A 230,686-nucleotide genomic window follows, 5' to 3' on the forward strand; every position below is an offset into this window, starting at 1 on the left:
CCCATTTACCATTCTCATCAGCTGCAGCAGAATACGCAGAAGCCTTAACGTCAACTATTTTGCTATAGTTAAATGTTTTGCCCCACGCTTCAATCGTTGGCCCCTCATTCACTGGTGCTTTCTCCGTAAGAAGCTGCGGCTTTGAATCCGAAGCTGCCTTCACACTTTTTTCACCAGGTACCTTTATTTGCAGACCTGCATATATATTGTTGGAGGCAATGTTTGGGTTCGCCTTCGTCAGCTCGTCCACTGATACTCCATAACGTTGAGCAAGCAAAAAGAAGGTATCGCCATCTTTGGCAGTATGAAGCGAAGCAGCATCCGCTACTCCAGCTGTCTGTGCCAGCCCTGCAATGGCTGCGGCAAGCACCGCAAATTTCATGGTTTTTCCAATATGTTTTAGATGTTTCAAAGATATGTACCTCCTCTGTTATGCCTGCGAAGTTAGCTGTCGGATTCGGACTCAGGAGAAGCCCTATGCTTGTGCAATTCACCCCTAGGCATATTCCATATCGTCTTATGACGTATCGGAAAGACTGCCGTTGTTACGTCCCCCGCACTTCCCATAGTTTGGGCCCAGCATTCAGCGTTTGTCATAACCGCATGCTGTCCCGGTAAGTTTTGGCTTACTGCATAATATCACAATTTTGTAACCTTATCCGCATGAAAATGTTGGGAACCTTGAACATCATACTATACTCGTTACAATTTTGTCACCAAGAAATCGATATTTGTTACGAAAATATGGGGAAATGGTGACAAAAAAAGAAAAAGTCCTCCGTCAAACGGAGGGCTTTTTTATAGCTCGTATCAGCACTTTCTTACAATACTTTGGCAAGAAAATCACGGGTGCGATCATGGCTTGGAGTGCCAAATACCTGCTCTGGTGTACCTTGTTCCACAATTTGACCGTTATCCATAAAGATGATTCGATCGCCTACCTCGCGGGCAAAGCCCATTTCATGCGTCACGATTACCATGGTCATGCCGCCTTCGGCGAGCTTCTTCATTACATCCAGAACCTCTCCAACCATTTCAGGGTCCAATGCAGAAGTCGGCTCATCGAACAGCATTACGTGCGGCTGCATGGCCAAAGCACGCGCAATCGCAATACGTTGCTTCTGACCACCGGATAGCTGGTTCGGATAGGTATTCTTCTTATCCTCAAGCCCTACGGTACGCAGGAGTTCAAGCGCAATTTTTTCCGCTTCCTTCCCTGACTGTCTTCTAACTTGCGTTGGTGCAAGCGTCAGGTTCTGCAACACTGTTTTATGCGGGAACAGATTAAAATGCTGGAACACCATCCCCATCTTCTCCCGGGTTACATTAATATTATGACCACGAGCTGTAATCGGCTCGCCCTCAAACAAAATCTCCCCGTCCGTAGGCTGTTCTAGCAGATTCATACAACGCAAAAACGTACTCTTCCCCGAACCGCTGGGACCGATGATGACGACGACCTCACCTTTGGCGATATCTATATCAATGCCTTTTAAAATCTCATTCTTGCCGAACGATTTACGCAGTTGTTTAACGGTGATCACTGGCTCTCAACTTCCTTTCCCATAAACCCAGCAGCTTAGACAAGCTGAATGTCATTACAAAATAAATAGCGGCTGCGATTACGAACGGACTTAATCCTTCGTAGGTAATGTTCTTAATGACCTGGGCCTGATACATAATATCCACCATCCCAATGGTCGAAATAATGGATGATTCTTTAATGATCGTAATAAACTCATTACCGATAGCAGGCAAAATAGATTTAAACGCTTGCGGCAAAATGACATGACGCATAGCTTTGCCCCGTCCCATACCCAACGAACGGGCAGCCTCCATCTGTCCACGGTCTACTGCCTGGATACCTGCACGAAAAATTTCAGCCAGATATGCCGAGCTATTCAGAGACAATGTGATTATACCAGACTGGAGTGGAGTAAAATTGACACCCAGCGTCAAAGCAACTCCGTAGTGAATAATCATGAGTTGCACCAGCATAGGTGTGCCACGCAGTATCTCTACATAAGTGGTACCTAACCACTCAATGATCCTTACTCCACTCATACGTAGCAAGGATATGATCAGACCAATGATGAATCCGAACAGTACTCCGAGCGCAGACAGCAACAAGGTGTAGCCGATACCCGTAGCGTATAAACTACGGTATTTCCAAAAAATATCTACAATGTTATTAGAAGAAACCTGACGATCCGCAGAAAGTGCACTCGCTTCCGTGGAAAACTTCTCAATCGACCCGTCTGCTTTCAGGCGAGCCAACGTTTTATTTACAGAAGCAAGCAATTCTGCATTCCCTTTACGGATACCTACAGCTGTTTCTGCTCCCGCATCCTCAGGCACAGCCTTGGCAAGGGTTACGGTACCGTCTAACGTGTATCCTTTAGCAACCGTATCTTCGATCACGACAGCGTTCACACGCTGGGTCCGCAGCTGGAGTACCAGGTCAGATATTTTGTCCAGTGAAGTTACAGAGGCATTGGGCACTTTTTGAGCAATCTCTTCCTGAATACTTCCCTTTTGTGCGCCGATCTTCTCGCCTTTCAAAGCATCCATCGTCGGATATTTGTCTTTATCCTCTGGGCGTACCATGATGACTTGCTTGGAGCGATAGTATACATCCGAGAAATCAATACTCTTTCTGCGTTCATCCGTTGGTGTCATACCGGACAGTACCAAGTCTACACGACCACTTTGCAGAGCAGGCAGCAAAGAGTCAAAACTCATGTCCTCAGGGACCATCTCCGCATCCAAATCTTTGGCGATTTCCTTGGCGATATCCACATCGAACCCAACAATGGTATCCTTACCGTTAATGACTTTATGAAACTCATACGGCGGAAAGTCGGCACTCATGCCCACTACAAGTTTTTTCTGTGGCTTTGCTTCCGTTCCGTATGCATTGAGCATGGGAAGACCAGTCAACAGCAAGATAACCGCCGTCAAAACCAGGGCGGTAAAACGATATGCCTTTTTCAATCTTTTTTTCTCTCCTTAAATTCTTTATAATAAATAAGATTGTGTCATTATAAATGAATATGCATGATTATGCAATGAATGTTATAGTACATTTTCAGCATACCTAACGCAGTACCTACATTACAGCTTATATAAAGGAGTTTTCAGCATGGATTTTAAACAGACCATTCAAAAGATAATTGAGCAGCATGCCCCACGGTTTAAAGACATTTCGTTATATATTGGTTCAAATCCTGAACTTGGAAACGAGGAATTTCTGGCTGCTGCCCGTTTAAAAGAAGAACTAGTTTTTCACGGTTTTGAGGTCCAGACACCCGTATTAGGCATAGAAACAGCCTTTATTGCAACTTACAAAGCTGCAAAACCCGGGCCAGTTGTCGCTTTTCTGGCAGAATATGACGCTCTGAAAGGCCTAGGACACGCCTGTGGGCACCATCTGATATGTATGATGAGTACTGGTGCTGCCGTCGGCCTCAAGTCGATCATCGACGAAACTGGCGGAGAAGTACGGGTATATGGCACACCTGCCGAAGAAACACGCGGTGCAAAGGTCCCGATGGCCGCTGCCGGGTTGTTTGATGATTGCGACATTGCACTTATGACGCATCCTTATGACCGTTACGAAAAATCAGGCAAATCGCTGGCGATTGATGCTGTACAATTCGAATTTTTTGGTCAATCTGCTCACGCGGCTGCCAGCCCGCACGAAGGCATTAACGCGCTGGACGCTGTGATTCAAACGTTCAATGGCATCAATGCGTTCCGTCAACAAGTAAAAAGTACAGTGCGTATCCATGGGATCATTAACCAGGGTGGGCAAGCAGCCAATATTATTCCTGATTACGCCTCAGCCCAATTTTATGTGAGAGCCGCTACACGTCAAGAACTGAACCCGCTGACTCGCCGTGTTATTCAAATTGCTGAAGGAGCTGCTTTACAGGCCGGGTGTCGGTTGGAGACCTCCAATTATGAGACTTCTTATGATGAAATGGTCACGAATCGTGTACTTTCCGATGCGTTTACCGCAAATTTGGTGCAGGCTGGCATTTCACAAGAAGATATAACGGAAGGCGAAGATCACGGCTCCATGGACATCGGAAATGTATCGCTTCATTGCCCTGCTATCCATCCTTATATTCAAGTTATTGACGAGAAGCATGCCTTGCATACACCAGAATTCCGTGATTTGGCGATGCAGGACCGGGCCATGGAAGGAATGCTGCTGGCTGCGAAAACTTTAGCATGGACTGCTTGCGATGTAATCAAGAATCCTGAACTGCTAGCCGAGATAAAAAAAGAATTCGCTCTGTTGAATAACGAAAGTTAAATCTAAATTCCGTGTTCTTTCAGAAAGGAGCAGCCAGCCATCATGGATAGTATGAGCAGCTTTTGGACGTTGTTTATTGTGGGGGTCCTCATCATTTTTTGGTTTATATTCCGTGCAATACGCAGGAACCGGGGAAACAGAAAGACACGGCGCCGGAATGCTTTTTTCCTCAGCTCCCCATCCCCTTCGTCCCTTGCGCAGGAACGTCATCCAGAGATTACGGAGCTGATGCAACTACTAGAGCAATCCATTCCCGCCTCCTATGCTCATAGCGTAAGGAGGCGTGTAATGGAAGCCCACCCTGAGCTGACGGAGCAAGAATATGATTGGCGCTGGCATGAGCTAAAACGATATTTTATGCTATGCGCGATTATGAATCGAGTGCCTATGTTCAGTAGTGATGTGGATGAATTATGGCACGAAATGTTGATGTTTACCCGCGAATATCAGCAATTCTCGGAAGCTTTTTTTGGTCGTATGCTTCACCATGCGCCCCATTCCGGCGGCTCTCAGCCGATGCCTGAGGAACGGGCGTGGTTTGACTGGTTGTATGTGGAATGCTTTGGCTGGAACCGCTATAGCGCCAGTTTGTGGGGAACCTTTTTTAATCATCCATTACCGAACGACGAGCTTTCGCGCTATTACAAACTCACAACTTCCGCGCAGCCAGCAGGTGACCGCTGGAATACGCAGGAGAATATAGCTATTTCACAGCAGGCCCAACAAGCGGTTCATAAGATTGTACAACATCTGCGCGAGCGGGTGAATAAAGCGGTGGATGATCCTGAGGGTAAGCAATTGCCTAAGGTCAACTATTTACAGGTCGACTATTTGTTATTAGCTGTTGTGTGGTATTCATGGTATCAACCTGAGCAATTTGCCATACACATGCACCCGGATGCTACAGGTAATGCCGTATTAGCTAGCTCATCCGGCTGTAGCTCGGCAAGCGGCTGTTCAAACTGGGACACACATCACTCGCACCATCATTCCTCCCATGACAGTTCTCATCATGGAGGCTCTTCTCATCATGATTCAGGCGATTCTGGTAGCCATTCTTCGTGTAGCAGTGGCTCTTCATGTGGAAGCAGCTGTGGTGGTGGGGGCGACTGATCATAGCAAAAAAGGGAATTCCTCAGCCAGAAAACTTGGCTAAAGGGATTCCCTTTTTCATTAACATGACTGTGGTGTTCCTACTCTGTTCAGTCCGTTTTTGTTAGCAAATGGTAAATATCCATATACGCTTCGGCTGAAACATCCCAACTATATTCTCCTGCAAAAGCCGTCTGTGTAAGCTTCGACCAATGCTCAGATTGGCGATAAAAATGAACAGCACGACGAATGGTGTTCAACATATCATGTGCATTGTAGTTTTTGAAACTAAATCCGTTTCCTTCACCTGTGGATTCATTGAAAGCCTGCACAGTATCATTAAGGCCCCCTGTTTCTCGTACAATAGGGATACTTCCATAACGAAGCGCCAGCAGCTGGCTGATCCCGCAAGGTTCGAACCTTGATGGCATAAGATACATATCGCTTGCCGCATATATTTTTCGTGACAGAGGTTCGCTAAAAGCGAGCTGCGCCGACATTTTCAGTGGATAGCGTCCCGCTGCCTCACGGAACCAATGCTCAAAAGCCGGATCCCCTGTTCCCAGCACGACAAACTGGATATCATCATAATACAAGATTTCGTCAAGCACTCTCGTTACCAGATCTAGCCCCTTCATATCTACAAGCCGGGTTACCATGGCAATCATAGGTACGTCTGGCCGCACCGGCAGACCCAGTTCCTTCTGCAGGCCAATTTTGTTTTCCTTTTTCTTTGTCAGACTCGTGCGGTACTTCGTATAAATACGATTGTCCGTGGCAGGATTGTAGCTTTTGGTGTCAATTCCGTTCACAATCCCCGTTAAGCGACCCTGATTTCCCAATTTACGAAGCAGACCCTCCAGCCCATATCCGTAAAATTCCGTTTGAATCTCCTCTGCATAGGTTGGACTCACGGTCGTGACATGATCCGAGTACGTAAGCCCACCTTTCATAAAATTCAGTCTGCCATGATACTCCACACCCTCGGGGGTGAAATAGCTCCCATCCAGGTTGAGCAGCTCAGTTAAGACCTCATACGGAAAATCCCCCTGATACAGCAGATTATGTATCGTAAACACCGTGCGAATATCACTGTAGAAGGGCAAATGTCGATAATCGGCATTCAGAAGCAGCGGAACCATCGCCGTATGCCAATCATGACAATGCAAAATATCCGGCCGAAAGTTCAGTTCAGGCAGCACTTCTAAAATCGCCCGGTTAAAAAAGGAAAAACGTTCGCCATCATCCATATAACCGTAAATACCGTCACGACCGAAGTAATACTCATTGTCTATAAAATAAACCTTGATTCCGTCTAATGTCAGTTCCTCTATTCCACAATATTGATTACGCCAGCCTACGGCTACTTGCTTCACCGCTACCGGCCGCAGAGAATTTTTATAAGTATCGGGAATCCCCGCATATTTAGGTAAAATGATTCGGACGTCGCACCCCGCCTGACGAAGTGCCTTCGGCAGTGCGCCAATGACATCAGCCAACCCGCCTGTTTTAATAAATGGATGTGCTTCTGCTGCCGCAAACAAAATATTCATATGTGCTTCCTCCCTATGTGCTTAATCTGCTTTTTTAGGCCTCCGAGGCGCTTTCTTGAGTATAACGATGCTCAGGGGTGGTATGGTCACCTCTAAGCTGTGAAGCTGTCCGTGGCAAGGGATGGGGGCGGTCCGTATTATTCCCGTATTCAGCTGGTCCCTTCCCCCAAAGTCCTTATGATCACTGTTCAGCAGTTCGATATAACTCCCGGCCTTTTCCAGCCCAATTCGGTAGTTCTCTCTGGGCACAGGCTGAAAGTTAATAAGCACAACTAGTGTATCTCCTGACTTTTTACTTTTACGCAAATACGTAATTACGCTCTGCCCACGGTCCTCCGCCTCAATCCACTGATATCCATCCCACGAATGATCCAGTTCCCATAACGCCTTTTCTTGAATATACAAATGATTCAGCGCTTTCGTAAAAGCGTGCAGCGAACGGTGACTGTCATAATCCAGCAGAAACCAGTCAAGCTGCTCCTCATCCTTCCATTCGATGAATTGGCCGAATTCCCCTCCCATAAATAAGAGCTTTTTGCCCGGTGAGGTGATTTGGTAACCGAGAAGCGCTCGAAGCCCGGCAAATTTTTGCTCATAGCTACCTGGCATTTTATCAAGCAGCGACTTCTTACCATGAACAACCTCATCGTGCGACAACGGCAGTGTAAAATTCTCGCTGTACGCATAAGCTATGGGGAATGTCAGCAAATTATGGCGCTCCGGCCTCTGATCGAAATCCGTTTCGATATAATCAAGCGTATCGTTCATCCAGCCCATATTCCATTTGTAATTAAAACCGAGTCCTCCATCGCTTACCGGAGAAGTCACCATCGGCCAGGCACTGGACTCCTCTGCCATCATCAGAGCATACGGATAATAGCGGAATACTGTTTCATTCAGTTGTTGAAGGAAGGCAATAGCCTCCTCATTTTCAATGCCTCCTTTAGAGTTAAAACGATATTGACCGTCCTGCTTTTCAAAATCCAGCCGTAGCATACTCGTCACAGCATCTACGCGCAGGCCGTCAATATGGTATACATCCATCCAGAATAGCGCATTAGATATCAGGAAAGAACGCACCTCGGGCTTGCTGTAATCAAACGTCAGTGTTCCCCAGCCGGGCTTTTCGGCAATCAGCGGATCCGCGTATTCGAACAAGGGCGATCCGTCAAACAGCCTTAATCCATGAGCATCTTTTGCAAAATGGGCTGGGACCCAATCCATCAGCACTCCAATTCCCGCCTGATGGCAACGATCCACCAAATACATAAAATCATGCGGTTCTCCATACCGGCTTGTGAGTGCAAAATATCCGGTGAGCTGGTAGCCCCAGGAAAGATCATACGGATGTTCACTCAGCGGCATCAGCTCAATATGTGTATACCCCATATCGGTCACATAAGGCACAAGAAGCTCAGCTATTTCCCTGTATGTATAAAACGTACCATCTTCTTTTTGCTTCCAAGTGCCCAGATGAAGCTCGTATATGTGCAGAGGCTTTCCATAAGGTGCTCTACGTTTTCGGCGCCAAATCGCATCGTTCCAAGCATAACCATCTATAGAAGCTACCACAGAAGCCGTTGCCGGTCTCACTTCAGCACGTACCGCGTAAGGGTCTGCTTTCAGAAATCGTTCACCATTTGCACCCGTAATGTCGTATTTGTAAAAAGTTCCTTGGGATATCCCCGGAAAAAAACGACTCCAAAAACCGGATTTGGGAACCCTATATAAGGAATCCTGTTCCCCATTCCAGTTGTTGCGATCTGTAGCAAGCCCGACATGGAGAGCATGAGGAGCCCAGACCGTAAAGCGGACGCCCTGTTCTCCGTTCTCCACAGTAAGGTGGGAACCCAAAGATCGGTAGCTGTGATAAAGCGTTCCTTCATGAAACAAATAAATATCTTCCGATGAAATAGCCTGTTGCGGAAGAGTTTGGTCTGTCATCACGTCACCACCCTTATATGTTTTGTAAGTAAAAATGTATGAATCGGTAATGCATTCGCTTTTGGGTCAAAGCTGACCTGAGTTATTACCCCATTCTAGCCACAATGAACAGAAAAATGACTAGGAAAAAAATAAACCTTAGTTTTGGGGGAATCTTATATACCTTATGGTTTCAAGAGTACCCCATACCGTTTATGTATGTACTACACTGACAACTAAACCGGGAGGGAAACGAAATGTTTAATAAAGAATGCATTGCCATGCTGCTGGCAGGCGGAGAGGGACGCCGTCTTGCTCCCCTTACTTCAACGATTGCAAAACCCGCCGTACCTTTTGGCGGTCATTACCGGATCATCGATTTTCCTCTCAGTAACTGCGTAAATTCAGACATTGATACTGTAGGTGTACTGACGCAATATGAGGCAGAATCCTTGCACGAACATATCGGGGATGGAACACCATGGGGTCTTACAAAAACAGATGACAAAGGAATTACCCTGCTTCCATCTTATAACACAGGTAACGCTGAATACTTAGGAACGGCAGATGCTATTCATAAGAATATCGAATATATTGACAGCCAAAATCCGGAGCATGTGCTTATTTTATCCGGTGATCATATTTACTATATGAATTATCGTGAAATGCTAAACCACCATAAGGAAAAAGGAGCTGCGGCTACCATTTCTGTCATGGAGGTACCTTGGGATGAAGCACACCGTTTTGGTGTTATGAGTGCCGATGAAGATCTGCGTGTCACAGAATTTGCAGAGAAACCGGAGAAACCGGAAAGTAATTTGGCCTCTATGGGGATTTACCTTTTCAAATGGGATTACTTGAGAAATTACCTGTTAGAAGACGCACAGGATGCTCAATCCAGTCATGATTTTGGTAAAGATATCATACCTAAAATGTTAGCGGACCAAGAATCCTTGTACGTTTATGAATTCCAGGGCTATTGGAAGGACGTAGGTACCGTTAAAAGCCTATGGGATTCACACATGGATTTGTTACAGGATGATTGTGCTATCGACCTTCAACGCAAGGACTGGCCGATGTATACACGTGAACGCCGCACAAGGTTGAGCGCACAAAAGGTGCCTAACCGTCAAACGCAGCCATTGGGCAGCTTGTTGCATGATTCCTGCCAAGTAGAGGGCCGAATAGAACGCTCCGTTGTATTTAGTGGTGTCGAGGTAGGTAAAGGATCAGCCATCAAAGAAAGTATCGTTATGCCTGACACCCGTATTGGACGTAACGTCCATATTGAACATGCGATTATCGGTGAAGGTGCTGTGATTCGCGATGGTGCTGTCATTAAAGGTAATCCGGGCGAAATTATGGTTATCGGACCCAATGAAGTGGTATTTGGTAAAATGGCGGTACGACCGCAAACTACGCGTATGCTGAAAGAAGCTTACGAGCGCAATACACGCTTGCGTGCCGAAGGTTTTACTTCATAACGTTACCCCCAAATTAAAAACAGCCAGCCCTCCCGATTTGAGAGGACTGGCTGTTTTTCTAGTTTAATCTATACAATGGGCCTTTTAAATCAACCCTTCAGTAAGTTGTGATGGTTCCACGGATTGCTCTGCTTGCAGAGCAGGTAATGAAACCGTAATGGTAGTTCCAGCCCCCAGTTCACTTCTGATGAGCATCTGACCATGATGGCGCTCGATAAACTGTTGCGAGATTGCCAATCCCAGTCCAGTACCACCGTTTTGGTGGTCTACCTGGAAAAAGCGGTCTCTGACTCTGGCAAGATTTTCAGCACTAATTCCAATCCCTGTATCTTGTACGGATATCTCGATATTGCCATCGATCCGTTGTAGAGACAGGAAAATAATTGAGCTTTCATGCGAGAACTTGATAGCATTGTCCACAATGTTCAAAAACACCTGTTTTAGACGGTTACCGTCTCCATGGACGAGATATGCCGTTTCCTCCGAATCCAGCTGAAGTTTTATCTGCTTCATTTCTGCTTTGGCCCATACGTTCAGCATAATTTCCTGCAAAAGCTCCCGTAGATCCACCGTTCCCATCACAAGCTTCATGGCATTTTGCTCCAGCTTGGAAAAATCAAGGATTTCCTCCACTAAGCCAATCAGTCGATCCGTCTCTTTAGAAATAATCTTCATCCCTATTTTCGTCTCTTCCGGGTCATAACCGCCAGAATTTAACGTTTCACTCCAACCCTTAATAGATGTAAGCGGAGTACGCAATTCATGAGATATGGATGAAATAAAATCATCCTTGATTTGATTTGTTCTGACAATTTCCTGTGCCATATAGTTCAGAGTCGAAGCCAGTTCACCCAACTCATAGCGATAATCGCCTTCAATGCGTGCATCAAACCTCCCCTGAGCCATCTGAGCAGATACATCGCGGATATTATTAATTGGTCTAACAATGGAATTCGCGAGCCCTGTACTGACCACAAATACAATAACCAGTACAGCTGCCATGATGCCAAGAGAAAACAGCGTAATCGTAAACAGCTTATCATTTACCAATTCCAGCGAAGTCGTATACCGAATAACATACACCTGGTCTCCGACGATATTGTCCAGTTTTTGAGATACCGCCATCACTTGCTGCCCCGTACTCGGTTGCTTTCCGATCCATTTGCCCGTATCTCCAGCTAATGCTTGTGTCACATCACTTGTTTGCACACTTAGATCTGCTGCAAAATTCGTCGAGTTATCAATTACATTTCCCTGTTCATCAAGCAACTGCAGTTCAGTGAAGGGCAGAGAAAATGTATTTAACAAATACGATTGCAAAGACTGTTCCGGCTCTTTGAATTTGGGTGCAAATTCACTTACCGATTCGATACGGCTTTCGATATGTTTGTAAATGGAGTCGTAATAGTACGACCGGAGTGCAAACATAAAAATGACTTCTACTAACAGAAGCGCCAAGAACACTACGAAAAAATAGTGAAGCACAATCTGTCGGCGAATCCCCTTTTTGATCATTGAGACTGACCTTTCCATTTATATCCATGTCCCCACACTGTTTGTAAAAAAGCAGGCTCGGAAGGATTGTTTTCAATTTTCTGCCGCAGACGTCGGATATTCACATCTACAATTTTCGGATCGCCCATATACTCCTTGCCCCATACGTGATCAAGTAGAACATCTCGGCTGAGCGGCGTGTTTTCTTTTTCCAAAAAAAATTGAATCAGAGAAAACTCAGTCGGTGTCAGCTCGATCAGCTGCCCGTTCTTCTTAAATTGCTTAGCAATCAAATCTAGCGTGAACGGTCCAGACTGGAAGGACACTTTGGCTGCTGTTTCACGATGTACATTCACCCGACGCAATAACGATTGAATACGTGCAATTAGCTCCGTCGGGCTAAAAGGCTTGCTCACATGATCATCGGCCCCTACAGACAAGGCATACACCTTATCCTGCTCCTGTACCTTCGCTGTGAGAAAAATAATGCCGATGCGCTCATTCGTTTCCCGGATTCTCCGGCAGACTTCAAAACCATCCATACCGGGTACCATTACGTCAAGCAGTGCAATATCAATATCCCGCACCGTGTTCAAAATATTCAGAGCCTCATGCCCTTCCGACGCCTCCAGCACCTCAAAACCGTTACGTTTCAAGTTAATGACGATAAAACTGCGAATGGATTCCTCGTCTTCCATGATTAAAACTTTACTCACTCTACTCTACCTGCCTTTCCCCCATCTTGTTTTTAATGGTTTTACGCGGTTCCAGCTCACTGGATCGCTTAATGCCAATGACCTGCGCATTCGTTCGCCACAGTTGGCTATACCCTTCGTTGTTTCGCTCCCATTGTGACAACGAGAAAAATTTAATTTCCGCTATCGTTTTGTCTGTATCATCCAAAATGAAGCGCAAATAGCTGTCCTTCCTCGAAACTTTCGGATCAATCGTCACCTTGCCATGCAGCTCTTTCGGTAATCTGAAGTAGACCTGTTCATTAGAATCACGATACTGCTGCTGCTTAAAAATCGTCCCTTTCGCCCCGTCCCACTGATAGAACGACACAAAATATGGAACCTCATCCAGCGGCTTGTTACTCCAACCTTTTGGCTTCTCCAAATTACCAAATTCCAGAATACCGTCACCATCCACATCACCACTGGCGATGGTCGCATCCTTGAAGGTGACATCCATAAGATTAAGCTTCCTGAGCTTGCCGTGATCCATCACAATGACATTGGAAACGGTAGTGGTCTGGGCAATTTTGGTGTCTATAACAATCCCCTGCCTACCCTCGGCTACCTTGCCAGCAACGACATTATAGACACCTAAGACCTGACTGTCCAAATCCAACGATCCGATTTCCTTAAAGGTTCCCCCACTGAATTGAAACGTTTTAACTGTAAAGAATTCATTACGTCGCAGCGTGATAATCGTCAGATCATTCAAATTATCCCCGTTCAAGTCCATCTTGTTATGGTTAAAATCATCTACAACGAAATCCGTATAGCCTGTAGCATATATTTTCTCCAGAGTTCCTCCGGTATAGGAATACACGATGAGTCCCTTCTGATCCCCGCCATCGCCACTATCTCCACTGGAAAAACCCGCTACAATATCGAGTGTTCCATCATTCGTTAAATCCACGAGCTTAAATGACTCCAGCACAGTGCCTTCCCCATCAAACGTTAGCTTCTTTACCCACGTTCCGCCCTGATCTTCAAACAAGGCACCATGTATTTTTACGCTCTCATCTGGCGTTTCATAAAAGAGCACTGCTTCGTCTGTGCCATCATTATTCAGATCACCCGTCCGAATTGGCGTCGGGTCATCTGGGTCATTCGGCCTTAAAGGCTGTACCGCCCCTAGTTGCGTATTCACTGCACCATTCAACTGCTGTTTCTCGTCAGACATCGTCGGTGTCTCCATCAGCGAAATGGGATCGCTAATAACATTACAGCCGCTTAAAAATCCAGCAAGGAGCAGCAAGGAACAGCAGCCAGCCACCATTCTCAACAGGATTATTTTCACTTCTCTTGCCGTCCCCTTCACAATTTGTTCTTTTCTGCTTGTGTCAATCGTCTTCCCTGAATATCAAACACCAATTCACCATCATTCAACCCCCATATACGGGAAGCAAAGCGTTCAGCCATTTCCAGCGGCAATACAGTAATGATCGTCACCCGCTCGTCAGAACACAGCTTGCGAAAGGTCTCCAATACATGCGCTGCCGAAGCTGGATCAAGTCCATTTACAGGCTCATCAGCTAAAATAACTTTAGCTCCGTGCACGAGAGCACGCGCAGTCGCTACCCGCTGCCGCTCGCCACCGCTGAGCCTGTCGCATTTATCATGCGCCTTATCCAGCAAACCCAGATCCTCCAGTACGTCCATCGCTCCCATGTAATCGTCGGAACGCACCATACCGGTCACCATTCTCCACATTGGAGTTTGACCGGATCTGCCAATGAGCACATTTTTAAGAGCGGTTCGATTCATATTTAGATGCGGGTTTTGCTCCAGGTATGCCCATTCCCGCTTTATTTTCATCTTGCCCGTCCACCCGGATTTCAGCACATCATTGCCACCTACAATTAAATTGCCTTCATCCCATGGCTCTAGTAAAGCAAGACAGCGAAGCAGCGTCGTTTTGCCGCTTCCACTTGGCCCTACTATGGCAATGAATTCGCCCTGATGAATTTCAGCATCAATTCCTCGAAGTAGCTGGGTCCGTTCAGGCCCCACTTGCTTGGTCAGCTTCCGAATTTTAATCATCTAAGTGATTCCCCTTTGCGCGCCATCAATACTGTTTATATTTTATAGTAAATGTGAAACAAATACCATGCAAACCGCAGTTTTAAACCGCCGGTACTCTTTTTCTGGAAAACAGACCTAACAATCCGAAAACAACGTAACTACCTCCAAGGACAAGAAACATGCTGCCTTGAGTTCCAAAGTCCAGCAACCCTCCGCTAATATTAGGTCCGATCACACTTCCCAGATTAAAATGAAAGGATGCCAGTACATTCGCGGCTGCTAAAAATGATTTGGGCAGCAGATCAGCGGCATAGGCCAAACCGAGGGAGAAAAAGGAGCCTACCAAACCACCTGCTAGAGTCAGCAATATCAAAGTGAACATAAAATGATTGCCGCTCCATGGTAGCAGCATAAAGGTCAGTCCCCCTGCTATACCTACGCTCATTAGCACCTTTTTACGTCCCCAACGGTCACTCAATATACCTAGCGGCAGCTGCAGCACTAACCCTCCCAAACTGACGAACGGCAGCAAGGCGGCGATTTCATCGGTATGAAAGCCAATACGTAGGCCATAGACTGGAAAGTTACTGTTCAGGCTCGCTTCCATATAGCCGTATAAAAATGCAGGCAAAAGAGCGTACCATGCCCAGCTGTAACTGCGACGAAATCTTTGAGTGGGACGTGCCTCGGACTCCAGCTTCTCCGGTCTGGAGTCCGGCAGCTTATTTAACACCAACAGCAAGACAAGCAAGCACAATAAGGCCAATGCAGCGAATGGAACCAGCATTCCATAATCGAGTAGCCATAATCCCAATGGTCCTAATGCAAAACCCAGACCGTATGACATACCATAAAAGGAAATGTTGCGGCCTCGCTTCTCTGCTGGAGTCACCAGCAATATCCATAGCTGCGCAGAGTAGTGCAGTGCACTGTCACCAATACCTACTAGCAGACGCAGTACGAACCATACCCGAATATCAGGGATTAGCGGAAACAGCAGCAGCGTAATGAGCACTAGCACAAGCCCTCCGGCCATCAGCTTTTTGAACCCCAACAAGCCCAATGTCCGTTCTGCCACCAACGTCATTGCGAATGAACCAATATACAGGGCAGCCGCATTCATTCCGTTTAGTGAAGATGAAACTCCCATTTGTTCCAACGAGATAGACAGAATAGGTAATAATAAACCTTGGCATAATCCGGCAACAATAATAACAGCAATTAAAATAAAATAATGAACCCGTAACGACGACGACATCCTAGCTCCTCCTGATCGAACAAATAAAATAATTAAAATCAATGTTACGAAATGATTTGCATTTGATTCCATAATCAATAATAATTCTTATCACTATGTATTCCATGCCGTCCTGCAAAACCGGCAAATCACATACAAATTCAGGTGTAATTAGTGTATTAAAGAATAGAAGAAAAAAATCGCCATCTGAGATGACGATTTTACGGAAAGAGCTTGTCTGGTATGTATCCGACTCCTTCGGTTAAGGAGCCTCGTATGTTCAATCCGAACCCATTCACGTCACAACGCACTATTTCATATTATAGTGGACAATCCCTGGCAGAACAAGCCATAATAAATAAGTGAGCAATTATTAAAATGCTCATGTTTTGCTTATGGACGGGCTTAATTACGTTCACCGCTCTGGGCTAGAAGACAGAATAGGAGGTATTGGGTTCCATGAGTTATCAAATTAAAATAGACACTTCTCCAATTTATGAATTGCTCGGCAGCTTCATGGCCTATGTGACTAAAAAGTGGGTCCAAGATATGGACTTGGGCCATGAATGGATCGACAAGGTGGATGCACGACTACAACATGAAGTTCGTACTGAGCTTGCTACAGCTCAGGATTGCCCTTTTAGCGATTATGACGCACTCTATGCCTGGGCGTTACTTCGACCGGAATCGGATGAAATATCTGATTATATCTCTTATTTGGACCACGGTCCGGATAAAGATATGTTTGAGCTGCTCGTTCCGCATATCCCTTTTCTAACCTTTGAAGAATCTTTACGCATTCGTAAGGTATACGCACCACTCCTCAAATTGTGGGATCGTGATTATTTTCGGGCCTTGGAAGGCGAACTACGTGTGTTGGCAGAAGAAGACGCTGCGGAAAAGCGCATGCTACTGAGTAAAATGGAACCGGAAGCACTGGTTGAGTATGCGACAGCTGGACTAGTCGTGCCACACATGGAAGACCTGGATACAGTAGTCCTATTTCCGGTTGTCCATAATCGCCCGATTAATTCATACTGTTTTTATACCCGCACATTGCTGATCCAGTATCCGGTTGATATCCCCGAGGAGAGCGAGGAAGAACCGCCTACGCTTCTGCTACGGCTCACTCGTGCGGTCAATGATCCGCAGCGGCTGCGAATTCTACGTTATGTAGCTCAAGGTCCTAAGTCTCTCGAAGATATGCGCCATGATTTGAGCCGTTTGGAAGATACACTCATGTCTGATATGATGATTTTACGAGTGGCTGGTCTGCTCCGTATTCACATCGGACGTTATCATAAGGAAAAATTCAGCATTCGTCCAGATGGCGCGGCTGATTTACAGGTATTTTTGGAATCCTATATTGGATTGTAATTTGAATTGTACTTTTAGTTATAACCAAAGCAGCGTTAAAGCTTTGGCTTGGAAGGAGTATGCATCATGTCGTATCCGAAGCAGCACATTTTATTTGATCTTGATGACACCTTAGTCCACTGCAACAAGTATTTTGACCTTATCCTCAACCACTTTTTCGATTTGCTTCAGGAATGGTTTGCAACTCATAATCTAACGAAAAATACGATTCGTGAAAAACAAATCGAAATTGATGTGGCTGGAGTTCATCAAGTGGGCTTTGCCAGCGAGCATTTTCCACAATCTCTGATAGATACGTACCAGTTTTTCTCGGAACAATTCGGACGCCGTCTCGATTTTCGGGAAGAGCAGGAGCTTCGCTCTCTTGGCCGAAGTGTGTACGAACAGGAAATCGAACCGTATCCAGGCATGGTCGAAACGTTGAACTCCCTCCAAAAAGCAGGGCATTCCCTTCATCTTTATACTGGCGGTGAGCAGATCATTCAAGAAAGAAAGATTGAACAAATGAAACTGGCTACCTACTTTGATGACCGCATCTACATTCGCCAGCATAAAAATGTCGAAGCACTAGAAGAAATTATCCAGATGAATCGCTTGGACCGAAGCATCACCTGGATGATCGGGAATTCTCTGCGCACTGATGTATCTCCAGCCCTTGCCGCAGGAATTCATGCTGTATATCTCAAGCAGCCTAAGGAGTGGATTTACAATATGGTTGAATTGCAAAAAAACGTGAACTCCGTGATGTATACGATACAGAAGCTAACGGAAGTACCACGGGTTATCCACGAAAGCATACAATTGCATCAACAAAAAAGGACCCTCGGATAGGGTCCCTTTTTTGTTTTTAAAATGTTATTCAACCTTTGATTCAGCTAAAATGGCGGTCTAAACCCTGTCTCAGGATTCCTCTCGAACGCTAAGTTGTCCTGTACCTGGTTCATTCAGAACAATTCGCGCTTTGACGGTCGATCCATCTTTACGTTTAAAAGACAACAATTGCGTCTGTCCCTTCGTCAACAGAGATTTGAGCATCGTTTCGGTAATCTGCTTTCCAGCGTATTCCTTCCAGACGACAAATCCACAACCCTGCTTGTAGTGGCTGCACCCATACCCTTTGCGGCCTTCTATAATGCTTCCGCTGCAATTAGAACGTGGGCAGCTACCCAAAGCTTGCCTTTGGCTCACTGAAATACCTGAGGCTCCATCGGAAGAGCTGCGTGCAGCGGAACCCGCTGTTCCCGCAGCACGACTTGCTGGTGCTGCTGCCTGCTCCAGCGTTGCGCTTCCACCGCGTCCTGATGTAGCACGCCCCACCCCTTTGGCGGCGGTGCCTCCACTCGCGCGTACATTACGTGCGCCTTCTTTTCCAGCTGCACGCTTCCCCCTTGCTTCCTCGCCAAAGGCATTTGCCGGAGCCGGTGGCTGCTGCCTCACCTTGTCAATGATGGACAACGTAAATCTTTTAACGTTATCCATAAACTTCTCTTGAGCCGCCTCTCCCTTGGAAATTTGGTGTAGACGACGTTCCCATTGACCAGTCATCTCCGGCGAGGCTAATAGATCAACCCCAGCATGACGGATCAGGTCAATAGCCATCTTTCCCTTTTCCGTAATAAGAATCTTTTTGCCCTTCATTTCAATATAGCCAACCTTTTTCAATCGTTCAATTGTGGCGGCCCGCGTCGCAGGTGTGCCTAATCCGGCATCCTTCATAACCTCACGTAATTCCTCATTCTCCATCTGTTTACCCGCGCTTTCCATCGCCTTAAGCAATGTACCCTCCGTGTAGCTTTTAGGGGGCTGAGTCGCCTTTTCTTTCATCTCAGCGCGAACACAATCCACGGGACGCCCCGCATCAATCTCAAACTTCTTATCCGTCCACTCGTCCGTTTCCTCTTCATCCTCTTTTTTCGATGTTTTGCTCTTTTTACCTTTATCCTGATCAGCCTTACTCAAAACCACTTTCCATCCCAAGGAAAGAAGCTCTTTGATATTTGTTTTAAACAGATGCTTGTCCACCTGCGTCATTACGGTATGCATTTTATATTCAGCAGGCGGGAAAAAATGTGATAAAAACCTGCGAATAACCAGGTCATATACATTTTGCTCCTCCTTGCTTAGCGTTCCTGGCCTTTTTAACGTCGGCAAAATAGCATGGTGATCCTCAACACGAGATGGATTGCAGACGGATTTATTCTGTTTATGGACCAAATTGGGGTTGGCTTGTTGGACCAGATCAGCATAAAGACCTGTCCCCAGCATCCGTAGTGCCTTGTGCATGCCGTCTATATTTTGCTCTGTCACATAGTTAGAATTGGTACGCGGATAGGAAATGACCTTGTGTCGCTCATAAAGCGCTTGTGCCACATCCAGTGTTTTTTTGGCCGAATAACCATACTTGGCATTCGCCTCGCGTTGAAGCAGCGTTAAATCGTACAATTTAAAAGGATACTCTTTTGTCTGCTTGGTATCATATTTGGTGATTTTACCTGTTTTTCCACGAACGGCCACAGCGATCGCTTCAGCTTCCTCTGACTTCGTCAGCCGATCCCCCTGCCACGCACCTTTGTACTTGATCTGATCTTGCTTAAATTCAGCCCACACATCATAGAAGGTTTGAGACTGAAATGCCTCAATTTCCTTTTCCCGGTCATGAATCAGTGCCAGCACGGGAGTCTGCACCCGTCCTACCGACAGCAGTGTGTTATGTCGTGTTGTGAACGCTCTGGAAGCATTCATTCCGATCAGCCAGTCCGCTTCACTTCGTGCCCTCGCCGCTTGAGTCAGAAATTCAAACTCCGAAGCATCTCGTAATCGTTCAAAGCCTGTCGCAATACTTTCCGCTGTCAAATCTGAAATCCACAGTCGTTTAACTGGCTGATGCAACTTCAATTGCTGTTGAATCAACGCAAAAATATATTGCCCTTCCCGTCCAGCATCACAAGCATTTACGATGGCATTGCAGCGTTTAGCCAGTTCACCAATCATTTTCAGCTGATCTTTTGTTTTCGGATTCGGTACAATTTTGAACTGCTCAGGGATAATAGGAAGATCCTTAATATTCCATCGTTTGTACTTATCATCGTATGCATCCGGCTCAGCCAAACCCAACAAATGTCCGATCGCCCAGGTTACAATGTATTTCTCACCTTCCAAATAGGTACGGTTATTTTTAGCCCGCGGCTCCATAACAGCGGCAATCGTCCGTCCCATATCTGGTTTCTCAGCAATAATCAACGTCTTCATTCATACTCCATTCCTTCCTGACGGCCTTCTGTTTCTCCTCCATGAATCATACATATACATGGAATGTTAATGAAAACACAGGTATCCCGGCCTCATGCAAAAGGAGCCTTCTCCCGATGAAAGCTCCTTTGTAAATTCATTTAGTCAAACGCTTCAACAATATACGTGTATTATACCATAGATGCCATGCTTCTCTCAGGTCATGATTTTAAACAGTCAATGAAAGTTATGTATATGTTAAATTATATTACATAAATATCGGATTTTATCTAATTTTCTTGTGAATTAATTCTTTTTTCTATAAAAAAGCTACACTAAACACTCTTTTTTATGTTATGATCAATATAGATAAGAAATATATGGTGAGATAATTAAATTGGAGTTACATTAATTAACATCAATTTCACAATGTTTCACAGCTTAATAATCATTTATTCATTTATCGCTTCTGACAGACTCAGCTTGAAATACAATAAAGCCCCATCCGAAGATGGAGCTTTGACTGATCCGTTACATAAAATTTTTAATTACACCAAAACGGTAGCGCCCATGAGGTATTTATCAACCTCTCGTGCAGCTTCGCGACCTTCATTAATAGCCCACACGACAAGACTTTGTCCGCGACGCATATCACCTGCAGCAAAAACCCTATCTACATTGGTGACATATTTTCCATAACGTGCTTTAACGTTGGAGCGACGATCCGTCTCCAAACCAATTTGCTCTACAATCGTTTGCTCAGGACCATCAAATCCAATGGCAATAAGAGCAATTTGTGCTGGGAATACGCGCTCCGTACCTGGAATCGGTTGATAGATTTTGCGGCCCGTTTCATCAACAATCCGTTGAATTTGAATGGTGTGCAGCTCTTTCAAATTACCGTTCTCATCACCTACAAATTTGGTCGTCATGATGGAGAACTCACGTGGATCTTCTCCGAACAGCGCCTTCGCTTCTTCCTGTGCATAATCGAGAGAATACACGTTTGGAAATTGTGGCCAAGGATTGGCAATCGGGTCACGCTCCATAGGCGCTTTGGTATGAGTGCCAAATTGAGTGACACTCCGACAACCATGACGTAAAGAAGTAGCTACACAGTCTGAACCCGTATCACCACCACCGATTACAATAACGTCCTTACCTTGGGAGGACAAATAGTTACCATCTTCCAGGTTGGAATCCAAGTAACTTTTGATGGTACCATTCAGATAGTCCATCGCATAATGAACACCCTTCAAATCGCTACCTTCAATGTTGAATTCTCTTGGCTTCGTAGAACCACCACATAGGACAACCGCATCATATTCAGCAATCAACTGATCGGTAGGGATATCTTTGCCGATCTCCGTATTTGTGATGAATTGAATACCTTCAGCCTCCAGCAAATCCACACGCCGCTGAACAACCTTCTTATCTAATTTCATAGACGGTATTCCATACATCAATAATCCACCCACACGATCAGCACGCTCATACACAGTCACGCTGTGCCCTGCTTTGTTAAGCTGAGCAGCTGCAGCCAAACCTGCCGGACCCGAACCAACAACAGCCACACGTTTGCCTGTACGCTTTTCTGGCGGATTAGGAACGACCCAACCTTCCTCAAAGCCTTTTTCGATAATAGCTTCCTCAATGGTTTTAATTGTAACCGACTGTCCGATCAGGCCGACTGTACACGAACCTTCACATGGCGCAGGACAGACACGACCTGTGAATTCCGGGAAGTTATTCGTTTTGTGCAGCCGCTCTAGCGCTTCCTTCCACAAACCACGATATACGAGATTGTTCCATTCCGGAATGAGATTATGAACCGGGCAGCCTAAAGTTGCTCCCATGATATCCATTCCCGTATGACAATAAGGAGTTCCGCAGTCCATACAACGCGCCCCTTGGGTACGCAGCTCTTCTTCAGACATATGCTTATGGAATTCTTCCCAATCCTTTATACGCTCTGCCGGGTCCCGGTCTGTAGGAAGCTGTCGTGTGTATTCCATAAATCCAGTTGGTGTAGACATGTTACGTTCCCCCATCTCTTCGCTTATGAACCCCGATCATCCATTCAGAAATTAAGTCAAATTCGAATTTGTCTGTTTGTATTATGAAAGGGTCTGTTCTCGTTGAATTTGATTTATTGTATCACAATACAGCGTAAAAGTGATGAAAACTTATGCAACTTTCTGCATCAACAGCCAAAAGGATTTTTTATATGGTTTATTAATTTTTCAAATGAGTGGGGTCGGATACAGTCTATTCTTATTCCGTTCTCTCGTAAATAACAAAACGATACTCATAGGGATTTTTGTCATCCTTGATACCCGGGGTCTCACTGACTATATTCCAGCCGTTCCAACCCAGCTCAGGGAAGGTTGTATCGCCTTCAAAAGTCTCCTCAATCCGAGTCACAATCAGCCGATCAGCATGTGGCCAAAACAGTGAATAAATCTCCGCTCCTCCAATGACCATTAACTCCTCCTGCTTTGCTAATTGGAGCCCTTCTTCCAGTGAATGAATTACTTCCGCACCTTCTGCCTGATAGCGCTGATCTCGAGTCAAGACGACGTTACGTCGGTTTGGCAGGCTTTTTCCTCCAAAGGATTCCCACGTCTTGCGTCCCATGAGTACCGTTTTATTAATCGTCTGCTCTTTGAAAAAGGCCATGTCTCTAGGGAGGCGCCAGGGAAGTTTGTTATCCCGGCCAATCACACCATTTTGTGCCATAGCCCATATCATCGAAATGCCCATTTTTCCACCTCCTCTAATCAGATGGCGACAGGCGCCTTAATCCCTGGATGATACTCGTAATTTTCAAAAGCAAAATCGTCGTAGGTATAATCAAAAATCGAATCCGGCTTGCGCAGAATTTTCAACTGAGGCAACGGATAAGGATCACGTTCCAACTGCGTATGCACTTGTTGCATATGATTTGAATAAATATGCACATCGCCGCCTGACCAAATAAATTCGCCGGGCTCCAAACCGCACTGCTGTGCAACCATATGCGTTAGCAATGCATAACTTGCGATATTGAACGGCAACCCTAAAAAGGTATCCACAGAACGCATCGTTAGCATACAGGAAAGCTTTCCTCCAGCTACATAGAACTGAAATACAAAATGACATGGCGGCAACTTCATCGATTCGATTTCAGCCACATTCCAAGCACTGACGATGTGTCGACGTGAATCCGGATTATTTTTAATAGCCTCAATAACATTCGCAATTTGGTCAATATGTTGTCCATCTGTTGTTTCCCACGAGCGCCATTGTGATCCATACACAGGCCCCAGATTGCCCTGCTCATCCGCCCATTCATCCCAAATGGTAACTCCGTTCTCCTTGAGATAAGAAATGTTGGTATCTCCCCGCAAAAACCATAACAGCTCATGAATAACGGATTTCAAATGTACTCTTTTGGTGGTCACCAAGGGGAAGCCCTTGGCCAGATCAAAACGGAGTTGTCTTCCGAAAACAGATAGTGTACCCGTTCCTGTACGATCCTCTTTTTTTACTCCATTCTCTAAAATATCCTCCAGCAGTTCCAAATAGTTACGCACGTTATTCCTCTCCTTTGAGCATGAATAAAAACCTGGCATCGCCAGATTCTAATCTTTAAAATTCTCTTTCTGCACCAATATCTATATTTAGTTTATCATGTACGGTGCTTCGTTGACCATGTACTGTGTGAATTTTCATGGTAGTCCTGAAAATCCTAAAGTTTGAAAAAAAAGAGACAAAGAGCGCAGAAATAGCGCTCCTTGCCTCTCTTTGTCATGTATGAAAACCAAAAACGAGATAATGAAAAATGGTATTAGCGACGTGGTGCCAATGCGTGGATCGGATGACCCAGCACGACTTCCGCTGCTTCCATAACGATTTCGCCCAATGTAGGGTGAGCATGAATAGTCAAGGAGATATCTTCGAGTGTAGCACCCATTTCAATCGCCAGACCCAGCTCAGCAATAAGGTTGGAAGCTTCCAGACCTACGATTTGCGTACCCAGTACCAGACCTGTGTCAGCGTCAGCTACGATTTTCACAAAACCTTCAGCAGCGTTCAGGGAAACCGCACGACCGTTTGCTCCATAAGAGAACTTGCCAACTTTGACATTGTAGCCTTTTTCTTTGGCTTGTGTCTCTGTGTAGCCTACACTGGAGCATTCTGGATCTGTGAAAACGACAGCCGGCATACACTTGTAATCTACTACAGACGGCTCGCCTGCGATTGCTTCAGCAGCTACTTTACCTTCGTAAGAAGCTTTGTGCGCCAGAGCAAGACCAGCTACGATATCGCCGATTGCAAAGATGTGAGGAATGCTAGTACGTCCTTGGTGGTCAACTTTCACCATTCCGCGCTCATCCAGTTCTAGGCCGATCAGATCCAGACCCAGTTCACCGTCAGTGTTTGGACGACGTCCAACAGTTACAAGCAGATAATCAGCAGTTACTTCTTTGCTTTCGCCGTTAACGGAGAATTTCACTGTTACGTCTTTATCTGTTTGCTCTGCACTTTCCGCTTTAGCGCCAGTGAAGATTTCGATGCCAGTTTTCTTCATGCTTTTCGCAACGATTGAAGTCATATCTTTGTCGAAACCAGGAAGCACTGTATCCATACCTTCAATAATCGTTACTTTGGAACCGAATTTGGAGTACATTTGTCCAAGCTCTGCACCAATGTATCCACCACCGATTACGATCAGGCTTTTCGGAATTTCAGGCAGGTTCAATGCTTCTGTAGAAGACAGAATGCGTCCGCCAAATGGGAATGGTTTCAGTTCGATTGGACGGGAACCTGTTGCGATAATTGCATTTTTAAAACGGTAACGTGGTGATTCATGTTCGTTGAATACACGCGCTTCGTTTTCGTTGATGAACATGCACTCACCATTGAAAACTTCAACTTTGTTGCCTTTGAGCAGGCCACTTACGCCGCCTGTCATTTTCTTAACAACACCGTTTTTGAATTCTTGTGTTTTAGCAAAGTCTACTTTTACGTTCTCAGCCGTAATACCGAAAGACTCGCCATGTTTAGCTGCTTCGTATTGATGAGCTGCAGAGATCAAAGCTTTGGATGGAATACATCCACGGTTCAGACAGACACCGCCCAGCTCAGATTTGTCAACGATCAATACGCTTTGTCCCAATTGTGCGGCACGGATGGCAGCTACATAGCCGCCAGGACCCGCACCGATAACCAATGTGTCAATATCCAGAGAAGCGTCTCCTACTACCATTGATTACACCTCCATAACAAGCAACTCAGGGTTAGCGAGCAGCTGTTTGATATAGTTCATGAAGTTTTGAGCAGTTGCACCGTCAATAATACGATGGTCAAAGCTCAAGGAAAGAGCCATTACTGGAGCAGCTACAATTTCACCGTTTTTCACGACTGCTTTTTCACTGATGCGGCCAGTACCCAAAATCGCAACTTCAGGGAAGTTAATGATTGGAGTAAAGAACATGCCGCCTGCGGAACCGATGTTAGTGATGGAGATTGTGCTCCCTCTCATCTCATTCGCAGCCAATTTTCCATCACGACCGCGCACAGCCAGATCACGAATGGAATCAGCAATCATCCAGATACTCTTACGATCAGCATCTTTGATAACAGGAACGATCAAGCCGTTGTCTGTATCTGTAGCGATACCGATGTTGTAGTATTTTTTGTAGACAATTTCGTTTGCTTCTTCGTCGATTGTGGCATTCAGAGCCGGGAATTGACGGGAAGCAGCAACCAAAGCTTTTACGATGAATGGCAGGTATGTTACTTTTGTGCCTTTCTTCTCAGCAATTGGTTTGATACGAGTACGGAAAGCAACCAATTCAGTTACATCTACTTCATCCATAATCGTAACGTGCGGAGCCGTATAAGCCGATTTAACCATAGCATTGGAAATAGCTTTGCGGATACCTTTAAATGGTACGCGCTCTTCCTCAGCACGTGGATCTGCTGCTGGTGCAGATGGTGCTGCAGCTTTCGCTTCTTTCTTAGCAGGCTCTTGTGCTTTTGCAGCTTCTTTCGCTACTGGTGCAGCCGCTTGACCTCCACCATTTTTGAAAGCTTCTACATCTTCTTTGGTGATTTTACCATTTTTGCCAGAGCCACTCACTTGAGCGATGTTTACACCTTGCTCACGAGCAAATTTGCGGACGCTAGGTGTAGCCAGTACGTCTTTGTTAGAAGCAGCAGGTGTTGCAGCTGGTTTTGTGTTAGCTCCGCCTTTTGCAGCATCCTCTTCTTGTTTCACAGCAGCTGGTGCATCTTCTTGTTCAGGAAGTTCACCCTCTGCAGCGATTACAGCCACAACTTGACCTACATTAAAGATGTCGCCGTCTTTGGCAAATACTTCTTGAACCGTACCATTGACTGGACACGGAACTTCAACTACTGCCTTATCGTTCTGTACTTCCATGATGATATCTTCATCTGTTACTTTGTCGCCGGGCTTGATGTGAATCTTGATGATTTCGCCTTCGTGAAGACCTTCACCCAGCTCTGGGAATTTATATTCAAATCTAGCTGTACCTGCAGCTCCGCCTTGTGCAGCAGCACTTGGTTCAGGGCTAGCAGCTGGTGCTTCTGGTGCATCTTCTTGTTCAGGAAGTTCACCTTCTGCATCAATTACAGCTACGACTTGACCTACGTTAAAGATGTCGCCGTCTTTGGCAAATACTTCTTGTACTGTACCATTAACCGGACAAGGAACTTCAACTACAGCCTTATCGTTTTGTACTTCCATGATGATATCTTCATCTGTTACTTTGTCGCCGGGCTTGATGTGAATCTTGATGATTTCGCCTTCGTGAAGACCTTCACCTAGCTCCGGGAATTTATATTCAAATTTAGCCACGTTTAAAACCTCCCAAATTTACGGTGTGCTTTAATTAAAATTCCAATACTTTATTAACCGCATCAATGATACGTGTTGGCGTTGGCAACCAAGTATCTTCAATTTGAGCAAAAGGATAAACGGTATCCGGACCTGCTACACGCAGAACGGGTGCTTCCAGATGCAGGATTGCTTTTTCGTTAATTTGTGCAATAACTTCAGCAGCTACACCGGAGCTCTTTTGCGCTTCTTGAACAACGATGGCACGATTGGTTTTTTGAATAGAAGCAACAACGGTATCAATGTCAATCGGGCTAATGGTACGCAAATCAATGATTTCTACTTTGATACCTTTTGTTTTTTCCAGCTCATCAGCAGCTTTAATCGAAGTGTGTACCATCATACCGTAAGTAATGATCGTCACATCGGAACCTTCACGAACTACATTAGCTTTGCCCAGTTCAACTGTGTAATCATTCTCAGGAACTTCAGCGCGGAATGCATGATACAGGTTCAAATGCTCCATGAAAAATACTGGATCATTGTCGCGAATAGACGCGATCATAAGACCTTTTGCATCGTAAGGGTTGGAAGGAACAACAACCTTGATCCCAGGTGTTTGAGCCAGAAGACCTTCCAAGGAATCTGTATGCAGCTCGGCTGCCTTAACACCGCCACCAAAAGGTGTACGGAATACGATTGGAGAATTGTAACGTCCACCGGAACGGTAACGCATACGGGATGCTTGAATTGCCATTTGATCGAGTGCTTCAAAGATAAAGCCTACGAACTGGATTTCAGCTACAGGGCGGAAGCCTTGAATACCCAGACCCACAGCAAGACCCCCGATTGCGGATTCCGCCAGCGGAGTATCGAATACACGTTCTTCGCCAAATTCTTTTTGCAGACCTTCTGTAGCGCGGAATACGCCACCTACATGACCTACGTCTTCACCGAAAAGCAGGACGTTAGGGTCGCGTTTCAACTCTACGCGCAGTGCGTCACGAATCGCTTCTTTCATGTTCATTTGTGCCATTTGCTTCATTTCCTCCTTAAACATTGACAGATCAATTTCAGTTCAGGTCAATCGAAAAGCAGACCGGATCGGGTTACCGCCCGGTCTCTTTTAAGTTCAATTATTTAAAATCAGCTTTTTGTTCTTCCAAGTGCTTAGGCGTTGTTTCGAACATGCTATCAATCAGGCCAGGAATTGTCATTTTCTCTGTTTTCTCGGCTTTTTTGATCTCTTCGTTCACTTTTGCCTTAGCTTCTTCTTTTACGCGAGCTGTATCTTCTTCAGTCCAAAGACCTTTTTTCTCAAGGTATTTCGCAAAGCGGGCAATTGGATCTTTCGCATTCCATTCGCCTTCTTCTTCTTTAGAACGATATTTTGTTGCATCATCAGAAAGGGAATGCGGACGGAAACGGTACGTTACGGCTTCAATCAATGTAGCACCTTCGCCATTACGTCCACGTTCTGCAGCTTCTTGAACGGCTTTAATAACTGCAAGCACATCCATGCCGTCAATTTTCACGCCTTTAATACCAGCAGCTACTGCTTTATGAGCGATCGAAAGAGCAGCCGTTTGTTTTGAGAATGGAGTCGTGATCGCGTAACCATTGTTTTGCACAAAGAAAATAACTGGCAACTTGTATACACCAGCATAGTTTAGGCCTTCGTAGAAATCACCTTCGGAAGAACCGCCGTCACCTGTATATGTAATGGCGACTTGTTTTTGCTTTTTCAGTTTGTAACCCATAGCAATACCCATAGCATGCAAAATTTGCGCGCCAATGATGATTTGCGGCATCAGTACATTAACACCGTCCGGCACTTGGCCGCCGTGTTGATGACCACGGGAATACAAGAAAGCTTGGTATAATGGCAGGCCATGCCAAACGATTTGCGGAATATCGCGGTAGCCTGGAGCAATAAAGTCTTCTTTTTGGAGCGCATATTCGCTACCAATCATGGTTGCTTCTTGTCCGGATACCGGAGCGTAGAAACCGAGACGTCCTTGACGGCCTAAGTTAACGGCACGGTCATCCCAAGTACGTGTAAATACCATTCGATACATAATTTCTTTCAATTGATCATCTGTAAGTTTAGGCAACATATCTTTATTGATAATTTCACCATCCGGAGAAAGTACGGACAGCGCCTCAACTTCCTCTGTGTAAACTTCATAAGGAACCTTGCTCATTTTCTTCACCTCAACAAAAAAATTTGAATATCAAGTTCCGCTGTTATAGGATTATTATACACCTGTTATATCGCTCGCGTCAAAGATTTAGTTATTTTTTTTGAGTTTGCCACATTTTTGTGTGTGTAACAGGGTATGTTTTTTAATATAACAGCTTAGTACATGATTGAAATTTTAAACATCTATTGCAATCAGGGTAATCTTAACTTATTGTGATCCCGAATGCAAAATAATACCCAAGAAAGGTGACGAAAAATGACGGATTCTCGGTATTTAAAACGAACCATCCTTAAAGACGAAGTAGACAGCCGCTTTCTTGGCGAGACCAGAACTCTCCGGATTTATTTGCCGCCAGGCTATAATGAAATTTTGAGCTACCCGGTCGTATACTGTCAGGACGGAGAAGAATTTTTCAATTTTGGCCGCATTGCAACTCACGCCAACCGCCTCATTTTAGATGAGGGCGTCGAACCCTTCATTATTGTAGGAGTGGAAGTGAATACCAAAATCAGAACTCAGGAGTATGCTCCCTTTGGCAATCGTTTTGAGGCGTATACCGCCTGCTTTGCAGAAGAAATTATTCCCTATGTAGAGCAAAAGTATCCTATAAGAAAAGATGCAGCGTCCCGCATTTTGGCGGGGGATTCACTGGGAGGCAGTGTGTCTCTGCATTTGGCTTTGATGTATCCTCAGCTGTTCAACCGCATTATCAGCCTCTCAGGTGCTTACTATGAAGCTTCGCAGGAAATCATCGCCCGTGAGAAAGATCTGTCTCATCTGCGGGTGTGGATGACGGTTGGCCTTCAGGAAGATGCATTTGAGAGTGATACTGGCATTTACAACTTTGTAGAGCTTAACCGTCAATGCGCAGATTTGCTGCGCGAACGGAACGCTGAAGTTTCTTACCGTGAAAAGGATGGCAAACATTTGTGGGGCTTTTGGCAAAACGAGTTGCCTGACGCGCTAATGTATTTTTTGGATCGCGCTTGAGTAAATATTCTTCCTGGTAACTAAGGGGAATGAGAGCATTGACCTAATAGGTCATAAAGCTCCTTCCTCTTTTTCATAATTTGGTTACGCTTTCAAAAGTGTATAACGAAAAACGGCAATTATTGCCGTCATCTTTCGTTCACATTATAGCTTTTCTTCTATGATCTTGTCCAGCAAGGCATCGCACCCTGCGTCCATTAATCGATAGGTCTCTTCAAAATTCCCTGTAAAATACGGGTCGGGTACTTCTCTCAATTTTTCTTGAGGGAGCAAATCCATGAATTTTAGAATATCAGCCTCCGCTCCACCTGCAATCTTACGCATGTTTTGTTCATTGGAGTCATCCATACACACAATATAATCAAACGCGTCAAAATCGCGGCCCGTTATTTGCCTCGCCTGTATGCCTTGTTCGCTGATTCCATGCAGTTTAAGTTGCTTTAGTGTTCCCTCATGCGGGGGATTTCCGATGTGCCAGTCGCCTGTCCCGGCCGAGTCCACCCCGATTTCTGCACCCAATCCCCGTTCCTGCGCTTTATGTCTCAGTATCGCCTCCCCCATCGGAGAGCGGCAAATATTGCCCAAACACACAAACAAAACGTTAATCATTTCGTTCTCCTTCCTATTACACGTTACACTTCCTTTTTTCTGTTTCATTGTAGCCGTGTCCTCCAAAATTGTGCAAGCCATATTTAACGCGGTATACTTAAAAACGATGGTATATATAGGATCGTATCAGAAAGAAAGGATGTTGATTATGACAAAAAAACGAGCGATTGTATTTTCAGGCGGTCGTCTTAATGAAGAAGATTTACATCAAATACAAGCCGATGATTTTATTATAGGTGCAGATAAAGGTGCTCTTTTCCTGATCGAGCACGGTATTACACCACATATCTCTGTAGGAGATTTTGATTCGATCACACCAGAGGAAAAACAAAAGGTAGAATCAGCAAGCCAACGTATGATTGCGTGCGATCCAGTGCTTAAAGACTTAACAGATACTGAGCTTGCTTTGGAAATCGCTATGGACGAGCACGTAGATCATGTACTGTTGCTTGGTGTGACTGGCACCCGGATGGATCACACATTAGCTAATGTTCAAATATTGGTACGCGCAATGCAGCATCATATTAGCTGCGCTATTATGGACGCACATAATTATATTGAGCTCACCGGATCAACGCTTGAGATCCAGCCTATGGGCTATACATATACATCGCTGCTTCCTATGACTGCCGAAGTAACAGGCATACAACTGGAAGGATTTATGTATCCGCTACATAATGCCACCCTCAAAATGGGACAATCGCGTGCTGTCAGTAATAAGCTAACGGCTTCAAAAGGTACGATTTCCATCAAAAGCGGTCTACTACTCGTTATTCAAAGCAAGGATTAATTATGACATTGTTGTAACCATTGTTTAGATTGTTTTTTTACTCAAAACCCTTGATTAACAAGAGTTTTTCCGTTTATAGAGATCTATGAATCGATATATTTTTTACAAATTGTAATTTTTAATCGTTTTTTAATAATCGCTGTGTAAGTCTTGTCCCTCAAGCATTTGAGAGTTATTTTCCAACTATTAGGCGGCTTCAAAACTGTTATACTCAACGCTGTCAGTTAGTTAGCAACTCAGCAAAATATTGCACAAATCAATTTCTGGAGGTACTTACAACATGAATATGCAGAAAATCATAAAAAAGGTAATTATAGCAGGGGTCGCAGCCACTATCGGCTTTGGTACTTTTGCAATTGAGGGAACAAATACGGCACAAGCTGCCACTACTACTTCAGTAGGCCAAAAAGTAATTAACTACGGTGAAAAATATATGGGAACTCCTTATAAGTTTGGAGCTTCCACGAGCACTACACGTAATTTTGACTGTTCTTCTTTCATGAAGCACATATTCAAGAAATACGGAGTGAATTTGCCGCGTACTTCTGTTCAACAGTCCAAAGTCGGACATGCCGTATCCAAGTCCAATTTGAAAAAAGGTGACTTAGTGTTCTTTTCAAGCGGTAGTCGTGCTACAGGACGCAACATTACCCACGTAGCAGTCTATATGGGCGGGGGTAAAATTTTACACACTTACGGTGGACCTGGCGTGACCATCTCCGATTTGAACTCCAGCAACTGGAAAAGAACATACATTAAAGCACGCCGCGTGCTATAGTATGAAACTCATTTTGAAATATGCGAGCCGGGACGAAAAGTTCCGGCTTTTTTTATATGCCTTATGCTATTCTGATACGGTTGGTGTTCTGAGTGAATAACCAATACCTCGTTCCGTACGGATCATTTTAAACTTATACCCTTTATCTACTTTAACCCTCAAATGTCTGATATAGACATCTACTACGTTCGTATCAACGATATAATCATGTTTCCAAACATCCTTCAGAATTTGCTGTCTGCTACAAACTTGGTTAAGATGTATCGCCAGATGAAGCAAAAGATCAAATTCTTTCGGAGTTAATTCCAGCTTTTGTCCCCCTCTGCTCACCATTCTGCTTGCATTGTCTATATATAAATCACCCGCTTCGATCGCCCTTTTCACATCACGTTCAATACCAAAAATCCGCAATAAATTAGCCACTCTAGCCTGAAAAACTCTAGGATAAAAGGGCAGAACGATCACATCATGTGCCCCTTGTTCAAAGCAGGAAACAATATGGTCCTCCTCATCTGATGAAGTCATTGCAAATAACGGGACATGAGGATGGTTTTGCTGCAAAATGCGAATCAAGCCTTGTGTATCCGCCTGTTCATCTTCTATGTTCAGGAGTAACAAATTCACCGGATTATGGGCTACATAAGAGCTTGCATCCGTCGTATTGCTAACATGTACCACCTGATAACCTGCCTGCTCCAATGGACGAACAATTATGGGAGACGCTTCATTTATATCCACAAGTAAAATTAACGGGCTCATCTTTTCACCCACCTGGTTTGGACATAGCATTACATATTGGATACGAACAAGTTTGTTATAAGCCATTAAAGCATATTAATATTATTGTAACAAAAAAGCAGAAAATCATTCTCCAAAGAATGGCTTTCTGCTTTTATGATTTAACCCAAATAGCGATGATACAGATTTCTTGCTTTTGCCATGTCCTTTGTCCCATGGATCAACGCTCTGCCATCTTCAAAAACAACCAAGCGATGCTCGCTTGTACTAAAGGAAACCAAAAACGGATTCTGCTCTACTTTTCCTTCTCCCAAAGAAGCAAATCTATCTGCTGTTTCTGCAAGATTCAGATGTGTCGGGTTTGCTGGTCTAATTTGGACGGTATCCCTGCCGCACAAAACATCTGTTTTTTGCCGATGAGAGGCCGACAAGTAGGGATACGTCGGTTGCTTGCCGCAAGAAGGACAATTCTCCTTTTTAACACTATCTACTGCTATCGCTACATACTCATTTTTCCACAAATCAAACGAAAGCAGCTTTCCTCTCAAATCTTCCGGATATCCGCCAAGAAGTTTGAAAGCTTCCGTAGTTTGGTTAGCCGTGACCATCTGTACAGCCTGCGGAATAATCCCGGCTGTATCACAGGTTTCACCACCTAACGGCACAGTTCCCAGCAGACAGTGAAGACAAGGCGTTTGACCCGGTAAAATGGTGTAGGTTACACCATAGCTGCCCACACATCCCCCATAAACCCAAGGAATCCGATGCTTTAGTGCCATGTCGTTCATAAGAAGTCGGGTATCGAAATTATCGGTTGCATCCATCATGAGATCTACCCCCTGGATCAACTCTTCCAGCTCTTCCACCCTAACATCCAGTACATGTGCATGTATAACCGTTTCCGAATTAATATCCTTTAATCTTCGCTGAGCAGCTACTGCTTTGGGACATCTTTGCACAGCATCACTTTCCTGAAAAAGCTGCTGGCGCTGCAAATTGCTCCATTCCACATAATCCCGGTCTACGAGACTCACTGTACCTACGCCCCCGCGAACAAGCGTTTCCGCAATACCTGTACCTAGCGCTCCGACACCTATAATTAGTACGTGGGAGGAAGCAAGCCGGCGTTGTCCTGTCGGTCCAAAGGGCGCGAATCTTTCCTGTCTGGAATAACGGTCACTTGGATGTGTTCCTCCTGCACCGGATTTGTCAGTTACCTTCATGTCTGAATCATGCCTTCTGTCGGACTGCTTGCTGAAGCGTAACGTTTTACAGGAATCATCCCCGCCTCAAAACCATACCTTCCAGCACGAACAGCCAGTTTCATGGCCTCAGCCATTTTTACTGGGTCCTTCGCTCCTGATACGGCTGTGTTCAACAAAACAGCATCTGCCCCCAACTGCATCGCCATTGCCGCGTCACCGGGTGAGCGAATACCCGCATCGACAATAACTGGAACCTCCGCCTGTTCAATAATTAGCTCTAATGAAAACGGATTGAGCAAACCATGTCCTGTACCAATCGGTGAAGCTCCAGGCATAACGGCGTGTACTCCAAGCTCTTGTAGCCTCTTTGCTAGAATCACATCGTCCGATATGTAGGGCAGCACGATAAAGCCTTCTTCTAACAGCTTTTCACTAGCCTTCAACGTTTCGAAAGGGTCAGGCAGCAGTGTCTTGCTATCCCCAATGACTTCCACCTTAATCATATCGCACAAGCCGGAGGCTTTTGCCAATTGGGCAATACGAATCGCCTCCTCTGCTGTTGTAGCCCCTGCTGTGTTGGGAAGAAGTGTATACCGGCTCAAATCCAGCATATCGAGAAAATGCTGCTTATCTCGTTCCTCCAAGTTCAATCTCCGTACAGCAAACGTCAATATTTCCGTCTCAGCAGCCTCTACGGCTTGGGATTGGATATCCAGATCAGAGAATTTTCCTGTTCCCAACAACAACCTTGAGGTAAAAGATGCTTTTCCAATGGTTAACATGATCAACCGCCTCCCACAAAATGTACAATCTCTAGGCAATCTCCATCCTTCAGTACCGCTTCATCATGATCTTCACGGGTCAATATACGCCGATTCAGCTCTACCACTACGGTTTTCACCTTTACATCAAGCTCATGTAGCAATTGATCCACATGAGTGATTCGATTAGAAAAGGTCAGGCTCTGGCCGTTAATCGTCAGCTTCATAAGCTTTCCTCCTTGAGAAGCTCAGAAGAAAATCTACTTATCCCAAGTTCAGCTGCACCAGCCCCATTAAGCATAGCTGCCATCGCACGCCCGGTAGCATCACTCAGCAGGACACCGTTGCGATAATGCCCGACGGCAGCATATACACCCTCGACTCCAGGAACAGTGCCTATAAAAGGATGACCTGATGCGGCCTGCGGACGTAAGCCCGCCCAAGTGCGTATAAAAGAAGCTTCACGGACGCGCGGCAGCCAAGCAGAGGCACGTGTCAGCAACCCCTCCAAGCCTCCTACGGTCACCTCTTCGTCATATTGATGCGGAAGGCTCGTTGCCCCAATCCAAAGCTCGTTATTTTGTTTAGGCACGAGGTAAATATCATCAGCATAAATGGTGTATTCTAACGGGTGATCCTTCAAGGAGACCGCTACCGCTTCGCCCTTGACCGGATAAAGTGGATATTCAAACCCAACTTGCGCTAGCAATTTCATGCTATCCAAGCCTCCAGCAATAATGACCTGATCGCAGGAAAAAAAGCCACTATCTGTTCGGACACCGTAAACTCGACCATCCTGTATGACCAGTTGCTCTGCCTGTGTACCAGACCATACCGTTGCCCCCAGCACCGCAGCAGCACCTGCATAAGCACGGCAAAGCTGGACAGGAGCCACTTGTGTCTCCTTTGAACGATATATTGCCCCAATCGCTTGTTCATCCAAACCTGGAATTCGTCGGGCCAATTCCCTCGCATCCCACCAGATAGGACAATCATCCTCTCGCGTTTTAGCAGCTTTCCAGCGTTTTTGGCCTTCAGTTTCCGTACGGAAAGGGGTCACAAATCCTTCTGTACGGAATTCCACCGAAATACCCGACAAACGCTCCAGATCACAGACAAGCTCAGGGAATGCGTCTCGACTTATGCGAGCAAATCGTGCCAGCTCAGAGTCGGTGAACTCTTCACTTTCCGCTGCCAGCATGCCAACTGCTGCTCCTGAGGCTCCCTCACCCGGGATCAATCGTTCCAGCATGATCGTACTTCTTCCCTCCTTGGCCACATGATAAGCAATGGCACTGCCGATGACACCTCCACCTATAACCAAGCATTCAGCGTGTCCTATCGCTCTTGCCTCTGTGTGTATCTTTGGCATTTGTCCCGTGTCTCCTCTCCATAAACCATTCTGCTTTCAGCTTGCCTCTACTCTCGTTTTCTCGCTACAGGCTGTGAACTACAAGATCTGCCATTCGCCTATATTCCATCGCAGCTGCAACAGGCGACTCAGCCTCCCATATACCAGACATCACCGCAATACCGCTTGCTCCGGCCATATAAAGCTCCGGGATATGGTGCGGTTGTATGCCGCCCAGCGCGATCACCGGAATGTTCGACAGCCTGCAAATATGTTCAAGCTGAGCTAAACCCCGCGGTACAATACCGGGCTTACAATGGGTCTCATATACGTGACCATAAAGTATATAGTCCGCTCCTGCCCGCTCGGCAGTCTGCGCCTCCTCCAAGGAATGCACAGATACTCCACAGCGTGTACCCTTTGGAAGTAGGCTTTTCACATCCGCTACAGGTAATCCATTAGCTGGTAGCTGGACGGCTCCAACCAAAGTAAGTAAAGCTACATCCACACGATCATTTACTACAATTTGTTGCAAAGGAACTCCCTGCTCCACCATGCTGCGAGTCAAAGAAAGCAATGCAGAGGCACCATTCTGTTTTAAACGTGCGTGTACATAATGAACATACGGACAAATCACAGCAGCCACTTGGGCGGCTTGTGCAAAAGTGCCCTTTTCCATCGAAATTGCGTGTAATTCGATTTTGTCTTCACCTCACATTGGACTAAAGAATCTAAGCTTAGCCAGCCACGTCTACCAGCAGTAATGAAAGGGGATTGTATGTGAATCGTCTACGGAAGCTCGAACAACTTAAAATGAACGAAACGCAAAAAAACCACTTCCCCAAGGAAGTGGTTTAACGAACGTCCAATAATCGAACGGACAATGATATCCGTATACGTGTATCGTCCCACGCACAAACAAAAATAAGATGGTGTTGCCTTGTTTGTACGGCGCTCACTTCCCTACGCTGGCATAACCCAGATCAGGTGCAAAGGGTCCGAAATCCATTTATTCCGTCTCAGCCGCATGGGCGGCTCCCCTAGTGTGACTATTTTATTGTATAAGCTAAAAATAGCTTAGCATATTTTCCTAATTCTGCAAACCCCACTTCGTGTGAAATATGCAGAACTGGATTTAACTGATTTTAGTTAACTTTACTTGACCATTCTTCCACATTCCACGTTTTGGTTACCCAATCCTCGTAAAAGTCCGGTTCGTGAGATACAAGCAATACGGTCCCTTTGTATTCCTTCAAGGCACGTTTCAGCTCATCCTTTGCTTTAACATCCAAGTGGTTGGTAGGCTCATCGAACAATACCCAGTTGCTTTCACGCATTAACAGTTTGCAAAGACGGACTTTAGCCTGTTCTCCACCACTAAGCGCTGATAGTGGACGCGTGATATGCTCATTTTTCAAACCGCAACGCGCCAAATGCGCTCGTACTTCATGCTGATTCAAATGCGGAAATTCATTCCACACATCGTCAATCGGTGTAATTTTCTCCGCCTTTACTTCCTGCTCAAAATAAGCGGGCTGCAAAAAATCACCTTGATAGGTTTTTCCACTGATTGGCGGAATTTTTCCCAATATGGTTTTGAGCAATGTCGATTTACCGACACCATTGTAGCCGACAATTGCAATCTTTTCGCCACGTTCAATCGTCATGGACATTTTAGGCAAAAGGGCATGTGTATAACCAATCTCAAAATCAATACCCTCAAATACCGTCTTTCCGCTTGCACGTGCCTCTTTGAATTGAAAGGTTGGTTTTGCGGCTTCTTCAGGCTTATCAATACGTTCGATCCGATCAAGCTGCTTTTCACGGCTCTTTGCTCGGCCTGAGGTAGAAGCACGCGCTTTATTACGCTGAATAAAATCTTCCTGTTTCTTAATAAAGTCCTGTTGCTTCTCATAAGCATCAATATGCTGAGCTTTGTTCAGATCCGCCATTTCAAGAAACTTTTCATAGTTAGCTGAATAACGGGTCATCTTGGCAAATTCAAGATGGTAAATAACATTAACGACCTGATTCATAAATTCAGTATCATGTGAAATAAGAATAAAAGCATAGGGATAATCCTTCAAATAGCGCGTAAGCCATTCGATATGCTCTACATCCAAATAGTTGGTAGGCTCATCCAGCAGCAGGACATTCGGCTTTTCCAACAGCAACTTAGCAAGAAGCACCTTTGTCCGTTGCCCGCCGCTAAGTGCAGATACATCCCGATCCAGTCCTATGGCCGAGAGTCCCAGTCCATTCGCCATTTCTTCAACCTTCACATCAATGAGGTAAAAATCCCCCATATCCAATTGCTCCTGAATTTCACCCATCTGTTCCAGCAGCACTTCCAACTCTTCAGGAGAAGCATCCCCCATTTTGTCAGTAATCTGCATCATTTCCTTTTCCAATTCCAACAAAGGAAGAAAAGCGTCTTTCAATACATCACGTACCGTTTTGCCTGGTGTCAGCTTAGTGTGCTGATCCAGATAGCCGTAACGTACACGTGGAGTCCATTCCACTTTGCCCTCATCCTTAAGCAATTTTCCAGTGAGAATGTTCATCAGTGTCGATTTACCAACACCGTTAGCTCCTACCAAACCTACACGTTCCCCCGCAAGCAATCGAAAGGAAACATTTTTAAATAATGCGCGGTCCCCAAAGTTGTGGGATACATTTTCTACAGTCAATAAACTCATAAGCTGTTTTTGGCTCCTTATTGTCATCGGCGCTGCCGACTGTTCTTATTTCATATGCATTTCGTTTCTTTCAAAGCTATATTGTAGCACATTCTGCAACCATATCGGAATATTGAAAACAGCGAATTTTAAGGTTTTTGGTATGGATCTGCCTAAAAAAAGAAAAACCACCCATGAGGGTGATTATTTTAAGCCATTATAGCATTTGTACTCAAAGTAACCCGCAGCTGCTGCAGATTTTTCATCCGTAAAACGTTCACTCGCTTTAAAGGTAGCTGGACATGAATCTCTATAAAAATATTTCATCCCAGTATCTGGTTCTATGCCACCGATAATGTCTTGCTTTCTGACGACTCTCCCACCACCAAATCCATAGTTATTGTAATACCTGTCTCCGACCGGAATGCCTTGGATAAACGCGATCAGACCCACATCATCTACCGTGTTGTACCACTCCTCTTGCGGAATGATCGGTAGCGTGAACGAATAAGTTATGCCGTTACGTGCTGCTTTTTCGTTATGGACATTAATAATTCGCGCCAGCTCCTCTTGAACGTTGCGAACAATGGTGGAACGACGTATTTGCTCAAAAGTTTCTGAATTATTCAGTAAAGCTATAGGGGTCTGATCCTGAAGTTCCTTTTGAAAGCCCTCCACCCACCTGTGATTCCGCGCATCGTATGCGTGCACATAATTATCCAAGGTGAACCCCACACTGTTGCCTACTGAATCAACATAGGCATATGGCTTTTTTTCGCTCCATTTGTGGCCAATAGCAGCTTGTCCATGCTCGTCTGTATAGGCTTCTGAAGTGAACGCATAATAACCGTCATAATCCAGAATTACAATGACTGGTATGTAATCCAATAATGCACGTTGTGCTGCTATATCCTCATCAATGCCTATATTAAGAAAAAGGGTGTGCAGGAACGTGTTCAGCGCTGCTTCTTTATCTACACGAAAAAACTTATCCGATCCGTAACCGGCCTCGCGTTCCTGACGTTCATTCTGTGAGAGCACAACCCCTGCATCCTGAACTGCGGTACGGAGAGCCGACGTATATTTCATTTCTAGCTGCTGCACTTCACGCTGATTCTGCACCCGTAAGTCACTAACTACACCAAAGGGCAAAAACAAAAGTATAAATATGACTGCAAAATCAGTAATCTTCATTCAGAACCATGCCCCCGTAAGAAGCTGTAACTGCCGGCTTGCCGCTATTTGCCCCACCGATAAGCCATGATTTGTACAAGTCCGCAGGAGTCCGATTCGTATTATGTAACCGGACCGTAAAATAATCCCCGGCCATCAAGGTATACCGACGTGTCTGATCTGATTTTGGCTGCTGATTGTCAGGAAACAGTACAGGTAAGATTTGCGGATTATAGTACCCATCATATACAGTTTCATAATTGCCCAGAAAACTGTCTGGCTTCGCGGCATCTGCATAGTCCGGTACATACTTTTTGTGCATATGCTCCAAGTCAACTTCGTACGTATTGCCTGTCAATTCCAGATCACGCATAAAATCGTTATACATCGTCGGTGTAATGTAACCTTTGGTTCTTACCATATCAACAAAACGTACAGTTGAATGATATGTATTTAACCCGGATATATCATCCTGCCGTTCAGCAGCTTGAGCTGCGGGTACGATGTACAAAAGCAATACAGCGATCAGCACCCCCAACAACTTGGATATTGTTTGAACCACTTCATTCCTCCCCCAATTTCTCAAAACGTACAGATGTTATGTCCCCATTCCCATTACGCTGTGGGTATATGGAATATAAAAAAGAAGCATCCAAGGTCGATACATCAGGCTCAAACGGTTCAGAATACGCATCGTACTCTGAACCGTCGACATGAATCGAAATCCCCTCCTGTAAGTTCATGCGAATTGCCTGCATTACCTGAGTTCCTTTTATCCGTTCCGGCAACCCCACCCCAGCAGTACGGGCTATTCGCCCTTCAGAATGCTCCTCCTGCTGTGATCTTAATTCCAGTGCACCATCCAGCTGGCTGGACAAGTCTGCTACCGTTACACATGCGGTTATGAACAGAATAACTGACACACCAAGCCGCAGCATGCTTGAAGCGTGATCAGACATACTCTCACCCCCCTTATGATTATTATCTTTACTGTAGTGCTTAGGACTGGGTAAACAACAACCCACGGACAACGTTCGATTTGTCCTTGACGATTTCAGCCTTGAATTTTCCACTTGGATTTACGTATTCATTCTCTTTCTCATTAAGCGTATTCGTGATTTTCCCAGTCTTATCACTGCCGCCATTCACGGCGCCATACTGTTCACTGTCTGGGCTAATGTTCAGAGCATTACCATACCACTGACCTGCCATATTTTTACCGGTTTTAATCTGAATGCCGAATTGGTCCTTCCCCTGAAACTTCCGCAGCGCATTGGTCACCTGGGAACCGCTAATCGTTGTGCCGTCATATACCGTAAAAGAGGCTTGAGACAATTCGGTCTGGATATCAGCAAAATTGTTTTGTGCCGTTTTAGTCGCCTCCTGGGCTGAAATAAACAGTATAACTACAATTGTAATTAGAGCGATGGTCAAAAATATCCCAGCAGCTACCTTTAAAGCTGTTGATGCGTTATTCATTATTTTTCTCTCCTCAGCTTGTTATTTTGTATTAGTCATAATAGAACTTTCTTACTGAATTTTTTGTATTTGCTCATAATAGTTATCCATTTGAACAAAGCTCATGCCGATCAACGGAATCACCAAATATAAAAAGATAAGACCATACATCGGGGCAAAACCAATCATCCTTCCCCAGATAGCCTTGCTGTCTATTATTTTTTCATACTCCTGTTTTCTTTGTTCGAAATAGTAGGACATATGGGATTCCAGATCATCGAAGGCCTCTCGAATCGTAATTTTACCCAAAGCCAAATGGAGCTTGTCCACTAGACGTTGAAATTCCGGCAAAGGTGCCTCTTCTTTTAGCAAGTCGAGAGCTGCCTCTGGCCCGTGTTCATAATGAAGCAAACATTTTTGCAGAGGTCTTTTGAATATAACTGAAAATCTGTTCAGCCACTCCAATATTTCCTCGACAGACATTCGTTCCATAACCCGTAAAATGGAAATAACTGTTTTAAATTGATACACCTCATGCCTCATATCCAACCGACGCATTTTTCGTTGCAAATATAATAAAAGCATAGGCATTTGATAGGCTACATACCCAACAATCAAACTAATCAGTACTTCCCACCACTTGATGTATTCATCATTCCAATCTTTCAGCTTTTGGAGGATACGCCGAGTATTTGTGGATAGCTGTTCAGGAGTAGCAGTTCCATTAGCATTACGCTCTAAAACAACGTACGTTTGTTCGTATGTGCTGTTCGCCCTCATGTTCAGCGAATGCATGATTTTGCGATCAATCTCACTCTGCTTCAAAGCTTCTTTTTGCTCCACCGGACTTAAACGTCCAAACATTTGACCTGATTGTACTGGGGCGTGAAGGATATGCGTTTTCTCAGCTTCATGTAAAAAAAATATCGTACTGATACTGAGCACCACTCCCACGATAAAAAGAGCCATTCTGCGTATGTAGAGCCACTCCAGCTTAACCTCCGCACCACTTTCCTTTAATAGACGGGTTATTTGGAAATAAGAAGACATATGCTGACGCGGAATTAAAGAATCCACCACATTACGAATGACGGGAAAACGGTATAGCTTCTGCTCCCAAACCCTCCGGCCTCTACCCGCACGATATCCTGTCTCATCGGTCTGTTGCAGTTTTTGTAACAGGAAATAAGATACGATTATCACAATATAAACGGACAATTTCGTGATATAACCCAATTTTCCCTGATAAAACTCATCCATGGATGGAAAGCTGGATCTCGCCCATGTCTCGATTGGGGTCGTAAAGAAAACAGGTGCCAGTGCGATCACGTTTAGACTTTTTAACAGATAGTCCAGTTTATTTCTTCGCAGCAACTCCAGCTGGATTTCGCGTGCGAGACTGCCGAGCCCCTTCAAATAAATGGAGCCACCCTCCTCAACCCGGTCACCAAACTCCATTACCATATATGAGATACCGGCAAAAGCTTTTAAAAATCGATTAGGAGCCGACTCATAGTATCTTTCCAATGCTTCGTGCGGATCAACATCTGTTAGCGCCTCATGGATGAGTCGTGCGTGTCTCCCAGCCTCTGCCTCCGCTAAATCGGCCGCTTCGGATATGGCTTCCTCCACCATACCGTGCTGATGGTAATAATGACGTACATTGGCGAATAATTCGATCATCTGTGCAAGTAGCCTTTTTTCCATCCGGCTAATGGCCATATCCAAAATAAGACTGTTTATTACCACTCCGCATAAAACGGCCAATATAGCAAACTCTATTCCTGGCTTCATCATGACCAGCACAACGCCACTGCAAGCAAAAGCCCCCCAGATGAACAGTGTCATCTTCATGGTCTGTAGGCGAAGCTTGTACTCATCGTAGGCATGCTGACCAGCTAGTCGCTTACGTACACTTGTGATGTATCCAGATAAGAAAGGGACCTTCATACACAGCGTGTACAACTTATGCAGTAAAGCTTGCAGCTCACGTTGAAGTACCGCTTTTCCTTTGCGCCCTTCCTGAACAGAATGAATTCGTCCTCTGCGAACTGCATGACTACTGCGCTTACGCAACCCCCACAAAACTATATATAGAAGCGCAAAGCCCCCACCTGATATTAGTAAAATCCATAATAAAATTTCTTTAAGACTCATAGTCTTCCTCCCAATAGCGGGTCAAAAAACTGCGGAAATCTCTGGCATCCTTTACATTCATCTGCTCACACATTTCTTTTGCACTTTTGGCAGTTAGGGGCTCCATCGGTATATAGCTTCCGTTCCGATATTCCATAATGTGGCGATAACTATAGCTCGATGAAGCATTGGAACCTGCATCCGTATGATCCGGGTCACGCGGCACGCATTCTGTGATCCGTTCGATGTAGCGTCGCCCTTCCGCATCACGTTTGAGATGCACATCAAAGTTAATGACATGAACTACCTGTTCCTCAGCGATGCCTTCATGCTGAAATACTCCTGTTTTGAGCAATGAATTACGAAGTGAAAACACGAGATCACGAAATGTTTTGGCATGATGAGTAAAAATGGTGAACAGACTGGCAACCTGCGACATTTGAATCATCCAAGCAGCTACTTCATCACTTGCTACTTCGCCTAGGATATTGACGGTTCCATCTGTTTTTTTCTGCAAGTCAAGCCCTTGTTGTCCTGAAATATGGTCCGTTTCTCGAAAGGTAAGAATGTTACGGCGACTGTAGATGCTGCGTAGATGCAGTTCAAAGGCCATTTCTTGAACACGAAGCGTATACGAAGCATAAATATGCTTGACCATCGCCATTAACAACGTCGTCTTACCTGAACCCTGCGCGCCTGTAATAGCAGTAATCCGGCTGCCTTTCATTAAATAAGAAAGTAGCTGGATTGGAAAATCAGCATTCTGTCCCTTAATTAACTGTTCCAGCGATGCGCTTTGAATATCGAATTTACGGACAAAGAAAGCCCACGATTCTGAGAAAGGAGGGCGCACCACCACTACCCGTGACCCATCCTTCATTTCGTTGACCTTATAACCATTCGCTTCGGAAAGCTGTCCCGGGTAATTGTATTTATAAATATTTTGGCACACCCTTTTAAGTTCACGCTCAGATCCGAAGGAAAGGAACGAAAGATGGATCGTTTTACCTTTATAAAAGATCCATACGCTCTCATAACCATTGGCAATAGGCGCAGATGTTTGTTCAAATACATACCCATCCGAAGGCCAGTCTGATGATGCAGGAATCCCACCTTCCGGCATACCACTGACGCCCCCACTTACACCGTCGATCCGCTGGTCACGAATATCATCAATGACGGAAAAGCCTTTGTAATGCTGATAAATCCGCTGGACAATAATATCCACTTTCTCCAAAAAGGAAAGAGGGCGGTACTCACAGTCATAGATATAACTAATATCCTCTGCGGTAACGAGATAACTTCCATCTTCTTCACCTTGCTGTGAATACCTCATTTCGGCCAAGTCATAAGTATCCAGTAAACGTGATAGTGCATCAGCGCCAAACTTCTGCTGGTATTGGTAAAATATAATTTCGAATTGATCCTGTATGCTAAACAACTCAGGTCTGGAGAATGGCATAACAGTATCGACGATTTTCTCGTTTAAGCCGTAACCGTTAATCAGAAGCTCAGTCATCAGATTTTTAACAAAACGTTTATCACCAATGCTGCCATTGGCACAGTCCTTTAACGCCCTGCGTAGTTCCGCCCTTTGATGGATACGCCGTCTATATTCCTCTTCATGCAATCCGGCATCCGCCATCTGGCTATGACTTAGTTCATGAAGTGCATTTTTGATATACTCTATTAATGTTTCGAATGTAGCATCTTCGTTCTTTTTTTCTACCCGAAGGGTTGAATGTCGCGAGTGAAGATTCCCTCGGTATTTAACAATAATCAGTACGATGCACATCAGTACTATACAGGTAAGAATCAATCCGTTGATCATTTGAGCGGACAGCATTTAAGCGCCCCTCTCCAAAGCCTTGAGCCGAAGATCGGACTCTGCCGCCTCCAGAATAGCTTTGCTGATATGCCGTATACTCTGTGCCCATCCCACGGGCATAAAAAGCTTGCGGTGCTGCTCTTTTCCACTTCGCACCTCACGCTGCACATGGCCGATCACATCCCTGCGGTTCCATGCGTCCATAAATCCGGTGCTATAAGGGACTGTATACAAAGCACCTTTGTAGCCATATCTCCTGCGAATATTCGTTTCATTCACTTGAGAATGCACATCATATTTCCCAAGTACTATCAATAAGGGTAACGATGAATAGGTAGATAACGGAGACACAGATTCAAAATAAGCGTCTAACTCTCGCATATTCTGAGTGAGTGAAAGAACGGCCAGTTTGGCTCGTGCACATGCTTCATGCTGTACAGCCCCCCACCCTGCTCCACTTCCTGCATCAATCAGCGTTAAATCATAATATTGATTCGCTGTATCCATTACTGCCCGTACAAGCCCTGGAGATAGTAACGGCGGTGCAGCTCCAAAGCTGGATGTTCCCTCAAGTACATCCAAAGTATGTTCGAGTACAGGCGTCGTATAATTACGAATATTTTCTTTAGACAGTGTCCCTCGCAGAACTAAACGTGCGGCAGCATCCCAGCCCCCTTCCTGAAGCTGTAGGGTTGGATCGTCCATACCATACTCTTGTATAGGTAATCCTGATTCAATACCGGTATATTTACGACCCAAATGAGTCAATAATAGTCTCCCTCTGTATAGATTGCCTATGGTAACTGCTATTGCTGCCGCCAAAGAGCTACTTCCACTAGCCCCCTTAATGGGGCTCCAAAACAAAATGGTACTCATGCTCTACTCCTTTCCGCACGCTTTAACGCACGACGACTCACTTTTAATTCCCAACTCATCCATTCCCCAATACAACGGCATAATTGTTTCTTATACATTCTGGATAGCGGTTTTAGTAGTAGCTGTTTTTTATGCTCATTTTCCAGTTTCAGAGCAAGCAGCCCCTCATCCCATGGCAGTACATATGGCTCTTGCTGCCAAGAAGCTGGGAAATGGTTCATGTATTCCCACAGGTACGGCTCCTCCACACCACAATCCACAGCCTGTAAAAAAAGCTTGTGAAATACAAGATCTTTAGGAAATTCAGGTTGACTGAATAAATGCTCAAGCCAATTCTGTCCGTTATGCATTAGCATGCGGCTATAATCACTGACCCAAACTCGCAGTTCTGCCCTTTTCCAAACAGAAATTGGGCAAAAATCAAGTAACTCTACATCCAAAATAACAATGTCATAAGCTTGATCAGCCGTCATACCTATATGCAGGTCTTCCCATGCTGTAAATCCAATTGCTACATCAAAACCACTAAACTGCGTAATGGGAAGTGGCTTGTCAAGCATCCCTATGCTATACCGATACCGTCCCCGCAGCGTAGCATCCACAAGCAGTACCTGTTGGCCGGAAGCTGCTAATATGCTGCTGATGTATAACAAGGTATCGCTTTTGTCACAAAGCCCGGCAAATATCCATGTTTTCATACTTCCGTTCCTTTTCTCTCATTTATTTGGCATACGGATCAGAGCTTCCGCCCTGCGTCAGAATCTTTGTTTGTTCTTGATGATCCTGCTCGTTCTCATTTTCATTTCTTGTATCATCAATTCCGCTTGCTGGGTTTTCTATAGTAGCACCCGCATGCTGAGCTGCAATTTCCTCACTCAGACTCCTTTCCACGGGTGTTGAAATCACACTGTTTGATGAATTAATTGCATTTTCAAGGGAATCCCGCAGCTGCTTGGACAGCTTTTGTTCAGCAATGTGTATCAAATTCGGGTCACTATTCATTAACGCTAATACCTGCGCATTAGGCGGATAGGTCGGGATTGCCTTGGGCTGAAATTGGGGATCGACATATGTCAGAGCATAAATGGATGCTTTATGCAGATAGGCATCAACAATCGCGCTCGAAAGCGATAATATTTCCTGCTCATTCAAAGTGACCCAGACAATCGGACCTTCCAGTCGGGAAATCTTCTTTTTGGATAATAGAATGTAATCCTGACCTGTTGGAAATTGAATGCGGATATCCACTTCGTCCCCCGACTTGAGGCTGTTGGGTAGTACCACCACCTTTAGCTCACGGTTGCGTAAATCTTTAGGTGTGGGTTCATCAGCAGTAATCATAGCCGATGTAAGCACAGATCCTTTTTTAAGCTCAATCTTGGCTGTGGTTCCGGAAACTTCACTTTTATCTGCCAGCAAATTTGATGGAGCCTGAGAACCGGGAACTTTAATTCCCTTCAAATCATGAGATGCAATCTGTTCACCTGGAGAAATGTCACGGACAACCACCCAGCCTTTTTTCGCGGTTCGTTGCTCCTGTTCATACACTTTCCATTTCAGTTCTGCCTCTACCTCAGCCTGTTTCCTGACCTCATTCATTTGATGGATATTAACCATAAGGTAGCCGACAAAGATAATGCCAACAATCCCAGCGCCAATGCATCCGGCGTATAGTTTTTGTTTACTGCTTTTTCTTAGCTTGGACACACAACTTCTCCCCTGCCTCTTTTTGATATATACCTTCTATTTAGCGCCGTCGCTTAAGGAATGCAAAGCGTCTTCTCCGGGTATCTGGAATGACTCCGCGAAACAGCTCGTCCAGTATCTGATCCATCTCATCATCCCGTTCGAAGGGATCTGAGTGAAACGGTAGAGCAAATACTTTATCGTGATCCAGCTCCTTACGAAGCCTGCGGACCGCCTCCGAGGTTGCCAATGGCAAGCAGTAATTCCATTTGTGCTGTGGGTGGCGCTGAAGAGATCGGGCTAGCCCTGCTATATCCTGAACTCTCCATTCGGCCCCTGAACCAACGACAAGCGGATAATCAGCTCTCAAGAATTCTTCCAGTCGTTCATTGTCCTGCCCACTCCCCAGATCCAGTACGATAAATCTATAGGAACCACCCAACAAAGAAATGACATCCGCACGGGATGTTTGTCGCCAGTAATGTACTCCATCAACTTCAAAACGCCGACTTGAACTCGATTGTCCAACGGATGTGCCTTCTACGACTTCTTGAAGTCGGGCAAATGCTTTGGCTGAGCTGTGCAGCTCAACCAAAGCTACGGAGCGGGACCTTCGAGCCAGATAGTGGCTCACCGCAATTGCTGTATGCGTAGCACCGGAGCCGGCAGATACACCCAGTACAGCCACTACCCTTGTACCTGCATAATCCATAGAGGCATCGTTAACGGATATTCCTTGTTGAGCAGGCTGAAAATCAGCACTGTGCCGCAGTTCTCCAATGACCTCCCCGGCAGATTGAAATCGTTCCTCAGGATGCTGACGCAACAGTTTTCGAATCACTGGGATCAAATGGCGGGGCAATTCTCCGCGTATATACCCTTCTACTCCCGCAGTCCACTCGCTATATTTGCCTCCTGTACAGAGATACAATAGCAGCGCTCCCAAACTGTATAAGTCTGAACGAGCATCCGTCTGACCAGCTCCATATTGCTCCGGAGCAGCGAAGCCCACTGTGCCCAGCTTTACCGTATCTTGATCCAGTTCAGCCTTATAGCTCCTCGCTATTCCAAAATCAATCAGTATAAATTCCATTTCCGGTGTCAGCATAATATTCGTTGGTTTCAGATCCCGGTAAATGACTGGCGGTTGACGGGTATGCAAATAATCCAACACATCCAGTACCTGCAAAACAAATGGGACGATTTGCTCCTGTGGAATATAGCCTTGGTAGCCCTTCATGTATGCTTCCAGCGTAATTCCTTCGATGTAATCCATGACCAGGTATACCGCACCAGATGGGGGATGCTCAAAAAAATCAACAATTCTCGGTAAACGTGGATGACTTAGCGAAATCAGCATCTCTGCCTCCGTGCGTACAAGCTTCATCACTTGTGGCCCGGCAACCGATTCCTTCACCGCCCATTGCTTGCCTGGCAGTTTTAAATCCTCTGCCATGAACACGCGGCTCATTCCTCCCGAACCCAATGTGCGAACAATGCGGTAACGCTCACCGACAATTGATCCGAATTCCAACTGTGTTGGTTGCTTCATTTTCTCCTACCTCCTTTCTTAAGCAGACAACGCAAAAAGGGAAAGCTACCGCAAAATCAAATTTCCATGTCGCCATGAAAATCGTTTTCGCGGGATGCTTTCCCTTGATTTAAACGTGATTATTATTTTTTAAGGAACAATTTGGATTTATTATATAGCACACCTGTATCCATTGTAAAGTATTATTTTCCATACTTGATCATGTACAGGGTGATCTCATCTCGGTTATGGAATAGCTGCTTAGCTCGCTGAATCTGCATGCCGGACTCTTCAAATGAAGCAATTACATCATGAATGAGCGCCAAGGGCTTTTTATGCATTAGCTTGACCGTGACGATAGCAGTACCACCACTTCGCAAACTATATAGTAAATCAGTAACGAGCCTTGCCATTTGCTTAGGACTCCAGCTCATATCACAAACCAGCAGATCGAACGAATTCTCTTTAAATTTGACTTCACTTGCATTTTTACGCAAAAAAGTCAGATTGGCGTACTTCATCAGTGATGGCTCCATCTTTGCCGGATCAACCGCTGTAACTTTCAGTCCCCGCTCCAGTAAGAAGGAAGTCCATCCACCCGGTGCTGCCCCAATATCCAGTCCCTGATGGAAAGCGCTAAAATCTATGCCGAACGTCGCTTCTGCTTCCAATAGCTTGAATTTGGCGCGAGAAATTTGTCCATCTTCTTTTTGAAAACGAACCGCTCCTCCGCTCCAATCCGATAGATTGTCCTCAGAACGCGATACACCTGCATACCACGTATCTGTATCTGCAAAAACGGACACAATAACATCGGCGCCTTGTACTGTCTGCTCCATAGGTAGATCACTTAATTGTTCACTCAAAGCCTGCTTGAGCGCACCTGCGCTTTCAGTCCAACTGCTATTAGATCCTTTGCGCACTTGTAAAGAAACACGTTGATCAATCAGTTCCTTACGGTTACGGATGAATGCAACCAGACGCTCCTGTACCTGAACCAGGTCCGTTCCTTCTTCCTGAAAATGAACAGGAAATAAGTGACGTAAAAACATCGGAGGCTGACCTGTAATTGTCCTCACTGCCTCAATTTCTTCCGCAGGTAATGTAGCCAGAAAAATTTCACCAGGTAAAAGCATCGTGCTTTTAACAGAGCCAAATATTCTTCTAAGCTCCTCTTGAGCATAGGGTGCAAAACCGTGATTGGCCGTACAAACAAATCTTGATGATGACAAAGTAGATTCACTTTGTTCATCTGTACTCATATATAGTTCCTCCAAAATAAAATTACCCTCCAGTGCACACCCGAATCCAGGGGCGTTCTCCATCCCAATCCAGCTCAACCGGAACTTCATATGTGTGCATAATCAATTCTTTCGTTAAAACTTCTTTTTTCGGTCCAGCTGCTGCGACCTTACCATCACGAATCAATGCAACATGCGTAAAGAGGGGGACAATCTCCTCAATGTGATGAGTCACATAGACCACTGATAAGTCCCGCTTGCGGAGCCGATCAATCTCGACCAGCATTTTTTCCCGCTCAAATAGATCCAACCCAGCACAAGGCTCGTCCATAATTAGCAGACGAGGTTCTGCCATCAGTGAGCGGGCCAGCATCACCTTTTTACGTTCTCCTTGAGATAACGTCCCCAGCGGGTGATGAATCAAGTCGCCTAAATTCATCCCCTCCAGCAAAGATATGGCCTTTTCTTTTGCCTCAGTCGGAATTTCCTGATAAAAGCGCAAAAAAGCATACGCACCTGTAGCGACCACTTCCCAAACGGGATCTTTTAGCGCCAGCTTTTCCAACAAAGTCTGGCTGATATATCCGATTTGTTTGCGAACTTCCCGCACATCACATTGACCATACATTTGCCCAAGCACTTCAACCGTACCACGACTTGGAAACATATACCCTGTCATCATTTCCAGCAATGTTGTTTTACCGGAACCATTGCGACCCAGAATAGCCCAATGTTCACCTTCTCGTATGTCCAGGCTTACATCGTCCAAAATCCGTCTTTCTTCCCGCTGCAACGTAATGCTCTTCATGGATATCATTCCATCACGCTCCTTATTTTGCTCAGCAAGTGTCCTACAGATTCCATTTTGTAGATGATTTCAGGATTTTTGTTTTCACCATTATATATAAGAAGCGCGGGAACACTGGATATCCGGTACTCCTGTACCAGTTCAGGAATATAGTTAATGTTGCTCTGCACCACTGCTTCTTCAGGGAGCAAATACTCTGCTACCTCCAGCATTTTACGGGCAGCCGCGCATGTTCCGCACATGGGAGTGTACACAAACAAAGCCAGCTTGCATCCCTCCCATATGGCACGGCGCGCCTCTTTTTGTCCGATCTCTTTCATCGTTCAGACCCTTTTCTGATCTCTCGCATACGCTCCTCGGGTATGGGCCCATTATGCACAGTGACTCCCTCTGGCTTATTCGCATAGAGTAGCTCGTACATGGCTCGCCGCCCCTCTGGACTGGAGGAATGCAAGTAAATTTCACGTGGATATAACCGTTTCCCTGCGATAGCAGCAGCCACATCCTTTCCCGTAGGCTGACCTGGACCCAAATCATAATCTAGCGATAGTATTGAAATAGGGTATTCATGAAGTAGCAGCAGACACTCATCCGCATCTCTTGCCAGCTTAAAGCCCGGAGGACAAGGCCGATAATCGTCCATAAACAAATACATCAACTTCTCCTCCTTTTTCCCATAAATGCAAGCTCACAAGCCTCAAAGATAGTTATTATCAAACAGACCGATTTACTCCCAGCTTAGAATCATTTGAATATCCTCCTGATGTGTCCCATCAGGTCCCGTCTCACTCTCCAAAACGATAGGAATACCTCTTACAGCCTTCTGATCTGTCATCCAACGCATGCCCTCAGTACCAATGTAGCCTTGCCCCACACGGGCGTGTCTGTCTTTTTTAGAGCCAAACGGGTATTTGGAATCGTTCAAATGAACTCCGCACAGAGCTGACCAATAGCCGAGACGATCCCCTTTTTCGATCAAAGCCTCGTCCATTCCACCGTTCCATAATCCCGCTGCATACGCATGACAAGTGTCCAAGCAAAAGCCGATACTGTCAGGATTACGGCACAACTGACGGATTTGCACCATTTCCTCAAGCGTGGTTCCCATGGGCCCGTGATCCCCCGCCTGATTTTCAATCAATATTTTAGCTTTTCCTTGCCAGCCTTCCAGTACATCATTAAAACAGTTAATAATGTTACGATAGCCCTCTAGCGGGTCTGACGAATGCATATGCCCAAAATGAACGACGATCCCTTTTGACCCACAGGCTTCAGCAATATCCAGATCATTGCGTAATGAAGCAATCGTCAGCTCATAAAGTTCCTGACCACGCCCGGACCCATGAGCCGGATTAACAGGATATGGTGAATGAGCAATGGATTGAAGCTGGTGCTCTAAACAGTAAGCGTTACAAGCAGCAGCAGCAGTAGCACTCCATTCCTTCAGCCTAAGACTACGAGGATTTTTCGGGAAATATTGAAATGAACGTCCCCCCTGCTCTCGCGCACGCATAGCGGCTTTGGAAAAGCCACCACGCGTACTCACATGGGAGCCGATGAGCAATTTAGGCATCATGCTGCTGTACCGGGCAATAAAATGCTTTTTTCCCCGCCAGTTCAACCCTTACAATTTTTCCGCCACTTGGAGATTCTTCTCCTTCGCGGTCATATACTCGACACTGATGATCAAATCCACCTGTTAGCGTGTCCCCTTCCATTAGAGGCATTTCCATGTACCCGCCTTCCGCAGTAGCTTCACGTAGTACGGATTGAGTGGCATGATATAGCTTTTCCACTTTTTCTGGCGACTGCACAATGTTTTGTACTTTGGAACCCGGTGTAAATCCGGCGATATAAGCAATTTCGTCCGAATAACAATTGCCAATACCCGAAAAAATCTGCTGATTCACCAGCGTTGTTTTCAAAATCCCCCGGCGTCCCTTCAGCCGTGCTGTAAACTTTTCCAACGTCATGCGGCGGTCTAACGGATCAGGTCCCAGGTCTGACAAAGCTTCTTCTGTTTCTTTAGCCGTTAGCAAGTGTAGATAACCTAAGCGCAGTCCGATAAAATAAAGCTTTACTCCACTAAAATCTAATTCGATCTGAACTGTACGATCTGGACGCTGCTCCTCCGTTCCCAGAAATAACAGCCCTCCCAACATCAGATGAAGTACAAGCCGCCCGCCCGTGTTTAAATGAAAAATCAAATGCTTGCCTCGACGCTCTAAATACACAACGGTCGTTCCCAGCAATTGCTTCTCAAACGTTTCCACTTCAGTATTAATGGACTTTTCACGGCTAACCTTCACTCCAGTAATCGGAATGTCCAAAATTTGTTTTGATAATAAGATTCTGTAGTTTTCCATTTCAGGAAGTTCCGGCATATCAACATCTTTCCTTTCGTAGCTACATAGCTTTTAATTCTCGCAAGTTTTGTAAGACATATACTTTCTATTATTTCAGCTCTTCTTTCATCCAGTCCTGCAGTTCAGCGAGATTTTCAAACATCAGGTCAGGCTTCACTCCAACGGTACGCACATGTTCATCCATATTAGCGCGGGTCGTCACGCCCGACAGGATCAGAGCTGTTTTACAACCTGCTGCTGCACCTGCCGCAATATCTGTAAGCATATTATCGCCCACAACCAGAGCTTCATCCGCCTTAATGTTTAAGCGGTTCAGCGCATAGTTCATCAATACGCTTGAAGGCTTGCCGATGACAATAGGCTTTACCTGTGAAGCCGCTTCAATTGCAGCTCCAATCGTACCTGCACCTGGCGTTAGCCCATCATGTGAAGGCAATTGGAGATCCGGGTTTGTCAAAACAAAAGTTGCTCCTTCCCGAATCCAACGCATGGCAGCGGCCAGCGCATCATATGTAAATTGACGATCTATCCCCTGCACCACATAATCAGGATGGTTCTCAACAAGCTGCAAACCGGCTCCTGTGAGTGCATCGCGTAATCCTGTTTCACCAATACAATAGACACGAGCTCCAGGACTTTGCTGTGCAACATATTGTGCAGCTGCTAACGCCGAAGTATATACTTCATGGCTGGCCGCTTCAATTCCCATACCAACCAAATGCTCAGCCACCGATTCGGGTGTACGTGAAGCATTGTTTGTAACATAAGCATAAGGTATCTGGTCTGTACGCAATCGGGATATGAACAGATCCGCACCCTTGATCATCCGATTTCCATGATAAAGTGTTCCATCCAGATCAATTAGTAACGATTTTATCGCAATCCCCTCCCCCACTTCAAATCCATTCACATCATAGCATTGAAAATTATAATTCATCTCATGAACGATGTTCTCCTTCTTATTTAACCACCTTAATTATTCAGGTCATAAAATAATCGGCCGTCTCCATTCATCTCATCTATCTTAAGTCAAAAATGCTTATCAAGTCCATGAATTGCTGGTAAACCGTCCAAAATGGCGCCATTCCTCGCTAAAAGCCGTCGCTTTCACATGACATAAGTTCACTTCTTCGTCGAAATCCATCGAAGGAGCTATTTCCTCAAAGGAAATCTACTGTATTTCCTGGACATGCTCAAGAAATAAAATCCTTTAAATTCGATATATAGAAACTCGAATATGACACGCCTCTATATGTGGTAGAACAAATTCATCCCCCACCACCGTGTACGGGTTCTCATCTCTTGTCGCATCCTGCGCTTTCCCGGAAAATAATTTGGGTGAAAAACAAAGGCACCGGGGCAAGCCCCGGCACCCATGAACATATCTTCTCCAATCGTTTATTAACCGATATCGGGTACCGGTAACAACACATGCTGCTCCGCAAGCAATGAATTGGGAAATATGCTTCGCGCTTCCTCCAGCAATGGCTGAAGCTGCTCCTGATCTTTATACCTAGAACTAAAATGCGTCATGATTAGCTGACCCGCACCTGCGGCTTTTGCAGCTTCCGCTGCTTGAAGCGCCGTACTATGATGATACTCGTATGCTGTATCTGCCAGTTCATGCAGAAAAGTGGCTTCATGAACGACGACAGTTGCATCTTGAGCCAGCACTACCGTATTCGGACAAGGTCTCGTATCCCCTAAAATCGTGATGATACGCCCTTTTTTCGGCGAACCCAGTACATCCTGAGGATGCAAAATAACTCCACCTTCTACCTCCACGCTTTCCCCACGCTTTAACTTACCGTACACCGGGCCGGGCTTAATACCATATCGCTCCAACAGCTCTTGGTTAAGCTTACCGGGCTTATCCATCTCTACAATTCGGTAGCCATAGCTGTCGATCCGATGATCCAGCAAAGCTGACTCCACCCGGAATTGACCGTCATCAAACAGAACCCCGCCCGTATGCTCCACAATATGTAGTTGGTAATTAATACGCGATTGGCTGATCCCTAAAGATAGCTCGATATATTGCTGGATTCCAGGCGGCCCATATACCGTCAGTGGTGTCGTTCCCCCCTGATACGCCCTGCTCGACAGCAGTCCCGGCAGACCAAAAAGATGATCCCCATGCAAATGGGTGATAAATATTTTTTCAAGTCTGCTTAGTTTGAGCGGCGAACGCAATACCTCTTGTTGAGTGCCTTCGCCGCAGTCGAACAGCCACATGCTTCTTCGTTCTTCCAGCAAACGAAGAGCGATGGACGTTACATTTCGTTGAATCGTAGGCACCCCTGCATTTGTACCGAGAAAATAAAATTCCATAACATTAACCTTCTTCCTGCTGACCAGCAAAAAACCTCCGAAGCTCGGAGGGTATTTGCTATCCCATCTGATAAAGGTGTTAAACCTTTTCGACGTTAAAATACTGCGCCTGAGGGTGGCTGAACACCATGGCTGATACAGAAGCCTCCGGTTCCATCATAAACCCTTCCGTCAGCTCAACGCCAATATCCTCAGGTTTTAACAACTGGAACAACGGCCCCTGATCCTCCAGATCTGGACATGCCGGATAACCAAAGGATACCCGTATGCCTTGATATCTGGCACCGTGTCGCTGTTTCATTGTCATATCGGCAGGGTCTGGGAACCCCCAGCTATCCCTGATAATATGGTGAAGCCGTTCCGCTAACCCTTCTGCTACTTCGAGTGCTACCGCTTGAAGTGCATGCGAGCGCAGATAATCCCCTTTATCTTTCCACTGGGTAGATATCTGCTGAATCCCATGACCAGCTGTAACGACCATGAAACCTACATAGTCCATAACCCCGGATTCCACTGATTTCAAGAAATCAGCCAGACATAGATAAGGCTCTACCTGCTGGCGCGGGAATGTAAATGTGTGCAGTACCTTGCTCACATCCGACGGATCATAGATCAGAATTTGATTTCCTTGGGACTGCGCTGGAAAGAAACGATACATAGCATGTGCCTGGATGATTCCGTCCGTCACAGCTTCAAACATAATGCTGTCCACGGTTTCCTTCAACTGAATCGCTTTCGGATCTTCCGAAGCCAGTAGCTGCTCAACATTTCCTTTTAAACCAAGATGATGCCCCATTAGCATCTGCATATTCACGTAAGGCAAAATATAATTCAGTGGATAATTACGCAGTACATGACGATCCGTATCTGGTGGAATATAGACGGGCAGATCCTGAGCAATGTTAGAGCGCACAGCTCGAGTGAGCTTAGGGAGCGGCTTGGCTTCCACGACTATTGCCGCTTCAGCCTCCCGCTCAGCCTCCATGTCCTCAGCCATTTTTTTGCGGGACTCAGGATTCATAAGCTTGTTGGCAATATCCAGCCCATCCATAGCATCCTTTGCATAGGCAACCAGACCATCATACTCAGGACGGATACGATTTTTAGTGAACTTACGTGTTAAAGCAGCACCACCAACCATTATTGGAATATCAATATTCGCATTTTTCAAATCCTGTGCGGTCAGCACCATTTGTTGTGCCGATTTAACAAGCAGTCCGGATAAGCCAATCATATCGGCCTTTTCTTCACGGTAAGCCTCAATAATGCGTTCTGGTGGTACTTTTATACCCAGATTCACGATATGGTAACCATTGTTGGATAGAATAATCTCCACCAGATTCTTACCAATGTCATGCACATCACCTTTGACTGTAGCCAACAAAATCTTACCTTTTACTGAGGATTCATTCTTCTCCATGAACGGCTCTAAATAGGCTACGGACGCCTTCATTACTTCAGCGCTTTGCAGCACCTCCGCAACAATCAGTTCGTTATTGTTAAACAGTCGTCCTACTTCCTCCATCCCCTTCATCAGCGGGCCGTTAATAATCTCCAGCGAAGAATATTTCACGAGCGCTTGCTCCAGATCTGGAATGAGTCCCTCCTTACTTCCCTCGACTACATAGGAAGCCAGTCGTTCTTCGAGCGAAAGGTTTGATATCTTTTCTTTTTTCTCCACTTTCTTATTACGGAATGCTGCTACAAAAGCGGATAAAGTATCGTCATTTGTTTTATAGATCAAGTCTTCCGCAAGTTTCCGCTCATGCTCTGGAATGGATGCATAACGTTCAAGCTTCTCAGTGTTTACAATCGCATAGTCCAGACCAGCTTTAGTGCATTCATATAAATAGACGGAATTGAGCACTTCACGACCCGCTTCCGGCAAACCAAAAGATACGTTACTGATGCCCAGGATGGTATGCACCCCGGGAAGCGCTTCTTTAATAATGCGAATGCCCTCAATGGTTTCCTTAGCTGAACCGATATATTGCTCATCACCTGTTCCTACTGGAAATACGAGCGTATCAAAAATTAAATCCTCCGCTGCCAAACCGTAACGGTTCACCAACAGATCATAAGAACGTTTAGCTACCTCAAGCTTATCCTCACGTGAAATAGCCTGTCCGCGTTCATCAATTGTTCCAACAACAACAGCGGCGCCGTACTTATGAATAAGAGGAGCCATTTTCTCGAATTTCTCTTCACCATCCTCCAAATTAATGGAGTTAATAATTGCCTTGCCTTGCGAATATTGAAGTGCTTTATCAATGACTTTAATATCCGTGGTATCAATCACCAAAGGTACCTTTACCTTGTTTACAACCAGTTTCAAAAATGCTTCCATATCCGTCATTTCATCGCGATCCGGGTCCTGCACACAAATATCAATGACATGCGCTCCGCTTTTTACCTGAGCACGGGCAATTTCAGATGCCTCTTCATACTTGCCTTCCACGATCAAACGCTTGAATTTGCGGGAGCCCAGGACATTCGTTCGCTCACCAACCATATACGGACGATTGTCCTGTTCAATATATACAGGCTCAATACCCGATACGGCAGGAGGATGATGACCTACCAGCGGACGCGGCTCAAACTGCGCCATACTTTCACTCATAACTCGAATATGCTCAGGCGTTGTACCACAACATCCCCCAGCAATATTCAACCAGCCTTTTTCGGCGAAAGCAGCCATTTTACGTGCTAATGAATCAGGCGATTCATGGTATTGGCCATTTTCATCGGGCAATCCCGCATTTGGATAACAGCTAATAGCTGCAGAGGACATTTCAGACAGAGAGCGAATATGATCACGCATAAACTCTGGACCTGTAGCACAATTCAATCCAATCGAAATTGGATGTAAGTGTTCAAGTGAGATGCAAAAGGATTCGATATTTTGTCCAGCCAACGTCGTTCCCATAGGCTCAATCGTGCCTGAAATCATTAGCGGAAGCTCGATACCTGTCTGCTCAAAAGCCTGCCGAATTCCGATGCTTCCAGCTTTGACGTTAAGTGTATCCTGTGAGGTCTCCAATAGCAGTACATCGACGCCGCCTTCAATAAGCGCCAAGGCCTGCTCTTGATAGCTGTCAATCAGCTCAGCAAATGTAACCCCACCTGTGACAGACAAGGTTTTCGTGGTTGGGCCCATAGCTCCTACTACAAAACGAGGCTTGTCCGCAGTGCTGTATTTATCCACCGCGTTACGCGCCAGTTTGGCCGCCACTAGATTAATTTCACGGGCACGTTCTGGTATATCGTAATCCGCCAAAACGACGGATGTTGCTCCAAATGTATTCGTTTCAATTAGGTCTGCTCCGGCCTTCAAGTATGCTTCATGAATCCCTTGAATGACATCCGGTCTCGTTAAGACCAGCATTTCATTACAGCCCTCCAGCTCTTCCCCACCAAAATCACCGGGGGAAAGGTCTTCCTGTTGAATCATGGTGCCCATGGCCCCATCAAGAAGGAGTATTCTTCGTTGTAATGCATCCTGCAAGCTAACTTTATCCAAATTTCTTCACCCCCGCAAAACGTTAAATCCTAGTTTAGCAGAAACCGTATCATTTAGATAGATTGAAGTAAAAACATACGTTTTATACAGGTTGTTCTTTGTAAAAACGACTTCTCTAATTCATTTTTATAGTTTGTAGCATTAAAGAACGTACTTAACCCTGCATCCTTTAGCTATAGTCATTTGCATTATAAAATGTTGAAATCCTGTATTGTACAACGTTTCAAGACATGGTATTCTTTATACAACATTAATCCAAGTGGAAAAGAGGGAATATATATATGGCCGAAATCTTAATACGTAATACGAATGAAAGAATTAGCGGTGAAGAACAAGTACGTGAATTTCTGGAGAGTCACGAGATATTGTATGAACATTGGGATGCTTCCAAATTGTCTGGGGAGCTGCAAGAGAACTTTACCTTAACAGATGATCAAAAGGCCGCTGTTCTCAAAACATTTGAACCCGAAATCAAGGATTTAGCCGCACGTCGCGGATATAAAATATGGGACGTTATCACTTTATCTGAAGCAACGCCGAATTTGGGCGAGCTACTGGCCAAGTTTGAGCAAATTCACACCCATACCGAGGATGAAATCCGTGCCATTGTCGCTGGTAAAGGCATCTTCATCATTAAAGGCCCTGAAGAGATCGGCTATTTTAACGTAGAGCTTTCACCGGGGGACGTTATCTCCGTACCTGAAAATATACCTCACTTCTTCACTTTAATGGAGAATCAAAAGATCGTCGCAATCCGCTTGTTCATCGAAGAAAATGGCTGGATTGCCGAACCGTATGAAGATCCAACCTTCATTAAAGCATGATTACGAATTTATCCTTGTGTGAATAAAAAAACTCCCTCTGCTCTGTAACAATCGAGCGAAGGGAGTTTTCTTAATACTTGATTCTGAAGACTATGGATTTCTTACTTTAACGATTGAATAATTCCGTCCAATTCAGACAGATGCTTGATCTGGAACTTCGGCTTGATCTCTGTGGTATTGGTTTTAGCGTTTCGGTTCACCCAGACCGAGTGTACACCTGCTGCCAACGCTCCTTGAATATCAGTCGTCAGCTTATCTCCTACCATTAAAGCATGTTCAGGCTCAATACCAAGAAGCCCCAAAGCATGCTGGAATATAGACGGATCAGGCTTGCCTCGACCAAATGAACCTGAAATAACTACATGATCAAAGAAAGGAGCTAATTGAGGAACTCCATCCAGTTTCTCCTGTTGTAGATCAGGGGAGCCATTTGTCAGCAATAACAGCTTGTAATGTCCCTTCAATTGTTCTAGAATTTCAAACGTTTCTTCATATACATGTGGACGCGCACGTCTTTCCGAAGCAAATTGGGTAGCCAGCTTTTCCGCCAACTTCTCATTATCTATCCCTAGTTGCTGTAGTCCTCTGCGCCATGATTCCTTTCGATAAACAGGGGCCAACTGTTCCAATTGGCGGAATTCAGGTTGCTCACCTGCTGTAAAATTCGCCCACAATCCTTCAAACGGATTAATGCCGATCATTTGAGTAAAACTAAAGGTTTCATAGGATTCATACAAAGCGCGTGCTTCCTTACGTACGGCTTCCTCAAGAGTTTTTGGATCAACACCTGCTTCACGGGAGCCTGTTTGACACGCTGCATCAAATGCCTCTTCTACACTACGTTCATCCCACAAAAGGGTATCATCAAGATCAAACATTACCGCCTGAATCGTCATCTGAATTATCCACTCTCTTTCCACAGTATATGTACGCCTATTTGCTTGATTAAGCATTTGAATCGTTATGTGTGCCCATATTAAGCAAGCGGCCGCAGCATGTTATATGAAATAACATCATACGGCCTTTGTTACAGAGCTACAGGCTAAATCAGTTATTTCTTGTCTACCTGTATCTGATTGGATAGCGCAAACTTCTCAAGTCGCTCTGCAATGGCATCCGTGTCATAGCGACCTAATGATTTTGTGAAAATAAAATTACCGCCCTTACCTTTTCTTTCAACAGTTACGTAACCCTTTTCAATCTTGATGGCTTTCATGTCCCCTGCCGTCATTGGACGTTCTCTACCACCTTTCAGCATATAGAGAGTATCCTTTCCCACTTTCAGATAAGGACGACGGATAAAAAAGATAACAGCCAGCATCAAGTACAGGCCGAATACAAGCCAATCCATCCCTCGCATACCGGTCTTAGTCAAAAAGTAACTCATAAGCATGTACAATACAGAAAGACCAGCCAGCATAATTGGCACAGTAATGTTACGGCCACGGAAAATATCCATTGCAGAACCTGCGCCGCTAATGGTTTGAATGCCTTGCTTTTTGCGCGATTTATTTAAATGCGCTGTGTTTTTGCGTACTTTTCTTTCAAATGATCGGGCCATCTCTCAATTCCTTCCCAGATATATTACATTAAAACAATTGCCTCAAAGCTGATCTATATAGATACCATGAAAGGTACCTAAAACAAAAGGCAAATTGCAGGCTTGGGCGCTTTAACAACATTAATGCTTCAGCCCGTCATTTCCTTTCGATGTATCATCGTCCACAAATTCAATCGTCTCAAGCTGCTGCCGAAAATTACGGCGAATGTTACCTAAATAAATTTCCCGAAGATTGGCGCGCTCTGTGGCTTCCTCTTCCGTCAAACCCTCGGATTTTGCTTTGCGCGCTAATTCATTAATGCGCTGTACCAAGCTGTCTATATCCAAATTGTGTCCCCTCCATAAAAGCAAAGATATAATACACTTTGACATGTAGAAAAGAGCTTGTCAAGGCTCCCGTATTGCGCTCCCTGACAAGCTCTAATAATCTATAGATCAGAAGTTAGGAAGCTTGAGTACCTGACCTGCCTGCACTCCCCGATCCTCCAAACCGTTAATCCGCACAATTCCTTCTATATATACCCGTGTATCCATTCGTTCCGGTTTATGATTTGCGGCAATCTCCCACAACGTATCCCCAGGTTGTACGGTCAGTTTAGTCACTTCTTCTTTGGAAGCTGAAGGTGCTGCGAAAACCGTAATTACACCTGCCCCTGCAATCCAAGCAACAATCACTATAATAAGAAGCTTAAGTAAAAGAGTATTGGTAATAATCTGCATAAAACGCGCCCTACCCTCTTTTCGGGTCTCCTGTAAATTTTCTAAATTCATCGGAAAAATACTTTGATAAGTGCTATATTTCATCATTGGCTGTGTCCTCCAAACGTTTGTTCTTATGTTTTCACAATATAACACGAACGTTTGTTTTGTTCAATAGAAAAGAGAACAAAAGTTCGCAATTATTTTCAGGGATTATTTAGAACTTATGTTTGTACGAACGGAGGTTCTATGCTATAATTTTCCCAAACGTTACTAAATGGGGTTGATACGGTATGTCTAAGATTTCGAGCCGCCAGCAGGCCATTCTTGAATTTATCCGCAATGAAGTGCGTCTAAAGGGATACCCCCCTTCTGTACGCGAAATAGGCGAGGCTGTCGGATTAGCCTCCAGTTCTACGGTTCATGGTCATTTGGATCGTTTAGAGAAAAAAGGACTCATTCGCCGCGATCCTACAAAACCACGGGCTATTGAGTTACTCGGTCAAGACGAATCGGATAACAGCAACTTGATTAATTACTCCATTAGTCGTGTCCCCGTCGTCGGCAAAGTAACCGCTGGTCTTCCTATTACGGCGACAGAAAATATTGAAGATTACTTTCCTCTTCCCCAACACTTTGTTGGTGAGGATAAAATATTCATGTTATCTGTTGTAGGCGAAAGCATGATTGAGGCTGGGATTGCTAACGGAGACTATGTAATCGTACGTCAGCAGCAGACCGCTGATAATGGTGATATTGTTGTAGCTATGACAGATGAAGACGAAGCTACAGTTAAAACCTTCTACAAAGAAAAAGATCATATCCGGCTTCAACCTGAAAATCCAGCCTTTGAACCGCTTCGCCTGACACACGTCAGCATTTTGGGCAAGGTTGTAGGACTCTTCCGGGACTTCCACTGATTTCTCGTTCTTTCTTCCCCGTTAATCTATCCACTAATACAAAACCGGCTGCCTAGGGCAAGCCGGTTTTGTATTGCTATTATGTATCTCACAACTATTTTTTCATTTCAGCAACCTATTCCTATTTTTTCTACTATAAATTCAGCCTCCTCATCTCAAATAATCCCCCACTGATCTTGAGCAGCTATACTGTCATGGGCAAAACTAATAGATCTTTTTTTGTTTTAGATAAATATGGTATATTAACTACTCATAGCTCTGTAGGAGGAATTAAATGAAAAAACTTGTAATTTCAGCGTTTGTTGTGATATTTATCGCCATAAGCTGTGTAGTTCCAACAATGGATCATTTGTATGCAAAAGAGAACTCACACATAACAACCTACGACCGTATTCAGTACATACAAATACTTATCCATTTCAGGTATTTAGAAAAGCAACTCGAAGCTGTAATTTTCGAAAGAAATAATTATCCAGAAGACAGCCAAGAATATAAACAGCTCTCTGAACAACTGAATCATATTCTTGCTCAAGAGGCGTACTACGAGAAAAAACTTAACACTCTTAATAGTAAATAATTTTCATACTAACTGCCTATTATCTTTATCTATACTATTAGACTCATGCCGACCTGCCTGTAACATTCTCCTGCAACGTAAAGTTGAAAAGGCGAAGACAGGTTCGCATGAGTTTTTTTATTAACCATTAGGAATATAGGTACTAGCTTCTTTTTGCTTTTAATAGATTTATGCTGATACATTACTATCACAATTGACATATGTATATAGCAGAACTAAGCAAAGGAGATATGCAGATGATCAGAAATAGAGTTAAAACGTATAAGCATCGCATCGGGAAAAACAGATATCTGGTCGTTAAAGTCTTTCAAGCCGCAGCTGCTAAAACAGGAAGCGGAAATGCACTAGCAACCAATGCCTTGAATATCAAAATTTCCAAGCGTAAGCATAAACGCCACTAAGATTTAACCGCACCTTCATTTCTTTGAAGGGAGGTGATAATATGAGCAGAAGACATTGCAAACGTGATTTGAGAAGAAGAAGATTAAACATCCGTTCCACTCAAAGAGCCACTGCGCGTGCAAGAGGTAACGCACTGGCTGTTAATCTGTTTAGCGTAAATGATAGACAACGCAGACGTTAATAATCGTTTTCAAGCAAAAGCGGGAAGGATTCTTCCTGCTTTTTTTGTGTTAAACGATACACCCAACTCCTAAATCCCATAGAACTGCTAAATTCAGTTGCCTTCCTTTTAAATACCATCGACATATTCAACTATGCTTCCACTGGCTAAAACAGAAGCGAAATAGTACCCAGTCAAAAGCAGCAGCATTCTTGACTCAAATACTTTGTGTACAACTGATCACACCTACAGCCCTAAACTTGCTTCAGCTTTTTTAACTTAAGTATTCCGGCTGTAAATCCATCTATGGTTTGTACGTTGCTGCATTGTTTGCTCAATTTTTTAATTTAAAACTTTATAAGGCCCCACTTGCCCACCACCGTATTCCACAACCTCCATCATATCCTACTCAGCGGCTGGACTACAGATGCTCTTATCTGACTTAATGCAGCTGAAAACAATTCGATATTGGATCAACACTTCATATGTATGATTCATGTTGGTCACCTCGACAATTCATTCTGGATAAGCGCAAAAAATCCTTCTCTAAATAATCATACCCTTACATGATTATTAGAAAGCTAATATCCGACACATAAAGATAAAATACAACAAACAAAGACAAGAAAAAATTTCTCTTCACAACCAATGAACTATGTACAAATACATTACACATGTATAACATTAAATACAAATACTAGAAAGGTGGTAACAATTTAATGAAAAAAGTATCTTTACTAGCATCAGTAGCAATGCTTATCTCATCTGTAGCTTTTGCTGCACCTTCTTTTGCAGATCAGGTCACAAGTGACACTTATAGTTCATTACAAGACTCAAATAGAAGTATAGAGTCTGTTACGCCTTTTGCTAATGTTGAATATGTCGTTACTGTAAATACGGCCAATCTCAAAGATGCCGGAACAGACTCGAACATCTCTATAACTCTGTATGGTTCTAATGGAGATTATGCTACCGCTACACTCAATGGTAGCTTTGAACAAGGAGATTCCGATACAACAAGAATCAGCACTAGTAACCTAGGTGACATCAGAAAAATTACTATTAGAACTGATGGATCTGGCTATAAACCAGGTTGGAAAATCGCTAATGTCAAAATATCTGGAAACGGAAAAACTTTCTCATTTGCAGGTCCTAACCGTTGGCTTGGTGACGGCGGTTCGGCAGATTCCGAAACACTTTTTCCATCCTAAAAACAAATATTCATACAAAAGACTCTGTCGATATTTGGATAGAGTCTTTTTGTTTTGGATGAATAATCCTACTAAAATTGTATCGCCGTAATTATAACCCCATCTCAAGAATCAATTTTAATAATAAACTCACTAATGGGAAAAATGTTATGTAAATTTGCCATATAAACAAAAGCTAAGAAATAACCGCTGGAAAAGTATATTGAATCTACTAAGAAAATCATAGCTTTAAAAAGAATTCAAGCATCAAATCACAACACCTAATTTTTTCGATTTAGCATGTCTCTTCTAGCCCCAATACTTTTAAGTAGATCATGTACATTTTCGAATATTGGATTATCATTTCCATCTACCTGACTTAACGCAGCTGCGAACAGTTCGGTATCCTACTTTACCACTTTGTACTTATGATCAAAAGTTACATTACTCTCTTGTATTTTCACAATAATCTCATCCTCAATAGCTGCCAGTAAAAACAATTAACCCTCAAGCCAATCCTCTATCATAGGACACCTCCAAAGTATATTAAATCTTCTTAATACTATACTGAAAGATGTGCAAAGTATCGTGCGTATTATCGCAAATAAAAGACTCATACCAGTTATTGTTGCAAACTAATAAGGCCCTATCTGAGATTAAATTTAGGTATTAGGAAGGATTGTACCCATTCTATGAAACATTCCCCTTCTTACAAAATACAATAAGCGCAAATCTATTATGGCAGGAAATCCACCAAGTATTCGCCAAAAGAGAAGCGAATACTGTGGCTATTGCCAAATAGCTTATGCGCTCATTGAGTTCAACTATTTGCCATCCATGAGTGAAGTGGTATTACCCAACAGTTCTTTTCACAAATTAAACCCAAAGTGATTTAGTGATGATAACTAAGAGAATAAAGAGCACTAAAATTGCCGCTGTAGAAGTCCATACACCGCCGCCACCTGTACCTTCATATGCACCCATGTCTTAAACCTCCTTTATTTGTCGTTCACCTTAATATATGTATAAATACGTTCATTGATAGGGCATGCAGGTAAACAAAACAAAGGCTCACACCCAGATAAACCGGTAGAGCCTAATAATCTTTATAAAAGAATTAATTTCAAGATGATTACCAACAAAATGAAGAGTGCCAAGACAGCAGCTATCGATGTCCAAATCTTCCCGGCCGTTTCTTCGTAGCCTCTTTCTATTCCTCTCACACGTAACGCCTCCTTTGTTTACTCCACAGGCTATGCGAGGTCTTGTTTATGGGATGGACTTCTAGGTAAATAAAAAAACACCTTACCAGCGTATCCAGCAAGGTGCCACTGATAAGAACTTTTACTATTGCCACAACTAAAGAACAACAAGAAGGACTCCTACAGCATTTAGCTGATAGAGTCCTTCTTTATATCTGCCTTAATTCAATTTAATTGCATTGAGTTATGGCTTCGAGTATATATTTTTCACTCCTCAAGATTCAATTAATGAATTCTACTATATTCCAAAACAATAAACACCCCGTCAGCGCATGCCAGTAGGGTATCACCCATTCTTTCGGATTATGCAACGATTTGGTGATATTTCAAAAGAATTTATGTAAGGTCAGGCTGCTCGCCTTACGATATTAAACGTTCTGTCCAGTTCCAAGTACCTTGGCTTGTTACTTTGATCTTATCCCCAACGACAAAAAGGCCGTATTTTGACGGTCTTTCATGAGCTTTAAATACGCTTCCTTATATTCCGGTATGACGATGCGGCTGCTTACCCATAATCCATTACCTTCGAGTCTTTTTGACATGTATGTAGTCTCCTGATGTGTTATGCACAAATTATATTCTGAGTACAAAAAATAAACTCCAGATCATTGGAGGTTTAATACCGTATAATGCCTATTTCTAGACGAGGAAAATGTAATGATCTTTTGGTCACCATCCCAGCCCTCTATGATTACAATATAGAGCGCATATCGCTCTTGTTGTCCCCTTCTTCCCAAAGCCAGCCATCAAACGCGTACCTTTATGTCCACTACACTGCTACCTGTCTTTATCTCCAGTTCCTTCATGTTGGGCACCCGTCTTCGCTCAGCAGAATTATTGTAGAGTATTGGAGTAGCGTTCGATATCTGGTAACAAAGCGTTCAACTTCTTTGTTACCCGGCGTTTCCGTATACTTTACAGATCAGAACAATGAACGACGAAAGCGGACACAACTATTATGCAACAATAGCGGAATAGACGGTTGCCAAAGTTACACTAAACTTTTGCAGAAGTTTACGATGGCGCACGTAAAGCCATGGAAAGAATATGGGGGCGATATTCCTGAGCCAATAGGATAAGACAAGAACAGCAGTAAATTTAATGTGTGTATTCCTAAAAGCCTACGTCGTCCATTGTCAAAAGGAGCTGCTGCCGAAAATTCTCCCTTGAACCAGCATTGCCTTTACAAATTGAGCAAATGAGGGATTTACAATAAAGTTCGGACCTCCCCCCATTAACCCAGCCTAAACAGACGCATCGCAGTTCGTGCCAACCTCAAACGGCAGGTCATTCACCGCATTGGTGCCAGGATACCAAAGGCTGAGGATAGCTGCGAGTTCCCAAAAAACAGTTTTCATAAAGCGTACAATCGCAGCACGTTAGATACATTTAACTAATCAGGAAATTATCCAAGTAGGAGGAAATAACCATGGCATTTGAAGGTTATAGAGAAGACAAGCGAGAACATTGGTTTGACTGGCCATTTCCCTTGTCGGTATCAATACTGTATGTGGATGCGGATGTAGATGTAGATGAAACAGAAACGAAATGGTACCTCATTGACGAACAAGAAAAACACTTGATCCGAATTAGGGATGAAAAGCAAATTGAACTGCTTCATCACTGCATGTATGGAGTCTTGTTAAATGACGAGAAGATCAACTGGATTATTGATAAAAATGGCGGTAGATTTACCTATCATGATGGTGTTGAAGATTTTATCAAATCCCAGAAAGAATACCTTGATACATTATAAGAGACGTGAACAGTTAAAAGCTCTACCGACCAATTAAGGTTAGCAGAGCTTTTAAACTTATTTAGAATATTCACTTACTTCAAATGTTAGGATACGATCATATAGCATGTAATCCTTTCGGCTGCTGAATGGACCTTTATTATTATCGTGTTTATTAATGGCGTATGAAGCCGATCCAGAACCAGCCTGCTTGCCCTCATACCATGAGATAAAGTCATTGACCTCTTTCATGCTTAGGTCAAACTCCTTTTCCAAACCAGTTGTCATAGTAACCACCAGAATTGCACGGTCCCCAGTTGGTAGAGATGGATCAGTTGGTTCGGGAGTTGGTGTCGGCTCAGGTGTGGAACTGTCAATCTTCCCGAATATCTCTATAGTATTAACCGGAGAATTAGCCAATGTACTCTGACTTCCTCCAATAACGTAAATTTGTCCACCTAATGTTATAGCCCCAGCCCCACTTCTAGCTTGCTTTAAGCTAGCCTCAGGAGACCATTTATTCTGATCAAAATCAAAGGATTCTACTGTATTAAGTTCATAACTACGTCCACCTGCTTCAGTTTTTCCAGCAATAGCAAATACTTTATTGGAATAAATGACAGCCCGGATCATATACTTGGACAGTAGCAACTGAACGCGTATTTGTTGTCATCCCACCAAACACATAAATCTTTCCCTTATGCAAAACACTTGTCAACGAACCTAAAGCCTGCGGCATAGCTTTCCTAACACTCCATGTATCTGTCTGGGTATTGTAAACTTCAACATTATTTACTGAGGAGCCTCCTGTCCAGCTAAAGGCATTACCTGTATAGCCACCAATAACATAAATATCATTTCCATAAACAACGGAAGTTGCTGTAGAACGAGCCGTAGGCATGCTACTTCCTGAGGCCCATATATTATTTTTCGGATCATAAATTTGAACATCCTTATATGGGTTTGATCCTGAAGAACCACCGAAAATATATATCTTGCCATTCAATTCAGAAACAGCACTTACCGCCTTAGGATTTTCTATAGTCGTTTTAATCGACCATTCATCGCTTACAGCTTCTGCTTTTACCTCTATAGCTGACATATTCAAGAACACTATCGCTACAATTAAAATACTCCATAATGCTTTAATTTTACTTATCACTCGATCTCCTCCTAGCAATATATTAAACTATTACCAAGATAAATCATTCTTAAAAACCTATCTAAACATAAACTTGCTGACCTATAAATATAATCTAAATATTTGCATATTTATTTTTTAATGGGTATAAAAAAGACTCATACCATTTAGCTGGTTGAGCCTTTCACATCTACTCTAAATTCAAACTGATCAACGAAAAATCTCTGGCGACCAATTAAGGTTAGCAGAGATTTTTGTTTTATTTTGAGTATTCACTTACTTCATACGTTAAGGATTTTTTAATATTTAATTATAGCTGATCCTGCTTTAGCCCACTCTTTTGATTCTAATTGAATCCATCCATATACTTTGGAATCAGAGTTGATTTTTTGTTTTATCAGAGAAAGGTTCTCATAGCTACTGGAACCGTAAAGACTCCCTGTTTTTGGGGCAATTTTTACTGATAACGTATTTTCTATACTCGGTGTCTTTTCATCGCTTGTCCAGGCCAATCGATTATAATAATTAGCATTAAAAGGATTTTCCAAACCATTAATTGAAAATTTCACTCTTTTCACTGTAACAGATACATCTGTATATGCCGTGTCATCTTTAAATATTACTGATTGTGATAAAACTATTTCTTGATTTGAAAAATTTTTGTAAGTGTCAAGAGTTACAGTTGCTGCATCTGCAGAAGCTGACAACGGAGCAATAACTGAAAACAAGAGAGCGATTGTGGAAAACATAAAGTAGCTTTCCTTCCTAATTTCATTCTCATTTTTTTGTCCTCTCCTTCTTTTAATACTCATTAATAAACATACAGCTTAATGACTGTCAAAGTAAGGGGAGCTTTGTCTGACATGAAAAATACACATTTGATTAAGTGTCCTTTTTCACGTCTACTCTAAATCTAAACTGCTCACGAAAGAAATAAAATCCGTTAATCTTAATTAACTCCGGTGTAATCTTCTCCAACTGCGCCGTAGTCCACAATATCTATCAAATCCTCGCCCAACGGCTGTACTACACCAAAGCCACTAAACTTGGTGATATATACAAACAAATTCAATTTGCAGCAGTTTCAAAAATTTAAGATTATGTGGTCCATTACAGATAAAGTGATTATTTCTGAAAGTACTTTGCTCCATTACTCGCAATGACGTCTTTGTACCAATGAAAACTTTTCTTTCTAATTCTTCTAAGCGTGCCAGAACCGTCATTGTTTTTGTCCACATAGATGTAACCATATCGCTTTTTCATTTCGCCGGTACCGTTACTCACAAGATCAATCGGCCCCCAACTTGTGTACCCTATAATATCCACCCCATCTTTTATTGCTTCAGCAATCTCTGCAAAGTGAAGATCCAAATACGAGATGCGGTAATCGTCTTCAATGGTATCGTTGTCCATAAGAGTATCTTGCGCACCAAGTCCGTTCTCAACGATAAACAATGGTTTGTTGTACCTTTCATGCAACTGGTTGCAGGTAATACGCATGCCTTTTGGATCAATCGTCCATCCCCACTCGGAGGTTGCCAAGTAAGGATTGATTACGGAACCAAACACATTCCCATCCGTAAAATTTTTCAGAATTTCAGGATCAGCATTGGTACAACGGCTCGAATAATAGCTGAAACCGATGTAATCCACAGTATATGTCTTCAAAATCTCCAAATCTTCAGGCTCAAGCTGTAGCTGAATTCCATTCTCGATGAAAAAGCGTTTGGCATAACCGGGATACTCCCCTTTGGACTGCACATCAATCAAGAAGTATGAATCACGCTCCATTTTCATTACTTCCCAGTAATCTTCCGGATTGCTACTGTATGGATACACATTTCCAGCCGCCAACATACATCCCATCATGGCGTTAAGAATGATTTCATGACAAGCCTTGACTGCCAGTGCACTTGCAACCAGTTCATGATGCACTGCTTGATACAGAACTTGTTGTTTGTCCTCGCCTTCTTCAAAAATAATGCCCGCTCCTGTATAAGGAAGATGCAATAACATATTAATTTCATTGAATGTCATCCAGTATTTCACTTTATTTTTATAGCGTTCAAACAGTGTTTTAGAGTATTTTTCAAATAGTTCAATCATGATTCGGTTTTTCCAGCCGCCATACGTTTTCGCCAAGTTCACGGGTAAATCAAAGTGACAAATCGTAACGACAGGCTCAATATTGTACTTCAGAAGTTCATCAAACACGTCATCGTAAAATTGCAATCCTGCTTCATTTGGAGTTATATCGTCACCATTGGGAAAGATACGGGCCCAGGAGATCGACATTCGAAATGATTTGAAACCCATTTCAGCAAAAAGCGCGATATCCTCTTTATAACGATGATAAAAATCGATAGCTTCATGTGAAGGATAAAACTCGCCTTCCTCGGGTACAAATGAATTTAAGTTGCCAGTCGAAACCTGTTTACGTTTGGGCCCCGTCGGCATCAAATCAATGGTCGTCAGTCCCTTACCATCAACCAGGTAAGCTCCCTCAATTTGATTCGCCGCTGTAGCACCACCCCACAGAAAATTATCCGGGAATTTAGTGATTTCATTAAACATTTCCACGTACCTCCCTATTTTTCTATACATATACTTTGATTAAATGTTCTTTTTCATTAACCATGTCATTTTTGGTCCCTACAATGTCGTGATACGTAGACGTATTCGTGACTACAATGGGAGTTACCGTTTCATACCCGGCATCCAGGATCGCCTGCAAGTCGAACTCTACAATGACATCACCGACCTGAACACGTATCTTGTCCGATATGAATGAGTATTTCTACCCCGTCATCACTAATGAGACCAATGGCATGTTTAGTACGGTAAATCGTTTGTACAATGCCGTTCACTGGGGATACGACACGTCCATTCGTGGGGCGGATGGCTATCCCTTTACCCATATGCTCTCCTGCAAAAGTCTCGCCTTTAATATCTTGGAGTCTAACAACAGTACCGGTCATCGGACTAACAATTTCAAATGGTTGGTCATTCAATTTACTTATGTTGGGAATGGGTTCTTGTTTGTCGCCCATATTTGTTGACATTGTTTCTGTTGGATCTTTAAACCAATGAAGTAGGTCAAGACAATTGATACGTCCCAGATGTTTCAGTAATCCAACCGAAAGACAAAAACAGTTCATTGAATCCTTTAATCATTCCTGTCGCAGCCAACAGACCAAGCAATGGCTGAAAAACACCTGATATCATATCAATAAAACGATTGAAGATTTTTCCTTTGGATGTTTTTTCGTCATTGGAATTTAATGTCTCTTCATCATCCGAAGACCATTTTCCGATTTTTGTTATGGCTTTATGCACATCCGGAACTTCGTTCCCAATCACAACTTGGTATTGCCCCCCACTTTGCATAACCGTAATGACCCCAGACAAATTTTTTAATTCTTCCGTTTTAGCCAATTCTTCGTCCTTCAATTGAAAGCGCTATCGTGTTACACAATGAACAACGCTGGTAACGTTTTCAACACCGCCAACTCGAGACAAAATCTCCTTGGCCAACTGGTCATAGTTCATGAATGCTCTTCCTCTCTGGCTGTGACTTTGCATCAAAAAAACTGAATAGCTACCCCCGTGCATAGATCTTAGGCAACATCACCATGCTGGAAGTTTAGCGATCCAGGTTTTGCCCTGCGACGGTTACAATCCTGTAAGGCTGTGTTAGCGATTTCCGATTTGTCACAGGCCTCAAATTTTGTGAAAGTTAGCTGAAGGTACGTCTTTTCTGGCCAGAAATGGTATTGCCTGATTGAACAGTCACAATCCAGTTGATGTACAAGCTCCCTTTGCGGACAATAATAAAACACTCTTTTTTGAAAATGCAAGGTTTTTTTCTCTGGAATTTAACTTGTAGAGAGGAATTCACATGAACATTCTTACATTTCATATATGAAGTAATTTTGGCCCAAATAATTAAAAAATAATTTGGGCTTGATTGCTATTTAATCACATTACTTTGTATTTAACTGTTACTGTCGCTTTGACCTAATTTAGATTTCATCCTGATTCTCTCCGAATCAGATTATTGACAAGAACAAACCTTTGCTTTTATACTGATACCGAAATGAACGAAATACTAAAACCCGATGGATGTGGATTTTTCTAGAGAGTCATCTCTATTTTCGCCACACGAGTGCCTTTACGCATTTGTGTGGCTTTTTTGTATTCAAAAAAGGAGGATTGTTCATGAAGTTGTGGCATTATGCAGTTATTGTTTTCTTGGGAGGTTGTTGTTACGGGATACTTTCCACATTTGTTAAACTGGCATATAACGCTGGTTTTTCAACACCAGAGGTAACTGGTGCGCAGTATTTCTTTGGTGCAGTTTTGAGCTGGATGTTTGTAATTTTTGTAAAAAAGAAAAACCTTACGTACAAGCAGGTTACAAAACTCCTTCTATCCGGAATTCCATTTGGACTGACAGGTATGTTTTATTATCAATCGCTACAGACCATAAATGCTTCCCTGGCTATCGTCCTTTTATTTCAGTTTGTTTGGATTGGGACACTATACGAATGGGTTCTCCAGAAGAAAAAACCAACCCGGGGTAAACTTATCTCGATTGGAATACTGCTCATCGGCTCGGTTTTGGCGGCAAACATTTTTTCTCAAGGTGATCTCTCGCTCTCGTGGCAAGGAACGATTTGGGGGCTATTGGCTGCTTCAACATTCGCTTTATTTGTTTTCCTCAGTGGTACTGTTGCGAAAGAAACTTCGCCCATACTGAAAAGCGCCCTTCTTTCAACCGGAGCTGTTATTACTGTTTTTGTGGTATTTCCGCCAACCTTCTTATTTAACCTCGATGTGCTGGCAGGATTGAGTCCTTTTGGATTAGTCCTCGGGGGATTCGGAGTAGTGCTGCCTCCGCTTTTGTACTCCATAGGTATGCCACATATTGGTTCAGGAATGGGTACAATTATGACTGCATCTGAATTACCCATGGCCGTTATTATGTCTTCTCTTGTATTAGGAGAATTTGTAGGCTGGTCTCAATGGATCGGTGTTATCATCATTTTATGTGGCATCGCATTTAGCAACATAAGACACAGAGGATCAAGACCACAGACTTTAGTGAAGAAGAACACAGCATAACAAGATATCTATAATTTTAATAGGTTAGATGGACAATGATTTCAGAATAAGATTTGAAGCATTTACAACGATGTGTAAAATGCGGGGGCTTATAACGCTCATCCCAGATTTCAAAATCATAGTCTTAGAAGATTCACCCGCTCTGTTCAAACAAAAAAGGACCTATCGGTCCTTTTTGAATATATGGCTAAACCTGTTTTTCATGTTTGAAAGGTTAAATTTTTTTTCGCAGGATTAGATTCCTCAGTTTCAAATATAGCTCCCCAAATTTTCCAAACTCGTATGTTTTCTGTTTTTATTATCAAGCATAATCAAATTATCTTTAGGCTGGTTAAGCTCCTCTTTTAGACTCTTAGCCTCATTATAATGCTAAATGAAAGTTGCTTCGATGAAGTGAAGCTCGTTAAATATTTTGTTCTTGTCATTTTTGTAAACTTCAAATATTTGTTCAATATTTGGAAAGTATTCATCATCATTTTCTGTTAATCCGATAGTCCTTGGGATTCGCTTGTTTAAATCATGGATTGCTTCAGGTATACGCCAGATCCATGTATTCTTGCCGATCCCGGTTTCCTTTTCTAAGAGAAGATAAGTAAGTTAATGGTCTAGAGGAAAAACAAGGCAAAGCAAAAGGGCCAGGCATCGGCAGACCTCGAACACGACCCGAATATCCGGAGGTCAAGCTGAAACGCCTCGAAGCGGAAAATGAAATGCTAAAAAGGCTCTTGCAGATGTGAAAGGAGGAATGGATGCTGTACCCAAGAGTAAAAAGTTTGCGGTGATCCAAGAATTGCTTAGTAAGGGACATAGCATCGTACTACTATGGCAAGAAAGTAGCCTACGTCGTTTCTGGCAATCATCTGAACCGGGAGTTTAAGGCTGGCCAGCCGAATCAAAAGTGGGTAACGGACATCACTTAGCTCATGTTCAATGGACAGAGACTCTACCTTTCCGCGATTCAGGATCTTCTTAACAACGTAATTGTTGCCTACCAGATCAGCCGCAGAAAGATTTGAGCCTGGTGTTAGATACGGTGAAAAAGGCAAAGAAGCGACAGGACGCGCGAGGTGTTACTGCATAGCGATCAAGGATTTCAATATACCTCTCGCCAATATACCGGCCTGTTCAAGCGATACGGAATACAGGGCATGTCCCGAAAAAGGAACTGCTGGGACAAGACATGTATAGAGAACTTCTTCAGTCATTTTAAAAGCGAGTGTTTCTATCTCCACTCCTTCCATTCAGCTCAACAGGTGGAGCATGCCATCCAGAAGTATATCCATTTCTACAACCATGAACGCTTTCAAGAGAAACTAAACAACCTGACTCCTTATGAATACAGGACTCAGGCTGCTTAATTATTGCTTTTTGATAGCTGTCTGCTTGACAGGGGTCACTTCATGATTGCGGATGCTTCTTAATTTACTTTGCGAAGAAACCAAGATCAGATAGCGACTTGACCTTCTTCGGCTTTTTATTTTCTACCTTACCACCGTGGAGAATGATTTCGAATTTCAGGTTTCTGTTCTTGGCCTTCTTCGTCGTCAGGCTCATAATCTTCATCAGGTGGAAACGACTCCTTATAGAAATCGTTCTAAGAGGGCGTCCAACTCCTTAATGCCCTCTTCATCTACATTTTCGTATTCATCCTCCGTCAGTCCTTCTACCAACACAAGATTAAAGGCTTCCTTATGCAATGCCTAAACTTTAGGCCAATCGACCTCGGCCCGTTCTTCTGTAGCTTCCCATTTTTCGCAACCAATCGAAAAAGAAAATTTATATTGATTGCCGCTCATGAGTTGTCGTACCTGACGGATCAAAGCAATAGTTCCTATTTTGTCACAACAAAAAAGAAGGTAGGAAAAGTTTCCTGACCTTCTTAGCATTCATATTTCTATGTCTGAATAATATCATTGCTTTTTACCATGCTACACAATCCCCCCCATAAATACGTCTGCTTACTATGAGTGTAATTAGACAAACTGACGATATGAAATCGTACAGTCTTTTCTAAAGCGGCTACATATAATGTTCTATATATCATTAAGAATGGCTTAAATAGTCAACTTTAATATAGTAAGAGTAGTATTGGTAAAGTTATGAAGTTGGGCTGGGGTTGCATTTGCATTTACTAATTGAATAGTTGTAGGAACGACCCCTACAGTAATAATGACTTCTGCCGAAGTTGGTCCGCCACCGTTACCCGTGAAAGGAACAGGGGTAACAGGGAATCCATTTACGGTAAGGTTAAAGTCAGCATTCCCTTGGTTATGAATTGTAAAATCTATTAGATAGCTCCCCGTTTCGTTGATTGTTATCGTTGGAGATGGAGGAGTGAAAGTAAATGCACCACCAACATTAGCCAAAACTCCAGTAAAGGTAATTGGTGAGTTACCCGGAACTGTATCAGTTCCCGTACCAGGATCTGCTCGGAAAACACTTAAGAAGTCTGATATCCCGGCGCCTGCAGGCCCTGCTGCCCCCGTTGCTCCTGCTGGTCCTACCGCCCCTACCGTTCCCGCTGGTCCTGCTGGACCTATCGCTCCTGCCGGTCCCACTGGTCCTGCTGGTCCTACTGCTCCTGCTGGTCCTGTTGGTCCAGGAATTCCTTGAAAACCTTGTAGCCCTTGCTGGCCTTGAGCGCCTGGAACTCCCTGTGGTCCCGGCAGTCCCTGTGGTCCCTGTGGTCCTTGAGGTCCTTGAGGTCCTCGGATCCCTTTAACAATAACTTTCGGTAAAACTTTGACTTTTTTAACTACACATCTTCTAAATTTTCTCCGATGCATTTTCTTTTGCCAATAATAATGTCGAAACATAGTTAACGATCACCTCCAAAGTCTAGTCAAAGTAGCTTATTGTGCAATTAACCAAAAAGATTGGGCTGTTGACTTCATCTTGGGAAAATAGGCATAGGTCTGACTCTATCGTGTTAGCATTATTACAGCTCATCCTTCTGAAGCTTAATATCCAGTTCAATCAACCGATCCAGATTCTGCACTATCTGCATTTTTATATTTCTAGCCTGTAGGTCTTTGACCCACTGAGCTATGCCAGCCTTAACAATCTTTTGGTACTACGCCATTGATCAAGGATACCCTCGACGATCTCTATTTCGCGCTGTAGTAGTGTCTCTTGCTATTCGTTGTCTGTTTCCATTGTCATTGGGGAGACGTTCACGCGTCTCCCTTTTTATTTATACTAGGCAGAATATACACCAAACTTGTGAACCATCTGCGGTTACATTAATATAGTGAATGCTACGTTAAACAACGGTTTTATATATGGGGGAGAATAAATAACAATGGTTAACAAAGAAATATCTTCTGGTGACCAAAATTCTTGGACAGCATCTGATAAGATTCATACCGACCTGCTTGCCGCTAAAGTTTCAGTTTATAATCCATGCAATTTTAAATGTACTGGACCAATTCCAGAAAAACAAAACGCTGACTATGGGGCCTACTTCTTTAATTTAAATGCCCACTCTATACGATTCCGTATTGCAAAGACAACTCCAAAAAAGATCGGGCAATTTGTGACTATATATAAGAGAATTGGGGATGGACCAATACAACCCTATGACGTATCAGATCCAATCGACTTTTTGGTTATTAGTGCACGTAAAGACAGTAGCTTGGGGCAATTTGTATTCCCAAAATCCATTCTGATTAAACATAAAATATTATCTAACAAAGGTGAAGGTGGTAAAAGAGCAATACGTATTTATCCACCATGGGACACGCCTACAAGCCTTCAGGCTCAAAAAACTCAGACATGGCAGTTAAAGTATTTTCTTAACATACCTGTAAACAAACCAATAGACATTTCTCGTGCAAACGTACTTTACGAGTTAGAATAATGTGTTGCAGCATTAGAAAGACGTACCGACTCCATGCCGGCCGCCTGCTGATATCGCATTTTAATCACATCACATACTGGGTCCAGTTCCATGGTCCTGCAACAGCGGTCAAACTGATCATAGGTCATAAGGGTAGAGCCGCTGCCGCCAAAGAAATTGACAACTACGCCACTATGCTGGCTACTATTCATAATTGGAATAGCTAGTAGATCAAGGGGCTTCTGAGTGGGGTGAACATACTTATTTACATTGCCTCGTGAAACTTCCCATACTGTCCCAGGCAGCGGTTCCTCAACAGGAAGACCAGCCTCCCATACCGTAGTCTGTGTTCCGATCACCGTATCGGGCTGGAGCCTTGCTATTCAGATGAGCGTAAAAGATCGGTTCATGTTTAAAACGATACTGTGCCCAACCAAAGAAAGCAGCATTCATAGCATCCTCAAATTTTCTTTCTACAATAACAAAAGTATGTTTCTTAGTAGAAACAAAAGCCTGATGAACAAGTGTCATCAGGCTTGCTAAAATCAGGACGGCTGCTTTGGTTTAAATAGAGAGCGGTATTTTGGTAAAGAAATATTTGAAAAGTTAAAGACAGGAGAACATATTTATAAGGGTTTAACGTACATATTTTTAGAATATTAAAAAAATATAAATCGCAAATATTGGATTTTGGTACACAACTTTATTGTATATCGCACAGGGGAAAATAATTGCAGTTGACTCGCTAGTACACAACTTTATTGTTCGAAGAAAACTCCATAAAATAAGTTTTAGACTGACCTTAGAAATTAGAACAGCGACAACCAAGGATGAGAAAATAAAGGTCCTAGACTGTCGCTGTTCCATTAAACTAACGTTTCCCGTTAGTTTAATACCAATCCCATTCCGAGTAATGGTGATTATTAGGCCCTGTTAGAGCCTCGCGAACGTGATGTAATCGACTTGGGCAGGCTCTGCCGATTCGATCCGAAGTGCCCGGTTGATCTGCCCCCGGTGATATTGCCCATGTAAGAGGACCTGCGACAGGATGTCCCGGACGGACGTTCGGAAAGGAACCCCGCTCTGGTTCGCATAGTCGATCATCTCGTCCAACTCGGATTCCTCGAGCCCTTCGATATAGACGCGATATTGCTCGGCGTTTTCTTCGAAAATCGTCCGGATCGCTGTCAGGTTTTCCACTTCCTCCCACAACGAATATTGCACGCTGCCCTTACCCTCCAATCGGGACAGCCAGATTCGTTCCGCGACCGCGACGTGCCGAACCAGCTTCAGAAGGTCCTTGTTCTTCGTCTCACTCTCCTCAAGCACATCCAAGATGCGTCCGTCCGCCCAGTACAGGTGGTCCATCATGCACTTAATCGTCTTCATTTCGGCCCCCCCCCTCTTCGTCTCATCGATTACTTGAACCTACTGTTATCCGTTAGTTTAATCATTTGAATGAACTAAAACAACCTTTTTTGGGTGAATTCCTTGTTGCTGTAACACTTCCAAGGAGAAACGTGCATTTTCAAAGGTATTAGTTGCTTTATCTTCTTTAAGTAATGATTCTGAAGGTGCTCCTAACGCTACCCCGACATTTTTTAGAAACTCCCATTCGGTTGTTTCTACATGAGGGATCGTACCACCAGAAGGTAGAATAAATTGAGCGATACCGCTTTGGTACAATGTTGCGACTCTTTCCATTAATTGAGGATGACTTGCTCCTGGAATTAATATAATGTCTGACTGTTCCAACTCCGTTTTGAAAAACATAAAATCACTAATACAATCAAAGGGGAATGACATATGAAGAAATCCTCAGTATTAACGCCCCTGGAATCCAGTATTTTCGAAGTATTCAAAGACTATCTATTCGTTATTTGGTTAAATTATCCTGCCCATTAGCTTAATGAAGCATCGTCAGACTATTACTTTATTTTTCTGTCTAGAACTTTATTTTCTTCTGACACCTACAATAAAGACCGCAAAGGCTTAAGCCCTTACGGTCTAATTTACTTCTGGCATCCTAAGTCCGATTTCGCCTTCCTTGTCACGGCCCCGACCATAGTCAATAACCAAAAAATCCAAAGTCCGATTAATTTTAAGACTGTTTGCTATATTTACAATCGCTCGTCGTCGTTTATCTGCAAATGTCGTAGCTAGATACCAGGCACATCTTTTCTGTATCCCTTCTCCATATACTGCTGGGCCTTGAGATATTTTTTACCGTCTATGAACAGCAGCTTAGCAGCAAGTCCTCGTGTGGATCCCTCATGTTGTTTACGGCGAAGCGGACATTGTTTGTGATGAACTGATAGAATTTTCAATTCATATGCCGTTTGTCCTTTAGGATTACAGCGTTTGCTGTTACATCTGCCGTTAACTCCTGACCTGACTCTCGTTTTGCAATTGCCCCCTCGGCGGAAAGTAACTCATACGCAGACATTCCGTTTTCAATCTGCTGGAGAGCAAACTCATAGTTTTTGATCACGTCGATCATATCAACATACTTACTAAGAAGCCACTTTGTTTTTCGAATATCTTCCTGCTCAATGTCCGAAAAAAAAGTTTACCTGGATTATCTTTTGCGTATCAGAAGACTCATCTTCAAGACTATTAACTATACACATTTGATCGTCATTCATCGTTTATCATTCCTTTATAGAATGTGATAATTTGGTGAAATCGTTATTTTTGGTAGATAAATGTAAATCGAAACACTATAATAACCTTACACCATAGTTTGCATACGAAGATAAACAAACTAAGGAGGCTTTACTTTTGAAAAAATCTATTATTGCTTTGGCTGCTGGCACAGTTCTTCTTGGGGCATTGTCTGTACCGTCTTTAGGTTTTGCAGAACAACCCCAAACTTCAGCAAATATTTCTTCTGAGACATCATATACTCCGTCTCAAAAGAACAGCAAATGGGTCACTGGTATCAGAGGTGCAACGGTTAATGAGGATAAGAAATCGACAGTTCCAACTTCAAAATTTTACATAGAAGGAGGCTTTGCAGGAGATCTTTATTTGTATAAATGGCAACAAAAAGGCAACCATAGAGTATGCCCATTATATCAAGGCTTCGTTTACAAAATACTCCCTTAATAATAAAAACAACTCTAAAGTAAGCACTTTTTTCATAAGTGCTTACTTTTTTCATCGTTATTATCTGCCATATTTTATACTCACCTCGCTTGGCGGCACCGTCTCTATTAGGATATACCTATCTATACTTACTACACCTATAAATAACAGTAATGCTGCTAATATAGAGGTATAAGCGTAGATCATGGAGTGTAAGGATTTAGGGAACACATGTAATGCATGATTGATAATTCTTTTTAAAGCAATCTCATTGTCCAATTGTTCGACTGTCAGTGACATGTATACCTCTCCTTTGGTATAGGGGATGCATTGTGTCTCTCCCCCTTATGGAAAGTTGCCCTCCTTCTTGTCCCCTATGGGTTTAAAACTTTTTAATGCAATGCTCCAAAATACTTTCATGGCATTGGCTTTGTATAAACGGTCTTCGCATCTTCATATGTCAGCCGGAAATATGCACTTTTCTCATCCCATCCGCCTCGTTTTGTAGCTAACCCTTTAGCAACAAGATCATTCCAAACCTATCGACCGCGTCACAGTAAAAATTGTTTTTTGTCGGCTTCTTGTTGTAAGTTAAGCCCAAAGCGTGCTCACATTCTCCAACTGTTTCTCGCTAAGTTCCATCTTGTATCCTTCCTTCCTATCTACCCTTCGGGTCCATTAATGACGCAATACACCGTATTAGCTTAGAGGCATATCCATCAAGCCCTCAACACTGAATATCTTCTGCATAAGACTACTCCACCATTTAACTCCGTTATTGCTATTTCTATTGTTAGAGGCACTCTCGACTCTCCTCTTGCTTACGCTCTTTACTCTGTTAGTGTCTCCGAAGCAAATCCCAACGCTGTACAGGTCGTCACCATCAATGCTTCCGATTACAATGTCCCTCTACCACCATCAAATGAATTGGTGTATACCTTATATCTATTTTGCACAGCGGATGCCACCCGAATAGGAATAGAAAGTTTTAATGCGGTTGCCTATTCAGATTAAAATTACACCATCACATGGAGGGCAAAGCCTTCTTATTTGTCTTCCATCTGTCCTTGAGGGACGATACTTTCCATCTGTCGTTCTTTTTTGGTATAGTTTACTTAAAGGGGCTGATCCAATGGGATTCATGCTTATTCTTATTGCGATTATTTTTTTCTCGCTTGGTATTTTAAGTAAACGAAATCCCACCTGGGGATGGCGTGCAAACGAAGCCTGGAAGATCAAAGGTGACTCAGAACCAAGTGATGCTTACATTGATGACATGAAATTTAGAGGCTCTGTATCGATTCTCTTTGGGTTCTTCTTTTTAACATGTGGACTTTTGGTTATATTCCTGTAAGTTCAACTATCTGTTTTCAATCCTCAAATTACCCACATCCATAAGGCACTTGCTGTTCGGCGGCGACTCCCAAAATGTCACTGCTCACGTTTTCAAAAACAGAAATCTGTCTCTCATCCATAGCTTCCAGCAATCGAACTCCCTTAATCTTCAAAGACCGGCCTGCCGCTGTAGTAAGTAGTAAAAATCATTTTTCTCGCATAGTATTTACTCATCTAACCAGCCACCTTTAAGGAAGAACAATGTAGAAACTCGACTCATCACTTTGGAGTGTGAGTAGCTTAGAAGAGCCAGTATACCCGAGTGTAATGACTTCGTTTTCTAAGACTTTCAAGGCATCCAACACATATTTTGCATTCAACTTAAGTTTAATTTTTTTTCACAGCCCACGTTTATGCACACATCTCCAAAAAAATAGAGATGAATAGCATGGAAAAAATATGAGTCTTTTACCGAGCGTCCACTTCAATAATATTTTTTTGTGGGGAGATTATGGGGGAGAACTAATTAGTCTCAAATGACGGAGGGATTACCCACACACAAAAAAATCCCTCAACGCTTAGAGCGCCAAGGGATTTCACATTTTAGTAAAGCGTTAGATATTGATCACGTTCCCATTGATGCACTTGGGTGCGATACATATCCCATTCAATTTCCTTAAGCTCATAGAAGTAGGCCAGAGCATGGTCGCCCAGTGCGTCAGAGATAACTTCGCTCCGAATAAGCTCAGACAAAGCTTCTTTCAAGTCTGCAGGCAGACTTGGAATGCCTTCTTCAATCCGCTCTTCCTCAGACATCACGTAAATGTTACGATCAATCGGAGCTGGCAGAGCCAACTGACGTTTGATACCATCCAAACCTGCTCTCAGCATCACTGCCAAGGCCAAATAAGGATTCGCCGCCGGGTCAGGGTTACGAACTTCGACACGAGTGCTCAGACCACGAGACGCGGGAATTCGAATCATTGGACTGCGATTGCTTGCAGACCAAGCCACATAACAAGGCGCTTCATAACCTGGTACGAGGCGCTTGTAAGAATTTACCGTTGGATTCGTGATCGCTGCCATTGCACGTGCATGTTTAAGAATACCAGCCATATAGTGGCGGGCCGTCTGGCTTAATCCGAGTTCGTCCGTTTCATCATAAAATACGTTTTCATTGTCCTTAAACAACGATTGATTGCAGTGCATGCCGGAGCCATTTACACCAAACAAAGGTTTTGGCATAAAGGTAGCGTGCAAACCATGCTGACGAGCAATCGTCTTAACAACGAGCTTGAACGTTTGAATCTGGTCGGCAGCTTTAATTGCATCTGCATATTTAAAGTCAATTTCATGCTGACCAGGTGCAACTTCATGATGAGATGCTTCAATTTCGAAGCCCATCTCTTCAAGCTTAAGTACAATTTCACGACGGCAGTTTTCACCCAGATCCATCGGAGCCAGGTCAAAATACCCGCCTTGGTCATTCAGTTCTGTAGTCGGCTCGCCTTTTTCATCCGTTTTGAATAAGAAGAATTCAGGCTCTGGTCCGACATTCATCGAAGTGTATCCCAACTCTTCTGCTTCCTTAAGTACACGTTTCAAGATGCCCCGCGGGTCACCTGCAAACGGAACTCCATCAGGCTTGTAAATATCGCAGATCAAACGAGCTACACGATCCGAGGTTACCCAAGGGAATACAACCCAAGTGTCCAAATCCGGATATAAATACATATCAGATTCTTCAATACGCACATAACCTTCTATGGAAGATCCGTCAAACATCATTTTATTATCCAATGCTTTTTCCAGTTGACTAACCGGAATTTCAACGTTCTTAATAGTGCCCAGCAAATCTGTAAATTGCAAACGAATAAAACGAACATTTTCTTCTTTCGCAATCCGAAGGATATCTTCTCTGCTATAACTCACTCTAACCTCTCCCTTTCTGTAACGACTATATACGAATCGGTTGTTCTATAAATTACTTAAATGATGAGACCGGATTTTAAAGTAAAGCGACCTTATACCAAGAGGTAAGTCAAAGCATTATCTCTTATTGAAGAACCGTGATAATTCGCCTTGGATCAGGGAAACCTGTCCTGGTCTTTTGCCTGCAACAAGTTGTTGTTTCAGCAAGCGGTGAAGCTGAGTATCGGACATTTCACGGCGTTTGACTTCCGTATCTGCAGTAATAACCGTAGCTTCCTCCGATTCCTTGGTAACCGGATTCATGACTTGTTTAATTCCCGCAATGTTAACACCCTTCTCGATCAACGCCTTAATTTCAAGCAGACGCTCTACGTCATTAAAAGAAAAAAGACGTTGGTTTCCCGATGTACGGGCAGGAACTATCAAGTTATGCTGTTCATAATAACGAATCTGACGTGCTGACAAGTCCGTTAGCTTCATGACAATACCTATTGGAAATAAGGCCATATTTCTGCGAATTTCGTCGCCCATTTGTCATCAACCTTCCAGTGATCTATTATTCACCTTATTGTACATTTAGCTGATGCAAAGTGTCAATGACATGTTAGAAAAACTCACAATAATTTGCGTTCTTTCATCGTTTGCAGAGCCATAAGCACTCCAAATTTAACATGAGAGTAGGTTAAGCCCCCTTGCATGTAACCAATATAAGGCTCACGAATCGGAGCATCTGCGGATAGTTCCAAACTTCCCCCTTGTATGAACGTACCTGCAGCCATGATAACTGGATGCTCATAACCCGGCATATCCCACGGCTCCGGCACCACATGGCTATCCACGGCAGCTGCACGCTGGATGCCCTGTACAAAAGCTATTAGATGCTCTGGTCCACTAAAAGAAATAGCCTGAATCAAATCCGTACGCTCTTCATGCCAGGCAGGTTTGGTCTCAAATCCCATCTCCTCAAAGACCGCAGCTGCGAATACGCTCCCTTTAACCGCTTGCCCAACCAGTGTTGGAGCAAGGAATAGTCCCTGAAATATGCCTCGTGTAGTACCTAGCATGGCACCTACTTCTCCACCGATTCCAGGTGCAGTTAATCGGTAGGATGCTAGCTCTACATACTTTTGTTTGCCGCAGATATATCCACCCGTTTCTGCAATGCCACCACCGGGATTTTTAATCAACGAACCTGCCATCAAATCGACACCGACCTGAGTAGGTTCCAGCTTCTCGGTAAATTCACCGTAGCAATTGTCAACAAAGACAATGACGTCAGGTTTTATTTCCTTCACACGTGCTGTCATTTCTTCAATATCTGCTACACTAAACGAAGCTCTCCAATCATAACCGCGTGAACGCTGAATACCGATCACTTTGGTATTGGCATGGATCGCAGCCTCCACCGCTTCCCAGTCCACTTTACCTTCCGCTGTCAGTGCGGTTTCTCCATAAGTAACACCAAAATCCTGCAATGATCCTGTTCCGTCGCCTGGCTTACCAATCACTTTGTGGAGGGTATCATAAGGTCTTCCAGTAATGTACAACAGTTCATCCCCTGGACGCAGCACACCAAATAAAGCAGTGGCAATTGTATGAGTGCCCGAGGCAAAATGCGGACGCACCAACGCTGCCTCCGCACCGAACACATCCGCATAGACTTCTTCCAGCACCTCACGGCCCCGATCATTGTAAGCATATCCCGTAGAACCCGCAAAGTGAAAATCGCTCACTTGCTTCCGCTGGAATGCCTGAATTACCTTCCACTGATTTGAATCTACAATATGATCTATGTGCTGTATACGTTCTTGTATTTTATGTTCTGCCGTTTCCTGAATTTGCTGAATTTCTGGACTAAAAACTACCATTTACCTTCTTGACCCTCTCTCTTACGCAGCCTTAGGCTATTCATGTTATATTATTGTTCACTTTGAACGATGAGCATTATCATTTTATTGACCCAAAAACATCATTAGATGTTAACCTTCTGTGAACTCGCTGAGTGCATGACCGTACTTTTCGTACTCGCCTCTTTGAATCTCAACCTCATAAATGACATCATTGCCATCATACTCTGTCAGCAGTACATCTCCGATTCGATAAAGCACCGAGGTTAAATCTCCACGTTCCGCGGGAATGCGAAATCTCAGCGTATCCCCACTCAGATGCTCTTGAATCAGTTCACGAATGCGCAGCAAATCCCCTTCATCAAAAGCACTAATTTTCAAATAGCCCTCCCCAGAAGGAAGCATTTCCAGTTGCTCAGGGGTACAGGCATCTTTTTTGTTAAATAATGCGATCTGAGGCTTGTCCGCAGCCCCTAGCTGCTGCAAGATCGTCTCTACAACTTTCATCTGTTCGTCTCGCATATCCGAGGAAGCGTCCACGACATGCAAAATGAGATGAGCCTCATTCGCCTCCTCCAAAGTAGCCCGGAAGGAAGCAACCAAATCATGAGGAAGATTTTGGATAAAACCGACCGTATCCGTAAGAATAATTTCTTTTCCACTCGGTAGCTCCATTGTTCTGGAGGTAGGATCCAGCGTCGCAAACAGTTGGTTCTCTATATATACATCGGCTGCTGTCAGTTGCTTCAACAGCGTCGATTTGCCCGCATTGGTATAGCCAACAAGTGCGACCTGAACAATACCACTCTTTTGTCTGCGCTCCCTGTGCAAATACCGGTGACGGGTCACTTCCTCCAGTTGGCGTTTCAGATCACTGATTCGGTCACGAATATGACGACGGTCTGTCTCCAACTTGCTTTCACCAGGACCACGTGTTCCGATTCCGCCACCGAGACGCGAGAGATTTTTGCCATGTCCAGACAAACGGGGGAGTAAATATGACAACTGCGCCAGTTCAACCTGAATAATACCTTCCCGTGTTTTTGCACGTTGAGCAAAAATGTCCAGAATCAACTGTGTCCGGTCAATAATTTTGAGATCCAGACTTTCTTCCAGATTCCGTACTTGGGCCCCCGAGAGCTCCTGATCAAAAATAGCTGTATTCGCTCCCAATTCTTCAGCAACTGCACGCAATTCCTCTACTTTTCCTTTGCCAATAAACCATTTTGAATCCTTGGCTTCCTTATTCTGTGTCAGGACGCTCAGTACTTCAACTCCCGCTGTCTCAGCCAATTTCACCAGTTCATCCAACGAGTATTCCGTATTGATGCCAGATCGTTTGACTTCATCCGTAATCAGACTGACCAGTACCGCCTTGTCCTGCATTTCAGTTTGTGTATCATGAGTGGAGTTCGCCATATTGTTTGCTCCTTTATTTTCATGTCAACTCTCGAACAGAGACCGACCTGATGTTCAGGCCGGCCCCCGTTCGATGTCATACCATTCGATGTGATTCAGATTCCTATTATCGCCTATCTTTTGTCCATTTTCAAATCCTCTGGACGCAGCGTCATCAATTCCTGCTTGCCGGGTTGCCCGCTCCTGTACTGATTGAGCAACCTGACAGCTTGGTGCCGAATCGCTTTTTCAATCACGTTACGAACATAGCGTGCATTACTAAATGCATGAAGACTGTCATTACGCTCGTTTAGCAAATGCTCCTTCATTTTAATTATGGACTGAGGCATGAGAATATAGTCCCGCTCCTTGGCCATCATCTCGGAAATTTGGATAAGCTGATCCACAGTATAATCAGGAAAATCCAACTGGATTGGAAAGCGAGAAGGAAGACCAGGATTCGTTCGTAAAAAAAAGTCCATTTCCCCCGAGTATCCAGCGAGAATCAAAATAAATTGATTTTTTTGATCTTCCATGGACTTTACCAAGGTATCAATCGCTTCTTTTCCAAAATCCTTTTCCCCTCCGCGTGCCAAACTGTAAGCCTCATCAATGAACAACACGCCGCCAAGAGATTTCTTTACCAGATCTCGCGTTTTTTGTGCCGTGTGGCCAATATACTCACCGACCAGATCAGCCCTCTCCACCTCAATCAGATGACCTTTGCTCAGCACCCCCATTTTTTGCAGCATTTTAGCGATAATGCGGGCTACTGTCGTTTTCCCCGTACCTGGATTTCCTTTGAAAATCATGTGATATACGTGTGCATTGCTCAACAATCCCGCATCCGTGCGCATATGGGCGATTTGCAAAAAGGCATATACCTCAAATACCAGGTCTTTGATGTTATCCAAGCCGACGAGATGATCGAGTTCTTTCTGAATTTCCTGATAAAGACTGAGATACTGCGGTAGCGCCTGTGACTTGGTTGAAGCCACTGCTTCCGTCTCGTCCACAGTCACCGAAGCTATCGGCTCCGGGCTACGCAGCACGACATTAATTTGTCTGGAAGGTCTCTCCTCCGACCGCTTGCCCGCGGCGATTCCCCGTCCGTTCATGCATCCATCACCTCAACATTTCTTCAGGCACAGCTTACCCTATTAATGTATTCGGTCTGGCATGTCCTTATTAGCATAAAAGCAACGGGAACGTGCACAAAGCCTTTTCTTTAATTCAGGCAACCCAAGTTTGAGCGCTGATCCACCACCGCTGCAGCGTCCATTTAGCGTATGCCAATACTTCTCTTGATTGATGAATTGGCATATTCAGCACTTTGGATTCCGTCAGAGCCATCTGGGGATGATCAAAATTCAAGAATTGAGCAATCTCCATCGCCCGAGGTCCATGATAGCTATGTGTGATGATCACGGTGGAGGTCCAGCCATATTCTTTCATGATACGCTGGCTATAGAGCAGATTTTCGTAAGTACTGGTCGCATGGTTTTCCAACACAATATGCTGTACAGGGACCCCTCTATCTACCAAATAGCGTTGCATGCCCTCAGCCTCCGTATACGGAAAATCTGGTTTATCTAGTCCCCCACTTACAATTAGACGCTGTACCGTCCCGTTGCGGTATAAGCGCAAGGCTTCTTCCAGCCTCTCCTTCAATCCAGGACTAGGCTCAGCTCCCCACATAGAAGCACCTAGTACGATACCAATTTGCACTTGCTGGAGCGGAGTGGTAGAGGCGGCCGTATTCATGTTCCACACTCGGATACCTGCCCATACCAATCCGACCAAAATGAAAATCATCAAACAAAGTACAAGACGCTTGGATACCATAGATATTTTCTTAAGGCGACTCTGCCTGCTTTTCAACTCAGGACGTTTGGGCCCAGTGTCTTTAATCCACTGCAAAACTTTCACCGTTCTCTCTTGAAATCACCGTTGTGAAACCATTCTGCCCGGTGTTTCAGCGACATTTTAAAATAGGGGAACACGTGAGCATCTATCTGATGTAACACATCAGCCGCCGTACGGTTAGCTAATTCTGCCTCTTGCGTTGAGATATGCCCCCGTTGTAACGCCTCCTCCAATTCATCCTCATCCACTAGGAAGATTTCACCGTTTTTAAGCACCACAACATCCAAATACAAATCGTCAAACCATGGGACTCCTTGATCGGTCACACCCTGATTTCGGCAGGTATCAATATACCATTCAACGATTTGCTCCCGATTGTCAAACATAGCAGTCACCACATAGTGCTCACCTTTTGGATAATATTGCAGCCAGGAATATCCTTTATCGGCTATGCAAAACGTATGACCACCGTAACTTTTCCATAACGGCTCCTTGAGACTCAAAATTGTATACAGGGTCACATATCCTGTAAACGCGTCACTTTCTACATACCGGCAAGCAAACTTGCGATTGGTGATTCTGCGCCAGTTGGCCCGGTCTCCGAATTTGCGCTTCATAAATGATGTTCCTCTCCAACATTGGTAAAACCAGCTTACCATATTTAAACTGTACACTCAAAAAGAACCCCTTTAAAACAGCAAAAAAGGTATTCTCGGACCGTGAACTGATCCGAGAATACCTTTGATTTGAAGCAAATTCAACTTGCATAAAGCAATACTTGCTAATTCCGATTGTGACGTCCACGATTGGAGTTCGAATGACCGTTGGAATTGCCTTCTTGAGTTCCATCGGTTGTGACTTCAGTCGTAGATGCATCCGTATTTTCTGGATTTACCATAGTATCTTCATCAGAAATCCCTGCATCCGGCGTAGTAGTCTGACCATTTCCCTGATTAGTATCGTTTCCATTGCCGGAATTGCCACTATTGCTACCTGTGCCTCCAGCACCATTCCCATTAGTATCTCCAGGAGATACCGGAACCTGACCTGAGCCATTATTGTTATTGGTACCGCCAGGAGTTGTATTTCCCTGATCTGTATCGTTTTGTCCGTCTGTAGCCCCGCCATTATCCGGTAAGGTTCCATTCTCGTTTGGATCAGTCCCTGGCTGTGGATCAACCGGAGTTGTCTCTCCCGCAATTTCCACACGGATCGTATTAGAAGCTTCGGATTCTTTACCATCCGCCCCATAAGCTACTACATAATATTCATACGTGTTTCCAGCTATAGGAGACGTGTCTTCACCACTCGTGCCCTTCATGGCCTCCATGATTGCCGCAAAGCCTGTATCGGAAGTCCCTTTGCGATACACGCGGTATTGTACATTATCACCCGTCGCCGCAGTCCAGGACAACGATACAATTTGGGTGTCCTGACTATAAGACCCGCTCAGTCCGCTCGGAGCGGTAGCCTGAACCGGCTCTTCTGGCTTCTGCTCAACTGGTGGTTCATATCCCTTCGGCTCGCTGAATTGCGTAACCGGGTGTCCCTTGAGAGCATCACCCATGACCCTTCCGAAAAAGGCTGCCGACTGCCCACTGTAGTTTCTAAGCATATGTTTGCTGTCCGGCTTATCATAACCCATCCATACCGCTCCGGTATATTCCGGTGTATAACCGACAAACCAGATGTCCCGGTTACCACTGTTACCGCTAATTCCACTTTGGGTCGTACCCGTTTTACCAGCTACAGGCCAGTCAATACGTGCTTTGCGACCTGTACCGCTATTGACTACATTTTGCATCATTTGTGTCATTTCATAAGCCGTTTTTTCACTCATTACAGATTTAGTTTCCTCTTCATGAGTATAAACAACTTGATCATCACTATTATTAATTTGCTTAATAGAATAAGCTTTTTGGAATTGTCCTTTATTGGCAAAAGCGCTGTACGCCTGCGCCATTTCAAGGGTATTCGTTCCTTTGCTTAATCCACCCAATGCGATAGCAAGTGAGTGATCATTTTTGTCCATCGGAATGCCTACGCTCTCGGCAAATTGAACCCCTTTTTCCACACCGATTTGGTTCAGCAACCATACAGGCGGAATATTTTCAGACTTCGTAATGGCGTCGAGCATGCTGATGGTCGACGAGTAACCATGCAAGTTTTTCGGACTGTATCCGTTAAAACTCTGGCGTTCGTTACTCAAAGGGGTATCCATCGTAAACTTACCGGATTCAAGAGCTGGCGCATAGGCTACAATCGGCTTAAAGGCCGATCCTGGCTGTCTGCGGCTCTGTGTCGCACGATTGAAGGTTCCCTTTTTGTAATCCCGTCCGGGTGCCATCGCGGCAATTCCACCTGTCTGGTTGTTAATAATGACCATCGAGGCTTGAACAGGCTGATCGTCAGGACTTTTTTCGAACATGTCATCATCTGCCATCGCCTGATCCAGCGCATTTTGAGCCTGGGCATCCATTGTGGTATGAATTTTGTAACCGCCAATAATCAGATCATTGCCGCTAACTCCTGGCAATGCATCCTCTGCCTCATCCATGACATATTCCATAAAATTTTGATACTTTTGAACTTTTTCCGGCTGTTTGTAATCGTAATTTACAGCCTTGGCTTCTTCCATCTCCTGCTTCCCAATCATTCCCTGCTCAAACATCAGCTGGAGAACCACAGCACGCCGGGCCTTTGAATTTTCCGGGTTACTAATCGGATTATACTTGGATGGCCCTTTTGGAATAGCTGCCAGTGTAGCGACCTGCCACAATTTTAATTTATTCAAATCCGTTTGCCCAAAATAGCCTTCCGACGCTGCCTTAATTCCAGAATACGAGCGTCCAAACCAAATCCGGTTCAGGTAGAGTGTAATAATTTCATCTTTAGTCAAATTCCGCTCCAGCGCCATTGCGATGGATACCTCTGTCGCTTTACGGAAAAAGGTTTTGTCACGTGTCAAAAACAAGTTTTTGGCCAGCTGCTGAGTCAGCGTACTGCCGCCCTCCACTGCCGAACGGGCCACGATATCCTTAACGGCTGCCCGGCCGATAGACCAAATATCAACCCCTTGATGCTCCATAAAACGCTTATCCTCGGTTGCGATAAATGCTTTTTTGAGCAGCGGTGGAATTTCTCCACTTTTGACAGGATCGCTTTTTTGCACAGACAACTCACCCATGAGCACACCATTGCGGTCATAAACCTTCGATGTCTCGTTAACTGTAATTTTGTCCTTGTTGGCTTTGTAAATTTTTTCGCCATTAACCATGACAAATAAATATCCACCAAGTGCGCAAAATATGGCTAACGCCGCTGTAATAAATAGCGTCCACCCCACTCGCTTACCTGTTATTTTCTTTTTCTTGCCCTTCGGCTTCTCTTTAGATGTGTTTCTATTGCGATTGCCGGATCTGGACAATGAATCGTTTGGCATTCCCCTGACTCCCTTTCGCGAATAATCATATGGTACCTAACATAAGCTTAAAGCTTGCTGTCGGCAGCATGAAAGTAAACGGAATGAAAAGAACAACCCTGATCAGGTTGCTCCCGGTCACATTCCTATACAGTTAGACGAGACGGACGCCTGAAAAGTTTCATGAACCCGGGCGACCGTCAAGCCGTAATCAGTTATCGCTAGCGTTATCCTGTTGCTGTACAAGCGATACATTGCGTTGCGGTGTAAAGGTGGAGATGGCATGCTTGTAAATCAGCTGTTGCTTTCCATCCGAGTCGATAACAATCGTAAAATTGTCAAATGCTTTAATCGTCCCTCGCACCTGAAATCCATTGATGAGGTATACCGTTACAGGTATAGAATCCTTGCGCAATTGATTCAGAAACGTATCTTGGATATTAATGGACTTGTTCATTTTAGCCGTACCCCCAATAATCATTTGGATTGTTTTGAAGTATATTCAAGGTCTGTCCGGAACTTTCCTGCTATAATTTCGTGTATTCGGGCTGCATGAGCAGAAAAATTTCCGAAATCAGTGACATCTACCCACTGGATATCCTTCATATGGCGAAACCACGAGAGCTGTCGCTTCGCAAAATGACGCGTATCCCGTTTTAGCCAAGTCACCGCCTCTTCCAAAGACACTTCTCCCCGCAGGTAGGAGGATATCTCTTTATAGCCTAGACCTTGCATGGAGATGGCATCGCTTCGCACTCCCCGTTCCATTAAGGAGGTTACCTCAGCAACAAGCCCTTGATCGAGCATCCCGTCAATTCGGTCTTCAATACGTTTATATAGCATTTGCCTATCCATTGTCAAACCTACAATGCAGAGTTGGTAGGGAGATTCCTTTTTTTGACTGGCAAGTTGAGAGCTAAGTGTCGTTCCGCTAACATGGTAAATTTCCAGTGCCCGAACGACACGACGACGATCATTAGGATGCAGACGAAGTGCACTTTCGGGATCAACCGCCTGTAGTCGCGCATGAAGCGCCTCAGCTCCAAACTGTTCGGCATAGTCAAGCTGTTCCTGACGAAAAGCTTCGTCAGCCCCTACCTCGGAAAACTGGTATTCATAGCAGACTGATTCTACATATAAACCTGTTCCGCCTACGATAAACGGTAGCTTTCCTCTAGATTGTATATCAGGTATGAGACGACGACAGTCTTCCTGAAATTGGGCTACTGAATATGGGTATTCAGGCTCATGAATATCAATTAAATGGTGCTTGATTCCTTCCATTTCCTGTTCGGAAATTTTGGCGGTTCCAACGTCCATATGACGGTATACCTGCATGGAATCCCCGGAAATAATTTCTGCGTCAAATTGTCGAGCCATCTCGATGCTTAGTTTCGTCTTGCCAACCGCAGTCGGGCCAACAAGAACAAGTAGTTTAGGCTTAGGTGCCACTGTCAATATCAATCACTCCGTACACTGTTTTCGTTGTGCCCCGCTGCTCCACACGGAAGCCGAGGCGGGCAAATTCCCCGCTACCCCGTTTTTCTTTTAATACAATTGTTTTTCGTGCAATCCGTTTCGCATGAATAATACTTTCCTCACTCAACGCGTCTGGGTTAGCCAACCCTCTCAATGGACCGATTGCGCTGGAATCGAGTAATGGATCACGGAACATAGGGTCAAAGTAAATAATATCTATACTGCGATCCGGCAAACTACGCAAATAGTCCAAATGATGACCAAAACGAACATCAATGTTGGAAAAGACCTGATCTACTTCAGCGTTGCCGGAACGGTAATGCCTCATTCCATCCTTGATTAAAGCATAGACGGGGAAAGAACTCTCCACAGCCGTGACTTGTCCAGAGCTTCCCGTTCCAATTGAAAATAGAAGAGAATCCGTACCCAGTCCTGCGGTGCAATCCAGCACAGTATCACCCGGGACGATCCGGGCAGCCGTCAACATCGGGTCAGGTTCACCCTTTAATACTCGTTTGGCGCGAATGAAGCCCATGCTCGGGTGAAAAACCATCGGTGATTGTTCTGGGCTAATCAGTCTCACTCCGCCCTGCACCAGTACCAATGCCTGGCGGACTTTGTGAGCCGCGATTAGCTTAGCTACCGATATGCCACGACGAGGGGCATACAGCACCCCTAACTCGGCTGCAAGCAGCTTCGCTCGCTCCATAACCTCAGCCGAGGGGGAATCCCCTGTCGTGACCAGTAATTCGACTTGCTTCTCCCGTAGGCTCGACTGCTCTTCTTCACGGTTTTCCCGATCCTGCAACATATATATACTCCCTTACATTACTCTTTTAAACAGCTTCTCTAAATCATATGTGGAAAAGGAAACCACAATAGGTCGCCCATGAGGGCAAGTATATGGTTGTTTGCACACTGCCAAACGCTCTAGCAGCACGATAGCCTGTCGGTCAGTCAGCTTCTGGTTTGCTTTAATCGAAGCCCGACAGGAGCACATGATCGAGGCTGCTTCCCGCAGCTTAGCAAGATCAATGGCTCTTTCCTCCAGCACCCATCCGGCCATTTCCTCAATAACATCCGCTTCTTCCCCTTGGGGAAGCCAGTACGGGTAAGAGCTGACACGGAAGGTTTGACCGCCAAAATGCTCCAAATACACCCCCGCCTGTTCAAACCAGTGCAGCCTTGTTTTCAACTTTTCCGTTTCGGAAGGCGTAAAATCCAGTGTAATTGGCAGTAGCAGTTCCTGCGATACTGACGCAGGATTGCCGAATTTTTCATAATAAAATTCATAATTCACCCGTTCATGCGCGGCATGTTGATCAATTAAATACAAACCCTGGTCGTTCTGCGCAATCAGATATGTCCCATGGTGCTGACCGATTAAATTCAGTTCAGGAAAAGTGGGCAACTCTGGAACTTCTCCCGACACCGCTGCCAATTGCTCGGCATCTAGACGTTGCTGGCGCGGCTTCTGATCTGCAAAATGACGGGAATCCGTAGCGTGTCCCACAATCGGCGGCATAGAAGATGGGTAAGCAGCAGAAGCAGCCGTTTCCTGTATCCCTCCACTGTATAAGGAAGATGTGCCTATTGCGGCATTATCTCCTTCGGACGACTGTACAGTCGCTCCATCAGGGAGCGGCACGTCCCCTCTAACTTCACTCCCGCTGTTTTCTTCTACAAAATCTGCATCCAGTTCATCATCACTAATACTTTTACCTGAAAGGTTGTTTGCCCGTCCAATGGCTGAGAGGCTATCCCTGCTCGGACGTTGCTCACGCTCCTGGCTACCTCTGTTATTCTCTTCGTTTCTGTTCAAGTAATTGGATTGGCGCGGTAACTGGCTCTCCGGCGAAGTCACGGAAAGTGGCAGTGCTCCTCCCCGGTCTTTGCCGGAAGGAGCATCCCCTTCCGCACCAGTTCCCTTCGAGAAGTGAAACTGCTCCTGCACAAACGAGCCACTGTCCTTGCCACCGATCTCGCGCTTGACTGCCTTCGGAATCAGCACTTGCTGCCCTAAAACAGCTTTTACCGAATCTTCAACCAGCTCAAACAGTTCAGCTTCTTTGCTGAACCTTACCTCCAGCTTGGCAGGATGAACGTTAACATCCACCAAAGAAGGATGCATTTCCAGTTGGATTACAGCCAGCGGAAAACGATTGATCGGCAACAAGGTATGATACGCCTTGAGCAACGCCTGATTAAGCCCGTAGCTTCGCACAAAACGTCCATTCACTACCGTCGAGATCGCATTTCGATTTGATCTCGTCCACTCTGGACGGCTGACATAGCCGCTAATTCGGTAATCGAGGCTCTCTCCTTCCAGCAGCAGCATGGATTTCGCCGCAGAAGTTCCGTAAATAGCGGCAATCACCTGCAGCAAATCACCATTACCCAGCGTTTGCAGCAATGTATTGCCATTATGCCGCAATGTGAAGGCTACTTCTGGATGCGAAAGCGCCATTCGATACAATACATCCGAAATGTGTCCCAGCTCGGTCTGGATTGTTTTCATATATTTCAGCCGTGCAGGTGTATTATAAAACAACTCCCGTACGGTAAAATCCGTCCCTTGTCTACTAGCAGCATCCTCGTGAAGCAACAACTTACCGCCTTCAATCACCAATCTACGGGCACGTCCATCATCTCCGGCTGCTGTAAGCAACTCTACTTTCGATACAGCCGCAATACTTGGCAACGCCTCTCCTCGGAAGCCGAGACTTGTGATCTGAAACAGGTCGCGACCATGTCCAATTTTGCTTGTCGCGTGCCGATAGAATGCCGTTTCCACATCTTCGGGCTCAATGCCACTTCCATTATCCGTCACCCGGATACTTTGCAGGCCGCCCTCTTCTACCCATACGTCCACCCGCGTACCGCCTGCATCAATCGCATTTTCCACCAGCTCCTTCACGACGGAGGCTGGACGTTCCACGACCTCACCGGCAGCAATCTGGTTCGCAATATGTTCATCCAGTACCCGAATTTTAGACATCCTTTTAACCTCCTCCTGACTTCAAAGTGTGATGAAAAATAAGAATAATGTCACTTATTTTAACTACAGGCCATTGGCCTTGTTTTTAAGATCATTTAATAGCTGCATTGCCTGTAAAGGAGTCATATTCATGACATCAGCATTTTTCACCTTGCGCAAAATTTGGCGCACAATCGGATTAGCCTCTACTGTCTCTGCGTGTGGCTTGGAGGCGGCAAGCTCCTGCTCTCCGAAAATGGACAGCTGTACCACTTCGGTTGCTCCTTGCTCCAACGTGCTGGAAGTTTCCACCGTCTGCAGAGTATCTTCTTTTACCAGGGTGGCCTGCTGTGATAAAGACTGAGCTGATGATGCAGTTTCTCCGCTTTCTCGCAATGTCTGGCCTGAATTATATTCGGTCAAAGAAGAAATATCTTCTGTCCCTGAAACTGTACGAAGATCAGTCCCTTCCTTCCCTCCTACTACTGTCTCGGTACCTGCCGTTACTTGAGCCGCTGCCTGTTCAAAACCATTCAGCAGTCCATTCGCTCGCTCAATAATGTTATTGGGCAAGCCTGCAAGCCGAGCACAATAAATACCATAGCTACTGCTAGCTGCTCCCGGTATGAGCTTGCGCAAGAAATTCACCTTGTCGCCGCTTTCCTGCACGGCCATAGAGTAATTTCGCAGCGAAGACAGGCCTTGCTCCAAATGCGCCAGCTCATGGAAATGCGTGGATACCAGCGCCTTACAGCCGATCGTGTCATGGACAAATTCGATGACTGCCTGTGCAATTGCCATTCCTTCACTGGTGGACGTACCTCGTCCCAGTTCATCAATAATGATCAAGCTTCGCGGAGTTGCCTTGTCCGTCATTACTTGGATATCTGCCATTTCGACCATAAACGTACTCTGCCCGCCGATGAGATCATCCGCCGCACCGATCCGTGTGAAAATGCGATCCAGCATTGGCACCTTGGCACGTGCAGCAGGGACAAAGCAGCCAATTTGAGCCATAATCGCAATAAGTGCAACCTGACGCATATACGTACTTTTCCCAGCCATGTTCGGCCCGGTGATAAGTAGAATATGTGCATCGGCTTCCTCCAACACCGTGCTGTTTGCGATAAAACCGCCATCTTTCATTACGGCTTCCACCACGGGATGGCGACCCTGCTCCACTACGAAATCATATCCTGTAGTCAGCTCAGGCTTCACGAATCCCCGTTCCGAGCTAACCGAAGCCAGCGACTGATACACGTCAATTTCAGCCACTTGCTCTGCCAGCTTTTGCAAACGTGGAATTTCAGCGTTCAGTTTACTGCGAAGCTCGGAGAAAAGCGTGTACTCCAGATCAACCATTTTATCCTCGGCTTCCAGAATTAGAGATTCCTTTTCCTTCAACTCTGGTGTAATATACCGTTCCGCATTCGCCAACGTCTGTTTGCGTTCATATCGACCTTCTGGTAATGAAGCCAAATTGGATTTGGTCACTTCGATATAATAACCAAATACTTTGTTGTATCCAATCTTAAGTGACCGAATGCCGGTTGCTGCACGTTCCTTGGCCTCTAGCTCAGCGATCCAACGCTTACCGTTCACACTCGCCTCGCGCAGTTCGTCCAGACGCTGATGGTAGCCTTCCTTAATAAGACCTCCATCCCTTACGGAAATCGGCGGTTCATCCGCCACCGCTTCCTCAATCAACGCACACAGGTCTGTACAGCTATCCAGCGTTTGTGCAATTCGTCTCAGCGTCTTCGATGGAGATTCAGCGCACAGCTCGCGTAAAGACGGAATTCGGGCCAGCGACAGCTTGAGGGCGATCAGATCACGTGCATTAGCACTACCAAAGGCGATCCGTCCAACCAGACGCTCCAGATCATAAATTTCTTTAAGCTGAGCACGTACATCCTCTCGGAAAATAAACTGGTGGTATAGCTTGTCCACCGCCTCCAAGCGCTCCTCAATAAGACTGCTGCTCAACAGCGGCTTGTCAATCCAACGACGCAACAGACGCGCTCCCATGGAAGTCTCTGTGCGATCCAACAGCCACAGCAGCGAGCCTTTCTTGGAGCGTTCACGTACCGTCTCCACCAGTTCCAGATTCCGGCGGGTAAATGGATCCAGAATCATAAAATGGTTTGGCTCATATACCGAGATTTGGGTCAATTGGCCTAACGATCTTTTTTGCGTTTCATTCAAATAGGAAATCAGGCGCGATACGCACCGTCTACGTTCCTCCGTAAGCCTTGCCCATGTGGCTTCGCCAAATTGATCCCGAACCAGATCATCCTTGGATTTGTCCCAAGCCGTATACACAACACGCCGTCCAACGGGGGACATACGGGATGTCACGAAATCGAGCAAATGACCATCCCCCAACATTTCGGACGGCTCATAAATGTTAATTTCATCTAGTAGCCATTCTTTCGAATCAGGCACAGAGGTCACATACAATTCACCTGTTGACAAGTCGCACGCCGCCAGCGCCAGCATCCCGTCCGTCTCTGTGACACATACCATGTAGTTGTTGGATTTGTCACCCAGCACCTTGCCTTCCATTACCGTACCCGGGGTCACAACGCGGACAATATCCCGCCGCACCATCCCCTTCGTAGCTGAGGCTTCCTCCATTTGCTCACAGATGGCCACTTTATAACCCTTCTCAATGAGGCGCTGTATGTAATTTTCTGCTGAATGATAAGGCACGCCGCACATTGGAATTTTTTCCGTGGCGCCACCCTCACGACCCGTAAGTGTAATTTCCAGTTCCTTGGATGCAAGAATTGCATCATCGAAAAACATCTCGTAAAAATCTCCCAGACGGAAAAACAAAAATGCATCTTTAGCCTGCTCTTTTATGGATAAATACTGTTCAATCATCGGTGTATATTTGGACATACCGTTTACTAACCCCCACACTTTGTTCCGTTTAAACTTATAATTATCTCTCATTATATCAAAAATGACAGTCGATAACATGAAACCATTCCTGGTGTCGACACTTGATTTTACGTAAGCTTCCAATACGGGCGCAAATCCCGTGATTCATCCCACTGTTTCCCCTTGCGGAGGCTGTCCAGCAATGGCGCTACATAAGCTTCATATTGCGAGTATATTTCCAGTGAAACCATGTCCAAAATAAGAGGTTCCATATACTCCTTAAGGACAAGTTGATTTCCTTCATAAAAGGCTCTGTGAGCCTCCTCCTCACCCAGCGGCCTACGTTGCAAACGCGGATATTGAGAGGCAATGAGAAACGCCATTCCAATCACACCTTTCGCCAGCTGTGGCGAGATAAGAAAACTGGGCAGGGTACGATATTCAAAGCCTCCATACGACTGACGGCGAAAATCACCTAAATTGCCATAATGCGGTCTGCGCCGAGCCGCACGCTTGTCTTCCAGTAGCGCCAAAGGCAGTGCCAAATAGTTATCCAGTGCCCGGAGCAAGGCACCATTTAGCGAAACCCCGCTGAAATGCAGATGTCCGCCCAGCGGAAAACCCGGTTGCGGCATCCCCCCTGCCTGCCAGATGAGTGTGCGGTCGGTAATGCGCCGGGCTGCTGTTACAAAAGCTTGACGCAGGTGCTTCAGCAGACGGGTCGGATCTCCACTCGGCGCAGGACGAAGCTCAGCGACTGGATACAGTGTTCGTCCTCGACGAGTAACAGCATCGCAGCCGGCTATGCCGAGACGACCCAAATATCTTGAGGCCGGAACGACCCGTCCCTCGGGCATACGAACCAGCACAAATTCAGGGTCCATTCCAATGAGCAGTCGATCTCTTCCTCGTTGCGCTGAAAGATTCTCACTCTCAACATCCCCTTCGCGCGCAGCAATTTCATATAACGTGGCCAAACGTCTATCGTTCAGCCATGGTTGTACCGAGATTTCGCGCACCTGACAGCTGCGCTCCCCCAGCGGCGTCAGTACCACCTCACCACTGTCCAAACCCAGTGTGTACAACGCTCGTACAGCCAGCCGCTCCATCCGGACATAGAGCGGTGAATGTTGATCCAGTTCAGACAGATCGTATGCGCGGACTTTGGAAGGGCCTTCGATGGCACGTCTACGAATTTCCAACACTCGCAGTTGATGGATTTGCACCGCGTAGCCTATCGCAAAATCTGCTATACTGCTATCCATCCACTGCACCGCTATGCCTGAACGCTCCAGTCTACGCTTTTTTTCATCATTTGGCATCTGTCTGAAGCGTATGAGCGCCTGTCCCGGCTGCTGCATCATATTCCCCCCTACGGACTACGTACGGATTTCAACCCAATTTCAACCCACAACAAAAAAAGGAGGGCCTTTGCCCCTGCGCAGAATCAGCCGGCGCAAAGAGTAAAGCGGCCCTCTTTTTGGTTACTTCTGTCAGAGCTCGTCGTCAATGAGGTCGGGGTCGAGCTCCTCATAGTCCCCCTCTTCCGCTCCAAAATCAAAGTCTTTGTCAAAATCATCGCTGCTACCATTCGGGAATACTTCTACAACAATCTTCGTTTCCGCCACCAGCTCCACCGCAAATTCCCGCTCGACCCGGATCATTACGCTGCCACCTCCAGAAGACACACTGGCCTCGACGCAACTCGGCTCCTGTGTAGCTTCGGCGGATACTTCCACTGTAGACGCCCGGTGCTTCGGATCAAGATACGAGAGCGGCACATTTTCCACGTACGACACCGTTTCCTTAGCCACATCGGTCTGCGAGTTTTTATCGTATGAGTACCAAATATTGATATCATACGTCCCGACGACCTCAATGCCGTCCCCCGCCGCCACAGCTTCATACTGGTGGTTAATAATCCATGCCCCTAAAATGCTCGTCGGATTATTCGGCGGAGTTACGGTATGGGTTACGGTAGAGAATCTGCGACCTTTACCACAGATCGCTTTGGTAATAATCTCTCTACGATTTTTATGACTTAATGCCATTCTTGAACCTCCTCCATACAATCAATCATTCCATACATATGTATGCAGGTTGTGGGCGAATGTTGAGTGAATAGGCGAAAAGGAAAAAATATTATTTGTATAAGCATATGCCGCGATGGCTTGAACTCATGCACGCCAATGTGTTACATGCTGATCAACGATCTGTAAAAATTCACTAAGAGCCGGGGATTTCCACTTTTTCGTGTGATAGGCGACCTGAGTAGCCACCTGCTGTTCACTGTCATCCCAGGCTAAACGCGCCATTTTACCTTCTCGCAGCTCATTTTGTACCGTAACCAGCGGAAGCAGCGCAATACCCAATCCAGCCATGACACACTGCTTGATGGCTTCAATACTCCAAAATTCCAGGCTAGGGTCTGAAAAAATACCGTGTTTATTCAAATACTGCTCAAAAAGAATACGGTACGTACATCCTGCCTCCGTATGCAAAATGGTTTCGTCCTTCAAGTCAGCAGGCTCTACCTGGGTATAGGTAACCAGCGAATGCTTAAGTGGAGCAACCAAGGCCATCGGCTCATGAATAAGCGTGGTGACATTCAGTTCTCTATCCTCCGTCTCAGGCTGAAGCAAAAAAGCCAAATCCAGCTCACCGGAACGGATCAAATCGCGTAATTCCCAGCATTCGCCGGGTTTAAGGACAATTTTAACCTTCGGATACCGTTCTCTGTACTCACGGATCAGACTTGGTAGACGAAAAGCGGCCAGAGACTCTGGCGCTCCTATTTTCAGCGTACCTGCCAATTCCGTTTCTGAACGAAGCGCATCCTTAGCCATAGCATGCATCTTGGAAATTTCCTGCGCATAGGGCAGCAGACGTCGTCCGGCATCCGTCAGCATGATTTTTTTGCCAATGCGATCAAAAAGCGGCGTACCCAACTCTGCCTCCAGCGTTTGAATTTGAGCAGTGATACTCGACTGTGCATAATCCAGTATACGCGCTGCTCGCGTAAAACTGCCTGCCTCAACTACATTTAAAAAGGTAAACAAATGCCGCGATTCCATAATCCGCTCCTTCAATCGGTTTTTCCGATGCAAGCAATCGTTATATTCCGTTTTTCCGATAGATTGATTATCTGATAAGCTGGAGAAAATAACAAGAGAAAGAAGGCTTTTCTGCATGACAAATGAAAGTAAACTTCAATCCACTATTGGTCTTCCACAGGCCATTGCTCTCTATATCGGAGCTGTACTGGGTTCGGGGATATTGATTGTGCCTGGTCTTGCCGCCCAAATGGCGGGGCCGGCATCGCTGCTGGCATGGGGCTTTATGACCCTGCTCATCCTGCCAATGGCACTTTCCATGGGTCTTCTATCCGCCAAATTTCCGAATGCGGGAGGGGTATCGCATTTTGTCACGTTGGCCTTTTCACCACGTGCTGGTGCTTATATCGGGTGGTTTTTTCTCATGTCGGTTCCGATTGGGGCACCTGTTGCCGCACTCACCGGAGCCGGCTATATGACCGCAGCCATGGGCTGGGGAGAGGAAAGCCGCATGATGTTAGCCGCTGCTATGCTGGCGGTGGGCCTGATCATCAACTGGATCGGCATGAGGGTCGCGGGACGTATTCAGATCGCTGTCGTCATAGCTATCGTTGCCGTCCTTATATTCGCCATTGCCGCAGCACTTCCACAGATGAAAACAGTCCACTTCACCCCGTTTGTTCCACATGGCTGGTTCCCTGTCGGTCAAGCGGCCGCGATTCTGTTCTGGTGCTTCATCGGTTGGGAGGCTGTGTCCCATATGTCAGAGGAATTCACCAATCCCCAGAGAGCAGCCGTTAAAGGCGTGACCATTGCAGCCGTCATTGTTGGTTTGCTTTATTTCTTAACTGCGCTGGCTACTGTGGGCACACAAAGTTACCTTGCAGGGGATTCGGATGCTTCGCTCGTATGGGTGATTAGTCGGGCTATCGGGCCATGGGGCGCGATAATTGCAGGCTTGACGGGTATCTTTATTTGTACCGCCACTATTATTGCTTATGTTGGTGCCGCTTCACGTGTCGCTTATGCTTTATCCCGGCAAGGACAGGCCTTTCGCTGGATGGGCATGTTATCCCAACGATTCCATACCCCTATCGGTGGCATTGCTTTTCTTAGCGTCTGCTTCGTGATCATTATGGTGTTGTACGGTAGTGGTACTGTTTCACTCACTAACCTGATCCAGTTCCCGAACGCCACCTTTATTCTGACCTATCTAGGAGGTTGTGCAGCAGGAATTAAGCTTCTGCGTGGTAGTCGCTGGGGCGTTGCCATTAGTTGGATATCGTTCATCTCTACGGCGATCGTTTTCCCCTTTGTCGGATGGGCTATGCTGTACCCTTGCCTGATCACCGCTGTCTTATGGATCACAGACCGAATTCGGCACAAACGGACTTTGAGTCATCCGGCTTCTACCATCACTGAACAAGAAAAGGCTACTATCCGTCATGGATAGTAGCCGCTCAAGGCCTTTACTCTAATTTTTCACTGGAGTAGGGGCCTTGTCCTTTTTCGCAATTTTCAAATACTGATGAAGCTCATGTGTAAGCTGCAATAATGCCGAACGAATCTCAAATTCCTCCCGGGTTGCGGGAAGCTCCATTGCTTTAAATTCTTCACGAACCTGCTCCAGCAGCCTCTCAGTCTGTCCCGTATAATGTCCAGCCAAAACGTCATTGCTAAGCTGGTCGAACAGCTCGGCCAGAAGCTTGGCCTGCGGCATATGCTGATACATTTGTGCGATCAACTGCATCATGTTTTGGATCGAATCCAGCTGTTCTTTTCGCATATAAAAATACACATTCCAGCCCTCTTGGGGACGAAGCATCTGATTTTCCAAGGAACGCCCCGCCTCAGTTACCCCTTTGGCTATCACGCTGTTCGCTTCAATAACTTCCTTGCCATCCCATATGTATGCTGGACTACGCAGCGTATTCGCCATATTTCTGAATATAACAGAAAATGTCCGATCCACTTCCTGCCGAATTTGTTGCATTGTATTATCAGAACCCGGCATATAGGCTAAATTGACAATCATCGCGGAACCCAGTCCAATCACTAGCAGAGCTAGCTGGGTCAGCAGTACCTCCATATCAATCACGCCGCCGCTGAATACGCGAAAAACCACGACCGAACCGGTGACGATCCCTTCTTTAAAGCCCACCCGTACAATGACTGGAAACGCCGTTAAAATATATATAGCTAGTACCCAATCATGAAATCCGAATACCACAAACAAAACACAAGCAAAAAGAAGCCCCACGACGGATGCAAAAAATCTCGCCGAAATGGTACGGAGACTTCTCTTGCGTGTGACATCCACCCCTAAAATCGCTAAAAGCCCTGCTGAGGTGGCTCCATGAATGCCAAAACCCTCCGCAATAAGTACGGCCATTAATGCGGCAATAGCCGTTTTAATCGTACGAAAGCCCATGAAAAAATTCTGTCCTCTCTAGATGAAATCTGTTTCCACATTTTCATAAATATTAAGTATTTCATTTTCATGGTACTTTATTTTCACGTTTTACACAAATGTTCAGAAATTTTATTATTACCGATGAGGACGACCGGAAAGCAGACGATGCTCCACATACACGACCGCCTGATACATCAGTGTAGCTACGACAGCAATGATCAACAAACTGGACATAACCAGCGTGAAATTGAACACCTGAAAACCATAGATAATCAAATAGCCTAAGCCGTTTTTGGCCACCAGAAATTCACCAACTATCACGCCAACCCATGCCATACCGACATTCACTTTCAGCGTAGAGACGATTGCAGGAAAGGATGCAGGTAAAATCACCTTTTGAAACGTATCCCGGCGTGATCCGCCAAACGTACGAACCACTTTGATCAGATTCGAATCAACTTCCTGAAAGCTGTTGTATACGACTAGTGTCGTAATAATGACCGTAATGGAGAGGGTTGTCATTAGGATAGCCGTAAATCCCGCCCCAAACATGACGATAAAAATTGGACCTAGCGCCACCTTAGGCATACTGTTGAACACGACCATATAGGGATCAAGCACCCTCGACAAAAACGGTGACCACCAAATAAGTACAGCCAGCAACGTACCTAACAGTGTACCGAGTAAAAACCCCGCCATCGTCTCTCCCACGGTGACACCTACATGTCCCCATAATTCACCACTGACCGCATCCTTACCGATCTGGGTGAAAATTTTGCTCGGATAGCTGAACAACAGTACATCAATCCACTTCAAACGGCCTGCAATTTCCCATAGGACAAACAAAAGCAGTAAAATAGCTGTCTGTACACCTGTCACTAACCATCGTTGCGAACGCCTGCTGCGTAAATACGCCTGATGTAGTCCTTGAATCCAACGTTGCTCAAGCTGTTCCGCTTCGTCCTTCATACGTTAACTCACTCCTTTGCTCCCGAAGCCTCCAGTTCACCCCATATTTCATGAAAAAGCTCATTAAAACCCGGCTGCTCGCGTGCATAAAAAGGCTGAGCTTTTCGGATGCAATCCGGAATCTCGAAGGTACGTCGGACATGACCAGGATTTCGACCCATCACTATAATCCGGTCACTGACCGCAATGGCCTCGGCCAAATCATGTGTGACTAAAATAGCCGTCTTTCTCCGCTCGCGCAAGGTTTTCGCAATCAGATCTTCCAACTGTAGCTTGGTTTGATAATCCAGCGCGGAGAACGGCTCATCCAGCAGCAGCAGTCCCGGATTGGTCGCCAGCGTCCGTACCAGCGCCACGCGCTGGCGCATTCCCCCAGACAGCTGGGACGGATGCAGATGCTCCTTCCCTCCCAGACCCATGCCTTCCAGCAACAGCCGTGTCCGCTCACGCGCAGCTTCATCCACTCTGTTGCCTAGTTCCAGACCCAACAATGCGTTATCCATTATCGTCCGCCACGGGAACAGATAATCCTGCTGCAGCATGTAACCGACCTCTGGACTCGGACCACTTACCGGCTGACCTTGCAACATGACTTGGCCTGCCGCTGGACGCAGCAGTCCCGCGATCATGGACAGGATCGTCGTTTTGCCGCAGCCGCTTGGACCAACCAAACTGACAAACTCCCCTGTCTCTACGGAAAAATCAATATTCTCAACCGCCAGCGAAGCTTCACGATCCGTTACATAGACATGCGTCACTTGCTCCAGTCTCACCATCGGGATGGTCGCGTCTGAAGTTAGGCCACTCCGTTCCTCCATCATGATGAACCTCCAGCACCGACACCTGCATCCGTAGATTCAGTTGTGTTCTTTTTCACAGGCGGTTCAGTATTCCTGGTAGAGTTTGACGAAATCGCTTGTTGTGCAAAGCTTGGGTTCACTAGCTTATCTAGTACAACCGGACTTTTAAGCTCCCCTGCCGAGGTCATGACATCCTGTAAGTTCTTCCATTCCTTTTCCTCAATCATCGGGTTCAAAGCATAGGTACTCTGTTCCTTATATCGTTTGATACTACTCGTCAAAACAGCTAAATCTGTATCTTTAAAATAGGGCGTGATTGCTTCGGCAATCTGTTCAGGTGAATGCGTAGCAATCCACTGTTGCGCCCGATATACAGCATTTGTAAATTTCTGTGCAGCCTCGCTATTTGTGTTCAGGTAGCTTTGCTTAGCCATATATACCGTATACGGCAACTCGCCGCTCTCCACACCGATAGAGGCTACTACCCGTCCACGACCTTCCTTTTCAAAAATAGATGCCTGTGGCTCAAACAGCTGCACATATTCCCCTGTACCAGAGCCGAAAGCAGAGGCAACATTAGCAAAATCAATATTTTGAATCAGCTTCAGATCCTTATGAGGATCAATGCCGTGTTTGCGAAGCGTAAATTCAAGTGACATTTGTGGCATTCCGCCCTTGCGTTGCCCCAAAAAGTTTTGTCCTTTCAGCTTTTCCCATTCAAAGCTATCCTGCGTTTGACGGGCAAACAAAAAGGTACCATCCTTCTGTGTCAGTTGGGCAAAATTAATGATAGGGTCCTCTGCTCCTTGCTGATACACATAAATAGATGTTTCCGCGCCGATCAGCGCGATATCTGCCTGATTGGACAATAACGCCGTCATCGCCTTGTCACCCCCGGGAATCGTTGCGAGTTGGACATCCAGTCCCTCCTGAGCAAACATCCCCTGGCTCAAGGCTACATACTGCGGCGCATAAAAGACCGTACGGGCTACCTCGCCCAGTCTGATCTCAATCGTCTGCTCCCCTCCTTTAGGGGCGCACCCACTGAGCAACAGTAATCCGAGTAGTGCCGCAGCCACCACAGCTTTGAAACGAGCGCCGTTTTTCATCCTTGTTCCCTCCCCACCTTTTTACATCGGTTGACTTCATATATTGTTATGCGACTGTCGTTATAATGGTTAATCGCACAAAAAGAACCCGCGTTCGCCTAGGAACGCGGGGTAGATGCATATATAATTTACAGCTTGTATATGGAGGTATATTTCTCTTCCAGATAGTCGGCGAGATAATCCGGGTTCAGCTCCTCACCTGTAATGGCTACAATCAACTCGGATGGCGTCCGACTCTTGCCGTAACGGTAAATACGTTCGGTCAGCCATTGCTTGATCGGCTCAAGTTCCCCAGCAGCAATTAATTCATCCAGATTGGGCAACTCTTTGCGTAATGTCGCCAAAATTTGCGCTGCATACATATTGCCAAGCGAGTAGGAAGCAAAATAACCAAAATCACCACCGGACCAGTGAACGTCTTGAAGTACGCCCAGTCCGTCATTCGGTGGTAGAAGCCCCAGATAGTCCTTATATTTCGCATTCCACACCTCGGGGAGACGCTTCACATCCAGCTTTTCATTAAACAGCATTTTTTCAATTTCATAACGGATAATGATATGTAAATTATATGTTAGCTCATCCGCTTCAATACGAATCAGTGAATTTTCCACACGGTTGACTGCCCGGTAGAATTGCTCTGCCGTAACCTTCGCCAAACGATCAGGAAAATGCTTTTGCAAATCATCGTAATACCGATCCCAAAAAGCACGACTGCGTCCGATTTTATTTTCCCACAAGCGCGACTGGGATTCATGAATCCCCATAGAGGTTCCTCCAGACAGTAGTGATCCTGCCAGCTCTGGAGCAATATTTTGTTCGTACAGTGCATGGCCTCCTTCATGCAACGAACTGAAAATAGCACTGGTTACATCATCTTGCAGATAATGAGTTGTTATACGCACATCACCTGGATTTAATCCTGTTGCGAAAGGATGTACACTCTCATCCAAACGACCTGCGTCAAAGTCATACCCCATCTGTCCTAAAATGAACAGGCTGAACTTCTCCTGCTGCTTCACATCAAACACACCATCTAAAAAGCTCTTATCCGGCTGGTTCGATGAAGCCTGAATTTTAGACAATAGGGGCACAAGGCGCTTTTTGAGACGATCAAACACAGCATCCAGCTTTTCAACCGTTATCCCCGGCTCATATTGATCCAAAAGCGTGTCATACTCTGTATCCTTAACACCCCAGTAGCCGATAAACTCACGCTTCATGTCTACGATTTTAGACAAGTACGGTTCAAATCCGGCAAAATCGCTATGTTCCTTTGCGTCCTCCCACTTGCTCTCTGCCTGTGCTGCAAGAATGCTATACTCCCGATATCGGTCTGCCGGAACCGAACGATTCAGTTCATAATTTTTACGGCATTCCTCCACCAATCTGCGATCATTGTCCCCCAGTTGCTTCAGCTTGTCTTCTGCGGCAAAAAATTGCAGCAATTGTCCCATTTCATCTGAGATCATCAGCTTGAACATTTCAGTGGACAGCATACCTAACGTTTCCGACCGAATGTCAACGCCCTTTCGCGGAGCACCAGTCCGTAAATCCCAGTGCAGCAGACCTACTGCTTCGCCATAACTACTAATTTTGTGTGCAAGCTCCTTTAAAGCCGTCAATTGATCCAACGTCTGTTGCGCCATATTTGAGGTCACCTCTTTAACTTAAAATGGTTAAAACTTTACAATACCTATACTTGATGATACTTATATTAAAAAGTATAATCAACACACAACATGTACGACCAGCTCCTAAGACCTGAAAACAACGTTGGGCTGTACATATCAAACTTTATAAGAACCTGGAGGGAACAATCGTGGATCACATCAAAGACATTTTAGAGTACAATCGTGTTTTCGTAGAAAACAAAGAATACGAGGCCTATAGAACGGGCAAGTTCCCCAATAAAAAAATGGTCATTATCACCTGTATGGATACACGGCTAACGGAGTTACTCCCTAAAGCCATGAACCTGCGTAACGGTGATGTGAAAATCATCAAAAATGCGGGTGCGATTATTTCACAGCCCTTTGGAAGCGTAATGCGCAGTGTGCTAGTCGCCCTGTATGAGCTGGGAGCAGACGAAGTAGTCGTCGTGGGCCATTATGAATGCGGCATGGCTGCATTAAATGCAGACCACATGGTCAATGAAATGCTCGATCGCGGAATTTCTCAGGAAGTGCTGAATACATTAGAAAATTCAGGAATTAAGCTAAATAAATGGTTGAAAGGTTTTGACAACATTGAAGAAGGGGTAAGAACTACCGTGAAGCTTATTAAAAATCACCCGCTTCTCCCCCCTAATGCTCCCGTTCACGGCATGGTTATTCATCCAGATACAGGAGCGTTAACACTTGTCGTTGACGGGAATGAACAGTAAATAGGATACGCTTCGGCAGAAAGTTACCAGGTAGTTTAAGCTCGTACATACGAGCTTAAACTACCCTTTTTTATGAAAAAAAGCGCATATACGTGGAGAATGACAGGAGCCAATTTTGGCTAACCTGTGAACGACCTGTCTGAAAGTTGTCAAACCATACAGTTTCAGTGTACACTTTTCATGAAGCTGCAGAATACCTGCCGCAGTGCTGTTACAACCGTTACTATGATGGATGAAGGAGATAAGATCTATGAATTTACTATCGTATGGTCTGTTGGGACTTCTCGCAAGAGAGGAATCCTCCGGCTATGATCTGATGTTGCGTATCCAGCCTTTTTGGCAGGCCAAGCACAGTCAGATCTATCCGCTACTGGCCCGTATGGAGGGTAAGGAACTGCTAGCCTCCCGCTGGATTCAGCAGTCCGACAAGCCTGATAAGAAAATGTATACCATTACCGACAAGGGAATCCATATGCTTCAGCAATGGTCCCAGGAAGCGTTAGCTGCTCCGGTTACACGGGATGAATTAAGTCTTCGACTGTTCTGTCTTTGGTTGACAGACAAAAGTAGTGCCAATCGTATGCTGGAGGAACGCAAACGTCATTTTATTCAGAAAATCCAGCATCTAGAGGATATTCTGAACAACATTCCCGCAGAGAATTTACATTTTGGCAGTAAAAACTTTGGTGACTATATTTTAGTACAAAAAGGACTTTTGAATGCTAAAGCAGGTCTGGAATGGTGCCAAATGGTTCTGCGCATGCTGCTTGCTGGTGATGTCAATGCGGATACTAATCCGTTTTCACTTAAGCCGCAAAGCTGAATGCTTTTGCTAATCCATGCATAGGTTTTAGGGGACGTTATTATTTAATTTTTAAAAATTAAAATTCTTTGAAACCCTTTTCCATGCCATTCGTATTACTGGTAAGCGGTTGTTTGACCTATAAAAAAATTTACTAAGGGGGATATATTTACATGAAAAAAACATTCACTTTGAAAAATATGATGATGCTGATGATGGCTTTTACCCTACTCATTGCTATGATCGCACCATCTACAGCTGATGCAAGGCGAGGCGGCGGGTTTAAATCCGGGCCTAAATCATACCAATCTACACCAAGCAAGGCGAATGACAGCAATGGCATTAATAAGTCAGATAGCGGAACCAAGTCAGGGGCAACTGCCGGTAATACAAGCAGAACTGGTGGATTCCTTGGCGGTGGCGGCGGATTCCTGAAAGGTATGATGCTGGGCGGTTTGGCAGGTATGCTCTTCGGTGGATTGTTCGGCAACATGGGCGCATTGGGCAGCTTGCTTGGCCTTGCCGTTAACGTTCTCGCCATTTACGTCCTGATCATGGCCGGAGTAGGTATCTACCGTGCTATTAAAAATCGTCGCAGACCAGATGATTCCCGCGGAGGACGTTACTAAGCTATGATTTTGAGTATGGATGAGATTGTCAACGCTATTTGCTTGCATATGGCTGAACGCAAAGGTGTCCAGCCCACTGATGTGACAGTAGAATTAAGTTGGGAAGAGGATACAGGTTATTCAGCAGAAGTCCATGTACAGGGCCGCAGTCAATATCTGGTGGAAGCCAATATGATTGAAGCAATTCTGAGATACCTATATTCCGAATACAATATTCGTGCCTATCGCGAACAAATCAGATTGGATCTGGATGAAGAAATTACTGCTATTGTTCAAACTTGATTATTTCACATAAGATCGTGGCACAAACTTATTATAAAACAGAAGAACCGACCTTTGCTTGAGGGCAAGGGTCGGTTCTTTTTTGTTGCTCGTTTCTCTAATAGATCAAGGTGCTATAGTATTACATTTAGACGTGGACGTCCCTTGCTATATGGATTCATTTGCTCTATGAATAGCCTGTCTGCTAAATGATGGAACCGGAGCTACCTGTACCCGCGGCACCCTTTCGAGTAAGCCACTACCGTACATTTCCCGAAACGGCTGCTCTTCCATATGAATATAGCCGATATAGCAGCCGCATTCTTTCATCCGGCACGGACGTTTGCCACTCAGACCCTCAAGACCATCCCTGTATAAGTGTCCTAGCACCCGTCGATCCTGATAGCAGTGTTTTACTCTTCCGTCACCCTGGACATAAAATACATCTTCACCGGCGCGACATGCCCGCCCCTGACTGCTATAATCCTTTAAATTCCATTGAAAATAGGGGTCTATCGCAGTTAATTCAGTAACCTCAGCATCTGTATAATAATTTGGACGATCCTTGTAGGCGTTGATCCACAAATAAACATCCCTTGGAAGTTGCGATCGCAAGGAACGAATAGCCGGAAATGCCTGTCTTAACCCGACGGTACCGACACTATAGGAAATACCAAGTTCATATAGCTTTATAGCCTGCGATATAAAAACTTGCTCTTTCGTCTCTCCAGGGTGATATGTAGCCCACAGCGCAGCAGTCTCCGGGCTCAGTTCTTGCGTCCAATCCAGCTTAGTCGATAGATTCGTCTGTACCGCCACTTTTTCCACATGCGCCATGTGGGAAAACTCAATCATGGTCTTGCGATACCAGGAATGAATCAAGGCTTCTCCATACGGATTAAAAAAAATAGAGAGACAATGCCCCAAAGCGCCCTGTTCCCGTACCCAATCAGCAAAACGTTCCAACTGGGCCCGATCCTTGTTCAACGTTTCCCGACTATCAACGTTTTTACTGAACGGGCAGTAAGGACAAACATAGTTGCAAGAGGTCAACGAACCACGATAGTATAAGGTCGCTCTCATGCGCCTACATATCCTTCCATGCGCTCACGTACTGACGTGGAGATCATCCAGTCCCCAATCGCATCGGAATAGGCCATTCCTTCCTCTGTAAGTCGCAGCGTCTCCTCCTCGACGACAGCCATACCGGATTCCAGCAGCAACGACATTCCTGTAAAATCGTCCGACAGGGATACACCGAAGCGCTCTGCATAGGCCGATAGCTCCAAACCTTCGCGATGAAGAAGCGCCTTTAAGATAAAGCGTCGCTTACTCTCATCCACATTTAAAATAAAGCCGTAGTCAGCCAGATCATGACGTTCCGCAGTAACATAATCTGCGATAACACTACGCGTAGCTGCTGCACTAACACCATAACGGCTAGCATAGTGGACATTGCGTGTATAGGAGCGTGCACCACACCCCAGACCGGCCATTCCTTCCTCCTGACAACTGTAGGGCAAAAGCTCTTTGCTGGATATACCATCATTTTTAGCAAAACGGCGCATGGAATATTGTACATATCCTGCCTGTTTGAGCCGTTCACGCGCCACCTCATACAAAGTAAGGCGAATATCATGATCCAGCCCGGTATAGCCTGGCTTTAAAAGCGTATTTTCTCGAATATATAACGGGTAAAGAAAAATCTCTTCTGGCGAGTAAGACAGTGCTTCCTCTAAAGAATACAGCCAGGTTTCCACCGTTTGACCAGGCAGGCCATAGATCAGATCCACGTTCAGCAAAGGAAAGTTGTATTCCACCAGCCGCTCAAGTGCTTCTCTAACAAGTTTTGGCTTCTGAGGTCGGTATATGGCGGCACTTTCTGATTCCACAAAGCTCTGAATTCCCATGCTGACACGATCTGTCCCGCGGCGCTTGAGCACCTCCAACCTATCCTCAGTCACAGTATCGGGAGAGGTTTCCACCGAAATAGAAGCTCGTTTAGGGTCCAGTCCCATCATATTTTCCGCAATGTCAAACAAACGCTCCACCAAAGGAGCCTCCAGTAAGGTCGGTGTACCGCCGCCGATCGCAAAACGCGAAAAAGGCCGACGGCCCATAATTGGTGCCCATTGCTCGGCTTGTCTTTCTAGCGCATCCACATACTCCTTATGTACATCCAGACGCTTGTCCGGCAAAGTGAAGAGGTTACAAAATCCACAGCGAGCCGCGCAAAATGGAATATGCATATACAAAAAATAGCTTTCTAACTCCTCCTTCTCCCACAACTCCTGCAACGAGAGCGGTGTATCAAACGGACGATAGGCCGTTTTATGTGGGTAAGAGTACAGATAGGAACGATAGGGAGCTTCACGGATCGTGCGTGCCCATTCAACAGGAGTTTCAGGCCACTGAAACCTAGACGGTGTTAAGTTTGTATCTATCTCCGGGGCTGCCGCACCCGTTGGATGCGAGTGATTCAGATTCATGGCTTTCATTTCTGCTCCTTCCTCGCGCTGGATTGATTTCTTGATATTTTACCAGTGCAATCTATATTTCTATTTACTCTATAATATAAATTCGCGGTAAGGTACATTCCAGACTACCTCATGCGCCAGACGATGTCCTTCATAGCCGTCTTCCCCATAAGCTGTACCATGATCGGAAAAAACCATACAAAACGTTTTGCCCCGATTTCGTAAGGCATCAAACAAACGTCCAAGCTCACCATCCACATACCGCAAGGCTGCCCGTTGAGACTCCACTGAATCTTTAGCAGAACCCTTCACAAAATAATGATTAGGCCCATGAATCGCTGATACATTCAGAAACAAAAACAAGCGCTGCGACGGGTCTGTATTCCCCAACAGTTTCAGAGCATGATTCACCTGATTCTCCGTCGAACGGGGGTTGGTAACGCCAAAGTTCATACGCCAGTAGCTTTCTTGAAAATATCCAGGCAGCACCTTGGCAAGCTTATTTTTCTTCGTGAAAAAAATAACGCCGCCGATACAGATGGTCCGATAACCTTCACCCTCTAGCCCGGACACGATATCCGGGGCATCGAACAGCCAGGTATGTGGATGCGTACGCAGTCCCGTATCCTTTGTGTGAAACAGACGGATATGTGAAGTCTTATCCGTATTCGCTGGAGTCGGCAAAAATCCGCCAAAAAAAGCATGATGTGCAGCATAGGTAAAGCTACCCGGTGTATGGCGCTTTTCCCACGACCCGGAGCCACACAAATTCGGACAGTTCTCTTCCTCCAGCTTTGCTACATCATAACGCAGGGTATCCAGCGTAATCATGACAATATCATGAGAGCCGACAATTTGGTTCATATCAGTCATATCTGTCTTTCCTTTCCCTAACCACGCTCCTATTAGCGAGGTGCTGCATTTCCCATTCATACGGATTCAAACCCTGATGTTCAACCCGGTACAGCAAATCACCGAACGGATTAACATCCAACACATAGGGACGACCCCCATGAGCCGGAACCAGCACATCCAGCCCAGCGACCATGGACGCCGGAAAAACACTCATAGCAGCTTTCGCAGTAAGCTGGACCGATTCCACCGTACTCTGTGGTAATCCGCCTTCCTTCAGCGAGAGCCGCTCATTACGCAAATGCAAATTGGTAATGGGGCTGTGGCTCAAACGTAAAACCGCATGGCAAGCTTCTGATCCGCACACGAGTTGGCGCACATCATAAACACGCCCGTTCAGGGTCGCTTTGGGAATCCAGCGCTCCACATGTACCCCTTCCAGGCATAGCCAGTTAAGGATAGCATGAATGTCCTGCTTATTCGTATAACGACGCAATCGTCCGGCATTATAATACACGCGCTGTCCGCGTATGATTTCCGTTCCAATCGTGGTCACCGCCAGTTCCGCGTGTGTGTGGGGATGTACCTGATAGGCCATGACACCAGAAGCACCGGACCCACAAAATATTTTCACAAATACGCGGTGAAACCCAGTCTCCTTCATTGCCGTGTGCAGATCGACAACATCACGAAATGCACCGCCTGAAGATGTAAGCACTGGCGGAACCCTTATGTCCGCCTTGCCTAAAACGACGCTACAACGCCGTTTGTCGAACATCACGGCCACCTCCGCCGGATCATTCATCCAGTATGACGAGGGCCAGAGCAGAGCCACTTCATCCCGCAGCCAGGCCAGCAGACGGCAATAGCCCCGGAACCATTGTGCCGGGTGCCAAATACGACCGTGCTGCTCCTGCAGACGTCGCGCTTCTGCCGCCGATATACCTGTGCCTTGTGTCCATTCGGGCCATGGCAACAGAGAATCGTCTCCCTCACCATCCGAGGCACCTAGTGCAATCAACTCACGCTCTACCTCAAAGCTTTCGCCCGGTGCATCCAGACGAAGCAGCGGACCACTGTCCATCTGCCCCGCCAGTAACTGATCAATGCTCTCTTGCACAAAGGCACTGCCATTCACGCTATCTTGCGTAGCTTGTGCGGCTATTCGCATCATCAGCTCGCTCAGACCTTGTTTCTGCCGAATAGCTTCCAGCACATTTTCATAGGAAACCTCCAGAGCGGGCGGAAGCATTAATCTGCTTCGCGCCTCCTGCAGCCCCGTAGTTCGACGATTCCCCGGATTACCGAACAAGATAAACGGCTCGCTGACATTACAGTCTGACATCCTAACCATAGAGCCGCCTCACTTTAGATCATTTTAATTTTGAAAACAGTCCGTATTAGAAATCCATTTGAACAAATTACTCAGTCAGTGATGGATAGCGCCAATCATCTTCCTCATCCGCTTCTTGTTGATCTTCCACGCTCACAGATAGACCCGAGCTTTTCCAACGTTGCATCATTTCAGTAGACATATAATGATAGCTCAAATCCAGATGCTTCAGCCCTTTTATACTTTCACTAGCCAGCAACGCTTCTGCACCTTTATCAGACAACGTACCTTGTGAGAGATCCAGCACTTCCAGCTGTCCAATCACAGGAGCATTAGCTGCTGCAATTGCAATTTCATCCTGTATTTCACTATCTTTGAGTCCCAAGTATGTAAGTTTGGGAAAAGGATTGCTGTCTAAAAACGGCAAAACATCTTTCAGGTTACCGTCAAAACCATAGTCCTCGACACCCAAATACAGTTCCAGCTTGCGTAGTTCAGGCAGTTCGGCATTACGTATTTGCTCTAGAACGCTCACAGGCAGGCCACCACAGATAATAACCAATTCCTGAAGACGGTTATGACGAAGCGGCTCCAAGCTCAGGTCCTGGCTTCCTTTGATATGAAAGGACTCCAATGCTGGAAACGCTTCTAACAACGGGGACAGATTCGTCTGGTTAATCCATGAAACCTCACACTCATCATATTCCATATCACCAATAAACAGTTTGCGTATCTTAGGGAATTGATCTTTGAGCTTCACTAACACTGGGATAAAATCCTCTGGTGAACTTTCATAGGCGCCGCCCCAATCTCCAATGATGAGATCTGTAACTTGCGCGCTCTCGGGCTTAGCTGCCAGTTCCTCAATAGATTTAGACATCGTTTGGCCATTCTCATAAGCTTCATAATCCACTACCAATTTCACTTCCATCTTACAATTCCTCCGATCGCTTGTCTGAGATCTCGTAAACTATCTATTTCCAATTTAGTCTATCCTATTCTACCAATGTTCGTCAAAAATAGTCCCGCATCGACATCAATCCTATGTAAAATGTGCTCAATGAAATAAAAACAAGACAGCCCGCTAAGCAGGCTGTCTTGCATATTCATAATAAACTTCTACTATTATATAGTACGTAAGTTTAGAGCCAAATTATTGGCTAATTGTAATCGGTGAGTTATCGGACAGCAATGCCAGATTATTCACGATCACATTCTCCTCATTGCTCAAGCCACTGGTAACGAGTGTTTGTGAACCTGCTGTCTGAACAGTCTTCACTTCCTTACGTTTCGCATGGTCTCCGTTTACAACATATACATATTCTTTACCTTGATCCTTTTGAACTGCCGCAGTAGGAACCACAATGCCTTCTTGCGCATTGGCAGCGACAAAGCTGATATCAGCCAACATGCCGGATTTCAGTTTCGTGTCTGGATTCGCTACTGAGATTTTTACAGGATAGCCTTTTCCACTTGCATCCAACGGGCTTACATTTTTAACTGTACCAGTTGTTACAATGTTGGAAGCTGCAACACGAACCTGTACCTTGTCACCTGCTTTTACATTGTTGATCTGTTCCGCTGGAACATAGATCAAAGTATTGACTGTACTCAGATTAGCGATGACCAGTGCAGGAGACTGAGCGGATACCATTTCTCCCACTTCTGCATTTTTCGTACCCACAATACCATTGATCGGTGATGTAACAACGGTGTCATCCAATGCATCCTGAGCAATGTTCACATTCAGCTGAGCCTGCTTAAAAGATTGTTGGCTGGACTCGATAACCGCAGTATTTTGAGATACTTTGAGCTGATTTTGCGCATTACTGTAACCGCTATTGGCATTACTATAGCTATTTTTTGCTGAATCATAGCTATTGCGAGCTGTAGTTAGGGCCTTCTGCGCAGCTACCAACTGATCTTGCGCATTAGCCTGAGCATTTTGTGCATTGTTGTAAGCCGCTTCCGCATTCACAACTGCAGTTTTGGCTTGTTCTAATTGTGCTTGGGTGCTCGCACCTGCATCAAATAGACTTTGCGTACGTGTTACATTTTTCTGTGCATCTGCCAAAGCTTGCTGCGTTTGTTTCACCGTATTGGCTGCTGAGGAGACACCATGTGTTGCTTGTTCTACGGCTGTAGTGGCTTGATTAATAGCCCCCTGTGCCTGATTGATTGCGCTTTGGGATTGAATCACGCCGCTCTTGGACTGCACTAAGCCCGAATTTGCTTGAACCATCGTAGATTCGTGGGATGCTTGAGCGGTGCTTACTCCGGCTGCTGCCGCAGCTGCTGCGGCGCGGGCTTTCGCAACATTATTCCGCATGTCCTTATCATCAAGCTTGAACAGTACTTGACCCTTTTTAACCTCGGAGCCAATATCCACAGGCAGTTCAACCACTTTGCCGCCCACTTTAGGCACGATGTTCACCGTCTCCGATGGTGTTACGGTTCCTGTATAAATATTTCCCTGTCCGATAATTCCCTGTTGTGCTTGGCTGATTTTAACCGGAACGACCATATCCTGAGCCGCCCCGCTATTACTGGAGCAGCCTGCCAGCACTGCGCCGCCGAGCACTAAAGCCGCTAATGTACTTTCTACTCTCAATATTTTCATGATAATTCCCTTTCTTTCTGTCCGTGGAAATAATGTAAGCCATCCAGTCGTATTTTATAGTTCTTTGGTTATGCTTCCGGCTGTGTCTTTGCTTTCTTCCTCTGAATAAACAAAAAGATTAGTGGAATCGTGCAAAACAGCGGTATGGATGAAATGAGGAACGTATCCCCAATCCCTCTTGATGTGGCATCTAGTGTGATTAAACTACTTACGGATGACACCCATGAGCTGCCGAGCGTCGCTTGAAGCGCATGAGCCGAGTCTGGTGTAATGGACTCCGAAATTTGCTGGGCATGAGCAGCCGAACGGCTTTGCATAATGGCGGTTAACACCGCAATCGCCATAGATGCAGCCACAGTACGTACCAGATTGGACGCTGTAGACGCATTGGCTACCTTGCTCGGATGAACGGCATTCATTCCGACCGTGGACAATGGCATCATACAAATACCAATTCCCAGACCCCGTAATGCCATTACGGTTTCCAACCAGGCATGCGAAGTATCTGGCGTAAGCTGGTGAAGATGATAGGTCATAAAGCTGGTTAGCGTCAGGCCCACAAGTCCCAAAGGCACAATGCCGAACTTATCGAATAGCTTCCCGGCAATAGGCATCATAGCCGCCATGGCAATGGCCTGTGGAATGAGGATAATACCGGTATCAATCGGTGACACACGCTGGATATTTTGCAAAAACAACGGTGTTAAGAACGTTCCTCCGTACATCCCCATCATGACCAGACTGGAAGCAATAACACTAATCGTATATTTTGAATTCTTGAATAATGAGATTTCAATTACCGCATTATCCTTGCCGCTTTCTACATAGATCAGAAAAACAAGTGCCCAGAAAGCAACAAACAGCAAGGATACAATTCCAAAAGAAGTCCAGCCATCACGCTGTCCGTTTGTCAGTGCGTACAAAAGTGTTCCGGCACAAGTTGCGGCCAGCAAAAAGCCCGGTAGATCAAACGGCTTCGGCTCTACTTTAGGCGGTTCTTTGATTAGAAGAATAACCATTAAAATTGCAAATAAAGCAACCGGTACACTGACAATAAACAAGAACCGCCAGTTAAACCACTCAATCAAATATCCGCTGAGCGTAGGCCCAACAGCCGGCGCTGCCATTGCGGCGATCCCCCATATACCAAGGGACATACCGATTTGTTCACGCGGCATAATTTTGTAAATAATCGTCATACTCAGCGGCATAATAACACCACCGCCCAGACCAGCCAGCACCCGTGCTGCGATCAGGGAAGAATCACTCCATGCAAAAATACATATTCCCGTTCCCAGCGAAAATACGCTGAGCGCAAGAATCAAAAACTTTTTGTATCCGAGGCGCTGCTCCATATATCCGGTAATCGGTACGATTACACCAGATGCAAGCGTGTAACCTGTAATAACCCACTGAATACGTGTCGTCGTAGATCCTAAATCCGTCGTCAATCTAGGAATGGCGACATTGATCAGACTGTTGTTCAGAATGGCGACAAAGGCGCCTAAAACGATAGCGAAAAAGGCAAGCCAGCGTTCTTTGGAAGAATCTGTCGAAGGAGCAGCAGCAATATCATTGGCAGCCACATGGACCCCTCCTTTTTAAGGTGTATGAATTTTTACTTCCACGTTCGTTCCAGGAATAAGCTTCAGATCCTTTGGCTTGTTCACGGCAATCTCTACAGGCACACGCTGAGTCACCTTGTTAAAGTTACCACTTGTGTTCACTGCAGGAACGAGTGAGAACACGGCGTTGGAGGCTTCGCCCACTTTACGAACTTTACCCTGAATTATCTGGTCACCTGCTGCATCAAGCGTAATATCAACAAGCTGTCCTGGTTTAATACGGTTAATATCGGTTTCTTCAATATTCGTGGATACGTACAAGCTGTTCATATCCACCATAGTTGCAACAGCACTACCCGGCGATCCGATTTCATGCTCTTTCGAATAAATCTTAATGACGGTTCCGTTGATCGGCGCGCGCAGTACGGACTTGCTGATCATACTCGCATCCAGCCCCGATACATCCTGCTCGGCAATCGGTTCATTACGCTGAACAACATCTCCTTCTTCCACATCAATGTGGCTAATTTCTCCGGAGATTTGCGGCATTACCTTATATTGATCGGCTTGAATGCGCGCATCGTCACTTTTAACAAAGTGTGTTGCTTGATACCAATAATAGTAGCCAATAGCTCCACCGCTCAGAATGAGCAGTACAATGAGGATTGGCAATACAGTTTTCTTACTCACTTCTTCCACCCCTGTTGTCCAAAAAATTTTATTATTCAACGCTAATATTTTAAAATTGAAATATTAGGCCATTAAACCAAATAGAGAACGTAAATAAACACATGGCAACATTCCATGCAAAAGACAGGACTAACTTTATGTACATAGGACAATCTGATCCATGGTCCACAAACCATCTTTTATATTTAAATATTTTCATATAACTATTGTACATTGAAATATTATAGATATATTTATCTATTCAGGCAACATAAATTTTCAGTTTTTTCATAATTTTTTTTCATAAAAAAGAACCTTGTTTCCAAGGCTCTTTCACGAAAAGGGATAGTTTACAATTAAAGGGTTACACAGTATCGTTAAGAGAAAGGCGTAGGTACAGCTGACCGTTGTTTGCAGTTTTTCGCCTCCTGCCCTTCCTTCGTGTTCTTATTCATTCCATTCCCTTGAGAAGCTTGCTTTTCCATGCAACCCCCGCAACGGCAGCGTTCTGTCGTCCCATGTACATCCTCTTTGGAATCCCGTAATAGCCGCACGTAATCCAGAGATTGCTGTAAAGAAGCAGGCCCTGGAATGAAACGGACCTTCTTGCCTTCCAGCAGACAGTATACCTCAATAAGCTGAGGAAGTGCTCCAAATGCATAATAACAAAAAACATTTGTCATATGTTGGAATGTACTAATAACGTTAGGGTTATAGTCAACGATGTACTTTTGAATGAGCAGGGAATCTGCTTCTGCTGATAGTTGCCAAGCAGCCTGAACAATAAGCGAAATATTGACCTCTAACTCAGGCACAGACGTACAAAATTGTTCATACAGCATTACAGGTACCAGCAAGTCATTATTTAAGCCACAAATTTTTGACAACTCACCTGACACTTTATTTTTGACATCCCAATAATGGAACAAAGATTCAAAGCTGTCTGACTGCTTGGGCCACCATTTCTCCAGCACATACTGGACAGGGACTTCCCGCCGCACCTCTACTTCCATTCCAAAGTATTCGTTCAGCGCATGCCCTATTGCATATTGAACCCGTTGCCGCCAATTCCAACCCTCACGCCCTCTTTTCCTCTGTGATTGACGAATTGGCTGTGGAGTTCTCCACATCTCCTCAAGCTGATAGTCGTGCAGAAGAGGAAAGGCGCTTAAGCCATCGCTATTGCGCATACCTATCCCTCACTTTCTTCTCAGGACACCCCAATACCAGCCTGTGCAAATTGTCTTCCGTAAGCTCGGCAATTCTCCTTATCATCATCCAATGGATTAAATTCAATCTTCAGACTCTCCTGAATGACCGATGCGCCGCGTTCTTTGACTTTTTCCTCTACCAAGTCCACTGCGCCACAGAATTGCGTATAAGATGTATCTCCACTGCCAAATACTGCGGTCTTTTTACCAGACAAATCAAGCTCGTCTAGTTCCTCGTAAAAATCCAAAAATTCATCAGGAAGCTCACCATCTCCCCATGTATATACACCCAGTAGGAACCCGTCATATGCGAGCAGTTCTTGCGCGCTGCAATCATACGAAGCCTTCAACTCCGCCTCATGCCCTGCCTGACGGACGCCCTCGGCGATCAATTCCGCGATTTCCTCTGTATTACCGGTCAAACTGGCATAAGCAATCATGATTTTACCCAAGTTCATCCCTCACCTTTATTTGAAATATGGGATGCTTTCACTCCCTGTTACTCAAATAATATTTGATAATGATTCTCATTGTCAAATGTTAATTTCAAAAACTAGGTTTAATCTTGGGGAAATATACGCAAAACAGCCGCATTACATGCGGCTGTTGGCAGATAAACTCTATGGATAAACAAATTATTAATTACAACATAGGTCATTACCATATAATGCGCCCCGCCAACATGAATCCACGCTTCGGCAGAAGCTTCGAACGAAGGCTCCGTCTACCACAAAACGCTGGCTACAGGCAGTTTAGGAAGTTTGTGTTTAATTAAGTAGAATTTCAGCTGTGTTGATAAAAAAATATTATGTACGTATAATTCAATCCGTTTTTCATTATTATGATAAAAAACGGATGGTTGTACGTACAAGTGGGATTGATTTCATTTTAAGATGGAAGCGCTATAATTACAAGTACATCCTAGAAAAAATATTTTGGGCCATTTGGCTACTTACTTATTTATGTAATCATTCGATTGTTGCTGAGGTTTGTTGTACAATAGACTCCATATGGGGATTTCTGTGCAGCTTGCTGCCTGAATCCTGAATTGACTGCTGAAGGATGGATTGTACATGTATGTAGCACAAGAATGGAAAGACTATGAAGTAATGGATACAGGCGGTGGTGAAAAACTGGAACGTTGGGGTGATATTGTCCTGCGTCGTCCCGATCCGCAAATCATATGGCCTTTGGCCCAGGAAACAGCCGAATGGCGTAATGTTCATGGACATTACCACCGTAGTTCCTCCGGTGGTGGCAACTGGGATATGAAAAAACCTATCCCCGAGCGCTGGACAATTAGCTATGGACCGCTTAAATTCCACATTAAACCGACCAGCTTCAAGCATACCGGTCTTTTTCCAGAGCAAGCAGCGAACTGGAGCTGGATGATGGATAAAATCAAAGGCGCAGGCAGACCAATTTCCGTACTGAACCTGTTTGCATACACGGGAGGAGCCACGACTGCTGCTGCGTATGCTGGAGCTAGTGTAGTTCACGTGGATGCCGCCAAAGGCATGGTACAGTGGGCAAAGGAAAACGTTCAATTGTCCGGTCTGGCTGACCGTCCGGTACGCTTCATTACGGACGACGTATTCAAGTTCGTGCAACGAGAACAGCGTCGGGGCAACCGTTATGATGCCATTATTATGGACCCTCCTTCATACGGACGCGGACCGAACGGAGAAACTTGGAAGCTTGAAGAAAGCCTATACCCGTTTCTCGAATCCTGCATGAGCATTATTTCAGATCAACCGCTGTTCATGCTGATTAACTCTTATACTACAGGTATTTCGCCTACTGTATTGCGCAACATGCTGAGCATGACCATGCAACAAAAGTACGGTGGCCAAATTAGCGCTGGTGAAATCGGATTGCCGATCACACGCTCGGGATTGAATTTGCCTTGTGGTATTCTCGGACGCTGGGAGGCTTAAATTCCTCTTATGACTCAAAATGAACTTACCCGGCATGAGCATGCACAGCCGAACATTCCTGTCCTGTATGAGGACAATCATGTTTTGGCGGTTGTAAAGCCTGTCAATGTTCCAACGCAAGAGGATGCCAGTGGTGATCCTGATCTGTTGTCTTTACTCAAGGAAGATTTAAAAATTAGACACAATAAGCCTGGTAACGTTTTTTTGGGTTTAGTTCACAGACTGGATCGGCCTGTAGGTGGAGCCATGATTTTTGCTAAGACGTCCAAAGCTGCTTCTCGCCTGTCAGAGTCGGTTCGAAGTCGTCATTTTCACAAACTGTATACAGCAGTTCTGAATGGCGTTCCTACGGCCCCACAGGGCCGTCTAACCCATTATCTGCTAAAGGATAGCCGTACCAACACGGTTCAAGCGGTTCGGCCTGGCACGGCTGGTGCGAAGGAAGCCATTTTGGAGTACCGCGTGATCGGACAAGCAGATGGACTCAGTCTCGTGCAGATTAAGTTGCACACCGGACGCTCACACCAAATTCGTGTGCAAATGCAGGCGATCGGCTGTCCCCTCTACGGTGACCAAAAATATGGCGGTAATCTGAGCCGGCCCGGTCAACAGCTGGCGCTCTGGTCTTTACTGGCTGGAGCGCCGCATCCGGTTAGCAAAGAAGATATGAGCTTTCACTCGTTACCTCCTGTGCAATTTCCATGGAATGAATGGCCCAGGTCGCTTTATGAGAACATGATTACGTCTGAAATTTGAACCGGAAAGCCCTGCTCTATCTGGATATCGACATCTTCAACCCCATCTGCACAAAGAACCTGCAACGCATGTGAACAAACATGCATTGCAGGTTCTTTGTGCAGAAATTAAATTAATGCGTCATCTCATCCTTTTACGACGAGGAAGCCACGGACTGCCCCTTCTTGCTGTTTACCAGCTGTTGACGGGGATGGGCGTTTTGTGCATTCGTATTTTTGATAAAAAATGCTAAAATCAGAGCGGCCACACTCAACACTGTTGCAATGATAAAAGCCGAATTAATCCCATAAATTGTAGCTTGATTGCCTGCAGCCAGCATCCCCGCTTTATCCGTCACGCTTAGTCCCTCAGATGTAACAATCGATGTCAAACGGTTGCTGCTTTGTGTTGACATCACCGTCACCAGAATTGCCGTCCCAATCGAGCCGGAAATCATACGCAGCGTGTTACTCATCGCCGTACCATGTGCATTCAATCGTTGCGGAAGCTGATTCAACCCGGCCGTTTGGATCGGCATCATCAGCAACGACATCCCGAACATCCGCACCGTATAATTAATTAACAGTGTCATATAGGTGGTTGTTTCGGTTAACCTTGTAAATTCCCAAGTCGTTATAGCCATGATCAGCAAGCCAATTACAGACAACCAGCGTGCTCCGATTCGGTCAAAAATAGCCCCCGTTACAGGAGACATGAGCCCCATCAGAATCGCTCCCGGTAACATTAGCATACCGGACTGGAGCGGTGTGAAACCCCGAATATTTTGCAAATAAATCGGAAGCAATATCATACCGGCGTACAAAGCCATCGTCACAATCACGTTAATGATTGTCGTCAAGCTGTACACATCGTATTTAAAGATACGGAATTCCAGCATAGGCTCATCTACCTTCAGTTGGCGGACAATAAACAAAATAAGCGCAATTGTCCCAACGATAAGCGTAGACAGGACCGGAATACTTCCCCAACCCGATGTTCCTGCATCACTAAAGCCGTATAATAGTCCACCGAAACCGAGCGTAGACAAAATGATGCCGGGAATGTCCAGCTTTGGCTTGGACTGCTCCGTTACATTTTTCAGAAAAATAAATCCGATCACAATCGAAATCACTGAAATCGGCAGGATGATCCAGAACAAAACCCGCCAGTCATAATGCTGTACTATATAACCGGATAAGGTTGGCCCAATGGCTGGAGCAAAACCCATCGCAATCCCCAAGGTTCCCATCGCCCGGCCACGACGCTCTATTGGGTAGATGTTCAAGATAACGACCATCATTAAGGGCATCATGATACCTGCTCCCGCGGCCTGAATAAGCCGACCGATCAGCAATGTGCTGAAGCTTGGCGCTATAGCACATAACAGCGTGCCTATTGAAAAAATAGTCATCGCGCTAATAAACAATTTACGAGTGGAAAAACGGGCAATCAAGAACGCGGTCACCGGGATCAATACCCCATTCACGAGCATAAAGCCCGTGCTGAGCCACTGAGCTATATTGGCATCTATATTCAGATCACTCATCATTTTCGGTAAAGCCACACTGATCAACGTCTGATTTAATATCGCTACAATCGCGCCAATCAACAGAGCGGCCACAATGGGTGCTCTGCGTACATTACCTGGTAGTGTCATTTGAGGACTGCTCAAGTTGATTCATTCCCTTCGGTGTTAATTTCATGATCATTTGTTTATGGATATCCAGGACCATCTCTAGCTGCTCCTTCGGGATGTCCAGAATGGGCAAGACGCGCTCCATCCACATGGCGTCTACTTTTTGCATGATATCTTTTCCTTCCGGCGTAAGCGTCAGCACTAAGGATCTACGGTCATGCTCATGCCGTCCGCGAGCAATATATCCCGCCTTGGTCAAGCGGTCAACCACCCCACTCATAGAGCTGCTTCCCACATGTGCTATGTCTGCCAGCTCAGATAACCCGATGTTGGGGCGTTTATTCAGAATTGCCAAAGCCATATGCTGAATGGCCGTCAGATCCAAATGCTGCTCCTCATTCCAGAAGGCATAAAATATCGTTTTGTTAACCTCTCTTACCGATTGTATAATCCGATACACCTCAAGTCTGTCTTCCTCTCTGTCACTCACTGGAACCATCCTTCTTTCTAATATCCAATTGACAATCCATATACATATACATATACATATACATAAACTAGAAACTATTTGCATACGAAATGTTATTTATTTATAACTATTATTTTATCATCTCTTATGTAAATGTCAACATTCACCCAAATATCACCTATACTTCAACACAAAAAAGCGCGGTATGAATACCACGATAGGTATTTACATCCGCGCACTCCTACTTACCTTAAAATGATAATCTGCTGCGTACAGCTACTTTTCATGTAGCCACCATTCTAGTTATTCTGCTCGCTCTATTGGTTCCTTTACTCCCTCAGCCTCACTTGTCATTACTGAAGTTTTCGCCTTCGTTGTAATTTTCCCCAACAAATAAACCAGCAAATTTTGATTGTGCTGAGAAATTCGGTTTAGTGCAGAACCCAGAAAATCATCCCGGATTCGCAATCCACGCTCTACTTCTTCTCTCCCTCGATCCGAAATGACAATCCATACAATTCTACGGTCCTTTACGTCTCTGAAACGGGTGACCAGTCGATTCCGCTCCATCCGATCCAGCAGCATCGTAACCGCGGCTGGTGTGGTGGCGAGATATGGGATTAGTTGAGACGGTTTCATACGGCCGTATTCGTTCAAAACCTCCAGCACCGTAAGTTGAGCTTCCGTTAGTGATGGAGCCAGCTGCTGCTCCATATGAACCTTATAATCCTTAGCCATTCTGGTCCAGATTTTCGCAAATTCGGTCGTTTGCATTTTGCCTCACTCCTTTAAATAACAGGGTCAGTAAAAGCATCAAAGTTACCGTATGGGCCACCGTCCGGATTGTATTTCATCACATTAAATTTTCGCCATTCAGCCCCGGTTTCCTGCCGTTTTTGGAGCACGAAATGAAAAGGGGAAGGAAGTCTCACCTCGGTTTTAAAGGCTGGTCAGGGTTCGACAGCATGACGGCAAAAAGGTCCTCATTCGTGCCGGAATGGCACGAGAGGACCTCTCTTTTTCGAGCTAAAAAGCGCTTGACTTTCCTATTATTCTATGGACTGAGAAGCTTGCGGCTCACTACGCAGCAACACATTCACAATTTCGTCCTTCTTCTCCATTGGAGCCAGCAGCTTGCCTGTATCTTTTCGGTCGGTTAATGGAGCCTTTTCCGAAAGGAAGGACATCGTTTGTCCTTCTGCTGTGATTGCAAATAATTGAACAGCTTCACGGCAATAGAAGGCAGCCACGATTCGAGTTCCATTCGAACGTACTCTTTTGCCTTCCTTGAACTCAAAGGTGGTGATACCTTTGCCGCCTCTTCCCTGTGTAGGATAATCCAGCAGAAGCGTACGCTTACCATAACCGGACTCGGTCAGCACCAACACTTCTCCTTCATCCTCTTCTACCCATAACGCCGCGATAATTTCATCGCCTTCTGCTAGCTGTATACCTTTGACACCAGCCGAGACGCGACCCATTGCATTAACCTCTTGCTCCTTGAAGCGTATACTCATACCCGCACGGGTAATCAGCATAATATCCCGGGTACCCTCGCTTAACGTTACCGATAACACCTCATCGTCCCCTGCTACTTTGCAGGCGGCTACGGCACTAGAACGTTTTGTAGCATATTCTTTTAATTCTGTACGCTTTACTTGGCCCTTCTTTGTTATAAATACCAGACTTTTGCCGATTTCCTCGATGTTTTTGAGAGGAATAACACTTACGATACGATCTTCCTTCGATAACGGAATAACGTTGACAATTGGTGTGCCCGGCTCTTTCCACTTATACTCTGGCACCTGATGTACAGGTAATAAAAAGTATTGTCCGCGCTGGGTGAAGACGAGCAATATGTCCAGCGTATTCACATCAAGCAATTGGGTAACGTAATCCCCTTCCTTAACACCGGAACTTGAACGTTCCCCGCCTGAACGAGTGAATGACAACATACTTGTACGTTTCACATAGCCATCTTTTGAGAGCGTCAGCAACACATCCTCTGCTCCCACCATGACTTCCAGGTTCACCTTAATCTCTTCTACCTCGCCCTGGATATCTGAACGACGGTCAATGCCGTACTTTTCACGAATTTCCAAAAGTTCCTTGCGAATCAGGCTGATCAGCTTGCGATCACTTTCCAGAATAGAACGATATTGCGCAATTTTTTTCTGGATGTCACCCAGTTCTTTTTCAAGCGTGGTGATTTCCAGATTGGTGAGACGGTACAACTGCAAAGTCAAAATAGAATCTGCCTGCCGTTCGCTAAAACCAAACATCCATTGCAAATTATTTTGCGCGTCCTGGCGATTTTTGGAAGCTTTAATGGCTGCGATGACCTCATCCAGAATGTTCAGCGCCTTGACCAAACCTTCCAGCACATGGGCACGATCCTCTGCCTTTTCCAGTTCATACTGGATACGGTGAGTGACAACTTCGCGTTGATGGGCGATATACGCTTCCAAAATGGACTTTAGCCCAAGCTGATGTGGCGCTTTGTTCACAATAGCTACCATGTTGAAGTTATATGCCACCTGTAGGTCGGTTTTTTTCAGCAAATAAGCTAAAATCCCTTCCGCATCGGCTTCCTTCTTCAGCTCCACAACAATGCGCAAACCATTTCGTCCGCTTTCGTCACGAACCTCGGCAATCCCTTCCACCTTTTTCTCCAGACGGATATTTTCCATGGCGGTTACGAGCCTTGATTTGACGATCTGGTATGGGATTTCGGTAATGACTAGCTGCTGCTTACCTCCGCGCAAGGACTGAATTTCCGTTTTGGAACGAATATAAATGCGTCCTTTTCCCGTGCGGTAAGCGTCCTTGATGCCTTCGCCACCCATAATGAGTCCGCCAGTCGGGAAATCAGGACCTTTGATAAAGGTCATAATCTCTTCCAGCTCAATCTCCGGCTTTTCCATCACCGCAATGCTGGCATCAATAACTTCGCGTAAACTATGTGTAGGGATCTCTGTCGCAAATCCCGCCGAGATCCCACTGGAACCGTTCACCAACAAATTTGGATAACGAGACGGCAACACAACGGGCTCTTTGGCCGAGTTATCAAAATTGTCCTTGAACAAAACCGTACGCTTTTCAATATCGCGCAGCATTTCCATTGCGATCGGAGACAAGCGAGCCTCCGTATAACGCATAGCTGCCGCCGGATCATCATCCTGGGAGCCCCAGTTACCGTGACCATCCACCAGCACATGACTCATTTTCCAAGGCTGCGCCATCCGTACCATGCCGTCGTAAATCGACGAGTCACCGTGGGGGTGGTAATTACCCATAACGTCCCCAACGGTTTTGGCCGATTTACGATATGCTTTATCCGGCGTATTGCCCGAATCGTACATTGCATAAAGAATACGACGTTGTACGGGTTTTAATCCGTCCCGTACGTCGGGTATCGCCCGATCCTGAATAATATATTTGGAATATCGGCCAAAGCGGTCACCGACCACTTCCTCCAGAAAAGCTGGCAAAAACTGCTCCGATAAGCTCATGTATACACCTCTTTTGATAGCACTACTCTACGTATTCCGTGAAATCTACGTTTTCCACGATCCAGCGCTTGCGCGGATCCACCTTATCACCCATCAAAGTGGACACCCTGCGTTCAGCCTTGGCTGCATCCTCTATCTGAACGCGTAACAAGGTGCGTGATTCGGGATTCATCGTTGTTTCCCATAACTGATCAGGGTTCATTTCCCCAAGTCCTTTATAGCGCTGAAGCTCAAAATTTCGACCAAATTCTTTTAAATAATTATCAAGCTGCTCGTCAGTCCAAGCATAACGCACCGTTTCGAGCTTACCCGACTTTCGAGTTATTTTATACAATGGCGGTTGAGCAATAAATATGCGTCCTGCATCAATAAGCTCTTTCATGTACCGATAAAAGAACGTCAACAACAGCACTTGAATGTGCGCACCATCTGTATCTGCATCGGTCATAATGATGATTTTGGAATAATTGCTGTCTTCCAGCGAAAACTCTGTTCCTACTCCCGCACCAATAGCTGCTGTAATAGCACGGTACTCATCATTCTTCATAATATCCGCCAGTTTGGATTTTTCCGGATTCATCGGCTTGCCCTTTAGCGGCAATATGGCCTGAATTTTGGAATCCCGTCCCTGCTTGGCTGATCCTCCAGCCGAATCGCCTTCCACAATAAACAACTCATTACGTGTAAAATCCTTGGACTGCGCAGGCGACAATTTACCATTCAAATTGGAACTTTCACTGCGCTTTTTGCCGGAACGCATTTCATCTCGAGCTTTACGTGCAGCTTCACGCGCTCTGGATGCTTGAACTGCCTTCTTGATCAAAGTTTGTGCTATCTGCGGATTTTCTTCCAAAAAACGCTGCATCTGCTCAGATACGATGGCATCCACTGTACTCCGTGCCGAAGCGCTACCCAGCTGATCCTTTGTCTGGCCGACAAATTCAACCTCAGCCATCTTGACACTGATTACAGCCATCATGCCCTCACGTAGATCGTTGCCCTCCAAGTTTTTATCCTTTTCTTTCAACATCACCGTTTTCCGGGCATAGTCGTTCATGACACGAGTGTAAGCGGTTTTGAATCCCGTTTCATGCGTACCTCCGCCACGTGTCGGAATGGAGTTAACAAACGAAGCAATCGTCTCTGTATAACCCGCATTGTACTGGATGGCAATCTCTACTTCAATGTCTTCTTTCTCGGCATTAAAGTGAATAACGTCATGCAGCACATCCTTACCCTCATTCAGAAAAGCAACAAACTGACTTGCGCCACCCTCATAAAAATACTCATCTGACTTTCCACTGCGTTCGTCTTTAAGTTGAATACGAAGGCCCGAATTTAGAAAAGCAATTTCCTGAAGGCGCTCAGCCAACGTATCGTAGTTAAAATGAATGCCTGCCTGAAAAACACGAATATCCGGTTTAAATGTAATTTTCGAGCCCGTCTTGTTAGTATTGCCCAGCACTTCAAGGCCTGTGGTCGGTTCCCCGACATGCTCCACGCCCTTCTTGTCCTGCCAATATTCAAACCGCTGACGGTGAATCTTGCCGTCCCGGTAAATTTCTACTTCAAGCCATTCCGAAAGAGCGTTCGTTACAGACGCACCTACACCGTGCAGACCCCCGGACTTTTTATATCCCGAACCGCCAAACTTACCTCCGGCGTGCAAAATGGTGAATACAACCTGAGGCGTAGGAATTCCCGTTTTGTGCATTCCCGTAGGAATACCGCGCCCGTTGTCTGATACTGTAACGGAACCGTCCTTATGCATTGTAATATCAATGCGAGAGCAAAACTTGGCGAGATGTTCATCCACCGCGTTGTCTACAATTTCCCATACCAAATGATGCAGCCCCGAAGAACTGGTGCTCCCGATGTACATGCCCGGCCGTTTGCGAACTGCCACAAGCCCTTCGAGCACTTGAATGTCGTCCGCGCCATATTCCGAAGCTCCGCTTTGTGTGCCGGACACTCCCGCAGACAAGTCGATTTTGTCGACCATTCATGCTCCCCCTTTGTCTAATCGTAACCGTGTTTTGCCTTATTCTTGATGATTTTCACCAAAAATGCAAACAGATGTTTTCTTTTACCTTGTCCATTTTAATTCAATATATCCCGTTTCGTAAAGACGGCGAATGAAACAATCAATGCCGCAGCCCCCCAAATGCCCAGTACAGCTAAAGAAAAGGGTAAGGTCATTCCCTCAATCGGGGCGGGGCTTCCAGATAAATAATCGGTTAATTCGAGGTTAACCATAAATAAATATTTAGCACTGTGCCAAGATGCAGCCATGTTTGTCAAAATAGTGCCCGAAATAAGTGCAGCCATCATGACCACGATACTTGCCGCCGTACTTCGTACCAGGACAGATACCATAAAGGCTAACGAAGCTACCACAAGACTGACAAACCAGATCAATCCGGCTTGCAGCATCAGATAATGCCATTGTGGAATCGCGTGTACAGCAGACAAATCCACCGTCGATCCAACAATTTGAAATCCGGTAAATACCGGAACATTAAAACCGCGAAAGCCAAAAAACAAGCCTGATATCAGATAACTAATCACAAATACAGCCAAAATAATGAGCGAGACGAACATATACAATGTCAGCAGCTTGCTCAGCAGTATTTTCCACCGCCTGACGGGGCGGGTCAGCAACATTTTTATCGTGCCTGTTGTCCGTTCTCCTGAAACCAGATCGGAAGCAATGGCCATAATCAACAGCGGAACGAACAGATTTATGGAATTATCCATAAACTCTCTGGTAAAGGTGACACCACTCGGCTCATTAGGATTCACATCATTTTCCAAATAATATTGCATCTGCTGCACAAAGACCCGACGGTAGGTCTTCCATTCCTCGGGAACCCTGTCACTTCCCAGCGAGTTTTGATTATCGGTAATCGCCTGACGCAGTTCGAGCCGCCAATCATTGCCGAATTTTTCGCGATTGTTTTCTGCCACTTTCATCTGAGCGTACGTAAAAATCGGCACAAGCACAAGTAAAACAAGCAAAATGACATAAAATCGTTTCTTCTTGATAATTTTGAGTGTTTCATTTTGTACGAGCGGTAAAATGTTATTCAAGTATCTCACCTTCCGTCATTTTCAGGAATAGCTGCTCCAGTGTAGGATTGATTTTGGTTACACCTTTAACGGAAATACCGGAAGCCGCCATTTGTGTCACCAGCTCCGCAATATGCTCTTCATCCATTTCTGTAAAAATTGCATCGGCTCCGCTGCCTGCAACAATGCTGTCATCAATTAATTCATCGGCGTTCGTAATTATTTGCACATGCGAAGAATTTTGCAATATGGCAAGCCCCTGATCACGAGGCTCCAGTTGCCATACGGCCATGTGCGAGTGCGTTTCAACCAGTTCCCGCACACCACCAACAGCTAGCACCTTTCCCCGACTTATAATTGCCACCCGATCACATAGTAGCTGGATTTCGCTGAGCAAATGGCTGGAAACAAATACAGCCATACCTTCTGCCGCTAGCAAACGGATAAAAGCTCTCATTTCCTTGATCCCCTTGGGGTCTAACCCGTTCGTCGGTTCATCCAAAATGAGTAATTTCGGTCTACCGAGCAAGGCTTGAGCTATACCAAGACGCTGGCGCATTCCGAGAGAATACGTACTTACTTTATCATGGATACGGCGATCGAGCCGAACCAGCTCAACGACTTCGCGGATACGCGGCTCGTCTACACCAGGCTGCATACGGGCAAAATGCTCTAAATTCTCCCACCCTGTCAGGTAGCTGTACACCTCTGGATTTTCCACAATAGAACCAATATGCCGCAAAGCCTGCTCAGGGTCACGATTTACATTATGACCACAGACGGTAATCGTCCCTTCCGTAGGCTTAATTAAATCGACCAGCATACGAATAGTCGTCGTTTTTCCAGCCCCATTAGGACCGAGAAATCCAAAAATTTCACCCGCACGAACGTCGAATGTTACATCATGAATGATCATTTTGCGTTTGATACGTTTCTTAACGTGCTGAACAGAGAGAACTGTTTCGTTATTGCTTCTGTCTCTGCTTGCGCTGCCAACCTGATTGGCGGAATGGAAACTGGACACTGCATCCCTTGATGTCGGATTTTGGGTTATTCCAGCCCCGGTCTTGTCAGCAGATTGGATGCTCATTACTTGTTCCCTCCCTTTTTCACTTCAGCGGGTTGGCTGCTTGTAGACTGTTGTTCATTATCCACATTATCGGCATCCTTCGTGGTTGCAACTGCAAACCCTTGCGCGATACGTTCAGCGATTGCCTGATAGCCCTGTCCGTTTGGATGAAAATGATCAGATGATAAATAGACGGGCAAATTTTGCTGGAATAAATCGAAAGTTGGAACCAGAGTCATATTGCTGTTTTGATTGGTAATTGCCATGGCAGCCAGATTCCATTCTGTTACCACAAGATTACCGGGAATTTTCATTTCCTGCAGATCACTGAATGGATTATATAATCCGACATAGATAATTTTAGCATTCGGATTGATTTTCCCTACCTTTGTCAGCACTTTTTGCAGACGTTTGGCGGCATCAGGCACAGCTTTACGCAAACCACTAAGTGTAGGTGGCTCTTTACCAGTTTGGGCAGCCTGGGCCCCTTGAAATAAATCATTTCCGCCAATCGAGACAATAATGACGTTAGCTTTTTTCAACACATAAGAAACACCAGGCTCATCCAGCTTGGTCAATAGTCCTTGAGTCGTCAGTCCATTAATCCCCAGATTATTTATGAGCTGAGCCTTATGGCCTTCCTGATTATTTAACAAGCTCACCGACCGACGCACAAAACCACTTCCGGAGTCATCCCCCGTGCCTTTGGCTAGCGAATCTCCAATGGCCGCTACCCGAAACTCTCCCGTCTGAGTAGTAGCTGATGGCGCAGTTTGTGCCTGCGATGAACCGGAATGTACAGGTTGAGTGCTAACCATTGGCTCTGGAGCCGTGATACTTTGTACTGCTGTAATAAATCCGTACAATAATAGCAATGTGGCGGCAATGGAAACGGAACCGACAGACCGCCAAATCCATTTTGATGAATTCACTCGTGTTCCCTCCTGATAGCTTAGTGAAATAAACATAAAGCTTCTCATATCATTTTGCAAATAAACTGTTCTGAATAAAAGCGCAATAAATGCTTAGAGTCACACATAATTTCCCATGAACATGCAAAAAAAGGATGGCAAATGGCCACCCTTATATTATACTTTCTTGTGCGAATAGTTTATCCTCTCAACTCTAATCAGACGAACCAAACTATTTACTATCAGGGATGAAACTTTTGATCCATTGTCCAAAACTGCCTGGATTTCGACTTTGAATCAGTACCGTCCCTTCACCGCGAAAGCGGCATACAAGCGCTTCTCCACTCGTTACGCTGGACAACCAGCCTTTAGATGCTTTTTCAATTTTATAATCCATATAATCCGGCCATGCCACCAGATGAGCATTATCAATAATACGCTCCTCTCCTGGCGCGATATAAATGGGATGAATGGCTCCATAAGAGGACAGGAATACCGTACCTCGACCACTGATTTCTACGATAAAAAAACCTTCACCGGAGAATAAACCTTTCATCAGGTTTTGCATTTTGGTGCTTACCTCAATGCCTTCCGTACAAGCCAGAAAACCGTCCTTTTGGACCAACAGTCTATACGTGCCATCCAGTTCCACCGCTTGTACATCACCTATACTGGCAGGGGCTAACAACACTTCAGCCGGTCCCCGGGCTGCCCTCAGTTCTTGAAAAAAGAATTTTTCTCCGCTCAGCATTCTGCCTAAACCACGTAACAGTCCACCGTCTACCGTCCCCTTTATATCTACACTGGAAGTCATGGAAACCATTGCTCCCATTTCCGCTTTAATCATTTCTCCGGGGTTCAACTGCACCTTGAGCATAGCAAAAGCACCTTCGTGCACGATTTCATAGCTCATTTGTTCACCTAGCTTTCCATAAGTAGTCTGCCATCCATTCAACTTGCTGCTATCATACTATAAATACGTCCCTTATGTCTTTTCTGGTATAAAGCAATGGGTTTCCTACTGGAGGAATAAGAGACACCAAAAGACCCGCTGAACGTGTCAGCGGGTCTCCAGATTAACGTCACATCACTATCTTTTCGTAGCAGCGACATAGCGTTGGGAACGTATTTACTATCATCTTAGTTACGTGTGAACTCTTGTACCCAATATCCATTGTAGTAAGCCACACCAATTTGTGTATATTCTGCCTTCAAAATATTCTCACGATGTCCCTGGCTGTTCATCCAGGCTTTCATTACTTCTTGTGGTGTTTGTTGCCCCATTGCAATATTCTCACCTGCATACGTATAAGTTACACCGAATTTTTTCATCATATCAAATGGTGAACCATAGGTCGGAGATGTATGGGAAAAGTAATTGTTCGTACTCATATCCTTCGCCTTGACTAAGGCAACTTCTGTAAGCTTCGCATTCGATGCGAGGGGCTTGAGACCTTTTTGGCTGCGCTCGTTATTTACAAGCTTTACAACCTCAGCTGCAAATTGGGACTTGCTAAGTTGTGCATCCGATCCTGCAGACTGACCCGCGCCTGAGTTTGTGTTTTGTTTTTGGGTCTGTTGCTTGTTACTAGACTGCGAAGCCTTTTGGCTATCCTGTTTGGTTGTTGTTTGTTTGCCGGATGAAGGATTTGCTGTTTTGTTTTTAGCCTTGTCCTTTTCAGAAATATCCTTAGTTACGGTCTTTGTTATCGTAGTCGTCCCGTTGGACATATTGACGGTATATCCGTTATTTTGAAACCATTGTTGCAGTTGGGTAGTCAAATCGTCAGCTGGTGAAGCTGATGCCGGAACGATGAATCCTACGGATAAAATGGCGCTTAGACTTCCCATCACCAGTGTTTTTTTCAACATATTCTTCATTTCGTCATCTCCTTGTTGTATAAATGCCTTGGTGTGAACGCGTCTGGTTACAACTTTGTAATCTTTACTCTAGCAGTATATCATGTTTTATAGCAGGATCAATGGTATAAAAGTTGGAAAAAAAATAGCCCCGCTTGGAAATGCCCAATGCGGAACTAAGTTAAAAGTAGTGAGGCTTTAAGTATTAGATTGTCTTGTTATAGGCTGATTATCTAAGCTTTTTGCTGAAACGGTAGCCTTGCTTTTCAAAGCCGATTCGATTGTAGAATGCTCGGGCCTCTACTTGTTTGATGCGGTTATTCGCTCCGGTAATGAATAAATGATAGCATCCTTGCGCACGTCCCCACTCCTCACCACAAGCCACCAGGCGCTTGCCAATGCCCTCGCCGCGATACTCCCCGCTCACGACCAGCATGGTGATTTGTACGGCAGGATCAGGATAAGCCAAGCTTTGAGCCGTATGCATGCCGATTACTCCGACAACACGACCATCCATTTCTGCAACCATCATATTCGCTTGACTGTCCTCCCGCGTTGTTCCCATAACTTCTTTCATTACACCACAAGTCATCGGGTATCCGACTTCTCTTAGTAGTCCAGTTACGGCTTCGCAATCGCCAAGCTCTACGGAACGAATTGTCAGTACTGGAATCATCACATTGTTAGACATGATTTACCTCCACTTTCAGCATATTAGCAGCTTCTTTGGCCGTCTTCCGTGCTGTTTCCACATCTTCTGCAGCGCTAAGCGCTACAGCCATCCGGCGTCCCGGCTTGGTTTCAGGCTTCCCGAACACTCGCACCTGTGTCCGGGGTAGCAATAATGCATCATGCAGACCGCTTATTACAAAATCCCGCGTAGCCACTTCTGCCTTCAAAGTAGCTGAAGCTCCTGGTGTAAGCAGCGTGACGGATGGCACCGGGAATCCGAGAATGGCCCGCACATGAAGCGCAAATTCCGACAAATCCTGCGTGATCATGGTCACCATTCCTGTATCATGCGGACGAGGGGATACTTCACTGAATATGACGCTATCAGCTGTTAAAAACAGCTCTACGCCAAACAATCCGTAACCACCCAGTTCATCCGTAATCGTACGGGCAATGTTCTCCGCCTCCGAAAGCTGCTTGTCCGTCATGCCATGAGGCTGCCAGGATTCGACATAATCCCCATCTTTCTGAATGTGGCCAATCGGTGGGCAAAAAGTCGTACCCGAAACCGATCTGACGGTCAATAAGGTAATTTCGCTCTCAAACGGGACAAAAGCTTCAACAATGACACGTGTTGTTTTGGCACGCGCGCCTTCCAGCGCCGTATTCCAGCAGGATTCTGCATCTTCGAGTGCCCGGCATACAGACTGCCCTTTACCCGACGAACTCATCAAAGGCTTGACCACACATGGCGTGCCCAGCTCATGAACCGCCAACCGCAACTGCTCAAAGTTATCTGCAAACCGATAGGCAGCAGTCGGAAGCTGTAATTTCTCGGCAGCTAGCCTGCGGATACCTTCCCGGTCCATCGTAAGACGGGCGGCACGGGCCGTTGGTACTACGTGAAATCCTTCTTGCTCTAATTCTTCCAAAGCACCCGTAGCAATAGCTTCGATTTCAGGTACAATTATGTCGGGCTTTTCCTTACGAATTAGTGCCTTCAACGCCTCAGCATTCTGCATATCCAGACAGTGAGAGCGATGGGCCACCTGCATTGCTGGAGCCAGTTCATAGCGATCTACAGCAATACATTCCACGCCAAGCCGCTGAGCTTCAATAATGACTTCTTTTCCCAATTCGCCGCTTCCCAGCAGCAGCATTTTCTTAGCCTTGGCAGAAAAAGGAGCACCCCACATCTTGAACTCTTCCCCCTCTGACGAAATTGCTCTGATCTCTTTTCATCTTTATTTTCAGGGTTTAGCTCCAAGAATGCAATAGTGCTCGGCATTTAAATTTACAAAAAACGCGATTTTTTGATCTTTTTTTTACAAAAATCTGAACTGTGCTTCCACCAGCCCCCGATATATTCCATGTTTTTTCATCAATTGTTCATGATTACCACTTTCTTGGATTTCCCCATGATCCAGTACAACAATATGATCAGCATTCCGGATGGTGGACAAACGGTGAGCGACCATAAACGAAGTTCTGCCTTCCAGTAAAACCTGAAGAGCCTCCTGAATTTTCAACTCCGTTTCCGTATCAATACTGGCTGTGGCCTCATCTAGGATAAGAATTCGCGGATTTGCCAGCAAGGCACGGGCAAAGGATAAGAGCTGTCGCTGGCCCATGGACAACATTCCCCCCCGCTCCTCTACCTCTGTTTCATAGCCAGCTGGCAAGTGAACAATGAATTCATGAGCATTGACCGCCTTCGCAGCCGCTTCAATTTCCTCATCCGTTGCATCCAAACGGCCAAATCGAATATTATCGCGAATCGTCCCCGAAAAAATAAATGTATCCTGAAGTACGATGCTAATCTGCCTACGCAAGCTCTCTACCGTGACATCACGCACATCTTGACCGTCAATCGTAAGCCGTCCTGACGTAATGTCATAAAAACGGCTGAGCAGATTAATGATTGTACTTTTTCCTGATCCGGTATGACCCACAAGCGCAATAGATTGACCCGCTTCAACAGAGAGATTGATACCTTTAAGCGCCTGACGTCCCTTTTCATATTCAAAAATGACCTTTTCAAATTGGATATCGCCCCGTATGGGCGGCAAATCTTTTGCTCCCGCTTTATTCGCAATATTCGGCTGTTCATCCATAAACTCAAAAATTCGTTCTGACGAAGCCATCGCAACCAGTAGCTGATTATACATTTGGCCCAGCCGATTAATCGGCTCCCAAAAGTTCCCTACATAGTTAGCAAACGCAACCAGTAATCCCACCGTAAGTTGATCTGTCTGAATTAAATGCGCTCCAAACCAAAACAGCACAAGCGTACCAAATCCTCCGGTAATATCAATAAGTGGGCCAAAGACCTGATTCATGGCAGAAGCCTTATCCCACGATTTTTTGCTAGAGCTGTTCATGTCGTCGAAATAAGCCATGTTTTCCTGCTCCTGCGTATACGCTTGTGTCACACGAATCCCCTGAATAGACTCATTCAAATGAGAGTTGATACGCGAGTTCTTCATACGCACTTCTTGCCAAGCGCGGCGGATGCGTACGCGCAGCTTGGTCGAGATCAAAAACATGATCGGAACGGTCACAATTACCGCCAAACCGAGCTTCCAGTTAATAAGCAGCAAAATGACAATAATTCCGATTAGCTGTACGCAGTCAATCAGGACATTCACTGCACCGTTCGTAAAAAGATCCTGTAGCGAGTTAATGTCATTCGTCACGCGCACTAATACAGAACCTGCTGGTCTCTTATCAAAAAAGTTAAAGGATAGCTTTTGAATATGCTTGAATAAATCTTCACGCAAATCGTAAATAACCCGTTGACCGATAATATTGGTGAATTTAATGCGGTACGTGCTGGCTGCCCATTGAATCAAATATAACAAGAGCACGGCACCCGTGATGAGCAGCAGCAACTTTACGCTGGGCAGTGCAGGCCATGCGGGAGCAATTGCCTTATCAATGGCCAGACTGATCAAATAAGGAACCGTCAGTTTGGTAATGGTGCCGAGAATCATCATGACCAGAAGGATCGGCAGAATCTGACGGGCATAAGGCTTCATATATGCCAGCAAACGTTTGAATTCTGACCAGTTAAACGGTTTGTCAATGACATCATCATCTTGATAGACAAAGCGTTCATTCGTTGGCTTTTTTAACGGTTTAACTTTTTCTGCGGGTATATTCATGGTCTCACCTGCCCTTCGGATACACCGTCTGGAGCCTGAGCTATGTAATCGGCGTATTGAATATGATACACATCCTGATATGGACCTGGAGTAGCAATGAGCTGTTCATGTGTTCCACGCTGGACGATTCGTCCTTCCTCAAGCACCACAATTTCATTGGCATGACGAAGCGAAGAGATTCGATGAGCGATTATAAATGTTGTTCGACCACGCATAACCTCTTGAAAACCGGTCTGTATTTCATGCTCTGTCTCCATATCAACCGCACTGGTAGCATCATCCAGTACCAGTATTTTCGGATTTTTGAGTAGTGCGCGCGCGATGGCGATTCGTTGTTTCTGTCCTCCAGACAGTCCCAATCCACGTTCTCCGACGACAGTGTCATATCCCAGCGGTAGTTCAGTTATGAATTCATGCGCCTGAGCCAGTTTGGAAACGCGTATTATGTCATCCATACTGACATGACTTAAACCATATGAAATATTGTTGCGTATAGAGGACGAAAACAAAAAAGTCTCCTGAAACACGGAAGAAATTTGAGCACGCAAATCGCGAATCTTCAAGTGACGTATATCCTTGCCATCCAACTTGATACTTCCTGCATTCACATTATAAGCGCGCATGAGTAATTGAATAATGGTAGACTTCCCTGACCCCGTTCCGCCTAAAATTCCAATGACTGATCCCGGTGGTGCGTCTAAATTGATGTCTACAACAGCAGGGAGCTTATTTCCGTAAGCAAAGGTAACATGTTCAAACGTAACATGTCCTGCCACCTGATCGACATCGAGTGTAAGTGCTCCGGCTTCATCGGTTACATCTATGGACTGATTTAGCAGTTCCAAGACCCTTTCACCAGAAGCTTTGGACTGCGTATAGTTATTGATATGAAAGCCAATGCTCCAGATGGGGCCGATAATATACCAAATTAAGCTAAAGAAGGCGACGAGCTGCCCCAAGGTCATTGACTTCTGAATAACCAGATACCCCCCCATGCCCAACAGAAGGACCACACTGACAGAAGCAATCAGTTCCATAGCGGGGAAAAACCGACTCCATAAGGAAGCAGCCTGAATTTGATTACTTTTGTATTGCTCATTACGTACTGAAAATTTCTCAACTTCATATGATTCGCGGGCAAAAGATTTGACGGTTCGCACACCTGTTATATTTTCTTGGACCGCTGTCGTCAAGGCGCTAAGGGCAATCCGCATTTCCTGAAAGGTGGGATGAATCCGGGATTCAAACTTGAATGTGACGAAGAGTAGCAATGGCATGCTGATCATCGTAATGAGGGTGAGCTGCCAGTTAATATACAGCATCATCATAGAGCCGAATACGACCATCAGTAGCACATTGAGGAGTTGGGCAAAACCAAACCCAATAAAGTTACGAATTGCCTCCAAATCACCAGTCAGTCGGGACATGAGATCCCCCGTTTTGGCAGTGTCATAATATCTGAAGGACAGAAATTGCAGCTTTTCGTAACAAGCATTGCGGAGTCGGTACGCCAAGTAGTTACCTAGCCGTCCACCAAAAAAACCATGTAAAAATTGCATGAACCCTTTGATGATGACTACTCCCAGCACAGTCAGAGCGAGCGCCGGAACTTTCCCGAAGTCACCGGGGATGATAGCGTTATCAATTAGCCTTTGGAGCAGGTTCGGATACACCAGTCCCAGGGCCGTCGCTATCGCAAGGCATAAAATAGAAAGAAACAGATAGTGTCTCCTCTCGCGAAAAAAAACTTGCAGTTGCCTGAGCACTTCCATGTCAATGTCCCTCCATTAGTTGCACGACGTTGTTATATGGCTTAGTGAAGTTTACCATTCGCGTTCCAAGGCGGCAAAGAGGATAACAAGCCGTATTCAGGCAGGTTATCAATTGGTGGGTGATTAGACAAATTAAATCGCTTTCTTATTATTGAATATGGCTATTTACTCAGTATTGCTTTCTTTTTGGAGCATGCATAAAACACCGGGTTGTCCCACAACCCGGTGTCCTGAACTTAAATAAATGGTGTACTTATTTATCTTTACTCCAAAGCCGCAATCTTGCCAGCAAGCTCTTCCCAAACCTGTGGCTGCTCACCGCCCATAAGGGCATGCTCCATGCCACGAGTCGTCTCCAGCATTTGCTCTCGAAGCTGAGCTTTCTGCCACATTTGTTCCTCCTGCATCAGCGTAACGTAAAAAGAAGACATTCGTTCTCGTTGCTGATCCACAACTTCCCCGATTCGCTCGCGTAATATCGGCTCCAGTTTGGTTTGTAGATTCGCACGCCCAGTTCCTTCAAAAAATAGCTTTGGATTTTTAAAGCTATTCCAATAATCCTTCCAATGAATAGACTCCTGCAGGGAAATTTCATTCAGCTCGGGAACAGCCCAGTTTCTGGATTCAGGAATCGTGCAATCTAGTCCTTGCAACTGGTGATTCATGTGTTCTACGCACTGTTGTATAGCTTTGTGCACCAAAATTTGGCCCGTTTTTTCCAACCGGAGTGTGGTTGCCAGTAATTCCTGAGACAGCTCCAGTTCGATTAAACGCATCAGCTCACGACCACAAGATGCAAAAGCCGAACGAAGATCACCTACTCCTTCACGCAGAACAGATGGATGAAAAGCCTCTGCCATAAATTCTCCAGTCCGATAGGATAGCCTTTGACGTACATGATACAGCAATTCATCGGTTTCGCCCGATAACACAGATGCGCCATTGCTGTCAGTCAGGCCTAGGAGCGTATGCTCTAATTCCCCACGGATGCGAGTTAATCGCTCTAATCGGATCTCACGTTCTTCCACGCTATACCGGGCATCGGTTGCATGTTGCTCTATGCGGTTCCGCAGCCGGCCCAGTTCCTGCATAGCAGAAGCAATGGACAAACCTGCCAGCTCTTCGGCTGCGAATGCTGAAAAATCATCCTCAAATGCATCAAAACGTGAAGCTGAACGCAGCGACGCCTCTCCCTGTTCGGCAGCTTCCAACGCCAGCATACTGGAAAGCGGATAAATACGTGGTTTTCGGATTCCATTCGCTTGTATTTGTTCCTGTACATGCCGGGTAACAGAATGCAGTTCTTCTTCAGAAGAAGCCAGATCTGATGCATTAACTATAAAAAACGTCTGATCCAGCGCCAAGGTCTCTTTAACTCGACCTAGTTGGTTCAGGAACTGGCGATCACCTTGCGTAAACGCATGGTTATAATAGGTGACAAATACAAGAGCGTCCGCGTGCTTCATATAGTTGAAAGTCACGCCTGTGTGTCGTGCATTCACAGAATCCGCTCCTGGCGTATCCACTAGCACGATGCCCTGACGGGTCAGAGCGCAATCATAATAAAGGTCGATATGCTCCACAAAGCATGATTTGTGCTCAGACGCAACAAAATCCCGATACTGCTCTAAATCCACCTGAAGCTGTTCTCCCAGCAAGCTTTCAGCTTCTTCCCATCCGGCTGCGGCAGCCTTCAAAAAACTATAATGAGGCCTACCCGCAGGATGGATGCCTTCCGGAGATAAAGCATGAACGGCTTCTTGCCAGCCCGCTGCCGCTGGTTCCCCCAATCCTAATAACCGAAATGAGTATTTAAGATCTTCCCGCAGCGCGTCCACTGATTTCATATGGACGTCAGCCGTGGCATGGCGCTCAGCACTTGCAGGCGCCATTATGCGGTTAATCGCCGCTGTCGTCGGATGCGGCGATACGGGCAACACAGCTTCACCCAGCAAAGCGTTGGCGAAGCTGGATTTTCCAGCGCTGAACGCTCCGAACAGCGCGAGTGTAAACTGCCCGCCCTCCAGCGCAGCGGCGCGGGCATGTAAATCCCGTACCGCCGCTTGCATGGCAGGGTACGGGCTTACCAGGGCAGCGGCAGCCTTCAATCGGGCCGCTGCTGCATCCAGCCGCGTGCGGCGGCCTCCGGCGGCAGGCTGTGCTGCCGCCGTTCCTGCTAGCGGCTGCGCCGATGCGTTGCGCGGGCCAGCGATGGCGGGACGTGCAACGCCCGTTGGTGCCGCAGCTGGCGGGGCAGCAGCGGCGGTGTCGGACGCCGGTGCAGGCGCGTCCGCACGGGGCAAGCCGCCTGGCGCGGAAGCCTGCGGCAGCAAGCTGCGCAGCAGACTGGCGTGCGAAGCCGAGGCCTGCACGCGGGTGCTGTAGCGGCTCGCCGCGTCCGCCTGCGCCAGCAGCGCAGTGCGTGCATCCGCGAGAGCCGCGCAGCGGGCTTCGGCTCGCACTGCAAGCTGAGCCAGCAGCTGGTCTACCAGCGTTAGCGCCTTACGGCGACAATCGGCGGTCACAGCAGCGCGTAGATCCTTGCAATAGTTCAACGTATACTCCGGCGACAACGCATTTTCCTTCACCGTCTGCTCTACCAGTTGCCGGTCCGTCACAGGGCGGATGTCATCCAGCTCCTGCTCCATCGCAGCGGACCACAAACTCTGACTGTCACCCCAAGACCTCAATAGCTCCCGTACATGAGGAAGCAATTGTCCCTCCACCTGATCAGTCAGCATTCCTGTCAGCCGTTCCAAACGGCTTTCCTTTTCTCGTTCAGTCTTTCCTCCTGAAAACCATAGCCCTGTTTTGAAGCCCGGCTTGCGGCTCTCTAAGTATTCGCCTGCGGCTTCACGTAGCTCCGCTGGCGTCAAATGTGCGTGTTCCAGTAAATGATCCAGCTCTTGACGCAGTCGTTTACGCTCCTGCTCCGGAAGCATCTTCCAGTGTTCATCTTCTTGCTGCAAGGTTTTCTGCTCTAAATCCAGGCGCAAAATGGCTTCTTCTCCACCTGCTTCTTTTAACAGTGTGTTCAATTCCTCTTCTTCAGCTGCCTGCACATTCTCCACATGTTGCTCTACCATATGATGCATAGAGGACACTAAACTGTATGCCAAAAGCTCTGTTTTTCGCTCCAGCAATTTCGGAATCAGGTGCGTCAACTGTTTCCACTGGTTCCATGGATGATTCTGCTCCTTCAAGGAAGTAAAAAGGATATCCGTATAATGTACCTGCCAGGCATGGAAGCTGGTCTCCACCTCATTACGATAGCGTGTAAATGAAAGCTCTCGCTCCCGGTGTTTATCGATTTGATTGATGATCAAATATAACGGCTTGCCCCAATCCGACAAACTTTTGGCAAAGGACAAATTATTTTCAGATTGGACATGATTGTAATCCATCACATAAAAAACAATATCTGCCCAATGTAAAGCAGAATGTGTCGCCAGCGCATGTCCGTGGTCTGTGGAATCTACGCCTGGTGTATCCAGCAGCACTCCTCCGCTAGATAATATCGGAACATCCTCCCACACTTGAACCGATTCGTAGGCTCCACCATTTTTACAATACTCAGCAAGCTCGAACAGGGAGGCTTCCATGCTTTCCGGCTCTGGGTTTTCTGCTGATTTGGCTGGATGAATGAGCGCTCTCGGACGTCCATAACGGATGGACACTATATTAGCGCTCGTAGGCACCGGTCCAGACGGCAGCACAGTTTTACCACACAGGCTGTTAATCAAGCTCGATTTACCCGCTGAAAAATGTCCACAAAAGGCAATGGTCAGCTCCTGCGCATATGCTTTTTCCAGCAGATCACCTATCGCCTTCGCTCCCGCTTCATCCCCAGCTTTACGCAATGTATTCTGTATCTGTTCTATCGTATCCAACCACTTTCCCGCATCTCCTGTAATCGTTTGCATCATAAGCTACGGTTCCACTCCTTATCACTTGTCTGCACCAAATAGCTATATTGTAGCATTCCTAAGCCGTTGTGAGAATCATCACATCAAAAAAACTAAACAGCGCTCCCCGCCAGTACCTGGCTTTAGGGAACGCTGTTTTCGTACATGATAATAATAAGTTCATTTTATTCTGTTCAAAACGGATCATTAGAAATAAGTATTTAGGCAACCAAATGCAATTCATCAAAGCCCTCAAAGAGCACTGACGAAGCAAGATATGTATACAACGGGTGAGCCTGCTCATCACGTACATTCACCTTTTAGAACATGGGGAACGCGACACCATAATTCAGGGTCAAAATGTATGCACACTTCATTGGAATGAGGCTCTATCCATATCAGGATGGTCTCCAAGGTTCGTGTATATATGCGCCTTCGGGCTGGTTAAACCAGCCGAGCCGCCTACACCGGAACATGCAACGCATGTCGTCCGCGAATTGAACTTAATTAGCTGCAGTCTCAAGCACTGGCAGCAAAATTTCAAATACTTGACCATGCTGTAAAATCGTAATCCCACGGGATTTGTCCTTCATTACGACCACTTCTGGCTTTTGTGACATACGCTCCAGATAATGTTCAGGTACATCACCGGAATGACTAACTGTGATTCCCTCAAGCTCGCGCTCTTCGTTTTCAGCAAATTCTGTTGTTACAATTTGCTCAAAAATATCAGAGAACGCTTCAAAATTGTCTGTATATACCGAAATGCACTTCATACTCTTCATCCTTTTCTACACATAAATGGTTAAACCCTCTGTTACTCTGTGGGTCTTTAAGCTCTACGTTTCTTATCTTTTCTGATAAGAGACGTTTTCATACGTTTCTTGCCTTCCCTGCACACATCAAGTAACGGACATACCTGACATTGAGGATTTTGAGCTTTACAATGGTAGCGTCCGAAAAAAATAAGCCTGTGGTGGGTCAAAGACCATTCATCCCTAGGTACCCTCTTCATCAGCTTTTTTTCCACCTCAAGCACTGAATCATCCCACCCTGCAAAACCGAGCCGTTTGGAAATACGCTCTACATGCGTATCTACCGCAATAGCTGGTACATTAAAAGCAGTAGATACTACGACGTTAGCCGTCTTACGGCCAACACCGGGTAGCTTAACCAGTTGATCGTGCTCCGAAGGTATCTCTCCCCCGTACTGGTCTATTAAAATACGACAGAGGTTATGAATATGCTTGGCCTTGTTTCGGTACAAGCCGATTCTGCGAATATCCTGCTCCAGTTCCTCAAGAGGAACAGCCAAATAATCCTCAGGTGACTTGTATTTTTGAAACAGGTCTGCCGTTACTTTATTGACCATCTGATCGGAGCATTGAGCAGACAATAACACGGCGATCGTTAATTCAAAAGCATTGTCATGGTTCAACTCACAATGGGCATCCGGAAACATCGTACCGATGGTGTCCAATATATGACGTGCGGTTGCTGCATTCACGGAAATCCTACCTCCTACCAAAAAAAACGTCTTGATACGGGATAGCCCGCATCAAGACGGTCACTCTAAATAATCATCCGGAAAGAAACGAATACTATTTGTGCATGACTGCCTGCATAGGCGAGAAATACACTCCTATATTATCATTATCTGTCACAGATTGCACGTGAAAAGTGTGTAAATCCCCAAGAAATTTTCATACCGTCTGATCGGTTAGCGGCTCATGGGATGATCCAAATCTACATGTCCCATTAAGGACTCTAAAGATTGACCATCTACGAGCAAATCCAACGTTTTGACTTCCTTGAATTGGAACATCGTTTTCTTCAAGGCATCGATAGCCAATTCCTCGCCGCCAGCTCCCAATCGAGCCTCGTCCGGCAGGGAAATATCAAAAGTCAATGCACCGTTATCCAATTTGATCTTATGCACGGAAATTTTCTCGGACCACAACGGGATAAGAGCAGAATCCCCACTCTTTTGCAGAGCTTCAAACGCTTTTTGCAATTTTTCCAGCTCGCTTGGATAGGTAATTTCCTTTTTCTGTTCTTTCAAGCCGTTCTCTTGTGTATCCGTATAGTACACCGTAATTTGCTGTGTTTGTCGATCTCCTGAATTTTCCGTGTCCGTCTTGGTCTTTGTAGGCTCTGTTGACGGAGATGCAGGTGTTTGACTCGCCCCATTATTTTCAGCAGATTGAGCCGACGGTTCAGGGGTCGTCTGTTCAGGTGTACTATTTTGTGCATTCGAAGTCTGTGTTTCCTGAGATGGAGTCGCAGGAGCCGTTGTTTGCTTAGAGGCACACCCTGCACCTGCAATGGCAAACAGTGCCAGCAGACCTGCAATTACGATTTTTTTCTTGTTCATATGTCCCCCTCCTTGCTTGACGTTGACAAGCGATTTGTTGAAGATCTATTTTACGTCGAGATACTCTGTGATTCCATCTGCAATCCCTTGAGCTACCCGGTTTTGAAAATCTTCATCAAACAGTGTGGCTTCCTCTTTTGCATTACTCAGATATCCTACTTCAAGCAATACGGCTGGCATAGTCGTTTCCCGAATTACATGGAAATTGCCATAACGAATGCCTCGGTCTGTCAGACCCGTTGCAGGAGCAAAGTACTTATGCATAACATTAGCGAACGCTTTGCTTGCACTACGCTGGTAATACGTCTCTGTACCGTTGGAAGCTGAGCTACCGCTGCTGTTAGCATGAATGGACACGAACACGTTAGCATTAAGATTTTCAGCTACTTTTACGCGCTGTTTAAGCTCCAAGAATGTATCATCACTGCGTGTCAGCACAACCTCAAGCTTGGGGTTCTGCTTTAATATGCTTTCTACTTTCAGAGCCATAGCTAGGTTGAAGGTCTTTTCATAATTTTTTCTCGAAACACCAACTGCTCCAGAATCTTTTGCTCCATGACCAGCATCAATAACAACGACCTTTTTACCATTGCTGTTAGTTGGTGATGTCTGCGTGTCATCCGGCTGTGAGCCATCTGGTAACGTTGCGTCTGGCGTAGTATTCACAGAATCTTTGGAAGCCAGATCGACGATAACACGATTCGAACCATCATTATATGCGGTATAATTCATGGCATGTTTCAAATCAATAACAACGCGCACCGTTGAAGGTTCCTTTTGGAATAAAGCATAACGGATACCGGACACATCCGCTTCATTCTCAATGTCCAGCGAACCATTTAAGTTGCTATCCAGCTTTTGCTGTTCTCCGAAATTGTCAGCAAACGCAGTCGCTGGCAAATCCACCACTACCCGATCAGGGCCTGCCATCGTAAACGCTTTCGGCTTGACGGCGCTGGCTGTTGTGATGGTTAAACGGTTTTGGCTGAAACTAACTCCCTGCACCTGTGTAACACCTGAGTTCGCATTATTCGTTGGTGCAGTAACACTACCAGTACCTGTACTGTTATTTCCGGACTTGGGAGGTGTGAATTCCCCGTTTCCAGACCCGCTACTGCGGGTATATAATTTTACGGACTTGGAGCTGCTGTCCCATTTTACGTCCAGTCCCATTTGCTCGCCGATAAAACGAAGCGGTACAAGGGCATAATTGGAACGCAGCAGAGGCGAAGCATCCAGACTAATGTCGCTTCCATTGACAGTCGCCGTCTTACTTCCGATTATCATTCGGATCGAGGTACTGTCTTTCTCAATCGTTATGGTTCGCGCCTGCTGCTTCCATGTCACGTCATATCCCAAATTTTCAGAAATTACGCGTAGCGGGACCATTGTACTTCCGCCAATTACTTGTGCCTTAGCACCACTAGGGACACTTAACTGTTGATCGTCGAGATAGATTTGTGTTCCACTCGAAGCCGCATGTCCATAACCCGGAACCGCCCACATGAAGACAAATAATAACAACAAAAAACCAAATTTCTTCATTCGTCACCCTTCCATTCATAATTTTTTTGCCACATGCTCCGGTGCGGCGACCTGATATACGCGCTTATGTAATATCAGACAACCTTATAGACGTTATCTCACACCAAAAGTTGCGAATATATTCCATCATAACAGAAATATACGTGCCAAAGAACTATTTTTGTCGAATTTTGACTAAAAATATAGATCATTCGCTTTCCGTCAAAAGTCACAGCCAAAAAACTAAAAAAGCTACTTTCACCCCCGTGAATTTTCATTAAAAGGTGGAAAGTAGCTTTTATTGTAACCATCCTTAGTTAAGTGATTCAGTTGCTCCTGTGCCTGTTCCAAGATACTCCTTCAACCCATCGACAATACCTTCGGCGATCTTCTCCTGTGTTTCTTCTGTGAACATGGCTGCTTCATTTGATAGATTACTAAGGTAGCCACATTCCAGCAATACAGCGGGCATTTGTGATTTTCTCGTCACCACATGGTTTGCCACCCTGATGCCATTATCCTTAAATCCGGTAGCCGCTACAAGATATTTATGCATCGCCTTTGCCAGTGCCAAACTGTCCTGGCGTGCATAATAGGTTTCAGAGCCATTGGTTTTTCCTTTATCTGAAGCTAGCATACTATTACCATGAATGGATACAAACACGCTTGCCTGTTGACTATTAGCCAGTTGTGGTCGTTCATCCAGCGTGGGATACGTATCTCCATTGCGAGTCAATACGATTTGAATGTCAGGATCATTTTGTAGAAGCTGCTCGACCTTTAACGCTACCGCCAATGTAAATTCCTTCTCATGTCGCCCAGTCACACTACCTGCCCCAGGGTCCTTACCACCATGTCCGGGATCAATGACGACGATTCGCCGTCCTTCGACATTCGTTGGTGTTACCACTACCGGATTCACACTACGCTCACGCAATTGAAGGGTGGTATCGCCTAGGCCATTGGTTGAAAGATCGTAATCACGTGCTTGATTTAAAGCAATGACAATGCGTACGCCCCCATTTTGTCCATCTGTGGGAGCAAATCTAATTTCCTGCACATCCTCACTGTCACTATTCGCCAACGCCCGCGTGCCATCCTTACGAATCGGGAACGGCTGAAGAAAATCATTCGCCAGTGAAGCCCCGGGTAAATCTACAACAATACGATCATTCCCCGTCATTTTGGATACTTTAGGGGTAACATCTTTGTTCAGAGAAATCTTTAACGTTTCACCCTCAAAAGTAATATTTTGTACAAGCAACGCATTTGCTGTGGTCTGTTCTGTATTTTGCTGCTTGGCTGGTGAAGATGCGGCTTCAGTATGCTTGTCTGCTTCAACTGGGTTTATTGTCGTCGCGCTTGCTGAAGACGTTTTATTGGTGCTTGTTGTACTCTGTGTTGACGTTTGCGACGATGGTTGGGATTGAGACTGTTTACTCGCTTGTTGAGTTACAGCCTTTTGACTGAGATTTACGGATTTACTTTTATTATTCCAATCTACTTTTAGCCCCATTTGCTCCCCAACAAAACGCAATGGGACCATGGTCGAGCTGCCCCGAAGCACAGGAGGTGCATCCAGACTAACTGTTTTTCCATTCACATCAGCCGATGTACGGCCTACATACATGGACATATCGGTACTATTTTTTTGAATTGAGATTTTATAGGATTGTGGTTCCCACTTGAATTGATATCCAAGCTGCTCCCCAACCACCCTTAGCGGTACCATGATTTTTCCATTGACCATTTCAGGCTTGGCATCTGCAGGCGCTTCCACCCTTTTGCCATCTAAAAACAAATCTGCTCCAGCCGCATTCGCATGAGGGGAGGACGGCCACAACCAAATCAAGATAGCCGCTAGTATCACCCAACCATATTTCTTCATTCTCATTCCCCTAACTTATATATGTATTTTTTGGTATTTCTCACAGACACAGTCCTTCAACCATTTTACAATTACAATACCATGCTGAGTCGAACCGTCAACCCCTTATTTTCCAATTTATTTTTTGAGCATGATAAAAGCCCGCAGGCAAAAGAATTGCCAGTACGGGCTTTTTGTCTAACAAATGAGCTAGCTATATGACTACATATTGAAACTGAACTGGGAATTAACCCTATGCGCCTTGTTTCGCAGCACGTTTTTGTTCATAAGCCAGAATTTCAGATTCATGCTGGAGTGTCAGGCCAATATCGTCCAAGCCTTGCAGCAGGAACTGGCGGCGATGTTCATCCAAATCGAATTCAATTTTCAGACCATAGTCGTCAGTGATCGTTTTTTCATTCAGGTCTATGTTCAATTGGTAGTTATCATGCTGCGACGTACGCTGGAACAATCCCTCTACTTGCTCTTCAGACAGCTTGATCGGCAATATACCGTTTTTAAAACAGTTATTATAGAAGATATCCGCATAAGACGGAGCAATTACGCAACGAAACCCATAGTCCATAATCGCCCACGGCGCATGCTCACGTGAGGAGCCGCAGCCAAAGTTAGCGCGAGAGATCAGCACAGACGCCCCTGCATAACGAGGCTTGTTCGGTTCAAATTCAGGATTGATATTGCCCGCTTCATCAAACCGCCACTCGTAGAACAGAAACTGTCCAAAGCCCGTACGTTCAATTCGTTTCAAAAACTGCTTAGGAATAATAGCATCTGTATCCACATTCACCCGATCCACAGGTGCTACAATTCCTTTTAATGTTGTGAAAGCTTCCATCGTAATTCCTCCTCTGTATCCTAGCGGACTACTTCTTCCTGCTTGAATTTCCAATCCCGTACATCAACAAAATGTCCATGAATCGCCGCAGCGGCTGCCATTGCTGGAGATACCAGATGAGTCCGTCCTCCGCGTCCCTGACGACCTTCAAAGTTACGATTAGAAGTCGAAGCACAACGCTGTCCCGGTTGCAGTACGTCTGGATTCATCGCAAGACACATACTGCATCCCGCTTCACGCCACTCAAATCCTGCTTCTGTAAAAATGACGTCCAGTCCTTCTTCTTCTGCCTGAATTTTCACACGCCCCGAACCTGGTACGACGATGGCCGTTACTTTGTCAGAAACCTTGTAACCTTTGGCAACCTCAGCGGCTGCACGCAAATCTTCAATCCGCCCATTGGTGCAGGAGCCGATAAACACATAATCAATCGCAATATCCGTGATAGGAGTACCTGGCTTCAAATCCATATATTCAAGCGCTTTTTCAGCTGCTTTACGTTCGTTTTCGGTTGGCAGTTCTGCAGGAATCGGTACGGTTGAGGAAATATCTGTACCCATCCCAGGGCTGGTGCCCCAGGTTACTTGCGGAATCAAAGCATCTACGTCAAACTCCAGCACGACATCAAACTCAGCGCCTTCATCTGTGACAAGCTCTTTCCACTCAGCAACCGCTTGCTCGAAAGCAGCTCCTTGTGCTACATGTTGACGTCCACGCAAGTAGTTGAAGGTGGTTTCGTCCGGTGCAATCATTCCTGCTCTGGCTCCGCCTTCAATGGACATGTTACACACAGTCATGCGCTCTTCCATGCTCAATTCGCGGATAGATTCACCTGTGTACTCAATAACATAACCTGTAGCGAAATCTGTACCGTATTTGGCGATGACACCCAAAATCATGTCCTTTGCTGTCACACCAGGTTTGCGGCGGCCTACAAAGCGAACTTCCATCGTTTTGGCTTTGGCTTGCTGGAGACATTGTGTTGCCATTACGTGCTCAACCTCACTGGTTCCGATACCAAAAGCGAGTGCTCCGAACGCCCCGTGTGTGGAGGTATGACTATCACCGCAAACAATCGTTTTGCCCGGATGAGTCAGACCAAGTTCAGGCCCCATAACGTGAACGACACCTTGATCCACCGTATCCAGATCATACAGTTTGACACCGAAATCACGGCAATTTTGAGTTAATGTATCGATCTGCTGCTTGGAAATCGGGTCCGTAATATTGTAACGGTCCTTAGTCGGCACGTTATGATCCATCGTTGCAAACGTAAGTTCTGGACGACGCACCTGACGTCCGCTAAGACGTAATCCCTCAAACGCCTGCGGCGATGTTACCTCATGTACGAGGTGAAGATCAATGTACAAAATACTCGGCTTTCCAGCTTCCTGATAGATGACATGGTTATCCCAAATTTTCTCGAACATGGTCTTTTTACTCATCATTATTCACCCCTGTGTTTTTCGAACCTAGTGGAGAGAAGCTAACGGCTCTCTCTTGAATGTCAACAATATACCACGGGATGTTTGATTGGTCTAAGATATGATATCTATAGAAGTGATAGGTTAAGGCTATAAGGATGGATAAGGTGGATATAGGCGGTTCTTTGCACTGATTTCTCTATCAGCTCTTAATTAGTAAAAACACTCGACTAAAAATTCGAAGATTAAAAAAAGGGTTATACAAACGGATGAATACAATGAACTCTGTCGCCTTTTCTAAGATACTGCCAGTTATTACATAAGGATTTGTTTGAATATTCATACTGCGAAAGCTGAGTCAATTATATATTCTCAGATAATGTTGACAATATAAGGAATAAACTTGTACAATTAGGAAAATATTTTTTTTGAATTCCATTCTTCGTTGGTAACAAGGATATTGGAAATCGTAATAAGAATCATCTTAGCGATTGCTATAATGGTTCTTTTTTTCCTCTACTTTTGCAAAACTGTTCGTATTTGATTTTGTTAGCTCTTAATAACTATATAAAGAATGAAACGAAATATAGTTATATAATTTGATATAAATTACAGGGAATTAACAACGGAGCAAGAATTTTATGAACATTATCATGATACGTTTTGTTGCAACAAAATAGAAAACCGACTACGAGATTCAGCCGAAGATAACATTCACATCCTAAAAGGGAGTTGGAATGATGAAACAAAATGGAATATCCGTTGAACACTACACTCCAATTTTGATTGTCGGTACGGGGATCTCAGGGCTTACTGCTGCTTATTATTTGTCAAAAAACAATATTAAGTACACGATTGTAACAAAAAAGAATGCACCCAAACAAAGCAATTCCTTTCTTTCAGCAGCAAATACTCGGGTTCCATCAGAGAATGAAATTAATAATATTATTAATCTTACTATTGATAAATGTGGAGCAGATCGATCAGTAATTGAAGCGCTATATAGGAATTCCAACATAATTATAAATTTCTTCGAAGAATTAGGGATTCCTTATGAGAAAACATCCTTTGGTATCATGCCTGAATGTTTGATTAAATCACATGGGGGAAAGAAATTAATCAATTGTTTGTTACAACATATTGAACAACCGATGTGTAATAAAATTTTGATTCATTTGGAAAAGTACGATCAAGGAATTATCGCAATATTTTACGACATACAATCAGATCAATTTATCAGAATATTTACTAATTATTTGGTATTAGCTACGGGAGGATATGCAGGACAATTCTGTTTCAATGATAATTCGCCGGGTTCAACTGGTGAAACGCTTATCTTAGCTAAAAAAATAGGTGCAAGATTAAAGGGAATGTCTACAGTAATGTGTCATCCTTGGTCTATATATAACGGAAGGCAAATTTTATTGGGCGGGGTTGTATCTTTGAGTCAAGGGAAAATAATAGATGAGGATGGAGTTCAATTATTAAAAGATAAGTATATTTGTGATGCAATTGCTCGAGATGATTACCACGAAATGATTGATGAGATTTTAAAATTCCAACTAGAATGCATCAAACAAAAAAAGGACATGTACTTGGATATGAGCCATGCTGATGAAGATGTATTAAATGAAAAATTCAAAAAATATGGATTTAGTCCTAAGGTAGTTAAAAATAAAAGAATTAAAATTACACCAACGATGCACTATTCTTCAGGAGGAATCGAAATCAATGCTAATGCTGAGGCCATAAACTTGAATCGTGTTTTTGCTACTGGAGAAGCTCAATTTAATGGTGATCTTGGTATAGGAAGAATCCCTGGGCAAGCATTCGCATCGGGGATCGTTTTTGGTAAATTAATTGCGGACAAAATAGCTAATGAAGGTATTTTCAATACTCAATATCAAACTTCATTTAAAGATCCACCTAAAACGATGCATCTGTATTCGAAAGAAAATAATGACTTTCCGATTGAAGAGTTTCAGAAAAAGTTGTCAACTCTAATGATGGATTTGATCGCTTCCAATCCACCCGTGGTTTCTCTATCGTTCCTTAGAAAAAAAATACAAGAAAGTCAAAACATCATATTAAGTAGAGCAAGAGGATCAGGAAAACGATACGAGGATATTTTAACTTTGTTTTTTGGATATTTTGTTGCAATGGAAATTATAGAAGATCTTGAAGCAAAGTCAGGCTTGTTGAGTAACCAAAAATAGGATAAGAAGAGTCGCCTTTTTGGCTAATGGAAAGGACCACCCAACCATTCCAAAAAGAGGCGACCCTCATGGATTAGCCTAGGGCCGAACGGCGAACCTTATAGATTCCTCAGCAACTAATGTGACTATGCTTAAAAAATTAAATTCAGCACGCTTTAGTCATTATGACCAAAAGGATAAAAAGCACAGGGCTAAACAGCAATTCGAAAAAATGCCGGTGGAGGTTAAGAATCTTTATAAATGAATTAATTTCAAGATGATTACCAGCAAAATGAACAATGCCAATACAGCAGCTATCGATGTCCAAACTCTTCCGGTGATTCCCTCGTAGTCTCTTTTCATTTCCCCCACACGTAACGCCTCCTTTACTTTAGGGTACTATACTCCATAGGCTATGCGAGGTCTTGGTTAAAGGAAGGGCTTCTTAACAAAAAAAAAGCTCCGCCGACCAATTAAGGTCAGCTGAGCTTTTCGATTTATTTAGAGTATTCACTTACTTCAAATGTAATCTAAATATTGGAATATTTATTTTTTATGGGTATAAGAAGACTATATCGTCTGCTAACCAGTGGCGTCTCCATCCTCATTTCACAATAAATCCCACTTTTGTTCCATCTACATATTTATAACTGATGACTTACCCGTGATCCTGCTCCCCTGTTATCACTTGGACTTATGACACCTCCAAAGTATATTAAATCTTCTTAATACTATATTGCGAGGCGTGTCGAAGTATCATATGTGTTGTCGCAAAACAAAAAAGTCTACCAGTTATAGAGCGGCAGAGATAGACATTATTATTCTAAAAAATTAAATCCTCAATTAAACTTATATTTGAATATATAGACATTAATGTTTAGACATTCCTCTTTAACTTTTGTAAGCTTTCTAAGCAAATAAAACAAAAAGGGGCTTTAACATGAAAAAAATATTTTTTTCTTTACTATCTATCTTTCTATTAACATCAGTGTTTGCAAGTTCTTCTTTTGCTAGCTCAAGTGATGAAACAAACCTAATCCCTATGATGACTTCCAATACAACTCCTTCCGGCATTGCAAGTGCAAGTTCTGCTTGGAGTAATGGTCATCAACCATACAGTGTGTTTGATAGAAACCCTACTGATTATGGTTGGGCAACAACTACAAATTCTAAGACTGGCTGGATTGCTTATGAATTTGAAAATCCTGTAGTTGTCAACAAATATGTATTGACTGCACGTGCATCTAATCTAAACGAATCGCCAAAAGAGTGGACGTTCGAAGGATCGGACGGTGTTTCATGGGTCATTCTCGATACACAAATAAATGTTACTAACTGGAACCAAAAAGAGAGAAAAGAATTTTCATTTACCAATGAAACAAAATATAAAAAATACCGTTTGAATATCACTAGTAATAATGGTAATTCTTTATTTTCACTTGGGGCCTTTGAGATGTACAATAATTTGCCTGTAACACCAACACCAGATCCGTCTACAACACCAGATCCGTCTACAACACCTGGTTCATCTACAACACCTGGTTCGTCTACAACACCAGATCCGTCTACAACACCTGGTTCATCTACAACACCTGGTTCGTCTACAACACCTGGTTCGTCTACAACACCTGGTTCGTCTACAACACCTGGTTCGTCTACAACACCTGGTTCGTCTGATTCAGATGGTTCCTCACAACCAACTGGTGACCGCGCTATTCTGACTGTAACCATGGATAATGGGTTTGACAAAGAATTCGATCTGAGCAAAAAAGAATTGAATGCTTTCATCGCTTGGTATGACGCAAAGGATGCTGGTAGAGGTTCTTCATTCTTTGCCATTGATAAGCACAATAACAACAAAGGACCATTCAGCAGCCGTAAGGAATATGTAATATTCAACAAAATACTCACCTTTGAAGCAAGCGAGTATCCAACTAAATAAACAAAAGAAGGACTCTTTCGCGGCTACAAACCGTTGGAGTCCTTTTTTCATCTACTCTAAATTCAAACTGCTCTATAATAAAGAAGACTCCACAGGCCAATTAAGAGATTAATTCCCTTACTGTAAAAGCATTACTTTAGATTTATTCATCATAAAAACATTGGTAAATCACGTTAATAAGGATAAGTGACTTGGGTGATTCTGTAAATACTTATATGTATGGTTCATGCTGATCACCTCAAGATAGTTATTCGGTGAATTGTGTGGTAATTCATACACTGAAGAAAGCTCTGCTAACCTTATGGTCGGCAGAGCTTTCTTTTGCTTTAGAATCCCCCAATTTGTACAAGGGTCTGAATAAGCTGATCATGATTGTGAGCAGGTACGGTTATAAAAAACAAAAAGCTACTCGCAACGATTAACAATGCCATTTTTTTCAACATTACTTAACCACACCTTTTCAATTAGATTGGAGAACTCTGTTTTGATTTCAGGAGTCGCATGGACTTGGAAACGCATAAACAGACCAATACAATTTATAAAGTAAGTTTCATTACTTATTATATGTGACTTTACCATTGCATACATCAAGTATTTAAAGCCATCACTGTATTTCACCCGATGTAAATAATAATGAGCCATTTCGTAACCAAACCATGCGAAATAGTCCGGTATTACTTGTTGGGTATATATATCAGATGATGTTGGGAGTTCAGCAAATGAATTAATATTCGTTTCAAAACGTGAAAGGATATCATCCACATCTATTTCATATCGGTTAGCCGCTATCATAACGTTTAACAGCTTTGAGAGTTTCTCATTTTCGTTAACGGTTGATGTTGCTGCTATATATTCAACATAGTCTGGCAGCACGCTAACATCTCCAGACAGGAGCTTATTAACGTACGTGTTACCTTCTGCCCACTGACTGAACAAGTTTACCCAGTGTTGAGTATCTTCGTCAGTCTCTTTGACCCAATCCAAATCCGCATAGGCGTATGTATACTGTAGAGCTTGTTGATAATCGCCTTGGGCTTCACAAACACTAGCACACAACAAATCGGCGTAAGCAATGTATCCAAATAACGGCCCTCTGGTTTCCTTTTCATGCTCGCTGTTCTTTCGATTCTTCTGTTGATGTTTTATGGAATATTGTACTTCCGCTTTCCCTCTCATTTGCCCTGCCATTTCCTCAACCTTGTCCCACTTGCGCAAAGACCTGTACACGTTCGCCAAATCCTTCAATGCGTCAAGTTGGTCCATTTCATCCAGACGTTCAATGTAAGGCTCGAACAACGTAGCTGCCTCGAGATTACGACTTTGATCGTCACCAACCTGAATCGTGAACATTCGATATTGACAGATCGCCAATCGTTCAGAATGTTGGTACTTCTCCGTTTCAGCTACACCCTTATAGAACAGCAGCGCAGCATCATGTCGTCCCTGTGCTATTAGCACTTCTGCCATATCAAATAATTTAGGCGAATAGAGTAGGTTGTCCATAATGGTTCCCACCACTCGACGGATCGCATCCAGCTTGTCCAATTCCGCACAACGATACAAAAATGGCTCTATTCGTCTCATATTCGGGGGGGGTGTCGATGATGTAGTTTTCTATAAATAGGTCGTAAAAGTAGCCTTCTGGTAAACCCATAGCTTCGGTAATGCGATCTATCTGGTTAACAGACATAGATTTATTGCCTGACACTATGCTACTTACTATCCCCCTATTCATGCCTGCTATATGCCCAAACTCCATCATACTCAAACCTTCTTGTTTTAGATATTGTTCCAATTCCGCTCTAATCGTGGGTGTAATTTCCATGGATAAACCACCCTCCATACAGAAGTACCAATATTTATATATTATTGCATTCTATTGTTGTCCATAATTTAACAGTTGTCAATAATTTTTATTGATTTGCAACACTTACATTGATCTGACTGTACAAAAGTACGGAGGGTTACTTGCTGAGATGGACTATAAAAATCCGCTGAATTAACAGAGGCTTTTCATGCTTATACTCTAAATTAGTTTTGTTGCTATAACGCTACGGATTCTAAAGGGAAATATCAAGTTGTAGACTGACAATACGCCATTAAGCTAACGGGCAGTTTAACTTGATTGGTGATATTATGCTACTCTAATATAAATAAGAAAATAATTAATCAAGAGGTGTAATAATGCGGTTTCATGAATTTTATATCGGACAAGTATTTAAAACCAAGTCTTTAAAATTAACTAAAGAGGACATTACCAGATTTGCAAGGGAGTTTGACCCGCAATATATGCACTTAGATGAAGAAAAAGCATTGCAAGGCAGGTTTAATGGAATTATCGCTTCAGGAATTCAAACATTAGCTATTTCTTTTAAGCTTTGGGTTGAAACAGGCAGTTACGGTGATGAGGTTATTGCTGGAACGGCTATGAATAATATTAAATTTATTAAACCAGTATATCCAGGCGATGAATTGTACACCATTGTTGAAGTGATTGGAGTAAAAGAGAAGCGGAATGAAACAGGACTCGTTACTGTATTGCTGTCGACTTTCAATAACAAAGAGGAGAAAGTTTTTGAAGGCGATTTATCCGTTCTGGTTAAACAGTAAAGCTTTATAAAAAATCAATTGATAATGGTTTGAAGAGGTCCATGCATTCTAGCACGGACCTCTTCTCTTTATTTTAACGTGGCTTGACTTGCGGCTTCATGTTCAGCCACACGTTGCAGTAATTCCTTCAAAGCCTTCATTTGGCGACCTTGACGTTGCCCTTCTACAACTGAATTTCGCATAGATTCTACATCCTGAGTCCGCACTTCACCACCATGATGGAAACGATTGAACGCTTGATAATCTAACGGAAGCATATCTCGTTCCATTTTAAGATGTATTTTCGCCGTCATGCGTGATCCCATCATTAAACCCATGATCTTACCGACAACACCATGCTTTGGTAGAGTTGCTATTTCACCTTGTGCTCGGCAAGCATGTTGCCAAAGTTCTTTATTGGCTACAACGGTCGAGAAGTTAGGCCAGCCTAAAATATCGCAAGCGGCGTATACAGGAAAGCCGACACTTGAGAAAATATTGAACATTGCCGGGCTTACTTGACCACAACGTGAAACTTTAGAGCGATTGTACAGTGTGATAAATTGCTTTGCTGCCACTTTATTATTGGTCTCGACTTGAAACCCCACGCCGTTCGTCGGGTGTTTGTAACAGACAATAGCTTGGGTAATCTGCTTGGGATCCGTTGGTTTGTGTACAGGCAAATCAGCGTTGGATTGATGACTTAGCGTACCCAGTATTCCTCTTAGCAACTGGTCTTCGGGAATTCGCATAACCTGAAGATAATGTTCACGAATGCCACTTCCAAACCCACACATAATCACGGTACTTGCAGAATCACGTACGATATCACCCATTTTGGATAACATATCTATGCCTTCTGGTGTTCGACTAGCATTTCCATCCAATGTAATAATAATAAATTGATATTGCTGAGGTTTTATTTCTTCTACATTTTCAATGACATTAAAATCGCTAAAATTTTTCAATGTAGCATCATCATAGCAATATAGTTTTTGTGGAGAATCGAATGTTGCTTTTCGTCCTTTTCGTACAAGAAAGGTAATATCAGTACCGGATAAGTGAAGGTGGTATCCAACAGAAAACCCTACTGCTCCTGCGCCCACAATGAGTATTTTGGGTTTGTTTGAGGTGGTTGTCATGTTTTATTTACTCTCCTTGTATGTTTGAAATAAATTATATTTTTTAATCATTATCATCAAATGAACATGTGTTGATTTAATGTCGCGATGTAAGTATAATCTACTCATCTCTGCAATCACAATAATCAATACATGAGTTAGTGTTATGAATTCAACAGTTCAGCTTGAGTTTGTTGAAAAGATGAAAAAAGAGGGGTAACATATGGTTGGAGTCAAGAATAATAGAAGAATTAAATATACGATTGATCTCATTAAAGAGAGTTTCCTGAGTCTATTAGAAACAAAAAAATTGCCTCAAATAACGGTTACTGAAATATGTAAACAGGCAGATATCAACCGTGGCACTTTCTATCTGCACTACAAAGATCCTTATGAACTATTTGAAGTAATGCAACATGAATTTAATCAAGAAATAATGGAAACGTTACAAGAAAGAGACAGTCCCTGCGCAACAGAAGAATCAATGATCAACCTATTGAACATCATTCGAGATAAGAAAACGATGTATAAAATCTTAATTTCGGAGACAGGAAAAAATAATTTTTTATCACAAGTCTTGCTTGAAGATCATGTGCGAAGAAATGGAGAAGAACCAAACAGGAAGAAACCATGTACAATGGACTATTCTTTCACTTACATGGTTCACGGTTCCATTGGAGTCATTAATCAATGGCTCGAGTTAAATGGTAAGGAAAGCCCGCAAACTATTGCCCATATCATTTCTTCCCTGGGTCATCAGAATATTTAGTTTAAAAGAGTCGCTAATATAGCGGCTTTTTTTATTCCAACTAAACATTAACATATGACTCCTATTCTAAATGTAGCTCCTGCAAGTGCTGCTTCTCTTGCAGCGTCAAACCAAGACTTTTCTCGATAAAAGCATCAATGCTGCCATATTTTTTCTGCTTTACCGTAACTAAAGTACAGGCGGCACTGTACAGTTTCAGGTTTCGACTTGACGGATCGAATGATGCGTTTGTAATCATATAAATGAATAATTTACTATAAATCTCTGAGATTCGCACTGTGCTATTTTAGTATAGTGGGCTTTGAGAATGACATTTACTAATTTCAGCCCATAGTTTGTCATTCAACTGCTTTTGTATTGGATCTGTACAAACAACGCGATGGAACGAGAAGCATCATACAAACCATAGAGGTATAGCTACTTCAAGAGCGGTCTAATCTATGTAAAATTTTGGTTCAGTGTAATGAATTTCACATCTTTCCGGGTCAACCTGTTCTACCATAGAAGGGTGATACGCCGTGCTGGGCAGACCACTTTGGTCGGGACGGTTACGTCTTGTTCTAAACCAGCTACACAGGCTGTCTGGCATGCGCGGCAAGTACGCCTTTATTTTGATTCGAAGCGGAGTGTCCAGATGTTGAATACTGAATTGGAATACCGTGAGCGCATCAGGAAGTTGGCCGTGTGTATTGTCAAGCACTACCGGGGAAAAGGACCGGACAACGTCAAGGTTTCACTGGATTCGCCACTCCGGATTACGGTAGAAATTCGAGGTACATTGTCTAATTTGTCCGAAATTCTCGTTCATGAAGGGGCTGAGGACAAGGTCAGGGAATATTGGGATGTTCTTCGTCCCTATCTGGAAAAGGAGTTTATGAACGAAGCCGAAAAAACACTCGGCAGTCCCTTCACTTATACTTGGGAGGTCTGCCCCTCCGTCCATGGAGACGGACACATTATCATTACTCTAGAACTACAACACATACACCGGTTGGATTAGCGGGAAGGAGCTTGTCTCCTCGCTCGCGGATAAGCCAGTACAGGATGCAGCGTAAAGCGGCATTTTTGTATTGGCTTTTTTTATGTTACGAGTTTCATCTATTTCATATAAAAGAGGTGCTGCACTTATGGCAGACAAGGTATTGACCGTATGTCCCTACTGCGGGAGCGGTTGTCAGCTTCATTTGCTGGTGGAAAAAGGACAGGTAATTGGCGCAGAGCCGGCTGGTGGTCGTACGAATGAAGGAACGCTGTGTCTGAAAGGACACTATGGATGGGATTTTTTGAATGACCCGCAAATTCTGACTGCACGCTTGCGCAAGCCCATGATTCGCAAAAATGGAGTTATGGAGGAAGTGGAGTGGAAGGAAGCCATTCAATATACTGCCGAACGGCTGTCAGCAATTAAGGAAAAATACGGACCCGACTCCATTATGGGAACGGGCTCCGCACGCGGTCCGGGAAATGAAGCCAATTATGTCATGCAAAAGTTCATGCGGGCGGTCATTGGCACGAACAATATTGACCATTGCGCTCGTGTATGCCACGGCCCTTCTGTGGCAGGTTTGACTTACTCGCTCGGAGATGGAGCTATGTCCAACTCTATTCCTGAAATTGAACACTCTGATCTCATTTTCGTATTTGGATATAATGCACCCGAAACACATCCGATCGTCGCAAGACGCATTGTAGCTGCCAAGCAAAGAGGCGCCAAAATTATTGTATGCGATCCGCGCATGACCGAAACAGCTCGTATTTCGAATATGTGGCTACCCTTAAAGGGCGGTTCAAACATGGCTTTGGTGAACGCTTTTGGTCATGTACTTGTGCATGAAGGACTGTACGACAAACGATATGTTGAAGCAAACACAGAAGGCTTTGCCGAATACGTAGACAGCATTAAAAAATATACTCCCGAATATGCGGAAGGCATTACGGGGGTCAAGGCGGCCGACATCCGGGCGGCTATGAGGGAATATGCAAAGGCCCCTACCGCTACAATTTTGTACGGAATGGGCGTATGTCAATTTTCACAGGCCGTTGATGTGGTAAAGGGGCTTGCTTCCCTTGCACTGTTGACTGGAAATCTGGGCAAGCCGAATGTGGGAATCGGACCTGTACGGGGACAAAACAATGTACAGGGTTCCTGTGACATGGGCGCATTGCCGAATGTGTATCCTGGCTATCAGGATGTAACAGACACCACAGTCCGCAAAAAGTTTGAAAAAGCATGGGGTGTTGAGCTGCCGCGTAAAAAAGGATATCCACTTACGGAGGTACCACACCTCATTCTGAAGGAGAACAAGCTGAAAGCTTATTACATTTTCGGAGAGGATCCTGTACAAAGTGATCCGAACGCCGCCGAGTTGCGTGAAGCCCTAGACCAATTGGAATTTGTCGTGGTTCAGGATATTTTCATGAACAAAACAGCGCTGCACGCCGATGTCATCCTCCCTTCTACTGCCTGGGGCGAGCATGACGGTGTATATTCTTCGGCAGATCGGGGCTTTCAGCGCATCCGTAAAGCCGTTGAGCCACAGGGGGATGTTAAGCCAGACTGGGCCATTATTAGCGAGGTTGCTACCGCCATGGGCTACCCTATGTCCTATGCAAACACAGAGGAAATTTGGGATGAAATGCGCAGCCTCAGCCCATTATTCTCCGGTGCCAGCTACCAAAAAATGGAGCAGCAAGGCGGCGTGCAATGGCCCTGCCCTACTGAGGATCATCCAGGTACACCGTATTTGTATAAAGGAAATCAATTTTCGACACCTAGTGGCAAAGGCAGATTATTCGCCTGCGAATGGCGTCCACCACAAGAACAACCGGATGCAAAATACCCGCTTGTCTTGTCCACAGTCCGTGAAGTAGGTCACTATTCTGTTCGTACCATGACTGGCAATTGCCGTGCGCTGCGCCAGTTGTCTGATGAGCCTGGCTTTATTCAGATTAGCCCAGAAGACGGAGCAGATCTGAATATTCTGGATGGCGAAATTGTTGCTATATCCTCTCGCCGGGGACGCATCATGGCCCGGGCACAAATTAGTGACCGTGTGCAACAAGGTGCGACCTACATGACCTATCACTGGTGGGTTGGAGCATGCAACGAGCTAACCGCTGATTTTCTCGATCCGGTATCCAAAACCCCGGAATTAAAATACTGTGCCATCCGTCTGGAACGGATCGCCGACCAAGCGCAGGCCGAACGTGATGTACATGAATCGTACCAACGGATTCGCAGACAGATGAACGTCCAGGAAGCTGTTTTGGCTGATAAGGTGACGAGATGAGCGGCACAGGGAATATGATGCACCGTCCGACAGATACCCGGTCAGCTTCGACGAGTAGAATGGGAGCAGCCAGTAGAACAAGCGCTGTTGCTTCTTCTTTTGTAGTCGCAGACGCCGGACAGTGCATCGGCTGCAAAGCCTGTGAACTTGCGTGCTTCGCCGTTCACAGTCAGGCTAACGGCATAGGAGCTTCGGTCGGAACCGTCAGCGTACCTGTTGTACCCAAGGTGTATGTTGTACGTACAGGGGAAATGTATGTGCCGGTGCAATGCCGGCATTGCGAAAATGCCCCCTGCGCACATGCCTGTCCGGTGCAAGCCATTCGTCAGGAGGACGGCGTCGTTATGATTGATGAGGAACGATGTATCGGCTGTACCTCCTGTGTTTTGGCCTGCCCCTTCGGGGCAATTGAGGTGTCTCCGGTCTACCGGGCAGGACACGTTGTAACGCAGTCCGGCCTGACTCACCGTGCAAATCGAGTCGCCCTTCCCCGCACCGCGGCAAGCAAATGCGATCTGTGCGCGGAAACAGAGAACGGACAGCCTGCATGTGTAGAGGCCTGCCCGAATCATGTCCTACGGCTGGCCAAAGGTATATCCGACTCACCTCCAGAGCCTCGGCGGGAAGTCTTTTTCCCACGCCTATAAGGTCAAAATCAGCCGCAGAAAGGTAGAAAACCATGTCAACCACAATAGACAAGATCTCTTCACCTCCTTGTATGAAGACGACTGATTGCACAGACCCTGTCATTCATATTGACCCTACGCTCTGCACAGGATGCAGACGTTGTGCTGGGGTTTGTCCAGTTGATGCCATAGAGGGATTGCCCGGAGAACCGCAAACCGTTAATGCAGACCGATGTGTTATTTGCGGTCAATGTGTACAAATATGCAGCGTATACGCATCTGACTGGGCAGGTTCATCTTCACAGGAAGGCGCTGCTAGACGGCTGGAACGTATCCAAGAACGCGATATGCCTGCCGACATCAGAGAGCCGCTATTCGCTGCCTATTATAGCTACAACTTGAATAAGGTAGCCGATATGATGACCAAACCTGGACAGTTTCGGATCGTCCAATGTGCTCCGGCCATTCGTGTTTCACTCGCGGAGGAATTTGGAATGCCGTTCGGCACCTTGACGCCTGGGAAAATGGCTGCTGCTTTGCGCCGCCTTGGCTTCGACCGGGTATACGACACCAACTTTGGAGCTGACGTGACCATCATGGAGGAAGGCACTGAATTGATTCGTCGCGTGACCGAAGGCGGTCCCTTACCCATGTTCACATCCTGCTGTCCAGCATGGGTCCGATTTGCAGAGATTGAATATCCCGATCTGCTAGACCATCTATCCAGCTGCAAATCTCCGATGCAAATGTTAGGAGCGCTAATCAAATCTTATGGCGCACAACTGGACGAGGTGGAACCTGCGAATATATACAGCGTTGCCATCATGCCCTGTACCTGTAAACAATTTGAATGCGATCGTCCTGAAATGGAATCTGACGGTTACCGTGATGTGGATGAGGTACTGACCACGCGTGAACTTGCATATTGGATCAAGCAGCGCGGAATTGATTTTGCAAACCTGCCTGATGAAGAATTCGATTCACCGTTAGGGCAATATTCAGGTGCAGGCTCCATTTTTGGAGTCACCGGAGGAGTCATGGAAGCTGCCATCCGTACAGGTTACGAGCTGTTGACCAATGAAAAACTGCCGAAGCTCCAGCTCGATTTTGTACGTGGTGAGGAAGGCATTCGAGTAGCTGAGGTTCAGGTAGGCAAGCTGCAGCTCAAGGTAGCGGTCGTCGCCGGGCTACAACATGCCTATCAGCTACTGGATCGTGTCCAGGCAGGCGAATGTGATTATCATTTTATTGAGGTGATGGGCTGCCCTGCTGGATGTATCAGCGGAGGGGGACAACCCAAGCTCATGTTAGAAAAGCAACGAATTGAAGCTTATCGGGCACGTAAATCCTCCATCTATGGACATGATGCTGCACACCAGGTACGAAAATCGCATGAGAACCCTCACATCATCAAACTTTATGATGAATTTCTAGGTGAGCCGCTGGGTCATGTGTCGCATCATCTGCTGCACACCACCTTCCAACAACGGGGGCCCGGCAAACAAAGCCGCAGCAACAATATTTCCACCAAAGGGGATGCGGATTACTCCATTCATTAATATATTAAGTTATTTTTATGCTGTATACATTATATTTGTCGTTAGTTAGAGAGGAGTCGAATTGTATGAATCGTTTTGTTTTAGCTGATCCCGATCAATGTATCGGCTGTCGTACCTGTGAAATCGCATGTGTCATCGCACATTCAGCGGAGAACCCTTTTATCTCGCCGGATGATGAGTTTCATTTTCACCCTCGTCTGAAGGTTATCAAATCATTTGGGGTCACTGCACCCGTTCAGTGTCGTCACTGTGAGGATGCTCCATGCGCCAACGCTTGTCCGAACGGCTCCATTACGAACGCAGATGGCTGCATTCTCATTAATAGCGAAAGCTGCATTGGCTGTAAAACCTGCATGATCGCCTGCCCTTACGGCGCGATTACCATGGTACCCGAGTATCGAAACGGGCAACCTGTCGTGCAGGATGGATTGTATACCAATATGTCAGGACGTTTGCAACCCAAAGAGCGCATGATTGCCAGCAAATGTGATTTATGCGAAGGCGTGGACGGCGGTCCGGCCTGTATTGGTAAATGTCCAACACAAGCCCTCAAGCTGGTCGAGCCAGATCTGGTTCATGCCCGGGTTGAAGAAAAACGCGCTGCAAGTGCACGTCAGCTACTGCATATGACACGCATTCCGGCAACGGGTCTATGACCGAAGGTTTCCCTCTGCCTACAAATACGCGAACCGAGCGGGATGCGCTAGGAGAGATGGAAATTCCCGCAGATGCCTTTTACGGTATTCACACCGCACGCGCGATGAACAATTTTGCGGTCAGTGGCAGGCCCGTGAACCAAAACCTGATCCACGCTCTTGTGTTGGTAAAAAAAGTAGCCGCTCAAGTGAATGGTGAGCAGAAACGGCTTCCTGCCCAACGGGCCTCTGCCATTGTAAATGCCTGCGACGAAATACTCGCCGGGAGGCACCAACAAATGTTTACCGTGGATGCCATGCAAGGCGGCGCAGGCACCAGTACCCATATGAATGTAAATGAGGTCATTGCTAATTTGGCCATCGTACAGCTAGGAGGCAGACCAGGGCAGTATGAGATTATACATCCGCTGGATGATGTGAACTGCTGCCAGTCTACGAATGATGTCTATCCCACAGCGCTACGAGTTGCAGCGATACGGCTGCTTCGGCCTTTATGTGACACGATGTCTTCATTACAGGATGCTTTACAGCATAAAGAAACAGAATATGCCGACCTGCTCAAACTAGGCCGCACTCAGCTAATGGATGCCCTGCCCATGATGGCCGGGCAGGGCTTTGGTGCTTACGCAAAGGCCATAGCGCGCGACCGCTGGCGTCTCTACAAAGCCGAAGAGCGGCTGCGGGAAATCCCTATTGGAGGCACGGCGATTGGCACAGGTATGAATGCGCCCCGCGCTTACAGCTATCGGATGGTCGAAAAGCTGGCTGATGAGACTGGTTTTGGACTGAGTCGCAGCGACCACCCGATGGACCCGATTCAAAATATGGATGTATTTGTGGAGGTGTCCGGTCTACTCAAATCAGCCGCCGTGAATCTGTACAAAATATCTGGCGATTTTCGCCTACTGGCCTCTGGTCCTTTCGGTGGTATTGGCGAATACACGCTGCCTCCAGTTCAGGCGGGATCCTCTATTATGCCTGGCAAGGTCAATCCGGTAATAGCTGAAATGGCAGGACTAACAGCCATGCGTGTGATAGCCGAAGATGCGGCTATCACTATGGCCGCTGCCTCCGGTCAGTTGGAACTAAACGCATTCCTGCCGCTCATTGCCGAATCGATGCTGGAATCGCTACATATTCTGAACAGCGCGGTTCGACTATTCGAGGAACGATGTGTGCGCGGCCTGATCGTGCGTGAGGAACGCTGTACTACAAATCTGCGTAACTCAGCCGTGATGGCTTCTGCGCTGGTCGCGGAGCTTGGCTATGATGAAGCTGCCTCCATTGCATCTGCAGCCATTGTGCAAGGTCGCACACCAGAGGATATTGCAGAAGATCGCGGCCTACTGACCCGTTCGCGGATTGACCAATTATGCCATCCCTATACAGTAACCAAACCCGGAATTCCGGGGCAGGAAGAAGGAACTCACCATGGGAATGAATGATACCCCCCGTAGCAACCGACCACATATTGTCCTGCTCGGTCGCCGCAATGCAGGCAAATCCAGCATTCTGAACACCCTGACTGGTCAGCCCGTCGCTGTGGTATCTCCTGTAGGAGGAACGACCACGGACCCAGTTTTCAAACCGATGGAGCTGCTCCCAGCGGGTCCCATTGTTCTGGTGGATACCGCCGGACTGGACGATGAGGGTGAGGTCGGGGAGCTGCGCCGCAACAAAACGCTAGAAATACTTAATAGTACAGACTTGGCCTTGCTCGTTATCGACGCCACCGTTGGAGTCGGACCATTCGAGCATGAGCTACTCGAAAAGCTCCGCACCAAAAAGATTCCTGTTATTGGGGTATTGAATAAGGTAGATACTCTTACTGAATCAGATAAAACGGCTACAAAGCTGGCAACTGAATTGGATCTCACCCTAATTCCTTTCAGTGCATCTTTGCTCCAGGGAGACACGGAACTGAAAAAGGCTATCACGAATACTCTCCCCCAAAACGAGGATCGTTTCCGTATCGTCGGTGACCTGTTGTCACCCGGCGATGTTGTTGTGCTGGTCGTTCCCATCGACAAAGCTGCACCAAAAGGCCGTTTGATCCTGCCACAGCAGCAAACAATCCGCGATACACTAGAGAGCGATGCCATCGCCGTAGTGACCAAAGAACATGAATTACGATTGACGCTGGAGAGATTGGGGCGCAAACCTCGCTTGGTCATTACCGATTCACAGGTTTTTATGAAAGTAGCGGCCGACACGCCCAAGGATGTGCCTCTCACCTCTTTTTCCATCCTGTTTGCCCGTCATAAAGGCGATCTGGACGAACTGGTACGAGGTGCAAGAGCCATTGATCGCCTCAAGGATGGGGACCGTGTACTCATTGCCGAAGCCTGCACTCACCAATGCCAATCTGACGATATTGGTCGAGTGAAAATTCCCCGCTGGCTCCGCCAAACGATAGGCAAACGTCTCATCATCGAGCATGCATCCGGCTCCAGCTTCCCTGATGATCTGAGCGAATATGCACTGGTTATCCATTGCGGTGCATGCATGCTCAATCGGCGTACGATGCTTCATCGAATGTCGGAAACGAAAGCTGCCGGAGTGCCGATTGTGAACTATGGTATTTTCATCGCTTATGTACAGGGGGTCTTTCCCCGTGCTATTGAATGCTTCCCATCTGCTATGCTGGCATGGGAGCAAGCTGTAGAAGCCGGCAGTTATTCCTAAAAGACCTCATCTCGTCATTAACATTTTTTTTCAGACACACAAAAGCAGTCGCGCTGATTCCAACGCGACTGCTTTTTATTTTCAAGTTCGATTATAAATCATGAGAATTTTCATAGCGTGAAATGATACTACGAATAATATAAATTGCTAAAAATACAAATCACGCTCGCCTGCTTCCAGTCGTTCCAGTCTGTCAAGCGTCAAACGGCGCGTCGATTCACGTGGTATACGCTCCAGATTCTCTCGCAGAGCGGCAGCTCCCAGTTCACGCGCCTCCTCATCCCCATAATCCAGCAGATATTCTTGGAAGGTCAGCAGCGAATTCGGCTGGCACACATTATGAATTTGTCCTGATTTGGCAAGCTCCATGAAACGATCTCCAGTTCGCCCCTCACGGTAGCAAGCTGTGCAGTAGCTCGGCATATATCCACCACGGCACAGACTTTTAATAATTTCCGATGGTGAGCGATGATCCCCCACCTCAAATTGAGGCTTATCATCAGTTTCCTGTTTTGCATATGCCCCTACGCCTGTAGCTGAACCTGCACTAATCTGCGACACGCCTAGACCAATAACGCGGTCCCTATATTCTGACTCCTCGCGTGTGGACAGGATCATACCAGCATAAGGAACAGCCAGTCGAAGAACGGATACAATTTTCATAAAATCCTCATCGTTGACCAGGTACGGATATCGCTCCAGGTCTACATTTTCAGCCGGACGCAATCGTGGAACTGAAACCGTATGAGGGCCACAGCCAAAGGCTTCTTCCAAGTGCTCGGCATGTTTCAGCATCGCTACGGTTTCATAGCGGAAATCATACAGACCGTACAACACACCGATCCCCACATCATCTATACCCGCACGCATGGCTCTGTCCATTGCGGTGGTGTGCCAATCAAAGTCCCGCTTTGGTCCCTGCAGGTGGAATTTACGATAGCTTTCCCGATGATACGTTTCCTGAAATAAAATATACGTACCAATGCCCACCTCTGCCAGCTTCCGATAGTCCTCCTCGGTTGTGGATGCAATATTCACATTGATCCGCCGAATGCTGCCGTTATCTACCTTGACCTCATAAATCTGGCGCAGACAATCGACGATATAGTCAATGGGACAATGGACTGGGTCTTCCCCAGCTTCCAGTACGAGCCGCTTGTGTCCCAGTTCTTGAAGCACTCTAACCTCCTCCACCAATTCCTCCGGTGTCAGACGGCTACGAGTAAAGCTGTCATTGGTATGTTTATAACCACAATATTCGCAGTTATTCACGCAGTGGTTGCTTACATATAAAGGGGCGAACAGCACAATCCGGTTGCCATAAATTTGTTCTTTGACTGCCCTCGAAGATTTGAACATCTCTTCCAATAATTCAGGATCATCCACATGCAAAAGAGCCGCCGCTTCACTCGCACTCAGTCCCCGGCAGGCTCTCCCCTTTTCTAAAATTTCTAAAATACGGTGTCGATCTGTTGCCTCTTGTTTCCCCTGCTCCACTGCTGCCATAATCTCTGCTTCATTGATAAATTCCGCTGACACTTTCTCCCGTACTCCACTCACGTATACCCATCTCCTTATTTATGGTTACTGCAATGTTTCCGTTATGGCCTCACAAAGTCTCCTGTCTCATAAGCTGTCGTTGCACCCTCAAACTATCGCCGCGCCCCATATCGACTTCAAATCCCGCTCCACGGATCCGCAGTTCCAGGCAATGTCGACATTGGGCAGACTCATCGCCCAAACATATTTTATTCTCATAAATCGCATACTTAGGTCTCACCGCTAGCGGCGACAAATTGGGCATCACCACATTTGCCCCTGCCTGAAGCGCCTTCTCCCTGCCTTGGGGATGAATCGTTCCCATTGCCGTGGACGCCGGAATAAGTGCATCTGGAACGACCAATCGGGATAACGAAATAATATCCAGTGCCTTTTCCATACTCCCCTGACTGGCATCCCGAAGCGGCGTGTTGCTATGCGGTAAAAAAGGGCCAATCCCGATCATATCTGGTGATAGGCTGTGTAAATAGACCAAATCGTCTGCTAATTCACTATTCGTTTGTCCTGGTAACCCCACCATACATCCGGCCCCGATCTGAAAACCGATTCGTTGCAAAGCCAGCAGACGGCTGCGCCTGCTTTCCATCGTCATCGTCGGATGCAGCTTGGCGTACAAACGGGGGGAAGCTGTCTCATGCCGCAGCAAAAAACGGTCCGCGCCCGCCTCGTATAATTGCTCATAAGTTTCATCATCCCGTTCACCGATGGACAGTGTAACCGCCACATCCGCAAAACGGCTTTTAATTTCCCGAATCAATTTCGTCAGCCGGGCTGCTGTGAACCAGTAATCTTCCCCACTTTGCAATACAAAGGTCCGATAACCGAGTTCATACCCCTCCGTACAACAGGCTAGAATTTCTTCCGGCTGCAAACGGTAACGATCTGCCTGTTTATTCGAAGCGCGCAGCCCACAATACATGCAGTCCTGACGACATATACTGGAGAATTCAATTAATCCCCGTAAAAAAACACCTTTGCCATAGCGCTCCAATTTGGTCCGAGCTGCCAGGTGGCGCAGTTGAGCCCGCAGCGTCGGCTCATCATCCAGACGTGTCAGCAGCTCCATCATTTCCGTATGCGTCCATTCCTTGCCGTCAGCCAGACGCAGTAATAATTCGTCCGTGACTCATCCCTTCTTCCCTCGTCCATCCGGACTTCACATCATCAGCGGCTTGTACCGTACATGTATTATTCTAGCAATATCGGAGAGGATGTAACGTGATTAGTTTCACAAAAAATCCCATTTTATAAAAACCTCCTCCAACTTCTGCCCCAAAAAATACACATTTATATCAACACACAAAAAAGCTGTCTCTTCCTCTAATGGAAGAAACAGCCCTTGTCGATGGTTCTGCTTATTACTGAATCAAATCAATCGCCTGCTGGGGTACAAAATAATCAACACCGTTAAATACAACTACACCGTTGAACGTGGTATTTTTACCATTCAGCGTAGCGACATTTTTGTATACCGGAAGCTCCAGCTTGTTACTGCCTTTGGTCACCGTAATGACTTTCGTGTCCGCAGTAAACTTGGCTCCTTTAGCTTCAAAAGCGGCTTTTGCAGGAACAAAAAGCTGCTTGCTGACCGTATCCAAATCCAGTCCAAGTACACGTGTCATATATTTATTGACATCAGTATTGTCGATTACACCGGTTGGACGGTCTCCGTTCGGCGCATACGTGTACAACACGACATCGCCTCCTGTATGTCCGCCTGTAGTCCAGCCAATATTCGCACGTTTGCTAATGATTGGTCCGACAGCATAGTTCATGCTGCCTTCTTTGGCATCTTTAATGGTTTTCACTTCTTCGTCTGTCAAATCGGTGATGCCAAAATATGTGGAAAGCACTTCTTTAATATTGCTGCGATCTGCATTCAGCTTGGCTTCCAAGCCTTCACCTGTCAGCTTAGCTTTTTTCAGTGGATCTATAAAAGAAGCTAAAGGTGTTTTGTCATAATTGCTAGTTGTATCGCTGCTACCAATCGTCAATCCACCGTTTCCGTGGTCTGTCACTGCTACGACGACTGTATTTTGGTTTTGTTTGGCGTAATCCACAGCAACTTTCACTGCATCGTCAAACGAAAGCACGTCACTAATAATTCCGGTTGGATCATTTGCATGGGCGGCCCAATCCACCTTACTGCCTTCTACCATTAAGAAGAAGCCTTTATCGTTTTTGGACAACACATCAATGGCTTTCGATGTCATTTCTGCCAGACTAGGTTCCTTGGATGCATCGCGATCCAGGTTATACGCAAGGGCTTCAGGAGAAAAGCTGCCCCAGAGCTTGCTGGAGGTCGAATTTTTCAACCCTTCAGGTGTTGTGACAAAGTCATAACCCTGGTCTTTAATTTGGGCTACCAAATCTTGGCCATCTTTACGCCCTGCTGCCTCCAAAAACTTGCCGCCTCCACCTAACACTACGTCAACCCCGTTGTAGGCTTGCTGCATACTGAGTGCATCATAATTTTTACGATCAGGATAATGTGCAGTAAAATCAGCTGGTGTCGCATGCATAATCTCCGAAGTCGCAATAATTCCGGTCGATTTCCCTGCCAGCTTGGAAGCCTCGAGAATGGAAGCTACAGGCTTTTTGGCGTCACCCGCTGCAATGGGTTGTTGTCCGGGCATTGTCGCTTCATCAGGAAGGACACCTACATACCCAGTATGAGATTTATGTCCTGTGGCAAAAGCAGTACCCGCTGGAGCAGAATCGGCAATTGGAGCATCTGCAGAATGCGTACGCACCATGCCGCTTGCCATGCTGTCTAACGTTAAGGAAGACCCTTTGTACCATCTAGCCAGTGCAGTGGCGTCATTAGCCATACCGTCTGGAATCAAAATAATTACGTTTTTAATCGACGTGTCCTTTTCGACTGCCATCGCCGTCCCACCGCTTACTGCTAGCATCATAGTCGCTACGAGTGCAGCCACCGATTTTTTCGTATGTATCCCCCAACATTTTAGCATTCAATTTCCTCCCAGACACTTTATTGTACAATCAGAACTAAGTCTAATCATACTTTGTCAAGAGAATGTTAAGGGGATTGTCTAACTATATTAAAGATGCTCTCTGGAGTATTGGTCTCACTCAAATTGCCCCTGAATTACCGATACGATACTTTCACGGAGTGCTTTGGCGTTTTGTGACTTATACGGATCAGCATTAAAAAGGATTGTATCTGCTGTGTAGTTTTCTTTTATACGTCCCAATCTGTCCCCATATCCCAAAATTTCAGCGGCGAACTCCGTGGCAGCCTGCCAGGCCTCTTTTCGAGTTAATCCACAGTCTATGAGTGTGTCTAATTCCTCAAGGTTACGTCCATGTAACGAAGGTGTGGCAAAATCTGTACCGAACGCAATTCGTACGCCTGCTCTTTTGGCATAGCTAACGGCTTTAGGGTGGGCTTCCGCGGCGCGGGCGGCGCGATCACAAATTTCCCTGTCGAGTGAAAGAACTCCAGACGGGTCTGCAGCAATACGATAGATGGAAGCAGTAGGCACAAAGGCTGTCCTGGATTGCGCAAGCCGGTTGGCTTGATCCTCGGTCAAATACATTCCATGCTCTATAGATTCCACTCCAGCGTCAATAGACCAATCCACAGTAGGTCCGCCCCAGGTATGAACCATGACTTTTATGTTGCGTGCATGGGCGCTACGCACAATAAAAGAGAATTCTTCCTCAGAAAAAATCGGGTTCAGCACTGTATCTGGCGACGAGCCTAGTCCCCCCGTTGCAAGAATTTTAATCCAGCTTGCCCCGGAATCAATAATTTCTGTTATCCGCCGTTCCAAATACTTAAGACCTCGTGCGTCTCCGGCTCCAAGCATATCACCACTGGTATAAACTCTTAAAGGCTGGCTATAATGCTGACCTATATGCTTCACCGTACTTGGCAAAAGCCCACCTGCATCACGCACTGAAGTCACTCCAGCCTGGAAAGTAGCCTCAAAGGCTTGCGCCTGCATCACTTCGATCTCCAGTTCATCGCGCTTCTCCTGGTCAGTATGATTAAAATCCGTCCATGCCAAATGCGTATGAAGATCAATTACGCCGGGGCTAATCCATAAATCTCCATCTGGACCATTTTGTTGAGTATGCGAGGATAAGGACTCTGCAATGGACGAAAAACGACCATTGGTGATTGTTATATCGAATCGTTTCCCATCAATCCCCGCCACAAATATATTTTTGTAGGTTAACTCTTTTTGAATTTTATTTTCCATCTTCATTCCCCCAAATTAACCTTTGGGCGGCAAGCGCATGATAAGGGTCTTGATGTACAAGCTCAGCAAGCGTTTTGATAGCTTCTTCAACGCTTTGTTGATTTGCCTTCGCCCCAAAATGGTTAATGCGTAAGAGTTTATTATGCAATTCTCCATCTCCGGGTGCGACAATGCCTATGGGCTGTTCGATATTGAAATTACCGCCTTGAGGGATCCGAACCGTTGTAGTCAACGTTGAGTAGCTATCTTTATTCCGCTGCCAAGGTTCAAGGCTCAAGGCTTTAATGCCGGCAATTGCAGCAGATGTAGTTAAGCGATGGCGGCGGTTGACCGCTTCCAGACCTTCTTCTTCAATAAGCTTTAATGCCTCTATAAGCGCACGGGCTTCCAAAACAGGGATGTTGGCAGGAACTCGCACGGGCGTCACATGATTAGGGGAACGCTTTAAGTCAAGCAAAGACAGTATGGAATTGCGCGGCGCATTGTCGTTGGAGGCCAGAAACTCCCAGCCACGGGGAGAAATCCCCACAGCGCTGATCCCGTTAGGCCCGGATAGTGCTTTTTGCGCCCCTACAGCTACAAAATCAATTCCCCACTCGTCCATAAGCACCGGTTCGCCCCCGATTGCAGAAACTGAATCTATCACGGTTATAATATTTGATCGACGCGCAAGCTCCATGATTTCCCTTGTTGGATTAGAGCCTCCTGTGACCACTTCCGCCTGCACAAAAGAAAGCGCACATGGGTTATATCGCTCAATCGCTGCGGCGACTTCATCTACAGTTACCACTTCATCAAAAGATGTTTTGAGTTCGATGACTTCTGCTCCGCCACGCGCAAGCCAGTTACCAAAAATCGTTCCATATGGACCTGTCACAATGTTTAGAATTTTACGGTCGGGCGCAGATATGCCTGCTGCTATGGCTTCAATTCCCAGGATCGCCTCGCCCGGTATGATTACCGGGGATTCTTGGGTGGACAGGAGTTTGGAGAGCAAGTTAGTTAGCGTATCAAACTCCGATATTGTAAGAGGTACAAATCCTTTATTATTTTGACTCATAAATACCTCCTGCAGAATGGGATATTGGCATTTTGGGAACAGCGGATAAAAGCTCACGGCTATAAGACGTTTCAGGACGAGAAAAGAATTTCTCCTTGGGGTTGATCTCAACCAGCTTCCCCTGCCGCATTACAGCAACAATATCGCTTATGGCATTTATAACTCCCAAGTCATGAGAGATAAAAAGCATCGTAAGATTAAGCTCCGATTTGAGTGTGCTCAACAGTTCAAGCATACTCCGTTGTACCGAAACATCCAGTGCGCTCGTTGGTTCATCTGCGATAAGTATGCTTGGCTCAACGCTTAATGCGCGGGCAATTGCTATCCGCTGACGCTGACCGCCGGAAAATTCGTGAGGGAATCTGCCAAGGGCGCTTTCATCGATGTGAACACGTGTAAGCAGTTCCCTACATTTCTTGTCCACTTGAGCTCGGTCAACAATCTTGTGAAAAAGTAAGGCTTCGGCAAGGATTTGCCTGATCGTATGCTTTGGATTTAGCGAGGAATCCGGGTTTTGAAAAACCATTTGTATTCTTTTATGCTGCTCCCGGCTCCGTCGCTTGCCCAATACCTGAGAACCCAGCATGATCCGGCCCTCATCCGGGGCGATCAGCCCGGCTATTACCCGCGCGAGGGTAGACTTTCCTGAACCCGATTCTCCCACAAGACCAAGCGTGGTACGCTCCTGCAGCTCCAGGCTTACTTGATCAAGCGCGGTGAACTTACCATAAGCAACCGTTATATTTTCTATCCGCAAGGCTGTTTTCATAAATCCGCGCTCCTTTCAAGATCCGGGAGAGGAAGCACTGAGCTTATCAGCAACTGTGTATACGGATTTTGCGGGTTTTGTAAAAGGGGCAAAGTGTCTCCTCGCTCTATGATTCTTCCCTCTTTCATAACGCAAAGCTTTGAGCACATCGAAGCAGCTACGGCAAGATTGTGTGTAACAAACACCATGGCAAAACCCAGCTCCTTTTGAAGACGTGAAATAACGTCAAGTATTTGCCGTTGAACCGTTACGTCAAGCGCAGTTGTTGGCTCATCACAAAGAAGGATGCCCGGCTTGCACGCCAAAGCCATCGCAATAACAATACGTTGACACTGGCCGCCTGAAAGCTGGCGGGGGTAACGGTCAGTATGCTTTAAGGAATCGGGAAGACCGAGCATTTCAAGCAGTTCCAAAGCTATTGTACGCGCGACCTTCCGGCTCACCTTCTGTCTGTAGTACACAACCTCGGCAAGCTGCCGGGCCACCGGGCAGAGAGGGTCAAGTGCCCTTATCGGGTCTTGAAAAATCATTGCGCATCTGCCATTGCTCCTAATATTCCCGCCAACTTGTTCAATACCGGAGGGAAGCAACCCTATGATGGAGCGAAGCGTGAGCGATTTTCCAGATCCGGATTCCCCCACAAGTCCTATACTTTCGCCCGCTTCAACTTTGAGACTCACATCGGTGACCAATTTATGATTCGACTGCGTCGCGAGCGACAAATTTTCCACTTCTAAAATTGGATTCATAGCATTCATTTTCTTCTCCATATATCTGCTAGCCCATCGCCCACAAGGGATAAGGCTATCCCTGTATATACTACCGCAAAACCCGGGATTGCTGAAAGCCACCACTTAGTAGATATAAAGGGCTGTCCATCAGAAATCATAGTTCCCCAATCCGGAGTTGGCGGCGCAATGCCGATACCTAGATAGCCTAGCGTAACAATGGCCACAAGCAGAACAGCCATGTCCGTCATAAGCACTACCACCGCTTGCGGTAACACATTCGGCAGAAGATGGCGCAGTATGATTTTAATATCCGGGATTCCCAGAGTTTTTGCAGCGGCTATCCATTCCTGCTTGCGAAACGATGCGCTAAGACCCTTGACCACGCGCGCGTATACAATCCAGCCAACCAGGACAAATGTAATGTATATCCCCTGTTCACCCGTACCGCTTGCAAACGCCACTATAATTACAATCAAATAAAAAGGGAACGCAATAAACGTATCGGTCAAAAGCGTGATAACCGTGTCTACCCATTTACCATAATACCCGGCAAGCATTCCCAGAAACACCCCCATACAAAAAGGGATGATCTCCGCCAGCACCATAATCTTCAAATCAGTCCGTGCGGCATAGATCAGCCGTGTAAACAAATCACGCCCCAGTTGATCGGTTCCCAACCAGTGTTCGAAGGACGGGGGTTGTAAAGTTGCCGAAATATTTTGATCAGAAGGCTGGTAGGGGCTAATAACCGGTGCGAACACTGCAATACCTATGAGTAACGCAAACATAATACTGCCCCATAAAAGAGATGGAGTATTTAGTATTTTTCCCAAAGAGCGGTTGCTATGCCCCGCCTTCTGAATCTGAAGATCTAATTGCGTGCGTTTCATTGTTCTCCTTTCGTCCTGGGATCAAGATACCCAGAAGCAACCTCAATCACGAAGCCGATGATGACCACAGATATCGCACAATAAAGAGCAATCCCCTGTATAACAGGAAAATCCCGGTTTGAAATGGCTGAAAATAACAGGCTTCCGATACCCTTGAGGCCAAAAACCTGTTCAATTACCAACGTACCGCCCATCAGGTAGGCAATGTTTACGCCAAGCAGCATAAGAGCGGGAAGAGCGGAATTGCGCAGGACATGCTTTACCAATATAACCCGGCCGGGGATTCCCGCTGCCTTCAAGGTTACAACAAAATCAGATTCCAGCACTTCCAGCATCTGCGCTCTTAAAGAACGAACGAGCGAGGGAATTTGCGACAATCCGACAGTGATCGCAGGAAGGGCGAGACTGTACAAGATTCCAAGCCAGCCCTCGCCGACTCCCCCAACGGGAAACCAGCGAAGCCGAACGCTAAATACCAGAATCAGTAGCAGTCCAACCCAAAAAATCGGCATACCGAGCGTTACAGCAGGCAAGATGCGTATCATGTGGTCAAGCAGTCCGTCTTTATGTGTTGCCGCAAGGGTGGCCAGCACCAGCGAAACAATGATGGAAAAAAGACAGGTCATTGCAATGAGCAGCAGCGTCACAGGGGCCCGCTCTGCAATCAACTCTCTTGAAGAAGTCTCAAAAACAATCGAAACGCCGGTATCACCGTGTGTAAAGAAATTGTGCACAAAGCCTATAAACTGCTCCCAAAGAGAACGATCCAGCCCCAACCTATGACGCATACTCTCAATAGCCTCAGCTGTGGCGTATTCCCCCAGAATCATTTTGGCGGGGTCTCCTGGCACCAGCCTTATGATGAAGAAGACTGCCACCACCACACAGATGACTACTGATGCCGCTCTTATCATAGCGCGCACAAGCCATTTGTGTGGGGAAGTTAGATTTGCAGACAATCCGGCAGACTTTTTAAATAAATTGTGGGCCGTCAAGGATCTAATTACCTTTCACACGTACATCTTCAAAACGAACGCTGTTATTGGGAAGCACGACCAGGCCATCAATGGAAGAACGAACACCTTTCAAAATATCCGGATAATAAAGCGGGATATAAGGTACCTCATCTGCAAGGATTTGTTGAAGCTTGGCGTAAATTCCCGCACGTTCTTCCCCATCAGGTGTTTTTTGCCCCTCGTGCAGGAGCTTGGTAACTTCATTGTTCGTGTAATGAGTCCAGTACGACTTGCTAAAGCCTTCCGGGTCTGTCTGGAAAGCGAGGATCGAGTTGGCTTCTGGAGAATCCGCCTGTCCGCTGTTGATCATTGCCGAAAAATCATAGGCAAAGAAACGCTCGCGGAATGAGGCCAACTCAACAGATTCGATTTGAATGTCTATGCCGATCGTTTTGGCGGCCGCCTGAATAATCTGTGCCTCCTGAGTTCTTGAGTTGTTACCAGAGGCAATGAGCAATTTTGTAGAAAAGCCATTAGGGAACTTTGATTTTGCAAGCTCTGCTTTGGCAGCGTTCGTATCAAAGCTGAGCGCTTTAATCGTATCGTTCGTGTTGTAGGGAATGGCTGGCGGCAAAAGCGAATTGGCTGGCTTTGCGAAACCAAAGGTAACCGCATTGGTCAATCCATTACGGTCAAGTGCCAACGCCAACGCACGGCGAACGTGCACATCCGAAAAATGCTCGTCCAGGGTATTGAAGAACAATTGCTCTGTCACCCAGCTTCCATTGGTCGCCACCTTGGTATCAGTTCCTTGTTTTAATTCATTTACATTTTCAAGAGCTACAGACTCAATAGCATCTATCGCGCCAGCCTTCAGCTGGTTAATCGCTTGGCTGTCATCTTCAATGAGCTTGTAGACAAGTTCATCGATATATGGCTTGCCTTTCTGCCAATAGTATTTATTTTTGCTGAAAGTAAGATCACCAGCAGAATCCCATTTCTTAACGACGAAGGGACCGGTACCGACCGGATTCTTAAAGAATTCTTTTTCCGAGACACCGCCGAAATCCTTTGGAAGGATGCCGTTGGAAAAGTTTGAGAGTTCAGAAATAAACGGCGTATACGGCGCTTTAAGCTTAATTACAAGTGTTTTTTCATCTTGAGCCGAAAGCGAAGCCACCTGTGCCGCTATTGCAAGAGGACCTCCTACATTCAAATGACGCTGAATTGAAAAAACCGCGTCCTCGGCAGTAACTCCTTTGCCGTCTGAAAATTTCAAGCCATCGCGTAAAACAAAAGTATAGGTTAATCCATTCGCGCTAATATTGTGCGACGCTGCAAGCCAATCCACAATTGTTCCATCACTGTTAAAGGCGACTAGTGGCTCAAATACTTTGTCGATAGCAAAAGCATTATTTGATGTAATCTGATTATGCAAATCAAACGAGGTTACGGAAGCCGGGCGGCCATATGTAAAGGTTCCCCCTTCCGCAGGTTGATCAGCGGTTGTGCTTGGGTTAGTTGCGTTTGTATTTTTATCTGCATCATTTTTGGAGCCGGAGCATCCTGCCACGAGAACCAATAAAAGAAATGCTAAAGATCCAACCAAAAACGGTTTCCTAAAAGATACAATAAGTTTGGACATCCCATTTTCCCCTTTTCTCCAATAAAACATATTGTTTTAATATGAATAACATTATGGATGAACCCATTTGCCATGTCAAACAGAATTAAATACCATAATTTATAAAATCAAAGATAAAAGTAAACATAGGGATTTTCCAGCTTGTGAACACATGGAGTTCATATGGGATTGGGAATTTCATTATATTATTGTATAATCAGTCTATGAAGTAATAGGTAAATCTTATAAGCCGACAACCATTATAAAAGCGTATAAAAGGGGTTTAAAACTCGATGGAATTCAGACAACTTCAATACACCCTGCAAATTGCAGCGGAAAAAAACTTCTCACGCGCAGCAGAAAAACTGCATATTGCTCAGCCCTCTTTGAGCCAACAATTGTCCAAACTGGAAAAAGAACTTGGGGTACTTCTATTTCAACGTAACACCAGCACGGTGGAATTAACACATGCAGGAGCAAGCTTTGTGGAAAAGGCAAAAAAAATAGTTGATGCAGTCGAGCAGCTCCGGCAGGAAATGGACGACATTTCTCAACTACGAAAAGGGAAGGTTGTGGTTGGCAGTATGCCCATCACAGGTTCTCATTTGCTGCCGCATGTGCTGCCTGTATTCAAGAAAGCTCATCCGGACATTGAAATCGTGTTGGTCGAGGATTCATCCATGAATCTGGAGAAAAAAACTGCCAGTGGGGATACAGATCTCAGCCTGCTATCTCTTCCATTAGTAGAACCTACACTTTCCTATGTGCCCATCGGTGAAGAGTGGATTGATCTTGCCGTTCCTCCGGGTCACCCTCTAGCCCTGCGTAAAAACGGAGACCATCCGCAGCCTGTGCATATGGAAGAACTGAAAGATGAGCCTTTTGTCGTTCTGAAAAAAGGGCAAGGCTTTCGCAAGCTGACGATGGATTTGTGTCATCAAGCTGGCTTTGAACCCAATGTGGTGTTTGAGAGCACTAATATGGAGACGCTCCAATCGCTCGTAGCGACAGGTATGGGGGTGACACTCGTCCCCCGTTTTATCGCCCGGGCCGCCAGCAGCGAGTTTGTTCCAGCACTATTGCCACTCGCCGAACCTACCCCTAGCCGTACCCTAGCCATTGCCTACCGAAACGGACGTTATTTGTCTAAAGCTGCCGAAGCCTTTATTGATACCTTCCGAGAAACGGTCGAGCAACTTTCTCAAAAGTAGCTTCGAATGTGAAAAGGACCGTCTTCCTCCCCAGCCAAAGCCAGAGAAGAAGACGGTCCCGGGGCTTCGCCCCTATACTTTCAATACTTCATTTACTTTACGGGTTCGATTACACTGTTGCGATGTTGCTTCCATCTGTCCTTAACGAACCACATTTCATGTTCATTTGAATTTCATGTCAGCCTCGCCTGATTACTTTACGCTTGCTCGGAAACTCCACTTTATCCATCCCGCATCACTTCTTTCCTTAAGGTCTCTAGCCTTGGTCTCCCAAGAATGTCCTACCTCAATTCCAATGTGCTGTGTGATCCCAAAGTGCCTGTCCTCGCCTTTTTGTGATCAGGGTCTCCCTAAATCTGGTGGACTTTTATCCTGATCATAGCCCATTTCATAATTGTTTCCGACAACCTGTCTATTTAAGCCTCTCGGCCGTGACAGGCCATCCCTATTCGCCAGTTCGGATCTACTTTGGTTATCCATCGTTATCAACCTCCTGGTGTCGGGATACTATTATAATACACCTATGGGCTGTAACTGAAACAGGTATCGAAAATTTTTTTATTATCTAGAAGAACCAAATGCTTGCTGTACCTCGGCTTCACTCACTTGTGTTTTAAAGACCAATTTCGAAGGATCTTGAGATGAATAAATGACCTCTATAATACTTCCCTGCTGTAGCTTGGATAGTTGGGGAAAAAAAACATCCTTTTGCGTGGTTACATTAAATGTATCGCCGTTGTTTTTCGTAACACTCAGCGTAAATTGAAGCTTAATTTTATTAGGTCCTGCTTCCCCCATGGGTGTGACATCCAGCACCTTCGCATATGCCTGCTCACCGGTTTTGGCAATTTCCATCAGCTCAGGCGATACGCCCTGCTTGACCATTTGCTCATTCATTAACGCTTGCAAATCCGTCTGCGACACCTGCCCTTTCAGGTCAAGTCCTACTTTCAGTTTATCTTTCTCCGATACGACCAACGGAATGATCGAGCCTGGCTGAAATTGAGCCATGGAAGTCAAAGGAATAATCGTCGTCAAAGCAGTATCATATTTGTCTTCTCCATGTTTGGTTACGGTCAACCCGAGCTTTACCTGCGGCTGATTGTTTACATAAGTCCCTGTTAGCTGAACACTTGTAATGATCCCAGCCCCAGGAACACCCTTCTTGACCTTGCCACCTCCAAAAAACACACCTAAAATGCCAGGTAGAAAAATAAGTGCAAAGCCTATATAAATTAACGGCCTATACCACGGGGCATCCATAATCACAAATGGATCATCCCATAAATAGTTAGCCAAAAATGGTGAGAAGCCTACACCAAACACTAAAAGTACCCCGATCATACTCAAAAATCCTTTCATCCTCCAAAACCCCTTTTTCAATCATCTGTTCAAATTATATGTCAGCAAGAAATGTGAAACGAACTACTCATTTACGCTGTCACCAGACCCATATAAATCAGCTCCGATGGATTTACCGGATTGCTCCCCAGACCCACCGTATCTCCAGGCCGCGGAATTTGCAACTTGGATACGAGCGTTTCCAACGTTTTTGGGTATCGATTACCGTTTACTTCCGTCACATCTAGCACTAGCACCACGATCGGATCAAAATTCACGAGCTTCCCGGTATCTGTTACCGAAATAACAACCGCAGTCGCTGCCATCGACAAACCACTGTTAGCCGCCGTTTGAGCTTGTCTTGCCGAGTTTAGGCTTTGGTTAATCTGTTCCCGATGCTCTTTGGGTACCAAACCTTTCATAAATAATCCTGACAGGCCTTTATTCATCAGTTGATCTGCATGTTCTATCGCATCCTGCTGTTTTTTCTTTTTCCCGAATAAGTTCATCATGTGGTTGCACCTCGTATTTTGTATTGTCGTTCCTTATGAATTCAGTATAAAAGAGGGTATATGGCATCACAATACGTTTTGGCGCATACAAAAAAAACCGAAAAAACAGAGCTTTAACCTGTACTTTGTCGGTTTATTTTTGAATTTTGACATGGTTTGCACAAAATTTTGCACTCTTCCGAGCATTTTTTCGAACGATCCATCCGATAGTTTTGTGAAAAGCGAATGATTTTAGGTTATTTTTTACGCAAAAGATAGACCAATTTGCGATAATACGCCGATGATTCTTTATAACGACGACTGTCCTCGGACACAACTGCCAGCGTTTCATATAACTGTTCAAGCCGCGCTGGATGCTGGAGAGCTTCAAAATAAGGCAAGCATTGCAAGGCATGCATCCAAAAGGCGTCCTGATTCCCTTGGGCAAGCGCCAGTTGGCTCTCATAAAAATCAAGCCCCATTTGCTGATCTGTTGTCAGATTTGTTTTACGCAGTTGATCCAAATGCTGTGAGAGAAGCCCCCAATTTTTTCGCGCAAACGCAATCTCACAGCGATAAATTAGCGTAACGGGCAGCATCATCTGCTGCATTTCCTCCCGCTCCCGGCTCACCAGCGCTTCAAAACGCGCCACTTCCTCCAAAGCCTTATCCAGCTCGCCAATCGATGTCAGCATAATAATCCGGTTGTTCAGAATGGTCGTGAGCATATCTGCCGCATTTTCTAAATAAACCAAATTGGCCTCAGCCATAGACAACGTTAACAGTGCTTCCTGTACAGAACCCATGGCAAAACAATATCCGCTGTAGGCCACATACAGGCCCGTCAATCGGTGAAAAAGCCGATCATCATATACCCTGCGCATCGTCTGCTCAAATACCTGCTTCGCCTGATCAAATTGCTTGACCTGAATACAGGCCTCCATCATAATGTTTTGCGCATTCAGCCAGTTTTCCGTCCCCTCTTCCACCAGACGGCTTAGCTGCGTTACGTTATTCAGCACATCATAATAATGATTTTTCGAGCGGAAATACTGGATTTTATAAAATAAAATTGCTTTTTTTAGCGGTGCGGGCAGCTCCACCTCATCCGAGCGACCAAACTTCTCCAAATAAAAATTCAAATAGGTTTGATGTAAATATTCATAGGCCGTTGGGTCATTTAATTGCTGGTAATAAACGGCCTTCATCAAATAAGTCGTCATTTCCACCACAAGCGAATCGTTGCGATCCTCCAGCTGATCCACATAGCTTTCCGTGGCAGGATTAGCTAGCTTGGACAGCTCTGTGAAAATCTTATCCGCTGTAGCCAGCGTCTCCTCATCCTCTGCCGCTACACGCAAGAGGTAGAATGGGTTTACACCTAAACGCCCAGCAATTTGCTCGGCCAAATCCTCTGCCAACGGGTAACGGTCAGCCAGTATATTTGCAAAATGTGCGGGTGTCACCAGCCCGTCTACCAGCTCTTTACGGGACAGATTTTTCTTTTTACACAAAAATTCAATGCGTTCCTTAAGCATGGAGTATTCCTTTCTACACTGATTATCAGTCATACAGTGAGGGACGCCGATCTTCAAACACCGGAATACGACCACGTACGTCCTGCACCAAGGCAGACTCAATCGTTCCTGTGATGATCTCCTCCTGCTCTCCGCCCTCCGCAATGATTTCTCCCCATGGATCAATAATAAGCGAATGCCCGAAGAAATCAGTATCTCCGCTGCGACCTACCCGGTTACAAGCAATGACATACATTTGATTTTCTATAGCACGTGCGGTTAGCAAGGTGCGCCAGTGATGAAGCCGGGGATGAGGCCATTCTGCGGGTACGATCAGCAAATTTGCACCCGACAGGGCCAAACTACGGGCTAGTTCAGGAAAACGAATATCATAGCAGATCGACGCACCTGCCCGAATCCCGCCATCCAGTGCGAATAAAATCTTTTCTTCGCCAGGCTGCAAATATTTTTCTTCATCCATAAGTCGGAATAGATGAATCTTGGAATACGAAGCAACCTCTCTGCCTGTTCGGTCAAAAACGAGCATCGTATTATACACATGACCGTCGCTTTTTTTCTCTGCGATCGACCCAGCTACTACGTTCACTTCATGGGTGGCAGCGAATGCTGCTATCCATGCCCGAGTCTCCGTCCCTTCCTTGTCCGCCAGCTCATGAATGCGATCTAAGGCATAGCCTGTGTTCCACATTTCTGGCAGGACAATCAGATCCGGCTTCAGTTCGACTTTCATCGCTTGTTCCATTAAAGCTCGGATATGACTGCGGTTTTCCGGGGGATTTCCTATCTCTATGTGAGCTTGTATGAGTGCAACACTGAACGGCTGAGCTTCCTGATACGTCAAAATCCTTCATCCTCCTTGTGAGCTAGAGCTTCCTGTGACCCATTGTCCGGTATTTTCTCCCATCATAGCCCGATCAGTCTGGATTACGCAACCATGCAAGCTTAATTCCCCCCTATACAACTCGGTAAAATCGTGATAGATTATTTTTTAAACTATTCCAAAAGGTCGTGTGAATTGATGACTCCTTTTTCTATTCCCTCCGCTGACGTCATGAAACAGTTACCCACTCAATTTTTTGCCACACTTGTACAAAATGTAAACCGTGAAATCGCGGCGGGGCATGATGTCATTAATCTCGGACAGGGGAACCCAGACACTCCCACTCCTTCTCATATTGTAAAAGCTTTGCAGGAATCAGCGGATAATCCGCTGTATCATAAATATTCGCCATTTCGCGGTTACAGCTTTCTCAAGGAAGCCGTTGCCCAGCGCTATCAGGAGGATTACGGTGTAACGCTCAACCCTGAAACCGAGGTCGCCATCCTGTTTGGCGGAAAAACGGGTTTGGTTCAGCTGCCGCAAGTCTTACTCAATCCCGGCGATGTGTGTCTCGTCCCTGATCCCGGCTACCCGGACTACTGGTCTGGTGTAGCCTTGGCTAAAGCGGAAATGTCTTTTCTCCCATTAAAAGAAGAGAACCGTTTTCTGCCCGATTATGAAGCCATTTCCGAGGAAGACCGCCGCCGCGCCAAGTTAATGTTCCTTAACTATCCGAATAATCCAACCTCGGCAACGGCTCCATTTTCCTTTTACGAGGATACGGTTGAATTCGCGCAACGTAACGGTATTGTAGTTGCCAGTGATTTCGCCTATGGCGCTATTGGATTTGATAGCGAACGTCCGGTAAGCTTCCTACAGGCTGAGGGTGCTAAAGACGTGGGGATTGAGTTCTATACCTTATCCAAAACGTACAATATGGCAGGCTGGCGTGTTGGTTTCGCGCTCGGTAATGCCGAAATCATCTCGATGATTAATCTGTTGCAGGATCATATTTATGTAAGCTTGTTTGGCGGTATTCAGGCAGCGGCGGCGACAGCCTTGACGGCCTCGCAGTACTGCGTAGGCGAGCTGGTAGCCCGCTATGAATCACGCCGTAACGCTTTTTATGATGCACTTGGGCAAATAGGCTGGAAGGCGACGCGCCCAAGCGGCTCCTTTTTCAGTTGGTTGCCTGTGCCGCAGGGCTATACTTCCACTTCTTTTGCCGATCTGTTGTTGCGGGAAGCCAAGGTGGCTGTCGCTCCAGGGATCGGCTTCGGAAGTGGCGGCGAAGGATATGTGCGAGCGGGACTGCTGAGCTCAGAAGCTCGACTGACCGAGGCGGCTGATCGAATTGGCAAGCTAAACCTGTTTGGTTAAGCCGTATTTTCCAGCTACAACTTCTTTGCCAAACCTGGTCTTTTCGTGGTATTCTGTATCCAATATCATTTAGCGCGTTGAAGGGACTATTAAGAGAGACTCGGTCCTGTTCAGAGAGTAAATTCCGATAGGCTGCAAGAATTTACCTGGACTCTCTCCCAACTCCTATCCCCGAGCGCCCTGCGCAATCAGGCGGTCCCTGCCGTTAACAGGTTTCAAGTGGGATGATCATGAATCATCAATGAAGGTGGTACCGCGGAAGCACAAACTTTCGTCCTTTGCATACAAAGGATGGAAGTTTTTTTGCATTAAAAAGAGTAAAATTAAGGAAGTGGACGTCTTGTCAACACGAATCGTCATTAAAATCGGAAGCAGCTCTCTAACTGGAGTGGAAGGTGGCTTGAATCGGGAAGCCATCGCTTATTTTGCCCGGGAAATCAGCTTGCTTCGTGAAAAAGGTCATGAAGTGCTGCTGGTTACATCAGGTGCAGTAGCCGCCGGATTCAGAGAGATTGGGTACCCGTTTCGCCCTAAGCTACTGCATGAAAAGCAGGCGGCAGCGGCTGTTGGTCAAGCTCTTCTCATGCAGGCCTATGAGCAGGCTTTTAAAGATTTTGACCTAGTGATCGCGCAGGTTCTACTGACCCGTAGTGACTTTTTGAGCCGCAAACGGATGAATAATGCCGGAATGACCGTAGAAGAATTGCTGCGCCAGCAGGTTATCCCGATCTTTAACGAAAATGATACTGTATCGATTGACGAATTGAAATTCGGCGATAACGATATGCTGTCCGCGCTGGTTGCCAATCTGGTCAAAGCTCAGCATCTGATCATCATTACGGACACCGATGGCGTATATACGGCAGATCCGCGCAAGCATCCGAATGCCGTACGTTTTGAACGTATCGAAGAAATTACAGAGGAGATTTATGCATTAGCTGGAGGTTCTGGATCGTCTGTAGGTACTGGCGGCATGCGTTCCAAGATCGAAGCTGCCAAAGTCGCCACACGCGGCGGTGTGCCTGTATATGTGGGACGTGTAAGCGCGAATGGCGATCTAGACGCAGCCGTCGAAGGACACGGACCGGGAACTTATTTTGACACTCACCTCTCTTCGCTTCCGATGAAAAAACAATGGCTTGGATTTATGTCCACCCCTCTGGGCGCGGTGCATGTAGACGAAGGGGCTGAGGAAGCGTTGGTCCACGGAGGACACAGTCTACTTCCGGTTGGCGTACGACGTGTCGAGGGCAGCTTTCATGCCGGAGATGTCGTTGAGGTGCTCGGACCGGAAAATAAGGTGTTAGGGCGCGGCATCGTCAATTATGACGATGAACAGCTTCGAATTGTACAAGGATTACCCAGCGGCGAGGTTGTGGGCAAAATTGGTCCCATTCACCGGCTTGAGGTGATCCACAGGGATGAATGGATTACATTATGTATGTAGGGAGGCCGTAACATGAGTGATTTAACGACTAACACAGCTGCAACCGAGGAGAATAAGTTTAGCGAAGTACGAACCAAAGCCAATCTTGCCAAAAAAAGTGCCGGGGTCATGAACCGCCTGACTACAGCACAGAAAAACGAAGCATTGCTTGCTATGGCTGAAGCTCTAGTAAATCATACTGAAGAGCTAATTGCAGCAAACCATAATGACCTGAAACGTGGACGGGAACAGGGAACATCGGAGTCGCTGCTCGACCGCCTCAAGCTGACCGAGGACCGAATCGGAGCTATTGCCGAAGGATTACGCCAAATTGTGGCACTGCCTGACCCGGTCGGCGACACCCTTGAGCAAATTGAACGTCCAAACGGTCTGAGAATTGAGAAGATACGTGTACCGCTGGGTGTCATCGGCATCATATATGAAGCGCGTCCAAATGTAACCGTGGATGCCGCGGGCCTGTGCTTGAAAACAGGCAATCCGGTTGTGCTACGCGGTGGTTCGGCCGCCCTCTTCTCCAACCGCAAGATTATCGAAGTACTCCAGCAGGCACTAGACGCAACAGCTGTGCCACGCGAGGCGCTTCAACTTATTGAAGATTCAGACCGTGCCTCGGTCAACGAAATGCTCACCTTGAACGGCTTGCTGGATGTAATTATTCCACGCGGCGGGCGTTCACTCATTCAAAATGTTGTTCAGAACGCTACCGTACCTGTCATCGAAACCGGAGCTGGTGTATGCCATACCTTTTTGGACGCTACAGCGGATGCAGCAATGGCCGAAGCGATTACACTGAATGCCAAGGTTCAAAGACCGTCCGTGTGTAACTCGATGGAAACATTGCTCGTACACTCGGATTATGCAAAAGCACACTTAACAGGATTGGCAGAACGCTTTCGTGATGCGGGGGTTGAGCTACGCGGCTGTGCACGCACACGAGAATTGGCTCCTTGGGCTGTTCCTGTTACAGAAGAGGATTACGGCACCGAGTATAATGATTACATTATGAACGTCAAGGTCGTAAACAATTTGGACGAAGTACTGGAGCATATTGCCCGTTACGGCACGATGCATTCAGAGTGCATTGTCACCGAGAACAAAGCCCATGCTGAACGTTTTCTGCAAGAAGTAGACGCGGCAGCCGTGTATCACAATGCATCCACCCGTTTCACGGATGGCTTCGAGTTTGGGTTTGGTGCAGAGATCGGAATCAGCACACAAAAATTACATGCTCGTGGCCCAATGGGATTGCCTGCCTTGACTTCAACCAAATATCGCGTGTACGGTACTGGACAAATCAGGGAATAATATCATAAATCAATCCATATCCTTGGAGGTTATAAAACTATGTGTGAATCACAAACAAAGGTTTTAATTAATGAGCAAATTACGTTTTTCGGAGCAGGGTCAATGGCAGAGGCTATTATTCGTGGGATGACGAATCGTTCTGTCGTCAAACGTGGCGGTATTACCGTCATCAACCGCAGTAATCAGGCTCGTCTTGAAGAACTTCAACAGCAATATGGAGTCTTGTTCCAAACTGAGGATTCCGCCAAAACCGAGCTTCTGCGTCGTTCTCCGGTCATTGTGCTTGCCATGAAGCCCAAGGATGCTGCACAAGCACTTGGACAGCTCGGCCCACTTCTGTCTGATGAGCAGCTGATCATTTCGGTAATCGCCGGATTGTCCATTCGTACGATGCAAACATTGCTTGGCCGCAAGCAGCCGATCGCACGGACGATGCCCAATACATCCAGCTCGATTGGGCTGGGAGCCACAGGCATTAGCTTTTCCAAGGAAATCAGCGAAAACCAGCGTAAAAACGTGCTTACGATGTTTGAATCTGTAGGTACAGTAACGGTTATAGAAGAAGAGAAAATGGATGTTTTGACCGGGATATCTGGAAGCGGCCCTGCCTATGTCTACTACCTGATGGAAGCCATGATTGCCGGGGGAATCCGTGGTGGCTTGACCCCTGAGCAAGCGCACGAACTAACGGTGCAAACCGCGCTTGGAGCGGCACGCATGGTGCAGCAAACCGGAGAGGAGCCTTCTGCCCTTCGCCACAAAATCATGTCTCCTAATGGCTCTACGGTAGCTGCATTGGAAATGCTGGACAAAGGTGACTTCTACGAAACGGTGATTGCGGCGGTGCAGCGGTGCGCTGAACGATCCCGCGAGATGGGAGCTGTACTCAAGGAGGGAATTGAATGAGCTATTGCTTGGCGACCTACCGGGTATACGATGACAAAGCCGATTTTAACCAAAAGGCCCAATCTATTGCCATCGGCATGACGGTGGGCAGCTGGACTGAGCTCCCGCAAGCCAAACGGGACGCGATGCAAAAGCATCTTGGCTCGGTTCATTCTGTGGATATTCACGATGGAGGTCCCGGTGAACGGTACGCCGACCTGACCATCGCTTACCCGGATGTCAACTTCAGCCGGGATATTCCCGCACTGCTGGTCACAGTCTTCGGCAAAATTTCGATGGACGGCCGAATTAAGCTAACGAAGCTGGGCTTCTCGGAAGCATTCCGCTCTGCTTTTCCGGGACCGAAATTCGGTATCAGCGGCTTGCGCGAGCAGCTTGGCGTGTATGATCGCCCTCTGCTCATGAGCATTTTCAAATCCGTGATTGGACTCAATTTGGACGAACTTCGTGAACAGTTTACACGGCAGGCTCTCGGTGGCGTTGATTTGATCAAGGACGACGAGATCTTGTTTGAAAATGTGCTGACGCCGATTGAAAAACGTGTTGAAGCCTGCATCAAAGCCGCCGAAGCGGCTGAGCGTGAAACCGGTAAAAAGCTGCTGTATGCCGCTAATTTAACGGGGCCAACCTCGCTGCTTAAGGCGCAAGCTCTCAAGGCCATTGATGCGGGTGCCAACGCGTTACTGTTTAACGTGTTGGCCTACGGTTACGACGTGCTGCATGAACTTAGCAGCGATCCTGCCGTCTCGGTGCCGATTGCAGCCCATCCTTCGTTGGCGGGAGCTGCTTATCCATCGCCGCATTATGGTATTTCGGCGTCCGTCCTACTCGGTCAGCTTATGCGGCTGGCTGGCGCTGACCTCGTCCTCTTCCCTTCTCCCTACGGCTCAGTGACGATGCCGCGTGAGGAAAACATGGCGATCCGCGATGAGCTGATCACCCCTGATCTACCGCTGAAGGCCAGTATGCCGGTCCCTTCCGCAGGGATTCATCCGGGCCTCGTGCCGTTAATTGTACGTGACTTTGGTACTGACGTTGTTGTCAACGCCGGGGGCGGTATTCACGGTCATCCGCTGGGTACAGAAGCTGGTGGGCGCGCCTTTGTGCAGGCGATTGAAGCGGTACAGCAAAATGTTCCTCTGGCAGAATACGCCCGTACTCACCCCGAGCTGCAATCTGCGCTCGACACATGGGGAGGTGAACGATGAGCACAGCGAAGAAGCCCGTTATTTTTTGCGATTTTGACGGGACAATTACGAACAGCGACAATATTGTCGCCATTATGAAGCATTTTCAGCCTACAGGCTGTGAGCCCATCATGTATCAAATCGTAAATGGGCATACATCTATTCGTGAAGGCGTAGGTGCGATGTTTGCCCTCATGCCTTCGGAGCAAAAGGACGAAATTATCTCATATGTACTTGGACAAGCTGGTATACGCGAGGGCTTTGCACGCTTTTTGGACTATGTACGAGAGCAGCAGATTCAATTTTTCGTCACCAGTGGCGGCATTGATTTTTTTATTGATCCATTGCTAAAACCCTTCGATATTCCACACGACCACGTCTATTGCAACGGAGCGGATTTTTCCGGGGATCGCATCCAGATTACGTGGCCGCATCCATGTGAGGAACCGTGTACAAATGATTGTGGCATGTGTAAAACGACTGTGATTCGTCAATACCCATCCGAACAATACGAACGGATTTTGATCGGCGACAGCCTGACCGATTTTGAAGGAGCTAAAATTGCCGATCTTGTGTACTCCCGTTCGCATCTGACTTTAAAGTGTCAAGAGCTTGGCGTACCACATGTACCCTTTGAAACATTTGATGACATTATCGAGGATTTAAAGCAAAAACAGGAGCAAGGGGTGCTGTAAATGAGTTTTAACTTGGCAGACATTTCATTGGAAGAAAAACGCCGCGCACTGGAAGAACTCGCTGATGTCAAAGAACTATTCGCATCTCGCAACTGGTTCCCAGGCACGAGCGGCAATTTGTCGATCCGAATCGGTGACTTTCATCCCGAACAATTTTATTTTGCAGTCACCGCCAGCGGCAAGGATAAAACCAAGCGTACTCCGGAAGATTTTCTGTTCGTAGACCAGTACGGAAAAGCGGCAGAAGCGACAAACCTCAAGCCAAGCGCAGAGACGCTTATACATTGCGAAATTTACCGCCTGACAGGCTGCGGAGCCGTTTTTCATGTGCATACCGTGTTTAACAATCTGATTTCCGAATATTACGGTGAGCAAAGCGCTGTACCCATCCAAGGTATTGAGCTGATCAAGGCTTTTAACATTTGGGAAGAAAATGCTGCGATTGATATTCCTGTGCTGCCTAATTACGCAGATATTGCCTCGATTGCTAAGCTGGTGCCCGGTGTGCTGAATGATCAGGTGCCTGGAATTTTATTGCGTAACCACGGCATTTATGCGTGGGGCCGTGATGTATTTGAGGCCAAAAAGCATTTGGAGGCGTTTGAATTTTTGTTTGAAACGACCTATCGCTCCCTGCTGCTGAAAACTTTGAAGTAAATAAACTTATAAATATCAAAGATGCGTATCCTTATTTGTAAAAGTGGTCATTGAATATCGAGAACGGAGCCTAAGCGATAGCACAGGAACGTTCTCTTTTTTTATAATAAGGGTATTTCTATTCTACTAGCGACATAAAAGGAAATATGATGAATAAGAATCCTTCTGATATAATTTTGGATATGCTGTAAAAAAAAACGTCCCCTATTGGGGACGCTCCAGCGTGAATTGCTCTCCTAGCTTCGCATAGTTGTTCCCAGCCAAGCGACTTACTGGACGCAACTCCTTAGCAATCACATACGTATTTTGATACGCTTCCTCGGACAAATGATACTGCACTACGCGTCCGATTAACAGATCACAGGCAGGTGTGTCCTCCTGACCTCCCAACGGTATTACCTGTTCCAGAATACATTCCATACGTATTTTCGCTTCTGTCACACCGGGAACTTCGATTTTTGTACTTTTGACCGGGGTAAGGCCTGCCAGTGTAACCTCACTCTCCTGCGGCAACAGACGGGAAGCCGTCACATTCACCGCTCCCACATTGTCCTCGTCTGTGATATGTACGACAAAAGCCTTATGCTCCATCGCATTACGTGCTGTATCTTTGGGTACTCCATCAACACGTTGTACGGATACAGACAGCAGTGGCGGTTCAGAGGATACGATGGAAAAATAACTGAACGGCGCACCATTCAGCACCCCTTCGCTGCTCAAAGTCGTTACAAAGGCTACCGGCCTTGGGATGATACTTCCGGTCAACAGCTTATAATTTTCACGCCCTGTAAGCGTGTCAGGATTCAACGAAATCATTTTTCTCCCTCATTTCTGATTACAATCGCTATTCGACTGCACATCATCAAGTTTCGCCTGATAAGCAAATGCACCATTAGTTAGCGATATGGATGACATCTCAGGCTTCCCTTTCAGTATCGCGTGAATGATACGAAATGTAAAGTTGGAGCCGGAAGATCTCCCTATTTTTCAATTATATTTCCTCGGCTATCGCGCACAGTAACCGTAATTCCCTCAGGTACAGCAATCGTAACATCAAGCTGCTGCTGAGTCTGCATAAACCGTGTCGGAATTTGACCCAGTAATATATACAAGGTATCGCCGATTTGCTTGGTCTGATATAAATCTTGCCCCTTTATTTCGTCCTCTTTGCCTGTGTATACATAACTCCCGAACACATGCACCTCCGGTGAGGTGGTTGCATCAATTTTGACCGCATAAGGATCTTCTCCCTGAACAATCACCTTGGTCACTCCGGCAGGCAGTTTTTCATGCCAGTCTGGGAGAAGCCTTGTTTCCTGAACCGAACTCATTATTTCTCTGACTTGCGGAGTGATCCCCAATGAACTGACCAAGGCAAATCCGATACAGCAAAAAACCAATACCGCCGTAATAAACATACTGAATAAATCATAACGAATGCGCTCACGCGTCCCTTTCCAAGCAGTATACATTAAAATTTCCAACCCCAGCAAAACAAAAACGATAGGCCACCAGGTCAAAGCCTGGTCCAGTATGCCCGCTCCCCAAAACTTGGAGGCAAACGTTATGCCCCCCAGCAGGACGAGGAAAAGTCCCATTGACAGCCTTCCGACTTTCCACACCCCTGCCGGAGCGTTTGACGCTTTAGAGGAACTATTTTTGTTAGACGATGTACCAAATATACCTGTGGAGCCTCCTCCATCACTATGAGGATGATGGGCTCCCTTAAAGGGAGCCTCACTCTTTGAAAACTCAGTATCCATTCTATTGCTTCTCCTTTACTCGTTTAGATTTGGAATTCCCGATCATCATCCAAATACCACCGCCAATCAACAATAAGGATACGATAATCGTCCGTAGATACATGTCAACCAAATTATAAATCTCTCCATTCGGAAACAGACGATCCAGAGTAGGAACTAGTACGTTGATTAAGATGTAATAGGCGCCCAGCAATAGCAACCCTAAGCCTACCCAGCGGTGATATTGTGCAAACATACCGATCACAGGCTTGTCGATTAGCGGCTCCCGTCCATAACGGCTTACTTGCTGCAACGCATCAAAAAAGCTGTAAAACCAAACCACCGGAATCAGGAACAAAAAGAGTGAAAGATGCAGCACGTCCAGTACATAGATGCCTCCTAAAAACAGAAGCATAAGCTGGAGTCCACGCTTTTGCAAACCGATATACATATGTCCAGCACCGGGAAATACCGATAAAATGGTAGCCAGCATTTTACTCCGCCGTCCCTCGACTCTTCCATGCTCCAGTTCCTCAAACAAAGTCCGGTCCTGAAGCATTTCTCCCGCTTGTTTGCGATGTACATGCTGCACCGCATCAAACATGCAATACAGCCAAATGATCGGCAGCACGCCCGCAAACGCCAAAAATCCGGATTCGTTTGTAATGCTGGTAATAAAAACGAGGATCGCTCCAAAGCCAAAGAAAGATAGCAGAAAAGACAAACCACGCTGCATCAGCCCCAAATGAAGGTGTCCCAATCCAGGAATGAACGACAGCAAAATCGTAAAAAAGCGTTCATTCTCCGATCCTTTTTGAAAAGCAGGTGATCCTGCCATACCATAGTGTCCTTGTTGATAATGGTTATAGCCCGGGCCATATCCCATTCCTGCTCCCGGTGCATCCGTATCCGCGTCTGTTGCCCCCTCCGGTACCTCTCCCGTTGAACCTGCATGTCCATAAGGCCCACTTTGCGAGTAATAACCATATGGATTGGGTCCTGCATGTGGGGGATATGGAACAGCAGCTGCACGAGGATCATAACGCAACAAGCTAATAATGATATGCAGCATACTCAGCCCCCAAAAAAGAGCAGCAACAAACATACTGGCCAATAAAGGTAATTCGTCTCTTGATACCACTGAAAAAAACAATCCTCCCGCCAGACATCCGAAAAACAAAATGGTGTATACAAACGCATTGGCTTTTCTGGTCCAGTAGTAGTGTCCCACACCGGGAATGATGTTCAATAGAAATGCCAAGAGCTTGCTTCTTTCCGCATAAGGCATCGCTACACTTCCTTTCTATTTATGGGATTTTGATAAAGTCCCCATTTGAAGGTTGTTGTTTTGAGTTTTTTCGTCTCACCCTTTATCCGATGATTTAGGGCTTTAATTTATCGAGCCAAGTTGTTGTAGCTCGCATGACCTCTTCACTGTAAGAAACGCGTTCTTTTGGAGGAATCGGCTTTCCATCTGTTTGCGGCATCATTTTGTCAAAGGCTCCACTGGACAACAAGATCAACGTTAGGCTTGCGGCGACAACGTAGTGAAACACAGGTTTTTCAAACCAGCGGCGTTTTTTAAACAGAACTTGATTCGGTTCAGCTTCTATCTCGGGAAGAACGGCCATTACCTGATCTGTGAAGCGCTCCGTATCCATCCAGGCAGAATAATCTTTCATAGTTGACTCCAGTTGCTCCAGTGCGACAAGATATAGCATCAGCGCCTGTTCGTCTTCCAGCAGGAGCTTTTCCAGCCGGGCAGACTCCTCTATCGTGCAAGTTCCTGCAATGTAAGCATGCCAGTCATTCGATTTCCCTTCAATCCACGGTTTATCCTGTTGGTCAGTCATTGCCATTCCTCCTCCTTCCAGTGGTTTCGAATCCATAGCCGCGCCCGATAGAGCCTCGACTCTACTGTTTTTAAAGCTACCTGCGTCTCTTCTGCAATTTGGTCGTAGGTTTTGCCCTGCATATAATAGGCTTGAATAATATCCCGATGTTGCTGGGGCAACTGGGCGATTTTTTGCGATAGTTCTTCAATTTGCTCCTCGCGAATGAGACGAGCCAGCACATCCTCATCCCGGGAAGGGAGCTGTACAAGGGATTGTGCGACGTCTATAAGCTCTGCGGGTCGTCTGTCCTGTTTGCGCTTAATATCCAGCGCTTTGTGGAGCGCAATTCGGCTCAGCCACGTTTTAAATCCTTCGTTCCGGTACTGGGGGAGAGACTTGTACACCTGAACGAATGCCTCCTGCGCGGCATCTTCTGCTTCCTTGCTGTCATGCAGTACCGAATAGGCGACATGAAATACATGCTTGCTGTACAGCTCTACGATCTCACGGAACGCCTGCCGGTCACCGGACCGTATTCGTTCAATGATTCTCTCTATATCAATGACGCTCTCCCCCTTCCCAATACTATAGACGCCAGGAAATTTCCTTCCCCTGCATATTTCAAAAAAATATTTAAAAAGGACACACCCTCCTGACGGAATGGTGTGTCCTCTATCATTAAAGCCTATTTACTTGCTTTCATTTCGGCTTAGTTCACGCGCACAGGCGATATTCCAGATTGTCCTCATTGCACATTAGCCAATTTGCAGTGACAGCCTCGATACATAAGTCTACTGCCTAGCCTAAAAGGCTTAGACCGATATATCAATTGCGTCCGCCACCACGGAATCGCTGGGCGTATTCTTTGGCATCCTGTGCATTACGAACACGGTTTCGGCTCCACTCCAGCAAAATGCGGTCTATATACCGGAAATGTACCTTCCCTGCAAATACCGCTTCCTTCAAAGCCAGCAAAATCAGCTCCTCGGGATACCGATCCTGATCCACCCAGCTGGTGATCGTCTCGTATTCCATCGGTGATAATGGTCGCCCGAATTCTTTCTCAAAAATCGTAAACAAATTCCGTTCTTCTGTAAGCGGGGATTCTGATATTCCATTCAGTAAATCCGGCTTTCCGGCAAACAAAATGTCATCTTCATCGTGCTGCTCGTTACGCTCGGCGATCATACATTCTGCCAACTTACGATACAGCCCCGTCAAATTGTAGCGTTCGAATTGTACGGATGAACTGCGGTCTTCTACGGAATCGATTCTCAAAAATCCTTCTTTCATGAGCTTACTGAAATAGAGTGCGATTTCGTTCGCAGTACATCCGATACGGGTCTGCAATTGTTCCCATGTCGGAAATTCATTACGTTCCGCTTGTTTAAAGGCAAGCAACTGCATCAGTAGCAGCATTTCACCATCTGTCAGCCGAAGTGTCCGATAATGCTTGAGCAGGGCATAGGGAATCTGGACCATTCCGGCTTCCATAGCAAAGGCTACTCCCTCCGCCCATTCTGCCGCTGATGTCTTGTCGAATGATCCGGTCATCGGTTACGGATACAAACGATACAGCATACGTGGGAACGGAATTGTTTCACGTACATGATCGAGTCCACAAATCCATGCTACTGTACGCTCCAGGCCCAGTCCAAATCCGGAATGCGGAACGGTACCGTAGGTGCGTAGATCCATATACCATTGGTAGGCTTCACGAGCCAAGTTATGCTCGTTAAAACGTTCTTCCATCAATGCTGGATCATCAATCCGTTGGGAACCCCCGATAATTTCGCCATAGCCTTCAGGAGCGATCATATCGGCACACAGAACAACCTCTGGACGGGTTGGGTCTGGTTTCATATAGAATGCCTTAATGTGTGTTGGCCAATGTGTAATGAACACAGGCTTGTTATACCTTTCGGCAATAGCCGTTTCATGAGGAGCACCAAAGTCTTCGCCCCATGGGATATCGAAACCTTCACCTTGAAGGAAGGCAATCGCCTCATCATACGTAATACGTGGGAATTCGCCTTGAATTTGCTCCAGCTTCGAAACATCGCGTCCGATTGTTTCAAGCTCCTTCGCACAGTTTTTCAGAACAGATTGCACGATATGGCTTACAAACTGCTCCTGAACGCGCAAGGATTCTTCATGATCCACAAAAGCCATCTCAGGCTCGATCATCCAGAACTCAATCAGGTGACGACGTGTTTTGGACTTTTCCGCACGGAAAGTTGGACCAAAGGAATACACTTTGCCCAGCGCCATTGCCGCGGCTTCCATATACAACTGTCCGCTTTGTGTCAAATACGCATCTTCATCAAAATATTTAATGTGAAACAATTCTGTTGTACCTTCTGCAGAGGAAGGAGTCAAAATAGGTGGGTCCACCTTCGTAAAGCCGTTGCCGTTAAAGAATTCCTGTACAGCACGGATAATTTCCGCCCGTACGATCAGAACAGCACGTTGCTTGGCGGAACGCAGCCACAAGTGACGATGATCCATCAGGAAATCTACACCATGCTCTTTGGGTGTAATCGGGTAGTTTTCGGTTAAATGAATAATTTCAATGCCTGTAACCGTTAATTCAAAGCCCGATTGGCTACGCGGTTCTTCACGCACCACTCCAGTAACGTAAAGGGAGCTCTCTTGAGTCAAGGATTTGGCGTCATTCCAAATATCCTCGGACACTTCACTTTTCACGATAACCCCTTGAATATACCCGCTACCATCGCGCAGTTGCAGGAACTGAATTTTACCACTAGATCGTTTATTGTTTACCCAAGCGCCGATTGTAACCGTTTCCCCTACATGGCGGCCCACTTGGGCAATCGTACTTTTATTCGTCATGACCGTCTCTCTCCTCTTAACCGAAAATCAAACAGCCCTTCCCCCTGGGTCAGGCTGTTTGCTCTCGCTGTTTGGTGCATGCGGAACTCAAACAATAGTCCGCATGCATAAAGTTTACACTTTCGAACTGAACTACTGAACCAGACGGAACGTGTCGCGGGCAATAACCAGTTCTTCGTTCGTTGGAATGATCAGTACTTCTACCTTTGAATTTGCAGTTGTAATCCGGCGAGGCTCGCCAGAACGAATAGCATTCAACGATTCATCCAGCTCGATACCGAGGAATGTCAATTGCTCCAACACTCTCTTACGCAGAACGATGGAGTTCTCACCTACACCTGCTGTAAATGCAATTACGTCTACCCCGTTCATTGCGGCAGCATACGATCCAATGTATTTGCGCAGACGGTATTCATACATTTCGAATGCCAATGTAGAATTAGCTTCGCCTTTCTCCATACCTTCTGTGATTTCACGCATGTCACTGCTGATACCGGAGATAGCCAAAAGTCCACTATGCTTGTTCAACATGGAATTGACTTCATTGACAGTCAATTCTTCTTTGTTCATGACATAAGGTACGATTGCTGGGTCCAAATCACCACTACGAGTACCCATCATAAGACCTTCCAGTGGAGTCATACCCATGGAAGTATCAACAGACAAACCGCCTTGAACTGCTGTTACACTACCACCATTACCGATATGACAAGTGATAATCTTCAGGTCTTCCAAAGGACGACCAAGGAATTTGGCGGCTTCCTTACTTACAAAATCATGGGAAGTGCCGTGAGCACCGTAACGACGAACCTTGTACTTATTGTACAACACTCTTGGAATGGCGTACATATAAGCTTTTTCAGGCATAGTTTGATGGAACGAAGTATCAAATACCACAACCTGCGGTACATCTGGCATATTCAATTCAGCCGCTTTAATCCCCATCATGGAAGCAGGGTTATGCAGTGGCGCCAGGTCAAACAAGCGACGGATTTCACTCTTCGCTTCAGGCGTTACAACTGCTGACTGTTTGAAGATTTCACCTCCATGAACCACACGGTGGCCCACAGCCTGAATTTCACTAGTACTGGAGATTACACCATGTTCAGCATCTGTGAGTACGTTCAGCACTTTACGGATGGCTGTAGTATGTTCCAAAATCTCGCTAACTTCAGTGTATTCTTCTTTATTGGTTGGCTTATGCGTCAGAATGGAGGAATCCATACCGATGCGCTCTACCAATCCTTTTGCCAGAACGGACTCATCCGTCATATCATACAATTGGTACTTCAGGGAAGAACTCCCTGCATTGATTACGAGAATTTTCATATCCGGTCACCATCCTTGTCGTACTTAAAGAAGCCTTCGCCCGATTTCACGCCCAGATTACCTGCACGCACCATTTTCTTCAGTACGATGGACGGACGATATTTCAATTCGCCGAATTCACGGAACATACGCTCCAGAGCAGCCAAAACGGAATCCAGACCAAAGCGGTCAGCCATTTCCAAAGGACCGCTTTGGAAGCTATAGCCGATTCGCATAGCGTCATCGATATCTTCTGCGGAAGCCACGCCTTCTTGAAGTACATGGGCCGCTTCGTTAATCAGCAGACAGATAATCCGGCTTGTTACGAATCCAGGAGATTCATAAATCATGACTCCTTTTTTCTCCACTATTTCTTCCACGAACATTTTAGTGTGTTCAAATGTATCGTCCGAAGTTTTCAAACCACGAATAATTTCTACGAGATCAATACGGGATACTGGATAAATAAAGTGCATACCAATAACACGCTCAGGATACTTGGTCGAGCTAGCAAGCTCGGTCAGGCTCAGCGTGGATGTATTACTTGCAAGAATAATATTGCTTGGACACACATGGTCTAGCTCTTGGAACACTGCTTTCTTCTCGTCCAGATTCTCTGTAATAGTCTCAATGACCATATCACAGCTGCCGAGCTCCGCCAAATGGATTACTTTTTGAATACGGGATAAGATCAATTTTTTCTCAGCTTGAGTAATTGCCCACTTTTCCAGTTGTTTGTCCAGACTCGTTTCAATCATATTGTAGGCGTAGTCTAGTTTCTCTGGTGTCTGCTCTACCAACAGCACATCGATTCCTTTGGACGCGAGCATTTCAGAAATCCCCTGTCCCATGGTGCCGCCGCCGATGACGCCGATTTTTTTAAATTGCATGATTCTTTACTCCACCCTTTCCTGGTCACTCTCATATATTGTATCCTTCTTTGTCGAAAAATACATGTTTATGTCCCAATAGATAATAATATCTTAGCACGGACTAAAAGTAAAAAAAAATAACCAGCATAAAAAATTATGCTGGTAATAAAGCATTTTCACTAAATTGACATCTAAATTGGTCTCCAGACAGAGTTTCTTCCTTCATCAGGATGTCAAGTGAGTTGTCGAACACAGGACGATGCTTTTCCAGCAGCTCCAAAGTTCGGGTATGCAGGTCAGCCATAATCTCGCCATTTTCCCGCATGAGTTCTTCTTTGGTTACCATTTCCATGTTAATAATGCCAAGTGAAGTCAAACCGGAAGTCATCATCGTATGAACGATGTTCAGCGCCTGCTCAAAATCATTACTTGAGCCGGTACTGCGACCGCCATAGTACATTTCTTCCGCCGTAGCCCCTGCGAGCGAGATCATAATTTGCTCCTCCAGGAACTGCTTGGTGTATAAATAATGCTCTTGCTGTGGATTGTGGCGCACATAGCCAAGCGCTTTCCCACGTGGGCTAAGTGCTACCTGGCTTACGCTACCGGGACGAACAATTTCGGCCATAATAGCATGTCCTAGTTCATGAATCGCTACACGTTTTTTCTCTTCCAAGGTCGATTCTCGGTCTGTCTTTTCACCCATCATCACTTTGTCAATTGCCATCGACAGATGCTTCTGCGCAATCATTTTCTGATCCTGTCTCATCGCATAGATTGCCGCTTCATTCATCACGCTCTCCAGCTGTGCGCCGGAAAACCCGTAAGATTCCTCAGCAATTTTGTCCAGATTCGCATCTTCCTGAATCGGTTTGTTTTTGGCATGAATTTTTAGAATATGAAGACGGCCCTTCTTGTCAGGCAGATCCACTTGAATATGACGGTCAAAACGCCCTGGACGCGTTAAGGCGCTGTCCAGCATTTCTTTACGGTTTGTTGCCGCAATGATCAAAATCCGCGGTGTATCTGCCGAATAAATACCATCCATTTCTGTCAGTAACTGATTCAAAGTCTGATCATATTCTCGTTGCTGTCCACCCTCACGTTTACCACCAATTACATCGATTTCGTCAATAAAAATAATTGCATTTTCCTTCTTTTCCTTGGCTGCACGAGTACGCGCCTCCCGAAACAACTCACGGACACGACCTGCTCCAACACCAACGTACATTTCAACAAATTCACTACCTGAGGCTGCAACAAATACAGAATTAGTGTAGTGTGCCGCTGCCTTCGCCATCAGCGTTTTCCCTGTTCCCGGAGGACCTGTGAGCAAAACGCCTTTTAATGGACGGATACCAAACTTGGAAATTTCATCATGTCGATTCAAAAAATCCAGGGCCTCGCGCAGTTCCTGCTTGGCGCTTTCTTGCCCACCGATTTCCTCAAAAGTCAGCTTGTCCGGACCATTTTTTTTACGTTTACGCTCTTGCCCAGCACCTACGGCCAAACCGCCACGCGCATGCATAAGCATTAACAAGCCGCTGAGCATCACGCCAGCAACCAGAAGAGGGATAATATTTACCCCAATAAAAACGAGAAATATAATGGTTACCGGCACAATGCCGATTAATATTTCCTTGATCCATCTAGGCATTAGGCCATACCCCCATTTGCTGAGATTGACGTGGCAAAACGATAAACTTGGTCGCTTTACCTTCGCTGAGTCGGATATAGACATTGTTCGAATCCATGTCGGTATCAGCTTTGATACCCGTCTTTTTCTTTTTCATCTGCTCAACTGTAGATGAAATTTGAGTATACTTTTTATTTTCCATCGCTTCGGCCACAGGAAACATAGCCTCAGACCACCATTGATTCAGTGCTGAATTGGAACGATCTGCGATATCCAACTTAATGGTGCGGCTGCCAATGATGGATTGTCCTTTTTGCTTAACCACATCAACCAATTTGGCCACATCCGCCTGCGGTTTGAGATCTAGTTTCAATACAACCTGATCCTGTTTAATATCTATTTGAGCGCTTGTCACGCCTGGATATTGAGATACCAGTTTTTCCAGAGGACTTTGCATTGTAACCTGACGGTAAATGAACCATCCCCCAAATAGCAGCAAAGCTGCCAAAACTGCCGCCACAACGATAGGAACTGCACGCAATTTCAAACAACATCCTCCTCTCAAAATGTAAAACCCAGAAGAAACGGGACGAATGTCAACAAACAACCAAATTGCATGATCTTATAGTGATCAGCAATTCTTTTTTCTATCATTTTTGTCTATCACTTATAAAATATAGTATATCATAACGTATATCTAATATCGAAGGCAATGTGTGGAGGAGTTGTGATGAGGCAAAATCTTTGGTTATGGTGGAGGCGAGACGCTGCGTGTAGGATTTGATCTTACGATCGCTGTTGCCACCGGATTTTTTCGATTAGATTCTTATGGGGAAAATCCGGCGGCAAAGGCGAACGCTCCGCTTCTCCAGATTCAAATCCTCCACTCGCTATTGCCCGCCATAAAGATGAATTTGACCTAGGAGAGAAGATGGATAGGTAAAGATGCTTCACTGGCTTTCAGCCCAGCTTTACGGCATAGCAAGACTAAAAGACGTAAATACGAATTTTGTCGTATTTACGTCTTTTTCTTGAGCTTTTAATCATTTACTAGTCATTCATTCCACATTTGCCAATCCTCACACCAGGCTCAGTTATTGGGCAAAGTATATTTCACACCCGTCGCTACCCCATCTGAGAAACGATAAAAGGTGTAGTAATGATGACTTCCATCATCGTAAAACAACTGCCACACATATTCGCCATTGAACACACTCGGCTGAAGCCTTACAATTTTTGCACCTGGAAGCTGCTGCTGAATTATTGCCGTCATTTTTTGCTCATCGACTCCGTTCTTCAGCAACTCGGTATGAACACCGCTATTATCTGCCGCAGGTACGTTAGGTTGTCCCTCCACTTTTTGAAAAGGAACCCACACCATTATATTTTCATTCTGTGCATTTTTCCCTTGAACCACCCAATATACCTGATCCCACACAGACTTCCATGTTTGAGTCGTGCTAACCAGACCACCTGATTGCTTGGCCTTAATGATAGCGGCATTTTCCTCAGCCACCTGGTCTTGAGTAACATAGGAATAATACCAGAAAATGCTGATCAGGATCAGTATCACGGCCAAAATGGCGACCGCTATCCACTTTTTCTTATTTTTCAAACCCGTGCTTCCTCTCTAAGGGGATGTGACACCTGAATTAGCGCGACAGCAGCCCTTCAAAGGCGGCTTGTGCCTCATGTTTGATACGTTCCTCGTCCATAGTCAGGCATTCGCCGTTTTTCACAACCTGACGACCGTCTACCCATACGTGAGCCACGTCTTTGGCGCTTGCAGAGTATACCGCATGGGAAATAAGATCTGTACGCGGCAAGAAATGTGCCTGATTCAGATCCAACGCGATAAAGTCAGCCTTGTTGCCCGCTGCCAACGCTCCTACTTCTTTTAAACCAATCGACTTTGCACCATATTCTGTTGCCAGACGCAGCGCTTCACTTGCAGGAACTGCCGTAGGGTCACCGGATACACCCTTGTGAATAAGTGCCGCCAGACGCATTTCCTCGAACATATCCAGGTTATTATTGCTGGCAGGACCATCCGTTCCGAGAGAAACAGTAACCCCTGCACGCAGCAATTCAGGCACTCTGGCCACACCACTTGCCAGCTTCAAGTTGCTACCAGGATTATGCGAAACCGCTACACCACGTTCAGCCAGTAAAGCTATTTCTTCGTCGTTCAAATGAACGCCATGGGCAACAAGCGAAGGACGGGAGAAAAAGCCAAGCTTATCCAAGTGTGCAACTGGACGCAAACCGTAGTCGCGTACGTTTTGCTCCACTTCGGCGATCGTCTCAGACATGTGCGTATGCAGTGGCAAGTCCAGATCATGCGCAGCTTGTACGAATTTTTCAATAAACGCAGGTGGACATGTGTATGGCGCGTGCGGAGACATCATCGTTGTAATACGCCCGTCTGCTTTACCATGCCAGTTACGCGCAAAAGTCACGGCCTCAGCCAGCTTGATTCGCTGTTCTTCTTCCGAGCATAGTCCAATTGCTCCACGCATCAGACTTGCACGAATACCTGACTCTTCAGCTACACGAGCCACCTGATCCATATGATCGTACATATCCAGGAAGGTCGTTGTTCCACCTTTCAGCATTTCCAGCACAGACAAGGACGTACCCCAGTATACGTCCGTAGATGTAAACTTGGCTTCCATAGGCCACATTTTCTCCTGAAGCCATACTTGAAGTGCCAAGTCATCTCCATGCCCACGCAGCAGAGACATCGCCGCATGACCATGAGTATTAATCAGACCAGGTAAAAACAATAGCCCCTTACCATCGATCGCTTCCGTCTCTTCCTCACCCGCAGGCAAAGTTTCGCCAATATAAGTAATACGGCTATCCTCCACAATCATAAAACCATGGACTACCCCAGCTTCTGATCCATTTACGGCAAAAGAGCCGTTTTTAATCATCCATTTATTCACTGTCATATTGTGTTTCTTCCTTTCCGTCCTCCAAATAATAAGCGAGGCTAAGCAAATCAGTTGTAAAGTCTGTGGCATGAATCCGAATGTTGGCCGGTGCCTTGAGAGTAGTCGGTGCAAAGTTCAGGATCGCTCCAATTCCGCTCTCAATAAGCCTGTCAGCCACGTGCTGTGCTTCAAAATCAGGTACAGTAATAATCCCGATTCGAATGTTTTTTTCTTTCACAGTCGCTTCCAGTTCATCCATCGGTTGAACGACCAATGTATTGATCTTGGTCCCTACCTTATCCGGAAACGCATCAAATACTGCTACAATCTTCATATTGTCTTTTAAATAAGCGTTATAATTCGAAAGGGCTTGCCCCAGATTACCCGCACCGACCAATACGACATTAATTTGCTGGTCGATTTTCAGGATATGGCGTATTTTCTCGATTAGATAAGAAACATCATAACCGATACCCTTCCGACCAAAATCTCCAAAATAGGCGAGATCTTTACGGATTTGGGCCGGGTTCAAATCTAGCCTCTGTCCCAACTCTTGAGAAGAGACCGTAGCCACCTCCCGTTTGTGAAGTGCATTCAGATAACGTAAATATACGGGTAACCTCCGTACGACAGCCTCTGAAATTTTATCTGATTTCATACTTGCTCCCCCTAATTGTAACGAACATACTTAGTGTCCGTCCGTTATGCCTCTGTCTCCGGGGCGGATTGGAGCCATTCGGCGATGCGGGGCACCATTTGCTCCGATGGCATATGCTCCATTTTTGGTCCCGGTAACGAGTACAAAAAGTGCTTTCCGTAATAGGATTCGATCACACGCGTATCGTAAACGATAACGACCCCATGGTCGCTCGCTGTACGTACCAACCGACCAAATCCCTGTTTGAAGCGTATGACCGCTTGTGGTACAGACAGCTTCATAAATGGATTCTTCTTCTGCTGCTGAAGCAGCTCGCTTTTTGCCTCCAGCAACGGGTGGTTCGGCGGTTGAAACGGCAAGCGAACAATGGCCAAACAAGTCAGAGCCTTCCCCGGAATATCGACGCCCTCCCAGAAGCTGCTGGTTCCCAGCAATACAGAAGCTTTGGCTTCCTGAAAACGGCGGGTTAGCTTGCTGCGACTGCCACTGTCCACACCTTGTCCCAGCACAGTAATTTCGCTGGATGCTAAGGCCTCTTTGAGCGGCTCATACACTTGCCGGAGCATCCGATAGGAAGTAAACAGAACGAGCATTCTCCCCCGCGTCGCCTGAGCAGTCGCTCCTAGAGAACTAACGAGCATATCTACAAAGTGTGCATCTCCTACACTGCCCTTCACGCTTGGGAAATCCCGTGGAATGACCAGCAACACCTGATCCCTGTAATTAAAGGGTGACGGGAGCTGCGAAGTCATCAGCCGCTCTTGATCTGCAGCCTCCTGTAAGCCGAGCTGATCGATCATGTACTGAAACGACTTATCTACCGATAAGGTAGCAGACGTCAGAATAATGCTTCTTTTTTTGTCAAAAAACATTTCTTTCAACTGGCGGCTCACATCGACGGGCACCGCATAAAATTGCAATGATTTACTACGGAATTGCCCACTCGCTTCGAGCCAGTATACGGTTGTTTCATCATCGAGTCGGATAAAAAAGCGCAAATTTTCTCGGATCCCCGCCAAATCCTTGAGCAGACCCGTGATATCTGTAATAAGGCTATCCGCCGCATAATCGTCATGTTCTTCCTTGACGTCCAGCATCAGCTTGTCGCCCTTGCGCAAAATTTCACTCATCGTTACATATAGCTGATTTTCCAAAGCCCCCGCCTGATCCCACTTTGCAGGCTTGGCTGAAGGTTTGAGACGGGAAGAAAACTGTCCTGTTTCACCCGGTGTCGCATCGCTTCGCTCTGGCAACATGCCAAACAGCTTGTCGCTTAGCAGGTCCCAAGTTTCCTTAACCTCTAACACGAGCGGATACATCTGGTCGATGGTTGAGGCCCAATCCGCCGACTTCTCGTGCCCCGATTTTGCCAACTGTTGACGAAGTGAAGGCAGTTGTCCATTCTTGCTGTCTTTGAACAGTCGCGTCAGTGTATGCACGAGTGTGAAATATTTCATATGCATACCTAGGTGCTTACCAGCTACTTCCTCCAGGTGATGGGCTTCATCAATCACCAGATGTTCATAGCTCGGCAACAACTGGTGACTGGCTTTGACGTCTGTGAACAACTTAGAGTGATTCGTAATAACGACATCCGCTATTCCTGCTTCATGGCGTGCACGATGATAATAGCATTTGCGGAACCATGGGCAAGAACGACCAAGACAGGACTCTGAATCACTCGCCACCGTTTCCCAGAAATCCCCTCCACGGTTGCTCAAATTCAGTTCTTCATCATCACCGGTTTCTGTTAGCGTCAACCAGACGATCATTTGAGCCGCTGTAATTAAATCTTCCTTCGGTGTCGCGAAGTCTCTTCTGTTTATTTTATGTTCAAACTTACGCAGACACAAATAATGTCCCCGACCCTTGAAAATAGCAGCCCGGAACGGAAACGAAATCACCTTGGTCAGCATAGGAATGTCGCGCTCGCGTAATTGCTCCTGCAGGTTGATCGTATGTGTACTTACCATAACGCGCTGTCCTTTTTTTACACTGTGATACAGCGATGGGAGCAAATAACCGAGGGACTTTCCTGTTCCTGTACCTGCTTCGATCAGCAGATGCTTGTCTTCACTCAGTGCCTGATTTACACCCTCAATCATCTGTATCTGCGCCTCGCGCTCCTCATATTGGCTCAAGGATGAACGCAAATTGTCCCGCACATCATCCATGTACTCCTCAAAGGAAACACCTGAAAGTGGATTCGGGTCATCTTCTCTACGCGGTGCAGCTAGCTCCGTCCAATCTTCCACTTTTAGCGCAAGCTGACGAAAAAACTGATGTCCCTCCAAATCCTGAATAGGATCAAGCTCTTTCTCTTCACGCACCCCATCAAGAAACCATCCAAGGTCACTGTCTTCCTCTGCAAACAAATCGCTAAGCCGCTGTATCGTTATCAGAGGTAATGCTTGAAGCTCACCCAGACACTTTAAAAACACCTCAGCCGTAGCCAACGCGTCGCTGTCTGCTTGGTGAGGGCGATCATGCGCCAGCCCGAACTCAGAAGACACAAAACCTAACTGATACGAAGATAGCGATGGAAACATAATTTTCAGAAAATCCATTGTATCCAAGATTCTTCCGCTAAACGGCAAGTAGCCGCACCGATCCAGAGCGTTTTGCAAAAAATTAAAATCAAACGCCACATTATGACCGACCAGCACAACATCGTCCAGCATAGGCACGAGCTCCATCATCATTTCTTCAAGTGCAGGAGCATCCTTGACGTCATCGTCTGTAATTCCGGTCAATCCAGTGATAAAAGGTGGAATAGATCTGCCAGGGTTCACATAAGAGCCGTAAACACGGGAAATGCTGTTATCATGATCTATAATTGCAAGTCCGACTTGAATGATGTCATCCGCGGACTGGGTGCCTGTCGTTTCAAAATCCAATACCGCAAATTTCATTCGGGCTTAATCCTTTCTTATGACACTTACAAAAATAATAACTCTGTATATTAGCATAGCAGAAGATCGCCTGTTTGGAAATTAAGACAGCCAAAAAAGACGATGCATACGCCGCCTGAGAGGTGGGCATGCATCGTCTTACTCGGTGTCTGACAACTACATCCAGGTCATCATGGAGCTGTCGTATCGAAGCTTTTCGGTACCGGACAAACAGGCTTCCATATTGTGCAGCGGCTCGGGTAACGCAGGATCGAACTGATGTGCGAGAGCAAAACATTTTTGCGCCTCCTCTACGTCAGCCTGCTTTGCCAACAGACAGCCTAGCGCATTATAGATGACCGCCTTTAGTCCTGCCTGCTCAGTCAGGTCCAGCACCTTCTGAAAATGGCATACAGCCTCTGCTGGATCATCTAGTTGAAAATAGGCCATTCCCATATACATGCGACTCTGCCAGCTGTTCGGAAAATGCTGTAGTACCTGCTCAAATTGTTGGATCGCCTCAGGGTACATAAGTAATCGATAATACCCTTGCCCCCGATTAAAAGCTGGCAGCTCTTTTTCAGGCAGCTCAGTGTCAGACATATCGGTCTCTGCGGAAAACCCGGCCGCACGCAAGCAAACCATTTTTTCCTCAAAGGCCAGCCACTCATCCATAATTCCGTCACTCATTCTCCGCAGCAGACTCCAGTGCTGTAGCAGCTCCTGCCTGCGGGAGCCCTGGGCTGATGGGTAATGCTTCACGATATCATCTAACATGCTGTTCATTTCTGCGAATACATGCTGGAACATGTGCATCCCGCCCTTATGAAAGATGGATTAATACACTCACATTTTTCGCTTAAAAGACGGGTTTCATCCGCACTCCCATTCATTACATGATCGTCGCGTGTACTTCTTTGTTCATCGTTTGGGCTGGTTTATTATGTTCATCAACAAATACCACTGTTGGTTTGTATGTTTTGGCCTCTTCATTCGACATGGAAGCATAGGAAATAATAATGACTGTATCACCAGGCTGCACCAAACGGGCTGCCGCACCGTTGAGACAGATCACTCCGCTCCCACGCGGTCCGGGGATAACATAGGTTTCCAGTCGAGCTCCATTGTTATTGTTTACAATTTGAACCTTTTCATTCTCCAACAGATCCGATGTCTCCATGAGATCTTCATCTATAGTGATACTCCCCACATAGTTCAGGTTAGCTTCCGTAACGGTAGCGCGGTGAATTTTGGATTTCATCATGGTTCTAAACATGGGAAAGCACCTCCGCCTTCTGTATTCTTATATTGTCAATCAGTCGGGTATTGCCAAATTTCACAGCCAGCGCTACGATGACGTCTTCCTGAACATCACATAGCCGCTGCTCGGGAAGAAGGGGCTCCAGGCCGGGAAAAGTTAATATTTCAATGTAATCAATGTCTGCTAAAGGAGAGGAAGTAATCGTGGACTCCACCATTTGATGTAGCTGACGAATCGTAATTGTGTTTGTTACAATATCTTCGCTCACTTCTTGCACCTTACGCAGTGACTGGGACAGCACCAACGCCTGCTCGCGCTGTTCTGCACTTAAATACACATTACGGGAGCTGAGGGCCAAACCATCCGCCTCTCTGACGATGGGACAAGGTACGATAGTCACGTTCATATTGAGATCAGTCACCATCTGCTGGAGCACTGCAACCTGCTGTGCGTCCTTCATTCCAAAAAAGGCCAAATCAGGACCTATCATGTTAAAAAGCTTGGCTACCACCGTAGTCACACCATCAAAATGGCCGGGACGGGAGGCACCGCACAGACGATCTGTCAAAGCGGATACACGAATTTTGGTTTGGGTTGGTTGTGGATACATTTCTGCTACAGTTGGCAAAAATACAATATCCACGCCCTCGCGCCGTGCTACCTCTAAATCACGAGCTTCATCGCGGGGGTAGCTTTCCAGATCTTCATTCGGTCCAAATTGAATCGGATTTACGAAAATGCTAAGCACCACCGTATCTGCCATTTCACGCGCCTTGTGCATCAAACTCGCATGCCCTTCATGCAGGTATCCCATTGTTGGTACAAAGCCGACTTTATGTTGCTGTAAAGAGGTAGAACCGTGTACCTTTTTTGTTCCGCTTGTCCCAAGCTGCCGACGTTCAGCAATAATCTTGCGCAGCTGAGCCACTTCTCTTACAATGATCATGATCGTGATTCCACCTTTTCCTTTGCTTGTTCCTGTGTCTGTCCTTTTGCCTTACCATATAGGGATTCCACAACGCGGTCATCCGCGCTGAACACATGCTCTGCGGCCGGAAATGCCCGCCCTTTCACATCACTCACATATTGCTCAATGCTGCTGCGGATCAAGCCACCTACATCGGCATAGGTTTTAACAAAGCGTTTGCTGAAATAAGGCGATGCGTACTGAATCAGATCGTGATAAACGAGTACCTGACCGTCACATCCACGTCCAGCACCAATTCCAATGGTTGGAATGGAAAGCTCTTTAGAAATCGCTGTTGCCACTTCCTCAGTTACCAGTTCCAGTACAATGCCAAAAGCACCCGCCTGCTCCAGCGCCTTGGCGTCCGCCATCAACCGGCGTGCGTCCGCTTCGTCCTTGCCTTGAATGCGATAGCCGCCAATTTGATTAACCGATTGCGGAGTAAGCCCGATATGTCCCAATACAGGCACACCTGCCTGAACAGTGGCTTTTACGACATCGGCAATTTCAGCTCCGCCCTCCAATTTAACAGCATGCACATGTCCTTCTTGCATCAGACGGCGGATGCCCTGAAGACTTTCTGATACGCTGCTGTGATATGTCATAAAAGGCATGTCCGCTACGATAAATGTATGTTCCGCGCCTCTTGCGACTGCCCGGGAATGGTACACGATATCATCCAAGGTTACAGGGATGGTTGAATCGTAACCAAGAACTACGTTACCCAGCGAGTCACCTACGAGAATCATGTCAATTCCCGCCTCCTCGGCTATTTTAGCGGATGGATAATCATAGGCGGTCAGCATACTGAGCGGAATGCCCTCTTGCTTCATTTTTTTCATTTTTACAATATTCAGTGCTTGTTTTCCTGCCATTGCGAATGGCTCCCTTCCATCTTTTTTTGGCACAAAAAATAACCTTTTATGAACGCCTGTACATCTGCGTCATCAAAAGGTCCGAACAGCCAAAAAAGACACTCATTTTGAGATCGTCCCTTCTGTCTCGGTCCTGTTCGGCTCAGAGCAGAATCCAACGTAACCTTCAAATGAAGTTATGATGGTCTTACAAACTTGCTAAAGTGGAGCATGTGCCCCTGGAGTGCAGCTCGGACCGTCCGATACCGCCTCCTGCACAGTATAACAAAAAACATCAGCTTTTTCACGTGAAGTTTTGCACAGGGAATAGAACGATTTTGGTCGTTTTCATAGCTAAGGTCGCTTCTATAATTGTATATCCCCTGAAATGACCTGAATTCGCTCTCCCTGATCCGTTTCTATCACGAGTGCCCCGGAAGGGTCCAAGCCAACAGCTGTACCTTCTACAGTTATCCCTTGTCCGGTATGTGCCCGTACACTACGGTTCATAGTCACGGACAAAGCCTCCCACAGCATGGCTATAGGCTGGAACCCCTGCTCGGCATACAACTTACTTAGCTGTTCCATCTCTTCCAGCACTGAGGCAATCAGCACAGTACGGTCAATTTCACGCCCCGCTTCTATTTTCAATGACGTTCCCACCTGTGATAACTCTTCCGGGTAATCTTCTTTATTCAAATTTACGTCAATGCCGATCCCTGCAATACAATAGCGAACCCGTTGATCCTCTGTTGCAGATTCCAACAGAATACCGGATACTTTGCGACCATGAATCAGCAGATCGTTTGGCCATTTGATACCAGCCTCCACACCCGTCAGCCGACGAATGGCCCTACACACTGCTACACCTGTAAGTAGCGTTAGCTGGGGGGTAAAAGCCAAGGGCTGGGTAGGGCGCAACACAATGCTCATCCAGACTCCTTTGCCACGAGGTGAATACCACTTCCGCCCCAGACGTCCCCGACCTGCCGTTTGTTCCTCTGCAAGCACTACTGTCCCCTCTGGCGCGCCCTCTTCTGCCAAACGCATGGCATCCTGCTGAGTGGATACCGTGGAATCCAGTACAACGATACGCTGGCCAAACGATTGGGTATTTAATATATCGGCCAATTTGGAGACTTCTAGCCGATCCGGTCGAGATATCAACCGATAGCCCCGACGCGAGGAGGCATCAATATTGTAGCCCAACTCACGCAGTTTGTTGATCTGCTTCCATACTGCTGTTCGGCTAACCGAGAGCCGTCGGCTGATTTCCTCCCCTGATACGTAATCGGATGTACCTTCTTCCAGTATGCCTAACAATCTTTCATGATTATTCACTACTCATCACCCGTTTCGCTTCCTGAAGCAATGTTTCTGTTTCATTCGGAATATCTCCACAGGCAACAGCTTGTAAAAGCTGTTCCATCATCTGACCCAGCCAAGGTCCGCCTGGTCGATTCATCGCCTGAACCAGTTCATTTCCTGTAATATTTAAATCTTTGATACGAACAACTACAGCCTGCTTTGTCCACAAGCTTGCCAGTTCGGCTGTTTTCGACACATGCTTTTCTACCCATGGCGGTAATCCGCGGAATGAAGCAGGCAGTGTCTTGTAAAGATCAAGCCAGTCTGAAGCTGTATCCTTTCCCAGTCTAATTAGCAGTCGAATCCAGCTACGACGCAGTGCCTCATCGTTGATAATGTCAGACTCCTCCGGAACGGAGTCGCCAGCTATGACACCAGTACTGTAGATTAATTCGGTCTCCCATTCCAGCAAATGAACCAGCCGAAGTCGTACCGCGTTGGAGAAGGTCCAAGCTCTTAGTAGCTCGTCCGCTGCCTCTGAGGTAAGTCTACAAGACATTAAGAGCAGGCCCCACCGCAGTTCTTCTTGCAGTTGAACGATCCCCTTGAGCGCTCGTGCTTCACATTGCTCCCAGGGAACCGGAACCTTCGTACAGCCGAGCAATCCGCTACGCCCCAGCATCTCCAACCCACGTAAAGGGTCAGGGCCCGCCAGCATCTTTTCCAGCTCGACCCGCACACGTTCCATGGCTATGTAACGAAGTCCCTCTCTGCGCCGAATCATACCTTTCCAGGTGTTGAATGCAACGCGGAACCGAAATACAGAGGCAAAACGGATGCAACGCAGCATCCGCAACCCGTCCTCCTCAAAGCGTTCCTCGGCTCGGCCTACACAACGAACGAGAGCGGCTCGTAAATCGGCTTCTCCCCCAAACGGGTCCACCCGCTCTCCGTGTTCTGCCATCGCAATCGCATTCATAGTAAAATCCCGTCGCATCAGATCCTCACGGATATCCTTCACGAAGGCAACTTCCGTTGGACGACGGTGATCGGCATAACCGCTTTCCGTACGAAAAGTGGTCACCTCGAACGCATGGCCACCCTGCATGACCGTAACCGTCCCATGCTGAATTCCTGTCGGAATGACGTGAGGGAACAGCGCTATGACCTGTTCAGGCTCAGCCGAAGTAGTCAAATCCATATCATGAATGGCTCTACCTAATAGCTCATCCCGCACACAGCCACCGACCCAGTAAGCTTCGTGGCCTGCTGCTGTTAGTGTATGTATGACCTCTCTGCCATGAAGTGCCATCTTTTGGTCAGCATATTGCCAAGTGTTTGTATTCATAGGGTTTCCCCCTTTGCAAGTATTCAATATAAAAAACGGACGCGAGTCCGCCCCCTTAAACGCTGATCGGTTTAAGATCCGGCACCTCGCGTCCCAACACACGGTAATATATTTCTTCATATTGACGGGTAATCAGCTTATCACAAAAAACGGTACGGGCGCGGGTCAGACACGCTTCACGGAAACGTTCCGCCATCGCTTCATCGGACAACAGCTCTACTGCATAATCAGCCATTGCCTCCGTATTACCGATTTCAGCAAGATACCCCGTACTTCCATGCACAACGAGTTCAGGGACTCCCCCTGCCTGAGAACCGATTGTCGGCACTCCACAGGCCATTGCTTCCAGCGCAACCAGACCAAAACTTTCTTTTTCCGAGGGAAGCAGCAGTACATCCGCCATAGAAATCACTTCTGCGATCTGATCCTGCTTACCTAAAAAGAAGACCTTATCTTGCAGACCTAAAGTCTCGATTTTGCAACGGATTTTTGGAAGATCTGGTCCTTCCCCCACCAACAGAAGCTTCGCAGGTACTTTACGTTGCACTCTTTCAAATATATCCAACACATCTCCCACCCTTTTGACAGGACGGAAATTGGAAATATGCATCATTATTTTTTCATGCGGTTGGGCAAAATCACTTCTAAGCGCAGCGGCATCTCGTGGATAATATACCCGTTTATCTACAAAATTGTAGGTTAAATCAATAGGCCGTGTAATTTCCAACGCATCTATCGTCTCCCGAATCAAATCCTTGGAAACCGCTGTCACTGCGTCACTTTTGTTAATAGCCAGCCGAATCAGGTCCTTCAACGACTCATCCTGTGCCAACACTGTAATGTCCGTACCGTGCAAGGTGGTTACCACCTTCAGATGATCACCCACCATTTCCTTCGCCAAGTAAGCGCATACTGCATGTGGTACCGCATAATGAACATGGAGTACGTCCAAATTCTTCATTTGTGCGACTTGGGCCATTTTGGTCGCCAGTGACAAATCATATGGCGGATATCTAAACACGTAATAATCGTTAACTTCAACCTCATGATAAAAAATATTTTTCTGAAACGCCCCGCCTAATCTGAACGGAATGCTATTGGCAATAAAATGAACCTCGTGCCCTTTTTCTGCCAGCAACTTGCCCAGTTCAGTAGCCACTACGCCTGAACCACCCAGCGACGGATAACAGGTAATTCCAATTTTCAGTTTGTCATTCAAGCTAAGCTTCCTCCTTCCGCCCATCAGTGATAACTTTTTTCTGCCGATTTATTTTAACATTCTGCAAAATGCTCAAGTATATAATTCTTATGTGAATAGCTTAACCAGATATGGCGTTTTGGACGCAAAGCCTTCTGCATACGAAATCAGTTTGCGCTGACCCAACAACGAGTCACGAGCTTTTACGCGTTCCACATATCCCTGATTTAATGGTGTGGATACTGTATCCTTTCCAGGCGCTGCCTGAAATTGCGAAGCATAACTTAACAACGACTGTTCCTTGACTTCATAATGCTCGGTGATATCCACAATCAAATCCGTTCTGCCAATATCATTAATAAAATAAAAATATAATTGCTCTACCTGTACCGCAGGATTTTCTGGCATAAAACGTCGCAACTTGGCGTTAAATACCGCTTCCTCCACCAACTTGCTGCACATGACATGGTCTGGATGCCGATCCTCCCAATAAGGAGCGAATACAACTTTCGGTGAATGGCGTCGAATTTCTGCTGTAACTGCAGCTACGTGTTCAGGAGTCACATTTAATCCACGATCAGGCAGACCCAAATTTGTCCGCACAGCAAGCCCGAGCACTTTCGAAGCGTGTTCAGCTTCTGACTTACGAATATCCACATCACCATTGGATGACATCTCAGCCCGCGTCAAATCGCACACGCCCACCTTTAAACCAGCGGCTGTATGCTTGGCAATCGTGCCTCCCATTCCTATTTCTGCATCGTCGGCATGGGCTCCGAAAATCAGGATGTCCAGCGTCATTTTACATCACCCTGCTGTTCAATGCCCGGTTTATATTTATGTACCAGCTCACGCCAAGCAAAATCGCCACGGTCTAGCGCTTTGACCAGTATTTCAGCAGTTGCAACGTTGGTTGCCAAAGGGATCCCCTGCACGTCACACAAACGTAACAAGGCGCTAATGTCCGGCTCATGCGGTTGTGCCATGAGCGGATCACGCAAGAAAATAATCAAGTCCATGTCATTTTGCGCAACCATAGCCCCGATTTGCTGATCTCCTCCAAGCGGCCCGGACATGAAACGGTGAATTTGAAGCTTGGTTTGCTCCATAATGCGCAGACCTGTTGTACCTGTTGAAAATAACTGGTGATCTGTAAAAACATGCTCATAGGCCGTTATGAAATTTACCATTTCATCCTTTTTTCGGTCATGCGCTATAAATGCAATCTTTAACATTCAAAGTTCCTCCTGCCTCATTCTATAATTTCATTCGTCAAATCATTCGCGTGTTCTTAATCGATATAATGCTCAAATCCATATACAAGCCCTGGCTGCTCCATGACCTTCTGAATACCGATTTTAACACCCGGCATATATCCCGCCCGTTCATAAGAATCCTGACGAATTTTCAGAGATTGTCCAAACCCTCCGAATATAACTTCTTGTTGTGCGAACACACCGGGAAGACGGACACTGTGGACACGGAACCCTTGATAGTAACCCCCCCGTGATCCTTCTAACGTTTCTTCCTCTTCCGGGTTACCCTGTCGTAGCTCTTCACGCTGTTCAGCGATCAGCTCTGCGGTCTTAATGGCTGTGCCCGATGGCGCGTCCAATTTTTGGTCACCATGATATTCGATGATTTCCAGATGTGGGAAGTATTTCGCTGCCTGAGCCGCAAAACGCATCATCAAAATGACCCCAATCGAAAAGTTTGGCGCGATCAGACCACCAATTTGCTGCTCACGACACTGCTTGTCCAGTTCATCAATCTGTTCGGGGGTAAACCCTGTCGTTCCGATAACCGGACGAACTCCATGCTTGATAGCAAGCGCTGTATGTGCGTACGCAAAACGCGGCCCCGTAAAATCGACCATGACATCCGCACGACTCTCCAGTAAAGCCTGCTCCACATCCTCCACAATAGCGATACCCGCTTCCGGTAGTCCGACGAGAAGGCCGGCATCACTGCCGGCATGTGTTCTGTTCACTGCGGCCACAAGCTGTAGTTCCTCATCCTGAAGAACCAATTTGATAACTTCACGGCCCATACGCCCTGCTGCTCCTACAACAGCCACTTTTATTGGTTCTGACATATCCCTACAACTCCTTATGCATCCATTTGTGTTAGATCTGTTCATTCATCTGCTGGCATAACTTCTTCATGAGGTTGGCAAGCTGCACATTGTGAGGAAACAGTGCAGCCGCCTCACGAGCAGCCTGCACAGCCAGCTTATACTCATTCAATTCGTCATAAATCAATGCGAGCAGCAAAAAAGCATCCCCACATAACGGATCGAGGGCTATTGCTCGTTCCAGTAGTAAAATCGCATCCTGACGCACCTGTGGCGTAGCTCTGTCAACATCCAGCATTTTTCTGGCCTTCTCCGTATGCTGCCTGGCTTCCTGCGCATGCAAATGGAGAACATATTCATCCTGCTGTGGAGCGAGACGAACCGCATGCTCTGCATATGCGAGAGCCTGCTCCAAACGACCACTGCGAGCATAGGTAACCGAGCACCGGAAATAATGCTCCGCATGATCAGGCTGGGCTGAAATTGCTTTTTCAAACCATTCCACGGCCTGCTCAAAATCGTTCTGCAAAATGCACTGATAAGCTTTCTGAACGTATTCCTCCGCCTTCATGACACTGCACCTCCGGGTAACCGGTTTGGTACAGCATATGTACAAAACGCCTAATCGGTGTCCTTTTTGGTCCAGCGATTCGCGTCACGCGTGTTAAATTTTTGCATGACCTTATCATGAGCCTCGGTCAAATTTATACCTAGTGAGTTCGCAAAGCAAACTGTGATGAACAAAATGTCCCCCAGCTCTAGCTCAATGGAATTGTCCGCCTCATCCGTTTTTTTCGGTTTCTCGCCAAAGGAGTGATTGACTTCCCTTGCCAGTTCCCCGACTTCCTCAGACATCCGGGCCAACATCGCCAAAGGGCTAAAATACCCTTCCTTAAATTGAGATATATACTGGTCTACCTCACGTTGAATTTCATTTAATGATTTTTCCATGAAACACGCAATCCCCCCATGTGCAGGTTTATTCATATGTTATCGTAAAGCACATTTTAAAACAAATTTTTTTTAATTGTGTACTTATGATCCCAACTTACAGTCATCAGTCTTTTAAAGCTACCGTAAAAAGGTATACTACATATAAGGAGCTGCGATTTAGCAAAATCAGCATGAAGTCGTTCTTCCTTAAACTGCTACTGCGAGGGATTATATGAAGATATCCAAGTCCATGGAACAGCTTAAAATGATTTTATCCATTGTGCTCGGGACCGCCATTTATGCATTCGGTCTGCTTTATTTTATTATACCCAGTAAACTGATGGAAGGAGGTATTACAGGGATCACCCTGTTGCTCAATTATGCTTTTTCAATTTCACCCTCTCTCTCCACATTACTTTTGAACATTCCTTTATTTTTAATTGGATGGAAAATGCTTGGGGGCAAGCAAATTCTATATACAGGGGTAGGTATCGGGTCGCTCACTTTTTTCCTGTGGTTATTTGAAAAAATGATTCATTTCGGATGGATGGGAACGTTTCAGACTGAACACGATTTTATACTTTCTTCATTATATGCGGGAGTTACGCTTGGGGCTGGATTAGGTATTGTGTTCCGCTTTGGCGGCACTACGGGCGGCTCGGATATTATCGCTCGTATTCTAAACCGGAAGTTTGGCTGGAGTATGGGAAGGATTCTGCTGGTAATTGATATTGTCATTATCGGTGCTTCACTACTTTACATACCAAAAGAAAAAATTCTATATACATTAGTCGCCGTGTTCATCGCGTCCAAGATTATTGATTTTATACAAGAAGGGGCCTATTCCGCCAGAGCCTTTATGATTATCAGCGACCACACGATGGACATTGCGGATATTATTATTAGGGACATGGATCGCGGAGTTACTATTATTCCGGCTGTAGGTGCATTTTCAAAGCAGGCCAAGCATGTTGCCTATTGTGTCGTGCCTCGTCAGGAAATACGACGTTTGCACCAAATTGTTAAATCGGTTGATCCACAGGCGTTTATTATCATACAGGATGTGCATGATGTACATGGAGAGGGGTTCAAAGAGGAATAGCCCGGAAATCCGGGCGATGGGCTAACCTATATGGATGGCTCAGCAGCCAACGACGCGAATGTTCGAATTTTGCATCGTTATCCATAGAAACCAGCTCGATATTTACGATAACCTGCATAGACCAGCGCCAGCAGAACAATCATGCCGATTGCCAATTCTGCTCGGCGCTCACTTTCACGCGGGATAAATGGCGCCAGGGCAGTGGCGTCTTTTTCACGTCCAAACAAGGCATTAAACGTCGGATTTCCCTGATCCAACGCCCCTCTAATCGCTGAGGCATCTGCATTTTGCTGATCCCCCAAACCTTTGACATAGGAAATCCATGAATCAGCCCGGACAACTTCACTTGTTCTGCCATGAATCAATGCTGCTGTACGGATCGTCTCATAGTGGTCCTCCAGCACTGCGGCTTCAGCTTTGAAACCCTTCATGTTACCTTTAGCAAACTGGCTGTTCAAGCCACTAACATCTTCTTTTAAAATCTTATAATACTGCTGCCATAAAGGCTGACGCGGATGTGCAAGCGCATCTGTCGCAAGTCGTAAATTGGCCGCAGCCTTCACCCACTCATCCGGTGATGCTTGGACGGACTGTGTAGCTTGCTGCACCTCAAGGATGCTGCCGGACAAAGCATGAATGGCCTCTACAGATAACGCTGCCTGCACCTGTCCGGTGCCAAACCATCGACTCACCTCGGCTACATCCGCGCGCGCTTTTTCAATGTTCCCGTCCATGACATCCCGGTACAGTATCGCAGCTGCATGATCTAGTTCCTCAATTTCTTTTGTATTTCCTATGGGTTTTGACTGATCACGCGCTTCTGCCACACCTGGAGGGACGCAGACAGACAGCAGCAGGACCATAGATAAAACAACACTCGAAACAATACGTATCAAAATTTGAAACGCCTGACCCCTAAACATGGGACATCCCTCCTCACCTTACTGTATGGCAAGGTTACCGGGACTAGAACTTGCTTTAGGACGAATCGTTTGAAGCCGGATTATGCCCGGGACAAAATAGGAAACATTCGTTGGTTTTCTTTACATGTGTTTTGATCTTTAGTTTTATAAAATAGCGTCGTATCTTCCTGTTTTAACAGAGAAATATTGCAGCCTTCCTGTTCTCTTGGTGTAAAGCCAAAAACAACCTTTTTCGTTTCTTGTTTCGTTACCGCTGACAGTATGATATCCATAGGAATTTCGCCCGTTCCATAAATATCGTAACAATTCATCGTATCCCCTTCAAAATCAGCAACCACAATCGTATCGTATTGAGGTATATACCAAATTTTATCTTTAAAAAACGAGATGGCATAGAATAAGACCAGCCATTCACTACTTTTCGCAGCAAAAAGTGAATACGGATTTAATCTAGCACTTTTATTTTTCAGTAAATTTAAATCCGACTGCTCTTCCATGTTCAATTTCTCAACTTTAATGTCTACATTGTTTGCGGTTACTTTCCGATTTAATTGATATTCTTGTGCCAAAACAAACCCGAATTTAGGGTAAAAATTCTTCACACTATCATTTGCGAACAAATATATAGCATCACATTTGCCCTGCCAATCTTCTAATACACGTTCTATTAAAAACCGGCTCAACCCTTGATTTCTATAGTTGGTATCCGTCATTACAGTTCCGATTTGGATATACTTTCTCATTTCACCCGACAAACAAAAATCCATCAGACTTATAGATACATTAGCCACAACAACCTCCCCATCTAAAAGTACGTAAGGGATATATTTATCATTCCAAAAGCCCAATTGATACCATGCTTCAAAATCAAAACCAAAGCTTTGTTTGGCTAATTGATTAAAGCTCTTTCTTATTTTATGATCATCACGGATTCCTTTTTTAAATATATATTCTTTTTGGTTTATAACAATGTTCATCTCTATTTCTCCACTTCTACTCCCATTCGATTGCGCGCAAACATGGCAAGCCATGCCGCTATGATACTGACAAGGGTCAGCATATAGGTAAAAGCACGCACTTGCGGTACATCATCCGTTAGCGTCTTCGGAAGATACGGATATATGCCAAATGTATAATCCATCGTATCATTTAACAATGTCCAGAGTGCAGCTAGGCATAAAGCAGTCCATTTGCAGGTGAAAAAACGCACGAACAGTAACGCTTCGACCGCCATTGCCGTGTGAGATGCCACCAGCATCCAATCCTGCCATATCATATGTCCCCCCTGCGCGACTCCCCAAAAAATAATAGCTGAAGCCCAGATGCCATATTTTACACTCGTGACAACAGCCAACGCCTCCATGATCTGCCGAATGACCTTCAAGCTCTTAAGACGCGGAGGATAGAGCAAAAATGCTATAGAGATCGTAAAAAACAGACTCGCCGTCGGACTATCAGGCACAAATACAATCTGCCACAACGGGTGATAATTTAGAGTATATTCCAACTGCCCCCCATACCATATGTACCCATACACTGTTCCCAGCAAATTACACCAGAACAGTAGCCACAAAAAAGGCCGGCTCGTCAAGAACGACCGGCTCCACAAATAAGATAACGACACGTCCTTCATCCTCCGTTCATACGACAGTTGCCTTGTACAGGCTCCATCCTACAAAGACTATATCATATCCAAGCGTATCAAAAAAACCTGACCGCCGCTACAGTCAGGTTTGATGATTATAATCTCGAACTCGATTTGTCTAAAATCCAACTTGATGTTCCTAAAATTGTTCTAACTCATTGCTTTCAGCTCATCCGT

215 protein-coding genes, 6 pseudogenes and 2 riboswitches (2 of these 223 cut by a window edge) are annotated in these 230,686 nt (G+C 45.6%); of the genes and pseudogenes, 47 read left to right on the forward strand and 174 right to left on the reverse strand.

All coding sequences use genetic code 11. The annotated features are described in order from the left end of the window. The 3 genes from KAI36_RS14230 to KAI36_RS14240 all read right to left on the reverse strand — a co-directional run. Positions 1 to 412, reverse strand: the 5' portion of a protein-coding gene (locus tag KAI36_RS14230; RefSeq protein ID WP_220025214.1) for a 3D domain-containing protein. The gene continues 257 nt to the left of window position 1, outside the view; 412 of the gene's 669 nt are visible here — the first part of the coding sequence; its start codon is at positions 410 to 412; the stop codon falls past the left edge of the window. A 6-nt stretch (positions 413 to 418) separates the two neighbouring features. Continuing rightward, positions 419 to 587, reverse strand: a riboswitch (cyclic di-AMP (ydaO/yuaA leader). A gap of 234 nt (positions 588 to 821) precedes the next feature. Continuing rightward, on the reverse strand, positions 822 to 1,544 hold the full coding sequence (locus tag KAI36_RS14235; protein WP_013310491.1) for an amino acid ABC transporter ATP-binding protein: 723 nt from the start codon (positions 1,542 to 1,544) through the stop codon (positions 822 to 824). Then, positions 1,531 to 2,994, reverse strand: a complete 1,464-nt coding sequence (locus KAI36_RS14240; RefSeq protein WP_023988953.1) for an ABC transporter substrate-binding protein/permease — start codon at positions 2,992 to 2,994, stop codon at positions 1,531 to 1,533. The genes KAI36_RS14235 and KAI36_RS14240 overlap by 14 nt, the downstream gene beginning before the upstream one ends. 148 nt (positions 2,995 to 3,142) lie before the next feature. On the opposite strand from KAI36_RS14240, the gene KAI36_RS14245 reads away from it, so the two are divergent. Next, positions 3,143 to 4,321: a M20 family metallopeptidase gene (locus tag KAI36_RS14245; protein WP_220025215.1), complete on the forward strand. Its 1,179-nt coding sequence runs from the start codon at positions 3,143 to 3,145 to the stop codon at positions 4,319 to 4,321. Positions 4,322 to 4,363: 42 nt separating this feature from the next. Next, positions 4,364 to 5,434 carry a glycine-rich domain-containing protein gene (locus KAI36_RS14250; RefSeq protein ID WP_220025216.1) on the forward strand — a complete coding sequence of 357 codons (1,071 nt, stop codon included), beginning with the start codon at positions 4,364 to 4,366 and terminating at the stop codon, positions 5,432 to 5,434. Between the two features lie 89 nt (positions 5,435 to 5,523). Here KAI36_RS14250 and glgA read toward each other — a convergent pair whose 3' ends face one another. After that, positions 5,524 to 6,966 carry a glycogen synthase GlgA gene (gene glgA, locus KAI36_RS14255; protein ID WP_220025217.1) on the reverse strand — a complete coding sequence of 481 codons (1,443 nt, stop codon included), beginning with the start codon at positions 6,964 to 6,966 and terminating at the stop codon, positions 5,524 to 5,526. 21 nt (positions 6,967 to 6,987) lie between these two features. After that, positions 6,988 to 8,910: a 1,4-alpha-glucan branching protein GlgB gene (glgB, locus tag KAI36_RS14260; protein WP_220025218.1), complete on the reverse strand. Its 1,923-nt coding sequence runs from the start codon at positions 8,908 to 8,910 to the stop codon at positions 6,988 to 6,990. A gap of 236 nt (positions 8,911 to 9,146) precedes the next feature. Between glgB and KAI36_RS14265 the strand changes: the two genes are divergently transcribed. After that, positions 9,147 to 10,373: a glucose-1-phosphate adenylyltransferase gene (locus tag KAI36_RS14265; protein ID WP_025722655.1), complete on the forward strand. Its 1,227-nt coding sequence runs from the start codon at positions 9,147 to 9,149 to the stop codon at positions 10,371 to 10,373. A gap of 84 nt (positions 10,374 to 10,457) precedes the next feature. On the opposite strand, the gene KAI36_RS14270 is transcribed toward KAI36_RS14265, so the two are convergent. The 5 genes from KAI36_RS14270 to KAI36_RS14290 form a co-directional block, all read right to left on the reverse strand. Beyond that, complete coding sequence (locus tag KAI36_RS14270) at positions 10,458 to 11,888, reverse strand: sensor histidine kinase (protein ID WP_071641091.1); 1,431 nt, start codon at positions 11,886 to 11,888, stop codon at positions 10,458 to 10,460. Then, entirely contained in the window at positions 11,885 to 12,583 is a 699-nt protein-coding gene (locus KAI36_RS14275) for a response regulator transcription factor (protein WP_007432526.1), read from the reverse strand. Before KAI36_RS14275 ends, KAI36_RS14270 begins: the two co-directional genes overlap by 4 nt. Position 12,584: 1 nt before the next feature. After that, entirely contained in the window at positions 12,585 to 13,919 is a 1,335-nt protein-coding gene (locus tag KAI36_RS14280; RefSeq protein WP_220025219.1) for a hypothetical protein, read from the reverse strand. Further along, on the reverse strand, positions 13,916 to 14,641 hold the full coding sequence (locus tag KAI36_RS14285; RefSeq protein ID WP_220025220.1) for a phosphonate ABC transporter ATP-binding protein: 726 nt from the start codon (positions 14,639 to 14,641) through the stop codon (positions 13,916 to 13,918). The genes KAI36_RS14280 and KAI36_RS14285 overlap by 4 nt, the downstream gene beginning before the upstream one ends. A gap of 82 nt (positions 14,642 to 14,723) precedes the next feature. Beyond that, a complete protein-coding gene (locus tag KAI36_RS14290) occupies positions 14,724 to 15,881 on the reverse strand; it encodes an MFS transporter (RefSeq protein WP_220025221.1) in 1,158 nt (385 codons plus the stop codon). Between the two features lie 438 nt (positions 15,882 to 16,319). Between KAI36_RS14290 and KAI36_RS14295 the strand changes: the two genes are divergently transcribed. Together KAI36_RS14295 and KAI36_RS14300 are read left to right on the forward strand one after the other, a co-directional pair. Further along, positions 16,320 to 17,237, forward strand: coding sequence for a hypothetical protein (locus tag KAI36_RS14295; protein ID WP_023988964.1), 918 nt, complete (start codon positions 16,320 to 16,322; stop codon positions 17,235 to 17,237). A gap of 66 nt (positions 17,238 to 17,303) precedes the next feature. Beyond that, entirely contained in the window at positions 17,304 to 18,068 is a 765-nt protein-coding gene (locus KAI36_RS14300; RefSeq protein WP_013310503.1) for an HAD family hydrolase, read from the forward strand. Positions 18,069 to 18,137: 69 nt separating this feature from the next. Here the strand turns inward: KAI36_RS14300 and KAI36_RS14305 are convergent, their stop codons facing one another. From KAI36_RS14305 to pdhA, 8 genes are all read right to left on the reverse strand, one after another. Then, positions 18,138 to 20,486, reverse strand: a complete 2,349-nt coding sequence (locus tag KAI36_RS14305) for a type IA DNA topoisomerase (RefSeq protein WP_220025222.1) — start codon at positions 20,484 to 20,486, stop codon at positions 18,138 to 18,140. 527 nt (positions 20,487 to 21,013) lie between these two features. After that, positions 21,014 to 22,501, reverse strand: coding sequence for a glutamate synthase subunit beta (locus KAI36_RS14310; RefSeq protein WP_220025223.1), 1,488 nt, complete (start codon positions 22,499 to 22,501; stop codon positions 21,014 to 21,016). A 238-nt stretch (positions 22,502 to 22,739) separates the two neighbouring features. Beyond that, the gene (locus KAI36_RS14315) at positions 22,740 to 23,228 is read right to left on the reverse strand and encodes a dihydrofolate reductase (protein ID WP_053325596.1); all 489 of its coding nucleotides are present in this window, start codon (positions 23,226 to 23,228) and stop codon (positions 22,740 to 22,742) included. Positions 23,229 to 23,245: 17 nt separating this feature from the next. Further along, entirely contained in the window at positions 23,246 to 24,040 is a 795-nt protein-coding gene (thyA, locus tag KAI36_RS14320) for a thymidylate synthase (RefSeq protein ID WP_013310507.1), read from the reverse strand. Between the two features lie 254 nt (positions 24,041 to 24,294). Beyond that, positions 24,295 to 25,716: a dihydrolipoyl dehydrogenase gene (gene lpdA / locus KAI36_RS14325; RefSeq protein WP_023988970.1), complete on the reverse strand. Its 1,422-nt coding sequence runs from the start codon at positions 25,714 to 25,716 to the stop codon at positions 24,295 to 24,297. Positions 25,717 to 25,719: 3 nt separating this feature from the next. Next, positions 25,720 to 27,333, reverse strand: coding sequence for a 2-oxo acid dehydrogenase subunit E2 (locus KAI36_RS14330; protein ID WP_028541707.1), 1,614 nt, complete (start codon positions 27,331 to 27,333; stop codon positions 25,720 to 25,722). 34 nt (positions 27,334 to 27,367) lie between these two features. Beyond that, positions 27,368 to 28,348, reverse strand: coding sequence for an alpha-ketoacid dehydrogenase subunit beta (locus KAI36_RS14335; protein WP_013310510.1), 981 nt, complete (start codon positions 28,346 to 28,348; stop codon positions 27,368 to 27,370). Between the two features lie 100 nt (positions 28,349 to 28,448). Next, positions 28,449 to 29,516, reverse strand: a complete 1,068-nt coding sequence (gene pdhA, locus KAI36_RS14340; RefSeq protein WP_013310511.1) for a pyruvate dehydrogenase (acetyl-transferring) E1 component subunit alpha — start codon at positions 29,514 to 29,516, stop codon at positions 28,449 to 28,451. Between the two features lie 255 nt (positions 29,517 to 29,771). On the opposite strand from pdhA, the gene KAI36_RS14345 reads away from it, so the two are divergent. Beyond that, on the forward strand, positions 29,772 to 30,506 hold the full coding sequence (locus KAI36_RS14345; RefSeq protein ID WP_025724149.1) for an alpha/beta hydrolase: 735 nt from the start codon (positions 29,772 to 29,774) through the stop codon (positions 30,504 to 30,506). Positions 30,507 to 30,650: 144 nt separating this feature from the next. On the opposite strand, the gene KAI36_RS14350 is transcribed toward KAI36_RS14345, so the two are convergent. Further along, positions 30,651 to 31,115, reverse strand: a complete 465-nt coding sequence (locus tag KAI36_RS14350; protein ID WP_053326574.1) for a low molecular weight protein-tyrosine-phosphatase — start codon at positions 31,113 to 31,115, stop codon at positions 30,651 to 30,653. A gap of 148 nt (positions 31,116 to 31,263) precedes the next feature. Between KAI36_RS14350 and KAI36_RS14355 the strand changes: the two genes are divergently transcribed. Further along, positions 31,264 to 31,905 (forward strand): thiamine diphosphokinase, encoded by a 642-nt coding sequence (locus tag KAI36_RS14355; RefSeq protein WP_220025224.1) that lies wholly within the window; start codon positions 31,264 to 31,266, stop codon positions 31,903 to 31,905. 280 nt (positions 31,906 to 32,185) lie between these two features. Continuing rightward, positions 32,186 to 32,683, forward strand: coding sequence for a C40 family peptidase (locus tag KAI36_RS14360; RefSeq protein ID WP_025724146.1), 498 nt, complete (start codon positions 32,186 to 32,188; stop codon positions 32,681 to 32,683). 66 nt (positions 32,684 to 32,749) lie between these two features. Here KAI36_RS14360 and KAI36_RS14365 read toward each other — a convergent pair whose 3' ends face one another. The 26 genes from KAI36_RS14365 to metH form a co-directional block, all read right to left on the reverse strand. Beyond that, entirely contained in the window at positions 32,750 to 33,442 is a 693-nt protein-coding gene (locus KAI36_RS14365; protein WP_220025225.1) for a response regulator transcription factor, read from the reverse strand. 140 nt (positions 33,443 to 33,582) lie between these two features. Then, on the reverse strand, positions 33,583 to 34,644 hold the full coding sequence (locus KAI36_RS14370; protein WP_220025226.1) for a ThiF family adenylyltransferase: 1,062 nt from the start codon (positions 34,642 to 34,644) through the stop codon (positions 33,583 to 33,585). Continuing rightward, entirely contained in the window at positions 34,641 to 35,408 is a 768-nt protein-coding gene (locus KAI36_RS14375; RefSeq protein WP_220025227.1) for a thiazole synthase, read from the reverse strand. Before KAI36_RS14375 ends, KAI36_RS14370 begins: the two co-directional genes overlap by 4 nt. Positions 35,409 to 35,410: 2 nt before the next feature. After that, entirely contained in the window at positions 35,411 to 35,614 is a 204-nt protein-coding gene (thiS, locus tag KAI36_RS14380; RefSeq protein WP_013310519.1) for a sulfur carrier protein ThiS, read from the reverse strand. Next, entirely contained in the window at positions 35,611 to 36,759 is a 1,149-nt protein-coding gene (gene thiO / locus KAI36_RS14385) for a glycine oxidase ThiO (protein WP_220025228.1), read from the reverse strand. Before thiO ends, thiS begins: the two co-directional genes overlap by 4 nt. A gap of 64 nt (positions 36,760 to 36,823) precedes the next feature. After that, positions 36,824 to 37,417 carry a thiamine phosphate synthase gene (locus KAI36_RS14390; protein WP_220025229.1) on the reverse strand — a complete coding sequence of 198 codons (594 nt, stop codon included), beginning with the start codon at positions 37,415 to 37,417 and terminating at the stop codon, positions 36,824 to 36,826. Between the two features lie 264 nt (positions 37,418 to 37,681). Next, a riboswitch (TPP riboswitch) is annotated at positions 37,682 to 37,790 on the reverse strand. A gap of 93 nt (positions 37,791 to 37,883) precedes the next feature. After that, positions 37,884 to 39,437, reverse strand: coding sequence for an ABC-F family ATP-binding cassette domain-containing protein (locus KAI36_RS14395; RefSeq protein WP_023988981.1), 1,554 nt, complete (start codon positions 39,435 to 39,437; stop codon positions 37,884 to 37,886). A 183-nt stretch (positions 39,438 to 39,620) separates the two neighbouring features. Then, on the reverse strand, positions 39,621 to 40,610 hold the full coding sequence (locus tag KAI36_RS14400; RefSeq protein WP_220025230.1) for a hypothetical protein: 990 nt from the start codon (positions 40,608 to 40,610) through the stop codon (positions 39,621 to 39,623). Further along, a complete protein-coding gene (locus tag KAI36_RS14405) occupies positions 40,597 to 41,151 on the reverse strand; it encodes a hypothetical protein (RefSeq protein ID WP_220025231.1) in 555 nt (184 codons plus the stop codon). Before KAI36_RS14405 ends, KAI36_RS14400 begins: the two co-directional genes overlap by 14 nt. A gap of 1 nt (position 41,152) precedes the next feature. Beyond that, positions 41,153 to 41,548 carry a hypothetical protein gene (locus KAI36_RS14410; RefSeq protein WP_220025232.1) on the reverse strand — a complete coding sequence of 132 codons (396 nt, stop codon included), beginning with the start codon at positions 41,546 to 41,548 and terminating at the stop codon, positions 41,153 to 41,155. Positions 41,549 to 41,588: 40 nt separating this feature from the next. Then, positions 41,589 to 42,068, reverse strand: coding sequence for a hypothetical protein (locus KAI36_RS14415; protein ID WP_023988985.1), 480 nt, complete (start codon positions 42,066 to 42,068; stop codon positions 41,589 to 41,591). A gap of 51 nt (positions 42,069 to 42,119) precedes the next feature. Further along, a complete protein-coding gene (locus KAI36_RS14420; protein WP_220025233.1) occupies positions 42,120 to 44,204 on the reverse strand; it encodes a hypothetical protein in 2,085 nt (694 codons plus the stop codon). Continuing rightward, entirely contained in the window at positions 44,194 to 46,029 is a 1,836-nt protein-coding gene (locus KAI36_RS14425; protein ID WP_220025234.1) for an ATPase, T2SS/T4P/T4SS family, read from the reverse strand. Before KAI36_RS14425 ends, KAI36_RS14420 begins: the two co-directional genes overlap by 11 nt. Beyond that, positions 46,030 to 46,887: a hypothetical protein gene (locus KAI36_RS14430; protein ID WP_220025235.1), complete on the reverse strand. Its 858-nt coding sequence runs from the start codon at positions 46,885 to 46,887 to the stop codon at positions 46,030 to 46,032. After that, positions 46,884 to 47,585 (reverse strand): hypothetical protein, encoded by a 702-nt coding sequence (locus KAI36_RS14435; protein WP_220025236.1) that lies wholly within the window; start codon positions 47,583 to 47,585, stop codon positions 46,884 to 46,886. The genes KAI36_RS14430 and KAI36_RS14435 overlap by 4 nt, the downstream gene beginning before the upstream one ends. 22 nt (positions 47,586 to 47,607) lie before the next feature. Next, positions 47,608 to 48,594 (reverse strand): SAF domain-containing protein, encoded by a 987-nt coding sequence (locus KAI36_RS14440; RefSeq protein ID WP_220025237.1) that lies wholly within the window; start codon positions 48,592 to 48,594, stop codon positions 47,608 to 47,610. A gap of 40 nt (positions 48,595 to 48,634) precedes the next feature. Next, positions 48,635 to 50,125, reverse strand: coding sequence for a serine/threonine-protein kinase (locus KAI36_RS14445; RefSeq protein ID WP_220025238.1), 1,491 nt, complete (start codon positions 50,123 to 50,125; stop codon positions 48,635 to 48,637). A 182-nt stretch (positions 50,126 to 50,307) separates the two neighbouring features. Beyond that, a complete protein-coding gene (locus KAI36_RS14450) occupies positions 50,308 to 51,366 on the reverse strand; it encodes a 23S rRNA (cytidine(2498)-2'-O)-methyltransferase RlmM (protein ID WP_220025239.1) in 1,059 nt (352 codons plus the stop codon). Positions 51,367 to 51,388: 22 nt separating this feature from the next. Then, entirely contained in the window at positions 51,389 to 52,162 is a 774-nt protein-coding gene (locus KAI36_RS14455; protein WP_013310533.1) for an ABC transporter ATP-binding protein, read from the reverse strand. Continuing rightward, entirely contained in the window at positions 52,159 to 52,473 is a 315-nt protein-coding gene (locus KAI36_RS14460) for a thioredoxin family protein (protein ID WP_220025240.1), read from the reverse strand. The genes KAI36_RS14455 and KAI36_RS14460 overlap by 4 nt, the downstream gene beginning before the upstream one ends. Next, complete coding sequence (locus KAI36_RS14465) at positions 52,470 to 52,808, reverse strand: cyclic-phosphate processing receiver domain-containing protein (protein ID WP_025724126.1); 339 nt, start codon at positions 52,806 to 52,808, stop codon at positions 52,470 to 52,472. The genes KAI36_RS14460 and KAI36_RS14465 overlap by 4 nt, the downstream gene beginning before the upstream one ends. A 72-nt stretch (positions 52,809 to 52,880) precedes the next feature. After that, positions 52,881 to 53,729: a deoxyribonuclease IV gene (locus KAI36_RS14470; protein ID WP_220028132.1), complete on the reverse strand. Its 849-nt coding sequence runs from the start codon at positions 53,727 to 53,729 to the stop codon at positions 52,881 to 52,883. Then, positions 53,719 to 54,537 (reverse strand): Fpg/Nei family DNA glycosylase, encoded by an 819-nt coding sequence (locus KAI36_RS14475; RefSeq protein ID WP_013310536.1) that lies wholly within the window; start codon positions 54,535 to 54,537, stop codon positions 53,719 to 53,721. The genes KAI36_RS14470 and KAI36_RS14475 overlap by 11 nt, the downstream gene beginning before the upstream one ends. A gap of 70 nt (positions 54,538 to 54,607) precedes the next feature. Then, positions 54,608 to 55,456, reverse strand: a complete 849-nt coding sequence (locus KAI36_RS14480) for a TIGR01457 family HAD-type hydrolase (protein WP_220025241.1) — start codon at positions 55,454 to 55,456, stop codon at positions 54,608 to 54,610. 464 nt (positions 55,457 to 55,920) lie between these two features. Next, positions 55,921 to 56,850 carry a ribonuclease Z gene (rnz, locus tag KAI36_RS14485; RefSeq protein ID WP_220025242.1) on the reverse strand — a complete coding sequence of 310 codons (930 nt, stop codon included), beginning with the start codon at positions 56,848 to 56,850 and terminating at the stop codon, positions 55,921 to 55,923. 79 nt (positions 56,851 to 56,929) lie between these two features. Then, on the reverse strand, positions 56,930 to 60,370 hold the full coding sequence (gene metH, locus KAI36_RS14490; RefSeq protein ID WP_220025243.1) for a methionine synthase: 3,441 nt from the start codon (positions 60,368 to 60,370) through the stop codon (positions 56,930 to 56,932). Between the two features lie 281 nt (positions 60,371 to 60,651). Here metH and KAI36_RS14495 point away from each other — a divergent pair, with 281 nt between their 5' ends. After that, positions 60,652 to 61,194, forward strand: a complete 543-nt coding sequence (locus KAI36_RS14495) for a 1,2-dihydroxy-3-keto-5-methylthiopentene dioxygenase (RefSeq protein ID WP_220025244.1) — start codon at positions 60,652 to 60,654, stop codon at positions 61,192 to 61,194. A 101-nt stretch (positions 61,195 to 61,295) separates the two neighbouring features. On the opposite strand, the gene KAI36_RS14500 is transcribed toward KAI36_RS14495, so the two are convergent. From KAI36_RS14500 to KAI36_RS14515, 4 genes are all read right to left on the reverse strand, one after another. Continuing rightward, positions 61,296 to 62,090 (reverse strand): HAD family hydrolase, encoded by a 795-nt coding sequence (locus KAI36_RS14500; RefSeq protein WP_197032081.1) that lies wholly within the window; start codon positions 62,088 to 62,090, stop codon positions 61,296 to 61,298. 155 nt (positions 62,091 to 62,245) lie between these two features. After that, positions 62,246 to 62,755, reverse strand: a complete 510-nt coding sequence (locus KAI36_RS14505) for a hypothetical protein (RefSeq protein WP_025724118.1) — start codon at positions 62,753 to 62,755, stop codon at positions 62,246 to 62,248. Between the two features lie 120 nt (positions 62,756 to 62,875). Next, a complete protein-coding gene (locus KAI36_RS14510) occupies positions 62,876 to 63,082 on the reverse strand; it encodes a DUF896 domain-containing protein (protein ID WP_013310543.1) in 207 nt (68 codons plus the stop codon). Positions 63,083 to 63,190: 108 nt separating this feature from the next. After that, positions 63,191 to 63,559: a LysM peptidoglycan-binding domain-containing protein gene (locus KAI36_RS14515; protein ID WP_025724117.1), complete on the reverse strand. Its 369-nt coding sequence runs from the start codon at positions 63,557 to 63,559 to the stop codon at positions 63,191 to 63,193. Between the two features lie 188 nt (positions 63,560 to 63,747). On the opposite strand from KAI36_RS14515, the gene lexA reads away from it, so the two are divergent. The 5 genes from lexA (at position 63,748) to KAI36_RS14540 (ending at position 66,724) form a co-directional block, all read left to right on the forward strand. Next, a complete protein-coding gene (gene lexA / locus KAI36_RS14520) occupies positions 63,748 to 64,374 on the forward strand; it encodes a transcriptional repressor LexA (RefSeq protein WP_013310545.1) in 627 nt (208 codons plus the stop codon). A gap of 274 nt (positions 64,375 to 64,648) precedes the next feature. Next, positions 64,649 to 64,951, forward strand: coding sequence for a hypothetical protein (locus tag KAI36_RS14525; protein WP_025724116.1), 303 nt, complete (start codon positions 64,649 to 64,651; stop codon positions 64,949 to 64,951). Positions 64,952 to 65,187: 236 nt separating this feature from the next. Further along, positions 65,188 to 65,352, forward strand: a complete 165-nt coding sequence (locus KAI36_RS14530; RefSeq protein ID WP_013310546.1) for a hypothetical protein — start codon at positions 65,188 to 65,190, stop codon at positions 65,350 to 65,352. Between the two features lie 41 nt (positions 65,353 to 65,393). Then, positions 65,394 to 65,534 (forward strand): hypothetical protein, encoded by a 141-nt coding sequence (locus tag KAI36_RS14535; protein ID WP_220025245.1) that lies wholly within the window; start codon positions 65,394 to 65,396, stop codon positions 65,532 to 65,534. A gap of 698 nt (positions 65,535 to 66,232) precedes the next feature. After that, on the forward strand, positions 66,233 to 66,724 hold the full coding sequence (locus KAI36_RS14540) for a PLAT/LH2 domain-containing protein (RefSeq protein ID WP_023989006.1): 492 nt from the start codon (positions 66,233 to 66,235) through the stop codon (positions 66,722 to 66,724). Between the two features lie 855 nt (positions 66,725 to 67,579). Here the strand turns inward: KAI36_RS14540 and KAI36_RS14545 are convergent. Together KAI36_RS14545 and KAI36_RS14550 are read right to left on the reverse strand one after the other, a co-directional pair. Beyond that, positions 67,580 to 67,687 (reverse strand): YjcZ family sporulation protein, encoded by a 108-nt coding sequence (locus tag KAI36_RS14545; protein WP_209942547.1) that lies wholly within the window; start codon positions 67,685 to 67,687, stop codon positions 67,580 to 67,582. 682 nt (positions 67,688 to 68,369) lie between these two features. After that, positions 68,370 to 68,507, reverse strand: coding sequence for a hypothetical protein (locus KAI36_RS14550; RefSeq protein ID WP_258297025.1), 138 nt, complete (start codon positions 68,505 to 68,507; stop codon positions 68,370 to 68,372). An 887-nt stretch (positions 68,508 to 69,394) separates the two neighbouring features. Between KAI36_RS14550 and KAI36_RS14555 the strand changes: the two genes are divergently transcribed. After that, positions 69,395 to 69,721 carry a hypothetical protein gene (locus tag KAI36_RS14555; protein ID WP_220025246.1) on the forward strand — a complete coding sequence of 109 codons (327 nt, stop codon included), beginning with the start codon at positions 69,395 to 69,397 and terminating at the stop codon, positions 69,719 to 69,721. 57 nt (positions 69,722 to 69,778) lie between these two features. Here the strand turns inward: KAI36_RS14555 and KAI36_RS27590 are convergent. The 9 genes and pseudogenes from KAI36_RS27590 to KAI36_RS27600 form a co-directional block, all read right to left on the reverse strand. Further along, positions 69,779 to 70,177 (reverse strand): annotated as a pseudogene (locus KAI36_RS27590) (kelch repeat-containing protein); the annotation flags it as partial. A gap of 75 nt (positions 70,178 to 70,252) precedes the next feature. Then, positions 70,253 to 70,333: pseudogene (locus tag KAI36_RS27595) on the reverse strand (hypothetical protein); the annotation flags it as partial. Next, positions 70,305 to 70,862, reverse strand: a complete 558-nt coding sequence (locus tag KAI36_RS14565; protein WP_220025248.1) for a Kelch repeat-containing protein — start codon at positions 70,860 to 70,862, stop codon at positions 70,305 to 70,307. The pseudogene KAI36_RS27595 and the gene KAI36_RS14565, both read right to left, overlap by 29 nt. A gap of 278 nt (positions 70,863 to 71,140) precedes the next feature. Further along, a complete protein-coding gene (locus KAI36_RS14570) occupies positions 71,141 to 71,653 on the reverse strand; it encodes a hypothetical protein (RefSeq protein WP_258382173.1) in 513 nt (170 codons plus the stop codon). A 137-nt stretch (positions 71,654 to 71,790) separates the two neighbouring features. Next, positions 71,791 to 71,913, reverse strand: coding sequence for a hypothetical protein (locus KAI36_RS27330; RefSeq protein ID WP_258382174.1), 123 nt, complete (start codon positions 71,911 to 71,913; stop codon positions 71,791 to 71,793). 53 nt (positions 71,914 to 71,966) lie between these two features. Continuing rightward, the gene (locus KAI36_RS14575) at positions 71,967 to 73,415 is read right to left on the reverse strand and encodes a 6-phospho-beta-glucosidase (protein WP_220025249.1); all 1,449 of its coding nucleotides are present in this window, start codon (positions 73,413 to 73,415) and stop codon (positions 71,967 to 71,969) included. Positions 73,416 to 73,437: 22 nt separating this feature from the next. Then, a pseudogene (locus KAI36_RS14580) lies at positions 73,438 to 73,999 on the reverse strand (PTS sugar transporter subunit IIA). Next, positions 73,944 to 74,093, reverse strand: a pseudogene (locus tag KAI36_RS27730) (hypothetical protein); the annotation flags it as partial. The pseudogenes KAI36_RS27730 and KAI36_RS14580, both read right to left, overlap by 56 nt. A gap of 207 nt (positions 74,094 to 74,300) precedes the next feature. After that, on the reverse strand, positions 74,301 to 74,453 hold the full coding sequence (locus KAI36_RS27600; protein WP_346730183.1) for a PTS transporter subunit EIIB: 153 nt from the start codon (positions 74,451 to 74,453) through the stop codon (positions 74,301 to 74,303). Between the two features lie 606 nt (positions 74,454 to 75,059). On the opposite strand from KAI36_RS27600, the gene KAI36_RS14590 reads away from it, so the two are divergent. Continuing rightward, positions 75,060 to 75,965: an EamA family transporter gene (locus KAI36_RS14590; RefSeq protein ID WP_220025250.1), complete on the forward strand. Its 906-nt coding sequence runs from the start codon at positions 75,060 to 75,062 to the stop codon at positions 75,963 to 75,965. A 1,070-nt stretch (positions 75,966 to 77,035) separates the two neighbouring features. On the opposite strand, the gene KAI36_RS27335 is transcribed toward KAI36_RS14590, so the two are convergent. Continuing rightward, a complete protein-coding gene (locus KAI36_RS27335) occupies positions 77,036 to 77,170 on the reverse strand; it encodes a hypothetical protein (RefSeq protein WP_258297037.1) in 135 nt (44 codons plus the stop codon). On the opposite strand from KAI36_RS27335, the gene KAI36_RS27735 reads away from it, so the two are divergent. Continuing rightward, complete coding sequence (locus KAI36_RS27735) at positions 77,114 to 77,323, forward strand: IS3 family transposase (RefSeq protein WP_481856523.1); 210 nt, start codon at positions 77,114 to 77,116, stop codon at positions 77,321 to 77,323. The two genes, KAI36_RS27335 and KAI36_RS27735, sit on opposite strands and share 57 nt — an antisense overlap. A 64-nt stretch (positions 77,324 to 77,387) precedes the next feature. Here the strand turns inward: KAI36_RS27735 and KAI36_RS14600 are convergent, their stop codons facing one another. After that, entirely contained in the window at positions 77,388 to 77,528 is a 141-nt protein-coding gene (locus KAI36_RS14600) for a hypothetical protein (RefSeq protein ID WP_220025252.1), read from the reverse strand. A gap of 491 nt (positions 77,529 to 78,019) precedes the next feature. Beyond that, positions 78,020 to 78,781, reverse strand: a complete 762-nt coding sequence (locus KAI36_RS14610; RefSeq protein WP_220025253.1) for a collagen-like protein — start codon at positions 78,779 to 78,781, stop codon at positions 78,020 to 78,022. Between the two features lie 485 nt (positions 78,782 to 79,266). Between KAI36_RS14610 and KAI36_RS14615 the strand changes: the two genes are divergently transcribed. Next, complete coding sequence (locus tag KAI36_RS14615) at positions 79,267 to 79,824, forward strand: MepB family protein (RefSeq protein ID WP_220025254.1); 558 nt, start codon at positions 79,267 to 79,269, stop codon at positions 79,822 to 79,824. On the opposite strand, the gene KAI36_RS14620 is transcribed toward KAI36_RS14615, so the two are convergent. From KAI36_RS14620 to KAI36_RS27610, 5 genes and pseudogenes are all read right to left on the reverse strand, one after another. After that, the gene (locus tag KAI36_RS14620) at positions 79,809 to 80,162 is read right to left on the reverse strand and encodes a DNA methyltransferase (RefSeq protein ID WP_346730184.1); all 354 of its coding nucleotides are present in this window, start codon (positions 80,160 to 80,162) and stop codon (positions 79,809 to 79,811) included. The genes KAI36_RS14615 and KAI36_RS14620 overlap by 16 nt on opposite strands. Beyond that, complete coding sequence (locus tag KAI36_RS27605) at positions 80,116 to 80,334, reverse strand: hypothetical protein (RefSeq protein WP_309137801.1); 219 nt, start codon at positions 80,332 to 80,334, stop codon at positions 80,116 to 80,118. Before KAI36_RS27605 ends, KAI36_RS14620 begins: the two co-directional genes overlap by 47 nt. A 402-nt stretch (positions 80,335 to 80,736) precedes the next feature. Beyond that, positions 80,737 to 81,192, reverse strand: a complete 456-nt coding sequence (locus tag KAI36_RS14625) for a DinB family protein (RefSeq protein WP_220025255.1) — start codon at positions 81,190 to 81,192, stop codon at positions 80,737 to 80,739. A 57-nt stretch (positions 81,193 to 81,249) separates the two neighbouring features. Further along, on the reverse strand, positions 81,250 to 81,609 hold the full coding sequence (locus KAI36_RS14630; protein WP_220025256.1) for a YdcF family protein: 360 nt from the start codon (positions 81,607 to 81,609) through the stop codon (positions 81,250 to 81,252). 201 nt (positions 81,610 to 81,810) lie between these two features. Continuing rightward, a pseudogene (locus tag KAI36_RS27610) lies at positions 81,811 to 82,448 on the reverse strand (hypothetical protein). Positions 82,449 to 82,584: 136 nt separating this feature from the next. On the opposite strand from KAI36_RS27610, the gene KAI36_RS14640 reads away from it, so the two are divergent. Further along, a complete protein-coding gene (locus tag KAI36_RS14640) occupies positions 82,585 to 82,911 on the forward strand; it encodes a hypothetical protein (RefSeq protein ID WP_071641211.1) in 327 nt (108 codons plus the stop codon). Between the two features lie 60 nt (positions 82,912 to 82,971). Here the strand turns inward: KAI36_RS14640 and KAI36_RS14645 are convergent, their stop codons facing one another. Beyond that, complete coding sequence (locus tag KAI36_RS14645; protein ID WP_220025257.1) at positions 82,972 to 83,190, reverse strand: hypothetical protein; 219 nt, start codon at positions 83,188 to 83,190, stop codon at positions 82,972 to 82,974. 691 nt (positions 83,191 to 83,881) lie between these two features. On the opposite strand from KAI36_RS14645, the gene KAI36_RS27350 reads away from it, so the two are divergent. Further along, positions 83,882 to 84,244, forward strand: a complete 363-nt coding sequence (locus KAI36_RS27350) for a DUF6199 family natural product biosynthesis protein (RefSeq protein WP_258382176.1) — start codon at positions 83,882 to 83,884, stop codon at positions 84,242 to 84,244. A gap of 28 nt (positions 84,245 to 84,272) precedes the next feature. Here the strand turns inward: KAI36_RS27350 and KAI36_RS14655 are convergent, their stop codons facing one another. The 18 genes from KAI36_RS14655 to KAI36_RS14740 all read right to left on the reverse strand — a co-directional run bounded on the left by KAI36_RS14655 (position 84,273) and on the right by KAI36_RS14740 (position 105,105). Continuing rightward, positions 84,273 to 84,398, reverse strand: coding sequence for a hypothetical protein (locus tag KAI36_RS14655; RefSeq protein WP_258298089.1), 126 nt, complete (start codon positions 84,396 to 84,398; stop codon positions 84,273 to 84,275). A gap of 75 nt (positions 84,399 to 84,473) precedes the next feature. Beyond that, positions 84,474 to 84,617, reverse strand: coding sequence for a hypothetical protein (locus tag KAI36_RS14660; RefSeq protein WP_346730209.1), 144 nt, complete (start codon positions 84,615 to 84,617; stop codon positions 84,474 to 84,476). Positions 84,618 to 84,828: 211 nt separating this feature from the next. Further along, positions 84,829 to 86,157: a type I glutamate--ammonia ligase gene (gene glnA / locus KAI36_RS14665; RefSeq protein WP_013310575.1), complete on the reverse strand. Its 1,329-nt coding sequence runs from the start codon at positions 86,155 to 86,157 to the stop codon at positions 84,829 to 84,831. A gap of 117 nt (positions 86,158 to 86,274) precedes the next feature. Further along, entirely contained in the window at positions 86,275 to 86,688 is a 414-nt protein-coding gene (locus tag KAI36_RS14670; protein WP_007430683.1) for a MerR family transcriptional regulator, read from the reverse strand. Positions 86,689 to 86,771: 83 nt separating this feature from the next. Continuing rightward, positions 86,772 to 88,025 carry a methionine gamma-lyase family protein gene (locus tag KAI36_RS14675; RefSeq protein ID WP_013310576.1) on the reverse strand — a complete coding sequence of 418 codons (1,254 nt, stop codon included), beginning with the start codon at positions 88,023 to 88,025 and terminating at the stop codon, positions 86,772 to 86,774. A 111-nt stretch (positions 88,026 to 88,136) separates the two neighbouring features. Further along, the gene (hflX, locus tag KAI36_RS14680) at positions 88,137 to 89,423 is read right to left on the reverse strand and encodes a GTPase HflX (protein ID WP_220025258.1); all 1,287 of its coding nucleotides are present in this window, start codon (positions 89,421 to 89,423) and stop codon (positions 88,137 to 88,139) included. A 113-nt stretch (positions 89,424 to 89,536) separates the two neighbouring features. Beyond that, on the reverse strand, positions 89,537 to 90,520 hold the full coding sequence (locus tag KAI36_RS14685; RefSeq protein WP_025718768.1) for an AAA family ATPase: 984 nt from the start codon (positions 90,518 to 90,520) through the stop codon (positions 89,537 to 89,539). Positions 90,521 to 90,635: 115 nt separating this feature from the next. Next, positions 90,636 to 91,331 (reverse strand): YdcF family protein, encoded by a 696-nt coding sequence (locus KAI36_RS14690; protein ID WP_220025259.1) that lies wholly within the window; start codon positions 91,329 to 91,331, stop codon positions 90,636 to 90,638. After that, positions 91,328 to 91,885 (reverse strand): ribonuclease FAU-1 family protein, encoded by a 558-nt coding sequence (locus KAI36_RS14695; protein WP_013310580.1) that lies wholly within the window; start codon positions 91,883 to 91,885, stop codon positions 91,328 to 91,330. The genes KAI36_RS14690 and KAI36_RS14695 overlap by 4 nt, the downstream gene beginning before the upstream one ends. Positions 91,886 to 92,049: 164 nt before the next feature. Next, the gene (locus KAI36_RS14700) at positions 92,050 to 94,710 is read right to left on the reverse strand and encodes a PBP1A family penicillin-binding protein (protein ID WP_220025260.1); all 2,661 of its coding nucleotides are present in this window, start codon (positions 94,708 to 94,710) and stop codon (positions 92,050 to 92,052) included. A 190-nt stretch (positions 94,711 to 94,900) separates the two neighbouring features. Beyond that, entirely contained in the window at positions 94,901 to 95,146 is a 246-nt protein-coding gene (gene hfq, locus KAI36_RS14705) for an RNA chaperone Hfq (RefSeq protein WP_023989043.1), read from the reverse strand. Positions 95,147 to 95,166: 20 nt separating this feature from the next. Beyond that, positions 95,167 to 96,147: a tRNA (adenosine(37)-N6)-dimethylallyltransferase MiaA gene (gene miaA, locus KAI36_RS14710; RefSeq protein WP_220025261.1), complete on the reverse strand. Its 981-nt coding sequence runs from the start codon at positions 96,145 to 96,147 to the stop codon at positions 95,167 to 95,169. Next, positions 96,131 to 96,979 (reverse strand): class I SAM-dependent methyltransferase, encoded by an 849-nt coding sequence (locus KAI36_RS14715; protein ID WP_220025262.1) that lies wholly within the window; start codon positions 96,977 to 96,979, stop codon positions 96,131 to 96,133. The genes miaA and KAI36_RS14715 overlap by 17 nt, the downstream gene beginning before the upstream one ends. Before the next feature lie 12 nt (positions 96,980 to 96,991). Beyond that, the gene (mutL, locus tag KAI36_RS14720) at positions 96,992 to 99,166 is read right to left on the reverse strand and encodes a DNA mismatch repair endonuclease MutL (protein WP_220025263.1); all 2,175 of its coding nucleotides are present in this window, start codon (positions 99,164 to 99,166) and stop codon (positions 96,992 to 96,994) included. Between the two features lie 63 nt (positions 99,167 to 99,229). Next, on the reverse strand, positions 99,230 to 102,049 hold the full coding sequence (mutS, locus tag KAI36_RS14725; RefSeq protein ID WP_220028133.1) for a DNA mismatch repair protein MutS: 2,820 nt from the start codon (positions 102,047 to 102,049) through the stop codon (positions 99,230 to 99,232). Between the two features lie 110 nt (positions 102,050 to 102,159). After that, complete coding sequence (locus tag KAI36_RS14730; RefSeq protein ID WP_220025264.1) at positions 102,160 to 103,395, reverse strand: putative amidoligase domain-containing protein; 1,236 nt, start codon at positions 103,393 to 103,395, stop codon at positions 102,160 to 102,162. Between the two features lie 129 nt (positions 103,396 to 103,524). Further along, on the reverse strand, positions 103,525 to 104,082 hold the full coding sequence (locus tag KAI36_RS14735) for an outer spore coat protein CotE (RefSeq protein ID WP_013310588.1): 558 nt from the start codon (positions 104,080 to 104,082) through the stop codon (positions 103,525 to 103,527). A gap of 126 nt (positions 104,083 to 104,208) precedes the next feature. Continuing rightward, complete coding sequence (locus KAI36_RS14740; RefSeq protein ID WP_220028134.1) at positions 104,209 to 105,105, reverse strand: LysR family transcriptional regulator; 897 nt, start codon at positions 105,103 to 105,105, stop codon at positions 104,209 to 104,211. 115 nt (positions 105,106 to 105,220) lie between these two features. Here KAI36_RS14740 and KAI36_RS14745 point away from each other — a divergent pair, with 115 nt between their 5' ends. Beyond that, positions 105,221 to 106,537: an amino acid permease gene (locus KAI36_RS14745; protein ID WP_220025265.1), complete on the forward strand. Its 1,317-nt coding sequence runs from the start codon at positions 105,221 to 105,223 to the stop codon at positions 106,535 to 106,537. Between the two features lie 21 nt (positions 106,538 to 106,558). Here the strand turns inward: KAI36_RS14745 and KAI36_RS14750 are convergent, their stop codons facing one another. The 5 genes from KAI36_RS14750 to KAI36_RS14770 all read right to left on the reverse strand — a co-directional run bounded on the left by KAI36_RS14750 (position 106,559) and on the right by KAI36_RS14770 (position 112,021). Continuing rightward, positions 106,559 to 107,515, reverse strand: coding sequence for an aromatic acid exporter family protein (locus tag KAI36_RS14750; RefSeq protein WP_220025266.1), 957 nt, complete (start codon positions 107,513 to 107,515; stop codon positions 106,559 to 106,561). A gap of 117 nt (positions 107,516 to 107,632) precedes the next feature. After that, positions 107,633 to 108,466: an ABC transporter permease gene (locus KAI36_RS14755; RefSeq protein ID WP_220025267.1), complete on the reverse strand. Its 834-nt coding sequence runs from the start codon at positions 108,464 to 108,466 to the stop codon at positions 107,633 to 107,635. An 8-nt stretch (positions 108,467 to 108,474) separates the two neighbouring features. Continuing rightward, positions 108,475 to 109,287, reverse strand: a complete 813-nt coding sequence (locus KAI36_RS14760) for an ABC transporter ATP-binding protein (RefSeq protein WP_220025268.1) — start codon at positions 109,285 to 109,287, stop codon at positions 108,475 to 108,477. Then, on the reverse strand, positions 109,284 to 110,375 hold the full coding sequence (locus KAI36_RS14765; RefSeq protein ID WP_220025269.1) for an ABC transporter substrate-binding protein: 1,092 nt from the start codon (positions 110,373 to 110,375) through the stop codon (positions 109,284 to 109,286). The genes KAI36_RS14760 and KAI36_RS14765 overlap by 4 nt, the downstream gene beginning before the upstream one ends. A 128-nt stretch (positions 110,376 to 110,503) precedes the next feature. Next, positions 110,504 to 112,021: a carboxypeptidase M32 gene (locus KAI36_RS14770; protein WP_220025270.1), complete on the reverse strand. Its 1,518-nt coding sequence runs from the start codon at positions 112,019 to 112,021 to the stop codon at positions 110,504 to 110,506. A gap of 173 nt (positions 112,022 to 112,194) precedes the next feature. Here KAI36_RS14770 and KAI36_RS14775 point away from each other — a divergent pair, with 173 nt between their 5' ends. From KAI36_RS14775 to KAI36_RS14790, 4 genes are all read left to right on the forward strand, one after another. Next, positions 112,195 to 112,758, forward strand: a complete 564-nt coding sequence (locus tag KAI36_RS14775) for a beta-class carbonic anhydrase (RefSeq protein WP_075154367.1) — start codon at positions 112,195 to 112,197, stop codon at positions 112,756 to 112,758. Positions 112,759 to 113,008: 250 nt separating this feature from the next. Continuing rightward, positions 113,009 to 113,581: a PadR family transcriptional regulator gene (locus KAI36_RS14780; protein ID WP_025722044.1), complete on the forward strand. Its 573-nt coding sequence runs from the start codon at positions 113,009 to 113,011 to the stop codon at positions 113,579 to 113,581. A 152-nt stretch (positions 113,582 to 113,733) separates the two neighbouring features. Beyond that, on the forward strand, positions 113,734 to 114,189 hold the full coding sequence (locus KAI36_RS14785; RefSeq protein WP_076159232.1) for a hypothetical protein: 456 nt from the start codon (positions 113,734 to 113,736) through the stop codon (positions 114,187 to 114,189). Between the two features lie 3 nt (positions 114,190 to 114,192). Then, complete coding sequence (locus tag KAI36_RS14790; RefSeq protein WP_013310599.1) at positions 114,193 to 114,471, forward strand: YxcD family protein; 279 nt, start codon at positions 114,193 to 114,195, stop codon at positions 114,469 to 114,471. A 147-nt stretch (positions 114,472 to 114,618) separates the two neighbouring features. On the opposite strand, the gene KAI36_RS14795 is transcribed toward KAI36_RS14790, so the two are convergent. The 10 genes from KAI36_RS14795 to KAI36_RS14840 all read right to left on the reverse strand — a co-directional run bounded on the left by KAI36_RS14795 (position 114,619) and on the right by KAI36_RS14840 (position 125,635). Further along, a complete protein-coding gene (locus KAI36_RS14795; RefSeq protein ID WP_220025271.1) occupies positions 114,619 to 115,533 on the reverse strand; it encodes an STM4011 family radical SAM protein in 915 nt (304 codons plus the stop codon). Then, a complete protein-coding gene (locus KAI36_RS14800; RefSeq protein WP_220025272.1) occupies positions 115,530 to 116,948 on the reverse strand; it encodes an STM4012 family radical SAM protein in 1,419 nt (472 codons plus the stop codon). Before KAI36_RS14800 ends, KAI36_RS14795 begins: the two co-directional genes overlap by 4 nt. 69 nt (positions 116,949 to 117,017) lie before the next feature. Then, positions 117,018 to 117,800 carry an STM4013/SEN3800 family hydrolase gene (locus KAI36_RS14805; protein ID WP_023989060.1) on the reverse strand — a complete coding sequence of 261 codons (783 nt, stop codon included), beginning with the start codon at positions 117,798 to 117,800 and terminating at the stop codon, positions 117,018 to 117,020. Further along, entirely contained in the window at positions 117,793 to 119,133 is a 1,341-nt protein-coding gene (locus tag KAI36_RS14810; protein ID WP_220025273.1) for an STM4014 family protein, read from the reverse strand. The genes KAI36_RS14805 and KAI36_RS14810 overlap by 8 nt, the downstream gene beginning before the upstream one ends. A 67-nt stretch (positions 119,134 to 119,200) precedes the next feature. After that, positions 119,201 to 120,043, reverse strand: coding sequence for an STM4015 family protein (locus KAI36_RS14815; protein ID WP_220025274.1), 843 nt, complete (start codon positions 120,041 to 120,043; stop codon positions 119,201 to 119,203). Between the two features lie 222 nt (positions 120,044 to 120,265). Further along, a complete protein-coding gene (locus KAI36_RS14820) occupies positions 120,266 to 121,732 on the reverse strand; it encodes an efflux RND transporter periplasmic adaptor subunit (protein ID WP_025722038.1) in 1,467 nt (488 codons plus the stop codon). A 68-nt stretch (positions 121,733 to 121,800) separates the two neighbouring features. Further along, positions 121,801 to 123,318: a DHA2 family efflux MFS transporter permease subunit gene (locus KAI36_RS14825; protein ID WP_025722037.1), complete on the reverse strand. Its 1,518-nt coding sequence runs from the start codon at positions 123,316 to 123,318 to the stop codon at positions 121,801 to 121,803. Positions 123,319 to 123,333: 15 nt separating this feature from the next. After that, complete coding sequence (locus tag KAI36_RS14830; RefSeq protein ID WP_025722036.1) at positions 123,334 to 123,987, reverse strand: HlyD family secretion protein; 654 nt, start codon at positions 123,985 to 123,987, stop codon at positions 123,334 to 123,336. A 356-nt stretch (positions 123,988 to 124,343) separates the two neighbouring features. Beyond that, positions 124,344 to 125,156: a hypothetical protein gene (locus tag KAI36_RS14835; RefSeq protein WP_025722035.1), complete on the reverse strand. Its 813-nt coding sequence runs from the start codon at positions 125,154 to 125,156 to the stop codon at positions 124,344 to 124,346. Positions 125,157 to 125,176: 20 nt separating this feature from the next. Then, positions 125,177 to 125,635, reverse strand: coding sequence for a flavodoxin (locus tag KAI36_RS14840; RefSeq protein ID WP_034095047.1), 459 nt, complete (start codon positions 125,633 to 125,635; stop codon positions 125,177 to 125,179). A 615-nt stretch (positions 125,636 to 126,250) separates the two neighbouring features. On the opposite strand from KAI36_RS14840, the gene KAI36_RS14845 reads away from it, so the two are divergent. Together KAI36_RS14845 and KAI36_RS14850 are read left to right on the forward strand one after the other, a co-directional pair. Further along, positions 126,251 to 127,114 (forward strand): class I SAM-dependent methyltransferase, encoded by an 864-nt coding sequence (locus KAI36_RS14845; RefSeq protein ID WP_028540694.1) that lies wholly within the window; start codon positions 126,251 to 126,253, stop codon positions 127,112 to 127,114. 9 nt (positions 127,115 to 127,123) lie between these two features. Next, the gene (locus tag KAI36_RS14850) at positions 127,124 to 127,870 is read left to right on the forward strand and encodes an RluA family pseudouridine synthase (RefSeq protein ID WP_071641255.1); all 747 of its coding nucleotides are present in this window, start codon (positions 127,124 to 127,126) and stop codon (positions 127,868 to 127,870) included. 133 nt (positions 127,871 to 128,003) lie between these two features. Here KAI36_RS14850 and KAI36_RS14855 read toward each other — a convergent pair whose 3' ends face one another. From KAI36_RS14855 to leuC, 22 genes are all read right to left on the reverse strand, one after another. Continuing rightward, positions 128,004 to 129,506 (reverse strand): DHA2 family efflux MFS transporter permease subunit, encoded by a 1,503-nt coding sequence (locus tag KAI36_RS14855; RefSeq protein WP_220025275.1) that lies wholly within the window; start codon positions 129,504 to 129,506, stop codon positions 128,004 to 128,006. Then, positions 129,490 to 129,975, reverse strand: a complete 486-nt coding sequence (locus tag KAI36_RS14860) for a MarR family winged helix-turn-helix transcriptional regulator (RefSeq protein ID WP_025722031.1) — start codon at positions 129,973 to 129,975, stop codon at positions 129,490 to 129,492. Before KAI36_RS14860 ends, KAI36_RS14855 begins: the two co-directional genes overlap by 17 nt. A 282-nt stretch (positions 129,976 to 130,257) precedes the next feature. Beyond that, positions 130,258 to 130,728 carry a MarR family winged helix-turn-helix transcriptional regulator gene (locus KAI36_RS14865; RefSeq protein ID WP_220025276.1) on the reverse strand — a complete coding sequence of 157 codons (471 nt, stop codon included), beginning with the start codon at positions 130,726 to 130,728 and terminating at the stop codon, positions 130,258 to 130,260. A gap of 275 nt (positions 130,729 to 131,003) precedes the next feature. After that, complete coding sequence (gene gyrA, locus KAI36_RS14870) at positions 131,004 to 133,466, reverse strand: DNA gyrase subunit A (RefSeq protein ID WP_220025277.1); 2,463 nt, start codon at positions 133,464 to 133,466, stop codon at positions 131,004 to 131,006. Between the two features lie 22 nt (positions 133,467 to 133,488). After that, complete coding sequence (gene parE / locus KAI36_RS14875) at positions 133,489 to 135,468, reverse strand: DNA topoisomerase IV subunit B (protein WP_025722029.1); 1,980 nt, start codon at positions 135,466 to 135,468, stop codon at positions 133,489 to 133,491. A 98-nt stretch (positions 135,469 to 135,566) separates the two neighbouring features. Further along, on the reverse strand, positions 135,567 to 136,556 hold the full coding sequence (locus KAI36_RS14880) for an ABC transporter permease (protein WP_220025278.1): 990 nt from the start codon (positions 136,554 to 136,556) through the stop codon (positions 135,567 to 135,569). Beyond that, complete coding sequence (locus tag KAI36_RS14885; RefSeq protein WP_220025279.1) at positions 136,549 to 137,625, reverse strand: ABC transporter ATP-binding protein; 1,077 nt, start codon at positions 137,623 to 137,625, stop codon at positions 136,549 to 136,551. Before KAI36_RS14885 ends, KAI36_RS14880 begins: the two co-directional genes overlap by 8 nt. After that, complete coding sequence (locus KAI36_RS14890; protein WP_220025280.1) at positions 137,625 to 138,572, reverse strand: GDSL-type esterase/lipase family protein; 948 nt, start codon at positions 138,570 to 138,572, stop codon at positions 137,625 to 137,627. Before KAI36_RS14890 ends, KAI36_RS14885 begins: the two co-directional genes overlap by 1 nt. A gap of 175 nt (positions 138,573 to 138,747) precedes the next feature. Next, on the reverse strand, positions 138,748 to 139,428 hold the full coding sequence (locus KAI36_RS14895; RefSeq protein ID WP_220025281.1) for a TIGR00266 family protein: 681 nt from the start codon (positions 139,426 to 139,428) through the stop codon (positions 138,748 to 138,750). Between the two features lie 227 nt (positions 139,429 to 139,655). Beyond that, positions 139,656 to 140,396, reverse strand: coding sequence for a CAP domain-containing protein (locus KAI36_RS14900; protein WP_220025282.1), 741 nt, complete (start codon positions 140,394 to 140,396; stop codon positions 139,656 to 139,658). A gap of 208 nt (positions 140,397 to 140,604) precedes the next feature. Beyond that, positions 140,605 to 141,066 (reverse strand): GNAT family N-acetyltransferase, encoded by a 462-nt coding sequence (locus tag KAI36_RS14905; protein WP_013310623.1) that lies wholly within the window; start codon positions 141,064 to 141,066, stop codon positions 140,605 to 140,607. After that, a complete protein-coding gene (purT, locus tag KAI36_RS14910; RefSeq protein WP_220025283.1) occupies positions 141,059 to 142,243 on the reverse strand; it encodes a formate-dependent phosphoribosylglycinamide formyltransferase in 1,185 nt (394 codons plus the stop codon). The genes KAI36_RS14905 and purT overlap by 8 nt, the downstream gene beginning before the upstream one ends. A gap of 129 nt (positions 142,244 to 142,372) precedes the next feature. Next, positions 142,373 to 144,211 (reverse strand): ABC transporter ATP-binding protein, encoded by a 1,839-nt coding sequence (locus tag KAI36_RS14915; RefSeq protein ID WP_220025284.1) that lies wholly within the window; start codon positions 144,209 to 144,211, stop codon positions 142,373 to 142,375. Beyond that, positions 144,208 to 145,983 carry an ABC transporter ATP-binding protein gene (locus tag KAI36_RS14920; protein WP_220025285.1) on the reverse strand — a complete coding sequence of 592 codons (1,776 nt, stop codon included), beginning with the start codon at positions 145,981 to 145,983 and terminating at the stop codon, positions 144,208 to 144,210. The genes KAI36_RS14915 and KAI36_RS14920 overlap by 4 nt, the downstream gene beginning before the upstream one ends. 263 nt (positions 145,984 to 146,246) lie before the next feature. Further along, positions 146,247 to 149,909: a dynamin family protein gene (locus tag KAI36_RS14925; RefSeq protein ID WP_220025286.1), complete on the reverse strand. Its 3,663-nt coding sequence runs from the start codon at positions 149,907 to 149,909 to the stop codon at positions 146,247 to 146,249. Between the two features lie 482 nt (positions 149,910 to 150,391). Then, positions 150,392 to 150,664 (reverse strand): hypothetical protein, encoded by a 273-nt coding sequence (locus KAI36_RS14930; RefSeq protein ID WP_013310628.1) that lies wholly within the window; start codon positions 150,662 to 150,664, stop codon positions 150,392 to 150,394. A 56-nt stretch (positions 150,665 to 150,720) separates the two neighbouring features. Beyond that, a complete protein-coding gene (gene nth / locus KAI36_RS14935; RefSeq protein WP_220025287.1) occupies positions 150,721 to 151,395 on the reverse strand; it encodes an endonuclease III in 675 nt (224 codons plus the stop codon). A gap of 213 nt (positions 151,396 to 151,608) precedes the next feature. Further along, entirely contained in the window at positions 151,609 to 152,262 is a 654-nt protein-coding gene (locus KAI36_RS14940) for a GerMN domain-containing protein (RefSeq protein ID WP_220025288.1), read from the reverse strand. A 45-nt stretch (positions 152,263 to 152,307) separates the two neighbouring features. Then, entirely contained in the window at positions 152,308 to 153,807 is a 1,500-nt protein-coding gene (locus KAI36_RS14945; RefSeq protein ID WP_023989083.1) for an N-acetylmuramoyl-L-alanine amidase family protein, read from the reverse strand. A gap of 292 nt (positions 153,808 to 154,099) precedes the next feature. Continuing rightward, on the reverse strand, positions 154,100 to 155,674 hold the full coding sequence (locus tag KAI36_RS14950; RefSeq protein ID WP_220025289.1) for an N-acetylmuramoyl-L-alanine amidase: 1,575 nt from the start codon (positions 155,672 to 155,674) through the stop codon (positions 154,100 to 154,102). A gap of 232 nt (positions 155,675 to 155,906) precedes the next feature. Next, positions 155,907 to 156,509 (reverse strand): 3-isopropylmalate dehydratase small subunit, encoded by a 603-nt coding sequence (leuD, locus tag KAI36_RS14955; RefSeq protein ID WP_220025290.1) that lies wholly within the window; start codon positions 156,507 to 156,509, stop codon positions 155,907 to 155,909. A 20-nt stretch (positions 156,510 to 156,529) separates the two neighbouring features. Continuing rightward, positions 156,530 to 157,954, reverse strand: a complete 1,425-nt coding sequence (leuC, locus tag KAI36_RS14960; protein WP_220028135.1) for a 3-isopropylmalate dehydratase large subunit — start codon at positions 157,952 to 157,954, stop codon at positions 156,530 to 156,532. Positions 157,955 to 158,670: 716 nt separating this feature from the next. On the opposite strand from leuC, the gene KAI36_RS14965 reads away from it, so the two are divergent. Then, entirely contained in the window at positions 158,671 to 160,149 is a 1,479-nt protein-coding gene (locus KAI36_RS14965; protein ID WP_258382177.1) for an FAD-dependent oxidoreductase, read from the forward strand. A 234-nt stretch (positions 160,150 to 160,383) separates the two neighbouring features. On the opposite strand, the gene KAI36_RS14970 is transcribed toward KAI36_RS14965, so the two are convergent. After that, positions 160,384 to 160,491, reverse strand: a complete 108-nt coding sequence (locus tag KAI36_RS14970; protein ID WP_196233322.1) for a sporulation protein YjcZ — start codon at positions 160,489 to 160,491, stop codon at positions 160,384 to 160,386. Positions 160,492 to 161,068: 577 nt separating this feature from the next. Between KAI36_RS14970 and KAI36_RS14975 the strand changes: the two genes are divergently transcribed. After that, positions 161,069 to 162,070, forward strand: a complete 1,002-nt coding sequence (locus KAI36_RS14975; RefSeq protein ID WP_220025291.1) for a discoidin domain-containing protein — start codon at positions 161,069 to 161,071, stop codon at positions 162,068 to 162,070. Between the two features lie 405 nt (positions 162,071 to 162,475). On the opposite strand, the pseudogene KAI36_RS14980 reads toward KAI36_RS14975, so the two are convergent. Further along, positions 162,476 to 163,895: pseudogene (locus KAI36_RS14980) on the reverse strand (transcriptional regulator). A 359-nt stretch (positions 163,896 to 164,254) separates the two neighbouring features. Between KAI36_RS14980 and KAI36_RS14985 the strand changes: the two are divergent. Beyond that, positions 164,255 to 164,680, forward strand: a complete 426-nt coding sequence (locus KAI36_RS14985; RefSeq protein ID WP_220025292.1) for a MaoC family dehydratase — start codon at positions 164,255 to 164,257, stop codon at positions 164,678 to 164,680. Positions 164,681 to 164,748: 68 nt separating this feature from the next. Here the strand turns inward: KAI36_RS14985 and KAI36_RS14990 are convergent, their stop codons facing one another. Further along, positions 164,749 to 165,801, reverse strand: coding sequence for a ketopantoate reductase family protein (locus tag KAI36_RS14990; RefSeq protein ID WP_220025293.1), 1,053 nt, complete (start codon positions 165,799 to 165,801; stop codon positions 164,749 to 164,751). Between the two features lie 202 nt (positions 165,802 to 166,003). Between KAI36_RS14990 and KAI36_RS14995 the strand changes: the two genes are divergently transcribed. Then, the gene (locus KAI36_RS14995; protein WP_220025294.1) at positions 166,004 to 166,549 is read left to right on the forward strand and encodes a TetR/AcrR family transcriptional regulator; all 546 of its coding nucleotides are present in this window, start codon (positions 166,004 to 166,006) and stop codon (positions 166,547 to 166,549) included. Between the two features lie 61 nt (positions 166,550 to 166,610). Here KAI36_RS14995 and KAI36_RS15000 read toward each other — a convergent pair whose 3' ends face one another. Further along, positions 166,611 to 166,787: a tyrosine-protein phosphatase gene (locus KAI36_RS15000; RefSeq protein ID WP_220025295.1), complete on the reverse strand. Its 177-nt coding sequence runs from the start codon at positions 166,785 to 166,787 to the stop codon at positions 166,611 to 166,613. Positions 166,788 to 167,012: 225 nt separating this feature from the next. Between KAI36_RS15000 and KAI36_RS15005 the strand changes: the two genes are divergently transcribed. The 7 genes from KAI36_RS15005 (at position 167,013) to hydF (ending at position 175,365) form a co-directional block, all read left to right on the forward strand. Further along, positions 167,013 to 167,549 (forward strand): hypothetical protein, encoded by a 537-nt coding sequence (locus KAI36_RS15005; RefSeq protein WP_231517125.1) that lies wholly within the window; start codon positions 167,013 to 167,015, stop codon positions 167,547 to 167,549. 127 nt (positions 167,550 to 167,676) lie between these two features. Beyond that, positions 167,677 to 169,839: a formate dehydrogenase subunit alpha gene (fdhF, locus tag KAI36_RS15010; RefSeq protein WP_220025296.1), complete on the forward strand. Its 2,163-nt coding sequence runs from the start codon at positions 167,677 to 167,679 to the stop codon at positions 169,837 to 169,839. Continuing rightward, entirely contained in the window at positions 169,836 to 170,486 is a 651-nt protein-coding gene (locus KAI36_RS27540) for a 4Fe-4S dicluster domain-containing protein (RefSeq protein WP_023989098.1), read from the forward strand. Before fdhF ends, KAI36_RS27540 begins: the two co-directional genes overlap by 4 nt. 71 nt (positions 170,487 to 170,557) lie before the next feature. After that, positions 170,558 to 172,024 (forward strand): [FeFe] hydrogenase, group A, encoded by a 1,467-nt coding sequence (locus tag KAI36_RS15020; protein WP_220025297.1) that lies wholly within the window; start codon positions 170,558 to 170,560, stop codon positions 172,022 to 172,024. A 65-nt stretch (positions 172,025 to 172,089) separates the two neighbouring features. Beyond that, positions 172,090 to 172,680, forward strand: a complete 591-nt coding sequence (locus KAI36_RS15025; protein ID WP_013310648.1) for a 4Fe-4S dicluster domain-containing protein — start codon at positions 172,090 to 172,092, stop codon at positions 172,678 to 172,680. After that, positions 172,677 to 174,125, forward strand: coding sequence for an aspartate ammonia-lyase (locus KAI36_RS15030; RefSeq protein WP_220025298.1), 1,449 nt, complete (start codon positions 172,677 to 172,679; stop codon positions 174,123 to 174,125). Before KAI36_RS15025 ends, KAI36_RS15030 begins: the two co-directional genes overlap by 4 nt. Next, positions 174,112 to 175,365 (forward strand): [FeFe] hydrogenase H-cluster maturation GTPase HydF, encoded by a 1,254-nt coding sequence (hydF, locus tag KAI36_RS15035; protein ID WP_220025299.1) that lies wholly within the window; start codon positions 174,112 to 174,114, stop codon positions 175,363 to 175,365. Before KAI36_RS15030 ends, hydF begins: the two co-directional genes overlap by 14 nt. A gap of 147 nt (positions 175,366 to 175,512) precedes the next feature. Here the strand turns inward: hydF and hydG are convergent, their stop codons facing one another. From hydG to KAI36_RS15085, 10 genes are all read right to left on the reverse strand, one after another. Beyond that, a complete protein-coding gene (gene hydG / locus KAI36_RS15040; RefSeq protein WP_220025300.1) occupies positions 175,513 to 176,925 on the reverse strand; it encodes a [FeFe] hydrogenase H-cluster radical SAM maturase HydG in 1,413 nt (470 codons plus the stop codon). Between the two features lie 49 nt (positions 176,926 to 176,974). Beyond that, positions 176,975 to 178,027: a [FeFe] hydrogenase H-cluster radical SAM maturase HydE gene (hydE, locus tag KAI36_RS15045; protein ID WP_258296878.1), complete on the reverse strand. Its 1,053-nt coding sequence runs from the start codon at positions 178,025 to 178,027 to the stop codon at positions 176,975 to 176,977. A gap of 256 nt (positions 178,028 to 178,283) precedes the next feature. Then, positions 178,284 to 179,900 carry an alkaline phosphatase gene (locus KAI36_RS15050; RefSeq protein ID WP_220025302.1) on the reverse strand — a complete coding sequence of 539 codons (1,617 nt, stop codon included), beginning with the start codon at positions 179,898 to 179,900 and terminating at the stop codon, positions 178,284 to 178,286. A gap of 117 nt (positions 179,901 to 180,017) precedes the next feature. After that, positions 180,018 to 181,157, reverse strand: a complete 1,140-nt coding sequence (locus KAI36_RS15055) for an amidohydrolase family protein (RefSeq protein WP_220025303.1) — start codon at positions 181,155 to 181,157, stop codon at positions 180,018 to 180,020. Next, the gene (locus KAI36_RS15060; RefSeq protein WP_220025304.1) at positions 181,147 to 182,217 is read right to left on the reverse strand and encodes a pyridoxal-phosphate-dependent aminotransferase family protein; all 1,071 of its coding nucleotides are present in this window, start codon (positions 182,215 to 182,217) and stop codon (positions 181,147 to 181,149) included. The genes KAI36_RS15055 and KAI36_RS15060 overlap by 11 nt, the downstream gene beginning before the upstream one ends. Beyond that, on the reverse strand, positions 182,204 to 182,986 hold the full coding sequence (locus tag KAI36_RS15065) for an ABC transporter ATP-binding protein (RefSeq protein WP_220025305.1): 783 nt from the start codon (positions 182,984 to 182,986) through the stop codon (positions 182,204 to 182,206). Before KAI36_RS15065 ends, KAI36_RS15060 begins: the two co-directional genes overlap by 14 nt. Continuing rightward, the gene (locus tag KAI36_RS15070) at positions 182,983 to 183,756 is read right to left on the reverse strand and encodes an ABC transporter ATP-binding protein (RefSeq protein WP_258296765.1); all 774 of its coding nucleotides are present in this window, start codon (positions 183,754 to 183,756) and stop codon (positions 182,983 to 182,985) included. The genes KAI36_RS15065 and KAI36_RS15070 overlap by 4 nt, the downstream gene beginning before the upstream one ends. Further along, positions 183,741 to 184,607, reverse strand: a complete 867-nt coding sequence (locus tag KAI36_RS15075; RefSeq protein ID WP_220025306.1) for an ABC transporter permease — start codon at positions 184,605 to 184,607, stop codon at positions 183,741 to 183,743. Before KAI36_RS15075 ends, KAI36_RS15070 begins: the two co-directional genes overlap by 16 nt. After that, positions 184,604 to 185,530, reverse strand: coding sequence for an ABC transporter permease (locus tag KAI36_RS15080; protein WP_346730186.1), 927 nt, complete (start codon positions 185,528 to 185,530; stop codon positions 184,604 to 184,606). The genes KAI36_RS15075 and KAI36_RS15080 overlap by 4 nt, the downstream gene beginning before the upstream one ends. Positions 185,531 to 185,606: 76 nt before the next feature. After that, positions 185,607 to 187,208 carry an ABC transporter substrate-binding protein gene (locus KAI36_RS15085; RefSeq protein ID WP_220025307.1) on the reverse strand — a complete coding sequence of 534 codons (1,602 nt, stop codon included), beginning with the start codon at positions 187,206 to 187,208 and terminating at the stop codon, positions 185,607 to 185,609. A 272-nt stretch (positions 187,209 to 187,480) separates the two neighbouring features. Here KAI36_RS15085 and KAI36_RS15090 point away from each other — a divergent pair, with 272 nt between their 5' ends. Beyond that, positions 187,481 to 188,398 carry a LysR family transcriptional regulator gene (locus tag KAI36_RS15090; protein WP_025723122.1) on the forward strand — a complete coding sequence of 306 codons (918 nt, stop codon included), beginning with the start codon at positions 187,481 to 187,483 and terminating at the stop codon, positions 188,396 to 188,398. Positions 188,399 to 188,737: 339 nt separating this feature from the next. Here the strand turns inward: KAI36_RS15090 and KAI36_RS15095 are convergent, their stop codons facing one another. From KAI36_RS15095 to KAI36_RS15115, 5 genes are all read right to left on the reverse strand, one after another. Next, positions 188,738 to 188,878 carry a hypothetical protein gene (locus tag KAI36_RS15095; RefSeq protein WP_023989112.1) on the reverse strand — a complete coding sequence of 47 codons (141 nt, stop codon included), beginning with the start codon at positions 188,876 to 188,878 and terminating at the stop codon, positions 188,738 to 188,740. 81 nt (positions 188,879 to 188,959) lie between these two features. Further along, the gene (locus tag KAI36_RS15100; RefSeq protein WP_220025308.1) at positions 188,960 to 189,760 is read right to left on the reverse strand and encodes a hypothetical protein; all 801 of its coding nucleotides are present in this window, start codon (positions 189,758 to 189,760) and stop codon (positions 188,960 to 188,962) included. Positions 189,761 to 189,831: 71 nt separating this feature from the next. Then, entirely contained in the window at positions 189,832 to 190,251 is a 420-nt protein-coding gene (locus tag KAI36_RS15105) for a hypothetical protein (RefSeq protein ID WP_220025309.1), read from the reverse strand. Between the two features lie 236 nt (positions 190,252 to 190,487). After that, positions 190,488 to 191,768, reverse strand: a complete 1,281-nt coding sequence (locus tag KAI36_RS15110) for a helix-turn-helix domain-containing protein (protein WP_220025310.1) — start codon at positions 191,766 to 191,768, stop codon at positions 190,488 to 190,490. 25 nt (positions 191,769 to 191,793) lie between these two features. Beyond that, the gene (locus KAI36_RS15115) at positions 191,794 to 192,609 is read right to left on the reverse strand and encodes a carbon-nitrogen family hydrolase (RefSeq protein WP_220025311.1); all 816 of its coding nucleotides are present in this window, start codon (positions 192,607 to 192,609) and stop codon (positions 191,794 to 191,796) included. A 177-nt stretch (positions 192,610 to 192,786) separates the two neighbouring features. Between KAI36_RS15115 and KAI36_RS15120 the strand changes: the two genes are divergently transcribed. From KAI36_RS15120 to KAI36_RS15150, 7 genes are all read left to right on the forward strand, one after another. Further along, positions 192,787 to 193,968 (forward strand): pyridoxal phosphate-dependent aminotransferase, encoded by a 1,182-nt coding sequence (locus KAI36_RS15120; RefSeq protein WP_220025312.1) that lies wholly within the window; start codon positions 192,787 to 192,789, stop codon positions 193,966 to 193,968. Positions 193,969 to 194,209: 241 nt separating this feature from the next. Beyond that, positions 194,210 to 195,415, forward strand: a complete 1,206-nt coding sequence (gene proB / locus KAI36_RS15125) for a glutamate 5-kinase (protein ID WP_220025313.1) — start codon at positions 194,210 to 194,212, stop codon at positions 195,413 to 195,415. A gap of 12 nt (positions 195,416 to 195,427) precedes the next feature. Further along, entirely contained in the window at positions 195,428 to 196,720 is a 1,293-nt protein-coding gene (locus KAI36_RS15130) for a glutamate-5-semialdehyde dehydrogenase (protein WP_220025314.1), read from the forward strand. Positions 196,721 to 196,759: 39 nt separating this feature from the next. Continuing rightward, a complete protein-coding gene (gene proC / locus KAI36_RS15135) occupies positions 196,760 to 197,626 on the forward strand; it encodes a pyrroline-5-carboxylate reductase (RefSeq protein WP_220025315.1) in 867 nt (288 codons plus the stop codon). Beyond that, positions 197,623 to 198,834, forward strand: coding sequence for a 2,3-diketo-5-methylthiopentyl-1-phosphate enolase (locus tag KAI36_RS15140; RefSeq protein WP_220025316.1), 1,212 nt, complete (start codon positions 197,623 to 197,625; stop codon positions 198,832 to 198,834). The genes proC and KAI36_RS15140 overlap by 4 nt, the downstream gene beginning before the upstream one ends. Continuing rightward, positions 198,831 to 199,508, forward strand: a complete 678-nt coding sequence (locus KAI36_RS15145) for a 2-hydroxy-3-keto-5-methylthiopentenyl-1-phosphate phosphatase (protein WP_220025317.1) — start codon at positions 198,831 to 198,833, stop codon at positions 199,506 to 199,508. The genes KAI36_RS15140 and KAI36_RS15145 overlap by 4 nt, the downstream gene beginning before the upstream one ends. After that, complete coding sequence (locus KAI36_RS15150; RefSeq protein WP_220025318.1) at positions 199,509 to 200,165, forward strand: methylthioribulose 1-phosphate dehydratase; 657 nt, start codon at positions 199,509 to 199,511, stop codon at positions 200,163 to 200,165. A gap of 204 nt (positions 200,166 to 200,369) precedes the next feature. Here KAI36_RS15150 and KAI36_RS15155 read toward each other — a convergent pair whose 3' ends face one another. From KAI36_RS15155 to KAI36_RS15285, 27 genes are all read right to left on the reverse strand, one after another. Next, positions 200,370 to 200,981 (reverse strand): flavin reductase family protein, encoded by a 612-nt coding sequence (locus KAI36_RS15155; protein WP_220025319.1) that lies wholly within the window; start codon positions 200,979 to 200,981, stop codon positions 200,370 to 200,372. 164 nt (positions 200,982 to 201,145) lie between these two features. Continuing rightward, positions 201,146 to 201,928, reverse strand: coding sequence for a hypothetical protein (locus tag KAI36_RS15160; protein ID WP_220025320.1), 783 nt, complete (start codon positions 201,926 to 201,928; stop codon positions 201,146 to 201,148). A 1-nt stretch (position 201,929) separates the two neighbouring features. Further along, positions 201,930 to 203,195, reverse strand: a complete 1,266-nt coding sequence (locus KAI36_RS15165; protein WP_220025321.1) for a multi-tm2 domain protein — start codon at positions 203,193 to 203,195, stop codon at positions 201,930 to 201,932. A gap of 94 nt (positions 203,196 to 203,289) precedes the next feature. Next, complete coding sequence (locus KAI36_RS15170) at positions 203,290 to 203,760, reverse strand: hypothetical protein (protein ID WP_023989126.1); 471 nt, start codon at positions 203,758 to 203,760, stop codon at positions 203,290 to 203,292. After that, a complete protein-coding gene (locus KAI36_RS15175) occupies positions 203,757 to 204,431 on the reverse strand; it encodes an RNA polymerase sigma factor (RefSeq protein WP_305954142.1) in 675 nt (224 codons plus the stop codon). The genes KAI36_RS15170 and KAI36_RS15175 overlap by 4 nt, the downstream gene beginning before the upstream one ends. A gap of 136 nt (positions 204,432 to 204,567) precedes the next feature. Further along, positions 204,568 to 205,296, reverse strand: coding sequence for a DnaD domain-containing protein (locus KAI36_RS15180; protein WP_049828339.1), 729 nt, complete (start codon positions 205,294 to 205,296; stop codon positions 204,568 to 204,570). Between the two features lie 3 nt (positions 205,297 to 205,299). Then, positions 205,300 to 206,595, reverse strand: coding sequence for an asparagine--tRNA ligase (asnS, locus tag KAI36_RS15185; protein WP_013310674.1), 1,296 nt, complete (start codon positions 206,593 to 206,595; stop codon positions 205,300 to 205,302). 132 nt (positions 206,596 to 206,727) lie between these two features. Beyond that, complete coding sequence (locus KAI36_RS15190) at positions 206,728 to 207,924, reverse strand: acetate/propionate family kinase (RefSeq protein ID WP_023989129.1); 1,197 nt, start codon at positions 207,922 to 207,924, stop codon at positions 206,728 to 206,730. Further along, positions 207,921 to 208,793: a 3-hydroxyacyl-CoA dehydrogenase family protein gene (locus KAI36_RS15195; protein ID WP_220025322.1), complete on the reverse strand. Its 873-nt coding sequence runs from the start codon at positions 208,791 to 208,793 to the stop codon at positions 207,921 to 207,923. Before KAI36_RS15195 ends, KAI36_RS15190 begins: the two co-directional genes overlap by 4 nt. Before the next feature lie 136 nt (positions 208,794 to 208,929). Continuing rightward, a complete protein-coding gene (locus KAI36_RS15200) occupies positions 208,930 to 210,432 on the reverse strand; it encodes an AAA family ATPase (RefSeq protein ID WP_025723104.1) in 1,503 nt (500 codons plus the stop codon). Further along, entirely contained in the window at positions 210,425 to 210,958 is a 534-nt protein-coding gene (locus tag KAI36_RS15205) for a hypothetical protein (protein WP_220025323.1), read from the reverse strand. Before KAI36_RS15205 ends, KAI36_RS15200 begins: the two co-directional genes overlap by 8 nt. 543 nt (positions 210,959 to 211,501) lie before the next feature. After that, the gene (locus KAI36_RS15210; RefSeq protein WP_075154387.1) at positions 211,502 to 212,026 is read right to left on the reverse strand and encodes a cell wall elongation regulator TseB-like domain-containing protein; all 525 of its coding nucleotides are present in this window, start codon (positions 212,024 to 212,026) and stop codon (positions 211,502 to 211,504) included. A 37-nt stretch (positions 212,027 to 212,063) separates the two neighbouring features. Further along, the gene (locus KAI36_RS15215) at positions 212,064 to 213,365 is read right to left on the reverse strand and encodes an amidohydrolase (protein ID WP_220025324.1); all 1,302 of its coding nucleotides are present in this window, start codon (positions 213,363 to 213,365) and stop codon (positions 212,064 to 212,066) included. After that, complete coding sequence (locus KAI36_RS15220) at positions 213,352 to 214,005, reverse strand: redox-sensing transcriptional repressor Rex (RefSeq protein ID WP_013310684.1); 654 nt, start codon at positions 214,003 to 214,005, stop codon at positions 213,352 to 213,354. The genes KAI36_RS15215 and KAI36_RS15220 overlap by 14 nt, the downstream gene beginning before the upstream one ends. Before the next feature lie 44 nt (positions 214,006 to 214,049). Next, the gene (gene dinG / locus KAI36_RS15225; protein WP_220025325.1) at positions 214,050 to 216,917 is read right to left on the reverse strand and encodes an ATP-dependent DNA helicase DinG; all 2,868 of its coding nucleotides are present in this window, start codon (positions 216,915 to 216,917) and stop codon (positions 214,050 to 214,052) included. Positions 216,918 to 217,073: 156 nt separating this feature from the next. Beyond that, the gene (locus KAI36_RS15230) at positions 217,074 to 217,706 is read right to left on the reverse strand and encodes a tetratricopeptide repeat protein (RefSeq protein WP_061829188.1); all 633 of its coding nucleotides are present in this window, start codon (positions 217,704 to 217,706) and stop codon (positions 217,074 to 217,076) included. Positions 217,707 to 217,788: 82 nt separating this feature from the next. Further along, positions 217,789 to 218,172, reverse strand: a complete 384-nt coding sequence (gene panD, locus KAI36_RS15235) for an aspartate 1-decarboxylase (RefSeq protein WP_013371641.1) — start codon at positions 218,170 to 218,172, stop codon at positions 217,789 to 217,791. Beyond that, positions 218,165 to 219,103 carry a pantoate--beta-alanine ligase gene (gene panC, locus KAI36_RS15240; protein ID WP_220025326.1) on the reverse strand — a complete coding sequence of 313 codons (939 nt, stop codon included), beginning with the start codon at positions 219,101 to 219,103 and terminating at the stop codon, positions 218,165 to 218,167. The genes panD and panC overlap by 8 nt, the downstream gene beginning before the upstream one ends. Next, positions 219,100 to 219,999, reverse strand: coding sequence for a 3-methyl-2-oxobutanoate hydroxymethyltransferase (panB, locus tag KAI36_RS15245; protein ID WP_220025327.1), 900 nt, complete (start codon positions 219,997 to 219,999; stop codon positions 219,100 to 219,102). Before panB ends, panC begins: the two co-directional genes overlap by 4 nt. Before the next feature lie 345 nt (positions 220,000 to 220,344). Continuing rightward, positions 220,345 to 221,319 (reverse strand): biotin--[acetyl-CoA-carboxylase] ligase, encoded by a 975-nt coding sequence (locus KAI36_RS15250; protein ID WP_220025328.1) that lies wholly within the window; start codon positions 221,317 to 221,319, stop codon positions 220,345 to 220,347. Next, positions 221,312 to 222,634, reverse strand: a complete 1,323-nt coding sequence (locus KAI36_RS15255; protein ID WP_220025329.1) for a CCA tRNA nucleotidyltransferase — start codon at positions 222,632 to 222,634, stop codon at positions 221,312 to 221,314. The genes KAI36_RS15250 and KAI36_RS15255 overlap by 8 nt, the downstream gene beginning before the upstream one ends. 55 nt (positions 222,635 to 222,689) lie before the next feature. Then, positions 222,690 to 223,853: an N-acetyl-alpha-D-glucosaminyl L-malate synthase BshA gene (bshA, locus tag KAI36_RS15260; RefSeq protein WP_025723095.1), complete on the reverse strand. Its 1,164-nt coding sequence runs from the start codon at positions 223,851 to 223,853 to the stop codon at positions 222,690 to 222,692. Positions 223,854 to 223,940: 87 nt separating this feature from the next. Beyond that, positions 223,941 to 224,633: a bacillithiol biosynthesis deacetylase BshB1 gene (gene bshB1 / locus KAI36_RS15265; RefSeq protein WP_220025330.1), complete on the reverse strand. Its 693-nt coding sequence runs from the start codon at positions 224,631 to 224,633 to the stop codon at positions 223,941 to 223,943. Then, positions 224,630 to 225,067, reverse strand: coding sequence for a methylglyoxal synthase (gene mgsA / locus KAI36_RS15270; protein ID WP_025723093.1), 438 nt, complete (start codon positions 225,065 to 225,067; stop codon positions 224,630 to 224,632). Before mgsA ends, bshB1 begins: the two co-directional genes overlap by 4 nt. 56 nt (positions 225,068 to 225,123) lie before the next feature. Then, positions 225,124 to 225,927, reverse strand: coding sequence for a 4-hydroxy-tetrahydrodipicolinate reductase (dapB, locus tag KAI36_RS15275; RefSeq protein WP_023989146.1), 804 nt, complete (start codon positions 225,925 to 225,927; stop codon positions 225,124 to 225,126). 31 nt (positions 225,928 to 225,958) lie between these two features. Then, positions 225,959 to 226,477, reverse strand: coding sequence for a tetratricopeptide repeat protein (locus tag KAI36_RS15280; RefSeq protein WP_013310696.1), 519 nt, complete (start codon positions 226,475 to 226,477; stop codon positions 225,959 to 225,961). Positions 226,478 to 226,527: 50 nt separating this feature from the next. Beyond that, positions 226,528 to 226,857, reverse strand: a complete 330-nt coding sequence (locus KAI36_RS15285; RefSeq protein WP_220025331.1) for a nucleotide pyrophosphohydrolase — start codon at positions 226,855 to 226,857, stop codon at positions 226,528 to 226,530. A gap of 214 nt (positions 226,858 to 227,071) precedes the next feature. On the opposite strand from KAI36_RS15285, the gene KAI36_RS15290 reads away from it, so the two are divergent. Further along, positions 227,072 to 227,941: a YitT family protein gene (locus KAI36_RS15290; protein WP_220025332.1), complete on the forward strand. Its 870-nt coding sequence runs from the start codon at positions 227,072 to 227,074 to the stop codon at positions 227,939 to 227,941. A gap of 77 nt (positions 227,942 to 228,018) precedes the next feature. On the opposite strand, the gene KAI36_RS15295 is transcribed toward KAI36_RS15290, so the two are convergent. The 4 genes from KAI36_RS15295 to KAI36_RS15310 form a co-directional block, all read right to left on the reverse strand. After that, positions 228,019 to 228,864, reverse strand: a complete 846-nt coding sequence (locus tag KAI36_RS15295; protein ID WP_220025333.1) for a sporulation protein YpjB — start codon at positions 228,862 to 228,864, stop codon at positions 228,019 to 228,021. A gap of 80 nt (positions 228,865 to 228,944) precedes the next feature. Continuing rightward, on the reverse strand, positions 228,945 to 229,841 hold the full coding sequence (locus KAI36_RS15300; protein WP_220025334.1) for a GNAT family N-acetyltransferase: 897 nt from the start codon (positions 229,839 to 229,841) through the stop codon (positions 228,945 to 228,947). 2 nt (positions 229,842 to 229,843) lie between these two features. After that, complete coding sequence (locus tag KAI36_RS15305) at positions 229,844 to 230,488, reverse strand: DUF1405 domain-containing protein (RefSeq protein ID WP_071641368.1); 645 nt, start codon at positions 230,486 to 230,488, stop codon at positions 229,844 to 229,846. Positions 230,489 to 230,659: 171 nt separating this feature from the next. Continuing rightward, positions 230,660 to 230,686, reverse strand: partial view of an IDEAL domain-containing protein gene (locus KAI36_RS15310; RefSeq protein ID WP_013371655.1) — the final stretch only. The gene runs 153 nt beyond the window's last position; the window shows 27 of its 180 coding nt (coding positions 154-180); the start codon falls outside the window, past its right edge; the stop codon is at positions 230,660 to 230,662.

This window comes from Paenibacillus sp. S02, from assembly GCF_019454065.1.
In the GTDB taxonomy this organism is placed as follows: Bacteria; Bacillota; Bacilli; order Paenibacillales; family Paenibacillaceae; genus Paenibacillus; species Paenibacillus polymyxa_B.

Coding starts and splice junctions, on each gene's coding strand:
- KAI36_RS14245 (WP_220025215.1), top strand. CDS start 3,143: ATGGATTTTAAACAGACCATTCAAAAGATAATTGAGCAGCATGCCCCA.
- KAI36_RS14250 (WP_220025216.1), top strand. CDS start 4,364: ATGGATAGTATGAGCAGCTTTTGGACGTTGTTTATTGTGGGGGTCCTC.
- glgA (WP_220025217.1), bottom strand. CDS start 6,966: ATGAATATTTTGTTTGCGGCAGCAGAAGCACATCCATTTATTAAAACA.
- glgB (WP_220025218.1), bottom strand. CDS start 8,910: ATGACAGACCAAACTCTTCCGCAACAGGCTATTTCATCGGAAGATATT.
- KAI36_RS14265 (WP_025722655.1), top strand. CDS start 9,147: ATGTTTAATAAAGAATGCATTGCCATGCTGCTGGCAGGCGGAGAGGGA.
- KAI36_RS14270 (WP_071641091.1), bottom strand. CDS start 11,888: ATGATCAAAAAGGGGATTCGCCGACAGATTGTGCTTCACTATTTTTTC.
- KAI36_RS14285 (WP_220025220.1), bottom strand. CDS start 14,641: ATGATTAAAATTCGGAAGCTGACCAAGCAAGTGGGGCCTGAACGGACC.
- KAI36_RS14290 (WP_220025221.1), bottom strand. CDS start 15,881: ATGTCGTCGTCGTTACGGGTTCATTATTTTATTTTAATTGCTGTTATT.
- KAI36_RS14295 (WP_023988964.1), top strand. CDS start 16,320: ATGAGTTATCAAATTAAAATAGACACTTCTCCAATTTATGAATTGCTC.
- KAI36_RS14300 (WP_013310503.1), top strand. CDS start 17,304: ATGTCGTATCCGAAGCAGCACATTTTATTTGATCTTGATGACACCTTA.
- KAI36_RS14305 (WP_220025222.1), bottom strand. CDS start 20,486: ATGAAGACGTTGATTATTGCTGAGAAACCAGATATGGGACGGACGATT.
- KAI36_RS14310 (WP_220025223.1), bottom strand. CDS start 22,501: ATGTCTACACCAACTGGATTTATGGAATACACACGACAGCTTCCTACA.
- KAI36_RS14315 (WP_053325596.1), bottom strand. CDS start 23,228: ATGGGCATTTCGATGATATGGGCTATGGCACAAAATGGTGTGATTGGC.
- lpdA (WP_023988970.1), bottom strand. CDS start 25,716: ATGGTAGTAGGAGACGCTTCTCTGGATATTGACACATTGGTTATCGGT.
- KAI36_RS14335 (WP_013310510.1), bottom strand. CDS start 28,348: ATGGCACAAATGAACATGAAAGAAGCGATTCGTGACGCACTGCGCGTA.
- pdhA (WP_013310511.1), bottom strand. CDS start 29,516: ATGAGCAAGGTTCCTTATGAAGTTTACACAGAGGAAGTTGAGGCGCTG.
- KAI36_RS14345 (WP_025724149.1), top strand. CDS start 29,772: ATGACGGATTCTCGGTATTTAAAACGAACCATCCTTAAAGACGAAGTA.
- KAI36_RS14350 (WP_053326574.1), bottom strand. CDS start 31,115: ATGATTAACGTTTTGTTTGTGTGTTTGGGCAATATTTGCCGCTCTCCG.
- KAI36_RS14355 (WP_220025224.1), top strand. CDS start 31,264: ATGACAAAAAAACGAGCGATTGTATTTTCAGGCGGTCGTCTTAATGAA.
- KAI36_RS14360 (WP_025724146.1), top strand. CDS start 32,186: ATGAATATGCAGAAAATCATAAAAAAGGTAATTATAGCAGGGGTCGCA.
- KAI36_RS14365 (WP_220025225.1), bottom strand. CDS start 33,442: ATGAGCCCGTTAATTTTACTTGTGGATATAAATGAAGCGTCTCCCATA.
- KAI36_RS14370 (WP_220025226.1), bottom strand. CDS start 34,644: ATGAAGGTAACTGACAAATCCGGTGCAGGAGGAACACATCCAAGTGAC.
- KAI36_RS14375 (WP_220025227.1), bottom strand. CDS start 35,408: ATGTTAACCATTGGAAAAGCATCTTTTACCTCAAGGTTGTTGTTGGGA.
- thiS (WP_013310519.1), bottom strand. CDS start 35,614: ATGAAGCTGACGATTAACGGCCAGAGCCTGACCTTTTCTAATCGAATC.
- thiO (WP_220025228.1), bottom strand. CDS start 36,759: ATGCCAAAGATACACACAGAGGCAAGAGCGATAGGACACGCTGAATGC.
- KAI36_RS14390 (WP_220025229.1), bottom strand. CDS start 37,417: ATGGAAAAGGGCACTTTTGCACAAGCCGCCCAAGTGGCTGCTGTGATT.
- KAI36_RS14395 (WP_023988981.1), bottom strand. CDS start 39,437: ATGAGTTTATTGACTGTAGAAAATGTATCCCACAACTTTGGGGACCGC.
- KAI36_RS14400 (WP_220025230.1), bottom strand. CDS start 40,610: ATGAAGATTACTGATTTTGCAGTCATATTTATACTTTTGTTTTTGCCC.
- KAI36_RS14410 (WP_220025232.1), bottom strand. CDS start 41,548: ATGTCTGATCACGCTTCAAGCATGCTGCGGCTTGGTGTGTCAGTTATT.
- KAI36_RS14415 (WP_023988985.1), bottom strand. CDS start 42,068: ATGAATAACGCATCAACAGCTTTAAAGGTAGCTGCTGGGATATTTTTG.
- KAI36_RS14420 (WP_220025233.1), bottom strand. CDS start 44,204: ATGAGTCTTAAAGAAATTTTATTATGGATTTTACTAATATCAGGTGGG.
- KAI36_RS14425 (WP_220025234.1), bottom strand. CDS start 46,029: ATGCTGTCCGCTCAAATGATCAACGGATTGATTCTTACCTGTATAGTA.
- KAI36_RS14430 (WP_220025235.1), bottom strand. CDS start 46,887: ATGAGTACCATTTTGTTTTGGAGCCCCATTAAGGGGGCTAGTGGAAGT.
- KAI36_RS14435 (WP_220025236.1), bottom strand. CDS start 47,585: ATGAAAACATGGATATTTGCCGGGCTTTGTGACAAAAGCGATACCTTG.
- KAI36_RS14445 (WP_220025238.1), bottom strand. CDS start 50,125: ATGAAGCAACCAACACAGTTGGAATTCGGATCAATTGTCGGTGAGCGT.
- KAI36_RS14450 (WP_220025239.1), bottom strand. CDS start 51,366: ATGAGTACAGATGAACAAAGTGAATCTACTTTGTCATCATCAAGATTT.
- KAI36_RS14455 (WP_013310533.1), bottom strand. CDS start 52,162: ATGATATCCATGAAGAGCATTACGTTGCAGCGGGAAGAAAGACGGATT.
- KAI36_RS14460 (WP_220025240.1), bottom strand. CDS start 52,473: ATGAAAGAGATCGGACAAAAAGAGGCGCGCCGTGCCATATGGGAGGGA.
- KAI36_RS14465 (WP_025724126.1), bottom strand. CDS start 52,808: ATGTATTTGTTTATGGACGATTATCGGCCTTGTCCTCCGGGCTTTAAG.
- KAI36_RS14470 (WP_220028132.1), bottom strand. CDS start 53,729: ATGATGCCTAAATTGCTCATCGGCTCCCATGTGAGTACGCGTGGTGGC.
- KAI36_RS14475 (WP_013310536.1), bottom strand. CDS start 54,537: ATGCCGGAACTTCCTGAAATGGAAAACTACAGAATCTTATTATCAAAA.
- KAI36_RS14480 (WP_220025241.1), bottom strand. CDS start 55,456: ATGAATTATAATTTTCAATGCTATGATGTGAATGGATTTGAAGTGGGG.
- rnz (WP_220025242.1), bottom strand. CDS start 56,850: ATGGAATTTTATTTTCTCGGTACAAATGCAGGGGTGCCTACGATTCAA.
- KAI36_RS14495 (WP_220025244.1), top strand. CDS start 60,652: ATGGCCGAAATCTTAATACGTAATACGAATGAAAGAATTAGCGGTGAA.
- KAI36_RS14500 (WP_197032081.1), bottom strand. CDS start 62,090: ATGACGATTCAGGCGGTAATGTTTGATCTTGATGATACCCTTTTGTGG.
- KAI36_RS14505 (WP_025724118.1), bottom strand. CDS start 62,755: ATGGCCCGATCATTTGAAAGAAAAGTACGCAAAAACACAGCGCATTTA.
- KAI36_RS14515 (WP_025724117.1), bottom strand. CDS start 63,559: ATGAAATATAGCACTTATCAAAGTATTTTTCCGATGAATTTAGAAAAT.
- lexA (WP_013310545.1), top strand. CDS start 63,748: ATGTCTAAGATTTCGAGCCGCCAGCAGGCCATTCTTGAATTTATCCGC.
- KAI36_RS14525 (WP_025724116.1), top strand. CDS start 64,649: ATGAAAAAACTTGTAATTTCAGCGTTTGTTGTGATATTTATCGCCATA.
- KAI36_RS14530 (WP_013310546.1), top strand. CDS start 65,188: ATGATCAGAAATAGAGTTAAAACGTATAAGCATCGCATCGGGAAAAAC.
- KAI36_RS14535 (WP_220025245.1), top strand. CDS start 65,394: ATGAGCAGAAGACATTGCAAACGTGATTTGAGAAGAAGAAGATTAAAC.
- KAI36_RS14540 (WP_023989006.1), top strand. CDS start 66,233: ATGAAAAAAGTATCTTTACTAGCATCAGTAGCAATGCTTATCTCATCT.
- KAI36_RS14545 (WP_209942547.1), bottom strand. CDS start 67,687: ATGGGTGCATATGAAGGTACAGGTGGCGGCGGTGTATGGACTTCTACA.
- KAI36_RS14550 (WP_258297025.1), bottom strand. CDS start 68,507: ATGTCAAAAAGACTCGAAGGTAATGGATTATGGGTAAGCAGCCGCATC.
- KAI36_RS14555 (WP_220025246.1), top strand. CDS start 69,395: ATGGCATTTGAAGGTTATAGAGAAGACAAGCGAGAACATTGGTTTGAC.
- KAI36_RS14570 (WP_258382173.1), bottom strand. CDS start 71,653: ATGAGTATTAAAAGAAGGAGAGGACAAAAAAATGAGAATGAAATTAGG.
- KAI36_RS14575 (WP_220025249.1), bottom strand. CDS start 73,415: ATGTTTAATGAAATCACTAAATTCCCGGATAATTTTCTGTGGGGTGGT.
- KAI36_RS27600 (WP_346730183.1), bottom strand. CDS start 74,453: ATGCACGGGGGTAGCTATTCAGTTTTTTTGATGCAAAGTCACAGCCAG.
- KAI36_RS14590 (WP_220025250.1), top strand. CDS start 75,060: ATGAAGTTGTGGCATTATGCAGTTATTGTTTTCTTGGGAGGTTGTTGT.
- KAI36_RS27735 (WP_481856523.1), top strand. CDS start 77,114: ATGTCCCGAAAAAGGAACTGCTGGGACAAGACATGTATAGAGAACTTC.
- KAI36_RS27335 (WP_258297037.1), bottom strand. CDS start 77,170: ATGACTGAAGAAGTTCTCTATACATGTCTTGTCCCAGCAGTTCCTTTT.
- KAI36_RS14600 (WP_220025252.1), bottom strand. CDS start 77,528: ATGAAGATTATGAGCCTGACGACGAAGAAGGCCAAGAACAGAAACCTG.
- KAI36_RS14610 (WP_220025253.1), bottom strand. CDS start 78,781: ATGTTTCGACATTATTATTGGCAAAAGAAAATGCATCGGAGAAAATTT.
- KAI36_RS14615 (WP_220025254.1), top strand. CDS start 79,267: ATGGTTAACAAAGAAATATCTTCTGGTGACCAAAATTCTTGGACAGCA.
- KAI36_RS27605 (WP_309137801.1), bottom strand. CDS start 80,334: ATGACACTTGTTCATCAGGCTTTTGTTTCTACTAAGAAACATACTTTT.
- KAI36_RS14625 (WP_220025255.1), bottom strand. CDS start 81,192: ATGAAGACGATTAAGTGCATGATGGACCACCTGTACTGGGCGGACGGA.
- KAI36_RS14630 (WP_220025256.1), bottom strand. CDS start 81,609: ATGTCATTCCCCTTTGATTGTATTAGTGATTTTATGTTTTTCAAAACG.
- KAI36_RS14645 (WP_220025257.1), bottom strand. CDS start 83,190: ATGTCACTGACAGTCGAACAATTGGACAATGAGATTGCTTTAAAAAGA.
- KAI36_RS27350 (WP_258382176.1), top strand. CDS start 83,882: ATGCGGTTGCCTATTCAGATTAAAATTACACCATCACATGGAGGGCAA.
- KAI36_RS14670 (WP_007430683.1), bottom strand. CDS start 86,688: ATGGGCGACGAAATTCGCAGAAATATGGCCTTATTTCCAATAGGTATT.
- KAI36_RS14675 (WP_013310576.1), bottom strand. CDS start 88,025: ATGGTAGTTTTTAGTCCAGAAATTCAGCAAATTCAGGAAACGGCAGAA.
- hflX (WP_220025258.1), bottom strand. CDS start 89,423: ATGGCGAACTCCACTCATGATACACAAACTGAAATGCAGGACAAGGCG.
- KAI36_RS14685 (WP_025718768.1), bottom strand. CDS start 90,520: ATGAACGGACGGGGAATCGCCGCGGGCAAGCGGTCGGAGGAGAGACCT.
- KAI36_RS14695 (WP_013310580.1), bottom strand. CDS start 91,885: ATGAAGCGCAAATTCGGAGACCGGGCCAACTGGCGCAGAATCACCAAT.
- KAI36_RS14700 (WP_220025260.1), bottom strand. CDS start 94,710: ATGCCAAACGATTCATTGTCCAGATCCGGCAATCGCAATAGAAACACA.
- hfq (WP_023989043.1), bottom strand. CDS start 95,146: ATGAACAAGTCCATTAATATCCAAGATACGTTTCTGAATCAATTGCGC.
- KAI36_RS14715 (WP_220025262.1), bottom strand. CDS start 96,979: ATGTTGCAGGATCGGGAAAACCGTGAAGAAGAGCAGTCGAGCCTACGG.
- mutL (WP_220025263.1), bottom strand. CDS start 99,166: ATGTCTAAAATTCGGGTACTGGATGAACATATTGCGAACCAGATTGCT.
- mutS (WP_220028133.1), bottom strand. CDS start 102,049: ATGTCCAAATATACACCGATGATTGAACAGTATTTATCCATAAAAGAG.
- KAI36_RS14730 (WP_220025264.1), bottom strand. CDS start 103,395: ATGATGCAGCAGCCGGGACAGGCGCTCATACGCTTCAGACAGATGCCA.
- KAI36_RS14735 (WP_013310588.1), bottom strand. CDS start 104,082: ATGGCATTAAGTCATAAAAATCGTAGAGAGATTATTACCAAAGCGATC.
- KAI36_RS14740 (WP_220028134.1), bottom strand. CDS start 105,105: ATGGAATCGCGGCATTTGTTTACCTTTTTAAATGTAGTTGAGGCAGGC.
- KAI36_RS14745 (WP_220025265.1), top strand. CDS start 105,221: ATGACAAATGAAAGTAAACTTCAATCCACTATTGGTCTTCCACAGGCC.
- KAI36_RS14750 (WP_220025266.1), bottom strand. CDS start 107,515: ATGGGCTTTCGTACGATTAAAACGGCTATTGCCGCATTAATGGCCGTA.
- KAI36_RS14755 (WP_220025267.1), bottom strand. CDS start 108,466: ATGAAGGACGAAGCGGAACAGCTTGAGCAACGTTGGATTCAAGGACTA.
- KAI36_RS14760 (WP_220025268.1), bottom strand. CDS start 109,287: ATGATGGAGGAACGGAGTGGCCTAACTTCAGACGCGACCATCCCGATG.
- KAI36_RS14765 (WP_220025269.1), bottom strand. CDS start 110,375: ATGAAAAACGGCGCTCGTTTCAAAGCTGTGGTGGCTGCGGCACTACTC.
- KAI36_RS14770 (WP_220025270.1), bottom strand. CDS start 112,021: ATGGCGCAACAGACGTTGGATCAATTGACGGCTTTAAAGGAGCTTGCA.
- KAI36_RS14780 (WP_025722044.1), top strand. CDS start 113,009: ATGAATTTACTATCGTATGGTCTGTTGGGACTTCTCGCAAGAGAGGAA.
- KAI36_RS14785 (WP_076159232.1), top strand. CDS start 113,734: ATGAAAAAAACATTCACTTTGAAAAATATGATGATGCTGATGATGGCT.
- KAI36_RS14790 (WP_013310599.1), top strand. CDS start 114,193: ATGATTTTGAGTATGGATGAGATTGTCAACGCTATTTGCTTGCATATG.
- KAI36_RS14795 (WP_220025271.1), bottom strand. CDS start 115,533: ATGAGAGCGACCTTATACTATCGTGGTTCGTTGACCTCTTGCAACTAT.
- KAI36_RS14800 (WP_220025272.1), bottom strand. CDS start 116,948: ATGAAAGCCATGAATCTGAATCACTCGCATCCAACGGGTGCGGCAGCC.
- KAI36_RS14805 (WP_023989060.1), bottom strand. CDS start 117,800: ATGACTGATATGAACCAAATTGTCGGCTCTCATGATATTGTCATGATT.
- KAI36_RS14810 (WP_220025273.1), bottom strand. CDS start 119,133: ATGGTTAGGATGTCAGACTGTAATGTCAGCGAGCCGTTTATCTTGTTC.
- KAI36_RS14815 (WP_220025274.1), bottom strand. CDS start 120,043: ATGGAAGTGAAATTGGTAGTGGATTATGAAGCTTATGAGAATGGCCAA.
- KAI36_RS14820 (WP_025722038.1), bottom strand. CDS start 121,732: ATGAAAATATTGAGAGTAGAAAGTACATTAGCGGCTTTAGTGCTCGGC.
- KAI36_RS14835 (WP_025722035.1), bottom strand. CDS start 125,156: ATGCGCAATAGCGATGGCTTAAGCGCCTTTCCTCTTCTGCACGACTAT.
- KAI36_RS14840 (WP_034095047.1), bottom strand. CDS start 125,635: ATGAACTTGGGTAAAATCATGATTGCTTATGCCAGTTTGACCGGTAAT.
- KAI36_RS14845 (WP_028540694.1), top strand. CDS start 126,251: ATGTATGTAGCACAAGAATGGAAAGACTATGAAGTAATGGATACAGGC.
- KAI36_RS14850 (WP_071641255.1), top strand. CDS start 127,124: ATGACTCAAAATGAACTTACCCGGCATGAGCATGCACAGCCGAACATT.
- KAI36_RS14855 (WP_220025275.1), bottom strand. CDS start 129,506: ATGACACTACCAGGTAATGTACGCAGAGCACCCATTGTGGCCGCTCTG.
- KAI36_RS14865 (WP_220025276.1), bottom strand. CDS start 130,728: ATGCAAACGACCGAATTTGCGAAAATCTGGACCAGAATGGCTAAGGAT.
- gyrA (WP_220025277.1), bottom strand. CDS start 133,466: ATGAGCTTATCGGAGCAGTTTTTGCCAGCTTTTCTGGAGGAAGTGGTC.
- parE (WP_025722029.1), bottom strand. CDS start 135,468: ATGGTCGACAAAATCGACTTGTCTGCGGGAGTGTCCGGCACACAAAGC.
- KAI36_RS14885 (WP_220025279.1), bottom strand. CDS start 137,625: ATGAGCATCCAATCTGCTGACAAGACCGGGGCTGGAATAACCCAAAAT.
- KAI36_RS14890 (WP_220025280.1), bottom strand. CDS start 138,572: ATGTTTATTTCACTAAGCTATCAGGAGGGAACACGAGTGAATTCATCA.
- KAI36_RS14895 (WP_220025281.1), bottom strand. CDS start 139,428: ATGAGCTATGAAATCGTGCACGAAGGTGCTTTTGCTATGCTCAAGGTG.
- KAI36_RS14900 (WP_220025282.1), bottom strand. CDS start 140,396: ATGAAGAATATGTTGAAAAAAACACTGGTGATGGGAAGTCTAAGCGCC.
- KAI36_RS14905 (WP_013310623.1), bottom strand. CDS start 141,066: ATGTCTAACAATGTGATGATTCCAGTACTGACAATTCGTTCCGTAGAG.
- purT (WP_220025283.1), bottom strand. CDS start 142,243: ATGTGGGGTGCTCCTTTTTCTGCCAAGGCTAAGAAAATGCTGCTGCTG.
- KAI36_RS14915 (WP_220025284.1), bottom strand. CDS start 144,211: ATGAATATACCCGCAGAAAAAGTTAAACCGTTAAAAAAGCCAACGAAT.
- KAI36_RS14920 (WP_220025285.1), bottom strand. CDS start 145,983: ATGGAAGTGCTCAGGCAACTGCAAGTTTTTTTTCGCGAGAGGAGACAC.
- KAI36_RS14925 (WP_220025286.1), bottom strand. CDS start 149,909: ATGATGCAAACGATTACAGGAGATGCGGGAAAGTGGTTGGATACGATA.
- KAI36_RS14930 (WP_013310628.1), bottom strand. CDS start 150,664: ATGAAGTGCATTTCGGTATATACAGACAATTTTGAAGCGTTCTCTGAT.
- KAI36_RS14940 (WP_220025288.1), bottom strand. CDS start 152,262: ATGAACAAGAAAAAAATCGTAATTGCAGGTCTGCTGGCACTGTTTGCC.
- KAI36_RS14945 (WP_023989083.1), bottom strand. CDS start 153,807: ATGAAGAAATTTGGTTTTTTGTTGTTATTATTTGTCTTCATGTGGGCG.
- KAI36_RS14950 (WP_220025289.1), bottom strand. CDS start 155,674: ATGAAGAAATATGGTTGGGTGATACTAGCGGCTATCTTGATTTGGTTG.
- leuD (WP_220025290.1), bottom strand. CDS start 156,509: ATGGAAGCTTTCACAACATTAAAAGGAATTGTAGCACCTGTGGATCGG.
- leuC (WP_220028135.1), bottom strand. CDS start 157,954: ATGAGTAAAAAGACCATGTTCGAGAAAATTTGGGATAACCATGTCATC.
- KAI36_RS14965 (WP_258382177.1), top strand. CDS start 158,671: ATGATGAAACAAAATGGAATATCCGTTGAACACTACACTCCAATTTTG.
- KAI36_RS14970 (WP_196233322.1), bottom strand. CDS start 160,491: ATGAAAAGAGACTACGAGGGAATCACCGGAAGAGTTTGGACATCGATA.
- KAI36_RS14975 (WP_220025291.1), top strand. CDS start 161,069: ATGAAAAAAATATTTTTTTCTTTACTATCTATCTTTCTATTAACATCA.
- KAI36_RS14985 (WP_220025292.1), top strand. CDS start 164,255: ATGCGGTTTCATGAATTTTATATCGGACAAGTATTTAAAACCAAGTCT.
- KAI36_RS14990 (WP_220025293.1), bottom strand. CDS start 165,801: ATGACAACCACCTCAAACAAACCCAAAATACTCATTGTGGGCGCAGGA.
- KAI36_RS14995 (WP_220025294.1), top strand. CDS start 166,004: ATGGTTGGAGTCAAGAATAATAGAAGAATTAAATATACGATTGATCTC.
- KAI36_RS15000 (WP_220025295.1), bottom strand. CDS start 166,787: ATGATTACAAACGCATCATTCGATCCGTCAAGTCGAAACCTGAAACTG.
- KAI36_RS15005 (WP_231517125.1), top strand. CDS start 167,013: ATGAATTTCACATCTTTCCGGGTCAACCTGTTCTACCATAGAAGGGTG.
- fdhF (WP_220025296.1), top strand. CDS start 167,677: ATGGCAGACAAGGTATTGACCGTATGTCCCTACTGCGGGAGCGGTTGT.
- KAI36_RS27540 (WP_023989098.1), top strand. CDS start 169,836: ATGAGCGGCACAGGGAATATGATGCACCGTCCGACAGATACCCGGTCA.
- KAI36_RS15020 (WP_220025297.1), top strand. CDS start 170,558: ATGAAGACGACTGATTGCACAGACCCTGTCATTCATATTGACCCTACG.
- KAI36_RS15025 (WP_013310648.1), top strand. CDS start 172,090: ATGAATCGTTTTGTTTTAGCTGATCCCGATCAATGTATCGGCTGTCGT.
- KAI36_RS15030 (WP_220025298.1), top strand. CDS start 172,677: ATGACCGAAGGTTTCCCTCTGCCTACAAATACGCGAACCGAGCGGGAT.
- hydF (WP_220025299.1), top strand. CDS start 174,112: ATGGGAATGAATGATACCCCCCGTAGCAACCGACCACATATTGTCCTG.
- KAI36_RS15050 (WP_220025302.1), bottom strand. CDS start 179,900: ATGCTAAAATGTTGGGGGATACATACGAAAAAATCGGTGGCTGCACTC.
- KAI36_RS15055 (WP_220025303.1), bottom strand. CDS start 181,157: ATGGAAAATAAAATTCAAAAAGAGTTAACCTACAAAAATATATTTGTG.
- KAI36_RS15060 (WP_220025304.1), bottom strand. CDS start 182,217: ATGAGTCAAAATAATAAAGGATTTGTACCTCTTACAATATCGGAGTTT.
- KAI36_RS15065 (WP_220025305.1), bottom strand. CDS start 182,986: ATGAAAACAGCCTTGCGGATAGAAAATATAACGGTTGCTTATGGTAAG.
- KAI36_RS15070 (WP_258296765.1), bottom strand. CDS start 183,756: ATGGAGAAGAAAATGAATGCTATGAATCCAATTTTAGAAGTGGAAAAT.
- KAI36_RS15075 (WP_220025306.1), bottom strand. CDS start 184,607: ATGAAACGCACGCAATTAGATCTTCAGATTCAGAAGGCGGGGCATAGC.
- KAI36_RS15085 (WP_220025307.1), bottom strand. CDS start 187,208: ATGTCCAAACTTATTGTATCTTTTAGGAAACCGTTTTTGGTTGGATCT.
- KAI36_RS15090 (WP_025723122.1), top strand. CDS start 187,481: ATGGAATTCAGACAACTTCAATACACCCTGCAAATTGCAGCGGAAAAA.
- KAI36_RS15095 (WP_023989112.1), bottom strand. CDS start 188,878: ATGGATAACCAAAGTAGATCCGAACTGGCGAATAGGGATGGCCTGTCA.
- KAI36_RS15100 (WP_220025308.1), bottom strand. CDS start 189,760: ATGAAAGGATTTTTGAGTATGATCGGGGTACTTTTAGTGTTTGGTGTA.
- KAI36_RS15105 (WP_220025309.1), bottom strand. CDS start 190,251: ATGATGAACTTATTCGGGAAAAAGAAAAAACAGCAGGATGCGATAGAA.
- KAI36_RS15110 (WP_220025310.1), bottom strand. CDS start 191,768: ATGCTTAAGGAACGCATTGAATTTTTGTGTAAAAAGAAAAATCTGTCC.
- KAI36_RS15120 (WP_220025312.1), top strand. CDS start 192,787: ATGACTCCTTTTTCTATTCCCTCCGCTGACGTCATGAAACAGTTACCC.
- proB (WP_220025313.1), top strand. CDS start 194,210: ATGAAGGTGGTACCGCGGAAGCACAAACTTTCGTCCTTTGCATACAAA.
- KAI36_RS15130 (WP_220025314.1), top strand. CDS start 195,428: ATGAGTGATTTAACGACTAACACAGCTGCAACCGAGGAGAATAAGTTT.
- proC (WP_220025315.1), top strand. CDS start 196,760: ATGTGTGAATCACAAACAAAGGTTTTAATTAATGAGCAAATTACGTTT.
- KAI36_RS15140 (WP_220025316.1), top strand. CDS start 197,623: ATGAGCTATTGCTTGGCGACCTACCGGGTATACGATGACAAAGCCGAT.
- KAI36_RS15145 (WP_220025317.1), top strand. CDS start 198,831: ATGAGCACAGCGAAGAAGCCCGTTATTTTTTGCGATTTTGACGGGACA.
- KAI36_RS15150 (WP_220025318.1), top strand. CDS start 199,509: ATGAGTTTTAACTTGGCAGACATTTCATTGGAAGAAAAACGCCGCGCA.
- KAI36_RS15155 (WP_220025319.1), bottom strand. CDS start 200,981: ATGATTTCGTTGAATCCTGACACGCTTACAGGGCGTGAAAATTATAAG.
- KAI36_RS15160 (WP_220025320.1), bottom strand. CDS start 201,928: ATGGATACTGAGTTTTCAAAGAGTGAGGCTCCCTTTAAGGGAGCCCAT.
- KAI36_RS15165 (WP_220025321.1), bottom strand. CDS start 203,195: ATGCCTTATGCGGAAAGAAGCAAGCTCTTGGCATTTCTATTGAACATC.
- KAI36_RS15170 (WP_023989126.1), bottom strand. CDS start 203,760: ATGACTGACCAACAGGATAAACCGTGGATTGAAGGGAAATCGAATGAC.
- KAI36_RS15180 (WP_049828339.1), bottom strand. CDS start 205,296: ATGACCGGATCATTCGACAAGACATCAGCGGCAGAATGGGCGGAGGGA.
- asnS (WP_013310674.1), bottom strand. CDS start 206,595: ATGACGAATAAAAGTACGATTGCCCAAGTGGGCCGCCATGTAGGGGAA.
- KAI36_RS15190 (WP_023989129.1), bottom strand. CDS start 207,924: ATGAAAATTCTCGTAATCAATGCAGGGAGTTCTTCCCTGAAGTACCAA.
- KAI36_RS15195 (WP_220025322.1), bottom strand. CDS start 208,793: ATGCAATTTAAAAAAATCGGCGTCATCGGCGGCGGCACCATGGGACAG.
- KAI36_RS15200 (WP_025723104.1), bottom strand. CDS start 210,432: ATGCCTAGATGGATCAAGGAAATATTAATCGGCATTGTGCCGGTAACC.
- KAI36_RS15215 (WP_220025324.1), bottom strand. CDS start 213,365: ATGACAGTGAATAAATGGATGATTAAAAACGGCTCTTTTGCCGTAAAT.
- KAI36_RS15220 (WP_013310684.1), bottom strand. CDS start 214,005: ATGAAATCAGATAAAATTTCAGAGGCTGTCGTACGGAGGTTACCCGTA.
- dinG (WP_220025325.1), bottom strand. CDS start 216,917: ATGAAATTTGCGGTATTGGATTTTGAAACGACAGGCACCCAGTCCGCG.
- KAI36_RS15230 (WP_061829188.1), bottom strand. CDS start 217,706: ATGTTCCAGCATGTATTCGCAGAAATGAACAGCATGTTAGATGATATC.
- panD (WP_013371641.1), bottom strand. CDS start 218,172: ATGTTTAGAACCATGATGAAATCCAAAATTCACCGCGCTACCGTTACG.
- panC (WP_220025326.1), bottom strand. CDS start 219,103: ATGATCATTGTAAGAGAAGTGGCTCAGCTGCGCAAGATTATTGCTGAA.
- panB (WP_220025327.1), bottom strand. CDS start 219,999: ATGGCAGGAAAACAAGCACTGAATATTGTAAAAATGAAAAAAATGAAG.
- KAI36_RS15255 (WP_220025329.1), bottom strand. CDS start 222,634: ATGAATACAAACACTTGGCAATATGCTGACCAAAAGATGGCACTTCAT.
- bshB1 (WP_220025330.1), bottom strand. CDS start 224,633: ATGACGCTGGACATCCTGATTTTCGGAGCCCATGCCGACGATGCAGAA.
- mgsA (WP_025723093.1), bottom strand. CDS start 225,067: ATGTTAAAGATTGCATTTATAGCGCATGACCGAAAAAAGGATGAAATG.
- dapB (WP_023989146.1), bottom strand. CDS start 225,927: ATGTCAGAACCAATAAAAGTGGCTGTTGTAGGAGCAGCAGGGCGTATG.
- KAI36_RS15280 (WP_013310696.1), bottom strand. CDS start 226,477: ATGAAGGCGGAGGAATACGTTCAGAAAGCTTATCAGTGCATTTTGCAG.
- KAI36_RS15285 (WP_220025331.1), bottom strand. CDS start 226,857: ATGGAAAAATCATTAAATGAAATTCAACGTGAGGTAGACCAGTATATA.
- KAI36_RS15290 (WP_220025332.1), top strand. CDS start 227,072: ATGAAGATATCCAAGTCCATGGAACAGCTTAAAATGATTTTATCCATT.
- KAI36_RS15295 (WP_220025333.1), bottom strand. CDS start 228,864: ATGTTTAGGGGTCAGGCGTTTCAAATTTTGATACGTATTGTTTCGAGT.
- KAI36_RS15300 (WP_220025334.1), bottom strand. CDS start 229,841: ATGAACATTGTTATAAACCAAAAAGAATATATATTTAAAAAAGGAATC.